The following is a 222,402-nucleotide window of genomic DNA, read 5'->3' as shown; positions in this document are numbered from 1 at the left end:
TCAAAGCATTGGATTCTATTTGGATAACAGGTAAGATTACAGATGTATCGGAATTCAAACCAGTAAAACTTAGAATAATTGGCCCAGATGGAGCACTTGTTTTTGCTCCACTTTTAGCAATTGGAGATAACGGAGAATTTAAAAAATTGTTAAACCATCCAATTCCAAGTTTTAAGGCTGGGACATATTTGATTACAGCAAGTCATGAAGATTCAGAAGTAACAGCATCCACTCAATTTACAGTCGTAGCCCAAGCAATACTAAGAAATGAAATTCCAAATACAACTCAAGAAGAAACAGTAGAGAGAAAAGTACCAATGGCATCAAATGGAATCACATTGATTGCTGATGCAGTAAACGGCTCAGATGTAATTACAATTACTGGAAATACGAGTTTGAGAGGCTCAGATATCACACTAATTGTCAATTCTCCTATAGGAAATCTAATGACGATAGCTCAAGTAACACCAGGAATTAATGGAAATTTTGAAGTACAGATTAAGACAGGGGGTCCAATGTGGAAAGAAGACGGCATGTATATAATTACTGCAAATCAAGGGCCAGCATCAGAGATTAAAAAATCAATTCAAGTTGAAATTAAAGACGGAGTAGTAGTACCTGAATTTGGAGTCATAGCATCACTTGTTTTAGTAATATCAATTATTTCCATTATCATAGTATCATCAAAATCAAAGTTGGCTATACCAACTAGATTTTAATTTAAGATGCAAACACATAGAGTATGTTTAGTTTAGACGATATAAAATCTGAAAAATATATTTCACTTGAAACTTATAGAAAAAATAATCAACCAGTAAAAACTCCAGTTTGGTTTGTAATTAAAGATAACTTAGTCTATGTTGTAACTAGAGAACAAACAGGTAAAGTAAAACGGCTTAGAAATAATTTACAAGTAAAATTTGCATTGTGTTCAATGAGAGGTAAAATTACAGGAGAATTGGTTTCAGGCACTGCAAAAATATTATCTGAACTGGAAACCAAAGAAGTAGTAAAGATGAGAGATAAAAAATATGGATTCATGGCAAAGGTTGCAAAATTTGCTAGTAAAAGTAAAGGAGAATTTTTTGCTTTTACAATATCACAATCATAAATTCCAATCCATTACAAACATCACCTAGATTAAAAACAAATCAAACAATTTTTTTGTAATTTTAGTTCTTGTTTTAATTTGTAAGCAGTCAATTATGCAAATCTAAAAATTATCATCAATCCTAGATTCTTACAAAGGTTATTTTATTTTCTTATTTAATTCTGTAATGAATTTCTTTATTTTTGGTTTTGGAACAACTGCACCACATGCTTTGTCATGTCCACCACCAGAGCCACCAAGACTAGTTGCCAAAAGATTAACAATTTTGCCCAAGTGAACTTTACAATCCTTCGAGCCTCTTACAGATACTGCATAAATTCCATGATCTACACGTTCCTTGTATGCTACACCCACATTTTTACCAGATAGTCCCATTACAAAATTAACTGCCCCACTTGCACCAGAATCTAAAATTTCCATATGTCCAAGATTACTCATTGTTTTTAGTCCCACCTTTACTTTGGCAATCATTTGAGATAGTTTTTCCACTTGAATTTGTGCAAATTCAAAGGTGTTTGGAATATCATGTGGAAATTTAGAGTCTGCTAATTCTTCAACTAAATATTGTAAATAGTCAAGTTCTCTTTGACGTCCCACAATATTGTAAGTCATAACAGTGGCACTAATCAATGCAAATTGTCTGTCATAGATTTGAAGTAATTTTGAACCAAGTGGTCTAGATTCCATATAATCTGTAATTGCAGCACATGCTGCAACAAAAGATGCATGATCATTGAGTTTAGATTTGAAGGCAGTGTAAGTTAGAACTGCAGTACATTCGTTGATGTCATGAATTACTTTTACTTTGATTTTGTTTAATGCTTTTACAACATTAGGATCAATATCGTGATGATCAATGTATGTAACTGAAACTTTATTTTTTCTCAATCGTGTCAATATGTCAATAAATTCATCTTGTGTTTTTTTGCTTAATCCTAAATCACAAATAAATAATGACTTTAATTTTTCATCTAAAACAACTTGGTTTAATGCCTCCATTTGACCGGGATAATCAACTAATATTGCATCTCCGCCAAATGCTTGACGAATTAATGCTGCAGAACTAATACCATCACAATCTTCCTTATGGGAGATGCAAATTACTTTAGTTCGCTTAGATGTACTTGTTTTTTTAGCTGTTGTTTTTTTGGTTACTTTTTTAGCTACTGTTTTTTTGGTTACTTTTTTAGCTGTTGTTTTTTTGGGTACTTTTTTAGCTGCTGTTTTTTTGGTTTTAGAGGATACCAATATAGATTCGAAAATCACAAACCCTCATTTAAATGAAGAATGTAAAATTAAGATTTTCTAAAAGGCTTTTTGATACTTTGGTTTACCAACGAACTTGAATCAAGATATACATCGTATAGCGATAGTCCCTCCATCTGGGTTTGATTATCAATTTCTTGAATTTTTTTAAGTTCTTCAGGGGATGCATTTAGTATCAAGTCATCTAATTTTTTCAAATGTTCTCGCTCTTTAGGAGTCATTAAGTTTTGATTAAAAATAATCATTTATGACCAAAAGTTGCCATATTAGACTAATTACTAAACTTCATAGACATGATTTTAGAGAAAATATAATAAAAGATTCCCAGTAGGCACATTATGGAGACAAAAAATATCGGTCTACGAGGAATCGAAGTTGCAGATACCAGAATTTCCAATATAGACGGTGAGAAAGGAAAACTCATTTATCGAGGATTTGACATTTTAGATCTTACAAAAAATTCAACGTTTGAAGAAACAGCCTATCTTTTACTTTATGACAGATTACCAACACAAAATCAACTAGATGAATTTAATGCAAAATTAATCGATGCAAGATACATTCCAAAACAAATGCAAAAAAACATGGGTAATTGGAGAAAAGATGCAGATCCAATGGACATGCTTCAGGCATTTGTGTCTGCACTTGCAGGTTACTATGATGAAGAATTTTCAAATAAAGATGCCAGTTATGATAAAGCAGTTAACCTCATTGCCAAAGTCCCAACAATTGTTGCTAGTTGGCACAGAATAAGAAATGGATTAGAGCCAGTAGAACCTGATTCATCTCTTAGTCACGCTGCAAATTTTCTATATATGATGTTTGGAGAAAAGCCAGACCCTGAAGTTGAAAAAATATTTGACGTGTGTTTAATTCTTCATGCTGATCATACATTCAATGCATCTACATTTACTGCCAGACAAGTTGCATCAACAAGAGCACATATGTATTCAGCATCAAGTGCTGCAATTGGAGCATTAAGTGGAGAGCTACATGGAGGAGCAAATACAGAAGTAATGAAAATGCTCTTAGAAATTGGAGAATTAGATAATGTAGAAGGATGGATTAAGGAAAAAATGAAGGTAGGAGATAGAATTATGGGAATGGGACATGCAGTGTATAAAACCTATGATCCAAGAGCACAAGTGCTAAAAGAACTCTCTAGAAAATTAGCAGAAAAAACTAAAGACCCATGGTTTGACATTACAGAAAAAGTAGAAACTACAACTATATCTGAAATGAAATCCCAAAAAGGCAGAGATATCTATCCAAATGTAGACCTATACAGTGCATCATTATACTATATGCTAAAAATTCCAATGGATCTTAACACCCCAATCTTTGCCATCTCAAGAGTTGTAGGATGGGCCGCACATATCATTGAAGAAAAATTTGCAGAGGCTGCACCTAAACCAGCATTGTATAGACCAAAGGCAACATATGTTGGAAAATATTGCGGACCGCAAGGTTGTGAATATCAAACATTAGACTTGAGAAAATAGATTTAATTTCTTGTGCTTAACCAGTCTTTAGCTTTTGAATTAACATCATGTTTGTACAACACTTCAAAAACCATATCATAGAATGTAATACCTTTTTTCTGAGCCTGATCATCAAGCCACTTGATTCCATCTGCTAATTCAGGATCATATTCTGAGAATTCAACCAATTCATCTACCATTTTTGAGAAGAAGGCGTGAGATTCAAGCATATGTACACCTTTCAATCTATGATCATAAGTGGGGGATTCAAAATATATTAACAAAAGACCCCTTTTTGGTTGACAATTGGACCATGTTTTTTATTCAGATGGAAATTTAAAGAAAATTTCCTGGACAATTCAAACAAACGATTCAATTATTGAACAAAGCAGAGAACATGCAGAAATATACAAAAATAAAATTTCAGAACTACAATCAAAATATGTAGCATTACATATTGGATTATTTTGGGGGATTGGAGTATTCAAAATAAAAAATAAAGATATTATCAAAATAAAATTAGATGAAAAAACAATGTTTGATCAGATAGTAAAAGACTTGAAAATAGAAGATGAATTTATTGCAAATCGTATTAAATTCATCAAACAGTTAATCAGACAAAAAAAGCTAAAAATCAAATTTGAACTAATTCAACAAAAAGATAACTTGGCAAATAAAATACTAAAAGCAAAAGAGCTTAAGACCAAAAACTAATAGTTACTTGGTGAGAGCTCAATCGCAGTTTGTGATTATACTTGGCACTAGTTTGATAAAAGAAAGATTTGTTCACTAACATTGACAACACCTCATCTTCAATTAGAGCGATCTTATGGAATTTACAATTGTTTAGCAACTATATTGAAAATATTTCAAAAAGCAGTTGTAGAAAAAACTTTAAAAAAACAAATTTCTGGAAATAGTCTTATTTTGAAAAAATAACACATCAGTGGAAATTGTAAAAACTGACGTGAAAAAGACGATTAGATTTATTTAGTATATGCTAAACCATGGATCAATTATGGCAGGTATAGACAAAGCAGCAATAGTTTTCTCAATTGCAATTGCACTAGTAGGTGTAGGAATTGCAGTTGCAGGAGACGCCGCTTATAATGCTCCAACATACACTGCTCCAGCAGTTACAAAAGAAGTATCAGAACCAAAAACTCAAACTGAGTCATTTGGTGCAGATATTGCTCAGAAAGTAAAAACTGGAGACAGTATGATGGAAAAAACAGTGAAACTGGAAGATAAAGTAACAATGGAAGAAAAACCAATGGCTAAAGAAGAAAAACCAATAGCTAAAGCACCAACAGGACCTAAAACACATTCTGTTGATATTCCATCAGGTACTTCAGTTCCAGGATGTGAAACAAGTAATGCATGTTACACACCAGCAGATATCAAAATCAAAGCTGGCGACACAGTAAAATGGATTAATGTTGACACAGCAGCTCACACTGTAACTGGTGGCAGTCCAGCTAATGGCCCATCTGGCGTATTTGATAGCAGTTTAGTAATGGCAAATGCAGAATATGCATTTACATTCGATAAAGCAGGCAGCTACAAGTACTTCTGTATGGTACATCCATGGATGGTCGGCAGCGTTTCAGTTAGCTAACCAAAAACTTTTTTCCTTTTTTCTTATTTTATTTGATTTTTCCTTATTGTTCTATTATATGCCACACCAAATCTATGAGTTTCATCTCTAGCATATTGTAAAATTTTTAGAGATGATTTGTATTTTGGAATAACAATAGGATTTTTATTTTTAGGAACATAGATTTCTTCATTTTCTTTTGCCAAAGAGATACAAGGTAAATCTAACCCAAGGGATTGTAATGACTTTAATGCAGAACTAAGCTGACCTTTGCCACCATCAATTACTATCAAATCTGGAAGTTCAGAATTCTCTTCTAACAATCTATAATATCGTCTCTTGATAATTTCACCAATCATTGCGAAATCATCTCGTCCAGTCACTGTTTTTATTTTGAATTTTCTATATCCAGATTTATTTGGAATACCGCCAACAAATCTGGCCATAGACCCTACAGCAAAATCTTCTCCATGATTTGAGATATCAAAACATTCAATGACATTAGGAATAACAGGAAGACTAAGAAGTTCTTTTAATTCCACCAATCCAGGATCTCCGCCTTTAGAGAGAATTAATTTAATATTTTTTAAGATTAGATGAATAATGTCTTTTTTCTTACCCTTTGAAGGGCATAAAATTTGAACAGTATGTCCCGATTGCTCAGAGAGTAATAATTCTAACAATTTTTTGTTGTCAGGCAACTCACTAACTAAAATAAATTTTGGAATTTTATGTGTAGAATAATACTGATATAAAAAATTGGAGAAGGAATTATCTCCAACTAAATCAAAAAAGAACTTGTCACTATCTCTAATCACACCATTAATCATTCTAAAAGTCATAACAGTTGCAGATTGTTCTTGAATACCAATTCCAAAATATTCTTCATCAGAATTTTCAACATATTCCATTTTTTGTTTAGTTTGAAGACTACCAAGCCTAATCAGTGTATCACGAATATCTTTTGCACGTTCAAATTGTTGTGATTCAGCAGCTTGTTGCATCTCTTCTTCTAATTTTTTAGTAAAGATCTTAGTCTTGTTTTTTCCTTTCAGCACATCCTGTAATGCATTAACATGTTTTGGATATCGTTCTTGAGCATCTTTAAATTCACATGGTCCCTCACAATTTCCCAGATGGTATTCTAAACAAACTTTTTTTGGAAGTGTTTTACAAATTCTAATTTGAAATGCCTTTCTCAAAGTACCAATAGTTAGTAATTTTGAACTGCCTTGTGTAAAGGGACCAAAAGTTTTTCCCTTACCTAGAAATTTTCCATCTCTAGTCCTCCTTGAAACTAGCAACCTAGGAAATTTTTCGTCAGATATTCTAAGGTACGTGTATCGCTGTTGATCTTTTAATTCAATGTTAAATCTAGGCCGATATTTTTTGATCATATTTGATTCTAAAAGAAATGCTTCATTTTCATTATCAGTTAAAACAAATTCAATAGATGAAATATGTTCAACAAGTTTTTGTGTTTTATAATTTTGATTTTTGTTAAAATAAGATCTCACCCTATTTTTCAAATTTTTAGCTTTTCCAATATAGATAATCTGTCCATCAGAATCTTTCATCAAATAAATTCCAGGGTCAATAGGAATGTCGATTTTAGAAATATCAAAGGTCATTTTTTTAACAATTTTTTCAAATACTTTCCAGTATAACTTCCAGGTGCTTTTGCAATATCTTTTGGAGTGCCAACTGCAACTACTTTTCCACCTTCATCCCCACCCTCAGGTCCAAGATCAATTAACCAATCAGAATTTTTGATTACATCCATGTTGTGCTCAATTACAACCACAGTGTTTCCCAAGTTTACTAGACGATTAAGAACATCTAGTAATTTTTGAACATCTGCAAAATGAAGACCGGTTGTAGGCTCATCTAAAATGTATAATGTTTTGCCAGTACCTCGTTTAGATAATTCAGATGCAAGTTTTACTCTTTGAGCTTCACCTCCAGATAATGTAGTGGATGATTGTCCAAGTTTGATATAGCCTAAACCTACATCATATACAGTTTGTAATTTTCGTTGAATTGCAGGTATGTTCTCAAAGAAATTTAATGCCTCATATACAGTCATATCTAAAATATCAGAAATATTTTTACCCTTATACAATACAGATAAAGTTTCAGTGTTGTATCTTTTTCCTTTACATTCATCACATTTCACATAAACATCAGATAAAAACTGCATTTCAATTTGCTTAACACCATCACCATCGCATGCAAAACATCTTCCATCAGCTACATTAAATGAAAATTGACCTGGTGCATATCCACGTTCTTTTGATAATGCAGTATTTGCATAAAGTTCTCTAATTGGTGTAAAAGCTCCTATGTATGTTGCAGGGTTTGAACGTGGCGTTCTACCAATTGGAGATTGATCAATTGCAATTACTTTATCAATATTTTCAATACCCGTAATATCCTTGTGCATTCCTGCTCGAATATTAGATTTGGAAAAATGGTTTTGTAATGTTTTTAATAAAATATCATTAATTAAAGTGGATTTTCCAGAACCAGAAACACCAGTTACAGAAACAAACAATCCTAAAGGAATTTCAATATCAATTTCTTTCAAATTATTTTCAGAAGCTTTACTAATTAATAATGAACCTGAACGGTTACGAATTTTATCATCTAAATTGATCAATGAATTATCTTTCAAATATTTGCCAGTTACAGATTTGTTATCTTTAAGAATTTGATTAACAGTTCCTTCAAAAACAACATGACCACCATTTACACCAGCCCCGGGACCTAAATCTATCATCCAGTCTGAATTTCGTATAACTTCTTCGTCATGCTCTACTACTATGACAGTATTTCCTAGATTTCGTAGCTTATTTAGCGTTTTAATGAGTCGTGTGTTATCTCGTTGATGTAATCCAATAGTGGGCTCATCTAGAACATATAAAACTCCAGTTAAATTAGAACCAATTTGAGTTGCCAATCTAATTCTCTGTGATTCTCCGCCAGACAGAGTAGAACTTAGTCTATTTAGTGTAAGATAATTTAATCCGACATTCATTAAAAATTCCAGACGTTCCTTAATTTCTTTTAGGACATCTCTTGCAATGTATTGTTCATTTGTTGTTAATTTTAATGATGAAAAGAAATCATAGCAATGATCAATTGACATATCACATACATCCATTATTCCTTTTTCATTAATTTTAACTGCAAGTGATTCTGGTTTTAGTTTTTTGCCATTACATGTGTTGCATGGAGTATCTCTCATGAATTGTTTTAACCATTCCCTTTTTGATTCTGAATCAGTTTCCATAAATGAACGCTGTAAATTATTTAAAACACCTTCAAAGACATTAGTAGATTGCCAAGATGAATCTCCAGACTTTGAACGATATGTAAAATCAATTAAATCATCAGTACCATGTAAAATAATTTGAAGATGTTTTGGTTTGATCTTATCAAAAGGAGTCATTAAATCAAACCCAAATTTTTTCCCTACGGCTCTTAATGCTTGGCGTCTAAATGCAGAAAATCTACCACTCCATGGAACAATTGCTCCATCCAGAATAGATTTTGATTTATCTGGTACCACCAAATCTGCATCAAACTCCATCTTTACTCCTAAACCATTACAAGTTTTACACATTCCAAAAGGAGAATTAAATGAGAAAGAACGAGGCTCTAAGTCACCTACTGTCAATCCACAATAAGGACATGCATTATTTTGAGAAAAAATTTTCTCAGATTTATCTGTGGCAATCATAACATCTCCTTTGGATGCTTTGATTGCAGTTTGTATAGCCTCAAAAAGTCTAGAACGCTCTGATTTTTCAGTTGTGATTCTATCAACTACAATCTCAATATTGTGCCATTTTTGCCTATCAAGGGGAGGGAGGTCATCATCTAGGCTCAAAATTTCCCCATTTAGTCGTATTCTAGAATAACCATCCTTTTTGATTTGTTCAAATAATTTCTCATACGTACCCTTTTTTCTTTGAACCATAGGAACCAAAACAAGTATTTTTTTTCCCGAGAAATCTTTGAGTACTGAATCACAAATTCTTTCTATAGATTGTGTTGAGACTTTACGTCCACAATTAGTACAATATGGAATTCCAATTCTTGCAAACAATAATCTCATGTAATCATAAATTTCAGTAGTAGTTCCAACAGTAGAGCGTGGATTTTTACTTGTAGTTTTTTGTTGTATAGAAATTGCAGGAGATAACCCCTCAATAGAATCAACATCAGGTTTATCCATCATCTCTAAAAATTGACGAGCATATGAAGAAAGTGATTCCACATATCTTCTCTGGCCCTCAGCATAGATGGTATCAAATGCCAATGTAGACTTTCCAGAACCAGATAGTCCACTAATTACAACTAATTTATTTTTTGGAATATCAACATCTAGATTTTTTAGATTATGATGTCGGGCTCCCCGAATTTTTAATTTATTTTCTACCATTTTTAAATTCAATCTCCTTTTCTAGTCTTTTTATTCTATCTCTACATTCAATTGCGCGTTCAAAATCTAATTCTTCAGAATATTTTTTCATTTGTACATCCAAATCAATAATTTCAATAGAAAGATCATGTGTTGACTTGAGTTTAGAATCATCTAATGCAACTTCTTGATCTGGAACAGACTTGATAATTGTTTTAGGTGTAATATTATGATCTGTGTTATATTGTATTTGCTTTTCTCTACGACGTGTAGTTTCATCCATTGCATGTTTCATAGATTTGGTAGTGTTATCAGCATACATTATGACAGTTCCATTTACATTTCTTGCAGCTCTACCACATGTCTGAATTAAACTTGTGAAATTCCTCAAAAATCCTTCCTTGTCAGCATCCAAAATTGCAACTAGAGAAACTTCCGGAATATCCAGACCTTCACGTAAAAGATTAATCCCCACAAGTACATCAAACTCCCCTAATCGTAATTGTCTAATTATCTCAGTTCTCTGCAATCCCTCAATCTCTGAATGCATGTATCTCACTCTAACCTGTTTTTTTGAGAGGTATTCAGCCAAATCCTCAGCCATGCGTTTAGTCAAAGTAGTGACTAAAACCCTCTCAGAGTTAGCAATCCTTTTGTTAATTTCCCGAATTAAGTCATCCATCTGGTTTTTGCTAGGCCTAATCTCAACTTGAGGGTCAAGTAATCCAGTAGGCCTTACTAGTTGCTCAATAATATTAGATGATACTTTTTTCTCATAATCAGAAGGAGTTGCTGAAACAAAAATTGTATTTTGTATGTATTCTTCAAATTCTTCAAATTTTAGTGGACGATTATCAAATGCACTAGGCAATCTAAACCCATATGTTATTAATTCATTTTTTCTAGAACGATCACCCTTGTACATTCCATGAAGTTGAGGTAATGTAACATGAGATTCATCAATAACCAAAAGATAATCATCACCAAAAAAATCCATTAAACAAAATGCTTTCTCTCCAGCATTTCGTCCATCAAAATGTCTAGAGTAATTTTCAATTCCAGAACAATACCCCAACTCTTCAATCATTTCTAAATCATATTTTGTTCTCATCTCAAGTCTTTGTTTTTCTAATTCATTTAATTCAGGTAATCTTTGTTTCAATTCACCTCTAATTGATTTAACAGCTTTTTTACGAACATCTTTTGCAATAAGATAATGTTTTGCAGGGTAAATTTTCATTTGATCAACTTTCTTTTTTTCTTTCAAGGAAACGTGATCCAATAAAGTAATTTTTTCTATTTCATCTCCAAACATAGAGATTCTAACTAAGTCTTCAGAATATGCAGGAGTCACATCTATTGTGTCACCTTTAACTCTAAAATTACCAGGAGCTACTTCAGTATCATTTCTCTCATATCTTGCATCTAGAAATCTTCGAATTATTTCATTTCTTTTAATTTCATCACCAATGTTTAATGTAATAGCCAAATCACCCCAATCCTTAGGATTACCAAGAGAATAGATACAAGATACTGTAGATACAATGATTGTAGGTTCTCCAGATAGCAACATTGCAGTCGCCTCTAATCTCATCTTTTCAATTTTTTCATTAATTTGAGTGTCTTTTTCTATGTAGGTATCAGTTTGTGGAAGATAACTTTCTGGTTGATAATAGTCGTAATAGGATACAAAATAACCAACATTATTTTTTGGAAAAAATTGTTTTAGTTCAGAGTACAGTTGAGCGGCAAGAGTTTTGTTATGAGAAATGACTAGAGTATTCTTCCCAGTTCTTGCAATTACATTTGCCACAGAAAAGGTTTTTCCACTTCCTGTAACTCCAAGTAATGTTTGAACAGATCCTTTTTTTACTCCTTTGACTAATGCATCAATTGCTTGAGGTTGATCTCCTGTAGGGGAGTAATCAGAGGCCAATTCAAACTTAGATATCTGTTCCAACAGATACAATCCTCAAAAACTGAACTTATAGCTAACGTTTGCCAAATAAGAACAACAAGTCAAGAATTTACCAAATTTGGAAATTTCAGATAAGCATTATATCTTAAAAATTTAATAAAAAACCGTGTTGGTAATAGAAAAGGATTTTAAAAAAGAGCTTAAAGAAACACAACAAGAGATAATGTTAAACTTGACATTAAAAACAAACATGCTCCTTGAAAAATTAAAGGCAGAAAATAAAAAAAATCGAGTTCAAATGTAGATTGAAATAATTTCAATAAATCAGATTAAAACTAAAAACAGTTACCATATAGGCTCATCAGTCATCTTCAAACCAGTATCTGTAATCTCAAATCCCATAATCTTCAAAGTTTCATGTGCAGAAGGGGAATTTTTCTTTAGAATCTTTTCTGCCAAATCTAATCTATCATCAGGTCGCATATGCTGACCAATCTTATATTTACCATGTAAGGACTGTGGCGATACTTTGATAACACTAACAGCATCTAAAACTCTCATATCAGATTCAATTGGATCGTAAAATCCTTCAGGTTGATATTTTTCCATTAAACCATTTAGTGCAAGAGTTTTTTCTTCTCTATCAGATACAAAAGAAGCAATTCCCTTTATTACAACACTGATGTATAATGTATCAGCTAGAGATGCATTATGTGGATCTTCAAAATAAGATGGTAAAAATTCTAGTTCCCTATCAGCTTCAAATCCAACTTTGTTATTTCTTGTAATATTATCAAGTTTTTCACCCTTTACATGAGAATGCATGTAAACTGCATCATTAAGGAATACAAAATTCATAGGAATAATTTGCGGGAATCCATTCACATCAATACTTGCCACACGTCCAACATGTTCTTCATTCAAGAAATCTTTTACTTTTTCATATGATTTTATTTGGAGAATTCCAGTTAACTGCATAATTTAATTCAGTAAAATAATATTATAAATCCAGAGCATAGAAATTCCTAAAATACAAGGTAAATAAAAAACATCATGGACGATCCTTATCTTAATGAATTAAGAGATGATTTTCGAGAATATTCCAATCAATTAAAAAAATTAAAAACAAAATTATTAAAATCAAATTCCCCTGAAATTCAAGCAAAAATCATCAAGCAGATTGACTCCATAGCAAATAAGATGGAAAACAATCAAAAACAATCAGTCAAAGTAACAAAATCCAGAATTAAAGAAAGGAAATCAAAATCAAAGAGATAGAGTTAATCCTCTTCATCTAATTCTTTGGCCATAGCCTTAATTTCCATGATTCTACATTCTAATTCATTACATTCTGTTTTGAATTCTGTGCCCATAAAGCATCATTACAAAAATAATCAAAAACAAACAACTTTCTAAAACTTGACTTTTTTCATCCAAATTCTTCATTAATGTAAATTCCTAAATTTAGGATTAATTCAACGAATAAAATGAGCGAAGTAGATGAAGAACGAGAAGAAGCTATCAAAATTACATTGAATCTCCTAGAAGAATGGGGTTCTGCATCAAAATTCATTTGGTTCAGAGAATTGCATAGAATTACTGATATCGATAAGGGATTACTTCGAAATATCCTCAATGAATTAAAAAAATCAAAAGAAGTCAAAGAGATGCATGGTACAAACAATAGAATATTCTTCTGTTTAAAAAAATACTACATCAAATGTAGAGATGTAGAGTTTAGATTCAAAGGTAAACAAATAATGTTAAAGGATGGAAGTAAAACAAAAATTATTCAAGGTTCAACCAATGCAACTGAGAGAACTAGAAAAAGAATTGAAAAGCAAAAAAATAGACGTAATTCTAAATCAATGACAAAGAGAAAAAGACCACATAAATCATAAGGAATCTTCAGATTGTCGTCTTGTGAAATTTGATTCTGCACGTTTTAGTTTAGCAGATTCTGCCACATCTTCACTCATATCATATAGATTGTGTAATTCCATATCAGGAGTCAATTCATCTTCCTTTTCATCATCTAAATCATATTCAAGATTTGCCAAGATTTCCACATTTTCTTCCAATATATCAAGACATTTTTTTACAGAATCAGGAAGTTCTTCATCCATGCTAAATTCTAAGAAGAAGTATGCTAAATGATTTGCTGTATGATATAATATTGAATTTTTTATTGTTTGGCTTTAGCACGTAATACAGGCATCACATGGCTTGCAAACTTGTCAATAGAACCAAAGTAATTCTTACCCCAGAATCTAATAACAAAGTGATTTACACCAGCATCCATGAATCTCTCAAATACTGGAATCATATCTTCTGGAGTTCCAACTGCAGTAGATGAACGAGCAACAGCATCTGGAATTTTAGTTGCAGCTTCTCTCATCTTTACAATCCAACTTTGATCAGACATTGAATATTCTGTAAAGTATTTTACGAAGTCAAATCCTTCAATCTCTTTCAAGCCGTGAACTCTCAAAATTTCAGGCTTGAATAAACTAACTTTAACAGCTTCTTTCATTTTGGCCCATGATACTTCTGCATCATCAGAAAAGTAAACATCAATATCTAAAGCCATTTGGAAATTATCTTTCTCTTCCTGTGTTCTGTTGTTTGTATCCATTGAAACCTCGATTTGTTTTCGATGATCTTCAAACAATTCAGGAGTGTAACCGATTGGTAGCCAACCATCACCGAGTTTTCCAGTTAATGCAAGTGTTCGTTTACCACCTGATGCCATGTAAGTTGGTGGACGTGGTTTTCTAATTGGAGGAGCTTGTAAACATGCCCCTTCAAGTTGATAATATTTTCCTGCATAATCTACAGTATTGTCAGGAGTTGATTTGTATAATTGATGAATAACTTCAATTTGTTCTTCCCATTTTGAAACTGGTTTCTCAAATGGAATACAAAATTCTTTTAGATTTTGTGCCTCACCTGCACCAATTCCCAAAATTGCCCTACCTTTAGAAACTCTATCAAGAGTGATTGCAGCTAGCGCAATGTTAGAAGGATGTCTTCTAATTGCATCAGTTACACAAGTTCCCAATTCAACATTACTTGTTACAGCTGCAATTGCAGATAGCATTACCCAAGGATCAAGAACAGTGGCGTTTTTCCATTGTGGAACATTTGTGTGGTCCATATAGAAAATAGAATCATAACCAGTTTTATCAGCAAGTATACATGCTGTCAATATTTGGTCTTCAGTATAACCAGCTCTTGCTACATTCAGTCCATTTTGAATACCAAATTTGAGTTGTTTTGAAGCCAAGTACATTTACACCAGATTATTAGAATAAAAAGTTTCATCAAGCTGCCAATTTCGTACTTTATCAAGAAAATATAAAAAAAGTAAAAAATATTGAATTTTTTACAAATTACCTGCGTTGATATCTTCAAGACACTTTACAACATCGTCTTTGGATATTGGAATTGGGTTTGGATCCAAGTGTCCTTTATCTGTCATGACGATGTCTGCAGCTTCTGAAATATCAGCTTTGAGTTCTAGTTTATCAAAGCCTAATTTTGCCATAGCCTCTTTGAATCGATCATAGAAGATTGATTTGTTATGCTTGTGTGCAACGGTGGTACATGAGGATAATGAAAATCCATGAGGTACACCTTCATTTGAGAACACATAGGACAATGCATGTCCTAGAGTTGTAGAACAATTTCCAAATCCCATTCCAGACAACATTGATCCATAAGGATAGTTTTCTGGTTTGTCATTCATAATTGCATCATACAGAATATCAAATGCTTGTTTGCATAGAGTTCTTGTCAAGTCATTACCGAGTTTGCTATCATAGCCTTCGGTTGCTTGAGCACATGCATCACAGACAGAATTTTTCAAGACCTGTTCTGGAGTGCCATCCATAAAGTATGAATCGACTACAGCCATGTCAGCTAAAAATTTGTCTTCGCGTAACAATTTCTTTTTACCATCAAATTTCAGAACACAATAAGTGGTCATTTCAGCTCCAGTTCCAAATGTTGTTGGAATTAAGATTTTTTCTTTTTTCATCTCAGGTGCAGCATATTTTACTACATCCATTGAACTTCCTCCACCAAGTCCAATTAGACATGATGGGTCTTTGTCTTTGAATTGTGAAATAACAGTATTGACATCTTCAATTGATGGTTCAGGTTTTACTTGGTCATACAACATGTAATCCTGGATACCCATTTTTGCTAACCATTTGTCAGATAGTGCTGGCGGAACGGTTGTGACAACTAGGGCATTTTTTGGATACTCTGTTTCACCAAGTGCATTTTCTCCAAAGTTGATAACTTTTGGAATGCGTACTGTTTGCATAAATCAAAGGCATCATTGATTATTATTATATCTTGCATTATCTATGGACATCATGATAATTCAAAATTTTGACGACTTGGCAACTACAGACAAGAAAAAAGATTGTTTAGAAATTTTAGAGTCAGGACTTCAAGCAGCAAATCCAGAAAATATAATTAAAAAATTTGTTACTCCTAATGAAATCAAAATTGATGGTAAATCATTCAATTTAGAGAAATATTCAAGCATCTATTCAGTGGCTTTTGGCAAAGCAGGAGATACGATGACAAGAGCACTAAATGCAGTCATTCCAATAAAAAGTGGAATTATAGTTATTCCAAAAGGCTCAAAATCAGTGATCAAAGGTAAAAAATTCCAGATTTTTAATTCCAGACATCCAAAGCCAGATTCCACAAGTGTAAAGGCAGCAAAAGAAGTCATGAAATTTGTTCAAAACAAGCGAAGTGATGAATTGATAATTTTTCTAGTTTCAGGGGGAGGCTCGTCATTGTTAGCAATGCCTGATGATATCACTTTGGATGATAAAGTGCATGTCACAGATACTTTGTTAAAATCTGGAGCAACCATACAAGAATTCAATTGTATTAGAAAACATCTATCAAAAATCAAAGGAGGTAAGCTTGTAGAGAATATGAAATGCCAAGGAGTAGGACTCGTAATGTCAGATGTTGAAGGAGATGATCTGTCATCAATTGCATCAGGTACAACATACATGGATGATACAACATATGCAGATGCATTAGCAATTATTAAAAAATACAAAATAGGATGGAAAATGCCTAATGAAGTTTTGACACTTTTAAAAAATAGAATGAATGAGAAAGAACTAGAGACACCAAAAAAATCCAAAATTGAAAATTATGTGATAGCAAATAACGATGATTGTCTAAATGAAATGAAAGTTAAAGCTGAAAAAATGGGCTACACAGTTAGTGTAATGCATATTTTTGGAGACATTAAAGAAGTAGTAACTGAAATTCTTAAAAAAATTTCAGAGAATGATAAAACATGTATTATTTTTGGAGGAGAACCAACAGTAAAAGTTCTAGGAAAAGGAATGGGTGGAAGAAATCAAGAATTAGTTTTAAGATTATTAAAAAATACACAGAAATCAAAAAAAATGGTCATTTCATCTGCAGGAACTGATGGTGTGGATGGCAATTCAGTTTTTGCAGGGGCAATTACAGAAAATGTAAGAGTGGATTTGGACATAATGAAAGAATTTCTTAAAAATAGTGATTCAGGAAGATTTTTTCAAAAGCAAAAAGGAAACATCAAAACAAATCCAACTCACACAAATCTAATGGATATAGGCGTAATTTTGAGATAAATCATTCAAAAAGTTAGGCGTAAAAATATTAATTTTTTTGAATTTTATTAAACAAATGATTACTCAAAAAGAAGAGTCCTTCAAATATCATAATTGCCTAATTAGAATATGATAAAAAACAATCATGGGTTTTGTAACGATATCTCCTGCAAATGTGACTGCCATGAGGGATCAAGTTTTAGAAGAGGTAATAGGAGGAGACAATATTGCTAGAAAAACAATTCAATCCAGAAATGCTGTATAATAGAGTGGTCCATTTCTATATAGATAAAAAAGGATTTTCAAAAGACAAAGCAAATGAAATTGCCCAATCTGTAGTACAGAAGGAAGCTATACGAAGGATTTGTAAAAATGAAGAGTGTAAACACTTTTCTCATGATCATATTAGAAATGCAGAAACATGTCTTGTAGATAATTGTGGATGTAACGAATTTACTAAGTAAAATCATCTAATGAATTTTCAAGTAATGGCTGTGCACTAATTCCTCTTTTCCTCAAGTCTTCTGCAAACTCATCTACAAATCCATGTATTGTGTAAACTTGTTCAGCCCCAGACTGTACTACCATTTCAATCAACTCAGTGTAATCACAGTGATCACTCATTGGAAACGAATAATCAGTTCGCCTCCCAAAAGAGTATTTCATGGATTGTGCCCATCCACTAAATCCAATTGTCACTGCACCGTATTTTGATTTCATATCTTGAACAAATTTATTTTTACTAGACATCATTGGTGCAACCATAACCCAAGGTTTTTTTTCAAGCAAACCATTTTTTTCAGCATCTGTATGTCCAATTCCATCATTTAGAGATACGCCAAATTTTCGATGTAATGCATTCATGTCTTTTACAGAATCATGTAGGTATAACGGACCCCAGTGACCAAAAAACTGTGTGATAGTTTGGGCTTTACCTAATTGATAACCCATCAAAATTACAGGTACACCTTTCCCATAAAGTTCAGAAATTAATTCATTGACTTGTTTTAGAATATCTTCAAGTTTTGGAAAAATAAATTCAGGTAAACCAAATGTACATTCAGTGATTAGAGTTTTACATTTTGGAATTTTGGCACCCTTGAGAAATCCACGGTCTCTTGTACAAACATCTCCAGTATAGAAAATATCATCAAAAAGTAATCCTTTTGCACCCAAAATATGCCCACTATCAATTAGAGAGAAATCATCAAGGAATTCAACGTGATTTTCCATCTTAAATCCTCGAAGGTTAGCTATTTCACTAGTCTCAATAGACGATAGAATAGTTCCACCGTTTTTTGAGGGAAGATGATCAGAGTGTGCGTGAGATACAAAATTTATTCCATTAACATCACTGTTTTTTGGATCCAACAAAACTCGTTTATCATCAACCTCACACAGGATTCCATTTTTTGTCATCCTGACTTTACTAGGCAATGAAAATCAAATCAGTTGGATTTGATATAAATTGCAGGTTTGATCTACTATTGACTAGTTGCTAAATCTAGGAATTCTAATCTCAGGTCGTGGGAGTAACATGGAATCCATCCTAAAGGCAATTAAGAAAAAAAAGATTCCAATCAACCCTGCAATTGTAATTTCTAACAAACATGATGCTAAAGGCCTAAAGATTGCAGAAAAATTAGGAGTTAAAATCGAAGTAATTGAAAGTAAAGGATTCAAAGGAACCAGAGCAGAGTACGATAAAGAAGTTATTTCTATCCTCACAAAATATGGAGTCACTCCAAAAAATGGCCTTGTATGTCTTGCCGGATTTATGAGAATTATAAGTCCAGAATTTGTAAAAAAATACAAAAACAGAATCATCAACATCCATCCAGCTTTACTTCCAGCATTCCCAGGATTAGATTCACAAAAACAGGCATTAGAATACGGAGCTAAAGTATCAGGGTGTTCAGTTCATTTTGTAGATTCAGGAATGGATACGGGTCCTGTGATTATTCAAGCAGTAGTCAAAATTAATAAAAAAGATACAGAAGAATCATTATCAAAAAAGATTCTAAAAGAAGAACATAGAATTTATCCTGAAGCAGTCAATCTATTTGCTAGAAAGAAAATCAAAGTTTCAGGCAGAAGGACAATAATTAGTTAAGAATCAGGACCTCCAAAAAAATACAAAACTTTGAGTTCCTTTGTATTTCCATGAAAGCAATGCGCTACATTTTTGGCTACAAAAAATAATTTATCTTTAGAAATTGTGTAATCCTTATCTTTAATTTTTAAAAATCCATTACCTGAAAGGATATAGTATACTTCATCACTATCATGAGGTGTTTGAGTGTCCTCCTCTCCGGGTTTGAGTACTAGAACTCCTGCGGCTAAACTATCCTTATTGATAAAAGTATGAAAATAAGAATCATTGTTTTTTATTTTTTCTAGATATGCATCTAAATCATATTCTAGTTTCAATTTTATTCAGCAGCTACTTCGTATGTTTTTCTCTGAGGATCAGCACTCATAAATGAATGTCCAGTAGGATGAACTTTTTCATGTTCAGGACTTTGGTGCATTTTGATAAAAGTTTCTTTGCTTTCATGTTCAACAAGAATTCTATAACTTCCATCAGATGATTTTAAGAATTTTCTAGAGATAAATCCTGGAAAATTACATAACACTTTGTTTGATTCAGCAAACCAATTTTTAAAATCGTCTTCAACCCCTTCTTTGAGTTGAATATCTGCAATCATTACAAACATGCTATGACTGGTAAAATAACCATTTAATTTCTTTTCTAAGATTTTCATCTTAGAATTCCAAGGATTAAATATCTACAAATCAAAAAGCAGTTCATGGTAGGCATTAGAATTGATGGTAAGATTATCGCCCAATCAGTCAAGGAAAGGGTCAAAAAAGCAGCTGATGTGTTGAAAGATCAAGGGATTTCGCCTTGTTTAGCCACAGTATTAATCGGAGACAATCCAGCTTCTGCCACATATGTTAGAAACAAGCACATAGCATGTGAAGAAGTAGGAATCACCACAAAAGATCACAAACTTGATGCCAACATAACTCAATCAGAATTAACCAAAATTATTGATGAATTAAATGCAGACAAATCAGTTCACGGTATTTTAGTTCAACTTCCACTACCAAAACAACTAGATGAATTTGCAACTACATCAAGAATATCACCATTAAAAGATGTAGATGGCTTAACTCCACATAATGCAGGTTTACTTGCCATGAGTAAAGCAGCATTAGTTGCATGTACACCATCAGGAATAATGGAGATGTTTGATTATCACAGAATAGACCTAGAAGGAAAAAATGTCGTGTTAATTAATAGAAGTAACCTAGTAGGGAAACCGCTATATCATTTATTATTAGAAAAAAATGCCACGGTATTGACATGTCACTCTAAAACTAAAAATTTATCAGAACTATGTCAAAATGCTGATATTATCATCACTGCAGTAGGAGACAGAAACAAATTCACACTAACCCCAGATATGATCAAAGAAGGAGCAATTGTAATTGACGTTGCAATTTCAAGATTTCAAGAAAAATTAGTAGGGGATTCAGATTATGAAAAAATAATTCAAAAAGCATCATTTGCAACACCGGTTCCAGGAGGAGTTGGTCCCATGACAGTTGCAATGCTATTGAAAAATACAATTACAGCAGCATCATTGAGTAGTCAAATTGGATAAAAACCCAGAAAAAGAATCATTGCGAAATAGGCTTTTGGAAACAAGAGATAACACATCTTTTGATTTATTAAAAATTGCAAGTGGAATTATTCAGAAAAAATTAAGAAAAATTTATGCTTTCAAAAATGCTCAGAAAATTGGAGTATACTATCCAATAGGAAGTGAGATTTTTACTCAAGATATCATCCAAGAGTTAATCAGTGAAGGAAAAGAGATTTTCCTACCCAAAGTCACGGGTGAAACCATGGAATTTAGAAAAATTGTTGATTTTTCAAGCCTAGAACACGGCAGTTTTGACATTATGGAACCAAAAGATGATTGTCCAGTGAATAACAATCTCGATGTCATTTTAGTGCCAACTGTAGGAATTGATCATAGCGGAGTCAGACTAGGTTATGGTTATGGATTCTATGATAAATTTTTGGCAGAAAACAAAACTACAACAATTTCTCTTACCTTGGAAAAGCAGATTATCAAAAAGATTCCAAAATCAGATCATGACATATTGATGGATTGGATTGTCACAGAAGATCAAATGATACAAACTCAAAGATAAGAAAGACCTTTTTGACCAATATCTTTTCGATGAAATTTCTGAGACCAAATAATTTTGTCAGTTGCAGCATATACGTTTGTGATTGCAGATTGTAATGAATCACCTAATGCAGTTACCCCCAATACACGTCCACCATTTGAAAGAATCTTTTCTCCAGATTTTTTGGTTCCAGCATGGAAAACAATTGCATCCTCCGGAACAGAATCAAAACCAGTAATCTCATCATCTTTTGAATATGCCTCGGGATACCCCCTTGATGCCAAAACAACACACACAGCAAATTGTGATTTCCAAGTGGCTGGAGGTAAAGAAGATAATGTACCATCAACACTTGCTACAAAATAATCATACAAATCAAAATCCATTCTCATAGTAATTGGCTGGCATTCAGGATCACCCATTCGAACGTTGTATTCTAAAACATACGGTTTACCATCTTGAATCATAATTCCAGCATACAAAAATCCCTTGAAAAGAATCCCTTCTTTTTTCATCGCATGGATAGTTTTTTCAATAACTTCTTCTTGAATTATTTTTGCTAAATTATCATCAATTATCGGAGTGGGAGAATATGCACCCATTCCTCCAGTATTTGGGCCTTCATCGTTATCAAAAATTCTCTTATGATCTTGGCTAGAAGCCATAGGAATAGCAACATCCCCATCAGAAAGAGCAATGTATGAGGCTTCAATTCCATCAATTCTCTCCTCAATGATAATTCTATTTCCAGCATCACCAAATGTCTTGTTTACCAAAATTGTTTGAATTGCAGAAATTGCCTCATCATTACTATTACAAACAATTACTCCCTTTCCTGCGGCTAATCCATCGGCCTTCACAACTACATTGTAATCAAGTGATTTCACATATTCTTGAGCTTTTTGAGCATCATCAAATATTTCAAAACGAGCAGTCGGGATTTCATTTCTTTTCATGAAGTCTTTTGCCCAAATCTTACTTGATTCAAGTTGAGCCGCTTGGCGTGACGGTCCAAAAACTCTGAGACCTAATTTATTAAATTTATCAACAATTCCAGCAGCTAAAGGGTCTTCAGGTCCAACTACAGTAAAACAATTATTTTTTTGAGCAAAATCTGCTAATCCGTCTAAATCATCCACACTTATTGGAACATTATTTTCAGTTCCGCCATTTCCAGGAGCAGTAAAAACAGTTTCAACTTTATTACTTTGAGATAACTTCCATGATAATGCATGTTCTCTTCCACCAGAACCAATCACTAAGACATTTACCAACAAAAATTATCTTTTTCTCAATTATATAATCCAAGTCTCAACAAATCAATTTAGCTTTATAATGCCACAAACATTCTAAAATTTAGATGGAACTTTCTACAAAATTCGATGCCAAAGCAATAGAATCTGAAGTTAGAAAATACATCAAATCAATTGACTTAGAAAAATTGATTTTTGCATCAGATAAACCTGAAAAAATTCGATTTATTGAGGGCCCACCTACTATGAATGGAATCCCACATGCAGGACATCTCAGAGGTAGAGTAATCAAAGATTTGTGGTATCGATTCAACACATTACAAGGAAAAAAAATTGAATTTAACGGTGGATGGGATACACAAGGACTCCCAGTAGAATTACAAGTTGAGAAAGAATTAGGAGTTACAGGTGGAAAAAGCGAAGCCATCAAAGAATTTGGAATTGAAAGAATTGTTTCTGAATGTAAAAAAGTTGTAGAAAAATTCAACAAAACATGGGTTGAGGTAGATACACAACTTGGAATGTCATTTAATCATGAAAAAGCATACTGGACATTTAGAGATGAATTTATTGAAAGAGAATGGCAAGTTCTCAAAAAAGCATATGAAAATAAAATTTTAGAAGAAGACTTTACTGTAATTGCATACTGCCCAAGTTGTCAAACATCACTCAGTCATGCAGAAGTCAACCAAGGATATGAAGAAGTCAAAGATCCATCCCTATACTACAAAGTCAAGCTAGTGGATGAAGATGCGTTTTTGATAGTATGGACTACAATGCCATTTACTCTTGTTACTGATGCCATGGTAGGATTACAACCTAAAGAAGACTATGCCTATGTCAAAGTAGAAAATGAAACTTGGGTAATTGGAAAAACAAGATTAGAAGAGTTCATGGCAGAAGTAAAAATTGAAGAATACAAAATTGAGAAAACTGTAAAAGGTTCAGAATTTGAAGGGAAAAAATACATTCATCCATTATTAGATTTAATTCCAGAATTAAATGAAATTTCAAAATTAGATAATTATCATGTGGCAGTAGCTGAGACATTTGTAGATGCCAGCACAGGAAGCGGTCTTGTACATTTATCACCTGCAAACGGTGAAGAAGATATTAAAATTGCAAATAAACGTAAAGTCAAAATTTTTAGCCCCATTAATGATGAAGTGAAATTCACAGAAAAAGCAGGGAAATATCAAGGGATGTTTGTCAGAGATGCAGACAGACCCATAGTTGAGGATCTAAAAGAGTGCAATGCTCTTGTAAAAATTGGTAAAATCAAACACAAGTATCCGCTATGTTGGAGATCACACCATCCAATTGTTTGGCTTGCAAGAAGAGGGTGGTTTTACAAATTAGATAGATTAGATAACAAAGCAATTGATGCCGCAGAAAGTGTAGAATACTTTTTTGAGCAACCAAAAAACAGATTTCTTGGAATTATTAAAGAAAGACATCCTTGGTGTATTTCTCGAGAAAGGATTTGGGGTTGTCCTCTACCAGTTTGGAATTGTGAAGATTGTGGTGAGAAAAACTGGTTCTTTACTAGAAAAGATATTGTAGATGCTGCAGACAAATTGCCAGATGGGCCTGACTTTGAATTACACAGACCATGGATTGACAACATTACAGTGAAATGTAAAAAATGTAATGGAGTCAATACAAAAAGAGAAGAATATGTTTTAGATACTTGGCATAACAGTGGCTCTGCACCTTATTCCTCGCTAACAGATGAAGAATATGCAAATGAAATTCCGGCTCCATTTTTTACAGAAGGAATTGATCAAACTAGAGGTTGGGCATACACATTGCTAATTGAAAATGTAATTTTAAACAATGCAGCAACTCCACCATACAAAGCATTCTTGTTTCAAGGACATGTGTTAGATGAGAACGGAGGGAAAATGAGTAAAAGTAAAGGTAATGTCCTAGAGGGAGCAGAATTACTTGAAAAATATCCAGTGGATCTGATTAGATTCTATTTTATGTGGAAAGCAAGTCCAATTGAGCCCCTAAGTTTTAGCACAGAGGAATTAATGTCAAGACCATATCAGGTAATTAACACACTATTCAATTTACACCTGTATTTCCAGCAAAACAGTCAATATGATAATTTTGACAATTCAAACTCAATTAAATGGGCAAAGCAAAATGACTTGCTTACATCTCCAGATATCTGGGTACTATCAAAACTTCAAAAACTAATTCAGATTCTTACTGAGAAAAATGAATCATGTAAATTTCACGAAGGAGCAAAGGCAATTGATGACTTTATCATTAACAACCTCAGTCAAATCTACATTCCAATTACTAGAGGAGAACTATGGGATGAAGAAGATGAAAAGAAAAACAGAAGATTGGCAATTTATGCAGTCCTAAGTGAAGTTCTAAAAACATTAGATATTCTGATTCATCCATTTTGTCCATTTACAAGTGAACATCTCTATCAATCAATATTTCCAGGAAAACAAAGTATTCTACTTGACAAATGGCCAACATACCAAGAAGATCTAGTTAATGAAAAAATTGAAGAGTCATTTGACATCATGAAAGATATCGTATCAATTTCTTCAGCTGCTAGAATGAAAGGAAAACTGAAAAGAAGATGGCCATTAAATGAGGCACAGATTTGTGTAAAGAAAGGTCAGAAAAATAAACTAGAATCATTATCGGAATTATTACAATCTCAACTAAATGTTGAGAAATTTACAATTACTGAAACAGAAAAAGAATCAGGGTTAGAACAAATTCTGGAATTAAAACAATTAGGATTACCGGTCAAAGGAGTAATTGAATTAGAAAGAAAACGAATTGGCCCAAAAGCAAAACAGCACATGGGAAAACTTGTTTCTACATTTAATGAAATCAATCCAGATGAAATAATTTCATCACTAGAGAAAAATTCAAAATATGATTTTGACATTGATGGAGAAACTATCTCACTAGATAACGAAGATTTCATAATAGATTTTGATGCAAGTGAAAATTATGCAGCTGCAAAAAGAGATAACTATACTGTAATTATTTCCACATTAAGAAACAAAGAGATGATGGCAAAAGGATTAGTGAAAGATATTGCAAGGAGACTTCAAACACTTAGAAAAGAGAGAGGATACACACCAACTGATGTTTTAGAAGTTGCATCAATTTTAGAATTAGATGAAGAGTCCCTTGAAATGATGAAAGAGAAAGCTGAAGAACTAGCATTTTTGGTCAGAGTAAAACAAGTTAACTTTACAGAATCTTGCAAGGAATACAAAGAAGACGATATTGATGGTCAAAAAATCAAAATTTCTGTAGAATAGAATTTGAAAATGAATGCAATATTTTTATTACATTTAGAAATCTCATAAGCAAATGTCAGAATCAACCCCAAATGTTGTTGGAATTAACGTTCTAAAACAAAATGGCCTAGATGTTGATGAATTGTTAAAGGAATTAATCAAAAATGCTGCAGTAGAATTTACTGCATACTATTACTTTACCAATCTCAGAGCACATTGTACAGGCATAGAAGGGGAAGGATTGAAAGGAATTATCGAAGATGCAAGATTAGAAGATCTTAGTCACTTTGAATCATGTCTTGAGAGAATCTACCAACTAGGTGGAACTCTTCCAAATGACGCAACAGAATTTATCAAAATTTCTGGCTGTGAATTCTTACAACTTCCAGCAAATCCAACAGATCATAAAGCGATTCTAGAAAAATGTCTCAAAGCAGAACAAGGAGCAATTGTCAACTGGAACAAAGTTTGCCAGATGACATTTGGAAAAGATCCTGTCACATACGATATTGCAAAAGATATCTTGGCTGAAGAGATAGAACATGAGTCTTGGTTCCTAGAACTAATCTATGGTAGACCATCAGGACACATGCGAAGAAAGTATGCAGGTGAGAGACCACATACAAGAAAACATTCTAGAGCATTAGATATGGCCTAAGTGCCAAATCATTTTCTTTATTTTAAATTCAAAATTAAAGTGACTTTATACACGACAAATAGTGAAGAGGTGTTGTTTTATCACGGTTAAATAGAAAAATCCCTTATTCATAATATGGTTAAACAGATTAGCCTTGATGCATGGCAAATTCAGCAGCTATCAGATCTGTTAGAAAAAGGCTCAAGCATTGTTGCAAAAACAAACAGACCAATTGTTCTGTACAGACAAACTCTCGAAGAAGAAGAAGAATCTTATGAAGAAATTGTATGCACACTTACCAAAGGATATGTAATTGAACAAATGGTCACATCAGGAGGAATTCTAGTTCCAAGTTTTCATCAACAATTTGTATTTACCATAGAAGAGTACCCTCAAGAATTATTACGAAAAAGTAAAGATCGCTTTTTAGAAATGATTGATTTTCTAGATGAACAACTGAAATAGTATCATAGTTAATAAAGACCGTAAATTTCATAATTTCTGCATGCAATTACTTGAATTTCAAGCCAAGGAATTATTTCGAGAATATGGAATTAACTTACTTGAGAGCATCTCATCAACTAACATAGAAGAGGGACGTAAACATGCAAAAGAATTAGGATATCCATTTGTAATTAAAATTCAGGTGCCTGTTGGAGGCAGAGGAAAAGCAGGTGGAATTCAAAAATGCCAAAACGATGATGAATTTGAGCTAAAATATCCACAAGTTATGGACTTGACGATTAAAGGAGAGAAAGCAAGAGCAATTCTACTTGAAAAGATGGCAGATATTAAAAAAGAATTATACCTTTCAATATTTTTGAATCGTTCAAAAAGATGCTACACCATTATCGCATCAGCTGAAGGCGGTGTAGAAATTGAATCAGTCAAAAATCAAATTATCAAAGAGGTAGGATTAGGAGACGTCTCAGATGAATTAGCAAGACAAGTTGCAAAAGAAATGGGACTAGAAGGAATCACAGCAGAGCAATTTGTTGACACTTTAAAAAAATTATCAAAATTAACAATTGAAAAAGAAGCAGAACTTGTTGAGATAAACCCATTGGCAATAATGCAAGATGATTCAATCATGGCACTAGATGGGAAATTTGTAACAGATGACAATAGTAATTTTAGACATCCAGAATTACAAAAATACCAAGAAAAAACAGCAATAGAAGAACAAGCTGAAAAGAGCGGATTTTCCCTAGTTGAACTTGATGGAGACATTGCAGTAGTTGGCAATGGTGCAGGACTTGTAATGTCAACATTAGACATGTTATCAGATAACGGTGGAAAGCCCGCATGTTTCCTCGATGTCGGTGGCGGTGCAACAACAGAATCAGTGTATGAAGCATTAACATTAATCAGTCAATTGCCAAGAGTAAAGGGAATTCTTGTAAACCTCTATGGAGGAATTGTAAAAACTACAGTTGTGGCTGAAGCATTTCTTAAAGCATATGAAAATAATCTAATTGATTTACCAGTATTTTCAAGACTAAAGGGAACAGAATCAGAAAAAGCAAAAGAAATGCTACAAGGTTCTAGAACCAACATATTTGATTCAGTAGAAGAAGCAATTAACGCAGCAGTAATGGGGATAAAGAAATGATAGATATTTTTGAATTATTAAAAGGAAAACCAGGAGATTCAGATTATGAAAATAAAGAAGTCATAGTTCAAGGAATTACTGGATCATATGGTTCACTACATGCAGGAAAAATGCTAGAGTATGGAACTAACATAACAGCAGGAGTTACACCAGGTAAAGGAGGACAAACATGGAATGAGAGTATACCAATCTACAACACCATGCAGGAAGCAGTAGATGCAACTGATGCAAAAATTTCAATAATCTTTGTTCCAGCAAAATTCTTCCTTGCAGCAGCTAAAGATGCATTAAATGCTGGAATCAAATTACTAGTTGCAATTCCAGAACACGTTCCAATTAGAGATACTATGGAGGCATTAGATTTAGCAAACAAAAAAGGTGCAACAATCATCGGACCAAACACTCCGGGAATAATGATTCCAGAATTAATCAAGATTGGAATCATGCCACCAATGCCATTTAAGGCAGGAAAAATTGCAGTATTATCAAAAAGTGGAACATTACTTTATGAAATTTCAGATGCCCTCACAAATTCAGGATTCGGTCAATCGATTACTATTGGAATTGGGGGGGACCCAGTTAATGGAACAAGATTAATTGATGCATTTGAAATGGTAAAAGACATTCCAGATATGGAAGGATTGGTAATAGTTGGAGAAATTGGGGGGGACTCTGAAGAAATGTTAGCTCAAAGAATTATCGATTGTGGATTTAACAAACCAACAGTGGCATACATTGCAGGAAGGGCAGCACCTAAAGAAAAGAGAATGGGGCATGCCGGAGCAATTGTAATGGGAAATTATGGATCAGCTGAATCCAAAGTATCAATGTTTAACAAAGCAAACATTCCTGTTGCAAAAAGACCTGCAGAAGTACCAGTGTTACTAGCAGGAAAGATGGAAAAATCCGATTAGAATAAAAGAGAGAGATAAAGGAGAAAATTAATGCCTATTACAGATCCAGAAAAGAAACGAATTGCACAACAAGCACGTCTTGTAATGAGAATTTGCTTCAAATGTGGAGCTAGAAACGATATAGGCGCTACACGATGTAGAAAATGTAGAAATCCATACTTGAGATTAAAGAATAGAAATCTCGGGGTTAAGAAATAGAATCAAGAAATCATTAATCTTTGTCTATAGTCTACAATTACAGATTTTAATTCACCATTGTATTGCTTTACAAATGATTTTGCAGCCTCAGGATTCTCCAATTCCTCAAATGTCAACTGTAGATCCTCAGGGAGTTGATCATTCATTTGATACAAAACTCTAGCAGCCTCTACATATTGTCCTAAATTATCAGCATATTCAAAGGCCAACTTCATCCTATCAATTAAGGCATCAAACTCTTGCAGAGACATGAAAATTATTTTCAAAAATAGTAAAAAAGATCAAGGTAATTGTAACATAATCACATAGCAAAGACAAAAAAACTCCTAATTGAGCAATTTAGTTGGACCGGTCGTCTAGTTTGGTTTGGATGACGCACTCACACTGCGTAAGGAAAACACTTTCCCGCAAAGGTCGTGGGTTCAAATCCCATTCGGTCCACCATTTCACCTATTCCAAAATACAAGAATTAGATTTAGAATCAAAGACAGTGCCAGGGCCACATTTTGAATCAAACCCAGAGGAATCAGATGTTTTTACAATACCAACTCTACATGCATTTGTTTCAGGATCAAGAACAGTGCCAGGGCCACATTTTGAATCAAATTCACCATAGAAAATATCTTCATCCTCAACTACAGGGCTAGAAATTGTATTAGGTGATGAATCAAATGCACTATCAAAATATCCTTGAGAATAACCAGCACCCAGTATTATCAATATCAAAACAGGAATTCCCACAATAATTGGAATTTTTAGCGGAACAGATTTTGAGAAACTGCCAAAAGATTTTGATTCAGGAATTGGTTGAGGGTTTGCACCTACTTCAAAAATAGAAGATCCACAAATCATACAAAAGTTAGCACTCAACGGACCTTGTTTTCCACATTTCCAACAATGAATTGTTTCTTTATTTTCAGGTTCATTTTCAAAAACAATCTCATCAGTTTGTACATCAGAAGTATGTTTAACAAGATATTTTTCTCGTAAATTTTTGAGATAATTTTCATCAGTAATCCAGATTTTTTTATTTTGAATGAAAGTCTGTTTAATATGCTCTAATCTATAAGGGTCACCAACATCCAACTTCAATAAAGCATTGACGTCATCTACAATATCTCTGGAATCCATATGCTATGGTTTACAAACACATGTCATTAAATACTAACTGAAAAATTGTCCAAAATGACAAAATTCTATTCTAGTATAATCCAGTAGTAATCATTAAAATCTAAAAGACAAACTGAGTCTGTGGACATATACCAAAGGAAAATTCAAGTTGAATCAGCCAAAGAAGTACTATTAGAGACAATTCTAAAAAATAAAGAAAATCTAGATGCAAACATGATAGCCAAAGCCATCAAAGATTTTGTGAAAAATCATGAAAAATACAATATGGAGAAAAAAGAATGCCTAGACTTGATTTCAGAAACAAGAAATTAACAAAATAAAGAATTATTCAAACAAGGATTACTAGTACAGAGTTTCGCCTTTTTCCCAAGACAAATCAAAGAGAGAAATCATCATATCTACTAGTGTTTCAGAATCAGACCACCAAGCAAAAGTCTGTCTTGTTGGATGTGTTGCATTTCGCATGAATATCAAGACTTCTTTTTTGTCATTAATTATGAAACATTTGTTTTCAGAATTAGATGGAAGTGCTTTAATTTTTGAGGATTCCATCTCAGACAAAAAATCAGGAGTTTTATTTACAGGTGAAGCAACTATCTTAAGATCAGTTGGAACATTTTCAATCCAATCAAATACATCAGCATGATACATTCGAAGTAAATCTGAAACGCTACCATAAATTCTGAAATCTTCAAGACTATTACTTACCATTTCTTTTATTTTGTTAATTATAGGACCAGTACCATGCAACAATTGCATTTTTTCAGATTTTGATTCATCTGTCTCTACAGCAAAGAAAGGTATTTCCTTCCACATTTGAGAAAGAGATTCTTCTTTATCAGCTAAAACATCGATTCTCTCTTGTTCTTGCTTTACTAATGTAGAAACAGCTTCTTTCATATCCATTGCAGTGTACTTTGTTGGATGAGATAATTCTGCAACAACTAATCCCAAATTTTGTAATGAGTTAACTAAATGAACGTTTCAGTTCTAGGTAATTGTAACGCTTTGGCAATTTCAGATGCAGTTTTGGAACCATATTTGCCAAGATAGATGAAAACTTTTGCTTGGCTTTTTGTAAGACCAAAATTAATTAATTCATTTCTTATTTTTTCAAGAGTCAGTTTATGCTTATACATGGCAGTATCGGATTCATCATCAAATAGATTGATCTGTGATTCAGTAGTCATTTGTAAGCAATTATTGTTACACTTTCATCAATATAACAATACTGTCACATGTTTTTCAGACAGATGATGTCCTTTCCAGCCTAAGGGAAATCACCAAAATAGGCAAAATGTAACATGCATTTATGACAAAAAGAGAGGTAAAATCAGCCATATAATGTGAGCCTAGAGTAGAAGATATTCAAAAATCAGATTTCCCCAATACTCTGATTAAAATTAGATTAAAATGAAGAGAGAAGCATGAAGGCAAGATTTAATGGAAAATGTGTAGAGTGTGGAGACACTATCAAAACAGGTAAAGAGATTTTAAAAAATTCTAAAGATCAGTGGGTTCACAAAGCATGTTGTGATATCGAGGAAGAGTTACCATAATTAAATTGCGAATGAATTAGTAACAAATTTTTTAAATGAGTTTGAAAAACCATGAATGAAATGAATGTAAAAACCAGCATCTTGTTAATTGCATCAATTATGACAGTGTTTGGAGTAATGACAATCCCAGGAGATATTTCGGCTGAGACCAATCAAATTACAGTAACTCCAATAAATGAAAAAGTGAGTTTAGAAAAAACAACAACAACAATGAATGTACCACAGGATAATCAACTCCCATGGGGAACGGTTAGAGGAGATGCATCAGATGTTGCTGAAAGATATCCAGTAATTATTCAATTTTACAAAGGAGAAGATCCAGTTCACTTTGCACAAGTAGATGCTAAAGGGGATGGCTCTTATGAATACAAATTCAGAGTTAGAAACTTAGATTCCAATTCAGGAGAATTTGTAAATATCTTTGAAGGGGATTATATTGTAAAAATTTACAAAGTAATCCCAAATTCTAATGATTTAATATAATCAATAAGGTGTTCCAGATTCTCTCTGCTTAGATAGCGCAGACATGTACCATTCAAATTCTTTTAAGAATCTAGAAAATCTTCTTTCGTAATTTTTGTCTAATAATTTTCCATCGGCATCAAATACCTCATGAACTTTAGAAATTGGAAGTTGTGATGAAATTGCAAGAGTTCCCATCTCGGCCAATATTTGACGGAGGTGGTTTCCAGCCATAATGCCTCCAAATACACCCACAGAATATGAAATAATTGCAGAAGGTTTGAAAAAATATTCTTCAAGAAAATAATCTAATGTGTTTTTCAATGCTGATGAAACACTATGATTATACTCAGGTGTAATTGGAACATACCCATCTGCTTCTTTAAGGATTTTTTGCAGTTTTTGTAATTTTTCAGGAGGAGAGTCCATCTCTTTGTACATCTTGTCAAGGATTGGTAAATCCAACTCTAGAGGATCTACAAGTGATACATGATGGCCAGTCTCTTCTAGTTTTGATACAACCCATTTGGCTACTTTAATTCCATGTCTTTCAGATCTAACAGAACCTACAATGACTACAATTTTTGCCATGAAAAATCCACAATAAAACAAGATAAAAGATTTTTACTAAATTCAAATCTGCAGAATATTTCATAGAATTCATATACTGAATATCTAAATGAAGAGCTAGAAAATGAGTAAGAATTTTTGGCACGACATAGAATCAGGTAGTGATATTCCTGAAATTATCAATGCCATAGTAGAGATTCCTAAAGGATCTATGAACAAGTACGAATATGATAAAAAACATAACATGATAAAATTAGACAGAGTATTATTTTCACCATTTCACTACCCAGGAGATTATGGATTAATCCCTCAGACATTATCTGATGATGGAGATCCACTTGATGCACTTGTACTAGTTACAAACCCAACATATCCAGGCATATTGATTGAAGCAAGACCAATTGGATTACTTCAAATGAAAGATGATGGAAAACTAGATGACAAAATTATTTGTGTTGCAACAAATGACCCACGTTATCTACACACTGCAGATATTACAGATATTGAAGACCATTATCGCTCAGAGATTGCACATTTTTTCCAAGTTTACAAAGACTTGGAAGGGAAAAAAGTAGAGATTTTAGGATGGAAATCATCTAAAGAAGCTAAAATTGTAATCATAGAATCAATAAAGAGATACAAAGATACTTTGAAAAAATACTAGTATGACAAAAGAATGCGAACATTTCACTCAAGAAAGAAATGTATCTCAAAATACAAAAAATTGTCAAGAGTGTGAAAAAGAGCATCTACCAATAGTTGCACTTAGAATGTGTTTAACGTGTGGACATGTTGGTTGCTGTGATTCATCAATGGGCAAACATGCAACTAAACACTTTGAAGAAACAGGACATCCTGTAATGCAAGCAGTTCCAGACAATATTTGGAAATGGTGCTACATTCATGAAGAATATTATCATCCAGAATAATCTGAGGAATTAGATTAGAAATTATTTTTTACGATTTTAATCGTAAACCATTAATTCTTTTTCTTCAAGTAATGCATGGATTTGGTTAACAGAGCGATGTACATCTTTTTCAAGTTTTGCTCCAACACAGACTAGTTTACCTGATGCAAAAATTAGAATTACAGTTTTTGGATCAAGCATTCTGTGAATTAATCCAGGGAATTGTTCTGGCTCATACATACTTCTAGGAAGAGTTCTTGCAGCTTGCTCCAAGTTTACTTTACCACCAAGATTAATTGAAGATACAATATTTTGAATTGAAACTATAGGATCATTTTTAATTTTGATTTTGCCTTTTCGTAAGATTTTCACAACTTCAAAAACAGCAGTTTCTGCCAATTCTTGAGATTTAGCACCTGTACATACCATCTTTCCTGAGCCAAAGAGCAATGTAGCAGTCTTTGGGCTTTTTAGTCTGAATACTGCACCTGGGAATTGTTCAGGATGGTATTCAACTGCTGGGAATTTTTTAGTGATATCAACAAGGTCTAATTTTTGTTCAATTGTTGCAGAGGCTACAACATTCACAATTGCAATAATAGGTTTAGTTTGAGTCATTATTTTATTTTCCTCCCATCGTATCCATATTTTGGTCTAATCTTAAGCCTTTGTATCTATTTCTAATTGTTACTTCAGTGACATTTGCAGCTTCTGCAATATCTCGTTGAGTTTTATCCTCACCGTTTTTTACACAAGACAAGTAAAGTGCTGCAGCTGCTAATCCCATAGGATCTTTTCCTGCAGATTCTTCATGTGCTTGTGCATCTTTGAGTACTTTAACTGCAAATCGTTTTGTCTTTTCTGTAATTCCAATAGAGCTTGCAATTCTTGCAACACATTGTACTGGATCAACTACAGGCATTTTTAGTTCCAACTCTTGATGTAAAATTCTATAACATCTCGAAATATCTTTTTTCTTAATGTTACCTGCATCTGAAACGTCTTTTAGTGTTCTTGGAGTTTCAGTATCTCTACATGCAGCATATAGAGATGCAGCAATTAATGCAGAGATAGAACGACCTTTTACAAGTCCTTTCTCTAATGCTTTTCTGTAAATGTATGATGCCTTTTCAATAACGGCATCAGATAATGAAAGTTTGTCTTTTAATGTAGATAATTCACTTAATGCTTGTCTAAGATTTTTGTCAGATGATGCATTTACTTTACTTCGACTATCCCAAGTTCGTAGTCTTTCAATTGTACTCTTCATTGTTGAAGTAAGTGGTTTTCCAGAAGAATCTTTATTCATAGGACTGATAATAGTTGCAAGACCTCTATCATGCATTGCCAAAGATGTAGGAGCGCCAGTTCTTGTTGGATCTGCTCCGCCTTCTTTTGAAAAAGATCTCCATTCAGGTCCAGAATCTTGCAATGTCTCAGTTATTACATAACCACATTTTCCACAAAATCTTTCTCCTGTAACATTATCAGTTAACATGGAATTTTTCCCACATCGACCACAGGTCGAATCTGCATTGACAATTTCTAAAACCATAAAGATTACTCCTTTTGTGCTATTCATTTCCTATATAAACGACTTATTTACTGAGTTTTTGAGAGACAGATCGAGCCTAGTTTTTAGGAACAAATCTTTAAAAAAATTGAATTTTATCAAAATTTCTCAAGAAATTCTAAAAATATGAGGACCCAAAGTCTGATTCATATATTCATTTTTTAATAGTCACAAAACAGCAAACTCAGATGTCATCATACCAGTTAGGCAAATGGGATCTAACAGAACTAGTGAAAAATCCAAAAAGTCCTGCATTTCAAAAACAAATTAAAGAATTAGAAAAACAGGCAGAAAAATTTGAAAAGATCAAATCAAAATTAGATCCTAAAATGTCATCTAAACAATTTATGAATATCATTCATCAAGTCGAAGAGATTTCAGAAAACATGAGTAGGATTGGAGGTTATGCATCACTATCATATTCTTCTGACACACAATCAGATGAAGCAACATCATTAATGACCAAAATGTCAAAACTAGGGTCTGAAATATCAAACAAGATTTTATTTTTTGACTTATGGTGGAAAACACAAGTTGATGAAAAAAATGCCAAAAGACTCATGAAAGATACAGGAGAAATTAAAGAATATCTTTCACATAAAAGATTATTTGCAAAATATGCACTAAGTGAACCTGAAGAACGCATCATAAACACATTAGATGTAACAGGAATATCAGCACTTGTAAAACTGTATGACAAAATTACAAATTCTTTTGAATATAAAATGAAAGTTGGAAACAAAGTAAAAACAATGACAAGAGAAGAACTTACAAACTATGTTCGAAGTACAAATCCAAAAATTAGAGAAACAGCTTACAAAACAATTCTTTCAAAATATTCACAAAATAAAGGAGTGGTAGGAGAAATTTACCAAAATATTGTTCAAAATTGGAAAGATGAGGGAATTGAGATTAGAGGATACAAATCTCCAATATCAATGAGGAATATCGGAAATGATGTAGATGATAAAACTATAGACTCGTTACTTTCAGTTTGTAAAAAAAATTCACCAGTGTTTCAGAAATTCTTTGTTCAAAAAGCAAAGATGCTAAAAATGAAAAAACTACGTAGGTATGATTTGTATGCCCCAGCAGCTGCCAACATCAAAGAAAAAAACTATTCTTATGATAAATCTGTAAAATTAGTTTTTGAGTCACTGGGTAAATTTAGCAGTACATTAGAAGAACATGCACGTAAAGTATTCAATGAAAACCATATTGATTCAGGTATAAGACCTGGAAAAAGAGATGGGGCATTTTGTAGCACTCTAACTCCCAAAATCACACCATTCGTATTGGTAAATTTCACAGGCAAATCAAGAGATGTGTTTACTTTGGCTCATGAATTAGGTCATGCAGTACATAGTCAAGCTGCACAAGATAGATCTATTCTTGTTCAAGATGCACCTCTTCCTCTAGCTGAGACGGCATCAACTTTTTCAGAATTGCTCCTATACGATAACCTATCAAACAAAATTTCAGATGATGAGAAAAAGGCAATGTTATCAGAGAAAATTGATGATTTGTATGCAACAATACTAAGGCAATCATTTTTCACAATCTTTGAAGTTGACGCACATAAACAAATTGGAGAAGGTACCACAATAGATGAAATTTCAAAAACATATTTGAAAAATCTCAAAGTTCAATTTGGGAATTCAGTTAGTTTGTCAGATGACTTTGCAATAGAATGGAGTTGTATTCCTCATTTTTACCATACTCCATTTTACTGCTATGCATATTCATTTGGGAATTTGCTTGCATTATCATTATTCCAGAGATACAAAAAAGAAGGTAAAGACTTTGTTCCAGCATACATCAATATTCTTGCAGCTGGAGGTTCTAAAAAACCAGAAAAACTTCTTTCAGAACATGGATTTGATATCACTAGTCCAAAATTCTGGCAAGAAGGATTTGATTATGTAAAAAAGCAAGTAAGAACACTCTCATCTTTGAATTAAATTTTAGAATAAATGGGGCCGACAGTCCAACGCATGGACTGCCGGCTTGTTCCCCGAACGGTTTGAATTCGATGTCAATTCAAACACAAAGACAATCAGATTTAAACCTTTGAAATTATTTTAGGTCCAATTTTTTAGGTTTTATCTTTCTAATAGAGCCCGCAAGAATTCCTATGGTGATTCCTAACTGATACAGAAAATATAATAAAACTTCAAAAGTGCTAGGAGTAAGATCAGTGAAACGACTTACAGCAGTCAATATCAACAAAAGTGCACTGAAAAAGAAAACAAACCCTTTGGATATACCAGATAGATTTGTAAATTTCAATACAACAAAACTCATCACAGTTACAGAAATTGCCAGTACAGTCAAAAATCCAGTATTCATCCCAAAAATCAAAAAAAGAGTAGATGCAAACTCTGCAGGAGAATTTGCAGATAAATTTGACAGACTTACTTTATCAGGGGAGGCAAATCTTGGAACACTCAGAATTGCATTTATTAAAAATAAAACAAACATAGTGACGGATACAGTTTTAACATGATTTTGCAGACGAGGGAATCTCACCAATATTGCCCTACCAAGAATTATTCCCTGAAACAGTCCAATTCCAAACGCACTCAAAACTGCAATTAATTGAATTACGGGATTAAGAAAAAGATCCACAAGGACTGAAATTAATGCCATACTATCCAAATAATTGGATTGATGGGAATATTAGTTACTAGATTACCCATGTTAAAAAAACGGAAAAATCAGATGACAGATAAAAAAATGGCCTAAAGATGAGTAAATTTAATAATTTCACATATAGAAACACAACCGATGCAGAAAAAGATAATTTTCTTGGCAATTATTGCAATGACAGGGATTTCAACAAATTATGCATATTCTCAAGAAATGAATCTCGCAACATTTCAAGAAACGGCACAAATAATCATAGATGAAAGAATATCACAAAATGTGACAGCGTCAATCACATTACAGAGTACCAGCATTCAAGAAATTAAAATTCCATCAGAGTTGGAGCAAAGAATTAGAGAAAATGGAAACATTTCAGCAGTTGTAATAACAAATCAAGATAAATGTGTTTTAGGTGTTGCGGGTGAGTCATGTATTTTAATTAACGTTAAAAGAAATCCAGAAGATACAAACTTTTTGAAAATTCAAAATTCTACATTAAAAATATCAAATCAATTCATTGATGAAATAAATGAAATTTTTGATACAAAAGCAAAACTACATTCTACATTTATTCAACCTAGTGATGAAACAAATACAGCACTAGAGACATCAGGAGTGATTTCAGGTAAAGGAACTATTTCAGCAGTATACACCATGCCTATGGAAGACACATATTCAATGTATGAGAAAATATCAGCAGTTCTAATTCCAAAGATAATTAGAGATTCTGGAGGATTTTATGATTCAGCAAAGAATCTCTCAACAGAAGAAAATGCAAAGATGACATTTTCCATAATACCATTAGACAGCAAATCATTACTTCAATTAAGAATATCAACATCATATTCAGGGTTAGCACCAAGTATAGATAAAATCAGTCCATTAGAATTTTTAAAAACAGATGAACTAAAAAGATCAAAATATTTCTCCACAGGATTTTATCCTCTAAATTCAATCATCCAAGTGGTGGTGTTATCTTCTGAAAATACCAAAGTTTCAGATGTTAGAGGAGATATAATTCCAACTCAAATCATAGATAATGAGAAAATTCCAACAGACATTACAAAAAAAGGATGGATTTTTGATCCTGAAGAAGGAGAAAGGATTCAAGGGAAATTCATTTTTGGTAAAGAGACATCCGTATACAGTGATGAATTGAAATTTTCATTAGGAGGAGAAAATCTCAAAGCACAAAAACAAGAATTTGATGAATCAATTTTAGTTGTAATTATAATTACAATAGTTGCAATAGCAGCCGCATTGTTTTATCTTAAAGGATATAAAAAATAGTTATAGTAAAAGAACTGCTGCTGCAAAAACAGTCGTCCACTTTCCATCTTTGTCACCTTTTGTAGTTTGAGTAATGTTATGAGTTTTGTAAATTTCACCAGAAATTAACCATTGTTGTCTCTTTTCATTCCATGCTTTATCAGCATCAAAAGGAATTCCTAAAGAAGAAGCAAGCATTTGTGCTGCAATATCTTCAGCATAATCACCTGCTTGAATTTCATTTTGTCCAAAAGATTCGTATTCAGAAAGATATCCATATCTATCCTTATCCTTTGGCTGAGCAAGACCCACAGATGCTGCACATACTCTTTGTGGTTCATTTGTTTGATTTTTAGAATATATTGTAAATAGAATTTGGCCAGGTGAAATTTTCTTCAGCCCTTCTTTTCTTGAAATTAATTTTGCCTTAGGAGGGAAAATACTTGAAATTAATACAAGGTTAGTTCCAGCAATACCTGCATCTCTTAGGGCATATTCAAAACTAGTTAGTCTATCTTCATGAACTCCTTTACCTTTTGTAAGAAACAAATTTTTTGCAACTAGATCTAGCATTTCTGAATTCATGATAGAGAGTTATTATTTATACTTTAATTGAACTAAAATCTTTGAAATAATTCTAAAAATTGTTGAAAAGGTCTAATCAGTTTTTCTTTTCTTCTTTCGTTTATCAGGATCTTTTCGAGTCTGAGTCAGATAGATAAATGTGAAAAATGCACCCAATCCAATATTTATCACACCCATGAAAGTGATCATCATCTTAAATGAAGGAGGAGTAAAACCAGATAATCCTATAATTATACCAAGTATACCAGTTGTGAAAAACATAATCATCAAAAATTTAACTCTAGTAGGTTCGATGTACCTCATAACATGTGTCAAAATATGGCATTATTATAAACTGACGGTGAATTTGATGGTTTTAGAATAAAATCATTTTCAAATTAACCACAGGTAACACTTTAAACCTTCAAAAAATTCATCCTACTTCGTGCCAATGTAGCTCAGCCTGGTAGAGCAATTGATTTGTAATCAATAGGTCATGGGTTCAGATCCCGTCATTGGCTTTTCATTTCTATATCACATCAAATCAAAGATTTGGCAATACGATTAAGTATACTAGATTTGGATTTAATTAAAATGAGTTTAGATGATTCAGAAATAAATCAAAATAATAATGAAAAAATTTCTGTGAAAAAATCTACGTTTAATGGATTACTATTAGGAATAATAATCCTAGTAGGAGTTTCAGCATTCTTTGCAGGGTCATACACATCAAATCTAAATTCAAACCAGATTTCAACAGAAGATCTTGATGAAGCCATGGCAAAACTAGAGCTAAAACTATTACAAAACCAATTACCTACTAAACAAGTAGCAGAACCAGTAAAGATTTCAATAGACAATGATCCAATTATAGGAAATCCTGATGCTCCAATTACTATTGTAGAGTTTTCAGACTTTCAGTGTCCATTTTGTGCAAGATTCCACATTCAAACATTACCATTACTAATGGAAGAATATATCGAACAAGGTAAGGTAAAATTAGTTTTTAGAGATTTCCCAATTCAAAGCATACATCCAAATGCATTACCTGCATCAGTTGCAGCTGAATGTGCAAATGATCAAAACAAGTTTAGAAAAATGCACGATACATTATTTGAAAATCAAAATAACTGGAATAATCTAGAAACTATTGATGCATTATCATTATTCAGTCAATATGCATCAGACATACAATTAGATCAAGAATTATTTGATTTGTGTCTTAATAGTGGAAAACATATTCCAGAAATTCAAAACGATCTTAATGATGGAAGAGATTATGGAGTTTCAGGAACGCCTGGATTCTTTGTAGGAAATGATCAAATTGGATTTGTTGAATTAAAAGGAGCACAACCATTTGAGAGTTTCAAAAAAGTAATTGATGCTCAACTAAATTCATAAAAAAATAACAAGCGTTTATTAGACCACAATCGGCATCAAGCATCAGAATAATGACGAGTGGGCAATGAGCTTTTTCGTCATTGCCAAAGAGAAAAAAATAAAATGACAAAATTTAAAGATCTAGGATTAAGCGACGATGTGCTGAAAGGAATTACTGATCAAGGTTTCGAAGATGCATTTCCAATTCAAGAAGCAGTAATCCCAGTTTTACTTTCAGGAAGAGATGTTGTAGGACAAGCACATACAGGTTCAGGAAAAACTGCAGCATTTGCATTATCAATGTTAGAAAAAATTCAACCTAAACAAGGAATTCAAGGTTTGATCATGGCACCAACAAGAGAATTAGCCATGCAAATCAGTGAAGAAATCAAAAAATTTGGAAAACATACAGGGATTAGAATTGCAACTGTCTATGGAGGTCAAGGGATGGGAATTCAATTAGATGCACTTCATAGAGGTGTTGAAATTGTTGTTGCCACTCCAGGTAGACTAATTGATCATCTCAAAAGAGGATCAATTGAACTACGAGATATTTCTCACATTGTTCTTGATGAAGCAGACACAATGTTAGATATGGGATTTGTTGATGATATTTCATTCATTTTAGATTTAGCTCCTGAAGATAGAGTCATGTCATTGTTTTCAGCAACAATGCCAACTGAGATTTTAAGATTATCAGAGGAATATCTGAACAATCCAAAACAATTCTTACTGGATGCAGATGATCTTAGCGGAGAAGGAATAGACCAATCATATTTAGTAATTAAAGACCGTGACAAATTCAAATATCTAATCGATTTCATTAAACCAGTTAAAGGACAAATCATCGTATTCTGTTCAACAAAATATAGAACCAGAGATGTTGCAAAATTCCTTCATCAAGAAAAATACAATGCAGTAGCTATTGAAGGAGATATGTCACAGCATAGAAGAGAGCAATCTATGGGTAAATTTAGAAGTGGTAAAGCCGACATTCTTGTTGCAACAGATGTAGCTTCAAGAGGAATTGACGTTCCCAGAGTAGAATTAGTAGTAAATTATGATGTACCAAATCAAGAGATGGCATATTTTCACAGAATTGGAAGAACCGCAAGAGCTGGTGCAAAAGGAAGAGCAATCACATTTGTATCATATTCATCAGTAGGAGATTGGAATCTAGTGAAACGTCAAATCAAAGTTCCAATTACAGATTTAAATCAAGAAATGGGAATTCAAATTTCAATTCCAGACCCACTAAAAAGACAAACTCCATCAAGAAGGTATGGAGGACAATCAAGATCTAATTATTCTAGAGGCGGACGTTCTGGTGGATATGGGGGTTCTAGAGGAGGAGGAAATCCAAGAGATGATCGAAGCAGTAGAAGAAGAAGTGGCGATAAGGATGGAAACAAAAATAGCTACGGCGGACGTAGTAGATGGTAATACTGTAAAACTTAAAGACCAGAACTACATAATTATTTTAAGATAAACCAATGCACAAAGGATTCATTTTATTAAATTGTGACTTAGGAGCAGAAGAATACATCGTAGATGAATTAAAACAAATGCAAGACATTAGCAATGCATATCTTACTTTTGGTGCATATGATGTGATTGCTGAAATTCAAACGGGTAATCAGGATGAATTTGAAAAGGTAATTGCGACTATTAGAAAACTCTCCAGAGTAGTTAGTACAATGACACTAAACGTCATTGTTCCCGAATAATTGATCTAAGCTAGATTGTCAGTTATTCTTTTGTAAAAACTATCAATCCCAAACATCCCCTAAAACGGTTCAAGCCTTTTTGGGTTCAGATCTAGAATAATAATTCCCTTTGACGGCCTAAATTTTCATCTAACAATAAGCAACTAATACTAAATTTAGATTTACAATAAGACGATTCCGAAAATCTGTACAAGTATTGCTGCAATTGCAAATATCGTAATTTTTACTCCTAATCCCATAACATTTACTTCCTAATTGTCTGAATCTTGTTCGTTAATGATGTTTAATGTCATGCTGGATTCAATATTAGGTAATTTTCGTATGGCTTTGGTTGTAATGTTTTCTAATGCCTTGTTGTCTGTTGTCTCTATTTTACAAATAACATCATAGAATCCAAAAACTACATCTGCTTCTTTTACCTCTGGTATGTGACTAAGATTTTTCAATGTAGAATATTCTTCACCTCTATTACAGTGAATTACCACATATGCCTGAGCAAGATTTTGTCCCAACATCATTCCAATTAATTTTTCAGATGTTTTAAAAAATTCTTCAGATTCAGAACGAGTTAGGGTCATAGTAGAACGAATTTTTGGCATTTTACGAATAACTTCAGTAATGATTTCCCTAATTTTTTCTTCGTTTTCTAATTCTATTTGTGCCACAATATCATACATTCCAAGTGTACCGTGAACTTCTCTTATTCCCTCAATTTTTTCAAGAGTTGCAATAATCTCTTTTTCTGAACCTAAATCACAATTCATTAGGACATGTGCTTTTGCCATTTTCAGTGATTTTGTTTTTCACGTTTTGGCTTTGAATGTGCTTTAATCATATGTCTTTCTGTTCTTTGAGGATCTGCAAATTTCAGTCCACAAATTTTACATTTATTTGTAAAAACAGTACCTTTTTTGAAGATATTTTTTATTCCGATTTTCCCAAATGAAAAATTAGATTCCATGTACCTAAAGTCAATTATTCATTATAAGGCGTTGCTTAACATTGTTAATTGTGACAGATTTCCCTAATAGTTAAAGTAGCAAATATGGGTAATTCAATCATTGGCTGTTTCAAAAAAATATCGTGAACGGATTTACATAATAAAAGATATTATTTTGACTCTATCTGAGTACGGTCAACTCAATCAAACTGCATTGTTTAGTTTTTGTGGATTAAACATTACAAAACATAAACAAATTTTGGATAATCTTGAATTAAATGAAATGATACAGAGAGTAGAAATTGTGGATGGAAAAAGAACTATCACAATCTTCAAGGTAACTCATAAGGGAATGAATTTTTGTAATGAAATTATAGAGCCTTTTGAAAAACTATTCCCAAGAAGTGGTAGATCTAATGTGGAAAGTCTTGAATAATTACTCTTCATCTAGATTATATTTTGAGGAAATATCCTTATCCAAATCCTCTCGCTTCTTCAAATAATTACAATATCTCTTGTTCCAAGAACTAAGAGACCTGAACTGTTGTATGCCTGCAACCAACCAAATCCCTGAAGTAACTAGCACTACAGTTAGTAAAAATGTCAAAAGTAGTGCGAATTCCCCTTCACTCTCTACTAGTCTAAGAAAATTAGGGTGTGTGAATAGATAGGCTGAAATTCCTATTGCTAAAGGGGCTAAAATGAGAGCTGAAAAGGAAACTCCCAACATTAATCCTTTGAGATGTTGAATTTTGTCAATAAAAAGATCCATAGAACTTAGAATGTTATTTCTATTATCAGACAAATTCGCTTGTCTCCAAATAATCAAAATTCATTTTTTTCATACTATCTAGGCAAATTGAAGTTAAAGTACTATTAAAATTTCTCTTGAATATCACTGTATGATTTGTTCTACTATAGTATTTAGCAAATACTTAACATTGTTAATTTAGTTTTATTACAAATTCCATATTACTTAGTTTATGAAAAAACAAGAAGATTCTGAAGAAGAAAATCTTGCTGATAAAAAAAATAATGATTGGTGGAGATTAGAAAAGTTTCAGATTGGAAGGAGTAGATTTCCATAGAAATGACTTTTTGTTGCAAGGGCATATGTGATACCTTAGAAATTGATATCGTTTCTACTGCTTTACGTTATGAATTAGGACATAAGAGATGTACAATGTGCTCAGTTTTTGTTCAAACCTCAAGTCTTGGATGTCCTTGCTGTGGTGCACGTCTTAGAACTAAATCAAGAAATAGACGATCTAGAAAAAAAGCCTTCCATTAACATTGTTAAGCATATTCTAAATATCTTAAAATCAAATCAATTTCAATGCAGAGGCAACTCACTCCAGAGAGGAAATTTAGGATTATGAATTATGATAGGTTCATTTGCACCTAAGACACAGTAATTTCCTACTGCTTCTGCATTATTTTTTGTATTGTGAGAGTTAACATTGTTAACTGAAGTATATTACTTGCAAATTTAGAAAAAATTGTAATTGGTAAAACTAAAGTGCAATGACTATGGGTTTGACTGTGATTTTGTAGTAGAAGGAGAAGTAGAGAAGGTACTTGAGAACTTTGGGAAACACACTGATGAAGAACATGGGATAGATTATTCCAAAGAATCCCTAATGCAATTTATTCTGAGAAAATCATAAACCAACATGGAATGAGCACTGTATGATTGATTTCCTAGGTTATAATTTCATCTTGTTCTTTCTTGATAATGTATTTCTTCAAGGGGATGATGGAGGAATTTTTTCATTTATGAGTCAAAATAGGCAGGCATTAGGAAGTGATGACCCTATTGTAAAGGGAGCAATTCTAACATTATTTGGTGTAACTGGATTTGGAATTATTCTAAATATTTTTAATTCTATGGTTAGAAAGAAAATAGTTGATCAAGATAAGCTGCAACGAATTATGAAAGAGACAAAGGGATGGCAAAAAGAAAGAATGTCTGCAATGAGAGCAAAAGACCAAGCAAAGATTGCCGAGTTAGGTAAAAAATCATCTTACATGAACAAAATGTCCATGGAGATGATGCAGATGAATATGAGACCTATGATGATTACATTTGTACCTTTAATTTTGATATTTTATCTTGTATTGCCACAATTATTCTCTTACACTGTGGCATTTTCTCCAATTTCTCTAAATGTAATTCTGGAGATCTCTTTCAACTCACTTGTACTGCAGAACAAGCATTAGATGTAGAACATATTTGCTTTGGTAAAGAAAATGCCCTATACCTTTGGGCTTGGTATTTCTTATCTTCCATATCTTTTAGTGGAATAATAATGAAATTAACAAAGACTTCAATGAATTTGTCTTAGCGAGAACATTGTTGAATGAGCAAGCAGAAATATTTCCAAAGATGAACTGTTCTCGCCACAATTATTTTGAAACTCAAGTATTTAGATAATAATTAACAATGTTAAGTGAATACTAAATATCAAAATGATTGTATAGTTTGTAATGTAGAAGTCAATGTAGCCAACGAAACATATTCCTAGAATTGATATGCCTCTTGCTATTTCCTAGGATTCATCCTATTCCATACAAACTGTCATTTTTGGCTTCTACATTATACTATATTTTAAAAATATTATTTTTGAATGAATTTTCTATCATTCATAATAAATCTCAGTCTTCTAATTCATTTGAACATTCAGTAGAACATACATCGTCACACCAATGCTCAAAATTTTTACCACAAACAATACACTTTCTCATGTTATCGAACCCTCATTTCCACACATTATCCATCATTCCTAAATGACCATTTTGTTTCACCATAATTTTTTACAAATTCTTTAGGGGATTCTTTATTGTGACTATTTCTAATATGTGACATGTATGTCTCAAGTGACACAAAAACTTGTGAACACAAGGGACAAATTTTAGTGAATCCCATGAGTATTTTTAGAAAATATTCCTTTTAGTGATTCCTTAACATTGTTAATCATTGCATGCTCATGAAAATATCTTTTCAAGTAAAAATTAGGACAATATTATCTGACTAATCTTTGTTTTTATAATTTGAAATTTGTGCCTATCTGCGTCTATTTTCATCCCCAATTTGGTAGCTGAATCTCCGTGATGTGGAATCTAAATCATTTACTTTTTCTCTTTCCACGAAGCTGTATCCTGCAACAGGGACATTGTACACCATCATATTCTAGATATGTCTCACAGCAAGTACATCTCTTGATTCCTTGGTTGTATCTTTGACTTTCAGATCTGTATCTTTCACAAATTCCTCTACAGGCCATTTCTCGTGATATCAAGTTTCTGACATTTTGAACATGATTGTTTTTGTCTAGTCATTGCGTAAATGCTGAAAATTCCTCCACATAGTACACAAATTTTCATAGATGTTAGACTAGTCATTTTTCATCAGTCTATTTTTTGTAAATGCAATTTTTGGTTCAAGCTTTGTAATGCTAACTTCAATATCTTTGATTTTGCTCTGATAATATCTGGTAACATGACCATTTTCAGCAAAATCTAAATTTTCATGAATTAATGAGCATTCTTTTAATGACTCTATTCTTTTGTAGACTGAACTTAGAGGAATTTTTTGTTCCTTTGAAATTTCTTGAATAGATTTAGGGGATTTCATAGTTGCAAATAAAATATGCCTTGATTCTAAATTTGTAAGTTCATTTAAAATTTTATTTGATATGTTATATTTTTCTGCAAGCAATGCTTTTGTTTTTTTTACCAACAAAAAATGATGAAACATCATTCATTTAAGAAATCTAGTTATTCTTAGAAATTAGAATAACTCCAAAGAATGTACCTACAGTTTAAAAGAAATTTTTCTTTCGTTGGTACAATGACTAAATCAAGAACTTCTCTTATGCTAATCACATTATCTGTGACACTTGTAGCATCTTTGTCCTTTGGTTTACTTCAGGAAAGTCAAGCCGCTATTGGACAAGGAGTAGCATTACCTGCAATCGGATCTGACAAAGTTTGTGGAGATAGATTGTGTTCTGAACCTATATCTAGTTCTTCTTCCCCAAAAGAGGCTTCAGTTCAAACTACATCTCAAACTAGTGAATGTAAAAGCAATGAAGGTAAAACACGCACCTATTACATTGCAGCAGACGAAGTAGAATGGGATTATGCTCCTTTGGGACTAAACCAAATGAAGGGCCAAGAGTTTAATGAAGATGAAAATGTATTTGTTGAAAATTCTTCAGATAGAATTGGAAGTACCTACATCAAGGCATTATATCGTGAGTATACTGATGACACATTTTCAAAACTTAAACCAAGAACCTCCGAATGGGAACATCTAGGAACACTTGGACCAATGATTCATGCTGAAGTATGTGATACAATCAAAGTTGTATTCAAAAATAATTCTGTTGAACTAGATTATTCTATTCATCCACATGGAGTCTTTTATGATAAAGATTCAGAAGGTGCTGAATACAATGATGGAACTTCTGTAAGTAAAAAATCTGATGGAATAGTTGTTCCAGGTCAAACTCATACCTATGAGTGGGATGTACCAGAACGTGCAGGTCCAGGACCAAATGATCCTAGTTCAATAATTTGGATGTATCATTCACATGTTAACTCGCCAATGGATACCAATTCAGGACTTGTCGGTCCAATGGTAGTAACAGCTAAAGGAATGGCTGATTCAAATGGTAGACCGATGGATGTAGACCGAGAAATGGTAAGTCTCTTTACAGTTTCTGATGAAAATTCTAGTAACTATCTTTGTGATAATCTAGAAACATTCACTGATGAAACTTGTGATAATGAGGAATTAGTTGGAGATGATGATTTTGCTGAAAGTAATCTCATGCATGGTATTAACGGATATGTCTATGGCAATTTGCCAGGACAAACTTTGAACAAAGGCGAACATGTACGTTGGTATCTAATTGGTATGGGGACTGAAGTAGATTTGCACACACCACACTGGCATGGAAACACTGTCTTGTGGAATGGAATGAGAGTTGATGTAATGGAGTTAATGCCCGCCAGTCTAAAGACTGTTGACTTTATTCCAGACAATGTAGGAACATGGATGTTCCACTGTCACGTCAATGATCATATCTCTGCAGGAATGATGTCACTTTTCAAAGTGATCTAATCCTTTTTTATTTTATTTTTACGCCTAACCGCGTCCATTTCTATCCCCAATTTGGTTAGGTGAATCCCCATGGATTCAATATCAAAATCTGTTTGTAAAGTCAAGATTTGAATGCGTTTCTTAGTAGTATTGGTGTAATGAAAATTGTTGCTAAAATCACAAATATTATTGTAGAATAAATTTCATCTGAAAGAATTTGAAAAGTCAATCCAATTCCTGCAACGATAAAAGCTACTTCTCCTCTAGCAACCATTCCACATCCAATTAGAAAACCACTTTTTTTGTTTTTTAACAAAATAGATGCAGGAATTCCACACCCCAGAACTTTGGAAAACACTGCTACACTCAAAATCACTGCAAACAAAACCCAGTTGATTGAAGAGATTTGTGAAATGTCTACATGTGCACCAATTACTGTAAAAAACAATGGAGCCACAATTACTCTTAGCCTTCCTTCAAATTCACGTACTTGCGTCGCTAGTTTGGATCCTGCAAGCCCCATACCTGCAGCAAATGCTCCTACAATTGGATTCAATCCTACACTTGCAGCGATTGCAGCCCATCCAAATGCAGAACCCAAGGCAACACCTTGTCTAGTGCCTCTAGAGTCTAACGTAGTAGGATGTGTTTTTGACATTCCATATACAATTTTTGGTAAAAGATAAACTGCTCCAAGTAACAATAAAAACCAAAATACAATCTGAGTGATTGTTGTTATTGCCACTGATTCTATTGTTGGAATTGTTTGCAATGTAACTAAAGAAACAACTGCTGAAAGAATTGCTAGGCCTAAAACATCATCTAAAACTGCTGCATTAATCAAAATATTGCCTTCTTTAGTTTTTTCTTTATCTAATTCTTCTAAAATTATGGCAGAGATTGCAATGCTTGTTGCACTAAGTGTTGCCCCAATAATTACTGCAACAGTCCAATCAAATCCCATCCATAGTACAACAAAGTATCCAGTAACAAGAGGTATGATAACTCCAAATGTTCCAATTATTGCTGCTTTAGGACCTGCCTTGATTAAATCATGAAATGTAAAGTGCAATCCTGCTGAAAATAAAATTATAATTCCTGAAATTTGCCAAAGTGCCATCATTACTTCATTTAATTCTACAATTGGTCTATCGAAAATTGGAATTAATCCTCCTAATGCAGTTGGACCTAAAACAATTCCAGCAAATACAAATCCAATAATTTCTGGAATTTTAAAGTGACTGCACAGTTTTCCTAAAAGTAATGCAGGAATAACTAAAAACAAAATACCTATGATTGTAGGAATTACATCAAATTCTGATACCATTTGTTGGATTTTTGATTTATTCTAATAAAACCCTAGTATCTAATTTGCAACAATGAAACTATTGACGCCTATCTGCGTCCATTTCTATCCTCAAAATAGTAGTTGAATCCCCGTGGATTTGAACCAAAAATACCGCCAAAACAAATTTAGGGTTTTTGAGAGTTTGTATAAAATTCAAAATCAAAACCTATTGGCGCATAATTGTTATATGAGTAAATTTAGGATTGTTTCAAATTGCAAAAAATTAATTATGAAGGAAAAGTTTGGGTACTAAATTACAATAACCCAGAGCCATTATTAGATCACGCCATTCACATGCTTGAAAGACATGGGGTGAAACGTGAAGATATGGAGATTACAGAGACCCCAATAGTTACAGTAGGCTCAATCGTAGTAGAAATTTGGCCATATGAGTTAGTTATCGGAAGAGTCAGAACTACACGAAATGACTCTTTTATCAGCGGTACTGAATTTACAATCGAATTAAAGTTAGACGAAGAAGGAAATTACATAGATTATCTTTGAAAAAAAATAAAATTCAGAATATCATTATTACTGCCATAGGGATTATCATTATTGCTGGAATTATTACATATAATTATTCAGCAGAACAAACTAAACAGAAAGGATTTCAATTTGGAAATGAGCTTGCTCAAATTCAACAAGAAGTTACAGAATTGCAGACAAAATTTTATTCTGAAAAAACACAGTGGGATGAAGGAGATATTACAAAAGAAGAACTGCTAGAATACTATGATGAGCATGTAGAAAAATTTAAAAATATTATTTCTAAATATGATAACTTGTCCACCCCCGAGTTGTTTGAAAGTTCAGTAGAATTGTTCAAGATATCATCGGAAACTCAATTAAAAAGCGATATTGAATACATCAAATGGATTAAAACTGGAGACGAATCATCCAAAGTAAGATCAGATACTCAAATTCAAGAAGCATATGAGTATGAAAATCTAGGACTAGTTGAATTTCAATTAGCTAAAGCAGGAATAATAGAATTTGATGAATCAGACAAGTTTTCACCTCCAGACAAAGTACTAAAACAAAAAGTAATTCAAATCTCAGAGAATATGAAAAACAAATGTGACTTGGAATTCAAAAACGAAATGGATGAATTTGATTCAAATGAGATTGAAGTAGAGTGGTTCAATTGTGTTAATGAGGCCGAAAAGTGGAAAAAAGATCATTTACCTTAGATTTACACATGTTACAGCAAATCATATTTTTGTAAATTATCCATGGTATCAGAAAGTTCTTCAAGTATGGCCTTGTTTTCAAGAGGTGTAGGTTTTGAGAATTTCTTCTGAAACGCTATAGTAAGCATGTCTTGGTCTGTATGAGAGATTCTTACAGAATGCCAATCATAATTCATTTTAGACAAAAATAATTTCCATTTTTGTAAATGCTCATTGACACGATTTACTTGAGATTCCACATTAATTATCGTAGTATCTAAATCAGTGTCAAATAATCGAAATTTGACAAGAGGTACCATAATTATACCTCCTAAAATTTTATCATGATTTTCTAACATGGAAGCAATGATTTCTTCAGAATTTGCTTTTGGAAATATATCTCCATAATCAGGATCAAAATATCCCGCAATGAGTTTTTTAGAATCATATATTCTAAAATAACCTTCATTGGATTCTAATTTCCACAACATCTTGCAAAGAGTTGATGAATAAATAAACGATTAATCAAAGACAATTAAATAAACTAGGAAATAAAGAAAATAGCGATGGCAATTTCTAAAGAAAATAAAGATTTCATAGATAGTTTAATTGATTATTACATTAGTGAATCAGAGTCGTATAAACAGATAGCAGAGAATTTTATTCCCGAGATAGAATCAATTCCAGACACAGCATTTGGAATCATTACAGGATGTGTGTATTCTGGGTTTTTACAAGCATATCAGAATCAACAAGAAACTCCCAGCTTAGAGGACATGAAGGAATTCAATCAAATCATAAAAGATAGAGCAGCACAAATCAAAAAATCCATCATTGACCCGCCAAAGGTAGAATCAGCATCTAATGAAGTAAAAATCATGCCTGAAGATACAGATTCTGAAGAGTAATCATAATGAAAAAGAATGCCCATTTGGGCATTCTTTATGACTCCTGTTGGACTGGTTGTACTATCGCAGATGTATGAATACCATTATTATGCGATATTGAACATTAGTAAATTTCTATTAAAACACTTACGTAGAAATCATCAGTGAGTAGATGTTTTTAAAAAATCAGCATAGTTTAATTCCAACTATGATAAATGAATTCTATGAACATTGATGGAAGTAAGATAATTTTTTTCTTAGGAGTTGCTGCTGCAGTAGTGACTGCAGGTGTAGTATTGTATTTTGCAATTCGGTAAAGATAAATCATCAAAGAAATAAAGTATTCTAATGTCAGCTACAAATGAATTCAAAATTACACAAATAATAGATAATGGTCAAATGATCCAATTAACTTTAATTGAAAACATTACAACAGAACCTATTTCACAACAACAAATGATCATGGAAAATGTTGCAAAAAATTTAGATTCAGAAACTAAAGAACAAGTCATGCCATTATTAGAAGCAATTCTACAAGCACAACCAAAAGTAAACATCAAATCATATCAACAAACTCAGATGACAATAGCAATGCCAAGATCAAGATATGACAGTATGGGAAGACCTCAAGTTGGAAATATTATTGCAACAGATTTGAAGAAAATCTAAAGATTTGAATTTATTTCTTCAAGAGTATGTAGAGGTAAAGAACAAGTGAAATTCTTACAAACATAGACACTAGTTTTATCTCCAAATGATTTACCTGCAAAAAACGGATATTTTGTAAGAGATTCCAGTTGGGCAAAATTTTGAATGGTAATCAAAATAGAATTTGGCAAATAATCTAAATAAAGTGACTTTCGTATTTCAGAATTTTCAGTATTAATCAAAGTTATTTCCACAGGTTTTTGAATATACATTGAAATTGTATTTAGTAAATATCCAAATCCAAAGGGATTTTCAGCCGCAATTTGTGCCTGAGATTCCATAATTTTGGTAGTGATTTCAAGAAATGTTTGTTCTTGAGATAGATGGTATAGTCTGAGCATGACAAAGGCAGATACAGAATTTCCAGAAGGTAAAGATAAATCATAATTACTCTTTGGACGGATAATCAGTTTTTCATGATTATCAGAAGTCATAAAGAAACTATTATTTTCTGAATCCCAGAAATGATTCACTAAATGATGTCCTAATTTTATGGATAATTTAAGATATTTTGCATCAGGTTCAATTTCAAAGACATCTAGTAATGCATTTACAAAATAAGAATAATCCTCCAAATAACCATCAATTTTTGCAACTCCATTTTTGTAAGTTCGTAATAATTTTTCATCTATCAAAAGTTTTTGCTCTATAAAAGAAATACAGTTCTTTGCGGCATCAAGGTATCTTTGATCACCTGTTACTCGATAACCTTTTGCAAATGCTGTAATCATTAGTGAATTCCATGAAACCAATGCCTTGTCATCCAATCCAGGAGGAACTCTAGCAGAACGGACTTTGAGTAATTTTTCTGAGCAAGATTTTAAAATTTCACTAACCTCAGACTCTGATTTTCCAAAATTGAAAGCAACTGTAGATATGTTAAGATTATTGCACAAAATATTATTTCCTTCCCAATTTCCTCCATCAGTTACATCATAGTATAAACAAAATAGATCTGCATCACTTCCTAGGATTTCTTTAATTTCACTTTTTTTCCACACATAGAATTTTCCCTCTATACCTTCAGAGTCTGCATCATATGCAGAATAAAATCCACCTTCAGGGGAAGTCATTTCACGTAAAACAAAATCAAGTGTTTTTTTCAAAACATCAAGATAAAAAGGATCTTTAGTGATTTGATATGCTTCAGCATAGTTTACAGGAATCAGTGCATTATCATAAAGCATTTTTTCAAAATGAGGAACCAACCATTTTGCATCAGTAGAATATCTTGAAAACCCACCTCCTATTTGATCAAAGATGCCACCATTAGCCATTTTTTTGAGGGTTTTGAGCGCAAATTCATTGAATTTTCCCAATCCAGTTAGTTTTGCATATCTAAACAAAAAGGATACATTGGCAGCATTGGGAAATTTTGGTGCCGAACCAAATCCACCATAAGTTGCATCACCTAACTGAAACAAGTTCATAGCAGCCTCATCAAGAATGGCTCTTTCTAATTTTGAAGTAGTTTGTATTGTTTCAGTTTTTTGTAATGCACCAATAAATTTCTCGGCAGATTTTTCTATATCTTTTGGTTTTTCTAACCATGCTTGTGAAAGTTGTCTACAAATACTTCCAAATCCAGGACGGCCGTAAGAATCCAAAACAGGAAAATAAGTTCCAACATAGAACGGTTTTTGATCAGGTGTAAGAAAAATACTTAACGGCCAACCACCCTGGCCAGTAGCTATTTGACAAACTTTTTGATAAATATCATCAATGTCAGGTCTTTCTTCTCTGTCAACTTTTATGTTAATGAAATGTTCATTCATAAATTCAGCCACATCTTCATTTTCAAAAGATTCATGGGCCATAACATGACACCAATGACAAGCACTATATCCAATGCTTAAGAAAATAGGTTTGTTTTCATCTTTTGCTTTTTTTAATGAGTCATCATTCCAGCCATACCAATTAACAGGATTATGTGCATGTTGAAGTAAGTAGGGACTACTTTCATGAATGAGATTATTTTCTACCACAATTCATCAGAACTGTTTGAATATTTGTACCTAGTTGACATTGTTAATTCCAGATTCCTTTTCCTTCAGTTAATTCATAAATTCTAACGTTAATTCTTCCTAGCAATTTGACTTTAGATTTGTGTGCTTTTTTATCGTGACTGTAATCTTTTTTTTCGACTAGTTCTTGTAATCTTTTTAATTGCTCAAGAGTTAGTTTTTTGAATTCATGTTTAGAACTTGTAATGAGTTGTAATAATTTGACCCTCTCACGATCTTCATCAGTAATTTCAGCCATGTATAGAATTTTTTAATTTTGCAAATAAATCTTAGCGTAAAAGCAAGATTGGCCTATTGCTTAGGATAGACCAACCTCTGACCATTGGATTTATCAGATTGATGATAATTTCAACACCCGCTGGATATTCAATTCAGAAGAATAATCCCATAATAATCTAAGAATAATTTTCATATTCTGAAATACAGAGATTAAGAATATTCTCTTTTTCGACGATATGCACCGCATTTAGTACATGCTTTTTTCTTTTGACCTTGAATTGTTAATTCCAAAGGAGTACCACAATCTAGACAAGATTCACTGATACTTTCAGACATGAATTCTCAGATACTATGAGCACTTAAGCTTATAGATTATGAATTAAATTTTTAAAATAGAATACATGTATTTTAAGAATAAAAATTACGAATGTTAAAATTTCGTAAGGGATTATTGGTTTTATGGAAAAAATGCGCGCAATGGTACTTTCAGAATGTGCTAAAATTGAAACAAGTCCCTTGAAACTTACTCAAATTGATAAACATGAAATTAAAAGATCAAATGAAATTTTATTGAAAATAGAAGCTTGTGGGGTTTGTCATTCACAACTTCATGGAATTGAAGGAGACTGGAAAGATATTGGAATTCCACCAACACTACCAACAGTTCCAGGTCACGAAGTGGTTGGAAAAGTAGTTCAGATTGGAAATAAAGTTACTAAATTTAAAATCGGTGACAGAGCAGGAATAACTCCTCTGTTAGAAGCATGTAAAGAATGTCAGTATTGTAAAGAAGGAAAAGAATACCTGTGTGAATCATCAATAATTACAGGAGAGTCTTTCAAAGGAGGATATACAGAATACATTACAGTTGTAGAAGACTTTGCAACCAAAGTGCCAGAGAATATGAAGGCAGAGTATGCTGCACCGTTATTTTGTGCAGGTATTACAGCATACAAAGCAGTAAAGGCCGCAGAACCAAAACAAAATAAGAAAATTGGAATTTTTGGAATCGGAGGAGTAGGACACATGGCAATTCAGTTTGCCAAAGTAGAAAATTGCAAAGTCATTGCATTTTCAAGATCACAGAAACATCTTGATGTTGCTAAAAGATTAGGTGCATCAGATGTAATGGTTTTTTCTGAAAATCAAAAAGAGTTTCTAGACACATTAAAAGAAAAACACGGTACGCTAGATGCGGCCATAGTATTTGCCCCAGCAGATATAGTCACAGATACTGCAATAAAATCAGTAAAAAAGGGAGGATTAATTGTAATTGCAACTGTTGGTGAGAATCCAGCATTTATGCCATTTGAGGAGAAAACAATTCGTGGAACTTTGATTGGCTCTACAAAAGACATGGAGCAAGTAATCAAGATATGCGATGAAGAAAATCTAGAAGTTATTTCTCAGATTTTTCCATTAGAGCAAGCAAATGAAGTACTCAAAAAATTAAAAGATTCTGAAATTGAAGCAAGGGCCGTTTTAATTCCTTAATTCTCGGCTTAAATATTAGAAGAGAATGTTTTTGATATGAATTGTAAAAAATGTCATCACACAAATGAGGCACATAGTAAAAATGAAAATAGCAGTTCTCTTATGAAAGCAGGAAAATGCCAAATTCCAACATGCACATGTCAACAATATTTAGATCCCATTGAAGAAATCGATGAGGATCTTTTGTAACGATTCATATATCAAAATAATTTCATAAAATCATGGACAAACACAAACCATCAGATGAGATGATTAAAGATTTAGATAATTTATTATCAAAATTAAACGCCATGGAAATTGTTGCATCAGAGGATTTCCAAAAAAATTCTATCAAAGTTCAAAGGGCATTGGTTGAAGGACAAATGCATTCAATAAATGAATTTCAACATTTGAAAAAAGCTATTGATTTGTTAACTTTGCAGTTATTTGATGTTCAAAATAAAATTAACAGTTCATCTTAGTATCACTTAACCCACAACCTGTACATCTGAAAAGGGTAGATTTTTCAAGAAGCTTTTCAGGCTTCATTTCAGCCCCACAACAAAGACACACAATTTTTTCAGATTTTGTATTGACATCTTCAGATTTTCGTACTATGTAATCAGGTTTTGATTCTGGGATATCTGCAGAGTTGCAAAGAGGTTTGTAATGGGCAATTATCTTTTGAATTGTAATTTTTCTACGTTCAGAATCAAATTCAAAGAGAGGTAAGATTGCCAAGTATAGCGATTTTTCAGAGCCTGAATGTTCAACCCAGCATTTGTATTGAGAATGTTGAAGAAAAAATGACTTGTCATCTGTCTTTTCACAATCACCAACATATACAATATTGAATTTGTCTTTATCCCTAGAGAGGATCAGGTAAACTAATTTTTCCATTGGAGGCCCCCATTCTTCAAGAGGAATAGGTCCAAGAAATTCGTATTGTAAGATTTGAATGCTCAATGAAGATATTTTTGAGTACTTTCTTTTCAGCTTTTCCCAAAAAAATCCCTAATGCCAATAATTTGATCGCAAAATCTCAACTTGAAAAGATTAAATTCAAGAGTTATGGATTCACCGTAAATGAAAGACCCTCACAATTATGCTAAAGTGGGATACTCTATGATTTTAGTATCTGCTAGTTTAGCAGCAATAGGATTAATTGCACTCTTTACTGCTGATGATGTACTATTTTCAGATAATATGGCAAGAGACAATACAGCTCATTTTAACGAATGTAAATTAAATGACTTTGTAGCAGATGATTGTGTAAAATATAGAGAGAGAATCAACAATGAAGCATCAAGAATTTATGTGGATCCATCAAAGTGGAAATAACCTAATATCCATTTGTAAAATCTTCTAGCATATTTTGATTTTTGGTAAGACGATTCATTGCAAAAAAGGCACCACCTACAATTCCGGCTTGGTAAAAAGTATACAAGAAAACTCCAGATGATGTAGGATCAGATTTTGTAAAACTCAATACAAGCATTGTAAAGAACACAAATGTTCCAACAAAGGTAACTATTCTATTTACAATTCCAGTATTCATTCCAACGATTCTTTTTGTAGCAGCTGCCATCAAACCAATACTTGTGATTATTAGAAAAGTAGCTCCACCATTTGCAGTGATGAAATTATTTATCCAAGGCAACAATCCATCATCTAATATTTCCATATCAGGCATTATACTACCACCATTAATTGCAAAATTCACAGAGCTAAACATCCCACCAATTACAAAAAAGAACAAGAACAGTTTTACAATTGATCTTTTGATAGGACTACGAATCTCTGAGGGTTTTACCGCCCTTTCAGTGATTCTTATCCCATAAAGAAACCCTACAGCCATAGCAGGGAAAAACATGATGTTGATAAGAATAGGAGATTCTTTGTTAATTGTCTCAATTTGCGGATGAAAAATCAAAAACAACAGAATAGCAAGAGACGCTGAGGATACAAATAGGATTAGTCCGATATGACTACGCACACTTGACTCTTGTTGGTAATTATCCCAATTAGACACATTACATGCTCAAAAGAAAATAATTAAAAACCAAATCGGAAAATCATTTGCTCAAATAATCAATTCTCTTTACCCTTTTTTACTAGAATCAAGAAATAAAGTCATGAAAGGCGGAAAAACTATCATAATAATTGGAATCATCATCGGAATGTTCGGTTTTATTTTTCATCTTCAAGGTCAATCAATAGTCGGGCCAGAATCATCATTCATGTATGCAAACCCAGAATGGATAAGTTATGGCTTGCAGATATTGATTGTCGGACTAGTTATTTTAGGTATCGGGTGTGTAATTCTCAAAAAAAATTAAGTTGTCACACGAAGAGTAATCGTACTTCGAATGTTTGGTAATTTTCTGATTTTAGATGTAATTATTTCATTAATTTGGGAAGCAGAATCAGTTACAAATTCAGCCACAACGTCGTAACTTCCATAAGTTATTAGACAACTTTTCACTTCGGGGATTTTTTTTAATTGTGAATACAAGGATTGTTCTTCTCCGATCTCACAACTAATTAGCATGTATGCTCTTTCCATCTAAATCATATTTTCTTAAAAAAACAACAACTTAAAGACATCTAAGAAATTATTCTTTCAAAACAGATCTCAAAACCCAGCAATCATAGGATCTTGCGGTTTCATTATTTCTCTTAACAAAATTGTTGCGAAAGATCCTCTAGATAATGAAAATTCTACTACATCATCATGTGCAGAATAATCAGAACACTGTATTGCAGTTTGTCTAAACCCACCCTCACTACTTGCTTCTTGCATCTCTTTAATGAAGAAGTCTTTGGGGGAAACTTCTTCTTGTTGAAGAACCTTTGAAATTTGAAAATCAAATCGTGTTTTTTTATAATATGAATAGCCAACAAATGGCAATGCTAAATTTTGATCCATTCCTTTAACATATTTTCCAATAATACCATGATTGTCAAAACAAACATCACCTGTTTGTGCTTCAAAAAGATCCTCACCGTCTAAAAATGCAGCACTCAAAGATTGATTGAAAATAAAAGACTGGTAAGCCTGAATGTAAAATCGTCTTAATGAAACAGGGATTGCCCTAATGGCACGAATTGGTTCTCCGTGTTCAATCATTTCTTTTAGAACAATTCTTTCAATATCCATTTGAATTGGAACTTTATCAAAATATTGCTCATAATTTTCCTTATCAGATAGTTTTTGACGGATTTCAGTATTTTCTTTAGAATCATAAGAAGAGGTAAAGGACAAGATCAAATCAACAGTTTTCTCAAAATCTTGCTGTAAAATGGCCTTACCAATATGATGTGTGACAGGTCTTTTTGAGCCAAACCTCTGATAGCCATAGAAATTAAGAATTTTATCATATTCTGTAAAAGATTCTAATTTATTTTGGCAATCAGAAATTTTTAATTTAAAATGATTTCCAATCATATCCTTTTTGGATAGTGGTTTTTTTACAAATCCCAAGTGCTCTAGAGAATATTTGTCACTTGAGAAATTTTCTATCGGCTTTCCTTTATTTCCAGAGCATACAAATTGTTCTGTAACTGCTGATGCATCTTTTAATCCAAGTGATTTTAATCGAATTCCTTTTTGTCTAAAAATCCCAGATAATGCATGATTGGTGTCAATTTTTTTCTTTTTTAATTTATACACAGCATATCCATGTTCATCATTAATTGATTTTTTAGATTTTTCAGAAATTAATTCACTAACTTGAAAATCTTCAGGTTCAACTCTAATTTTACCCCCTATGCCAGGAAATTTAGTACTGTAAACTAAAATCCCAATTTGAGAATCTAAATCAGGTATCACTCTATTGTCACTGTTACATATTTGCTAATTGCAACATCAGATAATTGTGCACCAAGTAGAACTTTGTATGTACCAGGGATTGCATTATCAGCAGTATTAATAATAAGAGAGATTGGACGAGGAGCATCTGAATCAAGTTGGAATGTTTTAGTGGAATCAACTAATTCAATATTCAAAAAATCATGTGTTGAAGATAAAATTAATGAAACTCCAAGTAGATCTTTTTGAGACAAAGAGGATACAACAAAATTAACAGGTTTTGAATTTCCAGGAGTGGTTGTGATAGAAGTTGATGTTAATTGTATTTCCAAAGGTAACGGAATAGAAGTGTCAACTACGCCAATATTGTTTTCTGCCCATTCAGTAAACCAAATTTTTTCACCATCAATAGCAAAATCAAAGATTTGAGCAACACCACAATCAGCCAACATCATACCTGTTCCAGGGTCACAATCAGCCCAGTTTGGATTCTTTGAAGGGACATGATATTCAACAAGAGATTGAGATTTTGGATCCATTACAGAGATATTATTTGCAGTTTGTTCATTGAAAACAATTCTACCTTGATCATCAGATTCAATCCAATAAGGTCTAGATATAGGCGTCTTTACAACTCCTGTCTGATTACCATAGGTGCTCAACATAGGATCAGATGTCACATATTGTACAAAATTTTCAGTTATAGGATCGAAATTAAAGAATGATGAAGATGTAGTATCAGCCATCCAAATAGTACCATCATCTGCTGCAGCAATACCGTTAGGAGTTAGAAGACTTACAGGTAATCGATAAATTTCAATAAAATCAATTAATGGAAGGAATTTTTCACTAGAAGTTGCAACAGCGTTTAGATAACTATTTTGATCAAACTTTACTAAAACTCCCCCCTGTTGATACAACCAATTAGTGTACCAGACATTATCATTTGCATCAACTGCAAAGTCTGCAGTTACAGAGTCATCAGTTGGAGACGGGATACTAAGATAATTTACTTCCTCACCAGATTGATTAGGATCTAAAAATGTGAGTTTGTTTCCAGTAAAATCATTTACTATTATTTGAGAGCCATCAACTAGTAATTTTTGAGGTAAAGAATCACCTTCAGAAGGATATGATAATCTATCATAGGTCTCATCAATAGTTGAGAATTTCCATATTGAATCATAAGATTCATCAGTATACCATATAGAACCATCAGGTGCATAATCCATTCCCCACATCATTGAACGTCCACCTTGAGGCCACAATGGATTTTCATATTCAATAAATGTTTTTGAATTAGGATCAAACTTTGAAATTTTACCAGTATTAGTTTGAGCAAACCACACGTTTCCATCATAATCAGTTACAATTGCAAGTGGGTTTGTACACAATGTTGGAATTGAAAATTCTTGAACATAATTTGTAGACTGGGCTGTACTTGAACCACAAAATTGTGCACGTTTCTCATCTGGGAAATTATCAGCAGGAGTTCCAGTAACTGAGACTTCAGGAGAATCAGTGCCAGGATCAATTCCAGGTAATGTTAGCAACACAGTAGATGAAAGTAAAATAAATCCGAAAAATATGGTAACTAGAACACCTTTTTTCTTCATGTTAGAAAAAATATTGAGCCTTGTTATATCTTATTCCAAGTAATAATTATAATAATTTAAGATCCCCTGTAATTTTATCAATCAAGTTTTCTGGTGCAGGGCCAATTGAGATACATGTTGTAGTGCCAGGGGCCAACTGTGTATGACCAGCATCAGATACCTCAGACCAAGGCAGATTCAAATCAATTGCATGACGTTTAATTTCTTGTAAATCTTTAATTCCAGATACTTTGACTACGACCTTCTCTTGTCCACCCCACCATTTTTGATACCATTCAGGATGAGATTTTCGAACATGTTCTGCACCAAGCACACATGCATGGCCTACCTGGGCTGCAATTTTGCCTTTACCCATATCTAGATCAGTTCTAACTACAATTACCTGTTTGATATCTCCCATGATATAATCAAAAGTAGGCTTAATGAAAAACTTTTGAATTAAATAATTGACAAAAAAACAAAATCCATGATCTATGACGTAGTAATCGCAGGAGGGAGCGTTGCAGGTTTACTTTGTGCAAGAGAAATTGCCAGGAATGGTTACAGCGTTCTAGTTATGGAAGAAGATTACGAGATTGGAACGCCAGAACATTGTGGAGGACTAGTCAGTTTATCAGGATTGGAAGAATTAGGAGTCATTCCATTTAGAAAAACATTTGATCATATGATAGAATCAGCAGAAATTACAGCACCAAATGGAACTAGTTTCACAATAAATTCTGTAAAACAAAAAGTTATTGAAATCAGTAGAAGGGAGTTGGACAAACAGATTGCGTTTCAAGCTCAAAAAAATGGTGCAATCATCAAAGTCCGAACTAGTTTCCAAGAGATTACAGATACTGGAATTAGAACAAAGGATGAAAAAATTGATTGTAAAGTTTTTGTGGATGCAAGAGGAGTTTCATCATTAATTCATAAAGATAGAACTGGAATATTGTCATCAGCTCAATATGAAATCTATGCAGACTGGATAAAGAAAGGCAAAGTGGAAGTAAATTTTGATCAAGAAAAATACCCAGGATTTTTTGCATGGATAATTCCATCAGGTGAAGGTAAAGGTAAAGTCGGAGTTGCAGGTAAAGGGATTAGTGTATCTGAAACATTAGAAAAAATTCTCAAAGAGAAAGGAAAATATTCAACAATTAGAAAAATTTATGCGCCAATCTGGATTAAAGGTCCCATCAAAAATTTTATCGAAGGTAAAATAGTAATAGTTGGAGATGCTGCAGGGCAAGCAAAACCAACAACTGCAGGAGGCATATTCACAAGTGGGATGGGAGGAGTATACGCAGGACAAGCAATATCAGAATTTTTGAAAACAAACAACAAAGCAGACTTGGAACAATATCAAAAAAAATGGACAGAAAGATTTGGTAAAGAGTTTGAAAAACAACTTTTGGCAAGAAAAATTTTAGAGCGAGTGGACAACAACACAATCAACAAATTATTTGAATCAATTACACCAGAAATTATCAAAGACATTTCAGAAAAAGATGATTTTGATTTTCACACAAGTTCAATTATAAAATTATTAGGATTAAAGGGATCCATCAAAACTGCTCAAACTCTGATTGGCGGAGAAATCAAAAAATTACTTAGTTAGAATACGCATAATTTTCAAGGAAGGTATAAATGATGTTTACAGAAAATCGTGGTATGTCATCATCTACCATATCATTACCAACATGTAGTTGCTGCCATAGACCAATTATGCCTAATGATAAATGTGTAAAATTCAATTGTCCTAATTGTGGTGCCGATTTAATTTGGAGATGTCAAAGTTGCAGAGAAGCAGCAAGAAACTATACTTGTTCATCATGTAACTTTCAGGGACCTTAGAAAAATGGTTCAATTACTATTTGTAACAAAAATTCTTCCAAAGGGCATGGAAGTAGATCTAGATAAATTGGCTGAGACCATTAAAACAACATTACCAGAAGGAATGTCAATGAAAAGACATGCAAAAGAGCCATTAGCATTTGGTTTAGAGTGTATCAAAGCAGAATTTGTTTTAGAAGATAAAGAAGGTCAAAGTGACGCTCTAGAGAACGCAATTAGATCAACTGACGGGGTAAGTGAGTTTGAAGTTCTCAATATGAGTAGAATGTCAGTTGACATGAAATAGGTGATTTTTTGGCACGCAAAGAAGAACCTTTGCAAATGAGGATTGGAGAAGCAAAACAACGAGACGTAGGAAAGAAGCGTGCTCGAATTGGTCCTGAAGCCATGGATTTTCTCAAAGTAACACCAGGAGATATTGTCGAAGTAATGGGTTCAAGATCCAGTTGTGCCGTTGTCTGGCCAGTTGATGAAGACGAAAAACTACCAGACATTATTCGAGTGGATGGACAAACAAGGAAAAATGTCGGAGCATCATTAAATGACTTTGTAAAAATTAGAAAAGTGACATCAAAGTTTGCAAAAACAGTTTCATTAACACCATTAAATGATACAGTTACAGTTGACAAAGAATTCACAGACTTTGTAAAAAATAGATTGAAAGGATTGCCAATTACTCACGGAGATGAAATCTCAGTTATGATTTTAGGAAACTCTATAGATTTTAAAATTTCAAAAACATCTCCAAAAGGCGTAGTAAAGATAGACCGTACGACAAACCTCAGCATATCAACTGAGACATCAGTGGATAGAAAAGTCAGAGTAACATATGAAGAGGTAGGAGGCTTAAGACGTGAAGTTAAAGCAATGAGGGAAATTGTTGAACTTCCATTAAAGCATCCAGAATTATTTGTACGATTAGGAATTGAGCCACATAGTGGAATTTTACTTTATGGTCCACCAGGTTGTGGAAAAACTCTTCTTGCAAAAGTTATGGCAAGTGAATCAGAAGCTAACATGTTTCCAATTAATGGTCCAGAAATAATGAACAAGTATTACGGAGAGACAGAAGCAAAACTAAGAGATATTTTCAAAGAAGCAAAAGACAATTCACCAAGTATAATCTTCATAGATGAGATTGATGCCATTGCACCAAAAAGAGAGGAAGCATATGGAGATGTAGAAAAAAGAGTTGTTGCTCAGCTATTGGCATTAATGGACGGTCTTAATGATAGAGGAAACGTAATTGTTTTGGGTGCTACAAATAGACCAGATAGTGTAGATCCTGCCCTTAGAAGACCAGGTAGATTTGATAGAGAATTTGAGATTTCAGTCCCCAATGAAGATGGGAGACTGGAGATTCTTGAAATTCATACTAGAGCAATGCCAATTAGCGATGATGTCGATCTCAAAGATTTGTCATCAGAATTACACGGGTATACTGGTGCAGATATCAAATCACTGTGCAGAGAAGCTGCACTAAAATCAATCAGAAGATATCTTCCAGAGATAGATCTTGAAACAGAAAAAATTCCATCTGAAGTGTTACAATCAATGCAGATTAAACTAATTGACTTTTACGACGCAATGCATGAAGTAGTACCTACTGCCATGAGGGAGTTCTATGTTGAAAGACCAAAAGTATGGTGGCAAGACGTGGGAGGATTAGATGAGATAAAAAAATCACTTACAGATAATCTCATAATGGCCATGAAAGAGCCTAGTAAATTTACAAAGATGGGAATAAAGCCACCAAAAGGTGCTTTAATTTATGGCCCACCAGGTTGTGGAAAAACACTGCTTGCCAGAGCTTTAGCTACTGAAACTGGAGCAAACATGATCTTGGTCAGAGGTCCTGAAATTCTCTCCAAATGGCTAGGAGAATCTGAAAAAGCAGTAAGAGAGATTTTTAGAAAAGCCAAATCATCATCACCATGTGTGGTAATATTTGATGAGTTGGATTCCATTGCACGTTTCAAGTCAGGCGAAGGCGGAACGGGTGAAACAATTCTAAGTCAACTACTAACAGAAATTGAAGAAGGCATCTCATCAAGAGTGGTAGTAATTGGAATTACAAATCGTCCAGATGTTTTAGATAATTCTTTACTCAGAACAGGAAGATTAGATTTGGTGCTTTATGTATCTCCACCAGATGAAAAAGGAAGATTGGAAATTATCAAAATTTTAACACGAAAAATGCCACTAGAAAGTGATGTGAAATTACAAGAGATTGCAGTAGCTACTCAAAATTATTCAGGTGCAGATTTGGCAGCACTATGCAGAGAAGCAGCAGTTGAAGCAATGAGAAATAACTCACCAAAGATTTCAAGTCATGACTTTGCAAATAGTTTGAAGCGAGTCAGACCATCCATCACAAAAGAAGTAGACCAATGGTACAACACTGTAAAGGAAAGTATATCTAACGTGGTACCAAAGTCAGGGGATAAATCATTCTACGGATAAAAAATGGCAATACCAATAAGAAATATAGTATTTGATAAGATCAAGGAAGCAAATCGTTTAACAGATGTTGAGCTTTTTAAAAGTCTTGTAAAAGATGGGCATGCAATTGCAGATGACAGATTCAATAAAATTCTATTAGATTTAGAGATACTTGGTCTAATTACAGTCTCATGGATTACCAAAGAGGAGCGTAGAATTGAAGTTGTTGTAGTTGAGAAAACAGTTGACAAGCACGAAGCACAGGTAAAAGAAACAATGGAAAGCGATTACGAAGCCAGTTTCCCAGGCGTAGATAAATAAATTTTAGAATAACGGGAAATGAAATGCTGCATCTAATGCAACAGCGACAAAAATTATTGTAAGATATGGAGCAGTTACTTTGTATGCCTTCCATGCAAATTCAGATGTAGGATTCTTTGTTAATTTGTAATGATATACAAGCATCAATGCTCCAGAAACTATTGCAATAGCAGTATAAACAATTCCCAATCCATCTGGAATAAATGAAAGTATCAAAGAATATGGAATTAAAATTAATGTGTTACCTAAAATAAATTTTGAAGTTTTTTGCATTCCGATTACAACAGGGAGCATTGGAACTTCTGCTTTTGCATATTCATCTTTGATTTTCATTGCAAGACACCAAAAGTGAGAAGGAGTCCAAACAAAAACCAAAAAGCCAACCAAGAAACCTAACAAATCCATACTACCAGTAGCTGCTGCCCATCCAGCCCAAGCTGCGGCACTACCTGCAATACCACCAATAACAATATTGGATGTGTGTCTTCGTTTTAGCCAAACTGTGTATATTACAACATATGAGAAAATTCCCACTGCGATAAAGAATGCAGAAACTGCATTCAATGCAAAGTAACCATAGATTACAGAGATACAACTTACAGCCAACCCATATATCAAAACATTAGATGCTGCCATCTTTCCAGAAGGAATTGGTCTAGTACTAGTTCTAATCATCTTAGGATCAATGTCTCTGTCATAATAGTGGTTTAGTGCACTAGAGCCAGCAGATGCCAAACCACCTGCAATAATAATATGCAAATATGACCAATAATCCAGATCAGGAACACCTGGAACTAACTTACTTGCAGCATACATGGATGTGACCGCAGTAATTACTAAAAGAACAACAATTCGTGGTTTGGATATCTCCAGTATTTCATTAAATCCCAATTCACTCTATCCTATTCCAAAGCCATTTAATTTCTTCGTCTAGATCCCACATAATTTCGCAAGGAATAAGTATCTCAGTCCTATCAGCTATCTTAAATGAGTAATTGGGACCTCATGATGCCAGGAATGGGACTAACAGCTATAGGATTAGCTGGTCTTACATTATCGTATGCAGGCATTGCACACACATTCATCGATGGAATGCACGCACTTACTGGCCTTACCATGTTTGTTGGATTAATTTTCCTAGCAGCAGGTATCTTAGATGGAGGGGTTTCAACAAGTAATAGAGCCAAAGCCACGACTTTGGTGATTTTATCCATAGCACTAGGATTCGGAATGTATGCTATGACTTTGAATACATCAAACTATACAGTTACCATAGCAGGAATTTTAATGGCAATTGCATTTCCTGCAATAACTATAGCATATCTATCTATGAAACATCCTACAATTGTAAAACCAATTGGAGCAATTGTGTCAATGGCAGCAGCTACTGGAATTATCATGTGGGTATCATTTGGAATTTTCGCAGCTCCTGACACATACATGATTCCTCAACAAGCAACAGTTGAAGAACCAACAGAAGATCTTACACCATCAGGACCAATATTTGCAATTGAAATTCTTGAAAATTCAGCTCAAGAAGGAAATCCAGATTATTCACCAGATGTAGCAGTAGTTACACAAGGATACGTTATTGAATGGACAAATGCAGATTCGGCAGCACATACTGTAACAAGTGCAGTAGACTATGGAGAAACATTTGATTCTAGTTTAATGAGTGCAGGTGAAATATTTTCATTAGATACAAGTAATTTAGAGATAGGTGAATACGAATACTTGTGCATTGTACATCCTTGGATGGTCGCATCCATAGTTATTGAAGCTGCAAAAGAACCAACCAAAATAACAATTCCTCAAGGGGCAGCAATTCCTGAAGATGGACAAATATACTATGATCCAGAAATTTTAAAAATCTCAGCTGGAACTACTGTAATTTGGGACAATGTAGATAACACAATGCATACTGCAACATCAGTTACACCAGACAACGGAGCAGATGGAGTATTTGACTCAGACATTTTATCTGCAGGAGATACGTTCGAGTTTACATTTAACAATGCAGGAAGTTATGATTACTATTGTATTTTACACCCATGGATGATTGGAACTGTTAACGTAGAATAGATTTGCAGAAAATCAAATTATCACAACAAGATAAAAAAATCCTAGAAGAATTTTCAGAAAATCAGAAACCAAACGAATCATGTGCGTTATTATTTGGTAAAGATGGTAAGGTGTTAGATCTTTTTTTAACAGAAAATATTGAAAAATCTTCTGTAAACTTTACAATTTCAAATAATCAATTAATTGAAGGGTACAGTATTGCTGAGGAGAAAAAAATGGAGGTAATAGGCATATTTCACTCACATCCACAGTCAGATGCCTACCCCTCAAACACAGATAAAAAATTCATGCAAAGCAATCCAGTAGTATGGGTAATTTACTCAGGAATTAACAAAAACTTTAGAGCGTTTCTACTTGAGGCAGACATCATAGAAATTCTTATTGAAGAATAATTCAAGAGTGAAGACTGAATGTAGCACGCTCACTATGAACATTATTTAGAATTTTTTTATCAGGAGAAATAATTTTTCCAATAATGTTAACAGGTGATGCAGGAGTAATTTCCCCAGGATTTCCAATAGGTGTAGGCCCATAAAACAAGCAGATGGCCTTGCCTGTTGGCCAGTATGCAACATCATGTAGTTCAACTGGAGACTTTGCATTTTCTTCAGGTTGCGATATCGGAGATTTTGATGTGTAAATTTCATCACCCCAAACATTAAGATCTACAGTAAAAGGTAACTTAGATACAAAGTCATTAACAGTTTTTGGGGAATTAGTATCATCTAATTCTAAAAGTATGTTTGAAGAGTTTGGAATTTCTATTACAACTGAATATTTCATAAATATTGATGATCTTTGAATTAAATATCCCTTTTTTTAATTACATTCATGGAAATTCACGTATACGACACTTATGTCAAAGCAGCAGATGGTCACACCATGCACTTTGATGTAATTACTGGTGAAAAAGACCACGATAAAGCCATCACATATGGTAAAGAGTGGTTAAAATCCGTCGGTGAGGGAGAATCAGAAATGACTACAAATGAATGTCAATTCTGCCATTCACAAGGAGCACCAGAACCTGTTGAACAGGCAATTAAGGAAAAAGGCTACTTCATTCAAAAGATGGAAGGCTGTCCTTAATCATTTTTCCTTTTTATTCAAAGACATATTTTTTAGACTAGTCAACATAGAATATCCATGTCTGAAAACAAATATTCAAAATGGACAGTAGAAGGAGATAAAAAAACAAAGTGGATTTGTGGGTGTTTCCAAACCGCTGATAACTATTTCAAATTCTGTGAGACACATAATGTTACTTTAAAAAAAGCAATTCAAGCTCAAATTGATGAATTAGACATGACGCTAATTGTTGAAGATTAGATAATTTGACAATAAATTGTACGTAGCTGAGTAGTCAATTCAGTCCTTCTTTACAGATATGCAAACTCACACCACTACGTTACTAATATTACGCTGATTTTGCTTAAAGAGTTTCTTTATCTATTCACCATCGTTATAACCTCGTTTAACTTCCTGTTACTCATGGTTCATAAAATAAAATATTTTGACGCTAGTGAATTAAAGGCAGGGGTTTTTCTTCAAGATGTTGTAAATGATTTTCTAGCAGAAAAAAAGGATAAAATCATAGCAGTCCATCCAGTTATGGAAAAAACTTTGTTAGTTCATTATCAAGAATAATCAATACACAACACATTTTCTTGCACAAGTTGAATTGATCAAACCTGATTTGAATAAGGAATTTAATTTTATTTAGATTGCAATAATTGCAACAAATGCAGATACGAATACTATTGCAATTGTGTTTAGTAGTTTAATGACAGTGTTAAGTGCTGGACCTGCAGTGTCTTTGTAAGGATCACCAATAATATCTCCAACTACTGCAACTTTGTGAACTTCAGAACCTTTCTCTCCTCTCATTTCAACTAGTTTCTTTGCATTATCCCATGCACCACCAGTATTTGCCAAGTGATATGCTAGTAAAATTCCAGTAACAACTGCACCCATTAGTAATCCAGCTACTGCAGTTGGGCCTAACAAGATACCTAAAATTATTGGAGAAAGAATTGCAACGATTGCTGGTTTCCACAGTTCTTTAATTGATGCAACAGTGGCAATATCTACACATTTAGCATAATCAGGTTTTGATGTTCCTGCAAGAATTCCAGAATCTGCTTTGAATTGACGTCTAACTTCATCAACCATTTTTCCTGCAGCACGTGATACACCATTAATCAGTTGACCTGTAATGATAAATGGAATTAATCCACCAATAAGCAATCCAACTATAATTGCAGGGTTTGTTAAACTATAATCTAATTCTAGTACTCCTTCAAAGACATGGGCTGCTTCAAATTGAAATGCTTGAATCATAGCTAATGCAGCTAATGCAGCACTGGCAATTGCAAAGCCTTTGGTGACGGCTTTAGTTGTATTTCCAACAGCATCAATTTCATCAGTAACTTTACGATTCTCTTCACCCATTCCAGTCATCTCAACAATTCCACCTGCATTATCTGCGATTGGACCAAATGCATCAATACTAAGAACAATTCCTGCTAGACTTAGCATAGCCATGGCAGTCATTGCAGTTCCAAATATTCCATAAAGTACTGGGTCTGAACCTTCAGGTGCTGCACCTGATGCGATACTGTAAGAGAGAATAATTGCTACAACTAATGCAATCATAAATGGTCCTGTAGATTGCATTCCTTTGATAATTCCCATTAATGTTAATGATGCATATCCCCATTTTGCAGATTCTGCAATTTCAATAACTGGTTTTTGTTTGTAACTTGTATAGTAATCTGTAATTTTCTGAATCACTGGAACCAAAATTACTCCAATGACAGTTGAACCAAATAATGCATATGATGCTGGAGAATCTCCAATGAATTGTGTGATAAAGACATAGTTGAGTCCAATTGCAATTGCAGCTGAAACATAAAATGAACGATTAAGTGGTTTCATTACATCTGTGACATTCTTAGAACCAACTATTACCACACCAATAATTGATGCAATCATTCCAGATGAACCAATCAAGATAGGATAAAGGAAAAAGTTTGGTGCACCAATTAATGCTGCAATGAGTAATGCTGCAAGAATTGTAACAATATAAGATTCATAAACATCAGAGCCCATTCCGGCTGCATCGCCAACATTATCTCCTACGTTATCTGCAATAGTTGCAGGATTTCGAGGATCATCTTCAGGAATATTTGCTTCAACTTTTCCTACCAAGTCAGCACCCATATCTGCGGCTTTTGTAAAAATACCACCACCAATTCTAATGAATAATGCAATAAGGCTTGCTCCAATTCCAACTCCTGCAATAGTAATTGGGTCAGGGAAAATAAGATAAAGTCCAGTAATTGCTAAAAGTGCCATTGCAGGAACTGCTAAACCGACTGTTGCACCACCTCTAAAGGCCATAGCAAATGTTTGTCCAAGTCCACTTCCACTAAGATTTGCAGCTCTAACTGCTGCTTTTACTGTAATTTTTAATGAAATAATTCCTGCAACTGCAGAAAGTGCTGCACCAACAGCAAATGCAATTCCGTTTGACGGAGTTAAGAAAATACCAATAATCAAAGATAGTGCAATAGCAACTGGAATAATTATTTTCATTTCTCTCTTTAGAAATGCAGAAGCGCCTTCTTTGACGGCGTTGGAAATATCCATCATCTCTTTTGTTCCTGCTGGTTGTTTGACAATCCATGCCACCAAACCACCTGCAACTAAAAATGATGCAATACCTGCAATAAAGGGCAGAATTTCAGCTATTTCCATCGTATACTCGCTTGCCAAATCCTAGTAAATATAAATCAAATAGCAGAGATCTTACTTCTTTTTCGATATGGAGGAAATACTTTTCCTCTAAGTCCTTGTCGTACTAATTTGTTGAATCTTTTCCCATGGGCAAGATATGGAAATCTCATGTGAATCAATTCATGAACTATGGTATTTTCTAAATTCTTCTCGTCAGGAATTTTTCTTACATTGATGAATACAAGATTATGTTGAAGATACGAAACTCCATAGTACTTGTAGGCAGATGTTCTTCTACCTTCAGTCATTTCTTTTGGAGCATCCAATACTTCTTTGGTAGTTAAGAGAATTTTAGGTTCAGGAATTGAGAAACGATTAGAATAGATTCCAACTTTTTCTAAAATTTGTAACGAAAGTTCAGGATCTAATTTCACAACAATACATGATAGAATCAGTGTTTATCTTCAAATGTCAATTGTTGTATGAAATTTGGTGTATTTTGATTTGGCTAATTATGAATTAATAGGGTCAGAGGTAATAGTGGGGTAATCATCAATATCATACAGCCACCGTCTCATCACACCCCGATTATTCCATTAAATCAAGTAGTGTTTGTACTCTATTTCTTATTTCTGGAGTTAATTGCACTATTACTAGTCCTTCATTTGGCTGACCATACAAAACAACCGCATTTTCAGGTGCATGTATACATACGGGTAGAACAAGCAAGTCTTCCTCTCCATTGACTAAAAGTCTCACAGGTGTTTGCAGAGTGAAGGCCTTTTTGATCATGGAAATACTTTCAGAAGTAATTTCAGCTGCAGGATTATCAACAGTTAATTCGATAGCATTTTCTATTTTAGGAGGTTCTCTTTTTTCTCTTTTTTCCAATCCATCAATAATTTGCAACGATGGAATCAAATCAAAATTAATCATTTTTTCAGTAGTTCTATCCCCTATAGTAATAACATACGAATCTTCAGAAAGATATTTTTGGATATGTAGTTTATCGGCTTGACTTTCAGGTAAGAGTACCCCTAGAGGAATTTTCATTTGTTCTCTTAATGAAGTAGGTAATTTCACAGGAATCTAACTAGTACTTGGCTCAGGTACAGATTCTTCACTAGCGCTTTCAGATGCCATCTCTTCTTGTAATTTTGCTGCAATAATGCTGCATTGTGCTGCAATATTTTTTGCACTTTTTCTAAAAGCCACTGAACTTGGAGAATCAGGATTTGTAATCATAATTGGTTTTCCTAAATCAGAGCCAGCCATAATTCCAGAGTTTAATGGAATTTCACCTAAAAATGGAATGTTAAATTTTTCACTAATTTTCTTTGCACCACCTTCACCAAAGATGTAATGTTTATCATCACAGTTTGGACAAATAAAATGAGACATGTTTTCAACAACTCCAATAATTGGAACATTTAGTTTTTCAAACATTGAAACTGCTTTGACTGCTACATCACTTGCAACATCTTGAGGAGTTGTAACCACAAGGATGCCAGTAATAGGAATTGTTTGTGCAAGAGTTAATGGGATATCACCAGTACCAGGAGGAAGATCTACAATTAGATAATCCAATTCAGACCAGTTAGTGTCAACTAAAAATTGTTTTAAAATTCCAGAAATAATTGGACCACGATAAATTGCGGCTTGGTTTGATTGATCAGCAAAGAAACCAAAGGATACAACTTTTAATCCATTAGAGTCTGCAGGTTGAAGTTTGTTATCTTCAACTTCCATAAATCCATCTTTCATTCCAAGCATCAAAGGAATACTAGGACCATAGATGTCAGCATCCAATAAACCAACTTTTGCTCCAGACTGAGATAATGCTAATGCTAAATTCAAAGAGACTGTAGATTTTCCTACTCCACCCTTTCCACTTGCAACACCAATAATATTTTTGACAGTTGCCATTCCTGTATCATCATCAAGGGAACGACCCTCCATAACTTTGGCAGTTACTTTCAAATCAAAATTTTTCAAATCAGAAAGGTCTGCAATTGCCTTTCGGACATCATCTTCAATTTCAACATTAAAAGGACAAGCAGGAGTTGTTAATTCTAAAGTAAATTTTAGATTACCATCATTAAGTTCTAAATCCTTAATCATACCCATTGATACGATATCTTTTTTCAAATCAGGATCAATTACAGTACTGAGTTTTTCAAGAACTTGATCGATTCCAACCATTGCGTCAAAAAGTCATTCTACATTATTTAAACATAAGTTAGAGACCAAAAGAAATTGCCATTTATTTGAAAAATATCAAAAATCTTTGAGAATTTAAGCCTGAAATCACCTAAACATTCATAAATTGAAATTCGAGAAAAACTGTACATTTGTTTTCTATATCTACCCTAGTTGATGTTGTTAGGATTCCTCCAAGCTTATTTGGAACTACACTCAAAAAGGCCGCAGTAAACATTCTCAAAGAAAAATACGAGAGTATGATTAATGCAGATTTAGGATATATCATTATGATTTTAGATGCCAAAGTAGATGAGATGGGAAAAATGATTGCCGGAGATGGCGGAACATTCCATAAAGTTGAATTTGAAGCATTAACATTTTATCCAAAATTACAAGAAATTGTTCAAGGTGAAATTGTAGACATTACAGACTTTGGAGCATTTGTAAGAATTGGTCCAACTGATGCATTACTTCACTTGTCACAAGTGATGGATGATTATCTAAAGAGTGATGTAAAATCTGGAATGATTCTAGCAAACCAAAGTGGTAGAACACTCAAAGTTGGTTCTACTCTTCGTGCAAGAATTACTGCAGTGTCATTAGGAAAAGCTGCAGCAATGGGCAAGATTGGAATTACATGTAGACAACCATTCCTTGGTGCAGATGATTGGATTGTAGAAGAAATTAAAAAAGCCAGCGGTGGCAAAGAAGAGCCAGCAAAAGAAGAAAAAGTAGAGGCAAGTTAGAATGGCACGAGAAATGGCATGCCGCAAATGTAAACATGTAACAACTCTAAAGGTATGTCCAAATTGTAAATCATCAGACTTGACACCAGATTGGAATGGAGTTGTACTAGTAGTTGATCCAACAAATTCAGAAATTTCTAAAACATTAGGAATTACTACAAAAGGTAAATACGCAATCAAAGTAACATAAAATCTTTAAAATCAGATTAACATTTCATCAGTATATTGACATTTAATCCAAAAAAGCAATTATTACAATTTCTTGCTGAAGATATTGGTAAGGGAGATATCACAAGTAACCTACTACCAAAGAAAAAAATTTCTGTTAGAATAATCTCTAGAGAAAATGCCATTATTGCAGGAACATCATATGCAAAAGAAATTTTCAAATTAAAAGGATGTAACTCAAAAATTTTGAAAAAAGATGGTTCTAAAATAAAGCCAAATCAAACTATAATGATCATTACTGGAAATGCAGGAAACATACTAACTTGTGAGAGAACAGCGTTAAACCTCTTAACAAGAATGAGTGGAATTGCAACTCAAACAAATGCATTAGTAAAAAAAATCCCAAAGAAAACAAAATTGTATGCAACAAGAAAAACAGCCCCAGGCCTAAGATATTTTGATAAAGAAGCAGTGGAAATAGGAGGAGGTAAAAAACACAGACTTTCACTTGATGAAATGGTTATGATTAAAGATAATCACATTGCAATAGGGGATTCATTACTATCTTTGATTAAAAAAACAAAGAAAAAATACAAAAAATTTGAAGTGGAGGTTGAAAATACAGCTGATGCAGTGTTAGCGGCAAAAGAAGGAGCAACCATAATCATGCTAGATAACTTTACTCCAGCCCAAATTAAAAAAACGATTCAAACTTTAAAAAATCAAAAATTAAAAAACAAGGTATTACTTGAAGCATCAGGCGGTATAACCTCCAAAAATATTTCAAAATATGGTCAAACTGAGGTAGATATTATCTCAGTAGGAAGTATCACAAATTCGGTCAAAGGAATTGACATGAGTTTGGAGATTTAATTTAATTCATCTAACAAATTAGATACAGATTTATTTTTAGGATCAATTTCCTGGATTTTTTTACAGCATTGTATAGCTCGTTTATCTTCTCCTAACTTTTGATGAGAATATGCCTTTAACAGTAAAACATCAACATCATAAGTTCCAATTTCAAGAGCTTTTTCAAAATAAGAGATTGCAGTTTTGTGTTTATTTTGTAAATAGTAAATCCCACCTACAGTAAACAAAACATCATGATTATTTGGCACCTTATGTAAATAATCTATGCCTGATTTTAAAGCCTCAGCATATTTTTTTTCTTTTACTAGTTTTTTAAGTTCTTTTAATTTTTGAACATTTTTTTTCTTTTGAGGATCTTTAGGTTCACGGGAAAATAATCCAGCCATAATAGAGAGATTTAGCTAATTGCAAGCATTCTATCAATTGCTAAACGGGCCTTATCTGCAATTTCTTTAGGAACAGTGACAACATTTTTTTCATTTATCAATGTGTCATACACTTTTTCAAGAGTGATCATTTTCATATATTGACATTCTGCTTTTTCAGATGCAGGAATGAATGTCTTATCAGGATTTTGTTGTTTCATTTTATATAAAATTCCAGTTTCTGTAGCAACTACAAAATTCTTTGATTTGGATTTGTTTGCATGTTTGAGCATTCCTTCAGTAGACAGAATTGAAACTTTTTTGTCATCATAACTTCCATCTGCAACATCATACATCATTGGAGTTGTACAACCGCATTCAGGATGAATAAGGAATTCGGCATCCTGCATAGACTCTAATTTTTTAGTGACATCTTCAGGAGTGATACCTGCATGGACATGGCATTCACCAGCCCATATGTGCATATTTTTTCTGCCAGTCATTTTGGCTACATAAGATCCTAGGAACATATCAGGCAAAAATAAAATATCTTTATCTTCTGGAATCGATTTTACAACATTTACAGCATTAGCTGAAGTGCAACAATAATCTAATTCTGCTTTAATTTCAGCAGTAGTGTTAACATATCCAACTGCGATTGCATCAGGATGTTGATTTTTCCAATTTCTTAATTCATCTACAGTGATAGAATCAGATAATGAGCAACCAGCTTCTAAATCAGGAATTAGAACCTTTTTGTCAGGACTGATAATAGCTGCAGTTTCTGCCATAAAGTGCACACCACAAAACAAAATTGTTTTTTGATCAACAGTTGCAGCTTGTCTAGATAATCCCAATGAATCGCCAGTAAAATCAGCAATATCCTGGACATCAGGAATTTGATAATTATGTGCTAGAATTACCACATCTTTTTCTTTTTTGAGTCTCATAATCTCTTCTTTGAGTTCAGAGGATTGTTGTACGAGCATAAACCAATAAAAATTGAATTTGAGGGGATTTAAAGAATGGGAAATAGTCCAGAATTATATGAAAACTTGGCAAATGTGGCAATTATTGCCATATTACGTACCAATCTGAATGTCATCTGAACAATACTTTCTCAAAGTTTCAATTGCAGATAGAATTGCCAGTCTACTAGTTTTAGGATTATTTGTATCAGGATAGTTTTCTATAGTAAAAGTCATTTTCCCAAATTTTCCTTCGGCCTCAATATGATGAGTGTTTTTGTCAGTATTAGGATCTGCAATAATTTTCACTTTAGTTTTTTCACTGCCAATTCCAGACAAAGACAATAGCGCTGCAACATTGATGTTTGCAGGGAATAATGATACTGCTTCTTTTGCCACCCCTTGAAAGATTACAGTTGGAGAATTAATTTCATCTAAGCGGATATCCGAGGTTTCAAAAAACTTTGCCCCCTTTAATGAACGAGGATGTTTTGTTGTTGTTATGGATAGAGATTCAAGTTCATCTTTAATTGATTTAATTCCATCCAATCCTGCAATTGCTCCTGAAGGAAGATAAATTGTTTTTTTGAAATCCTTGCAAGCATCAGATAAAATATCATAAATTGATTCATCTAGTAATGCGCCAACACTCATTATCATTAGATCTTTCTTGTTTTGTAAGACACTCAAAGATGCATCTCTAACAGCGTCTTGTGATGCAGCTTCTACAACAATGTCCACAGGGTTTGAAGAGAGTAAATGTGAATTCTCAACAATTTCAGGTTTGTTTATTAATTTTTCAACTAATAATTTAGATTTCTCTTTTGAGTCATCATAAACATGTGTGAGAGTTGCAGGAATTTTTCCAGAATCAATTGCTAGTGCAATTTGAGTACCCATAGCACCACATCCCAATAGACCAACTCGTTTCAATGATTAATCATAGAAATTATCTCTTAATTAGTCTAAATGGATTGATGTGTATGGATTTCCTGCAAGCGAGATTGGAAGATTCTAAACGCCTCATATGATTTTTATCCCTTTAGAAATACTGTTATTCGTGGGTTAGATAGGAATCGAAGACCTGTCTAATCCACAATTAAAAATTCGATAGAGAAATGAGCACAAATATACATAGAATTCATACTAAATCTATTTAAAATAAAATCAAGGTTTTGAGATATAGATGATTTTTCAAAATAAAGTATTATTTGGAATAATATTTTTTTTAACTTTATCATTTATACTTCCAGTAAATGCGGAAATAGAATCACCAAGACAACAGATTCAGCAAGGCATACATGTTACAGATGTCAAATGCAGAGAAGGCCTAGAGTTAGTAATTAGAACAAATGATGCTCCTGCTTGCGTAAAAACAGAAACTGCAATAAAAATGGAAAAAATAGGCATAGTGGTTCCCACAATAAAATTCACAGATTTGAATCAAGTAAAAAAAATAATCCAAGCAACTGACAAAGAAATTGAGACAATTCCCGCATCATCAATGTCTATTGTTAATTTTTACATTACAGATCATGATTTGAATATTGCACATAGTGGAGTAGAAGTTATTCCAACTGATGGATTGTTTGAATTTACAATTAACGGAGTTTCAATTGAAGGACCTGAAAACATGATTGAAACAGGGCCTAACACGGGACAATTTTACATTAGATTGGAATTACCTGAAACAGTCAATGGACAACCATTAAGTCAAGATGACATTGTTTTGATAAGATATTTGGATGCGACGGATTATTCCGGAGAAAAAAGAGTGCTTGTAAAATCATTCCCATTAACTTCAACATTTGCCAAAGTTGAAACTTTGGGTGGAGGTTCTAGAATTGGACATGAATTTACATTAAGAATTTACGAGCCAGATGCAAATACAGATTCTAGAAATGAAGACAAGATTTCATTAAGTTCGTTTGAATTCAGAGGGGAAGGAGGAATTCGAACTACATTAGCAAATCCAAGTTTTGATGCAAATTCATCTTCTCTTATAGAAACAGGGCCTGATTCAAACATTTTTGAAGTGAAAATTAAAATTCCACGTCAATTAGATGGGAAAACAATCCACATTGGAGATGAATATGAAATTAGATACATTGACAAATCCACACCATCAAATACAAATGAAAAAATCATCCTCAAGGGCAGGATAGGATAAGAGGTTTGATGGATCAACTTTGTCAAGTTTCAGTATAACCTAAAGATTTTATTCAAACCTACAAAGTATTGTTGTGCTTAACACAGTATACAAAGACGCAATTATCAACAGAGACAAAATGCTCTCTATACTAAAGGGGCCTAAATTTGAACAGATTTTACAAAAAGCACGTGATAATTGGATAGAATTCACACCCACAAAAGAAGAGGTAGTAACTGCAGGGATTGATTCTAGTTTCAACAATACAAAATTTCAAGGAATCGAATTATGGGCAACTACTGCTGTTTCTGTAAAATCAGATGGTGAAATTTTAGTTGATTTGCATAAATCAGGATTAGGATCTGCAGATGATATTTCAAGTATTGCAAGTAAAATGGAAATCGAGGCATGTGAGAGAACAGTAGATAGAGTAGATATGGTATTGATGGATGGTTCTCTACATTCACAATTGATGACCAGACAAGCAAATTTGGGCGCATCAATTGTAAGAATAATGAAAAAGAAAGACAATGTTATTTTCATAGCAAAGACGTCAAATACAAAGAAACAATTTGAAAATTTAGGTTCTCTCGCAGGAGATATTTTCTATTACAATCATGTAACAAATAGTCCAGGATTTAGTAAAATTTTTGTAGAAAAAAAATATGGTGCAGATAAAATAATTTCTTCAACATTTGTAAGATTAAGCGATTCTACTCCAATAATTAAATTAGAATTTTTAGGAGATCAACATGATGAAAATGAAGTTAAATCAATTATGAATAAATTATACAAAACTAGTGTCGGAGGATATCCATACGCTCTAAAGCTTGCACATAATAACTGTAAAATATCTGATAAAGAACTTGCAAAGATGGTTAGTTTGTTAGGATTAAGTAATGAGATAGGTTCACGGGAGGTACTGGGTTGAGTCTAGGTTTTGTAATTGGTGAATCAAAGCCTACAATTGTCACAGCAATTACTTCAAGAGCATTATCAGTAGGAGAATACATCAAAATTAGTACTGATGAAGGAGAAATCTTAGGATTAGTAGAAAGATCTTCAGTGTCAAGTGCGGCATTTACAGATGTAAGGAATTTTGATGAAGCTTCAGAAAGTACTGAAATTGCTGAATTAAATAAAAGAGATAAAACATTTACGGCACATATTGGGATTTTAGGATTTTTAAAAAATTTAAGAAAAGGTCAATCAATTATACCTGCAATTCCCCCAATTCCAGGCACAGAAATTACTTTGCCAAGTGAACAAGACTTGAAAGAAATTTTCAGTCCAGAAAAAGAAGGATGGGTAAGCATCGGAAATCTTTTACGAAATAAATCAATTGATGCTAAAGTGAATTTAGATAAAATTGTGTCAAGACATTTAGGAATTCTTGCAATGACAGGTATGGGTAAAAGTAATTTAGTATCATTAATTACAAAACAAATTTCAAAATTAAAAGGAACTGTAATAATTTTTGATTATCACAATGACTATACAAGTCTAAACATCCCACGAATTAATGTAATTGATGCAAAAATTAATCCCAGATTATTAGATGCTGATCAGTTATCAGAAGTATTAGAAATTAGAGACGGGGCAAATGTTCAACAACGTGTTTTAAGAATGGCATTTACAAAGCATGTAAAAGAATCAAAAGAATTTTGGAGTAAATTAGAAAATGAAGTGGAGTTTATTGTAAATTCCGAAGACAAAAAATTGAAAGAAATTAGGACATCAGCATATAGAGTTCAAGATATTATAGAAGACGCTCAAAGAAGATTTGAAGATATTTTAGATCCAGATATGGGAGACCCAATTAGTTTCATTAAAGAAGGTAGAACAAATATTCTAAATATTTCAGAACTATCTGAAAAACAAGCAAATGTAGCAGTTGCATTTTATCTACAACAGCTACTCAAAGATAGAAAAGATGCAAGTATGGCAAGACACAGAAAAACTAAAAGAGAAAGAAATTTCAGATTTAATTCACCAATTTTTGTAATCATTGAAGAAGCACATGTCTTCATTCCAAAAGACCATGACACTAGTGCAAAATATTGGGCGGCTAAAATTGCCAGAGAAGGTAGAAAGTTTGGGCTTGGGTTAGGAGTAGTTTCTCAGCGACCCAGAAGTGTGGATCTTAACGTTCTCAGTCAGATGGGATCATTTGCAATAATGAAGATAATTCAAGAAGATGACCAGCGACAAATAGCCTCAGCAACAGAGTCAACTAGTCGTGAATTAATCGCTCAATTAACATCACTAAACGTAGGAGATGCAGTTCTTGTTGGACAATGGACAAATCTCCCATCATTGGTTCACGTTGAAGAAGTAAAAGAAAAGGTAATGGGGGCAGATCAAAGTGCAGTCAACGCATGGGCAAAAGCAGAAAAAATGAATGAGGTTGCAGTGGAATCAACTCAAGGGTTGGTACAAAAAGATTTGCTATTAGACTAATGTTATTTTCACACATTTCAGATACACATTTGGGGTTAGTCCAGTATGGTTCAGAAGAACGTGCACAAGATGTCTATGATGTATTTAATCAATCTATAGATACATCAATTAAAGATCATGTGGATTTTGTAATTTTTGCAGGAGATATTTTTCATGTTCCAAATCCAAATGGGACTGCAATTATACAAATGGCAAATGGATTAAAAAGATTAAAGCAAAATAACATTGATTCATTTTTTATTTTAGGAGAACATGACATTAGTAGAATTAGAACTACACCAATACCATATGTTTACCACAATTTAGAATTTTCAAAATATATCGGTCAAGGAGTCCCCATAGAATACAAAGGAGTTCTATTAGCAGGATTTGATAAAATAAGAAAAGCAGAAATTTCACAATATGAAGAAAAATTTTCTGCAATAGACAACAAAGTCAAAGATCATTCAGGCCATAAAATTTTAATTCTACATCAAGGTATAACAGAATTCAACAAGTTTGCAGGAGAGTTACAATCAACAGATTTGCCAAAAAACTTCACATATTATGCAATGGGCCATCTTCACGATAAAGATGTCAAACAATTTAGCCATCTAAGTGGACCAGTGGCATACCCAGGGTCAATAGAATTAACAACTAGTGAAGGAATTAAAGAAACCAAGAAAGGATTCTTCGAAGTAGACATCTCAGGAGAAGATGCAATTCCAAATTGGATTGAATTAGATGCAAGACCTCAAATTTCATTTAAAACAGAATATCAAGATTTGGAAAAAACGATAGGAGAAATCTCTGAAAAAATAGTAACTGAAGGAAAAAAGCCAATTGTTGAAGTGAAAATTCAAGGCGAAAACATAGAAACAGACCATATTCAGGCACAAATAGCCAGACTAAACTCATTGGTTTTGAGATGTTTTTGGAGAATCAGCACCAAACAGATTTCAGACTCGTCGATATTTCTAGACAGACCAAATGTCATTGATGACGAAATGTACAGATTATCAGTAGATGCACTAGGTTCTGAACAGTCAGCAAAATTTGCAATAAAAGAACTACTTCCAATTTTAGCAACGGGTGAAATTAAAGAAGCATCACAATTAGTTTTTGAAAATTTTGAAAAATTCAAAAAGGAGACCAAGTCTTGATTACATCAATAGAGTTAGGGGATTTCCTAGCTCACTCAAATACAAAACTAGAATTTGAAAATGGGGTCACAGTATTTGTTGGAGATAATGGTGCAGGAAAATCAAGTATCATAGATGCAATCACATTTGCATTGTTTGGTCAACATACTAGAAAATCAAACAAAGGATTGATTAAACGAGGATCAACCCAAGGATTTGCAAAAATTAGCTTTTCCATTAATGATAAACAATTCGAAGCTGTAAGAAAAATTGATAGTAAGGGAGCTCTGGCTGCAACATTTGCCGAAGTTGTAAATGGTGAACGAATAGAGATTGCAGCAGGGGAAAGAAAGCAATTTGGAGAATCAATGACTCAAGAAGTTGAAAAAGTGATTGGTTTAGATTTTGAAAAATTAAAAATTGCTTCAATTGTACAACAAGGGGAATTAAATGCAATAATTAATGCCAAACCAAAAGAGTTTAAAGAATTATTAAATGCAATCATAGGAATTGACAAGCTTGATGTAGCATCAGAAGCAATGAAAACAGTAAACAAAGAATTCCGAGAGAAAATTCGAGACTCCGTAGGATATGATGATACCCATATTGAAATTCTATTTCGAGAATTAGAAAGATATCAAAAAGAAATTGAAGAATCAAAACCAGAGAAAAAGAATTTAGAAATAAAACAAGAACAATTGAAAAAAGAAGTAGATAATCTAAGAACAAAAGTAGAGACCGAAGCACCAAAAATAGATAAAATCAATCAACTAGAACTAAGAAAAAAAGAACTATCAGCCTATGCAAAAGAAGCAATTCAAGAAATCCAGCGCGAAATTAATGAAAATGAGCGTAAAATTCATGATTGTGAGGGTTGTTTTGAGCATGCAGTGTTAAAATCAGACCTGGAATCTAAAATTCTAAAAGTTGAGGAAGCCATCGATGGAACACTCAAACAAATTCAAGAAAGGACAAACCAGACAATATCATTAAAAGAAAAATTATCACTGGCATTAAAACTTCAATTAAAAGATAACAAATGTCCAGTATGCGATTCAAATGTAGAAAAATTAAATCCATTGTTTCAAGAAAATCATCTTCGTCAAGAAATTACAGATATTGAAAACCAAATTATTTCAAAAGAAAAAGAAAGAGTCATGTATAATCAAAAAAAGAAAGAGTTTTCAACAAAATTACAAATTGCAAGAGACGCTGAAGCAACACTCAGGGCTCATTCAATCAACAATAAAGAAGAATTAATGAAAATACAAGAAGATGTAAAAATCAAAAAACAAAGAATTCCCCTAACAACTAATGGAAGTTTACTTGAAATATCAACCATAGATTCTCATGCCAAAATGATTTTTGAAAATATTTCAAAATTAGAAGAAGAAACCACAGGATTTGATCAACAAGAATTCAATTCTCTAAAAATTGCAATTAATGAAAAGCAAATGAGTTTATCTCAAATAGATCAACAGATTGGTGGAATTTCAGAGAAAATTTCAAAAGGAGAAGAGCAAATCAGCATAATTGAAAAAGCAATTACAGAATTAAAAGTCGTAAAAGAGTATGTTTCAAACCTTAATGAAATTCAAACAAATATTTTTAGCAGAGATGGGCCGGTTGCAACAAGTTTAAGATCATGGGCATTAAACACAATTTCTGCCAAAGCATCAGAATACCTCACATTACTAAATACTAAAATTCAACGAATTATGTTATCAGAAAAAACAAGAGACATTTCAATAGCATGTTATTCAAAAACTGAAGTTTTAGAATTAGAATCTCTAAGTGGTGGAGAAAAAGTAAGTGTTGCACTAGCATTAAGATTAGGCATGTCAAGTCTGCTTGGAGCATCAAATCTCAATTTGATGATTTTGGATGAACCAACAACACACCTTGATGCTGAACGTAAAAAATCTCTAGTTGGAGTACTATCACAATTATCAGATATTTCCAATTCAGAAACTAGAATGCAATTTCTAATTATTACTCACGATGCAGAAATTTTTGAGGATTCAACAGTAGAACAGATTTACAGATTTGAATCAAGTGAACAAGGAAGTAAAGTCACATCACTCTAGTTTACGTTTACTATTCCAGTCATCCATGGATGAACCATACAGTAATAATCATAAGTTCCAGCATCATCAAAAGTAAATTCGTAAACAGCACCTGCCATAAACAAGCTACTATCAAACACTCCATCATGAGTTCCAGGCAATCCACTTGTTACTGTGTGTGCTGCTGAATCATCATTAATCCAAGAAACAGTTGCACCTATCGCAACATTAGTCTCAAAAGGCAAATAGCATTCATTGGTATCGTCACATCCTGGAACTGCAGATCCTGCAGGAACTGAAACAATGGCAGTCATGGGTAATGGTTCAACTTTTGGTTCAACTTTTGGTTGTACCACTACACATTCACCCTCATAATCAAATGTAATTCCAGAAGATTCCAAAGTACACATGTTTCCATAAGTTTTGCCATCAACTCCACATACAGGTCTATAGTCTTTTGTACATGGTTTCATGTTTGATTTAGAATCAGCAATACATTCACCTGAATAATCTAATTTTACATCAGCAGCATTCAACATACACATATTTCCATAAGTTACACCATCAACACCACACATCGGATCCCATTGCATGGTACATGCAACTGGTTTTTCTTCATCAACTATTCTTGGTTCAATTATTCCAGTAGGATCCATTGCTATGAATCCAATAGTTATTGCAGCAAGAACGCCTACAATACCAATAACTCCATAAGAAAAATTCATCTCATCCACCTGTCAACTTTGCAAACTTTTCGTTCTTACTTAACTTTTCCATAAATTCAATATTAGATAATGCTACAACTGCAGATTCAACGACTGCATGTTCAGGATCGTTTAGAGCCTTTTGAAGAGCCTCTTTTGCTTCTTTAGAACCGACAACACCCAAAGCTATTGCAGCTTCATGTCGTACGAACATACTAGGATCATTAAGAGTTGCATCAGTCAATGGCGGAATAGCACTAGAGTAAGACATTTGACCTAAAGCAAAAGCTGCCTCATGCCGAACTAGTTCATTTTCATCATTTTTTAAAACTTTAGCAATATGTGGAACTTTATCTTCTCCACCAAAATCAACTAAAATACATGCAACCCTTGTTCTAACAACAAAATCAGGATGTTCTAAAAGAGAAATAAAATATTCAGTATCTTTTTGTTCATATTTTGATTCCATCTCTGCAAAAAGTGCCATTCTATCTTCAGTAATTACCTGCATTTTATTTTGGAATTTTTTGTGTCCTATATTAGGTTACTAGTTCAGATATCTATTTAATGGAAAAAGTCAGATAATCGATAATGGGCATAAAAATTGGCGAAAAAGCACCAAATTTTGGAGTTTCTGAATGGGTACAAGGAGCTCCAACGAATTTTGACCAAGAAAAAGATCACATAGTATTGTTAGAAGTCTTTCAAGTGAATTGCCCAGGATGTTTCATGAATGCAATTCCTGAAGCAATTGAGATTTATAATAAATACAAAGATGAAGGTGTTCGAGTTTTAGGTTTAGCTACTGCTTTTGAAGATTTTGATAAAAATACACTAGATAATTTGAAAATGCTTGCCGAAACAGGCGAAGTAATCGGTGAAACAAAAGATGCACTTGCATCATATGGTCAATTAAAAGATGGAAACAAGCTTTCATTTAAAATTCCATTTCCACTGGCAATGGATAATCTCACAAAAACCTCAGGAGAAATCAGTCAGGAAAAAATTATGGAGTTTATCTATCCTCAAATTCCAGATTTTGACTCACAACCAGATGAGTACAAAAATCAAATCATTGAAAGAGTTAAAAGTTACATGAAATCCAAAGAATATTCAGCAGAGACATTTGAAAAGTTCTCCCTACAAGGCACGCCATCTATGATAATAGTAGACAGGAAAGGGATTCTCAGAGATGTGTCATTTGGACAATCAGGTCATGTTGATGCAATAATTCAGAAACTGATAAATGAGAATTAAATCATTTAATCAAAACTAGTGTAATAGATAACACTACAACAATTACAAATCCACATACAAGGGCAATTTTTGCATTATCCATACCAAGTATCAAAAATATTGAAATTCTAGTATCTTTTATTTTCTTCTTTTATTTACGAGAAGAATTACACCGACTATTCCACCAATGATCAAAAGTGCCATAATTATTGCGGTGTAAATTAATCCTTCATCATTATCCTCTAAAGGCATTAGATCAGATGGAAGTATATCAGAAGTTATTTCAGTAAACCCAGAAAGATATTCAGTTCCAACAATATCTAATGTATTATCTCCAATTCCTGTAAAATTCAAAGTAATAAAAGAAATTTTTTCATTTGTTTTTACCTGAGGAACATATTCTTGTCCATTAAGATAGAATGTCAGATTACCTCCCAAAAGTTTCTGAGGAAGAATTACTTCACTCAAATTATTTTCTAATCCACTTGATATGTAAAGAGTTAATTTTTTCTGATCTTTATCAAATTCAAAATCTAGTATTTGAAAATTAGAAGTAGTTTTTACTTCAAACGTATGACCGCCAGTTTGAATATCTAATCGATATATTAAACCAGTAGCATCAGATAACGCTTGACCATAAACAGGAGTTATTACAAAAAGTAATGCAATAGTTAACGCAAATAATGTTTTCAAGTTATGCAGTTCTAGGAATTCTCTTAGTTATTTCTTTATCCTGAGCAATTCGAGGATGATCAGGATCTGCTAAAATTACTTCAAACCAATAATGTTTTCCATCTTTATAGACAAAATAAGATCCTAAAAATTTCATGTTTGGGTATCTTTGAATAACTCTTCTATTTGCAACAGTTTTCATATCATCATCTGCCTTGATTCTTGTAACACCAAGATGTTTTGGTCTTCTACCACCAGTAGGTCTTTGTTTTCTCATACCACCAGTACCAACTCTCATTCTAACAACAATGATACCTTGTTTTGCTTTGTAACCTAATCGTCTTGCCCTCTGTAATCTACTTGGCTTGTCAATACGAGTGACTGCATTTTGTTTACGCCATCCAATTACACGTTCACGTATTTCAGGGGAATTTTCTTTCCATAGTCTGATCCACGTCTGGTCTTGATAACTAGGCATATCGAGAATAGAAAAATTCCCTTTAATAACTGATTTCCAAAGACTTTATGTTATTTTTCAAAATATCAAGAACTTCATTATTACTTTTCAACCAAGTTTTAAGATATGAATAAAATAGATTCTCCAAATCATCAACTAGACCTTCTAATCTAGGATCTCGACGAATATCTGCTAATTGCCCATCTAGATTCTCTAAAATTACTTGGATTCCTTGATTAGAAATTTGTAATTGCTTGATTCAATATAATCACTATACCACAATTTTACCCATGTATTCGATAAAGCATTCTTTAGAACAACAATCACTTGCTCTATTTTCAAATTCGTTTTTACAGTTTTCACATATATTTTTCATGAATTTTTTTCTAGTTTTTGTTATTTAAAGAGGAAAAAATATTTTGGCTAGTGCCAACTCATAAAGTATGTATTTTATAACCATTGACAATCTATCATAATTAGAGCAATTAATTTGAGTACCAAAGAAAATTTTTCAGGTTATGGAATGTATGATATTTCAGATAAACTAGATTTACTATTACCTAAAACAGAGATACATATTACTCGAAAGTTAGATGGAAGGCTATCATACTATAGAAAAAACTCTACAAACCAAGAAATTAGAAAATCAATCCAACAATCAAATAAAGATACCAAAATTGAATTGTGTCCAGTCTTACCACTAAATCTTCCAGCGAAAAAAACAAATGATTTAATTTTTCTCAGACTAGAAGAATCTCTTTTTGTAGAAAAGAATTCAATAGTAAATATATTAGTTCAGTTTCCAATTGAAATAGGTATTTTTGTAATTAATTCAAGTGACAATTCTAAAGAACTCTTTGATTGTTTTACCTGTGAGCCAATGCATTCTAGATTTGCATTGTATGGAACTCCAGAACAAGGTAATCTTTGCATGTACTCCAAAGTCAAACTTTTAGAAGACAATGAATCAGATCCATATATTTTTGCTAAAATGAAAGTCACATTATCTAATGAACTAAGCCATGGAGCATTTGTAGGAAAACTTGTATTTCCAATTACTGTTTATACCATCTACTATCTCGATAATTCACACGAAGTGCACATTGATGATGTTAAATGTGTGATAAAACAAGATGTCGGCAAAGATATCATCGAAATTAATCAAGAAGACTATTCAGCTAAAGAAGAAAATTTGAATATTGTATCCTATGCTGAAAAGAAAGAAAAATCATCATTTATGATGGATAGGGGATTCAATTAGACATGTTTGAAATTCTAGACATGCAATTGATGGATGGATTATCAGTATGGGGTCTACTCATCATAGGAATTCTTGTTTCTGCAGGAGTTATCGTTGCACGAATTGCTCGTATGATTTTTAATAGAAAATTTGCACCAAACATGCCAATACACACTGTAAAGACACTTAACAAACTAATCTATTATGGAATAATTATTATTTTTCTGTTAGCAGCTACTGCAAGTCAAGGATTTGATATTGGTGGACTAGTTGTAGGAGCAGGATTTATGGGAATTGTGATTGGATTTGCAGCACAATCCGTAGTATCAAACATGATTTCAGGGGCATTCTTGTTAATTGAAAAACCTGTAAAACAAGGAGATACAGTTGAAGTAGTCGATGTAAATGTAACAGGAAAGCTTATAGATATTAACACATTTTCATCCAAAGTTCAGCAGTTTGATGGGACAGTGGTACGTATACCTAATGAAAAAATGTTCACGTCAAATCTTCGAACATTTATTCTTTCTGAAGTAAGACGAAGTGAAGTTACAGTTGGAATTGGATATGGTGAAAATATTGATAATGCAATTAGTGTAATTAAAAATGCAATTGAAAATAATGTCGTATATTCATTGATGGAGCCAGCACCACAATTTTCAATTTCAGAGTTGGCAGATAATAGTGTCAACATATTGGTTCGTGTATGGTACCCTCGTGATGATTTACTTGAAGTAATGCCTAATTTACTAAAAGTTATCAAAAATGCTTTGGATGAGGCAGAAATTGAAATTCCATTCCCACAAAGAGTTGTTTGGAATGGAAAAGAGAGCGAATAATGTCAAAAAATATAATCATTATTTCATTGGTTGTAATAATTTCCATTCTAATTGGAGTTGTGTTAATTACAAATTCTGAATGGTTTTCTCAAGAGTGGTTAATAGGACTCGGCATAGTAATCTGTAGTGCTATTGCCGGAGGACTATTTGGATATTATAAAATTAAAAATAGATAATATTAGATTACAATATATTTTCTAAAAGACTCTGAACATTTCTTATTGTTTTTAATTTAAAATTACGAATGAGTTTAATAGTAAATTGTTTAATGTATGCCATGTCAATACAAAGACCAATCAGAAAACCAAAAATTCCTAAAATAAAAAAACCATTAATTTCTAAACGTAAACGTATTGTAAGAAAAGCACCTACACTTTCAGTGGGAAGAATTAAGACAAAAACGGTTCATAAAAAACACACTACACATAAAAAACCAACCAAGATACCTGTGGGAACATGTTATCTTGAAGAAAACTGTAAAGGAGTTACATCCAGAAAAGTTACAAAAACACAATGTAAACGTCAAGGTGGAAAAAGTTGGAAGAAAACAGGTGGAAAATGTGAAAAACTATAATTTCTATTCTTAGATCATTGTCAGATATATGCCTGAAAAGAGATTATACCAAGCAATACACTCAATGCAATAAAAATAGATATTGTAATTATCATGTATCGCTTGCCTTGTTCTTTCTCATGATATTTTGTAGGAGTTATTTTTTTAACAAAAAATACCACAATCATGCCCAAAATAAGACCAATTACATTTTGAATTGTAAGTAAAAGAGAATTGGTAAAAATATCTAATTCCCATAAAGATAGACCGATTCCAGCAACTGCCGAAGGTGGAACTAATGCGGCTGCAATTGCAACACCTACAAGAAGACCTGGAACATGTGAAGACATTGCAATACCACCAGCAATACCTAACGATATTGCCAAAGCTAAGAAAACAATAGACACGTCTGTTCGTAAAAGGATCTCATCTGTAATTGGCAATTCAGCAAACTGAGATACCACAAGTGTTAATATTGCAGCAGTGGAAAAAGATGCAATCAAAAGTAAAGTACCATTAATCGCAGATTTTGCAATCTTACGTGGTTCTGCAACTGCAACATTAAACGAAAAAGCAGTCATAGGTCCTATCAAAGGTGCCAGCAGCATCCCTCCAATTACAAGTGCAGCGTTGTTTGTAAATAGACCAATTACTGCTGCAACAGATGCAATAATTACCATTGCAAACAAATCTTTGTTAAATTCAACAGAAGGTTCTGTTATTGCATGAAATTCTTCAGTTAATTGTCCCGTATCTTTTTCTTTTTCTTGTTTTTCTAAATTTTCAAGATAATCGGAAAATGATGCATCTAATGTTTGACTAGTAATCATGATTTCTTTTTGTTCGGTATCAATAATTTTGGATAATTTTTTTAAAATTGTGCGTGCTGTATTATCAGGCGCAATTATCGTGTATTCAAATATTTTGAGATCATCTGCTTGCACCATTTTATTATAGAATGGTACCTTGAATTTCTTAAACACTGATTCTATGTTTGAATTCTGTTGTTCATGGGAAGTTAGAATAATTTTCTTCAATGAAAAATAAGCAGTATACGGCCATAATCAAATGTATTGTTTGAAGTTATAGACTTGTTGAGATGTTTAAATTAAAATAAAATCACTCATCAAATATTCAACATGGCACATTTAACGCTAACATAGATGTGATTTACAGTACTATCATGATAGATTTTTTCAGGACTAACTTTTGAAGATTTACCCATAACAATTAGATCAATTTCATGTGATTTTACATAAGATATGATACATTTTGAGGCCACAGTGCAACTAGAAATTCTCGAACTACATCGAATGCCGGATTTTTTCGCTATCTGTTCTAATTCATCAAACTTTTTTTCCATTATTTTATTTTGATTTTTCATTTCTTTTTTATCAGATTTTGTATCAAAAAATCCAAACGTAGCATTTTTTTCCATACAAGCTAGTATAGTGATTTTAGAAGAGAATTTTTTGCGAGTTGAATCGCACCGTTAAATGCTTTATCTCCAGATTTTGTTCCATCATAGGGTACAAGAATATGTTGAAATGATAATGCCATGTGTTAAAAACAAGTACACTGCATATTAAACTTCAGAATACACCATATCATTTTAGTCGTTTGTAAATTTCATTAAATTCTGTTGAAATAGTATATGAAATGTTTAGTATGTGCATTAGTTGATTCATAGATGTCAAACCATTGCTTACTTGTCTGAGTAGGGTAAGAGCTTTTTGTGGGGATGTTTCAGTTAGCGGCATTTGGCCACTCCATGTTTTAAATGACTCTTCTACATCTAAACAAAAATTCAAAACAAATCCTTTCCAATTTGCTGTTTTACTTAATTCCTTTTCTCCAAGAAATACTTTTGATAATTCTTTAAATTCATTTTCTCTACCCTCGTATAATAATTCAAGAGTTCTCTTAATTTTTTCTTCAGTATATTCAGAAGTATTTAGCATATACAATCCTGTAATATCCATAACTATATGACAGTCAAAAGTGCTAATAACACTTGGTAATCACGAATGATCACATACACTTACCAATTTGTCATGAGTAAAACAAATACAATTAAGATTCAATTTTACATAAGCATAAATTCTATCATCAAGGTAAGAAATACAGTATGAATATAGATCCCCATATAGAAAATGCAACAAGGGCAATTCACAATGCAAAAATCGTTAGAAATACATCAAAAAAACTTCTCGCAAAAAAATTCAATTCCCATCCTGAACATATTGCAAAACTAAGTGAAATTATGCAAAGCGTAGTTTCAAGTACAAATAAAGCAATGAAAGGAGCTAAACTAGCTGAATCTAGAGCAAAATCTAGATTAGCTGCAGTAAAAAAAGAAACATCAAAAACAATTACCCATACTAAAAATGCAAAATATGCTGCAATTGTCTCAAGAAAATCAGCTAATGCAGCATTGGCCACATCAAAGAAAATGACAACTCCACAACTAGAAAAAAAATATCAAAAAACATACAATATACAAATAGAATCATCAATTCGTGCAGCAATGGTTGCAGAAAATGAAATTGCAAAAGCAACAATGGCATCAAAAACAGCTAGAATTGCTGCAAGAATGGCATTAAAAGAACTACAAATTTGATTTCAGTTAGTTAAAATTAATTTAAATTTTTAGATCAAATCATTTTGGTTTAGGTTTTCCCATACTCTTCATCATTTTATCTACTAAATCTTCAATCTGTTCATTTGACATGGTCAGTTTTGCTTTTAATTCGGCGTTTTCTTTAATTTTGAATAGAACTACAAAAAATGAAACAACCGAAGTAATACTTCCAATTATAGTAACCAATAAAATCAAATCAAGAGAGTCATTTACTCTATTATTCATAATCATATCTTTTCCATTTAGAGCATCTAAATTATTAGGATCTACTTCTAATGCTTCATTAAAATATTCCATTGCGTCATCAAATCGTCCCAATTCTACAAGAACAGATGCCTCTCCAATTAATGCCCGAGTATTATCAGGATCAAGGGAGAGAATGGTTTCATATAGTTTCTGAGATTTAATATTTTTTTTCTCTAAAAAATTTAGTTCGGCAAGACCAAGTAACGTGGTAATATTTTCAGGATCAACTTCTTGTGCAGCTAAAAAAGCAATTCTTGATTTTTCAAATTGATTTAGGTCTAAAAATACTTGGCCTTTTCCGTTAAGAGCATCTATGTTGTTTAGATCTATTTCAAGAATCTTTTCAAACAAACTTAATGATAGTTTGTATTGGTTGACTGATAATAGAGCATTTGCATTTCCTATCAAGGCAGATAAGTTATTTGGATCTATTGCCAATACAAGATTAAAGAACAGAATAGAATCATCATATTGCTCTACTTTTAGCAACACATTTCCACTTCCAAGTAGAGCACCTATATTTTTACGATCTTTTTTTAAAACTTGTTCATATTGTTTTATTGCATCATTATATCGGTCTAAATTATAATACGAATTACCAAGACCATTCATGGAATCAAAGCTTTTTGGGTCAATAGTGAATGCTCTTTCAAAGGTTTGTAACGCAGTAACATATTTTCCTTGAGTTAAGAGAACACTGCCTTTTTTATTTAATGCCGTGATATTATCTGGATCAACTTCTAAAATTTTATCTAATTCTATAATTGAATCGTCATATTTTTTTTCTTGGTAAAGACGAGTAAAATTATCTAGATATTGAGTTTCTTCCAGATTAGTTAGACCATACGCTACAGGAAAAACAGATAAAATTGTTCCTAAAATTATTAAAATTAGAACTGATTTCATTTTTTATCTCCATTTTAAGAACAACCATTAGTCCATTGTTTTCATTCTTTTTCTTTTTCTCACATCTTTTTCACGATATGTAGACTCTAGTGAATAATCATACTGAGGGTATATCTTTTCAAATTGTTCCTCAATAGAATGTTCATCATTAGAATTTGAATACGACATGATGTTTATTCCTCATCATTCCTGTGCCAAACTGAATCTTTCTGTTTACATGGTTCAGAACAATAATCTTCTTGAATTTTCAATAGGCATCCACAATAATCGCAATGCATTGATTTGTCATATGCCTTGTTTTCGGTTATTATTTCTCTATATTTTATCAACGTAGTAATTTAAGGGAAATTATTTAAAATCTAATCCATAGTTGAGTTCATTCTGAATTAAATCAACTTCCATTTTCATTAATTATTACAATCATGTAATACTCTATCATGGAACAACTGAAACTGGTAAATCAAGAGAAATTCCTAAACAGCATCATGCATGTTTCTGGAAATATACGATACGTAATGATTTACGATTTAAAAGGTAACAGCATATTTAGACGTAAAATGGATGGAGTGGTAGATCTACTAACTGAAGTAGAGAATAAAATGGCTTTAAAACACACTATTGAATCCTGGAACTTTAGAAATTCCATTTCTGAAAAAATTGGAAATACCCATTACACTCTTCAAGTTTATGATAATTTGATAAGAATAATATTTCCAATTAATAGTGAAATGCTTCTTGTAGTTTCCTTAGATAATGCAGGGAACCCAAGTGACATCGTAAAGCGTATTCAAACAATATTGTCAGGTAATCCTATCAAATGAATGGTTTGATAGGATCTCTACAAAAAAATAATGTAATACTTTTTGGCAGTGTTAATTGTTTAATAGTTGAAAGGACATATTTCAAGTATGACTGAACCAAAAAAAGTTAAAGCCCCACAGAAAAATAAGAACAATAAAACAGTTCCTGAAAATCTAATGAAAAAAGAATATCTTGAATCATTAGAAAAATTAAAAAAAGAAATTAAAGAAAAATAAATTCAATCATCAAGAATTACAAGTGCTGTATATAGAATTTTTTCTTGAAATACAGTAGTTGTTACTTTAATATCGACAATTTTTCTCTGCTCAATTATCTCATTTACAAGAGCATCTAATTTTGACAAGTCTTCTGTTTGAACTGTTTCAACATGCATAAATTGCATAATACATTCTATACTAAAAATATAACTTTGTGGATTATGATTTATCTAAAAACTCCACATTATTTGAATTATCAGTATTTTTTAGTGAATTCAAATGAAGGCAGACCGGTACTGAATGTAGTGTACAGCTGTCTTATCACGAATTCACTACATCATAACAGTGATTCAAATTATTAAGATAGATTCTAGTTGATTTGATTCAGAATTAAATCAAAATAATATATCTTTAATATTAAATTCACCATTATCTAATCTGTGCGACATAGACATAGCATGTCATAGTGATGCCTTCGTATCCAGACAGCATAGTCCTAATGACGCACTAAATATTTTATAATCTAAATCATTGTTGTAATCATAAAAAAAGTCAAAAACATCCCACTTTCTAACTGTAAATCCAAGAGTATTCCTAAGCAACGCTAATCAGTAAAAATTTCCTTGAGTGGGGTTTCACAAGCCACACACCCAAAGAATTTGCTTCCGCAGAAAACTCGATAAATAAAGTTGGCTAAAGTTATTAAAAAAGATTCCTCAGGATTGCTTTGAGATTTTTATTGAGTAGTGTAAATTTTAAGAAAAGATGATATCCAAAACATCAACATTATCAATATTTTTCATTATTGGGATTCTCCCCCTTTTGCCCCTAGTTTATGCAGAGCCATCAATTTCAATAATTATGGAACAAACCACATACAGTTATTGTGAAAAATTATTCTATACAATCGAGGTTTCTGAAGTAACTGGAGATCCTGCAATAATTCACATTAGTGATGAATCAGGAAAAGGCAGTAGTGCCATACCAATAGCAATAACAGAATTACAAAATCCTATTCCCTCATTAATTCCATTTGAAGCAGAAATATTTCCATTAGGAAAATATTTCATCGATGTAGAATATTCAGGAGCAGTAACTTCTGCAGAATTTGAATTGATAGAATCAGATTCCATTTGTATTCCAGAGTTAATTAAACCAATAATGGCAAACTGGCTTTCTGGGAATATCTCGGATGGCTTTCTATTAGATGCATTTCAAAAATATGTGGATACTAAATTAGTAAACATTCCATTTGAAATAAATGAAGATAATGTGTATGATGTTGTAGTTCCAAAATGGGTAAAAAATATTGGTTACTGGTGGTTAGAAGGAGCAATATCAGACGATAATTTTTCTAATGCAATGAATAACTTGCTCGAAAGAAACATTATCGGATTTCCAGAAAAAATAGAAAATAAAATATGAATAAACATTCAATCATTTCAATTATTGCAATAATCGTAATAGTTTTGCCATTTGCACATTGGGGGTTGAGTGTAATTGGCATGCAGCAATTAGAATACAGATGGGACAACCCAGGGCAGTTCAGTTTTTTTACAATGTCCAATCATGGTGAAATTGAATTTTGCAATACAATGCCATTTTGGATAAGTTTTGAAAAATTAGAAATCACTCCATATTTTGAGACAAGTAATTTAGGTTCATTTTCAGTAGAACCATCCACAATTAATCCAATGTCATCAGCAGTACAAGAAGGAATTTTTTCTTCAGAGGAATTATCAGCATCTCAGCACATTTTCATAACATTAGATTTTGAATTTGATGGAGGGGACATTAGACTAGACCCAAATCAATTCATTGTAGTTGTTCAGGCAGATATACCAATTTTAGGAATAATTCCATATTCATCTGCAACTCAGATACCAGGATTTAATTTTGATAGAATGATGAATGCCGAAAATTTGTCTTGTGATTAAATATTATCTCTGGCTTCTAGCAATTATTCCAAAAACAACTGCAACAATTCCAGCACCTAGAAATGCTATAACAAATCCCATTATTGCCTCTTTGCCCATTCCTTTTCCACTAGAACCTGATGATTGTGATGTTGGATCTAATACACATGCCCCATCTTTGAGAACTGTTCCAGGACCACATCGTTCATCTAATACACATGCTCCATCTTTGAGAACTGTTCCAGGACCACATTGGGTTTTGGGTGTTTCATCTACAGGGGTTTCTTCAACTGGTGTTTCTTCAACTGGTGTTTCCTCTACAGGGGTTTCTTCAACTGGTGTTTCCTCTACAGGGGTTTCTTCAACTGGTGTTTCCTCTACAGTTTGTCCAAATACAGAACCAATAATTTCAATGGTTTGAGTTCCAGATGGAACCTCAATATTCAAAGTTCTTTGAGATAAAGTAGATGTTTCTGAAAAATTAGCTTCATCATCATCTGCTAAAATAAAAAAGTCTTCATCTACTCCTTCATATGTTGAATCAAAGAAAGTACGATCTAGAACAATGTCTAATACTCCATTTGATTCAGTTACATCAACAGTTAAAATTAATGAAATAAATTCAGTGTCAGCCACAATTCCAGAAACCGTCATTCCAGTTACAGTATATTCCACATCATAAGAAGTTCCATCTACCTCAACAGACATTGTTTCTGCATAAACTAGTGCAGTTGAAATCATAGTAAACAAGATTAATCCAAGAGATATTTTCAAGAGAAAATTAACACTAGGTAACTGTGTGTGTTTTTCCGAATAGAGTTCCTTTACAGCTAAATTATTCATTTGTATATTTTGAGTTCCAAATTGACGTTAAAAATGAAGAGACGATAATAAATCACGTAAAAGTCAACTTTTTTACTTATTTTTAAAGTTCAGGCAGAAATAATACTAGATTACGCCACGAAGGATTTGAATAATCTTTTCAGCAATTACATTTGCTGCCAATGATTGTGCCTCTTTAGTTTGAGCCCCTATGTGCGGTGTTAGAATTACATTATCTAGTTCTGCAAGTTTTGTTCCAATTGCAGGTTCTTTTTCAAACACATCTAATGCTGCACCACCCAACGTACCATTTTTGAGAGCATTGTAAAGAGCATCCTCATCAACAACTCCACCTCTCGAGGTGTTGATAATTTTTGCAGTCTTTTTCATTGTTGACATTTTTTTGGCATCTAAAAGATGGTAAGTAGAATCTAAAAGTGGAACATGAATAGAAACATAATCAGAACTTTGTAACAGAGTGTTCAAATCAGCTTTCATCAAACCAACTTCTTTTGCAAATTCCTCATCAATTGGCATTACATCATAGCCAATGATATTCATGTTTAATGCACGTGCAAGTCTTCCCAATCTTTTACCAATGTTTCCTAATCCAATAATTCCTAAATATTTTCCTCGAAGTTCAGTTCCTTTGAGTTCTTTTTTGAGCCATTGCTGATTTCTAATTGCTCTATCACCTCTGCCAGTTTGTCTTGCAAGAGACAACATTAAACCTAAAACTAATTCTGCAACTGCATTCATTGCGCCTTCAACTGCATTGATTACACGGATATTTTTTGTTTTAGCTGCTTCTTGATCAACATTGTCTAATCCAACTCCAACGCGTGCAATAATCTTACAATTATCTGCTTTCTCTATCATTTCTTTTGTGATTGTAGTTCGACTTCGAACAATTACAATATTAAAAGTAGAAATTTTTTCTATAATTTGTTCAGGAGTAATTTCTGGCTCATATGAAACTTTTAGTCCATTATCAATTAAAATTTTATTCAGGATAGGATCGACTTCATCACAAATCAATACAGAGTCTTCAAATCCCATAAGAGTAGAAAATGAACAACGGAATATAATTCATTAAGAAAATAAAAAGAAAAAAAGATGTTAAATTATCAAGAAGTAAGGATTTCTGCTACTACAGGAATTACTTCCCATAATGCGACATAATCGCCACTTGCTTGCATTTCAGAAGCTACTTCATCAGTGTATAAACCGTGAATGTTTAGTGCAGGATGAGCAATACTGTTCTTTCCCATTGGAGGGACAGCATCACTTGGATTGCCTAAAGCATATGCATAAGATGCTACTGGTGCTGGGATAACTCCTTTCTCAACTAGAACTGGGTTCAAGCCGAATGGGTCACCTGCTACAAAGACTGTAGCTGCGCCAGTGTAAATTGCTGCATAATCATGGTTTACTGCTGCATATGCACCTGGTTCATCAAAGACCAAGTCAACAATCATGTTTTGTGAACCTCCGAGTAACCATGTTTCAGTTGCTGCGGATTGTACTCTGTTACCTTGTGTAACTCTGTCCAAGATTTCTCCAACAATGTGGAAGAAAACTGGTTCGTTACCTTGGTTTTCAATAAAGAGTCTCACGTGTTGATCATTTTCAACAAACAAGAGTTGTGATTGGTATTGCTTGTGTTCAAGTCCATTCCATGGTTGTGCGACAAAGATGTTCTTGTTTACATCGCCATTGACGAGTAAGTTATGAGCCATGTTTGGTACATAACCAAATTGCATTCCATTAACAACTGTTGCAGTGTTTTGGTGCTTGAACATTTTTCCAGCATCATAATTACCTTCAGGTGTTAGGTACAATTGATTGTATTGGAGTTGGAACTCTAATGCGTCTGCATCGTAGAATTGTCTATCTAATGAAACTTTACCTGCACTAACTGAGGTTTTCTCTACCATTAATTTCTTGTATCCATTGATTGGATCAACGATTGCAATTCCGTACATGCCGGAAAGAACGTGTTGGTCCATGCCAATTAGTTTGACACCAGAACAGTGGTATTTGAAAACACCAGCAGCTTCTGCAATGTAGCAGTACATGCTTGTTTCACCAGGATTGACAGACTCGAATGCGCTAGCAGATATTTGAGATGCGTGCATGTCGTTACCGTGTCCAGTAACTTCATCGGCTGGAATTGTTAATGTCATTTTTACAACATCACCTTGTGTAACTCTTAGTGTTGGTCCTGGGACTTGTCCACTAAAGGTCATGGCGTTGTAAGTTTTTCCTCCCATAATTGGAAGTTCGACACTTTCACCAGTCAAATCAAACTCAACGACAGTGCGTCCAGTTTGTGCAAGTGCACCACAATCAGTTTCTGCGAATGCTTGAGGCATTACAAGTTGTAAACCGCCCATATTACGAATTTGATCCATGACATCGACATCCATTTGGGTCATGTCAAGGGACTGTCCGCTAATTTGGGTTTGTGTGTATGTGCTTCCGAATAAGGTTGCTCCCATTACAGCTACTGCTGCAATAGTAAAGAGCATACTAATACGCTTATTCATAAAGCAACGACCTTACAATTCCTATATAATAATTCCCATTATTGGTACGTGATTTTTTGGAAATATCTGAAAAAGAATGAATAATGGTGGGAAATTAGTATAGTCATCATGAAATTTAGATTAGATGAAGATTCACTTGGAAAAGTCAAAATTCCAGAAGACGCATATTATGGAGCATTTACAGGAAGAGCAGTCAAGCAATATCACGTAACAGGTAACAAAAGCCATGAAAATTTGATCAAGTCATTTGTAATGATAAAACGCTCAGCAGCAGTTGCAAATATGAAAACAAAGGCAATTGATACAAAACGTGGAAAAGCTATTGTTACAGCATGTGACAAAATCCTAGATGGGAAATATGTTGATCAATTTGTAGTAGATATGATAAATTCTGGAGCAGGTACTGCTTTTAACATGAATTCAAATGAAGTTATTTCAAATGTGGCATTAGAGGTTTTACATAAGAAAAAAGGACAGTATGAATTCCTTCATCCAAATGACCACGTCAACATGTCTCAATCAAGTAACGATACATACCCTACTGCAATGCATGTTGCAATTTTGATGAATCTTAAAGAAACTATTCCTGCAATTGATATTTTAATAAAATCATTATCTAAAAAAGCAAAACAATTTTCATCATTTAAGAAAATTGGAAGGACTCATCTGATGGATGCATTACCAGTTACACTAGGTAGTGAATTTGCAGCATATGTTACATCAATTACTAAAGCTAAAAAAGAAATTATTGATGCACAAAAAGAATTACAAAATGTTGCACTTGGCGGTACTGCTGTAGGTTCTGGAGCTAATACACCAAAAGGATATAGAAAAATTGCAATAGCAGAACTTGGTAAAATTTCAAAATTATCATTAAAACCAGAAAAAGATATGCAGCATAGTTTGCAAAGTAAATTTGCAGTAGCAAATCTATCAAGCGCTTTACGAAACTTGGCAATAGAAATTGGTAAAGTTTCAAACGACATTAGATTAATGGCATCAGGTCCAATTGCAGGATTGGCAGAACTAGGAATTCCTGCAGTTCATGCAGGTTCATCAATCATGCCTGGAAAAGTAAATCCATCATTGGCAGAATGCATGAACATGGTTTGCTTCAACATTATTGGGAATGACACAGCAGTGTCATGTGCAGCTCAAGGAGGACAGTTTGAGCTAAACGTTATGCTTCCGGGAATGCTAAAGTGTATGTTGGAATCAACTGACATGCTGAAAAACTTCCTACCAATATTTTCTGCAAATCTAATTGATGGATTAACAGCTAACAAAGACAAATTACGTGAAGATATTGAAAATAGTCCTGTAATTGTCACATTGTTAACTCCAAAAATTGGATACCTAAAGTCTGCAGAACTTTTCAAAGAATCATTGAAAACTGGAAAAACCATCAGGGAACTTGTAGTTTCAAAGAAACTAATGAGCAACAAAGAAATTGATTCTCTATTTGGATAGATTATGGCAAAGATCTTTGTAGAAGCTTATGGATGCTCTGCAAGTTTTGCAGATTCAGAAATGATTTCAGGATTAATTTTGAATGGAGGGCATACTTTAGCTGATAATTCCTCAGATTCGGATCTAAATATTGTGGTCACTTGTTCTGTAAAAGACTCAACTGCAAATAAAATGATGTATAGAATTAATTCATTAAAATCAAAACCACTCATCGTAGCAGGGTGTCTTCCAAAAGCTGAAAAAGAAAACGTGGAGAAATATTCAGAAAACGCCAGTCTACTAGGGCCAAATTCATTAGGAAAAACCCTTCAAGTAATTAATTCAACTCTAGAGGGAAGAAAACAAATTGCATTGGAGGATACTGACTTATCCAAAGTTGGACTTCCCAAAGTAAGACTAAACCCGACAGTGGGAATTGTAGAGATTGCAAGTGGATGTATGAGCGAATGTACGTTTTGTCAAACCAAATTATCTAAAGGAGATCTTTCAAGTTACAGATTAGGAGACATTGTAAGACAAGTTCAAACAGAAATCAAAGAAGGATGTAAAGAAGTATGGTTGACATCTACAGATAATGGATGTTATGGATTTGATATTGGTACAGATTTACCATCATTAGTAAATGCAGTTTCTGAAATTCCAGATGATTTCATGATACGAGTTGGTATGATGAACCCAATGTACATGCCAAGAATTAAAGAAAATTTAATTGAATCTTTTGATAACGATAAAGTTTTCAAATTTTTACATATTCCAGTACAGAGTGGAAGTGACAAAGTACTAAATGATATGAAGCGAGGCCATACATCTGGAACATTTAGAGAGATTGTAAATAAAGTGAGAGAAAGATTTGGAGACTTTACTATTTCCACAGATATCATTGTAGGTTTCCCAACTGAAACAGAAAAAGAATTCCAAAAAACAATAGCATTACTAGATGAAATAAAACCAGATGTAGTTAATCTATCAAAGTATAGTGCAAGACCAGGAACAGATGCTGCTGAATTGGATCAAATTGATGCAGCTGAAGTTAAACGAAGAACCAAGATAATTTTTGAACAGATCAGTAAATTGTCAATGGAGAGCAATCAAAAATGGATCGGTTGGAAAGGCAAAGTCCTATTTGATGAAATGACAGAAGAGGGGATAAAGGGTAGAAACTTTGCTTACAAGCCTATAGCAGTTGAAGATAAGGTGGAACTAGGCCAATCACATACAGTTGAAATCACAAATGCCACTGTGAAGAGATTAATTGGAAAGATCGCAAGCTAATTTTTTTCGATCTAAAATTTGATTAAAAAAACGTAAGAAGGTTTTTTATCTAAATCAGAAAATAAGATCAGAAATGAGCTTCCAAGTTAAAGAACCCGTATTAGTCATAGGCCTTGGCGGCGTAGGCTCAAAATTAGCAATAGAAGCAAAAAATGCTCTAAATTCAGATTGTCTAGTAATTAGTAACGATAAAAATGATTTATCATCAGAAATTCCATCAGTTCATGTTTCTACTGAATCAGTAGTTAATCCATCAGTCCAATTAATCAGAGGCTCAACTTACAAAGTTGCTGATGAAATAAAATCAAAAATTTCAGGTTATTCCACAGTTGTCTTAATGAGTAATTTGGCAGGCAAAGCAGGCTCAGCCATGGCACCCGTAGTATCGGAAATGTGTAAAGAAGCAGATGCAGGATTAGTTTCCTTTGCAATTATGCCCTTCAAATATGAAAAAGATAGAATTTTCAATTCAGGTGTGTCACTAAAAAGAGTAAGAGAAAATTCAAAATGCACAATTGTACTTGATAATGATTCATTACTGGAAAGCAACCCAGATTTGAGTCCAAAAGCATGTTATGAAATTGCAAATTCTGCAATGATGCATGTTGTAGGTTCACTAGGTTCTTCAGAAATATCCAATGAAACAAGTATTCTATCCACTAGTAAAGATGGTCAACATATTGAAGACTCACTAAGAGATTCACTCAAAATGCTTTATGGAAATGCTCCTCCAAATTCAGTTAAACGTTCAATGTTGTATGTAGTTGGAGGAAGTGATATTCCAGTAGGAGTTATCAATTCAATTACAAACCTTACAGCAGGAATTGTTAATGAAAGCAATTCACAAATTGACATGACATCATCTGCAGAAGAATCCAAAGTTGTAATGTTATCATCAATTCAAGGAATGACAAAATTTGATAACTATGATCCTCTAGGAATGATTCCACAAGAAGATACACTTGATTGGTCAACACCAGACTGTAGTATTGATTGTGAATTAGATTTGTATCAATTAGAATAAACTTATTTTTTAAAATTATAATTTTTTGAAAAGAATTAATCTTTCTTTGGTGCTTCTTTAGCTGGTTCTTCTTTCTTTGGTGCTTCTTTAGCTGGTTCTTCTTTCTTTGGTGCTTCTTTAGCTGGTTCTTCTTTCTTTGGTGCTTCTTTAGCTGGTTCTTCTTTCTTTGGTGCTTCTTTAGCTGGTTCTTCTACTTTATCTGAAACTTTTTTGGTTTCTTTTTCAGGAGATACTTTAGATTCTGCATCTTCATCATATCTAGAAACAAGAATAAATCCTTCATCAGTTTTAGTCATTCTTACCCTAACTTTTCGTGGAGGGTTCCTAACACCTTTTGCCCAAATTTCACGAGCTAATTCTTCATCTATTTTGATTGTCTCAACTTTCATGTGATGTCGAGCAAATTCTCTAATCATGTTAATTGCTCTAACAGCTCTATGTTGAGATTGTGAAATTTTTACTTTACCAAGTGGAATTGTATAAACTCGTTCTAATTCTTGAGACATCTATCCGACCTCCACATCAGTTGATCTCCAAGCTCTACGTTTTGGATTGGTTCTAACATTTCTCTTTGTTTTAAGAATAATCCATGCAGGTACTGCTGATGTCTGTCTAGTCTTTTTGAGTAAACGGATTTTCCTTGGAGAGGACTTACGTGCAGCCATAGATTTTCAGGCACGAAGAGCTCTTTTTAAATGAATCTCAGGATTTTAGGCAATTTCGAATCTGTTTTAAAATTCTAGCAGAAGCTCCCCACACAATTTGATTTTGATATTCAAATGTATACATTTCTTGAATAACATTATGAGATGGATCTGGATCCTTTGCCTCAGTTTTTAAAAATGACTCTAGTGGAATATGGAAAATTTTTTCAACTTCTGCGTTGGCTGAAAGTGTAGGGATTTCATTTACTACTGAAATAAATGGTAAAATCAAAAATCCAGAATTTAATGTTACAACAGGTTCCAATTGGCCCATTACTTGTTCTGGAGAAATTGCAAGTCCAATCTCTTCATTTGTTTCACGTAATGCAGTTTCTAAAAGATCTGAATCAGTTGATTCCAATTTTCCACCAGGGAATGAAATTTCACCAGCATGAAATGTCATATGTTTTGGTTTTTCAGTCATTACAACAATTGGTTCTTTCCCATAGATCACTACTAGTACTGATGCTAAACGATATTTTCTATCAGATTCAATTTTAGGATTAATTTTAGTAGAAAGGTTGGATTTTAATTCATCTAAAAGCATCGTGGTTCTTTCCTACTATTCCATATGGGTTTTGGTATTCAAAGGTTTTAACCAAGGATAGAAGAATTGAAAATATGACAGTTAGGTATGAAGCTAATCCTCCCAAAATTCTACCTGATGTAGATACAAATGAATCAATTGAAAAATTTGTAGATAAAATAAAAATTATTTCAAAAAAGTGTGATGCAATTCATCTAACAGAAAATGTATTAGGATTTCAAAGAATTTCCCCAATTGAAGTTGGTAAAATAATTAAACGAGAAATTCCAGATTTACCTATCACAGTTAGTCTAAGAGTTAGAGATAAGAGTGAAGATGAAATTTTAGAATTTGTAAAAAATTGTATTGTAATAGGATTTTCAGGGATTTTGATTCTAATGGGCGATCCATCTCAAACAGGTAAAAAAGATTCAGGTCAATTTCCAAGTACTACGGTAAAGAGATTGAAACAGCAAGGAATAGATTCTAAAATTGAGTTGTATCTTTCAATACCCAACAAGCCTAATTTTTCCAAAATTGGAAAAAAAATAGATGCAAATCCCAAAGGATTCATGACTCAAGTTATTCAAAACATAGAACAAGTTCAAAACCTATCAGACAATCTAAAGGGATTTTCAATAATTCCAATTCTTTTGTATCCATCACCTAAAAATGAAAAATCGGCAAAGTTTTTGAATTTAGATTTAGAATCATACAGTAAAGATTTTGAAGAGTTGTTACACAAAACACAAGAAATAACTGGAGACGTGTTACTTACATCACCTAGTGACTTTAATGGATTGAATGAATTTTTAGAAAAACTATCCGATTAAAGAACAAAATATTTTGCATCTGGATGGTGAATAACGATTGCTGTAGTAGATTGTTCAGGAATGATTTGTCCAGATTCCGTTAAAGTCATTCCAGATTTTTCAGGTTGTAATAATTTCCATACAAGATGATGTTGTGCAACATCAGGACAACTTGGAAATCCCCAACTATATCTTAAACCACCTTTTTCCAAATTTAGTTCTGTTTTGATTCGCTGATTAACCCATTCGGCTAAAGCCTCAGCAATTTCAACTGCTAGCCCATGCAGATAATAAGCATCAGTATACTTGTCTTCCTTATTCCACTGTTCAATGATATCAGCCACTTTATTCCCCACAGTTACAGATTGAAATGCAACAATATCATCATCGCCAAAATAGTCAGTAAGACATAGGTGATCTGATTTTGTGGAGCGCGGGAATTCCAATTCTACATCATCGCCATTAGGATTTTCAACGAGTAATTTCCTATCTTTATTGTGACATTTGAAATATCCATAAACAATTTCAGGCTCAATGAGTTTGTCTCTAATAATTCTCATCTTCCATTCAGTGAGTAATTGTTCGTGTTCATCTTGAGATTCAGAACCTGCCTTTCCTCTCAATCCCCAAGATAATTTGAATAATGATTTCTTATCAATCATAGTCCAGACTTCGGCCATATTGATTTGATCTAATTTTAATCGAATTGGCTCTCCAACTATTTTTGGAGTAGGAGCTTGAACTGGCTTAATTTCACTTTTCGGAAGAGTGTCAGGATCTATTTTTGCAGTAGATTTGTCTTTCCAATTTTCTAACTTTTCTTTCCAATCAGATAGAAGTTTTGGTTTTTCATCAGAAACTAAAGTATCCATTGTTTTGAGGCCTTCAAACATAGTATTACAGTAAAATACACCAGGTTCGTAAATCCCATCTTCTTTTGCAATTCGATTTATGTAATTGCTGTTAATTGCAGCACCACCGCAAAGGATTGGGACAGTCATATTGTTTTTTCTTGCATGTTCTACAAAGAACTTCATCTGTTTTGAAGTAGATACCAATAATGCAGATAATCCAATTGCGTCAGGTTTTGTTTCATCGATTTTTTCAATGAATTTTTGTAATGGAACTTGTTTTCCCAAATCATGTACCGTGTATCCATTATTTTGAAAAATTGTCTTTACAAGATTTTTGCCGATATCATGAACGTCCCCATAAACAGTACCTAAAACAAGTACACCCTTGCTTGTTCCCTCCTCTTTTACCAGATATTTTTCCAGTTCGCCAACTGAGGCTTTCATACATTCTGCAGACTTGAGAACAAAAGGCAAGATTAATTCTCCTGAACCAAATTTATCGCCAACCTCTTTCATTGCAGGAAGTAAATCTTCATTGAGAGTTCTAATGGCACCTTCATGTGTAACTTCTTTTGGAGCATCAAGAGAAAGAACCCCATCAGTATCTTTGATAATATCATTTTTCCCAAGTTTCTCAGCGATTGCAGATACAACATCATTTTGAATTCCATCTTTGATTCTATTTACAATTCTAAAATTTGCACGTTTTCCTGCAGGCCAGGAAGGATCAACATCAACTTTCTTTGAAGCAGTACCAACTTGAGATCCTAGATTCTCAAAATATGCAATCGAATCAGATAATGCATCAGGATGCGTGTTAAAAATTAGATCATCTACAAGTTTTCTCTCCTTCTCATCAATTTCACCATAAGGAATAATCTCTTTTGCATTAACTATTGCAGAATCAAGACCAGCCTTAACTGCATGATATAAGAATGCTGAATTGAGGATTTTTCTAGCATATGGTGCAAGACCAAAGCTGATGTTACTAAGCCCCAAAGTTGTGAAACAATTTGGGAATTTTTCTTTAACTAGTTTAATTCCTTCCAGAGTATTTTTTCCTGCATCAAGAAATTCATCTTCTCCTGTTGCCAAAGTAAATGTAAGAACATCAAAAATGAACTGTTCAATTTTTAATCCATATTTTTTTCCTGTTTCATAAAGTAATTCTGCAGTATCAACTTTTTGTTGAGGAGTTTTAGCCATTCCTTCAGGTCCAATACACAATGCAATCGCAGGTAAACCATACTTTGCCATGATAGGAGCAAGTTTTTCAAATCTACTTCCATCGCCTTCAAGATTTATTGAATTAATTATAGGCCTTCCAGGTATCTGTGTCACAGACGCTTCAATGACTTCAGGATCTGTAGAATCAATTACCAGTGGTGCATCAATTTCTAAGCTTAACCGTTTTACTAAATTTAACATGAATTCTTTTTCATCTGCACGTTCCGTAGTTGCAACACAAACATCAAGACAATGTGCACCGTCCTCAACTTGCATTCTCCCCAAATCAACCAAGCCCTCATAATCATCTTCGAGAACCATTTTCTTTGCTTTACGAGAACCTTGAGTATTGATTCGCTCACCAATAATCAAAGGAGCAGGAACTTGTTTTAGATCAACTGCTTTCAATGCCGAACTTACTCTTGGAACTGTCAATATTGTAAAATCACACCTGTTTTCGTAAATACTTAACCCTCGATAGAACTGGCTTTTTCGTCAATTACTTTCCTTAGGGCCTTGATGTGTTCGGGATTTGTTCCACAACACCCACCAATAATTCGAACTTTTTTGTATTGAGTAAGAAAATCCCCTAAGGCTTGACCCATTTTTTCAGGAGTCATTTTGTAAACTGCTTGTCCACCATCGTTTTCAGGCATACCTGCATTTGGAACAACCAATATGCTATGTTCATCTTGTTCATCTAACCACTGAACACTAGGATTCATCTCAATAGGACCAGTAGAACAATTTAATCCAAAAATATCAATTCCCATATCAGAAACAGTCGTGTATGCAGCTTGAACATTTGTGCCAAGTAACATTTTACCGTATTGATCCAATGTAGTATTTGCAATAATTGGGACTTTTTTACCAGTTTTTTTTATCGCATTATGACATGCCTCAATGACAAGTTTGATTTCTAAAAGATCTTGGCTTGTTTCAATTAGTAATGCGTCAACACCACCAAGAATTAATCCTTCAGCTTGTAATTCAAATGCTTCACGTATTTCATCTAGCGATATTTGTCCAAGATCAGGATCATTGGAACTTGGAAGATAGCCAGTTGGACCCATCGACCCAATTACATATCGCGGTTTATCAGAATATTCTGCACAAACTTCAAATGCAAGTAAGGCAATTTTTTTATTAAATTCAATTGTTTGATCTCCAAAACCATATTCAGCAAGCTTGATTTTATTTGAACCAAATGAATTTGTTTCAATGCAATCAGACCCAGCATCTAAATAATTTCTGTGAATTTCTTTAATCCATTCAGGATGTGTAATTACTAATCCATCGTTAAAACCATCTTGATTATTAGGAAAATCTTCTGGTTGTGGATCATGTCTTTGGATTTCAGTTCCCATTGCACCATCAAATAATAATACACGATTTTTCATTGCATCAAGGAACGGCTCTTTTTCTGTCAACCTAATTTCAAAATAGTCTAACGCAGTTTAACTCTTTTCTAAAAATATCAAAAGTTGCAAGATTGATACGTATGTTGAAATTAGGTGAAAGTGGATTTTTTGCATATTTATGCAAAAGACATCAGTCAATAATCTAGTTCGTAGTGCCACATTTTTTCAACATGCTGGAATTTCCATAATCTTTGTTTTCATGCCCATTATTGCAAGAGGGGTTACAGATTCTATTTTTGAAATTGGGCTATTGGTGGCATCATTTAGTTTTGCTCAAATTTTATCTGAAATCTACTTTGGAAGATACTCAGATAAGAAAGGAACCAGGCTCAAATTCATCAGAATTGGTTTCATAGGATGTGCTGTAGCCTTTGGATTGCATTATTTTGCAGACGACCTCACTTCATTTTTTCTAGTAAGGATTCTTGCAGGGATTGCAAGTGGAATAATGATTCCCGCAATGATTGCTTATACCTATGAGGCAAATATTGATAAAAAAAGAGCAGCAACAGTGATTTCATTTCACGCGTTAGGGTGGTTAGCAGGAATTGCCGCTGCAGGATTTGCAAATGATCTTAAATTAATTTTCTTGATTAGTGCAGGATCATTTGTAATTGGATTATTCTTTACAATTAGACTACCAAATCCTGAGCAAATAAAAGAATTAACTCCAGGCACTACAAAAAAAGTAATTTCAAAAAACAGATTTCTCTTTCTATCATTATTACTAAGACATATTGGAGCAGCAGCAGTATGGACTATTCTTCCAATAATGTTAATGGAAAAATGGGGCGCAGAACTTTATCAAATATCAATCGTATATGTTGCAAACACATTGACTGCATTTATTTTAATGAATGTGATGGCAAGTAAAATTCACCTATCTAATGTAACTAAATTTAAAATTAGTATTGGATTTACAACGTTTGTATTTGTAGGATTGTTGTTTGTTACAGATTGGTGGATGGCAATGCCGTTTATGGCACTGGTTGGAGGAACTTGGGCATTTTTGTTTATTGGTGGAAATTTCCATTTGATGGAAAACAATCCACGTTCAACATCAACTGGAATATTTAGCTCAACTCTATCTATTGCTACAGTAGTTGGTCCGGTAATTGCAGGCAGTATTGCATTTGTATTTGACTATAATGCAGTAATGTATTTTGCAATTGCAATTATCATTTGTGCATTTATGGTATCATTGAAAATTAAAAACCAAAAATAATTTTATGAAATTTTGAACAATTGTTTTGCATTTTTATACATAAAATTATCCCTAAATTCTTTTTTGATGTTTAGTTTAGCTACAAAATTAAGATATGAATCCATAGAGATTATAGGCCAATCAGTGCCATAAAGTAAGTATCTAGGTTCACCTGCGTAATTGATCAATTCTGCAACTTTATCTTTCATCATCTTTTCAAAAAAGTGATCAAAAGATCCTACAACAAGACCAGATACATCTGCAAATACATTTTTATTTTTATAAATCACTTCTTGTGCGTCTTGAATCCAGGGATTTCCTAAATGACACATTACAATTTTTAGTTCAGGATTATCTACTGCAACATCATCCAGATTAAGAGGTCTAGCATATCGCAATTTCCCTTTCTCCGAATATGTATCCCCAGTGTGAAACATTACAGGAATTCCAAATTCAATGCATGTATCGTAGACCTTTTGATATCGTTTATCATAAGGGTAATAGTGTTCATAACCTGAATAAATTTTCATGGCTTTAATTTTACCCTCTTTAATCCATTCTCGATAGATTCTGAGATCATCATCAGTGTGATTATCTATAGTAAATCCTGCTGCAATTCCTAGATTATCATACTTTTTAATTCCTTCAATAATTTGTTTAGTTGATGGTCTTTCTGAATTTACTTTGTAAGAAGACAAGATTATGGCATAATCCACATTATTACTTGACATCTCATTTTGAAGCATGTCTAATCGATCTTCAAGTAATGGAATATGTTGAGTAAGCTCATATTGATTCACATGAACATGGCAATCAATAATCATAATTTTTCTACAAAATCAGGATTTTTCCATTCAATAAAAGTTGCATTGTTCAGCGACCTTGGATCTTTCAAATAATCAGGGAGTATTTTGATAAACTTGAAGCCATTTCGTATTTGAAACGACAATACAGGTTCTTTAACTTCATGTTTTTTTACTTTAGCAACATATTCTAAAGGAGTGAATTCTTTTGCATGTTCACAATAATTAAACAATCTTGCCCCTGCAATTATTCTACATAAATTTAGTTCCTTTGCCAATGTTTTTCTTGCATCATAGAGTTTTGTTGCAATCCCCAATCGCCTATGGTCTGGATGAGATGATACATCAGCACCATATAATGAATCACCATCAGGGTTATGATTTTTAAAAAAGCTATCACCACATACACTCATCCAAGTATGATCTTCATATTCAGATTTTAATTTCACAATCAAACTACTACAAGATCCAACAATCTTTCCATTATACTCTGCAACAAACTGACCTTTAGGGAAAACTTTCAGATGGGATTTCAAATGATCAGGTTTCCAGTATACACCTTCAGCAGCCATGTATGGAAATGCAATTTTTTGTAATTCAACAATTTTTAAAATATCATCTGGAGTCATTGAACGTATAATGACAGGACTATGTCTTGTTTGAGTAGAAGTAAGGGAAGCCATATTTTATCAAATAGATTTAGAAGAGATTAATTAAATATATCATAATCAGCATAACTCGTGATATTTGCATAATATGAAAAATGATTTAATATCTAATCATTAGTTGTTTTAATTCTGGATGAAGTCAACTCAATTATTGTTTAAATAATGATATTCAATGTCCCAAACATGAAATGTCTTTGTAATACAAATTCAGCATGCATGTTTCATTATATCATAAAAAATCCAGATTCCATAATACAAAAAAAGTAGTTATTTGGACTGATATTGATATGATTTAACATAGTCAATCATAGAATTATCTCAAACCCCAACGAGACATTACTTTATTTTCAACTCTCTTGAAAATAACACCATCAACTGCAAGACCAATTCCCATTATTACCACCATAATTCCAATTACTTGAGATACATCATTCAAAGAACGACCAGCATTAAGCAAGAATCCTAAACCTAGGAATGAAAATAGAATTTCTGCACCAATAACGCCCCTCCAAGCAAATGCCCAGCCTTGTTTAAAGCCTGAAATCATGTATGGAAAGGCAGCAGGAATTAGTACCGCAGTAATCAATTGGCTTCCCTTTGCACCCATATTTCGAGCAGCCTCAATAAAATGTGGATTAATGTTTTTGACTCCAGTATAGGTGTTAATGGTAACTGCAAAAATTGCACCAATTGCAGTGACAAAAATTATCCCACCATCAGTTAATCCAAACCAGAGTATAGCCAAAGGAACCCATGCAATTGATGGGATTGATTGTAATCCCAAAACTAGAGATCCAACAGTTTGATTGATTACCTCGACTCTTGCCATAAATATTCCAAGTACAATTCCTCCACCAATAGATATTGCCAATCCAATAGCTAATCTCCACATACTAGTTGCTATTCCATATAACAAACTACCATCAGATACACCATAAGCTAAATCTTCTGCCACCTCATATGGAGAAGGAAATATGTTGTCAGGCCATATTCCAACCATGGAAATAATTTGCCATACTGCAATAATTCCAATGTAAAATGCAATTCTGTGAGGTGTGAAATTCTTTACCATTATTATCACTCTGGTCTTTTCTTTACCTCAGGTCTAAGTTCTGCTAAAATATCTTGTTGAAATTTAAGTAAAGATTCATCATCAGTAATTCTAGGTCTTGGGAAATTATTATCAACTTCTTTTTTAATTACAGATGGACGATTACTAAAAATTGCAACTTTAGTTCCAAGAACTGCAGCTTCAGAAACACTATGAGTGACAAATAAAATTGTCTTTTTTGTCTTCTCCCAAATCAACTGCATTTCAACTAATAATAAATCACGAGTCTGTGCATCAAGTGCAGCAAAGGGTTCATCCATTAGTAATACATCAGGATCCATTACAAGAGCTCGTGCTATAGCTACACGCTGCTTCATTCCAGTAGAAAGTTGGTAAACATAAGAATCTGCAAATTTTGTTAATTGCATCATATCCAAATATCTATGAGATATTTTGGCTCGTTCCTCTTTTGGAATACCAGCCATCTTTAATCCAAATTCCACATTATCTTGAACCTTCAACCACGGGAATAATGCCCCCTCTTGAAACACCATAATTCTTTCAGGTCCAGTTTCAGTAACATTACGACCATCAAACAAAATTTGCCCCTCATCAGGTTTTTCCAAGCCTGCAACTATGCGTAAGAAGGTAGATTTACCACATCCTGAAGGACCCACTAGGCACACAAAGTCTCCAGCCTCAACTTTGAGATTAATGCCTCCAAGAGCTTTGAGTTTGTGAGAATCATGACTAAAATATTTTACAATATTTTTTGCTTCAAGTTTTGTCATGTGTTATTTCCCCCTTCAATGGGATTTGTATCAAAGTAGTAAAAAATACCAGACAAATCATATCCATTTCGTCCAAGATATCCTAGGGCATTTGCCTTTTCTGCAAATGAGTAAACAGAATCAGGTATTGGATCTGCAGTGATTACAAGATTAGATAGTGCAATATCTACAACATCATCAGACAATGATTGGCCTAAATGGGAATTTAAAAAATTGTTAAACACATCTCTAGTTTCAATAGGATTCTGATTAATCCAAGTTACCGTTTTATGATGTGAATCTAAAAAATTTGCAACTATGACAGGATTTTTTTCTACAAAATCAATATTGGCAATTAAAAGAACAGATGCAAATTCTTGATTTGGCCACAATTCCTCTTCGAAGAATAATCTTTTTCCATCTAGTTCAGTTTCTAAAATAGTAGCCCATGGTTCTGCCACCCATGCACCATCAAGATCACCCTTAACAAATAGTGTATAGATGTCAGGGTTTGGAATATTGTAAACTATTACAGAGCCACCTTTATCAGCAGTTTTTAATCCATGTTCAGATAGATAATGTCTCAAGGATACATCCTGAGTATTGCCAATTTGTGGAGCAGCAATTTTCTTTCCAGCAAAATCAGATGCAGAATTTATTTCAGATTCAGGATGAACAATGAAACTTGCTCCACCACTTGCAGCCCCAGCAAGAATCTTTACGTTATGATTTTCAGAAATTAAAAATCCATTAATTGCAGGACCAGGACCAACATATGCCAAGTCAATAGAATTAGCAAATAGAGATTCTATAGCCTGAGGACCACTGTCAAAAACACGAGTTTCAATTTTTACTTGGTCTCCCAGATCTGTTTCAAAAAATCCTTTCTCCATCCCTACTATTGGAATTGCGTGTCCAATGTTAGGAAAGTAAGCAATACGAATTTTATTTTCATTAGATTCAGAATTAGAACTAAGAGATATTCCCAATATAGATAACAAAATAATGCCTGCAATACTGGCAAAAATTACCGATCGAGTTTTCATAAAACAGCGTTATATTTGGCGGTTAAATAATCATCGAATTTTAGCTCAAGCTAGTCAGAAACTTTTTGAAAAAAAATAATTTGAGCACATCACAAAAGATAAATTCCAAAATACGACGGAAAAGATGTTTTATGACTCAAAAAGGAATTCTTGCATTTTCAGGTGGACTGGATACATCAGTCGTTGTAAAGTATCTACAAGACGAACATGATATGGATGTAATTACCGTCACAGTAGATGTTGGACAAGGAGACGATTGGAAAAAAATTGAAGCTAAAGCAAAAAAATTAGGTGTTAAAAAACACTACAATATTGATGCAAGAAAAGAATTTGTCACAGATTACATTTTTCCTTCAATTAAAGCAAATGCACTTTATCAAAAAAAATATTGTCTTGCAACAGCACTTGCCAGACCGTTAATTGCAGAAAAAGTTTTAGAAATTGCAAAGAAAGAGAAAGTCACGTCACTTGCTCATGGTTGTTCTGGAAAAGGAAATGATCAAGTACGATTTGATATCACATTAAGATCAGGTTCTGATCTTCCAATCATTGCTCCAATTAGAGATAAAAATTTAGATAGAGATACAGAATTAAAATTTGCAAAAAAACATGGGATTGAAATTGATACTGTAGCAAAAAAATTTAGTATTGATCAAAATTTGTGGGGACGTGCAATAGAAGGAGGAGTGTTAGAAGATCCATACAACGAACCACCAGATGATGCTTTCATTTGGGTTAAAACAAAAAACTTGCCTGACAAACCAACATACTTGGAAATAAAATTCAACAAAGGAATACCAGTTGAGGTTGATGGTAAAAAAATGGAACCGATAAAACTAATTGAATATATTAACAAAAAAGCAGGAGATGCAGGTGTTGGCATAGTTGATCATATTGAAGATAGAGTGGTTGGAATAAAATCGCGTGAAGTGTATGAAACTCCAGCAGCGACTTGTCTGATTGAAGCTCATGCAGATTTGGAAAAAATGGTTCACACCAAACATGAGAATAAATTCAAATCAATGATTGACGATGAATGGGCATATTTGGTATATTCAGGACTTTGGCAAGATCCACTAAAAACAGATCTAGATGGATTTATTGATGCATCACAAAAGCCAGTATCTGGAACTGTGAAACTGAAATTATACAAAGGAAGTCTCAGGGTAGTTGGAAGAAAGTCAAGCAATTCATTATACAGTCACGATATTGCAACTTATGGAGTAGAATCTACATTTGATCAAAGATTAGCCAAAGGATTTGTCGAATTATGGGGAATGCAGTCAACAGAAGCTAATAAATTACAAAAGAAAAGGTCTACAAAAACATGAACTGCCCAGAATGTGATGCAACATTAAACATCCCAGACGATGCCTCAGTAGGAGAAATTGTCTCCTGTCCTGATTGTGGCGCTGACTTTGAAATCGCAAAAAAAGACGGAGCAAATGTCGAGCTTAAACAAGCAGAAACCGTAGGCGAAGACTGGGGAGAGTAATGTCAAAAGTTAGTATCGTTTTTGACCGCTTAAGGGCGGAAGAAAAGATGCTACAAAAAGAAGCATCGGAACTAGGACATGATGCATTGATGTTAGATGCAAAAATCACTCAAATCAATACAGACAGTAAAAAAGAAGATTTTGATTTTGGAGATGTTGTTTTAGAAAGATGTGTAAGTTATTTTAGAGGACTGCATTTTACTGCAAGTCTAGAATTTATGGACATTCCTGTATTAAACAAGTTTGAAGTTGCAAATGTTTGTGGAAATAAAATGTTCATGACATTACTTTTGAAAAAAAATAATATACCAACACCTAAAACATACTTTTCATTTTCAAGTGAAAGTGCAGCAGAGAATTTAGATAAAGTAGGATTTCCTCTAGTGATTAAACCAGTAATTGGAAGTTGGGGAAGAGGCGTAATGCCACTAAAAGATAGAGATACCATGGAAGCAGTTTTTGAGATCAGAGATATTACAGATAGTCCCCATGACAGAATTTACTATTTACAAGAATTAATCCAAAGACCACCAAGAGATATCAGAGTAATTACAGTAGGAGATGAGCCTATTGCAGCCATGTATAGAAAATCTTCAGGCGGATTCAAAACCAATATCGCTCTAGGGGCAGATCCAGAGATTTGTGAGATCACAAAAGAGATGGAGGATATGGCAGTAAAAGCGTCAAAAGCTATGGGTGGTGGGATTTTAGGAATAGATATGATGGAAGATGACCAGAGAGGTTTAGTTGTACATGAAGTTAACAATACAGTAGAATTCAAAGGATTGTCAAAAGTTGCTACTAGAAACATACCAAAAGAAATGATAGAATTTGCTTTAAACTACGTAAGAAAATAATTATACTCCTTTAGGAGGTGTCTTATCATGAAAGTAGGAGTTGTAGGTGCATCAGGATATGTAGGTGGAGAGACACTTCGTCTTTTGGTAAACCATCCAGATGTAGAGATCGCAATGGTCACATCAAGACAACATGTAGGGGAGTATCTACACAGAATCCAACCAAGTTTGAAAGGATTTACCGATCTTACTTTCTCAGAATTAGATTATGATAAATTAACAGACAAGTGTGATGTTGTATTCACTGCGGTACCTCATGGAACTGCAACTGAAATTGTAAAAGCACTCTACGATAGAGGAGTCAAAGTAATTGATTTGAGTGCAGATTACAGATTACACAATCAAGACGCATATGACAAATGGTATGGTTGGGAACATCCACATCCAGACTATTTAGAAAAATCAGTTTTCGGAGTACCCGAATTGCATAGAGATAAAATTAAAAATGCACAACTAGTTTCTTGTCCAGGATGTATGGCAGTTACATCAATGCTTGCACTTGCACCATTAATCAAAAATAATCTTATTGATGAAGAACACATCATTGTTGATTCAAAAATAGGTTCATCAGGAGCAGGTTCTGGTTCTGGAACTGCTCATGCAATGAGAGCAGGAGTAATCAGACCATACAAACCAGCAAAACATAGACACACAGGTGAAATTGAACAAGAGCTTAGTGAAATTGCAGGACATAAAATTCGTGTATCAATGAGTCCGCATGCAGTAGATGTAGTTAGAGGTATTTTGTGTACAAATCACACATTCTTGAAAAAAGATATTGATGAAAAAGAATTATGGAAAATATATCGTCAAGCATATGGTGAAGAAAGATTCATCAGATTGATCAGAGACAAGAAAGGATTGTACAAATTCCCAGATCCAAAATTCTTGGTAGGTTCAAACTTTTGTGATATTGGATTTGATTTAGATGAAGATAACAATAGATTGATTGCACTTTCTGCATCAGATAACTTGATGAAAGGTGCAGCTGGTTCTGCCATTCAAAACATGAACGTAATGTGTGGTTTTGATGAAATGGACGGACTAAGATATACACCATTAACTCCGGTTTAGAAATGATCACAATCAAGATTGGTGGAAGTGTAGTAGACGATTTACATCCATCAACAATTTTAGATATTAAAAAAATAGCAGAAACTGAAGGAATTATTATTGTTCACGGAGGAGGGAAAGAAGTTACCAAAGTTTGTAAACAGCTTGGTAAAGAGCCAAAATTTGTAACATCGCCAAGTGGCATTAAGAGTAGATATACAGACAAAGAAACTGCAGAAATTTTCACCATGGTTATGTCAGGTAGAATCAATAAAACAATTGTTCAGATGCTTCAGAAAAATGGCATTAATGCAATTGGTCTTTCAGGGGTAGATGCAAGGGTCATAGAGGCAGATAGGAAAAAGAAACTACTCATTATGAATGAAAAAGGCAGAAAACAAGCAATTGACGGTGGATATACAGGGAAAATCAGAGAAGTAAATTCAAAATTCATTTTATCACTTTTAGAGCAAGGCCTTACACCAGTTATTTCCCCCATAGCAATAAGCGAGGAATCAGAATTTTTGAATATTGATGGAGACAGGGCTGCAGCATATGTTGCAGGCAAAGTGGGTTGTGATAAAGTATTATTCATCACAAATGTTGATGGATTATTAATGGATGACAAACTTGTTCCAAAATTGACATTGGCAGAAGCAAAAGCAATTAGACCAAAAATTGGTCCAGGAATGGAGAAAAAGATTTTGGCATCAACTGAAGCATTAGACATGGGAGTAAAAGAGGCATTGATTGGAAATGGGCAAAGAGAAAATCCAATTTCATCAGCAATCGCACATGATAATTGTACGGTGATTGAACATGAGTGAAGACCAATTTATGGGAAATCTATATCAGAGATTTCCAGTAACAATTGAAAAAGGTGTAGGAGCACATGTATGGGATGTAGATGGAAAAGAATACATCGATTGTATGGGCGGATACGGAGTAGCACTAGTAGGTCATAAAAATCAAAGAGTGAATGATGCAATCAGAGAGCAAATTGATAAAATAATTACAGTCCATAGTTCTCTATACAATAAAACTAGAGAAGAATTTTTGAAAACCCTTATCGGCTTAGCACCAAAAGGCTTGACACAAGTTCATCTAAACAACAGTGGTGCTGAAGCTATCGAAGCTGCAATGAAATTTGCAAGAAAGTTTACAGGGAAAAAAGGAATGGTTGCAATGAAAGGATCATACCATGGAAAATCATTTGGTGCATTATCATTAACATTTAATCCAAAATATAGAAAACCATTTGCACCATTAGTAGAGAAAGTTTCTTTTGCAACATATGGAGACATAGAATCACTACGTTCAGAAATTGATGAAGATACTGCATTTGTAATTTTAGAACCTATTCAAGGTGAAAGTGGAATTATTGTTGCACCTGAAGGATTTTTGCAAGAAGTTAGAAAACTTTGTGATGAAAAAGGAATTGTGTTAATTTTTGACGAAATACAAGCTGGATTAGGTAGAACCGGACGATTATGGGCTTGTGATCATTGGAATACTGCACCAGATATTCTATGTCTTGCAAAAGGAATCGCAGGAGGAGTCCCAATGGGTGCAACTCTTGTAAGACCAGATATTTTAGCTTCAATTAGTAAAGGCGAGCATTCATCAACGTTTGGGGGCAATCCAATATCTTGCGCAGCAGGAACTGCAGCTCTTAAAGCAATTACAGAAGACGGTTTAATTGAGAATTCAGAGAAGATGGGAAAACTATTCAGAGAAGGTTTAGAAAAATTAAAAGAAAAACATTCTATGATTAGAGAGGTTAGAGGTAAAGGACTCATGATAGGAATTGAGATGAAATTTGAGGTTAAAGATATCTTAATGGGATTAATCAAAAAAGGAGTTTTAATGCTCTATTCTGGAAGAAACATACTCAGAATACTTCCTCCATTAGTAATATCAGAAGATGACGTAACAAAAGTTTTACATGCTCTTGATTCAGTACTAACAGAAGAGGAAGAAAAAAGAAATGTACAAGGATAAAGTAGACGAAAAAATTATAGGGTATTTGAAAGAAGATTCCAGAGAATCATTTGTAGACATTGGGAAAAAACTAAAACTTTCAGAATCAGCAGTCAGAAGACGTGTAAAGAATCTAGTAGACAGTGGAACAATTAAGAAATTTACTTTGGAACTTGGGGAAGAGAATTCAACTAGTGCAATTGTTTTAGTTTCAGTAGATTCTGCAACAGACACATCCAAAGTATCACTAAAACTTGCAAAGCTTGAAGGCGTAAAAACAGTTTATGAAATTACAGGTCAATATGACATTACAACAATAATGAGTGCAACAAACATTGCAGAAATTAATACCACCATAGATGCACTAAGAAAAATTTCAGGGGTGGTAGATACTAACACAGTTATCATTTTAAGAAAAATTATCTAATAACGACTTTCGTTTCAAAATTTAATTTCAAAACTAATTTAGGATCATTTTTGCTTTTTATCAACGAAGTTAGTACGAATATGTTTATATCATCAATTTATGCCAACGATATCAGTAATGAAAGATCCGAATCACTATGCAAACATATACAACGCATATGAAAAAAATCCAAAGAAAATTAGAATTTTGGATAGCACCCTAAGAGAAGGTGAACAACATCCAGGTGTTTCATTTACAAATAAACAAAGAATTCAGATTGCATGGATGCTAGATTATTTTGGTGTTGATCAAATTGAAATTTCCCCAGTAGTATCAAATGATCATAAAGAAGCTACTAAAACAATCATCAAACAAGGATTAAAAGCAGATATTGTTTCTCACGGACGTGCACTCAAATCCGACATAGATATTTCATTAGATTGTGATGCAAAATGGTGTGCAGCATATTTAGGAATTTCAGATATTCATCTAAAAGATAAATTAAGAATTACAAGAGAAGAAGCACTTGAAAGAGCAGTAGGAACTGTAGAATATGCAAAATCTCATGGACTTAAAATTAGATTTACAGTTGAGGATGGAAGTAGAGCAGAGCCAGAATTCTTACTAAAAGTATGCAAAGCAATTGAAGAAGTAGGAGTGGATAGAATTAGTTTGCCAGATACTGTAGGGATTTTACGTCCAATTGGAATGTATAATTTTGTTAAAAAGGTGAGAGAAGTAGTAGATGTTCCATTAGATGCACATGTTCATAATGATATTGGTTTTGCAGTTGCAAATGCATTTTCAGCATGTGATGCAGGAGTTGATCAAATTCACACTACAATTGATGGGATTGGAGAAAGAACAGGTATTCCTCCCCTTGCAGAAGTTGCAGTAGCATTAACGTATCTCTACAAATCACCAAATGATTTCAGGTTAGACATGTTACTTGATTTATCCAGATTGATTGAAGAATACACATCAATCAAACCATATGATTCCAAGCCAATAGTAGGTTCATCAGCTTACAAACACAAAGCAGGTACCCACCTTGCAGCAATTCTTCGAAATCCTGCAGCCTACGAGCCAATTCCTCCTAGAGCAGTAGGAAATAGACGAAGAATAGTGTTTGGAGAACTAGCTGGAAAAACAGGTGCTGCTTATTTGATGTCTCTTTTAGGATTGGAAAAAGATGATGAAGGTGCAAAGGCTGTTGCTGCAGGACTAAAGGGTCTAAGAATGGGTGATCTCATAGAGATCCCTTTAGAAGACAGACTTGAAAAAAAGATAATTAATGATAAATAAAGAGGAGTAATGAAGAGAAAATATGTCAAAATGTGAAGAATGTGATGCAGATATTTCCATCCCAAGTGATGCACTTGAAGGAGAAATCGTAACATGTCCGGAATGTGGCGCAAGTTTTGAATTATCTAAAGGTTCAAGCGGTTTCGATCTAAAGCCGGCCCAAACGGTTGGCGAGGATTGGGGGCAGTGAATCCTGACGTTACCATTCTTTACGATACCATCCGTTGGGAAGAAAAAGCTCTACTAGAAGCAGGTAAAAAAAAGAACATCAACATCCAGATGGTTGATTGTAAAAAATTAGCAATAAATTTAGAAAAAAAACCAGAAGATTATGGTGTAGTTATTCAGAGATGTGTAAGCTATTACAGAAATTTACATTCAACAGCAGCTCTTGAAGGGTTAGGTGTCAAAGTGATTAATTGTCTAAACACTGGAGTGTATGCAGGAAATAAATTATTTACACATATGTTATTAAAAAAATTTGGAGTTCCAACACCTGATGCAACTGTAGCTTTTTCAAAAGATGCAGCACTTGAAGCATTAGATTCACAAGGATACCCAAGAGTAATCAAACCAACAGTTGGTAGTTGGGGAAGATTAATCTCAAAATTAAATGATAGAGATGCAGCTGAAGGAATTATTGAAAGCAGAGAGAACATGTATCCAATTTATCAAGTTCATTATTTAGAAGAATTTGTACAAAGACCACCAAGGGACATTAGAGCAATAATGGTAGGAGATAAAATAGTTGCAGCAATCTACAGATCATCCAAGCATTGGAAAACAAACATGGCATTAGGTGGAGTAGCAGAGCCATGTAAAGTAACACAAGAAATGGAAGAGATGTGCATTAAAGCAAAACATGCAGTTGAAGGAGATATCGTAGGTGTAGATTTGATGGAAAGCAATGAGAAAGGACTAGTTGTACATGAAGTAAACAATACAACAGAATACAAAAACACAGTTAGAGTGTGTGATGTAGATATTCCCTCCTTAATGCTAGACTATGCACTGAAGATAGAAAAGTAAGAATTGGACACTCATTTTACAGTAACACCAAGGTTTGCAGTTAAGATGCTAGAGAAAGCACTAAGATTGTACACTCCATCGCTAAGTGAAAAACCAATGGCTGAATTTTTAGCAGATAAGTGTGATGATTTAGGATTTGAAGATATCCAGATAGATGAAGTAGGCAATGTAATTGCAAAGAAAGGTTCTGGTTCTCCAAAAATTATGTTATGTGGACATATGGATGTAGTACCAGGAAAGGTCAAAGTTCGAAAAGAAGGAGATTCACTTTATGGTAGAGGAGCATCTGATGCAAAAGCACCATTGATGGCAATGTTATTTGCGGCAGCTTCAATTCAAAATAATAACGGAACAATAATTTTTGTCGGAGCAGTTGATGAAGAAGGAAATGCAACAGGAATTAAAAATCTAGTCAAGAAAAAAATGGGTATTGATTATGCTGTTTTTGGGGAGCCAAGTGGAATTAAAAAAGTAACAATTGCATACAAGGGAAGATTGGCAATAAATCTCAAAATTAGCGTAGAAGATAGTTCTCATGCAAGCGCACCTTGGCTATCAAAGAATGCAATTTTAGAATCCATGATATTTGCAAGAGAGTTAAAAGAAAAACTAGAAGCAAACCAAGAAGGTAAAACAAAAGGAATGTTACTTACTGCTACGATGACTGAAGTAAAGGGGGGAACAAGTCACAATGTAACTCCAAAAGATTGTGAAACAACTTTTGATATCAGAATTCCAGTAGATATGAATTGTAAAACAATTGAACAGAAAATTTCAACACTTGTAAAAGAAATATCTCAAGAAAGAGAAGTAGAAGCATTTTATTCAATTTTAGATGAAACTGAACCATTTGAAGCACCACATAATTCACCGCTAGTTAGAGCATTCACTCTAGGCATAATGGAAACTGAACATTCACGACCTACTTTGATTAGAAAAACAGGTACAGGAGACATGAATGTACTTGGAAATCAATGGGGAATTCCAGTTGTAACTTATGGACCTGGAGATCCCCATGAAGCCCACACAATTGACGAGAAAGTTTCAGTTGATGAATATCTTAGAGGAATAGAAATTCTCAAGAAAACACTACAGCATTTAAAAAGACTTCACGACAAAAAAAATCAATAATGCTGTGGTTTATCGGTTTAGGGATTTCTGGATTCAAATCGATCCCTAGTGAGGCATTAGATGTATTATCAAAAGCAGATATTGTATATTTAGAACAATTCACCAGCCCAATAGGAAAATCAGATTTAACAAAAATCAAAAATGCAACAAAGGGAGAATTCAAACTTGCAAAAAGATGGTTAGTTGAAGATGGTAGTGAAATTTTAAAAAATGCAAAGAAAAAGAAAGTGGTCTTATTAGCATATGGAGATCCCTACATCGCTACAACTCACATAGAACTACGAACAAGAGCAATGGAAGATAAAATTAAAACTCATTCAATTCATGCAGCATCATCACTAACTTCAATGATAGGGGAGTGCGGTTTGCATTTTTACAAAGTGGGAAGAATTGCAACAATAATGAGTGAAATGAAATCACTGACAACACCATATTATGTAATATACAAAAACATCATTGAAGGTAATCACACAGTTCTTCTCTTAGAATACAATCAAGACAAGGATTTTTTCCTAGATCCTAATGATGCATTAAATGGATTATTAGAAACTGAAAAAGGTCAAATAAGAAATGTCATCAGTTCATCAACATATGTAATTGTAGCATCCAGGATAGGATTCAAAGATCAAAAAATTATTTCAGGTAAAATATCAAGTTTAAAGAAGATTGACTTTGGCAAGCCCCCACATACTGTAATTATTCCAGGTAGATTACATTTTACTGAATCAGATGCTTTGAAATTATTTGGACAATGCATTGACGAACCATTTGACAATACAGAAAAAACAAAAAAGATATCCATCCAAATGATGAAAAAATATGTTCCAATGGTTAGAGAGGCATTAGAGGAAGTAGGGCCGCTATACAAAGATCAAAAAGAATTTCAAATAATTTTAGAAAATGCTGAATTGTATGTCAAGGATGCAGAAAAATTTCTAGAAGATGGTCAAGATGAAGTAGCAATATTGAGTATAGGGTATGCAGATGGTCTTGTGGATGCATTAAGATTGGCAAAAGGCCTTGATCCAAAGATGTAATTTTCAGCAATGAATTAAAGAGTGGGTCAAAAATAGAAAAAACATTGGAACAAACTCAAAAAACCATACTATCTATCATGTATGTCTGTGAAATTGAGGGAAAAGAAGCATTTGAAATACTCAAGAAAAAAACCATGCTTTCTGAAGATTTGATTAATTTAGAAATTAATAATTTAATTAAAAATAAATTCGTCAATGAAGATAGAAAATCAATTACTGAAAAAGGAAGAAATTCACTCTGTGTTGTTTTAGCAGGAGGGGTTTTTGATATTATTCATCCAGGACATATTCACACATTAAATGCAGCAAAAGAACTAGGCGATGTTTTAGTTGTCGTAGTTGCAACTGACAATACAGCAGTTAAAATGAAGAAAAGAAGACCACTCCATGCACAAGAACAAAGACAAGAATTAGTAAATTCATTATCAATCGTAGATCTTTGTTTGATTGGACAAGAAAATGACATATTCAAAACTGTAAATCATGTAAAACCGCAAATTATTGCATTAGGATATGATCAAGTCCATCAAGAGAAATTCATAACTGAAGGATGTAAAAAAATAGAACTTGATGCAAAAGTCGCAAGATTACAATCCCCAATTCCTGAGAGTTCTAGTTCAAAAATTCAAAAAGAGTATGGCGAATCTATTCACGGAATTTAGGAACTTATTGGGATTTTAATAGAAACTTTCGAACCATCTTTTAATTTTGCAGTTTTTCGTATACAGGATTTTGAAATTAATTCTATTATAGAATCATCATGATGTGTACGCTCAAGAATGATCAATTCACAATTTGTAGAATTGTTTAATTTTGCAGTAAAGCATTTCACCCAACCATAAGTTCGCTTTCCATCTGAAAAGCTCTTAATTTTTACACCATTCAAAGTTTCAAATTGCTTTATTGCTTCTTGATGAATTTTTTGATCCAATCTAACATTAAGAGTTCCAGGATATGGAACATACCCAATTTTAGACTGGAATTGTTTTGTGTATCCCTTTAATCCCATATAGTATGCACCTTCACCCATTCCAGAAACTAAAGTTCCCTTTAGTTCAACATGAGATGGAGAAGAATCAAGACTTTTTTGCAATATTGCTGAAAGTTTTACCATTTCAGAATATCCTTTTGAAGTAATTTTTACAGAGATATTTCGTCCACTAATTATCCTCTCAATGAATTGATTTTGTTCTAATTCTAGAAGATGTTTTGAGGCTGCCTGTTGTGATTTTTTGATATTTTTTCCTAGAGATGAAGTTGTGATTGAAACATAGTTGTATTTGGCACCTTTTGAAAGTAAATATGAAAGAGTTAGGATGTGCTGAATTTTTAGATCAGTCATCTATTCTAAGATATGCCCAAGTCACCGAATGTTTTGAGTGTCATTCCATCAGAGTTTGATAATTTTGCAACTCTGTGTCCAATTACACATTCAACACCAGCATTTTTGGCACCTTCTAAAAGTCTCTGAGTGATAATTCCATCCAATAGAAGATATTTGATTCCAGATTGTGAAGATAGTTTGCTTACAACTTCACTGATTGGAACTTTGAAAATTTCATTTTGATCTGCATCTAATGCTACTGCTTCAAGTGTTTCATTGAGATTTGGAAATACTTTGGCAGCCATTTCTGCAACAGGTTTATCATCTTCATTTTTTATCTCTGGTGCAGGTTTTCCTTCTCTAATCTCAGTAGCAATTGGACTTAAAATCTCATCAATTCTTGCTGGAGTTAATTCTTCAACTTCAACACCAGTGTCTGCTTGAAGTTCATAATCTAAAGTAACAACAGATTTGAGTTCTTTAAGAATAAATCCGCCAGATCTATCACCATCTAAAAATGCAACAACAGTATCTTTCTTGCCACATAGTTCTTTGATTGATTCATCTATTTTTGCACCTTCAATTGCAAGTACATTATCATAACCTGCTCTTAGAAGATTGATTACATCAGCTCTTCCTTCAACTAGAATTACCCAATTAGAATCGAAAACACCTGAACTACATGTTAATTTTGATGGTCCATATGTCGATAGTTTTCCAGTATCACCTTGGTGAACATCATTTAACATAGTTTCACCTTCACTAACAGTCTTAGTTGCCCATTTTTGCTTGATCTCTTTTGCACGTCTTACAATATCATCTTTCTTTGCAGCTCGCACATCATCAATAGCTTCTAATCTAAATTTACAATCAAACGGACCCACTTTGTCAATGCTTTCAATTCCAGCAGCAATTAATGCACAAGTATCAATGTCAGTACTCATTGGAATTAATGCATCACCATTAGTGGTGTTAGAGGTAGGTTTTGCATTAACTTCAATGCGGCCTACTTTGGAAACTCGTTGCAGTTCATTCAAATTCATCTCTGGGCCTAACAGTCCTTCTGTTTGGCCAAAGATGGCTCCGATTATATCTGCTCTTTCAACGAGTCCATCGACTTCATAGGAAAGTTTAACGTGATATTTGACAATTCCTGATTGAGGCATAAACTATTCATCTCCTTTATTATCATATTTTGAGTCTCTACCTGCGATATATGAGGGTATCGCAAAAAATAGTCTAAAAAATATAAAATTTTTCAAAAATTTATCCATACAGCAAACGCTATAGAATAATCTAAAAATGAAAAATAATGTAGTTGTTTATTCAGTGCTAAATGAAGAACCACATGAACAGGATTTTGTAACATTTGGATTGTTAATTTTGAATCCTGAGCCCATTAGGCTTTCAATATAGTCTACGTTTGCACCCTGCAAATGATCAACGCTGTAGCTGTCAATTAGGAGTTTTACTCCATTTTCTTCCATGACGATGTCATCTTCTTCTGGTGCTTTTTCAAAGCCCATTCCATAAGATAGACCAGAACAACCTCCACCTTGAACATATACTCTAAGATATTCAGGGGATTCTGCTTCTTCTTTCATGAATTCATGAATTTTTTCAGCTGCTTTTGCGGTAACTGTGACCATCTTTTGTGTTTGCTCAGTTGCCATAATAAAGACAAAAGGTGATTCAAATTATAATAATCTTTTCCCCCCAGGCATACTAGTAATTTACAAAATCAGAGAATAACTAGTATTTTCAGAGATCTGCAATATACTTGACTAAATTGTTCTTTCATCAGTCTAATTTATCACATCTAATTTAGAACCAGTTTTTCATGCAAGGATTAGTTTGATCTATGAAAATAATGGCCTGCACTGCAAGACAATGTATACTCAGATGATAAATTATCTACAAAATATTTCAAAGTATGAAGTTCAGATCTATGAAAATACCTATTCTAACTATAGTATTTTCAATTCTTTTAGTTTCATTTACAGTCAATGACGCAGCTGCAGAATCAGTTCCAGAATGGGTTAAAAATAATGCATTATGGTATGGTCAAGGAGATATTTCAGAATTAGAATTTCTTAATGCTATTAAATTTTTGATTGATACTGGAGTCATCATACTAGATACTATGGGGGTTTCAGAAATGACGGAAACCATGATAGTAATTCCTAATGGAAATTCTAATGTCTCCGGTAGTGGATTTTACTTACCACTAAATCTTGAAATTAAAACAAACACCAAAGTCATCTGGGTAAATGAAGACTCTGTTCCACACAATATTCAAAGTCAAGATGAATTTGGAAAAGTAAGTGACATGTTTAACAGCCCACCATTGAATACCGGAGAAAGATTCGAATATACATTTGATGAAGCAGGGGCATACAATTACTATTGTTCATTTCATCCATGGAGAGTAGGAATAGTTACAGTGAAATAGAATTGGAAAAAATCTAGCTTTTTTGAATTAATAAAATAAGAAAGAAATTAGAAATAGCTATTTCTTTGACTTGTTAACAAATGCAGTCATTCGCTCTTCCCTGTCAGGATGAGTGAAGCAATTTCTCCAAGCAAGAAGTTCTAGAGCAAGACCAGTATCAAGATCTGCATTTCTTCCTTTATTGATTGCAACTTTAGACATCTGAACACCCATTGTAGAGTTTCCAGCTATTTGTTGGGCCATTTTCAAAGCTTCTTCTTGTAATGATGCAAGAGGAACTACTTGATTTACAAGACCAATTTCTTTAGCCTCTTCTGCTTTGACCATTTTACCTGTGTAAACAAGTTCTTTTGCCTTTGCTATTCCCACGATTCTCATTAATCTTTGAGTACCACCCCATCCAGGAGGTACACCTATTGTTACTTCTGGTTGACCTAGTCTAGCAGTATCTGCTGCTATTCTAATATCACAAGACATTGCAAGTTCGCAACCTCCACCTAAAGCAAAACCATTAACTGCTGCAATAGTTGGTTGTTTAACTAATTCAACAGTTGCAGTGACAAGCTGACCTGTCTTTGCATATTCAACTGATTCATCTGCAGAGATTTTAGACATGTATTCAATATCTGCACCAGCAGAAAATGCCTTTTCTCCTTCACCAGTCAAAATGATAACTTTGACATTATCGTTTTGGTTTAGTTCTTCAAAAGTTTTGATTAGTTCTTTTGCAACATCAGTATTCATAGCATTGAGTTTGTCAGGTCTGTTGATCTTGACAGTACAAATGCCATCAGAAGTAGATGTGGTAACTAGTGACATAATAATTTGCGAAGTGATATAGGAATTAAATGTTCTCTATTTTCCGAGGACTTTGCCCCATTGAGCCAATGCAGATGCTGCTGCAACCCAAGTTCTAAGGTCTTGATAAACTGGAACATTATGTTTCTCAATCAATTTTATCATCTTTTCAGTATATGGACCACCATTACCTCCAGCAAGAATTGGTTTCTTCTTTTTCTTTGAGAGTTCTGCTAGATAACCAACAATTGTTTCTTCAAGTGGATCATCTTGGAAGACAAACCATGGCATTGCAATGTCAATATTTTGTTCATCTAAGAATTGTTGAATAACAAATCTATAGTCATCGGCAGTTGCACCACCACCAACATCTGCTGGATTTCCATTATGAATAGGAACAGTAGGTGGGAAATGATCCTTAATATTTTTCATAATTTTTGGAGATAATTTTCCTATTGTAAGCCCCAGTCGTTCCAATTGATCAATTCCACCAATCATCGGACCAGCACCATTACTTGTCATAGCAACACGATTGCCCTTTGCAGGAGGTTGCCATGCTAGTGCCTTTAAGACTCCAACTAGTTCTTGATAACTATCAACTGAAATAATTCCTGCTTGCTTGAATGCACCCATAATCATTGCATTTGAGCCTCCAAGTGAACCTGTATGAGATGCAGCTTGTTTTGCACCTGCAGCAGTTCTACCACTCTTCCAAATAACGATAGGTTTCTTTTTCTCTTTCATCACACGTTTTGCAGTATTGATGAATTTTCTGCCATCACCAAATCCTTCAACGTATAGTCCAATTACTTTAGTTTGAGGATCATTTGCAGCATACCATATCATATCTGCTTCATCAACATCAGAACGATTACCAAAGCTAATCATCTTGGATAATCCAAACAAATCAGCACTTTCTAACATACTAATTCCCATGGTTCCACTTTGTGAGAAAAATGCAACAGGACCTAATTTTGAACGTACCATTCTTTCTTGTCCTTGGAATGCACAATCAAGTCTATTTGCAGCATTGAACATTCCAATACAGTTAGGACCGATTACACGAATTTTGTGTTTTAGAGATAATTCTTTCACTTCAGCTTCCATAGCGGCTCTATCGCCACCAAGTTCTTTTCCACCACCTGAAACAATTACAACATTATGGATTCCTTTCTTAGCGCAAGTCTTCATGATTGGTCCACATAAGGAAAGATCAATACAAACAACAACTAGATCAACCTTTTCAGTTATTGCATCTAATGATGGATAACATTTGATTCCAAGAATTGATTTTTGTTTAGGGTTAATTGGATATACTTTACCTTTGTAATCTTGTTTTCCAAGTGCATCTAATACAGAATTACCAATTTTTCCAGGTGTTGCAGATGCACCAACTAGAGCAACAGACTTTGGAGTAAAGAATGACTCCATTGAGGTAATGACTGGTTTTTCTTTTGAAATTGAATTCTTTCTTAGTTTATTATTTAAAATAATTTTAGCATCAACTACAAAGTGTGATTTTGGATAAACGACTACTGGATTGAAATCTATACTGTTAATGTAATCTGCATTTTCTACGCCTAATTTTCCAATTTGAACCAACATTTTTGCCACCATGTTAAGATCAATTGGTGCACTGCCTCTGAAACCTTTGAGGAGTTTAGAGCCTTTGAGTTCATTTATCATAGATTTTGCATCTGATGTAGTAATGGGTAGCATTCTAAATGCAACATCTTTGAAGACTTCGGTCATTACACCACCTAATCCAGCCATAATCATTGGACCAAATTGTGGATCATTCTGAATACCTACAATTAACTCAACACCTTTTGGAACCATTTTTTCCAAAAGAATTCCTTTAACTTCAACTCCTTTCTTTTTAGAAAGACGACCATACATGTCATTGAATGTCTTTTTTACATCATTGACATTATCAATTCCAACTTTAACTCCACCAACATCAGTTTTGTGTAAAATTTGTGGAGATACAACTTTCATTACAAGAGGAAATCCAATTTTTTTTGCTTGTTTTACAGCATCGTCTGCAGAAGTGGCAAGTGCATAAGGCGGTACTTTAACTCCATAAGTTTTGAGAATAGATTTTGATGTTTCTTCAGTGATGACTTTGTGATCTGTTTGAATAATTTCTTCAAAAATTTTCTTCACAGCAGTTACCATTCGATCGATGGAATTAGAATTAACTATATTAAACTTTGGTCAAAGGTCAAATGATAATTTGAAATTATTGTAAAAATTATTCATATTTGATTTTACAATTGAAATATTTTCAATAATATCTGAGCGAATTTTTTTTGGATCGATGTAGGGTATTTTTTGTAATTGTGTTTCAGTATTATCAAGCCACAAATTCACCATCTCCTCATTTACCTCCAAATGAAATTGCAACCCAACTGCACTCTTGTATTGAAATGCCTGATTAGAATAATGCTCTGATGAGGCTAATTGGACTGAACCTTTAGGTAAATCAAATGTATCCCCATGCCAATGAAAAACAGTAAATGGGTTTTTGAAACCAGAAAATAATGAAGATTCGTTACTAATTTTCAAATCATGGTAAAACCCAATTTCTTTTTTTGGTCCACTATACACTTTAGCACCAAATGTCTTTGCAATTAATTGTGAACCCAAACAAATTCCAAGTACGGGAATGTTTTTTTCTACAGAAGTTTTGATTAAAAGTTGCTCAGCCTTTAGATAATCTAAATCATCATTTGCACTTTCAGGTGCACCTAAAATTACAACTAGAGAGAAATTTTTGTCAGGTATCTTTTCATGTTTTGCATTTATTGATGTGATTTCAAATCCATCTTTTTGTAAAAGTTCACCCAGATATCCTGAACCTTCTATTCTTGTATTTTGTACAAGGAGTACATCTGACATTTTCTTAAACTTCTAGTCCTGTAACTACCCACTCAAGACTTCTGAGTACTCCTTGATAGTATTTCATGGCATCCATGGATTCAGTTTTCACTAGTCTTTCTTCAATTACTTTTCTATATTCTGCAATTTCCAATTCAGTTTTCATATTACTCAATAAATTATTTGCAAGTAAAAATATGCTCTGTTTTAATATGTCATAATCAATCAAAGAGTATGCTAGTATCAGAACAAGAAATTTTAGAATTGAAAGAATTTATTTTTCAATTAAACACCATAGAAAATGGTGTTGTAATAGTTGAAGGAAAACGAGATTCTAATGCACTAAGGAAAATTGGCTATACTGGAAAAGTGTTAGAATTTCATAGATTTACAGGCATGATAAATTTTACAGATTCTGTAGCAAAATTTGAAAGATTAATCATTCTCTTTGATAGAGATAAAAAAGGTAGAACATTAACTGGAAAGACAATTCAGTTATTGCAAAGAAGGACAAAAGTAGATCTCACTTTCAAAAGAAAATTACGCATGATTACAAAAGGAAAAATAATGTTTATTGAACAACTAGTAAGTTACGAATCTTATTTAGCCTAAGATTATGGCCAAATACCTTTTTGGTTAAATGCCTCTAGTACTCTTTCAACAGCTAAAACCATAGTTGCTTTTCTCATATCTATTTTGTGCTTTTTACTAAGTGCATATGCGTCTTTGAATCCCTTTGTAATGTTTGCCTCCATTTTGTTAGCAACTTCATCAAAAGTCCAATAGTACCCCATATTGTTTTGAACCCACTCCAAATATGAAATACAGACACCACCAGAGTTTGCCAAAATATCAGGAATTACTAGAATTTTCTTTTGATAGATAATTGGATCTGCTTCAGGCAATGTTGGACCATTTGCAGCTTCTGCAATTATTTTACATTTGAGATTTTTTGCAATCTTTGCATTGATTTGATTCTCTAGTGCACCTGGAACTAGAACATCACATTTTGTTGTAAGTAATTCTTCAGTTGAAACTTTTTTACTGCCAGGGAATCCAACGACTGAACCTTTCTTTGCTTTGTGAGCTAAAATTGCACTAACTTTTGCACCTTTAGGAATTAAGATTGAACCTTTAGAATCACTGACACCAATAATTTTTGCACCCATTTTTTCAAGATACTCTCCTGCAAATGTTGATGCATTACCAAATCCTTGTAAAACAACTTTGGCACCTTTCAAATTCAGTTTCAATGTCTTTGCAGCTTCTCTAACTGTATATGCTGCTCCCAATCCGGTTGCAACATTTCTTGCAAGTGAACCACCCATTGAAATTGGTTTTCCAGTAATTACGCCAGGAGTAGAAATATTTCCATTTAATTTGTTAAAGGTATCCATGATTTGGGTCATTTCTTTTCCTGTAGTGTATACATCAGGTGCAGGAATATCTTTTCCAGGACCAATGATTTCATTAATTTTAAATGCGAATCCTCTAGTGAGTCGTTCTAATTCGCCTTCACTAATTTTTTCAGTTTTTGGATTAACATAAACTCCACCTTTACCTCCTCCAAGTGGCACATCAACAATTGCACATTTCCATGTCATCCAAGAAGAAAGTGCCATGACTTCGCGTTCCATGTATTCAACGCCACCTTCAGGATTAAAGTAACGAATTCCACCTTTGTATGGGCCTCGGTCATTATTGTGTTGACTTCTAAAACCTGTAAAAATTCTAATTTTACCATTATCCATTTTTACGGGAATTTTAACCCGCAAAACTTTGTTTGGCATTGCCAAATATTCTCTAATACCTTTATCTTTAATTCCTAAAATATCACAAGCATCATTAACTTGTCCAGTTGCATTTGCAAACGGATCATTTTTGACCAAGATGATTTGGAAAACGGTGCATATTATATTAAGTTTAGTTCAAAATATTAGATCGCAAATTCAAAAATTTATCAGAGATAGACTTTGATGTGATTCATCTTTCTATCTAATTTGTCAATTGCCTCATCGAGTGCACCAATGTTAATTTCTAGAAAATTTGACAGATGGAAGATAGCGCCATATTTTTCTCCAATCTTTGAAACCATATTGTTTTTTTCCAAGACTTTGATATGGTGTTGAACTGCTTTGTAGTCAAGGTCTAGTTCCTTTGCCAATTGGTGTGTATTGTATGGTTTCTCTAGAAGATGAATAATTATCCGTAGTCGCGTAAAACCACCTCTGGTGCTTGTGAATAAGTAAAGTAAAAGTTTCCTTGTTTGTTTATCGGTTTTTCTTGTGGTTGAAACTTGTTTTGATCTAATAATTTCTTTGAATTCTAGGAGTTGGTTGACCATAATTCTTGAATTCAATTAGTCAATTTTACTTAAAACCCTATTTCCAGATCTACTCCATATTCAGGCAAGACAATTACCCTTAAATTGACTCAGAATGAACTCGTGATGATATGATGGCATCACGTGGTTACGATATGACACCTACAATGTATTCACCAGACGGTAGAATATACCAAGTCGAATACGCCATTGAGACAGTAAAAAGAGGAACTTTGGCTATTGGTGTTAGCAGCAAACAAGGTGTAATTATGGCAGTTGAAGAGAAACCTCGAACTTTACAAACTAGCAATGTTACTCAAAAAATATTTCAAGTTGATTATCACATAGGAGTTGCAGCAGCAGGATACATTCCAGATGCAAGAGTCCAAGTTGATGGAGCACGATTTTTCTCACAGGGAAATAGAATGACATATGATGAATCTGTTGAAGTTGCAACAGTTGCAAAACATTTAGCAGATCAAGCTCATCAATTCACACAATATGGAGGAGTACGTCCAAATGGTGTTTCTATGATTATTGCAGGAATTGATCAAAAAGGTGAATCAATCTATGTAACAGATCCTAGCGGAACATATGTCCAATTTTCAGCAGTTGCAATTGGAGCAGGGTCTGATGACGTAAATGCATTTTTGGAAAAACATTACAAAGAGGATTTGAGTTTAGAAGATGCAGCATCATTAGCTATTGCAGCAATTAATCTAAAAGCAGAAGCAAAAGACGGAGTAAATAACATAAAGATGGCAAAAATTACAACTGAATCTAAAATGTTTGAGAAGGTTTCAGACTCTGATCTACAAAATTATTCTCAAAACGCATCAAAGTTTGCTCCAGAGTAAACTCTTTGATTTGAAACCTATTCAAACTAGTATACTGAGACGATAGATTATGGGTTTAGGAAGTTATTGGGGAGAAGTGATGGAAGTACTTCGAGAAATTATTCCAATTTATGACAAAGTCAATTCAATCATTTCATTAGGGAAAGATAAAGAACATCGTACTCGAGGAATCACAAACAGAGTATTTCCAGGAAATAAAATTCTAGATGCAGGTTCAGGTTTTGGAAACATGTCAAAAACAGCAATGAAACTAACTGATGGGAAAATTTCAATCACACTGTATGATCCACTTGTACCAATGTTAAAAAATACAGGTACATTTTTTGAAGAACCTCCAGACATGGCAAATGGAGTTTTTGAGCACATTCCATTCAAAGATGAAGAATTTGATGCAGTGTTATGTGGCTATTCACTAAGGGATGCAATTAATTTGAAAATTGCAATTTCTGAAATTCACAGAGTGTTGAAAAAAAATGGCAGATTTGTAATTGTTGATTTGGGAAAACCAGATGAAGTATTTTTCAGAGCAGGTGTTTCATTTTATCTAAGATGCATTCTACCAATTCTTGCATTTGCCGCAGGGGGAAGACTGGGATTAAAGTTTGGAACACTATATGGCACATACAAAAGATGGCCACAAAACAAAAAACTAGAAGGATTAATTCTAGAAAAATTTTCAAGAGTAGAATTTGAGAAAGATCTTATGGGCGGGGCAATAATGGTTGCCGCATACAAATGAATAGAGTTCTGATACTAGTCAACATTACGGGATTAATCATCGGGATTTCGTATGGATTACACGGTCCAATTCTTCCAGTATTTGCAAAAAATGTCATTGGTGCAACATATTCAGAACTTGGTCTGATTGGATTAACAAATTTTATTCCTTACATGTTCATTCCACTTTTTGTAGGAATTCTACTTGACAGAATAAACAATGGATACTTGTTATCTTTAGGTGCAGCAATTAATTCTGCATCGGTTTATCTTCTATCCATTGCACAATCAGTTCCAGAAATTATGGGATTTAGAATTATGACAGGGGTAGCTCATGCGTTTTTCTGGCCACCTTGTGAAGCAATCATTTCAAATGAAAGTTCTGAAAAAAACAGGGTAAAAAATATCTCATGGTTTACAATGTTTTTTGTAATGGGGTTCATGGTAGGCCCATTACTTGGCACAGCATTACTTGAAGGTGTGGATGTCACATACAGGGTGCTATTCCAAATTGCAGCATTTATTCTCGCTGCTGCGATAATTACGTCACTTTTAGCCTCAAGAAAAAAGGTAAAAAAACATCACGGAAAATTCTCATTTTCATCAATTAAAGAAATGAAGAGATTTCCTGAAGTTATAGTATTATTAATTTTCTGCACTTCATCCTTTGGGATAATCCTAACAATTTATCCAGCATTTCTCAATGATAATGGAATGTCTGCATCAGACATTTTACTATTGTATTTTGTTTTTGGAATTTCACGTGTCGTATCTCTTGCATTGGCAGGAAAGTTTGCAAGAAGAACCAGTCAAACTTTGATTGCAGGAACAATTGCAGTATCAGTGGGGTTAGCCATATCAGTTGTTGCAGATTCAATATTCACTTTTGGAATAGCCCTAGTTCTAATGGGATTTGGATTTAGCATATTCTTCCCGTTAACATTGGAAATTATTTTGAGTAAAACTAGAAAACAGATTTCAGGGAAAATTATTGGAGCATATGAAACAGTTTTTGGTATGGGTTGGGCCATAGGTCCAACTATTGGAGGTCCCATTACACAATCATTTGGAGATGAGACACCGTATGTTGTGTTTTGTATCATAGGAATAGGAGTCACATTATTTGCAATAAATGCTAGAAAGAAACTAGAACCACAAAGAATCTCAAACTAGATATCCATTGTTCCACGTTTTTTAGTACAGAGATCTAGCGCATCATCAATATTTGTGACAAAGACTTTGCCATCACCTTTAGTTCCAGTACATGCAACATTTGTAATTGCATTTAGCACATCATCTAGTTTAGGATCTTCTACAACACAAATTATCATATCTCTACTGAAATATTGTCCAACTAGTGGAGGATCCTGTGCACCTTGACCTTGTACTTGATGAGTAGTTACACCGCCAACTCCAACTTTTTTGATTGCAGAAATCACTGCATCTTTTACTGCGGGTTGAACTATTGCTTCTATTTTTTTCATAAAAATTATCAGTTCTAAATTTCTTTAAATCAATACGTGAATTCTCATTAGTGATATTCAATGATGAAATTGGTAATTTAGGCATAAATTTTGAACATTACGTTTAATTTCAATTTAAAAAAGATCAAAGCATGTTTGAGTATTCACTAAATATAGGTGGAAGTGAATGGATGATAATTATTTTTGTAGCATTAGTTTTGATTTTAGGAACAGGGAAATTGCCAGGGGCTGCTAGAAAAATGGGAAAAGCAGTTAACGAATACAATAAAGCCAAAAATGAAATTCAGGAGCAAATGAAAGATATCACAGATGAGGTTCCCAAAATTTCAGGACCTGTTGAAACAGAGCGAGAAAAGTTAGAGATGATTGCAAAATCAGCTGGCGTAAAAACAGAGGGTAAGACAGATGATGAGATAAGAGAAAGTATTGCATCAAAAATTGGTCAAAAAAGAACAGATAAACCTGAAAAAAAGGAATAATTTATTTTGATTTTTTAATTCTATAGGTATTAGTATCTAGGCGTTTTTTTGCAAATTTGTAATAATCTGGAACTATTTCAAAACCAAGAAATTTTCTTTTAAGAGATTTGCTAACTACTGCAACTTGACCAGAACCAAGAAATGGATCAAATATCAAGTCATTTTTTTCACTTGAATATTCTAATAACTTTTCAATAATTTCAGAAGGCAGTTTGGTGGGGGTTTTTTCATCGCCTGTCCAATATTCTCTTTTGATGTCCCAAACATCTTCCTTGTCTCTATAATGAAGACTTCGACCATCTTTTGTTTTTTCATCTTTTTTGAACCTAGAAAATGGGAAAAATTTTCGTGTCTTATCATCTTTGCAGACATAAAGACAATGATAATGAGAAGTAACAAATTTCCTTTTAGTAACTACTCCAAACTGATATTTCCAAATTACATGATTTATTGTTGTAAATCCAACATCATCTATTGCACATAAGATGTCTTTGAGGTTATTCCAACCTGAAAAAATATACATACTGCCAGAATCCTTCAAAATTCTAAAAACTTCACTCATCCATGCAAATGTAAAATCATAATAATCCTCAGGTTTGATTTCATTGTATCCAGATAATACCCTAGAAGAAGTTCTGTTATAATTTGCCTTTTTAGCCTTAAAATTTATTGCAAATGGTGGATCAGTAATAACAAGATCAATTTTATTTTTAGGGATTAATTTCATCCCTTCAATACAGTTTTGATTGTAAATTTTGTTAATTTCTATTTTTTTCATTTTTAAATTCAAGACTCTCTTCTAGCTTAATAATGTCGTGGGCCATAACACCTATCAAACAATAAATCATCAACGATTACTTATCAAGTAGATCTTGAAATTCTCCTGTCCTAAATGTAAATCAAAAATTGGAATTCAAAAAACATTCAACAAAAAAATGCATGTTTCTTGTGAAAAATGTGGATTAGAAGATCTGCTAGAATTTTCAAAAAATGCTGATGAAGTCTTTCTAGAATTTCTTTCAAGATTTGACAAAGGACTAGTAACTGAGGGAGGGTTATCTGGAGGCCTCAAAGATGAAGGAATTGTGAGAGGAGAAGATGAGATTAAAGAAATGATAGGGAAAAACAATCCAGATAAAATTACTGAAGAAATCCTATTTTCAAAAAAAGACTATATTTCAGAATACAAGGTTTTGAGTAATCCTGAGCCTAAAATGGGCTGTAAAGTAGAAGAATTAGGACTAGATGAATCAATAACTGAGCATCTCAAGGAGCTAAAAATTAATCAATTTTACAAATTTCAAGAAGAGGCCATCAAAGAAATTACATTTGGAGAAAATGTGATCATTGAAGCACCTACAGCATCTGGAAAAACAGAAGCATTTTTGATTCCAGTGATTCAAAGAATTAAAAAAGAATCTGTAGAGGAGAATGTTTTTGCAATTTTTGTATATCCTACAAAAGCATTAGCACGAGATCAATATCCAAAAATTCAAAAATTTGCAGAGAGAATAGGAGTGGACGTCAAAGTTTTTGATGGAGATACAAAACAGGAAGAGCGAAGAGAAATAATTGATCATCCTCCTCAAATTTTAATTACAAATTTTGATGTACTGCATTATCATATGTGGCATCAAACAAAATTTTCCTCATTGTTATCATCTACTAGGATTCTCATTACTGATGAGGCCCATGTTTATTCAGGAATTTTCGGAACAAATGTTCACTATATCATAAAAAGACTAAAGAGAATTTGTACCAATAAATTACAATTTGTAGCAGCATCAGCAACTCTTGATGATGCAAAAGAATTTTGTCAAAAATTATTTGGTGAAAAAATGCAAAAAATTCAAGGTTCAGGTAAAAAAGGAAAAACCGATTTTGTGATGCTTTTCCCTTCACTTCGAACACAGAGAGCACTAATGGTTGAGTTAACAAAGAAACTAACTCAAAAAAATCATAAGACAATGGTTTTTAATAATTCACATCTAAACTCAGAACTTTTAGCAATCCAAGCAAAAAAACAAAAAGTGAACATCAAAGTTCACAGAGCTGGATTAATGGCAAATTATAGAACATCAGTTGAAAGACAATTCAAAGAAGACCAACTACAAGCAATTTCATGCACTCCCACGCTCGAATTAGGCATAGATGTGGGAAATGTGGATTGTGTGATATCATCAACTATTCCAGTAAATAGATTAATTCAGAGAATAGGAAGAGCTGCTAGAAAAGGTCAAAGAGGATATGCATTTTTGGCATTAGGAAATGATCCAATCTCACAGTATTACAAAAATCATCCTGATGATTATTTTGAAGATATTGAAAAAACATACATCGATCCCAAAAATCCCTTTGTTGAAGAATTTCAGATTTTAGCAATGGCATGTGATAGACCCATTTCAAAACACGAATTAAAGGAACATCAAGGAGTGATAGAACAGCACATAATTAATGAAAATTTAAAAGAATTTAACAATAGAATTATTCCAAATTTTGATAAAATCAATTCTATGTTAAGTGAATATAGTATCAGAGGAATTGGTAATTCAATTGATATTTTCCTAGATGGAAAAAAAGTAGGAGACAGAGTTTTACCAATTGCACTAGAAGAACTACACAAAGATGCAATTTATTTTCTAGCAGGTATTAGATACAAGGTAAAGGAATTTGATTATCCAGAAAAAAACTATGCAAAACTAGAAAGAATTCCAAGAGATTATCCATACTATACAAAATCATTAACAGAAGAATGGCCCACAATTGAAACAGTTTATGAAAGAAGAAAAGTAAATGGAATGGAAGTAGCATTTTGTAAATTGCATATTGAAAAAAAGGTGTATGGATATGTCAATATCGAATTAGGACAAGAAATAACTCAGGGGGAAAAAGTACAACTAGACACACCATTAGAGTATGATTTTGTAACTAAAGGAATTGTATTTCATGCACCAAGGCCACTCAAAGTAATTGAAGAATCTGAAGATCAGGAATATACAGAAGCTAGTGGATATCATGCAACAGAACATGTAGTAATTGAGGGTAGCAATATGATTACTGGAGGAGTATCTCAAGATTTAGGAGGTATATCATTAGGGACTTCAGGCTTGATTTTCATCTATGATGGGGCCATTGGAGGCAGCGGAGCAAGTAAAGCCCTCTATGACAGATTTGAAAAGGCACTTGAAAGAAGTATGTTTATCGTAAAAGAATGCCCTTGCAAAAATGAATCAGGATGTCCAAGATGTACTTTCTCATATAGATGTGGAAATAACAATGAATATCTCCACAAATATTCTGCACTAGAGATTCTTAAAAGAATCAACGATGGTGAAGAAACGGAGTTGATAGATCCTACTGAAGGTGACAAACCCCTAGTATGATTAATCAAAATGGGATAAATATAACAAGAATTTAGAATCAATATGGAAAAAGTAGCTCTCGTTACAGGTAGTTCATCAGGAATTGGATTAGAAACAACATTATCTTTAGCAAGAGATGGATATTACACATTTGCAAGTATGAGGAATCTTGAAAAAGCAGTAGAATTAGAACATGCTGCAAAAAAAGAAAATCTTCCAATAAAAGTAATTGAACTAGATGTAGATAGCGAACAATCAATTGTTTCTGCAATCAAAAAAGTTGTTGCAGAAGGAGGAAGATTGGATGTATTAGTTAACAATGCAGGATATGGTCAGTTTGGATGTACCGAAGATCTAACAATAGATGATTTTAGAAAACAATTTGAGACAAATTTTTTCAGCATTGTAAGAATTATTCAAGAGGTTGCCCCAATAATGAGAAAACAAAACTCAGGAAACATTATCAACATTAGTTCAGTTGTAGGAAGAATGGGATTACCAGGTTCCCCAGCTTATATCAGTTCAAAATTTGCATTGGAAGGATTAGGAGAATGTTTGAGATATGAGTTAGGTCAATTTGGAATTAAAACTACAATGATTGAACCCGGAGTTATCAAAACTAACTTTTTTAATTCAATGAAAGTTCCAGAATCAAAAATTGATCCAAAATACAAAACCTTAACTGATAACATTTTAGCTGGTCTCAAAATGATGGTAGAAATGGGAACTGCCCCTTCACAAGTTGCAGATGTAGTAATGAAGGCAATACACGATGATGAAATGTTACCACGATATGTGGTAGGTACAGACGCAGCCATGTTTATGGAGGCAAAAAAGATGAAAACAGACCTAGAATTTGAGAAATACATGAGTAAAGAGCTCTTTCCTTAACTAACATCGTACTTCTACGCTAAATTGATATACAGATAGTATAGAAATTCATCAAAGTCCGCAATTTTAAGGTGAAATGAAATGAAATGGAAAACACTACAACACAATGGAATCTTGTTTCCTCCTGCATATGAGGCTCAAGGAATTAAGATAAAGATCAAAGGGGAGACTGTAAATCTCAATTTAACCCAAGAAGAAATGGTGTATCAGTGGGCCAAAAAGAAAGACACTCCATATGCACAAGATAAAGTATTTCAGAAAAACTTTACTGCAGATTTTGCAAAAACATTAGATTCAAAATTTAAAAAAATATCATATGAAGATATTGATTTTTCAAACGCTTACAAAATAGTTGACAAAGAAAAAGACCTCAAAGAAATGATGAGTAAGGAGGATAAAAAATCTCTTGCTTTAAAACGAAAAGAATTACGAGAGAAATTAAAAGAAAAATACGGAGTCGCCATCATGGATGGAGAAAAAGTTGAAGTTGGAAATTACATGGCAGAACCACCAGGTATTTTCATTGGACGTGGAGAACATCCACTCCGAGGAAAATGGAAACCACCAGTTACTGCAAAAGATGTTACACTAAATCTTGGAAAAGAAGCCAAAGTACCTGAAGGAAAATGGGGGAAGATTATTCATGATAAAGATTCCATGTGGTTAGCTAGTTGGATGGATTTTCTAACACAAAAAAGAAAATATGTTTGGTTAGCAGATACTGCGGGATTAAAACAAGGTCGAGACAAAGAAAAATATGAAAAAGCAGTAAAACTTGCAAATGAAATTGAGAAGATAAAAGACAGAATTGTTAAAGACATGAAAAGTAAGGATCCAAAAATCAGCAGAATTGCTACTGCGTGTTATTTGATTTATAGAACTGCAATGAGGGTAGGAGACGAAAAAGATCCTGATGAGGCAGACACAGTAGGCGCTACAACCCTAAGAAAAGAACATATCAAAATTACTGCAAATTCTATAGAGTTTGATTTTCTAGGTAAAGACAGTGTAAGATGGCAAGAAACAGTAGTAGCAGAAGGTCACGATAAACAATTTCATGAAAATCTAAAAAAACTGGTAGAAAAGAAAAAACCAAAAGATGAGATTTTTGATGACATTACATCAAGACATGTCAATGTGTATTATTCCAGTATAGTGAAAGGTCTAACAGCCAAAGTATTCAGAACATATCTTGCTACAAATGTAGTCAAGAACTATCTCGTAGAACATGATAACATGAAAGGAAAATCAGCTACTGAGAAACTATACCATGCAAAATTGGCAAATCTCGAAGCTGCCATGATGTGTAACCACAAGAGAACAATTCCAAAAACATTTGAGCAATCTCTACAAAAGAAACGAGACACTTTGAAAAAGGCAGAAAAAGATCAAGCATGGAAGAAAACCCAAGAAACACTCAAAAAAGTAGAATCAAGTGCTCCCAAAACTGATACTCAAAAGAAAAGTAAAACTAAAAGAATTAAGACATTAAATGAACAAATCAAAAAGCAAAAATCAAAGCACAAAGAAAGATTAGAAAAATTAGGATTACAGATTGATTTGTCTGAAAAAACCAAAGATTACAACATTGGAACATCTTTAAGAAATTACATTGATCCTAGAGTCTTCAAAGCATGGACAGATGAAGTTGGGGCCGAATGGGAAAAACTCTACACTTCTGCTTTACAAAAGAAATTCCTATGGGTCAAAAATGAAAATGTCCTCTGGAAGGATATAAAGTAAAATTAGAATCATTTAATTTCCCAAATTTTTGACCTAATATTATGCCGGGGTAGCTCAGCCTGGTTAGAGTGCCAGTTCAATTGGTAAACTCTAACGGTTCTCCAACTAAGGCAATACTCATAATCTGGAGGTCGCGAGTTCGAAACTCGCCCCCGGCACACATTATTCTATAACATCAAGTACAAGATCCCACATTACAGGTTCAAAACTATGCCAAACTATGCTATTTTTGAAAAATATGTAGTTTGAAACCCAATCAGAGACATAACTATGCAGAACTAGGCAGTTTTTGAAAAGTTTCAAACTAATCATACAATACACAACATCAAAAATAGTCTAAAAACTCCGACAAGGTTTTTACTGCAATCTTCAATCTTTAATCTAATGACTAATAATCAAAAACTAATACTAACTTCAATGATCCTAATTGGATTCATTATGACTACAACATCGTTTGTATTTGCCGAACAAGTTTCAGTTAGCCTACCACAAGGATCTTCCACTACTGGATGTGAAGAAACAAACGAATGTTTTATTCCATATGTGATTACAGTTAATCCTCGTGATGAGGTTGTATGGAGCAATGATGACTCTGCAGCACACACTGTAACAAGTGGAATGCCAGGATCTCCTGATGGAATCTTCGATAGCAGTATATTCATGGCAGGTACTACATTCTCACATACGTTTGACACACTTGGAAAATACGATTACTTTTGTACGGTTCATCCTTGGATGTTAGGACAAGTGTTTGTAACTGTTGGTGGAGGTACTGAAAAAGAATTGGGCACTATTACAATAGGCTCAACTGTTGAATCAAATGCCAAAATCGATAACCTTGTTGCAAATATTGAATCTAGTGATGGATTAGCAAATGAGGTAATGACTATAGATGTTACAATTACAGATTTGAATGATAATCCTGCAGAGCACATTACCTACAACATACAAGCAATACATGGAACAATAGTATTGTTAAATGAAGAAGGACATGTACATGCAGGCCCTATGACTAACACCCATACAACAAAATCTTTGACAATTGATGCATCTGATGCTTCACCTGTCACAATTACTGTTAATGCGATTGGGTTTGGACATGATGGACAATATCAAGAAGTATTTGGTGAAATTGCAAAAAAACAGGTGGTGCCTGAATTTGGAACTGTTGCAATGATGATACTCGTAGTATCTATAATCAGCATCATAGGAATAACTACAAAATCACGAATCATTCCAAGACTTTAAACAATAATTTTTTTCTTTTTCTTTTGTAATCCCCTATTGTGAAATTAAATAATTTTAATACAAAAGAAATAAAAAAATGGAGAAAAAGCCTCCATTATATTTTTGGATTAAATGGGGAAATCAAAGAGTCAGCTATACTTTTGTTGATATTAACAAAAGCAGTTGAATTTTCATTCCATGTCTTGATGTTTTGTTGTGTTGCATCAATTGATGCAATTGACATCTTAGTTTGAACATCCAATGATTTGTTAATCTTTTCTGCTGAATCATATATCATATTGATTGATGCTTCTGGAAGATTGGATTTTATTCCAGCCTTTGTTGCAAATTCTCTATGTATATCAACAATTGATGATGATACATTATTCAATGCTTTAGTATATTCTTGAAACAGATTAGTAGCTGCTTGATGGAATTGTGGGATTGATTTTTCTATTGTTGAATAGAAATTATCCATACCATCTTTCCATATAGAATAGACATCTTTGTGATTACTTGTGTTTTCTATTTTACTCATATATCGCACCTCCTCCTAGTTGATTAAGTATAATTACTTGAGTTCCTCAAGCAGTTCTTCATCTTTTTTGAAGATCCATGTTAAACCAATCAAATCCATAGCAAGAACACTAGTTGAGAAAGGTTTTTTGGACTCATTTCCAACCATTCCAGATTGTGGACTTTGATTTTGTGCTTCTATTGTGATTTGATTCATGAAGATATTAGATGCAAAGTAGTTATTTAGGCAGATGAAAATTGTTCAAAATTAAGAACAACACAACCGGTTGATTATATTCTGAATAATGTCAACTAGGATTTGCCTTAATAATTTGAATCACCATTATGGCATAGTGAATTCGTGATAAGACAATTGCACACTCCCTTCAGTGGAAGTCTGCCTTTATTGGAATTCACTTGCAGAATGTTGGAAATTTAACCTAATAAGATATGAATTGTTTTTGGGATAAAAATTAATATAAAAAAATAAAAGAAAAAAATATTTTCAACTAGCCTAATTGTGCTTTGGCTTTTTTTATTTCTCTCATTTCTTCAGCCAAATGTTTTTTGAGTAAACTCTCATGATCTTTTTTGTGAGCACTGTATGCCTTGTTGATTGTCTGTTTTGTTTTTGCCTTTTTTAACGCATTAGTGAATTTTTTGTGTATTGTATTCACTTGTGCAGTATAACTTGCCATACTACAATTTGAATGTCATAGTAGATTAATGTTGACAGTCATATGTCTTGCTAAAAAAAATCTGTATAATTGAATCCATAAAGGTCTAAACCATTGTTGAGAAACAAGTATGTTGTTTTTATTTAGAATGTGAGAGAATAAAATATGGCAGTAGATCAATCATCCAATAAAAAATCAAGTAATAATTCCACATTCATTATAGGCGGAGTAATTGCTCTAGGAGCAGGCTTGCTTTTTGCATATTTGATGTTCTATACTGCACCTGAAACAAACATAGAGATTGTCAAGGTGATAGCAATTACAGAATCAGGATGTATTGCTGAAACTATGGATGGTTATTCAGTCAACATAGGCGAATGTAATGCCAAACCAGGTCAGTATATCAATGCTCTAGTGGATCAAAAAGTCAAAGACAGAGCGGCTGCAATGAATCCAACAAATTAATTTTTTTAGAATTAGTCCTATGTAGATATCTAAGAATAGTATTCCTTGAATCCCTTATCAGTTGGATATAGTTCAGTTTTTGGACCAAACATACCTTGTTTTTGAACTACTTTTAGCAATCCATTTTTTTCCAAATCTTCTAAAATAGTATCAAGATCTTGACTATCTAATCCAGTATTTTTTTGGATACTTTCAAAAGATTTTGAACCTCTGTTTAGTGCTCCTAAAACAAGATCATTTTTTGATTGAGGTTTTGAGGAATCCATCGTATGCTCTAAAGGCTCTGATTGACGGTCTTGAGCAGGTTTAACAAAACTAGGTTCAAATGGTTTTGGTTGTTGTGGCTTAAAGAAACTCTTTCCTATGCCTTTTTTTGCTAAAAGCCTTGGAATTATTCTAGCTAGTGGAATTGCCAAGAAAATAATAATGTAAATCCAAGAAAAGTTTGGCTCGGCCATTAATTCATGCATACATAGATGGCATAAATTTGTTGAGAGTAGAAAAAGCACCGGAAATAGGGAGTAGATTGGTATATAGTAGATAGATGAGGTCTAAACATAGTGTCAAAATATCAATCTCCTAAAGTGAATGTCAACATGAATGGAGCAAAAGTAGTTTTAGTTGCAATTTTCCTTCTCATTATAATTGGTGTAGTAGCATCATCTTCGGTAAAAATAGTTGAATCAGGTCATAGAGGAGTACTATTACACTGGAGTGCAGTTGATCTTACAAAACCACCGCTTGAAGAAGGAATTCACTTTGTTATTCCTTTCCAAGATGAAGTAGTAAATATCGAAGTTCGAACTCTAAAGTATGCAAGTGAAGCTAGAAGTGCATCAAGAGATTTGCAAACAGTAGAAACAACTGTTACCGTCAATTATTATCCAGATAAAGAAAAAGTACACCATTTATACAAAAATTTAGGACTTGATTATGAGAATAGAGTAATTCAGCCAGCTATAGAAGAAACTGTCAAACAAGTAACTGCAAATTATAATGCTGAAGAATTAATTACAAAAAGACCTCTAGTCAAACAAGATATCGAGTTTTCCATTAGAGAGAGACTAAATCAATTTAATGTTGTAACAGAAGTAATCTCAATTACAGACTTTGAATTCTCCGCATTATTTGCATCTGCAATTGAATCTAAAGTAGAAGCAGAACAAAATGCACTTAGAGCAGAAAACGACTTGAAAAGAATTGAAGTTGAAGCAAGACAAGCAGAGGCAAATGCAGTAGGTTTGGCAAATGCAAACATTGCAGAAGCCAAAGGTGAAGCAGAAGCAATTGGTATTATCAATAGAGCATTAGCTGAGAATCCAAATTATCTTGATTGGCTAAAAACACAAGCTTGGGATGGTAAATTACCTCTAGTAGTAGGTGAAGGTGGCACTCCATTCATTTCAATCCCAGTAAAACCTTAGATATTTAAAAAACTTAGTCGTTATCTTTGTTTTTGTTATAATCTCTTATTGCATCATACATTGCAAGAAATTGTTCAGGTTCATTTTGTCTATAATTTTTTTCAAGGTTTTGAATTTCCTGATGTGATATTTTTTCCCCTTTATTTTCATAATACTCCTTGATAATTTCAGAGGGGGTTTTTTTGATATTGTATTTTCTAAGGGATTGATTAACAGATCTTTTACAATACAAATCATAAATTAAAAATCGATAAGCTAGATAGCTTGATAATCCAATTATTGCAACGATAAGAATTGGAATAATAATAATTGCAGCCATGTACAATTAGACATGATTTCAGTATTTCATTGTTGTTCTTTACTATGGAATTTTATCTATTCAAGAATTACGCATGGTTACTTGATTTCCAACTGTATGATGAATTCCAACAACCAGTTCTGAATGAGTAGTGATTATCATCAATGTTTCACAAGAAAGACACAAGATAGATAACACATAGTCTGCATTTGTCTCAGACGGGCCAATGGTAGCTAAAACTGCGTCAACCTTAAGATCTAAGCCATTACAATTCACGCAGCTTGAAGGTCTATTTGAAACACGTTTTATTTTATTGATAAAATAATTTACCATGATAAAAAAAATAGTACTTTTTGATTCTTAAATTAATTGCTATTTGATTTGAGGCTCTATTTTTTCAAATTACCGGAATTGTCACAAATCTCAATTGAGTAAAAGAGTTTTATTGTAAATAATTCACAAAAAAATATGGGGCTATTTTCACGCAAAAAAGAAATCATTGTGGGCAATATTTGCCCAAAATGTGACATGAAATTTTCAGATTCAGAGAGAACATTACGACATATGGAAAAAGCCCATCAATCTAAAAAGAAATTTGAATGTAATTCATGTGGATAAAAATCAATTTCATTTGGATGTTTTATTAAATATTAAAAATAAGTGAAAATGTCAATGGCTACAAAGGACAAATTAAACAAAATTTCAGGAATCATTGCACTTGGCATGTTTGCAGTGATAATATCAGGATATTTTACTGGAAATGAATCATTATTTGGATTCCCAAATGCCATATTACTTTATGCTCTAATACCCTTAGCACTAATCTGGTTTGGTACTAGAAAAAATGGATGTGGAAGTTGCAATCAAACATATACAATTTCAGAAGAAGAGCATGAGAAAAAATAAATAATAATTTTTTGGTTTTTAAGAAGAAAAGTCAATCAGATAATGATTTGAATTGATGCTTGTATGTTCTAGTGTAATTAGACAAATTACTAAATAGATTCAAAATAATACATAATTAATCTAAATCACAATGAGGGTTTGAAATGACTGATCCAAATGAACTTTATCAAAAAGAGATGGATGAATTGCTTAATGAAATCAATGCAAAAACTAAATCATGGTTCAAAAAACTAAAGGAACAATCAAAGAATACAAGAGTAGACATGTGATTAATAAATAATTAAAAACTATTTTTTGGTAATAATTAAATCAACATTATAATTCAAAGTTGCACGTGAATTAAGTTTCAAATTCCATGATATGTAAGAAGGAGTTTTAGTGTGAGAGGTGATTTCAAAGTCCAAATTCTGTAAATTCATGCGTAATAATTTTTCATCAAGAGGTTTTTTCACAGAATTTATCCCCCTGTCAAAATCATAGGGATCACTAATAACAAAATAGCCTTTAGAGATTTGTTTTGAAATATGTTTTAAAAATTCCATAGGTTCTACAAGCTCTAAAACATTCAGAGCAAGAACAAGATCAAATTGCAACTTTCCAAATATTGGAGATAAGAAATCAGCTACAACATAATCAAGATTTTGTTTATAAGATTTTTTTGCAATTCTTAAAGCAGTAAATGATCTATCAATACCAAATACCATCTTGTTTGATTTTGCTAAAAAAGAAGTCATAGTACCAATAGAGCACCCGTACTCTAAAACAAGATTAGATTTTTGTAAAGAATTGAGATTATTTTTTATTTCAGAGTAAAATTTGGAAGATTTACTATTTTCATATATCAGAGACCATCGCTCTTCAAGAGCAGTTCTGTCTTCATGAGTTGTAGTAGTTAATAATGAAGATTTACAAAATTTCTTGAGTTTTGAATTTTCAATTAATTGATAGAGTTTGCCACCTAGTTTTTTGTGTGATGAAAGATAAAGAGAGAAATCATTCCATAGGATTGGGATTTTTTCAATTATAGGATACAATACATTGCATTTTGGACATTCTAAAAAGCCTTCAATGATTTCTTTATCTTGTTTGAATGAATCTAATTCTAATTTTGAACCACAATTTACACATTTTAAAAATTCAAGACTGGATTCTAACATGTCAGATGACAAATGACTGGATTTTGAATTAATAATTTCTTTGATAGTAAAAATCAAGGTAATCTTAAATTGAGTATTTTGGAATTTTATGCAAATTGGGAGAATTTCAAGAGTTTGCAGATGCCCTATTTGGACAATTATCAGTTGAAATTAATGAAGAAAAAGAGATTGTAGAACTAGCATCTAGGGCCAGGGATGATATTGCAAACAAGGTTCAATTCAGAGAATTGGACGATATTGCGAGTGAAATATTACCTGATTTTAAAAATAAAGTGGAAGAATTTGTAGGGATTAAAACTCCAGAAAATATTTCATTAAAATTTCCAGAATTAGAAGAGTTGAAGAGAATTAAAGGAAACAAAGTATTTGCAGATAAAGAATCAAAAGAATTTGTCAAAGAGTTATTCAATGCAGTTGCAAAAGAAAACCTAACAAAGATTGCAGAATTGATGCAACAAGACACTGCAAAATATCTAGTATATTCTACATATGCTATTCAATACATTTCTAAAATTACAACAACATATGGAGATTATTTGGATTCAGAAATTTATTTAAATAAATTCATTTTATCAAGATACCCACAAATAATTCTGCATAAACAAGGTGAGCCTTATGAATCAAGATTTCAAAGTGTTAACTCTGGATATATAGGAGCAGTAAAAATGACAGTTCTTGAAGAATTAGTTCATTCAACACAAGGAAATCTTCATCAAGTAAACAAAAGGGCAGCAATGGAAGTAAACAAAATAAATGAAGAATTGGCTCAAATCATATTATCATTAGATAATGAAACAATCAACAAATTATCAGAGTATTGTCAATTACAAGCAGTCCCAGATGACTTTCCATTTGCAAAAAAAGCCAATTTGTTTTTCTTTTTGAATCCAGATCACTTCTTAATTGAACAGATAGGTCCTGATGTTATGACATTTACACACGTAGAAATAGATCCTAAAATTGGAGAATCAATTCCAGAATTATTGGACATTTACAAGAGATGGCTAGTTCCAATCCAACAACATCATGCTGCATTTACAGCAATGGAAGGAATGGCAGCATTTGTCATTGAAGATATCCTAAAAGATGATAAAGATTTTCAAAATTATCTATCAACGTTTATGGGAACAGATTTTTCTACATATCAGATAAGAAAAAGCATGGGAAAGGATTTCACAAAAATATTATATGAAAAATTAGGCAAAGATACCTTCAAAAAAATGATAGAAGTACCTCCAAATACCAGAGAACTCAAGGATCCCCAACTATATCTTAAAAAACTGAGTTTGTAATAATTGGAAGAAAAATTTGATCCGTTAGTAGCAGAATGGCTTGCATTTGTAAAAAATCCAAGTTTTAACTTGGTTGAAAAATGTCTCAAGTTTGCACAAATTTTAGAATATCCAGATCTAAATGTGGATGATTATATCCAAAAAATCAATCAGATTGGAAAATCACTAAAAGAATCAATCAGTGATGTAAAAAATCCAACATATTTAATTTCAATGTTAAATGAACATCTTTTTGAAAATTTAGGATTTAGTGGAGACGACGATGACTATTATAATCCAAAAAATAATTTTCTAAACGAAGTAATTGATACAAAGGCAGGGCTTCCGATCACTATATCAATTCTATATGCCGAAATTGCAAAATTCATCGGATTGGAATTAAAGATTGTGGGATTTCCCAGCCATATTTTGGTAAAATACAATGAAGAGATGATTTTAGATCCATTTTATGACGGTCGTTTACTAGATGTTGATGACTTGCAAGATATTCTTGATGCAAATTATGGAGGACAGTTAGAATTCAAACCAGAATTTCTAGATGAGGTTAGACCAGAACAAATACTGGTAAGGCTAACAAGGAATTTAAAAAATTCTTATGTTCAATCATTTGTTTATGAAAAAGCTTTGCGATGTGTAAACATGGTACTAGCTATTGAACCAGAATCAGCTGAAGATATTAGAGATAAAGGAATCTTAGAAGAGAGATTAAAAAATTCTGAAATCGCTTTAAAATATTTGAATAAATATTTAGAAATAAACCCAAATGCAGAAGATGTAGACTTTATTTTAGAATTAATTAGAAGTATAAAGACGAAAACTAATCAATAATTGAATCTACATCAGTTCCTTTCTTGATCATTGAGATTTCATGACGAGCAATTTTATTTCTTAGTGCTTGTTTGAGGATATCAACTTCGCTTCTAAGTAATGCAATTTCGTCTTCAAGTTTTGCAACTCTCTCATAGATGGTTTCAGCTTCTGAACTCATGATTATCTATTTTAAAAAAATTGTCTTAAAAAGTTATGGGTAAATGTTTTGATGGACAGGTTAGTTTTTTGAACTATAATTCAAATTCCTGACGACATTTTTCACATTTTGCTCTCTCTTCACCAGGAGAACCAAGGATGAAAATTTTACCAATTGTTTTACAAAGAGGACACATACCAGTAGTAGCATTTTTTGGACCAGTACGAATGATTTTTTGTGATTTTCTTCGTCCCATAGTAAAACTTCCTGAATCGGTCTATTAAGTTTTAATGGCGCGGGGAGAGGGATTCGAACCCACGAGTTCTTGCGAACATGAAATTAGCAATCTCACGCCCTACCAGGCTAGGCGACCCCCGCATAAGATGCCTAGAATTTATCTGTAAATAAGTCAAACTTTTTTGGGATTTATTTTGAAGATATTAATGATATTTGAGGGAATTTTAAAAGAAATCATTCAATCGTTTGAAAGTCATATGCAAAGATATCGTCAATTTCACCAAAGGTTTCATCAAAACAATCAGCGTTCATCATCTCTATTATTTACAAATTAAACTATGTTCCCCTGTTTTTTGAAATTTTTTCTAGATTGTTATTATTTGAGATGTAACGAAGGATTGAGTATGTATTTCAAAGTCTCTTGGGCTCTTGTTTCTTCCAAAATCATATTTTGTTGTAATTCTAGATTATTTGCCCTATCAATTCTTTCTGAGTATATGAGACTTGAAGAGTCCTTAAAATCTGCAAACGATGTCAAACAAGTTGGACATTGTACTAGTAATTGTTCTATGGATTTATTGGCTTGAGTTTCTTTGTATTTTGGGAACTCTGAATGTTCTCTAGTCATAATTGAAGATGTGTCTTGAATTTTTTCTTGCATTACATAATCCATGTTCCATAAACCATAGTTAAATGACCATGAATTACCAAACTCATCAACTGCAGTAGTTTTACTGGTTTCAGTTAGATGGTAAATGTGTCCTTTGTTGATTCCATCATATTCTTTTGGAGGATTTAGAGATTCTCCAATTACTTCAATTCCGTGGTTGTAATAATTTTGCCATGCATTACGTTTGATATCCCAAACATTGGTTCCAAGTATATCGAAATCAAGTGGAGCTCTAAAAGTATGTGTGACTTTAACTATGAGACATTTTGTTTGTGATTCCTCTGAACAATAACCTTCAGAAGTTGTAACTTTGATTTTATCTAGTACATTTTCAGGATCATCTAGAGTAACTGTTTCAATACCGTCAAAAGTTCTATCCCAATTGATTACAGCTTTGCTCATTCCAACTGATTCACCTTTGGCAAGACCAAATGCTAATTCTAAATGAGATATTTTGTCTAGTCCTGAATCTTCATAAATTTTGAATTCGGCCACGTTTTGTTTTCCAGTTTGCACAGTTACAAGAGGATATGGTGTAAAGTATCGTTCTACGTCAATTGATTTACCATTGTATGTAAAGCCATTATCCACCACTCTTTTACCATTACGATCAATACCTAATGTTGGCTCTACACAGTCACCCGAACATCCACCGCCATTATTAGTGACAGTAGCTGCGACAAACAATCCAAAGTCTCCTGTTAAACTAACAGTACTACCTGGAACAATCATTACCGTGTTATCTGAACCATTATTGAATGGACCAATGGTGTTACCAGTGTTAACCACAACATTTGATGTGGAAAGTGCTACAGCGGTACCTATACTTGAAAATGTTAATCTAAGTGCTGAATTACTCGTCCATTCTGCAGTAAATGTGGCTCCTGAAATTGGATTAGGACTAAATGTAAAATTTCCTGTAACTGCCCCACTAGAAATCTCACATGGGAATGTTGAACCTCCACAGGTTGTAGTAGTAGCATTACTAGCAGCACTCAAATTTATTGTAAGCGTGTCGTCATTACTATAAACAACATCCAAATCATCTGGATCATCTGCTACATATGATGAGATTGTCGGTGCTGCTGCAAATGCTTCTTGTGTTAAATATGGAGTAAATCCAATTGTAAACAAAATAACTATAATACCGATTAACAAAACTGGTGATTTTGATTTAATCATATAATAATTCAAACTTGGTAACAATTAACTCTATCTAATATTATAATATTACAATATAATGATCCTAATGTAATAATCCAAGTAAACAGAACCAATACTATATCAGTAAAAATCACTCACTATTCTTGAAGGTAGTTGGAAGGTATCTCTTTTTTCCCAATTTCCCTAAGTATGGACAAAGAGAGGAAAAGGAGTCAAACATCGCAAAAATACCAAGAAAGTATGGCAGCATGTCTATGGGGATATGCAGGTTGTAAATAAATAAAGATACAAAAAAGGACTAAAAAATTGATTCTAGTCACAATTTAACGAATAAAATCACAGATTTCAGTAAATAAACTCATTCATCACCAAACTGGCTGTAATTATTCACAATCTCCTCAATAGGGAGTCGTTTTCCTCCTACAATTTTTAGATCAACTTGTACTTTTTTCTTATCAATTGTAAGAATATTGTAAGTATTTTCAAAGAATCCACGAACTCTTTCAGATGTAGCAGTTCCAGCATTAACTACAGTGAGGGTTCCAAAATTCCATGCCCATGGCCTATGCTTGTGTCCACATAATACTACATCAACTTTAGAATCCAGAACAGTTCGTAGCACATCACCTGCATCAACTACTGTAAGTTGATCAGAGCCAGTATCAGGAATTGCAATTAAATGGTGATGCATTGCAACAATCTTGACTTGGTCTTTGTATTTTTTCATAGTTCGCTCCAACCATAAATTTTGTCTATATCCTACCTCACCCTCATTTCTATCAGGTCTTGCAGTTCCAACTGTAACTAGTACAACATCATTACTTAGTTCATTTACAGCTTCAAAAGGGAAGAATTTTTTGAATAAAAGATATCCAGTATTACGATAATCATGGTTTCCACTTATTGTAATAATTTTCCTAGTGTTAAATTTTTTTAAAAGAGATTTGCATTCTTCATATTCTTTCATCAATCCTTCATTTGTTAAATCACCAGTGATTATGATTACATCAGGATTTAGTTCATTTACTTCTTTTACTAAAATATCAAACTTTTCTTGAATAAATTGAGAGCCCACATGTAGATCAGAGATTTGAACTATCTGCATTTAAAAATTATTTATCAAAATAGGTATTAAATCATCTCTATAGAAAGTATGTAGAAAACATTTCAATTCAAGGTAGAATTAAATAATAACATCCTCAAATTCTTGCAGTTTTGAGTAAAAAAGCAGCTGTAATGAAAGGGGATGGAATTGGACCTGAAGTTGTAGATTCAATGTTAAAGGTCTTAAAGGAATGTAACTTGCAATCAGAGTTAATTCTGTGTGAAGTAGGCTCAGAACAATGGGGAAAAAACGGTAGAAAAGATAAATCATACATTCCTGATGCTACAATGAAAATTTTAGAAGAATCAGACTGTTGTTTCAAGGGTCCAACAACTACAATTCCTGTTCCAGGTGCACCTAGAAGTGTTGCAGTGACATTAAGACAAAAATTTGATCTTTATGCAAATATCAGACCAACTAAAACTTATGACAGGTTAACTCCAAATAGAAAACTTGATTGTGTGTGTTTCAGAGAAGCAACTGAAGGGCTCTATACAGGTGTAGAGGTAAAAATTACAGATGATGCAGCAATTGCCATTAGAAAAATAACAAGACAAGGAAGCAGAAGATTACTCAATTCTGCAGTAGATTGGGCAAATAAATTCAATATGAAAAAAATGGTAGCAATAACAAAAAGAAATATCCTAAAAGAAACAGACGGAATATTTTGGAATGAAGCACAAAAATCAGTTGAAGGAACTGGAATTGAATTATCTGAAATTTACATAGACAACATGGCACAACAGATGGTAATTGCAACTGAGCAATTTAATGGATCAGTACTAGTTAGTACCAATTTATTCATGGATATTATTTCAGAACTTGCATCAGCACTTGTTGGTTCTATTGGATTAATCTATTCTGCAAATATTGGAGACAAGTATGCAATGTTTGAAGCAGCACATGGAAGTGCTCCGCAATTTGCAGGACAAAACAAAGTAAATCCAACTGCAACTGTTCTTTCAGGAGCTTGGATGGCAGATTATCTAGGTGAAAGAGAAATTAGAGATGCAATATTTGATGCAACTGACAAAGTAATCAATGAAGGAAAGGCAGTAACATGGGATATTGGTGGTAATGCAACAACTACACAAATGACTGATGCAATTATCACATATGCAAAAGAAAATTTAAGGAGATAGTCACCTAATAGTTTCTACTAGAATTAATTCTTCAAAAAATAGTTTCTTTTTTGCCATAATTCGTGTCTTCAAGCCTAATTTTTGAGCATAATCAATCAATTTTTGATAATTGGAAAGCGATGATGTTACAAATACAAATTTTCCATTTTCAGCCATATTACTAATTACAGAATCAAATATTTTTTTTGGGATTTCAAATCCCTCAGCACCGCCATCTGTTGCAATATCAATGATGGTGTCAGTTGCAAGATATGGTAAATTACATACAATAAAATCAAATTTAATATTTAATGCATCTGAACCATTGCAACAAATGAGGTTCTGTGTTTTGTAAGAAGTTTGATGTCGTAGCACTTCACAATTAATATCAGTTCCAACAACTAATGAAAAATTTTTACAAAGTAATTTTGTAAGATATCCTGAACCACTACCAACATCCAGAGCAAAGTTTCCTTTTTCATTTTCAATATTATTTGCAATGAAAAAAGTATCCTCAGATGGAGGATACTCGTCATTTTTCAAGAATTTGGTTTGCAAGGCTAATTATTTCCTCTCCAGATAAGTCATCTACTCGTTTATCTATGTCACTTTCTTTATTGAATTGTTTTAAAATATTTTTGACTGTCTTTCTTCGATATGAAAATATCTTGTTAATTGTCTGAATAAGTTCTTTAGATAAATTATTTTTTTGAATTATTTTTAAAACCACGGAATCAATTTTTGGTGATGGAGAGAAATTATTTTTCCCTACTTTAAGCACTGCAGTTATTTCAAATGCAGATGTGGCAATAATGCTTATTGCTTTTCTATTTTTAGATGATTTTGCAAGGAGTTTATCAGCAAATTCTTTTTGAACCATTATTACTCCATGTGAAAATGGAGTCTGAGCCAGCCATTCAATTGCATCCTTACTCCTAGAATATGGCAAATTAGAAACAAAAATAGTAAAAAGATCTTTTTTCTTCAAACCATCACCAGATTTTAAGACCAGGTTATTCAAATGTGGAAATTTTGATTTGGCATTTTTAATTAATTCCTCATCCATATCAACTGAAATTACTTTGTCAGCTTTTTCACATAAAAGAGAAGTTAGGATTCCCTGACCAGTTCCAATTTCAAATACAATATCGTTTTTAGTAATTTTAGCCTCAGAAACTATGGATTTTGCTATAGAATTTGATGTTAGAAAGTGTTGGCCAAGTCGTTTTCGTTTTATCATCTTTTTACAAAGAGATTCATTCTACTTTCTCCTGTAATTTCATCCAGGATTCGCTCAGAAATATGCTTAATTGGTTCTTTGAATCCAACACGGTCTTGTAAATCCTGATAGCTTTCAAACTTTTGTTTTTCCCTTTCTTCCAACATTGTTTTCATGTATGTTTTTCCAATTCCTGGAATTAGTTCTAACGCATGAATTCTCGGTGTCAATGGTTGTGCATTGTTTAGATATGAAACAAATTTTTGTTCATTTGCAGTAACTATGGTTTCAACCACTAAATCTAATTCACTTTGAGCAGATGATGAAATTTTACTATACTCCATCTTTCCTAAGACAGATAGAACTTTGGTTCGTCCTTCTTTTCCGATATAGATTTTCTCACCTATCTCAAATGTAGAGTTGGGAATTCCAAGAACTTCTAAAAGAGTTAATCTATCTTCGCCAATAGCCGTGATAATAATTCCATCTCTACCCCTTACTGTGGAGGATTTTCCTCTAGAATTGAAATCCAATACATATGCATACTCCTCATACTTTCTAGCTGGGGGTTGTGCCCGATTCAAAATAGAATACTCCTAAAAACTTACGAATGCTCCTTGATTATTTTGAGCATTTTTTCTAGGGTTTCAGCAAGAATTAATTTTTTCCAACCAAATGTGAAGGAACGTAATTCAGCTAAACTTGTAGGTCTAATGTTAACTATTTCAACAGCCTCATCTTCAGTTAATTCACATTCTTTGACGAGTTGCTTTTTCATTTCTTTTGCTTCTTTTGGTTCTGTTGATACAAATTTTGAAACATAATCATATGTCCAACGTTGAATTTGATCCATCTCTTCAACATCAACTTTACCTAAAATTTCTTTAACTTCTGCAAGAGAAATAGCTTGTTTCTTTTTTACTTCTTCCATATCATACACCGAATGGTTTTATGTGATCTAATCTAGTGATTAAGACTTTCGTTTTATCACCTAATTTGACATCTAATGTAATTGCACGTCTACCAACATTTGTAACAACACCTACTTTTCCGTGGTATCGTCTGTGTGGCAATCCTTTGTGCTGTCTTGGATCAATAATGACAAGTGCTTGTTGGCCTTCTTTGTATTCACGTAACAAAAATGACACTCCTCTAGGGGATTTTTTTGTCATAATAGATCTAGATTTATGCTTAAATCCATGTGAACGACCAGAGGATTTCTTAGTTGCCATGAGTGTAAAACCTTCGAAAGCCCTATTTTAAGACTTAGAAAAGTAGGTGTGTTTAATCAGCAAGATCAGTTCGAAGTTGGCCACATGCAGCTGAAATCTCCGTACCTTTTTCAATTCTAATGGTACAATTTACTCCTGCTTTGGACAAAATTCGTTCAAATTCTTTGACATTTTTTTCTGATGGACGCTTGAAATCACCAGCAGTAGGATTAATCGGGATCAAATTTACATGAGATCCATTTCCATCTAAGAGCCTAGCTAATTCTGTTGCAATTTCAGGTGAATCATTTATTCCCTCCATAAGTGCATATTCAAACGTCACACGACGTCCAGTTTTTTTAAAGTAATTTCTTCCAATTTCAATAATTTCCTCTACAGAATTAGGAGTTGCTGTAGGAACTAATTTTTTTCTTAATTCATTATTTGGGGCATGTAAAGAAATTGCCAAACCTATCTGCAGATTTTCTTCAGCTAGTTTTTCAATTCCTGATTTAATTCCAATTGTAGAAATTGTAATATGTCTCTGACCCAAACCAAATCCTCTATCATGTGTTAAAATTTTTACAGCTCGAATCATTTCATCATAATTTGCCATAGGTTCTCCCATACCCATAAAAACTAAATTTGTCACATGCTCTCCTCTTTGTTGTAATATTTCTGCAAAATGAATTACTTGTGATACAATATGTTCAGCTTTTAGATTTGTTTCAAATCCCATTTGTCCTGTTGCACAAAATACACATCCCATTGCACAACCAATTTGAGTAGAAACACAAATGGTAGAACGTGGATGGCCACCAATTTTAGATGGATCATATTGCATCAAAACAGTTTCTACAGAATTATTATTTGTTAGATTTAACAATAATTTTGTAGTATCTCCATCATCACTTACAATACGATGAGTTTCTTTTGCAGAACCAATTGTGTATCCTGCTGCAGTCAAGTCCTCTCGTAATTTTTTTGGGAGTTGTGGAATATCATTAAGATCCTTTGGAAATTTGTAATACAGTGGAAGTAAAATTTGATCTGCCCGATATCTAGGATATCCCATATCTATTACGAGCTGCTCCATCTCTTCTGGAAGTAATCGATAAAGATCTGTCATGATGTATTAACAGATTCATGTGGGATATTTCATAATTTAATGATTCCATTAGGATAGAATCAAAAATAATGAAAAAAGGGAAAAGAGTGATTACTCTTCTACCGGGTCGAAATCATCAGATTCGATTTCTGCTGTAGTGGCATCTACCTCAGGTGTTTCTACTGTAGCCTCTACCTCAGGTGTTTCTACTGTAGCCTCTACCTCAGGTGTTTCTACTGTAGCCTCTACCTCAGGTGTTTCTACTGTAGCCTCTACCTCAGACTTTTTTGTCTTTTTAGTTGCTTTCTTGGCAGTTACCTTTTTGGTAGTCTTTTTCTCAGCTTCTTCAGGATCTACTACACCTGCTTCAGCCAAAGCAAAGATTACTTCTTCTTCAGGATGATGAGGACTATCCACCATTCTGGCGATTCGTTTCTTGCCTGATTTCTTAAAGTAGATTCTGTAGGTACTAGTATGTGCAACTACATTTCCACCAATTGGTCTAGTTGGATCTCCAAAGAAGACATCAGGTGATGCCATAACTTGGTTGGTTGCAATTGCAGCACAGTTGTATGTTTCTGCAATTCTAGACAACAAATGAACAAAGTGATTTAGTTTTTGTTGTCTTACAGATAATGTTCCTCGTCCAAGATATTCAGCACGAAATAGACCAACTGCAGAATCTGCAACAATTAGTTTAACATTGTTTTCTTCAATTACAGGTCCAGCTTCTTCTAAAATTAATATTTGGTGTGAGCTGTTATATGCACGAGCTACGATGATATTGTCTAAAACTTTTTCAGGATCCATATCATGTGCTTTAGCAATAGATACAATTCTTTCAGGTCTGAAAGTATTTTCAGTGTCAATGTATAAGACAGATCCTTCAAGACCACCTTCTTCTTTGCTTTTTTGAACCATCACAGACATGGTATGTGCAAATTGTGTTTTACCACAACCAAACTCACCATAAACTTCTGTTAAAGCTTGAGTCTCAACACCGCCATCAAATAGAGTGTCAAGACAATTAGTACCAGTTGTAATTTTACCAATACTTTGTCGGTGTTTGTAAATCTCAGTTGCACTTGTAAAATGATTGGCAATTAATCCACCATCAACTAAATGTTGTCTGGCTTTATTGACAATTTTTTCAGCAGTCTCCTTTTCCATCCCAGTAATGGATGCAATTTCAACAGGACCTCTAACAACAAGGTCCATGACGTTGTGGACACCTGCATCGGATAATTTTCTTGTAGTTACAGGACCTACGCCCTCTAAACTATCTAATCTTAAATCTTCTACCATACCGTATAGTACGGTACCAGTACTTTATAAGGTTATTGTTTGAGAAAATGATCGTAAAATTATAAAATATTCTGAAATGGACTAACGTCTCTTTCTTCTTTGTCCAGGTTTGTTTTGACCAGGATATCTTCCTAAAACAAATCGTTTGTTGTAGTTACTCTTGTTACCAACACTAGAACTAGTACCTACAATCTTTCTACCTTCGACTTTAGGGGTCTGTCCTCGTACTTTACCTGCTTTGGTAAGTGAACCGTGTGTTGCCATGATAGGAATGCAGGATTAGTGAATTTATGTATTTGGATGACTACCAGTACTTGGCCTTTACAGTCTCTATGACTTTTTCGTGTTCCTTACTCTTTCTTCGTGCATATTTCTCCATGGCTCCAAGTGGAATACCTCCAAGAGATCTTGCAAGTGCGTTGAAAGCATATCTTTGTGGACCTTTTGAACCAGTCTTAGTCATGAATTTTTGAATACCATATTTGAAATTGTGTTGCCATGTCTTGTAAAGAACTCCCAATTGTGCAGGAGTCATCTCATTTCCAATATGGAAGAAATCAGATTGTTCTAGTAATCCAATTGGAACAAACGTAAGTGCAGTTGCAGTGAACATTGAATCAGGTTGTTCATGTTCTAATTCACTGATTAATTGAATGGTTTCCCATGAATCTTCAGGAGTTTCATCATTGTCAAGACCCATAATCAAAGTGAATGCTGGAATCCAATAATTCTCATTCATTGTCTTTACACCTTCTTTTACAACCCAATGCCATTCAGATGGATCATATGGAGCAAGTTTTCTATCAGCGTATTTACCAATTAATCTAAGACTTCCAGTTTCAAGTCCTGCTTGGACACCAATCATGTTATCAGGACTGGCTTTCATTATTTTTGAGAGGTTTGGAAGGAGCTTTTCATCAGCTATTGCACCGGCCAATGTACCATGAGTTGGATTTGTATGCTCAACTCCAGTAGACATGATTGCAGTGAATAATTCTTCCAATGCTTCTCTATTTGGTTCCATTCCTTTTGCAGTTCGAGGATCCATTCCATAAACGAAAATATCATCACTGTGAATCCATGCAGATTTGGAACCACCTTTCTTTATGTTAACTTCAATTTCTTGTTTGACTTTTTCTGGCGAATAGTATCTTAATGATCTTAATGTAACGTCACAGAATTTACATCCTCTACCACAACCACGCATTACCTCAACCATACCATGCATGCTAGGCTCTACAATGTTAGGAATGTCTTCTAATTCTGGTCTATCCCAGAAGTTTACAAATCTTCCGTGAATTTTTTTTCCTTCTCTTTCAAATTCTTTAATGTTAACTTTAAAGTCACTTCTTTTTCTGAATGGATCCATATTTTCAAAATCACCATTAATCAAATAGTTAAAGAAGCGACCTGCATGTCCATCAATTTCAGGTGCAATACCTCCCAGTTCACCTTCTAATATTGCATAGATTCCAAATTCTTCAATTTTTGCTGGATCATAATTGTATTGCCATGTTCCAGATGCACCAGAAATTACTTTTGCTTTACTTCCAGTTCTTGCTTTTGCAGCTTTAATTCTATGATGTAACTCTGCATTGTAAAATTCATCGTAAGAAGTTTGTTTTCGTCCATAAGTAAATGTCATAGTAACTGGGCCCATTCCAAGTGGATCCATTTCATAAGTTCCAATAACTTCAGTTTCAGGACCAATAAATTTTTCAATATGATTTGGATGAGCAACTACAACATCTTGTCTGCTAAAACCATCACGTAACAAACCAGCTTCTAATTTTCTTAATCCATATGGAGCATATTTTGCCACACCATCAATATCAGGTGACCAATTACAAATGAAATCAAAGAGAACTTTTGGAGTTACTTGATTTCCAAGAATCTTATACCAAAAACTATTCTTATCCCTGTTAGGATCTACTGCTGGAGCACATCCGAAGAATGTTGCAAGAGACAATCCCCTATAAGGAGACATCAAAGTTCTATCAGCAGTTAAGACTATTTTTGGAGTACCCATACCCTTCACGAAAATAATTTTATGATTGATTTTAAACCTTACGTGCCAAACTTAGTAATTTTCTAAAATTCCAGCCTTATTCCTATGAAAATGACCAAATTCCTTATTTTTGGACAAATGTTCTCCATCAAATACAGTTCCATCTCGGCAAGCAAGATCCTCACCTACACAGCAGCTACCGCAAATTCCAACACCGCATTTCATCATTCTCTCAAGACTAGCTTGAACAAAGATTTGTTTGGAATGTGCAGCTTGTACAGTTTTGTACATCATAATTTCAGGGCCACAAACATACACTGCATCAAAATGAGTTTCACTAACTAATTTTTCAACTAAATCAGTTACAAATCCTTTCTCACCATAACTACCATCATCAGTAGAAACAATAACTTGGTGAGGATTGTTTTTCAATAATTCATTTGATAAATCCTCAAAGAAAACTTCATCTTTTGATTTTGCACCCATTAGAACAGTAACATCATCAGTAGGTTTTACAAAACTAAGTAATCTCATCATTGGAACAAGTCCAGTTCCACCTCCAACTAACAAAAGTTTTCCTTCTTTTACATTAAAAGAATTCCCATAAGGACCACGAATTCCAATTTGTCCTCCAACTGGAACATTGAACAAACCAGTAGATGAAGGACCATGTTTTCGTACAGTGAATGCAGCTTTTCCAGATTCTTTTGAAATCATTACACTCATTGGTAATTCATTAACACCCGGAATCCAAACCATTGCAAATTGTCCTGGAAGAACAGTTGGCATCACATCATCAGAAAAAACTAATGTTCTCACTGTCGGAGTTTCATCTATTACTTTTTCAATTGTAACAATTGTAGGATGGTTAAGATTTCTTTGCAAGACCCACCATCTCCTTTATTGTAGAATAATTTTTTCTCTTCATATAATCTAAAATTCCTTTGTTAATATCATCAAAAACTCCAACCCAATTATCACCTATTGCACTTCCAAGTTGAACACCAGAAGCTCCAGCCAAGAAAAATTCAATTGCATCTTCCCAAGTAGAAATTCCTCCACATCCAATTATTGGTATATCATATTTTGAAGAAATCTCATAAACACATCTTAATGCAATTGGTTTAATTGGAGTTCCAGATAACCCTCCAAATTTGTTGCTAAGTATAGGACGTTGAGTTTCAACATCAATTGCCATTGCTCTAACGGTGTTAATTGCAGTAATTGCATCAATTCCACAATCTATTGCAGTACTAACTGTATTGAGATAATTACTAGTCCCCAAGCCAACTTTGGCAATTACAGGAACATCTGTTGCTTTTTTAACAGTAGAAACAATTGCTTTGACCAATCCAGGATCATCACCAACCTCCAAACCGACTTTGGCAACGTGAGGGCAGGATAAATTTAATTCATATGCTTTGACTTTACAATTTTTGAATTCTTTAATCATCATTTCAAAGTCTTCAGGTACAGACCCTACCAAACTCACAATTATTGGAACATCTTGATTTGGCTCAATCATTTTAGCAAAATTTGAAGCACCAGGATTTGAAAGTCCAACTGCATTTATCCATCCACCACCTTTTACACTAAAGATTGTGGGGTTTGGATATCCTTCCCATGGTGCGGTGCTTAGAGATTTAGTTACAACAGCACCTGCCCCTGATGCATAAAGTCGATTAAACACATCTAATGATATGCCTAAAATTCCAGATGCCAGCATTACAGGTTTATCTAATTGGATTTGACCTATGGAAGTTGCAATACTAGGTTCCACTTTGATTAATGAGCATAGTTTCGAATATAACAGTTGATTCTGGTACCTTTTTTAAAGGTCATTTAGAATCAACTAGTCATGTATTCTGTAGTTTTGACAGAGTTAGGAATCTCAGTTTTCAATGACGGGAAACTAGACAAAGCATTTTCATTCTCAAATCCTGTTAAAGAGTATCTATTAGTTAAAAATAAAGAATCAAAATTAAATGAACTTGTAAATTATCTAGCATCAACTCAAAGAGGGTTTTCTGTAAGTGATGAATCATTACTTGCAATTTTAAAAAAATATTCAATTGATTGTCATTTAATGGATGAATCTGAATTAGATGAAATTCAAACAAACAAGCCACAGATTATTGTAGATTCTGGTTTTGCATCAAATCTACAAGATACACTTGGAAAATTAAGAGAGTTTGCATTAGGATTATCATCATCAAAAGTTACCGAAGTTTCAGAAAGTCCAGATCTACACATCATTCAAGCAATTAATTCTCTAGATGAAATTGATAAAATTGCAAATGGATTAAGTTCAAGACTTAGAGAATGGTATGGATTACATTTTCCAGAACTAGATAATATTATTGATAGTATTAACGGATATGCACAAATTGTATTAGCAGGCAAAAGAGAATCTTTAACTAAACAAATTTTTGAAGAAGCTGGTTTTCCAGAATCAAAAGTAGAAATGTTGTCATTAATTTCATCAAAGAGTAGAGGTGGAGATATTTCAGATATTAATTTATCAATAGTTCAATCAATTGCAAAACAAGTTTTAGATTTTCACGAGTTACGTAAAAAACTCGAAGAACATGTTGAAGCAGAAATGCAAGAGATTGCACCAAATACTTCAGCAATTCTTGGTACTGCAGTTGGTGCAAGGATTTTAGGAAGAGCTGGAAGTCTCAAAAAAATGGCATCATTACCAGCTAGTACAATACAAGTTCTAGGAGCTGAGAAAGCATTATTCAGATCATTGAAGACAGGTTCACAACCACCTAAACACGGCTTACTATTCCAACATGCAATGGTTCATGCAGCCCCAAGATGGCAAAGAGGAAAAATTGCTCGTGCAGTAGCTGCCAAGGCAGTAATCGCTGCAAGAGTGGATGTTTACGGTGAGGGATTAAATCAAACTTTACTTGAAAAACTCAACATCAGAGTTGATGAAATTGGCAAAAAATATGAAAATCCAACTGAAAAAGACATGAGACCACCCCCATCATTTAGAAGAGAGGGTGGATTTGGAGACAAACCAAGAAGAAGAGAAGGTGGAGATAGAAGAAGAGAAGGTGGAGATAGAAGAAGAGAAGGTGGAGATAGAAGAAGAGAAGGTGGAGATAGAAGAAGAGAAGGTGGAGATAGAAGAAGAGAAGGTGGAGATAGAAGAGAAGGTGGCTTTAGAGATAATCCAAGAAGAGATAGTGGAAGGAATGATGAAAGAACAGATTCAAATAAAAAGAGAAAAAAGTTTGGAAGACGATAATCAGTCATTTTTTTGGATAAAATCAGAAGGGCAACAAAAATTAGCTACAGAAAACATGGTTCCTGGAAATCAGGTTTACAAAGAAAAATTAATCATTAAAAAAAATATTGAATATAGATTATGGGATCCATTTAGAAGTAAATTAGCTGCAGCAATTATGAATGAACTTGAATATTTTCCTTTTGAAAATAAAAGTACAGTTCTATATTTAGGAGCATCAACTGGAACTACAGTAAGTCACATATCAGATATTGTAGGATCTAACGGAATTGTTTTTGCAGTAGAACATGCAAGTAGAGTAGCAAGAGATTTCTTAGATAGAGTTGCAACATTTAGAAAAAACATTGTTGCAATTTTACAAGATGCTAGAAAACCAAAAGAATATTTTTCAGTATTTGGAAAAGTTGATGTTGTGTATGTAGATATTGCACAGCCAGATCAAACACAAATTGCAATTGATAATTGTGAAATGTATCTAAAAAAAGGAGGTTATTTCTTTCTAGTTATCAAAACTAGAAGTATAGATGTAACAAAAGCTCCAAAAAGAATTGTTGAGGAGGAAATAGAAAAACTAAAACTAAGATTTGATGTATTACAGACTATAGATCTTCATCCATATGATAAAGATCACGCAATGGTAATTTCAAAATTTAATCATTAGTTATTTTCAATAATTTTCTGCACAGGTTTCCAACTTTTACGCACAAATTTAGGCATTTCATGATTTTTTTTATAATATTTCTTTACAAATTTTACAGTTACAGGATCTGAAGGGTACCCACTACCTAAATTATGATCTTTTCTTAATTTCATAATTACCCTATCCCTACTAACTTTAGCAAGAATGGATGCAGTAGACACTACAACAAATCTACTGTCTGCTCTATGATACGATTTAATTTTATGGTTATCAGATAGTTTAGAAATTTCTTTCCCAAATCTAGTAGGATTGACATCACATGAATCAACATACGATACATCAGGATTTAATTTTGAAACAACTTTTGCCATATATTTTGCCTCTAAACCATTTAGGCAGTGTTTTTTTACACTAGCATCAATTGATCTAGGAGAAATTTTTGCAATATAGTAATCATCTACAATTCCAATAATTTTTTTGTAGAGATCTTCTCGTAATTTAGGAGTAAGTTTTTTTGAATCTTTTACTCCCAATTTGCTTAATTTTTTAATATTTTTTTTATCTATTGATATGCCAGCTATCACCAAGGGTCCCAACATTGGACCACGTCCTGCATCATCAATACCACAAATTTGCACGAATTGTTTCTTAAAACGCAAGTATTAAACCGTTATACGTTTAGAAAAAATGAAAATCAATTGGAATTTCCAGATGAAACTCTTCAAGAAATAATTGAAGGGAAAACTAAACTCCTAGTCCCAAAAAAATCACTTACAGATAAAGTACCGCCAATGAAACCAGCATTTTTTAATCCTAAAGCAAAACTAAATAGAGATTTTTCAATAATCGCATATTCGGCTTTTCTTAACAAATTTGAAGGTCCAAAAATTTTCTTAGAAGGTCTTTCAGGATTAGGAGCTAGAGGATTACGAGTTGCAAAGGAATTAGATGTTGAAAAAATTGTAATTAATGATCTTAATCCTTCTGCACTCAAAATGGCAAAATATTCTGCAAATCTAAATGAGGTAAAAAATATAGAATTTTCTGAAAAAGAAGTATGTAGGTTTTTTAGTAATTATTCAAAAAAAGGAGAAAGAGGCTCAATTGTAGATATTGATCCTTTTGGATCTCCTGCGGCATTTTTTGACTGTGGAATTAGAGCAACGATGCATGGAGGCATACTATCAACTGCAGCAACAGACCTTCAAGTGCTAAATGGCCTCTTTCAATCGGCATGTAAAAGAAAGTATGGAGGAATCCCAGTTAGAACGGAATACGGAAATGAAATTGCAATTAGATTGATTTTAGGATCTCTCAGAGCAGTTGCAGCAAGACTAGGTGTAACTATTATTCCCATGTTCGTAGAAAGTGAAATGCACTACTATAGAACATATGTCAAAGTTCTCAATAGACCAGATCAACAAGAGAATTTAGGATATATTGTACATTGCAAAAATTGTGGAAATAGAAAAATTGTATTAGAACAAGAGCAAGAATGTGAATTGTGTAATTCAAAAATTAGTTTGGCAGGACCATTATGGATTGATAAAATTTTCAACAAAGAATTTGTTCAAGATATGATAGTAGAAAATTCTAAATTAGAAACAGACAAAAATTGTGAAAAAATTCTTTGTAAATGCTTATCTGAATCAGAAATGCCAGGAGCATACTATACAATAGATGAAGTTGCATCAATAATGAAATCCTCACCACCAAAATTAGAAAAAGCAATTTCAAGTTTAATAGAAAATAACTTTTTAGCTAGTGTCACTGTGTTTAATCCAACAGGATTTAAAACTAATGCAAATATTAAAGAAATAATTAAAATTTTTGAAACTATCCAATAAAACCTAAACATACAAGGTACAATTCACTACTTTGCTTCCTACTTGCATCAGGTTTTGTAAGATTTATTCTTACAAATTTTTTCTTAATATAATCTCTAAATTCCATTGAGAACTCCCCATCAAAAATTTTGAATACGGCATTTCCTTTGTGAGCTAAAACTTTGTCCATTATTTTTGCGCAATCATAATTTAATGATATTTGCTTTGCATGATCAACAGTCCAATTTCCACTTACTTGAGGAGAAAGATCACAAATTACAGCATTTACTTTACGCCCAAAATAAGATAATACATCATCTACAACATGTTCATCTTCAATATTTTCTCTAACAATATGAGCCCCAGGAATTTCTTCAACATAAGACAAATCTATTCCCATTACTTTTCCTTGATTTCCAACTAATTTTATGGCCATTTGAGTCCAACCTCCAGGTGCACAACCAAGATCTAAAACATTGAAGCCAGGTCCTATAAGACGATATGACTTGTTTAATTCTTGGAGTTTGAATGCAGCTCTACTACGAAAACCTTGTTCATGAGCTAATCTACGATAGTAATCTTTTCGTGCATCTGCTAGTTTCATTTAGCCTTCATAGGTTTTTTCAATTCAGCAATAACCCAATCCTCAATAAATTGACAATTTGTAGGACTAATTTCCCCTTCAAGTGAACATTTCTGCTCAACAGGACAAACTAAACAGGGTGCATTTTCAATAGATTGAGTACTGATTGGAGTTTTCTTTAAAATTAATTTGTATGTCCAACGATTATTTTCAAGAAGTTTTTCTCTGGTAATTGTACCCATTCTTTCAAGTTTTAATGCTAATCTAGAACCAACTTGATTAGTAAGTTTAAGTTTCTTCCATAATTCACTTTGGAACATTCCATCAGACTCTTTCTCAGCTAAAATATCACAAACTTTGTTTGTCAATCTCTCCATGTCAACTTTTTCAATTTGGAAATTTTCAATTTCTGCATCTGAGAGTTGCTCTTCTAATTCTTCTTCTAGAGTTAATTCAGCGATTCTTTTTTCTTCTTCTAATTCTTTTTTAGTTAATTTCTTTACTTTAACAGGTTTTTCTACTACTTTCTTTACAGGTTTTGTATCAGCTTTCTTTGCTGTTTTCTTTGCAGGTTTTGTATCAGCTTTCTTTGCTGTTTTCTTTGCAGGTTTTGTATCAGCTTTCTTTGCTGTTTTCTTTGCAGGTTTTGTATCAGCTTTCTTTGCTGTTTTCTTTACAGGTTTTGTATCAGCTTTCTTTGCTGTTTTCTTTACAGGTTTTGTATCTAGAATTTTCTTTTTCTTTTTTAATTCATCAAGATCTGCCTTAATTTTTTCTGCTTCTTCAATTAGAGTATCTTTTTTCTTTGCCATTAAATCACCTTATTTATTAAATCCAATATCTTACGTATCAACACGATTTCATTCCTATTTAATAGTAAATGTTCCTTTTGTAGAGATATTCTTTAGCTGTTTTGAGACCATTTCTGTGACTATATCATAAGAACCAGGTATGTCAATCACTTTAGAAAATTCATCCCCAACAGGAATAGTGTTACTTCCAGATTCAAAGCATTGTTCAAAGAATCCTCCTTGTAAAATTACATCAGTAGTTCCAGATGAATAAATCGTAATATAGAGATCTCCACAACTAAATGAAGAATCAGTGACTTTTACTTGAATTTCAACAGGTTCTGTAGTAGAATATTGTTTAGATAATCCAATAATTTCAATGGGAGAACTATGAGCACCTACACCTTCAGAATAAGACATTGGCCACATGTTTAACTCTCTACCAGGTTTCTGAAGAACGTCTGACAAAACTACTGAGCCAAGTATTACTGAGAGAATCACAGGTAAAACAAATACAATGAAAACTCGCTTGCTAGCCATTTTGTTTTAAAATCTATAATTCCCTTATATCTATTTAGCAAGATTTGAAAGGTTCAGATCATTTTGACGAATGAGTTAAATCGTAGCCAACTAAATATCGCTAGATGCGACTTAGAAAATTCAGAGCCAGAGCATATCGTTGCATACATGATTCTGGAGAAATAACAGTTGGTGATTTAGCAGCATTTGTTGGAAGAAATGAAAGTGGAAAAACTACAATTCTTCAAGCATTGACATTGTTGAATAGAGATGAGCAGGTTTCAGAATTAGATCTTTGTGATGAAATGAATGAGGAATTAAAAGATGAGATGCGATTAGCCGAAGGGGAATTTGATTTAAACCAACATGAAATAAGCATCATTAAAGAAAAATTTCCAGGATTACCTGAAATTAAAAAAATCAAATTATTTAGAACAAACCAAAATCCAAGAGTCCAGTATGAATTTGCAGATATTGAGCTTAGTGATGATAATAAAGGACTCAATTCATGGGAGAATTTCTCAAGACAAATATTTGGATTTTTAGATACCATTCCAAATCATCTAAGAATACAAATCAATACAAAATTCTTTGAAGAGCAAGTTCCCAAAAATCAAGAAACTTTTGATAGCGGGATGGCAGAATTTAGTAATCAATTTCATGTAATTGCCATACAAGAACCCAAAGTAATTGAAGAGTGGGAAAAAATCTATGAAAGTCCTGAAAACCAATTTTCTAATCTTCTTAGTGGTGAAAGTGAAAAAACAGCGTTGCAGAATTTTATTGCAGCAGAATTACATCCAAGATTTGTGTACTTTTCAGATTACAAAAAAATCTATGGCAATATCAACCTCAATGAATATCTAAGAGAGGAAAGAGGTGAGCGTGCAGATTCCATTGAATTTGTCGAGGAATTTGACAAGGCTGAAACTGTAAGAAATCTTTTCTATCTAGCAGAGCTAGACATTAAAGAATTAGATGAGGTAAAAGAGAGTCCTTCAAAATGTATCAAACTTCTCAATGCAGCAAGTAACAGATTAACTAAAAAATTAAATCCAGCATGGAAAGGAGATCCCATTCATGTTGATTTGAGATACAATCCTGGAAATATAATGAGCGTAGTAATTTCAGATGTACATAAAGATGGAACTATTACCAATACAGGTTTACTGAATAGAAGAGCAGAAGGTTTCAAATGGACATTCTCATTTATTGTAAATTTTGCAGCTGAAACACAAAGAGCAGAATTAAAAGAAGCAATATTGCTATTAGATGAACCTGCAAGAAACCTTCACCCAACACAGCAGATGGGAATTTCAGATTTGTTAAAAAATTTAGCAGGTTCAAACCAAGTTTTGTATGCAACACATTCACCATTTATGATATTTGATTATACACCTGGTAACTTACTTGTAGTTGAGTTAGATAAGAGGAAACATCTTAGTAGAATATTTTATGACTATTGGAATGCAGATGATAAAACATTAACGCCGATTTTGTATGGATTATGTAGAGGACAAGTCGAAGCTATAGTAGATAGAGAAATAGGAACAAATTCTAGACCAATAATCATCGTAGAGACAATATCTGATTCCATGTATCTTAATGCATTTGACAAATTTCTGCAAGATCCAAATATCTCAATGAATCCTCTTAATGTAATTGCAGCATATAATAAAAATTCAGTTTTACCATTAGCAATATTTTACAGAAATCACGGGTATAGGACATTTGTTTTACTGGATAATTCCGAAGAATCTAAACAGATCTCAGCCCAATTGGTTTCAAATGAATTTTCAACAATACAGACCATATTTTTTGAAAGAGAAGGGAAAAAATTAGAATCAATAGAAGATTATATTGCACTTGAAGATTATTTGTATCCAGTAAATCAAACGTATGAAATCAAGCTTAGGCAAGAAGGTTTTTCAAATCTTACACCTCAAGATGTCACATCTAAAGAAGGTAAGGGAATTATAGAAAAATTAAAGAAAATATGGCAAGAACATAGTGATGATGATTGGGAAGAATTTGACAATGAAGAAATAACTAGATACATTTGTGAAAAGATTGCCCTTGAGGAGACAGATTTCTTATCAGATAAAACCAAAGATCAGTTTAGATCATTGTATAGACTAATTGCTGAACGAATCAGACAATATCAAAATGTAGCTACAAAATCAGACTTTGATAGATTTCAGAAGACCAAGGCTTAAGATTTAAGAAGTTTGCTCATGAAAAACACTAAACTAAGAAATAGAAAACTGAGGAAAATACTTTAAGGTTTAAGTGAGAGAAATGGATTTAAAATTTATGAATAGATCCTCTACGGGAGGAATTATCCTTTCATTTGTATTATTATTTTCCATAACAGTGATTTCACTTCCATCAGAGGCATATGCTGAAGAGGTATTAATTACAAGTGTTGCATTAGAAGAAACCTCAATTTTAGAATTAAAGAATGACTCAAAAGAAGAAGTCAATACTTTAAGAATTTGGCTTGGAAGTGATTTTAATTTTAAATCATTTAAAACTGAAAAAGGATGGACAGGGGAGAAAAATTCACAAGGAGTGATAATTTTTACATCAACCGAATCCATCAAACCAGGAGAATCTGTAAAGTTCGGGGTAAAAACCGATAAACCAAATCCTGGCATCAACTGGAAAGTTCTCGATAAAAAAGATATTCAAATTGGAACTGGAATGTCTGTTGCAAAAGAATTACCAGCAGTAGTTAAAAATCCTAAACCAATTCAAAATACAGAAAATTCAAGTGAAAGTATGGGAACAGAATCCACATTCAGAGTAATTCCAGAGAAACCAAATGCAGGTTCATCAATTAGAGTTACAGGAGATAATTTTGGAGCATTACAAGAATTTGATTTCTACATAGATTCGAAAAAAATTGGTTCATTTGATACAGATGAAAATGGCCATTTTATGACTACGATGAAAATTCCATCAGATCAAAAAACAGACAGAGTAGATTTCAAAATTAAAGACAAAGCAGGAGAAGAGAAGAAACTTAGTCTTAGAATAGGTGAAGTTGAGAATAGAATTCCCACATCACAAGATATTCCACTTACAATTCAAGGGATTCCAAATGTTGTGAATAGAGGAGACTTGCTAGAAATATTTGGAACCGGTACTCCAGGTAAAGGAATTACAATAACAATTCATGCTCCAAACGGAGATGTAATCAGAACAAGAACATCAGAAGTTGATAGTAAGGGAAATTGGAAATTAGATCCACTCCTTGTTCCATTAGATAGGCCATTTGGAGAATATACAGGAGTGATTACAGATGGGAAATCAAACAAAACAATTAATTGGGCAGTGGAATCTGATAAAAAAATTATCATCACTCCAACCAATTTAAAATTTGAACCAGGGGAGATAATGAAATTCAATGGGACAGCAATAGCTAACAAACCAATTGAAATTGTATTAGAAGATCCATTAGGAAAAGAAGTCTTTTCAGATATAATTTCAATTGGTGAATCAGGTATAGTAGAATTTGAATATCAAACAACACAAACAACCCAAGAAGGAACATATGCGTTAATTGCCACTCAAGATAAAGAAAAAGAATTCACATATGTGGGTCTAGGTCAATTACCAACGATTCCAGTAAACTTGGAATTTGATAAACTCAATTACAAAACAAGTGAAACTGCATTTATTACAATTTCAGGAAAAGCTTCTGAAATAATCAGTTTGCTGATAATAGATCCTTCAGATAAAACAAAGGGAGAAGTTCTCTCTATTCAGCTTCAACCTGATGGTCGTGGGTCACATACAATTGATCTAAAAGGATTTGCATCCGGAGTATATACAGCAGTAGTTAGTAAAGGAACTTCACAGAATTCAGAAGTATTCACTGTCGGACTAGTGGTAGGTTCAGGAGATATTGAAATCAATACCACAAAAACAGATTACAAGGCAGGAGATCCAATATTAGTTTTAGGTGATACGGGTTCTAATGTTCTACTTACATTAACTTTGACAGATCCTAATGGTAAAGTGATTAAGGTTAAAGAGACATTTTCAAATAAAAACGGAAAAATTTCTGAGAGTTCATTTAGAGTACCTTCAGATGCAATTCCAGGGATTTGGACCATGAATGCAAAAAGTGGTTCTAACTTTGATAATACTGAAATTGAAGTCATCGGAACTTCAATAGAAGGTTTAGTTGTAGTAGTAGAAGAAGGAAATCCAATTCCAGGAGTTGGAAAATCTAAGATAATTAAGGTCCACGGAGCGCAACAAACAGTAAAAATTGAAATTTTTGATAAAAATGGTGAAAAGATAGAAAATCTTTCATTTCCGGCATCCAGTCAAGGGGAAATTAATCAACCATGGATTATTCCTAAAGATACAGAACCAGGAACATATACTATCAAAGTTTCAGATGCGTTCAATACTGCAGAATCAACTTTTGAAATAGAATAATTTCAAACAATTTTATTTCACCTAGTTAAGCGAAACATTATGAATCTTAAAGAAAAAATTGCAGACTATCCAAATTTTCCCAAGAAGGGGATTTTATTTAGAGACTTTAGTCCAGTGTTGAAAGATCCATCCGCATTATCACATATTGCAGATGAATTTTCAAAGCATTTCCATCCAAAAGATATCGATGTATTTGCGGGAATTGAATCAAGAGGATTCATTCTAGCCTCAATTTTAGCCTCTAGATACAACAAGGGTATGGTTATGATTAGAAAGGCAGGAAAACTACCTGGAAAAACTACAAAATTAGCATATACAATTGAATATGGAAAAGACACAATAGAAATTCAAAAAGACATCATAAAAAAAGGCGAAAAAATCCTCATTTGTGATGATTTGCTTGCAACAGGTGGAACAGCAAAAGCATCTGCAAAATTAATTGAAAAAGTAGGAGGAGAGATTGTAGGATTTGCATTCATTATTGAACTAGTTGATCTTAATGGAATCAAAGGACTTAGCAAATACAATTGTAAATCATTGGTGAAATATTGATGGAAAAAGATGTAGAGATTGGAATTTTTGGAGGAACTGGAATTTATGATTCAGGTTTACTTGAAAATGCACAAGAAATTGACATAGATACACCATATGGAAAACCTTCAGATACAATTACAGTTGGAATGTTTAAAGGAAGAAAAATTGCATTTTTACCAAGACACGGTAAAAAACACACCATTCCACCTCACAAAATTAACTTTAAAGCAAATATTTGGGCATTCAAAGAATTAGGAGTTACAAGAATTATTGCACCATCTGCAGTTGGAAGTCTAAAAGAAGAATTAGCACCAGGTCACTTTGTATTACCAACTCAATTTATAGACTTTACAAAATCTAGAGACGGTTCATTTTCAGAAGAGGGCAGAGTAATTCACATCTCAGTAGCTGATCCTTTTTGTCCAGAACTACAATCATCAATTATTCAAGTGACAGATAATCAAGGTTTGGAAATTCATAAAGATTGCACATATGTCTGCATAGAAGGACCACGATTCTCAACTAAAGCTGAATCAAAATTCTACAGAACCACAGGTGCAGATATCATTGGAATGACCCTTGTTCCAGAATGTCAACTAGCAAGAGAGGCACAGATGTGCTATGCCTCAATTTCAACCGTTACAGATTATGATGTTTGGGCAGACAAACCTGTTACAGCTAAAGAAGTCATTGAGACATTAACTAAAAATGTAGAAAAAACAAAGAAGATACTAACAGAGTTAATTGATAAAATTCCTAAAACACGAAGTTGTTCTTGTGAAAAGGCATTGGCAGAAGCAGAATTTTAATCATCAACAAAGGACTCTTTTGTAAGTCCTTCTGGAAGAGTCAAATCACCTTGAAGTAGATTTCTCTGAAGCAAATCAATTACTTCATCAACATTATATCCTAACTTTTCTAATTCTTTTTCAGTAATTTGAGAAAGTTTTGCACCAATATTTTGTCCACCTATCCTACCAAATGCAATAGCTGTAAAACGAAATTCATTTTCATCTATTGTAAATTTACCAGTAATCTTTGCAGCCATTTGACTCCCATGAATGTTATTTATGTGAACTTTAAGATCCATTTCAAAAATTAAATTTCTACAGCTTTGTTAACATTGTCATCAATTAGAAAACTCCAATGTTTTTCATCTTCAACTTTGAAATTATTTATTTTAAGAGGAATCACTTTTTCATCAAGGCATTCGTGTTTAATTTCTCCATTTTCTTTTAATTTTACTAATTTCCATTTGTATTTTCCCTGTTGTAATTTACATATAGTTACTCCCCATTTTGCATCAGCATCAATTTTTGGCATTCCTACAGTTTCAGCAATTTCTTCAATTCCAAGTTGTTTTTCTTCACAGAATTTTTTCTTACAAACTCCACATCTCCAAACATCAACAGAACCAATAGTTCTTTCATCAATGTTGATATTTACCACGCCAAAATAGACTGGTTGATGCTTACAGGTTTCAGTATCAATGCTCAATGTTGTTCACCAAGTTTTGGTATTATTTAGTTCTTGCATCATCATATGGTTTTTCTAAAATTACGCCAATATTATCAACAATTTTATTTCGTTTAAATTCAATATTTTCTCTCTCACACATCTTCCTGTACATGTTTACTGCTGTAAATCGGGGATGCATGGCCTCAAATTCTGTATGGGTGATATCAATAAAGGCACCAAGGGTCATTAGATCGTTTGATGCTTTTTTGGCTTCATCAATAGAAATTTTTAATTTTTCAGCAATGGTTTGTGATGACATTTTACCAGAACAAGTCACTAGTAAAAAAACTTGAGCCTGAATATGTTCTAAATGTATTTCAGATACTAAATCATGCTCAATTTCTGAAAAAGACATTATTTCTAAAAGAAATTGTTAAGACATAAAACATGATCTATGAAATTATTTTTTGGCTAGAATCTTTTTAGAAATTTTCAAAGAGAACCCCATTGCAATAAAATGAACAATTGCTCCCAATATTGCAGCATATAGCAAATTATCTAAAATTTTCCAAGTTATGATAAAAGATAGGATTGATGGAACTGTAACTATGACTGCAATTATAGTTCCTCTTAATGCAATTTCAAGAATTGAAAGTTTAGATTCTTTGTTAGCAGACAACAGAGAAAATTTCAAAAATGGTAATAAAAACCAAAGATTAGTCAGATAATATTGTCCTAATTTTTTACTTGAATGTTAGGAGAATGGAGTAATCATTACCAGTCCTGATTCATTTGGGGAAAATCTAATCATGGCAATTTCTTTTCCCAAAATATTATCTTCCCCATCCAACTTGTTTGGAATTTGACCATTTATGGTTACCAACATTTGTGATGTGACAAACTCATTTGGAATATACATTATCACATATTGAGGTCTGTCAATAGAGAATGAAATCATTCCAGTTTGTGGAATAAACCCAAAGTCAGAAATTATTGCAGGACTGAGAATATCAATTATTTTAGATGTGCCTTCAATAAATTGCGGTTGATATTTTTCTCGCACATCTTGAGTTAATGGATTTACTTCATAATTATCTGAATCTTGAATTTCTAATTTCAATCCATCTAAACAAAACTTTTGAGCATCAACATCATCAATCAATTCACATAATTTTACTCCCTCATCAAAATCATGATTAGTAAAAAATGCCAACGTTGTCCCAATAGACATATTACATTCTTGAAAATCAATATCATCTAGTTCTGATTGGATACAAAGATTAGACATAACATCTTTTGAAAGTCCCTCTCTTGTTAGTACATTATCCGTATGTTGCATCATTACACCTTTCATACATAGCCTGTTTTGATAAAATGACATGTCATGGCATTTTTCCAATGAAGAATCTAAATCTTCACCAAAATAATGTACCAATCCATGTCCCAATCCGTGAACACAGTCTTGATAGTTTGAAGATCCTATCAATTCATTACAAATTACTTTATAATCCGAAGGAAGTGATTTGTTTTCTTCTTGCACATCATGAAAATATGCAGCTAATACACCATGGAAATATCCCCCTCTACACATAGTCCCATCCATACCAATTAGATTTTCAATAACATTTGGTCTTTCTTTAAATGCCACATGTCCTACTTCATGGGATACAAAATGACAGTCATCTATTACTCCTAGTTTAGATAATGCAATGGATAACTCCAAAGCATCAGAATTATTTTCTTCATTTTCAGTTAGGGCACCAAAGAATTGAGAGTAACATAATAGACGAGATGAACTATCATCCATCCCTGCACAATCTTGTATATTTTGAAGGTATTTTGTTGTTAGTCTCTCAGATGGCAAAATAGGATCAACATCATCAATATCCAGTATGCCATCATTGTCATCATCAGTATCTTTGATAGATCCTATTCCATCAAAATCAAAATCAGCCCAATCTTCAAAATCAGTATCAAAAAAATCAATAATATCCAATATGCCATCATTGTCATCATCTGGATCACATGAATCCCCAATAGCGTCATTGTCAAAATCTAACTGGTCATTATTGCTAATTTTTTCACAATTATCTACATTATTTACAACACCATCATTGTCCTCATCAATACTGAACAATTCTACATCAAATACCACTAAAACCATCAAACTCACTACGATGAAAATTATCACCAATACGCCAATCCCAAACTTATTGAATTTAATTAACAACCCTTTCTTGACAAATTTTGATATACTTTCTTTATGATACAAGATTGAATTTAAGACAGGAAAAGATGAAACATCCAAGAATCAAACAACGCATGGACTTCCTGTCCAATCTCACTAAGACATACTGATTAAAAGATAGTATGATACAAGTCTAGATCTAAGAGAAGAAAGTTTATCAAAAAACTGTAATAATTTGTAGAATAGGTTAAATCTGTGATTTCAGTATAGTATCATATCATGGATGAGATTTTAATGTCCCCAAGGGAAAAAATCCTAGAGTTTATCATTGCCAATCCTAGCTCTCATCTAAGAAAGATTAAAAAAAATCTAGCATATTCTATGGGAACCATTCAATATCATCTAAGCAGTCTTGAAAATGAAGGAAAAATCAAATCAGTTAAAACAAAATTTTACAGAAATTATTATTACATTAATGAATCTGATGATAAAGTACTCTCTGTGTTGAACTTGGATTCTCCAAGAAGTATCGTCATGTATTTAATTCAGCATGAACCTGCAACTCACCAAGAAATAGCAAAGGGGATCGGATTATCATCATCAACTGTTAGCTGGCACATGAAAAGACTGCTAGAATTACAAGTTGTAAAAACTGAATTTTCTGGAAAGTATACAATATACTGTCTTAGAGACAGAGATAATGTATTGGTTAATCTTAGTAAATGCAAATCAACTGTATGGAACTCTATGGTAAATAACATGGCAGATGTATTTTCAGCATTTGAAAAATAAACACAGGTACAATATAGAATGCTTAGCTCTCAGTTATTATTTCTATCAAAGATTTCATTACAACTTGATTACTTTAATCCATTTGATGACCCACTAGATGTCGTCACACAAGACGACCTAATTGCAGGTTTAGTCACTATTGCCATAGCAGGGTTATCCATACTTTTGACATTGATGGCAACATCGGCATATAGAAAGACAAAAGTTCCACAACTCAAATTTGTCGCCATTGCATTTTCATTATTCACTTTATATTTAGGAATAGAAGCACTGCAAGAATTATTGCCGTTTGATGATGATTCTTTTGATTTGTTTTTGTCAGTAATTATGCTGTGTATTCTGGTTAGTTTCTTTTTTGGGATAATGAGAAAAAAGAAAAATCATCTAGAAGAAAAGTGATCGTTACTTTATTTTGATTTTCGGACTAGATCTTATTGCAATATTACAACACGGACATCTAAAACCATCAATTCTCAAATATACACAGCAACAAGAACACCACTTGAAGCCATTCTCATAACTAAGCTTGTTGGAATACTCTCCAAGTTTGAAATTACTACATTTGTTATTACAAATAAATGCCAATTTTATCATACAAGAAAATATTCAATTAGTTTTGAATTTCCATATTAAGATCAAGAGATAGATGTATTGGAGTTTGATCATCCTTTGTTAATTTCAGTAATTGATTTTCAAAAACAACCACTAGTGTTTTCTCATCTAAAATTGAACCATTTATTGTTCTAACCGCTTTATTTTATCTCTCAAAGATTCTTTAACATTTTGTTCTGCTTTCATTATTGGTTTTTTGGGTGCTGTTGTAACTGGTTCTGATGAAATAATTTTCTCTCTTACCTCTGATAATGCAGGTTTGTTCAGAGCAGATTGAGGAGATACTAGTACAGTATTTTCTTGTATTACATCATCAATAGTTTGAGATTTTTTTGTATTCTCACCATATTTTTGAAATAAATCATCAGCATATTCTACCTGAAATACACTAAAAACATCATCAGCAAGTCCAAATAACCACACACTAGATACGACAGCAATCACAATAGCCAAGATTCCAAAACGATCTGTTCTTGATGAACTCAATAAATAAAATAAAAATTTTTACATTTATTATTTTGTGATACGAGATTGAATTTGACTAGTTCGTAATTGTAATTATTGTAAATTAAGATTACTACTATCTTCTGATGAATTACTAAATAATAAAATCCTAAATCAAAATCAAGAATGAAAAATAAAACAAACTATGCAATCTACAGCATGATACTTGGAATCATTTTGTTATCAACTGTCTCAACAAATGAATCCATTCAGGTATTTGCACAAACAACATCAGATGACGGATTTACTGTAAGAAGTAATGAGCAAATTTTTAAAGATCCCATGGCAATGTCATTGCTTGAAAAAATAGAAATGATGAAACTTAAATTTGCTCAAGCAAAAGAAACCAAAACAAAACAACAAGAGCATAAAAAGTTCATTGATCAACAAAGAACTCTTGCAAAACAGGCACTAGAAAACGAATTAGATAGAATTAATGAAAAATACAAAGATCACACCCCAAAAGCATCTTTTACAAGTTTTGTCTCATCAAAACCTATAGAAACTCAGAATGTGTATTGGGATATGTTCAACTATCAACAACAAAAAGTCTCTAATGCTAGACTAGCAATGAAGACAGTTCTTGATAATGGAGGCTCACTTCAAGAGGCAAGAGAAGCATATCATAATGCAGGTGCCATCAAAAGAGTAGAACTAATTGACATTACAAAAGACCTCAACATCAAGTATGGATTAGCAGACAATACAGTTCAATCTACCTTTGACCAGTATGGAAAACTACCAAGGTATGATTAATTTTCTTTTTTTATAATACAATCTTCGATCCGACTCTACAAAATTATTATGAATTGATCATTTTTTTGAATATGTTAGATTAACTTTGTTTTTTTAGAACTAATTCATGTTCAAAATTACATCCATAGTATTACTATCATGTGTATTTAGTCTGCTTTATGCTAGTCCAGCATTTGCTACAGAAAATTTTACATTTTCAGTTAACAGTTTATCTGAATTTGAGGCAGGTCAGTTTCCATTTGTAAATGGGAAGGCAATATCTTTGGATAATAGTCCTGTTTCAGATGTTCGGATTCAAGTTCACTTTCCTTCTGGAACCATTAACACAACAACCAATTCTACTGGTCAGTTTTCAGCATTATCTCCAGTACCTGTAGACCTTGGAGAATACACCATTACAGTTTATGCTAAAAAAGATGACAGGCATACTAGTTTCCAAATAGCATACCAAGGTGTAGAAAGCAAACCAAAAATAGAATCACAAATAGAAAAACCATCCAAAACTAATGAAAAAATAGAACTAGATCCTTTTTCAAAAATGATTAAACAGTTAGAAGCAGAAAAAACAGTGGATGTGAAAAGGAAAACGATCCTACAAGAGCAAAATCAAATTAGTGAACAAAGACGACTTGCTCAAATAGACTTGGAAAAAGACTTGAAAGAATCTGAGAAAAGGAACGAAGCATACAATCCAAGAAATGCATTTTATAAATTCATACAGAAAATAGATAGTTCTGTAAGAGGAATATTTTGGCAACAGTTCTTGTTTACAGAAAGTATCACAAAACAGGCACATGAAGCCAAAGAAAACGCATTAGATGAGGGCAAATCATCTTTTGAGGCTATGAAAACATTCCAAGAAAAAGCAGCAGTAACCCAAAAAGAGGTAATGAATCTTAACAAGAATTTGAATGTGCAATATGGAAATGCTACATCAAATATTCAAAACCAATTCGATGAAAATGGAAAACTTCCTCGAGAGGATTAATCTAAATTCCAAATACTTTAGAAAATAGTATCGCAATACCAAAGATACTTTATATTTGGTAGACATTAATTTTTACTGTTTGGCTAGTTATAAGGGAGCATATTCAAATGATCAATCATTAAATTTTGCAATTCCCATCATTGTGATTTTATTTTTAGGAATTATCTATATCATGACACAAAGAGCAGATTCAGGATTTGTCAGCTTTATTCTAATTGGTGCAGCAGCAGTTACAATGTTTTATTGGGTCAGAGTTTTAAAGAAAATGGCTAAAGATCAAAAACCAGCATACACACAAGCTAGAGAACAGGAAACAAAGAACTGGGTTTATGATTTGATTAAAGGTGAAGAAGAATTTGTGTTTGTTGCAGAAGTTCCAGGGCCTGAAGATAAAATTGCCGTCAGATTAGTAGATGGGATTCTATACATTCGTGGAACAGCAGGGTTTTCAAAAGAAGTTCCAATAGAAGGAGTAAATGAAATGCAAATATTTGATTTCAAATATAGAAATGGTGTATTAACACTACGAATTAAATAATTAAAGACTTTTTGCTAATTCTAATTTTTGCGGTAAATATTTGTCAGTAATGTTTGTTAAACCATATTTTGAGAAAGCCTCTAATTCAGCTTTTCTTTTTAATTTTAAAAATACATCAAGCTCTTTTTTCCAAATTCCATCTTGATATCTAGGATCCTTTTGTAAATCATAGCACCTCTTGATATCAGATTCAGTCATTGGAATTGTTGGTAACTTGTATTTTTCAATATCAGTAGCCCACACTCCAACCCATTTTGCATCTGGAACAGTTAATTCCCTAAGATGAGCAGCATTTGCTGAACCAGATTTTATAACCATTGCAATATGTTCTCCATACACATCCCCATCAGTTAGAACAATTACAGGTAATTTCATTTCTTCATGTAATCTTTTCAACAGAGTTCGAGTTGAACGAGGCGCTTGTCCACCCGTATTGATAATAATAGATTTGAATTTTTTATCAATTTGTTCCTCAACAAATCTAGTAAAGAGGCCACCTTTTTCAATTGCAATAACAATTTCTGCACTAGTATCAACTAATTCAGCAGTAGTTAAACTAGGACCAATTGAATAACCATCAGGATGGTTTGATAAATTCATGGTTTTACCTTCATATCCAGGAATAGTATATTCAATTGTCAAATCTCCAAAAATAGAGCTTCTCTCTTCAGGAAATATGTGGAAATCTTCTCTAGGCTTGGAGGTTACTGCCTCTAAATCCACAATAATATTATCAGATTCAGATTGGTCTTCAAATTCAATTGCGAAAGCTTGTGATGAATAGTAGACATCTCTTAATGTAGATGACTTTTTTTCATGAGTTAATCTATTTGCAAAAAATGCCAACCACATTAATTGTGTGAAAGATCTCAACTGTGCAGAGTTTCTTGAACTTCTAACTGCAGCATTTGTCCCAAGAATGTATTGTCTAAGTTTTTTATCATAAACAATGTTACTTACGGATCTACTTGGAATAGAGAATTTTGGAAATTGCCCGTTATCTAAGTCATCATATATTTTTGCACCATGGCTTTTAAGCATCTCAAGAATATTCTTTTGTTTTTCATCAGCTTTTTTACTTCGCTCTTTAATCTTAGTTTGTTCTTTTTTACTTGTTGCCAATTTCATTTTCCTCCTCTACTGATTGTTTAGATTCAACTGCATTTTCTTCCAATAGTTTCTTGTAATTAGGTTCTTTCTTTTTTCCAGCAAGCTCTGTACAAAATTCTGCAATTTGTGGTAAATATTTTGCATAAAGATTTGCTCTCTTTTTCGCCATATCAGCTTGACCACGTTTAGACATGTATGCTGCTAATTTTCTTGACAGTAATTGTAATCCCAATCTTAATTCTCGTTCAATTTCAGGTCTATCTGCAACATTTTCCTTTCCTGCAGTTTTGTATGGGATTCTAGTTGAACAAATATGAGATACAATGATGAATGGAGGTTCTCCTTTAACTTTGTACCTTCCCCAATCAGTATCATTAACAACTTTTAGTACAACATCACTTCCTTCATCATAAAGTAATGGAATTCTATTGGCATATCGATAAACATGAGGTCCGCCTGATTTTATATCACCACCATAAGCAATACCCATCTCAATAATGAACGGAAATCCTGAGTATGCAGATGCTGAACGTTGGACTACAGCAGTAAAATCAGGATTGAAGAATTTTTTAATTCCTTTCTCTAAAGGATCTTCTCCCAAGGGTGCTAAACAACTAGAATCTGGCGCCATGAAATCTTCAAATTTTTGAAGTGAGTCACTCAAATTGACTAATTCTTGATTTGATAAAGTTCCCATTCTTTTTTCAGGTTTAAAACCCGCAAATTCTGCAAATTTTACTGCAGTAGTAGGTCCAATTCTTTGAAATCTTTTTGTAAGAAATGTTGTGAGTGGTTCTCCTTGTACAGTATTGGTTAATTGTTTGTAATACTGACTTTCAGGATCCATATCCACGGATTTTGATTGTGAATCACCAAAATCCCAATAAAATAATTTTTTGTTTGGCATATCAATATCTTCAATTTTAATTTTGTTTAATTTTTCAAAATCCATTTTTAAAAATGACATCAAAGCTATTACAACTCTCACTTGACGTGGAAGTGTTTTCCATTTTTTCTTTGCTTTATCCATAATTGCAGTGAAACTAAGATTTTTCACCGACAATCCTAAATCTTTTCTAACTTTTTCAATCATTGCATCATCAATGGTAGGAATTTCAAATTGCGATTCCACAATCATCCTTCTAATTCGTTCTACATCAATACCATGTGGATGTGGACGAATAATAGTAGGGGGTGGAGGAATTTCTTTTACAAATCTTGGATGACTAAATTTTTGATCCTTTGGATCATCAAAAGTAATTGAAGCGTATGGAGTGATCAAAGATGTTTCATAAACATAATCTCTAATTTTATTTCCTGCTTTTGAATAGTCACCCTCTAAACAAATACTTACACTAAGACCATGTTTTGAAACTTCTTTGGTTGTGTGTTTTACAATTACAGGTTTATTTTTTTGAATATCAAGTAATAATTCAAATGTATCTTGAGTAACACCATCCACCGAACTTTTTACAGTTACCGGTTTGTTAGTAGTAATTTGTCCATAAAGAATTGCCATAGTTGCACCTAAACCAAACATTCCCCTTGCTTGTTTGAGCCCAAATTTAGAACCATAAAGTACAGTTCCAAAAGCTAACGGAATATGTTCGGCATCGATTCCAGGTCCATTATCCTTTACAGTCAGTATGTAGGGTTTAGGATCTGGCTTATCAGGATCTACAGCCTTGATAGTTAAATGTACATCTGGAAGAATTCCTTTTTGATCACATGCATCTAAGGCATTCTCAACAAATTCTCTTACTGCAGTATAAAGAGATCTTGTAGGATTACTGAATCCAGCTAAGTCACGATTACTGTAAAAAAATTCACTGGGAGAAATTTGGTTAAATTTTTCTTTAATAGAAGACATCTTGATCTTCCCATAATTTCATTCGTTCCTGTTTTGCCGTTCTGTTTGCTGCTTCCAATTTTGTATAAACTGCACCATGCATACTTCCACTTGAGATAGAAGATATAGCATCAACTGCTAAACGTAATTTACTTGAATCACCAATAATTGAAACAGTTCTTCCATAAACTGAGATATGAGTACCACTAAGATTTTCCATGTTTCGTCTTGCTCTACCACCTTCTCCAATAATCCTCCCTTTTATCCTTTCAACATTAGCATTGGATTTTCCTGCAAATTCTCTAAGATCTATTACATGTAATGCATTTTCACCTTCAAGTAAAGTCATTGCATTTTCAGGAGAAAACCCTCTTCCAATTGCTGTAACTATCTCCATAGCTTTGAATGGTTGAATTTTATCAACATCACCTTGAGTTCTGATAAAAACTTCTCCAGTATCACCATCAATTTCTAAAGAAACATAACAAGTTTCTTCTATTTTGGATTTCACGTTTCCAGATTTACCAATTAAAACTGCAATTCTATCATTTGGAATACGAATTAGTTTTTCAAAGCTCATTTTACAATATCCTCAAATATTTTATCTGAATCTCCAACAGGAATTCCTCTTTTATTGAAGAATCTTCCGATGTTATTAATATCACGTTTAAGAAATTCATGAGCGTTTGGATGTCTAAGATCAACACCAGAACCTAGATCAAAAACAACTAAACCTTTTTCAGTTTTAAAAATATTATATTCTGAAAAATCACCATGAACTAATTTTGCTTTTTTGTATATATCAGTTAAAATAGATATTGCTTGGGCATAGTCATTCTCATCAACTTCTGAAGTTAGTAATTGCTTTGCAGGTGCTCCACCAACGCCGATAAATTCCATAGCAAGGACATTATTTGTAACATAATATGGTCTAGGAACCGGGATTCCCGCCTGATAACATTGAGTTAGATTTCGATGCTCTTTTCTTGCCCATAGATAAACAAGGTTTTTTGTCCCTTTTTTGAGATGAGAAAATCGAGGATCTCCAATGATATAGGGCTCACGTTTTTTAAAATTTGCAGTACTTACCAAATAAATTTTTAATGCAACACTAGCACCATCATCATCAACTCCCCAAAAAAGAACAGATTCCTTTCCTGCACTTACTGAACCATTAACATAAGCAATAACATGATCAGTGATCATTTTGTAAAGAGTCATGACAGTTGGTTTATCCAAAACTTCATTGACCACTTTTCCTTTTTTGAATCCATCTTCTAGAGGAGATCGTTTTCGTTTTGATCTTAGTTTATTATCTAATTTAGATTCTAATTTTTTGCTAATAGTATCAGTCATTGAAGAGATATACTCCTACTAGATAAAAGGGATTGCTGTTAAAAACTAAAAAAGTTTGTAAAGTGAAAATCAAATCAAACAAATTTAGATATTAAATATAATTAAAAATGGAACATCTGAAACTATCTTTACAGCATTTTCAGAACCAATACCTAGTTTTAGAGCTAATGAAATAGTTTCTTTTCCAGCCATATTAATAATTGAAGAGTTTTTCAATAAAGATTCAGCTTCATCTTTTTCAATAAATCTCTCTCCGTAGTAATTTTCACTAATATGCATAGTTAAATCACCTTCAATAATTTTTTTTCCCAATAACTCAGCATCACAAATATTGAGCATTGATTGTTTTTGATAATTCGTAGTTCTTACCGAATATTGCATTACGCATATTTACCTTTCAAAGTAGATTTTGCTCCACATGCTTCACAGATTAAAAATGAAATTCTATTTTCTTTTAGAATCTTTGTATCAGGGCTTTTACATGTTGGACATTCAAGATAGTCTTTTACATAAATTTGAAATAATCTTGTGAAATCATCAGGTGCTCGTCTACCAACAAACATTGCCTTATCACCAAGTCTTTCTGCTGGAACTGCAAATTCTTTTGAAAGATATTGTAAAACTTTGTCAGGATCTCTTCGTAAAATCTTTGGAAATTCTGAAAAATTTCTTAAAAAGGTTTTTTGACCCTCCCACATTACATCAACAACAGGAAGTTCAAATCTAGTTTGAGATTCCTTATCAGTGTCACCTAATTTATCCTGAATACGTTTGAGTAGGGTTTCGTAATCTGATTTAGTCACTAAAAAATGGTGCATGGTTGACCCTATATGGGTTTTGAAAAAGAGAAATCGTGTGGACCTTGTGTGAGGTTATTCCATCTTTCCTATTCGGAAGACGTTCGTACCACATGTTGGACATGTACCTTTTACTGCAGGACGTCCGTTCTTTAGTGTAGTTTCTTTAGGATCTTTGATATCCCTTTTTGCTCTACATTTTACACAATATGCTTGAACCATTATGAAATTTATCAAACTTTGTGGTATTTAGGCAGAGGCTGTGAAAATTATTTCACTATAGACTAGATGTGCGTAAATTTTTTTAGGCATAAGAATATCTATTTTGTGACTATTTACAAAAAAAATAACCATATTTAAAAAAAACCTTAACAGTATTCTCAAAAAGTATGTTTTTTCCAATATTTGTTTGATAAATATGGATTTCATGAATTATTACCAATTATAAACTCCTTATTAGTAAAATTACAAAATGGCATCAAAAAAAGGAGTAGCAATAACAGCAATAATTTTAGCAGCAATTACAGGTGCAAGTTTTTTGTTATGGATTGTTCCTCAAGATGTTGAAACAACTTTTGTCGTATCAGATTATAAAAATTATCTAGACGGAGTTAAAAATATCCATGAAGTTTTAGAAGAATCAATTGAGATTGAATATGAGAATTTAAGAACTGGAAAAATCTCACCACAAGACTATATTTCAGTAACTGAAGTTACATCATCTCAAGTAACTACGCAAATAAGTGAATTTGTAACATCTAAACCATCAGAAGAATGGCAAGCAAGTTACATCAATTACATGGAGGCTTTAAAATTATTTAATTCCTATATTGTAGAAACCAAGGTTTTAGCCAAAATGATTGAAAATGAAAATAGTGAAGATGAAATGAGTGAGATTTTGGAAAAAATAAACATGTTAAAGTCTGAATCTATAGAATTTATAAAAATGTCTGATCAATCAAGACCAGGCTAGTCTCAAAACCGAATTTTACTATTCATAGAAGTTGGAAATCGTTAAAAGGTAATTCTGTAAGAGAAATAGAATGTCTCAACGATCAGGCAAAGTGGAAAAGGACGTAAATGCATCAACTGCCAATAAATTACTAGTAATTTGTATTGATAGAGATAATGATGTAGGAGAGAAAGCAGGGATTGTCACACCTGTTATTGGAAGAGATGCATGTATTGAAGCAGCACAGAGATTAGCATTAGAAGATCCTGAGGATGCAGATTCAAATTCAATTTTTGCAGCAATTAAAACATATGAAGATTTAATCAGTAAAGGATACCAAGTTGAGGTAGTAACTGTTGCAGGAGTTAAAGATAGAGGAGTTCAAGCTGATGAAAAAATTTTAGTTGAAACAAGAAAAGTTTTAGAAAAATTTTCTGCAAACGGTGCAGTTATTGTGTCTGATGGAGAAGATGATGAAAGTGTCATACCAGTAATTCAAAATGTATTACCAGTAGTATCAGTACAGCGGGTAGTAATGAAAGTAAGTAGAAGTGTGGAATATTCCTATGCAGTTTTTGGAAAATATCTTAAAATGCTTGCATATGATTCAAAATATTCAAAATTCTTTTTAGGGGTTCCTGGAATTCTTTTATTAATTGGTGGAGTTGCAACAGTGTTTGGTTATACCGCAGAAATATTTGCAGTGCTAGTAAGTATTTTGGGTGCTGCATTTTTAATTAGAGCATTTGATATTGATAGAGTGGTATCAAATTGGTCAAAGCCAACTCCGATGGGTTTTATCAGAATGTTTACAATGGTTGCAGGAGTATTACTAATTCTTTCATCAGTGCCAGCTGGAATTAGTGCAGTTGATACAGAATTAGTTGAAGCAAATGTACAGCTAATTTCAATAATTACAGACAAAATAATTGTAGGACAATTTGTATCAGGGGTATTACCGATTTTATGGATTGGTTTGGGTTCAATATTTGTAGGTACATTGCTAAGTAATTGGATTGGAGGAATTCCAAGACAAATTAGTGATACTTTGAGAATTATTGTATTAGGTGCACTTTATCCAACTGTATTGCAATTTACCAACATTATGATTTATGATGAACCTTCTCTTACTCTGATTCCACCACTACTAGGAGGATTAGCAGCAACGCTAGTCTCAGCCACAATTCTCTTTAAAAAATATAGAAAGCATAAAGATCAAGAGATGATTTCAGATTAAATTCATTCAAAAGCGAATCAATAATTCAAATATTTGAAAAACACTGATATCTTCTATCAAGTGTGAATTATCAAATGGTGAGTAGATATTAGTAAAATTAAAGATTTAGTTTTTCAGCTTTCAGGACTCTATAAGATATACGGTAAAAGATTAGAAAGTGAAATTAAAAATGGAGATATTCCAAATCATGTTGCATTAATTTTGGATGGTAATAGAAGATGGGCTAAAAGACATCTTTCAATGCCAAAAAAAGGTCATTGGAAAGGAGCAGATGCTGTAGAAAATCTTCTTGATTGGTGTGAAGAGTTTGATATCAAAATTATAACATTGTATGCACTTTCTGCAGAAAATCTTGATAGGGATGATGATGAATTGAAATATCTCTACGAATTAATTCAAATGAGATTAGAAAAATTATTGAATGATCCAAGAATTCATAGAAGTAAAATGAGAGTTAAAGGGATTGGAAGAATAGAACTGTTACCTGAATCAATTAAAAAAGTTTTACAGCAATTAGATGATGCTACAAAAGATTATGATAATCATTTTCTAAATATTGCACTTGCATATGGAGGACAGAATGAATTAGTAGATGCAGTAAAAAAAATTGGAAGTAAAATAAAAGATGGTTCTCTTAGTGTAGAAGATATTGACAAAAAAGAAATTGAATCAAATCTTTACACATCACACTTACCACAATCATCACCAGATATGGTATTAAGAACTTCAGGGGAGAAGAGACTAAGTGGATTTTTGATGTGGCAAAGTGCTTATAGTGAATTAGTATTTATGGATATTTTTTGGCCAGAATTTAGAAAGATAGATTTAATGAGAGCAATTAGAACATATCAAGAAAGGAAGAGACGATTAGGAAAATGATTGAAGAGACATCTGCAGGAATTGTATTATTTAGAAAAGAAGGGACTAAAAATTTATTTTTACTATTACATTATCCTTCAGGACATTGGGACTTTGTTAAAGGTAAAATGGAAAAAGGTGAAACAATTCATGAAACAGCCATAAGAGAAACAAAAGAAGAGACTGGAATTACAGATGTGAAATTTTTAGATAATTTTGAAGAATGGATTGAATATAATTTTCAATATCAAGGTGAATTAGTTCATAAAAAAGTGGTATTTTTCTTGGCTGAAACAAATACTAAAGATGTAGAAATATCTCATGAGCATACAGACTATACCTGGATGGATTATAACACTGCAATGGAAAAAACTACTTTTGATAATGCAAAAACGGTTTTAACAAAAGCACAAATGCTACTGTCCAAAACTCTGTAATTGTAATTCTTTTGCAACCTGTACTGGATTTTTAGAATTTAGAATTGTTCTTCCCACAATAAGATAATTAGTTCCAGATGAAATTACTTCATTTGCACTACCTCCTTGAGTACCAACACCCGGAGAGAAAATGCTCAAATTTTTTCCTGCTTGTTTAGAACAATATTGAATAATTTTTGGAAATGTAGCTCCTACCACAATTCCATCAACCTTTGCAGTTAAAGCCCAATTCAAAAATAATTGGTACAATTGTTGCTTCTTACCCATTTTAATTTCCATATCATATGATAATTTAGCCTCAGGTGCGCTCATATGACATAATGTGATAACCCCTTTACCATTTTTGTGGGCAGATTTTACTAAATTTTTTAGGCTATCAAGACCCATAATCGGATTTGCAATAACTGCATCAAATCCCAAATTCCACAGATGTTCAGTAGTTACTCTATTGGTATTTCCAATGTCATTGAGTTTGATATCAGCAATAGTTTGTAATCCATATCTATGTGCAGTTTTGTTAATTTTTTGAATTTCTTTTCCACTTAGTGGTAAAAGTAAATGGAAATTTAGTTTAATACCACATAGGAATGGATGTAATTGCTTTATGTTTTGAATTGTTTTTGATTCTAAATTTTTAACAGATAGATCATAATCATTGGCAAGAATGACTTTGCCATTAGTTTTGGATATATGTGAAAGTCTAGTTTTGAAGGTGGCCATAATCTACTAGTGGATGAGTGTCTTTTAATTTTATTATTTTGATATAAGAATATCCATGTTCAGATGGATTATCTACAAATGTTGGTTCTGTTCCGTTAACCGTAGAAAATTTCAAAAAGGGTTTCTGTGGATCTGAATCTAACACCACATGACAAAAATAAGATGTTCCTTCATCATTGAAATTCATGAAAACTCCAACTAGCCACTTATCATTATGAGGAAACAAGAATAACGGAAATGGAATCTCTTCAATTCCCCAAGTAAGTTTTGCAAGACTGGACATATCTTCCAATTGGATTGGTTGATATCTATCCAAAGTACCATTACCAGGTTGTAATGTTTTAGGTAATGATTTGATCCTAACTATTGGAGAATAAAGTTTGCTTGCATCTGAAGTAGTATCAACAATTTCTGATTCTTCTTTACCACCTTTTAGTCCATAGCAAAGATAGTGACCGTTATTTTGAAGCGGAGTGTAGTATACAATTGGTTTTTCTTTTAAAACATCCATTTGTACGGATAAAATTTTCTTTCCATTATAATCATGTAAAAATGAAACACGAGGAGCACGCTCTAATGCACAAACGAGCCTAGTAAATTCTAAAGTTGAATGGACTTGGATGTAACGTGGTAATTTATCAGTAGTTTGTAATGTATCAGTTGTCTGTAACTTGTCCACAGGGATTAGCTGTTGGTTATCAAATTAAACTTATCCAAAACAAAGGAGCCTAGTTTCTTCTATCAATAATATCATTGACATCAGGACCAGTTCCAATAATTGTAACAGGCGTGTTTAATTCTTTTTCAATATTTGTAATGAATGCTTTTGCATCTACAGACAAATTATCAAAAGAAGTTTCACCTGCACAATCAGTAAAGAGTACATCTAATTTTGTTATAGCAATTTGTGTTGCACTATTAAGCATGATTGCACGCCTAGCTAAATCAAAATCAAAATCTGCAGCGCGCCTTTGACGACCAGTAACAGTGCCAAATTCAGACCAGCCTTTTTTTTCTGCATCTTCAAGTGAAAGTTCATTGTCAAGCGGTCCAGTGCCAACACGCGTAACATATGATTTGAAAACAACTAATACTTCATCTACTTTGGTTGGTCCAAGACCAATATCAGCACAAATTCCAGAAGCAGTCACATCTTTTGATGTTACAAATGGGTATGTTCCGTGCCAGAGAGAAAGGAATGTTCCTTGAGTACCCTCTACTAAGACATTCTCATTTGCATCAAGTGCAGAATTTACCTCTAAGGGTACATCGACAATTAGTGAAGATAACGAATCAAAATCTTTTGCAAGTTTTAAAACTCTCATAGCACGGTCAGCATTTGCCGGCCCAGTACCAGAACCTGTACTTCCAATTTTTTCTTTTAATTCCCCTTTTGAATCTCTACTCAAATGAGTTTCTTCAATAACTCCACAGTGTTTATCAATAAAAGAACGTCCGGCCACATCAAAATCTTTAATTTCTTTGTTAAGAACATCAGGATTAATTACAACACCAGGTCCAATCATTACTTTGGCATTTTTATTGAGAAATCCACTTGGAAGCATTCTAACTTTATACACTTTATCCCCATCTCTAATTGTATGACCAGCATTTGGACCAGCACCACCACGTACAATTATTTTTGGGTTATCTTTAATTGCCAAATATGAGATGATCTTTCCTTTTCCCTCATCTCCAAAAAATCCGCCAACAACTACAGTTGATGTCATATTGTTAAACGTCTATTTGGTTTATTTAAGCTAAAGTATTTTCCATGATTTTATATTCAACACTGAGGAGTTTAGATCGATGGTCGGAGAAAATTTTGCAGGAAATATTATTATCAACTTGGCAAATTTACCGGATTTTCTAAGAAATCCAATTTTGAAAAAAAGAATGATAGAATTTTTTTCATTGTCTAATGAAGAAAAAATGGAAGTTATTAACAATGCATTAGAAGCTGGTCCTACAATTCCTTTTCCTAATTTTGCAAAACTTTTCAAAACATGGCTCAAAATTTTAACAACATTATCTGAAGAACAGAGGGAGGGATTATTTTCAGCATATATTACAGAAATTGCTCATTCTCCACAAAAACTAATCACTTTCAACGTAGATGGGATTTTGGAGATATTTTTATCATTAGAAGAAAATGAAAGAGAAATTCTTGCAAAAACAATTAAAAAAATAATCAATAACTTAGATGAAGATTCAAAAAGACGAATGATGATAATTGTTCCTGAAAATGCTAAAAAATACTTAAAATTTTAGGCGCCTGGTCGTTCTTCAGGTTTTCGGTTATCTTCATTGGTATAATCAACCACTTCTCCTTCTGGAGATAAAACACCTACAAAGATCTTCTCATGCTTTTTCAATAATTTTCTATGATCCAGCATAGACATGTCAAGTTTCATCTCATTCATAACCATGATTTGATATTCTTTCCATTCAGCCCAGCATTTGTTACATGTAGGATATTTTGCTGCAACAACTCCAAGCTCTTCACTATCTGGAATAGAATTCTTACATTTGGTACAAGTTCTACTCATAAGAATTAGGAATAATGAACTCCTTTTATCTTTTATTGAATGTAAAACAATAATAATTATCAAAGAGATATGTGTGCATGAAGATAAAATGCCCAAAATGCAAAGAAAATGCAGAGTTGGCAATGGATTACTCAGTTGTAAAATGTAGTTCTTGTGATTTGGATATGAGTTATGGGGAATACGTAAAATTTGTGGCTCATAATGAACCAAAATATTCAGATATTTTAGGAGATTATGCAGCTAGTACAGAAGGCCAATCTTCAGGTTCCTTGGATGAATGGGATTAACAAAATAGTGTAATGATTCATCAGATTAAAATAATTAGTTAAACATAATTCTATTCATCATTGGAGTTTTTATTAGAAAATATTCTTAACTTAGTTGGATTTTTAGTAGGGCTCGCCATTGGCATAATGTCATATATTGGATTTAGAAATACAGGAAGTCCAACATTATTTAGATTAACAATTGCATTTTCTTCAATTAGTTTAGGATTTTTTGTCATATGGACAGGATACCTGGTGGAAGACTTTGTAACAAAGTCAGGGAGTGTAGAAAAATGGATTCAAACTTTAGGAATTGCAATTCAAACAGTAGGATATTTTTTTATTGCATTTTCACATAGCATAAAATCATTCTTTCCAAAATCTAGTTATTTTAGATCAGTAGGAATATTTCCATTATTCCTGGTGTCATCTGTTCAGTTAGAGCATATTTTCAGATCGATATCATTTATTCTCTTAGCATATGGGGCAATTGAAACGATGTTATCATATTTTGATAATAAGAACAAGGGAGCAATTTCAGTTTCTGTAGGATTGGGGCTTTTAGCATTAGGAGAATTTGTAGGATGGTATTCATTTGTATTCCCTGAATCAATCCTGTACTCAACGTCAATAATTATCAAAATTGGAGGGCTGATAGCATTATTCATTCCAGTGAGCAAAGTGCCATTAACTAGGATAAAATTTGATAAAGATTTAGAGTGATTATTCACTAGGCTCAAAATTTACAAGTATTTTGAATTTGTCAAATTCTTTTATCTTTTTAGTATATTGGAAAATATCAGTGCCCTCTCATAGAAATTAGAACAATTGTAAAGTGTACAAATGGCGGAATACAGAACACATATGAAAATTATTGGAGATATTTTAGCAACAACAAGAGATGACTTACAAGATGAAGACGGAGCATCAGTTACATATCTAATTAGAAAAGCCAACATTTCACATTCTAGAATTTCAACCATATTGAAAACCCTAGTGTCTCAAGGACTTTTAGAAAAAGTTGACAATCAAGGTTCAAACAAATATAAAATTAGTGAACCAGGTAGAGAATTTTTACAAGCATATTACAAATTTACAAACTTTGCAGATAATTTTGGATTAAGCATCTAATCTGTTACTTCTTCAGATTCCGCTAAATTATCATCAAAATCATCTTCAAAATCATTATCTTCATAATCAGTAGTTGACATACTTTTCAAAGAATGGGTTAAACTGTTAAAAACTTATTCAAATGAAAATGATAATTAAAGAAAAAAATGGTGATTGTGTATTGAAAGTGAGTTGTAACAAAGAAGGAATAGAGAAAGCTTCAGAAATAATCAGTAAAGGAGGAATTGTGATTTTTCCAACAGACACAGTTTATGGGATAGGTTGCAATCCATACAACAAAGAATCAATAGAAAAAATCTATAAAATTAAATCCAGAGACATCAACAAATCAGTTCCAGTTTTAACATATTCAATAGAAACTGCTGAAAAAATAGTTGAATTTGATCAATTAACTAAAAAAATTGTTGAAAAGTTTTGGCCTGGCCCACTAACAGTGATTTTAAAAGTTACAGATAAAAAAATCAAAGAATCATTGAACTTAAAAAACAAAATTGCAATTAGAGTTCCTGATCATAAATGTACATTAGAATTATTAAAAAAATGTAATTTTCTTGTAGGAACGAGTGCAAATATTTCTGGAGATTTACCATATACAAATCCAGAAGAATGTTTGAAAAATTTAGAAAACTATGATATTTTTGTTGATGGGGGAATAATTACAAGTAAAGGGGAATCAACAATTATAGAAATTGAAAATGAGCAGATCAAAATAATCCGGGAAGGTTCTTTAACTAAAGATGAAATTTTACAATCATGAATCTAATAATTACTTGTCCTAGGCACCTTGAACCAGAAACGGAGGAAGAATTAATCGATATTTTAGGAGAATTGGGAGATTCTGATGTCAAGATTACAATTACTAACATGTCAGGAATATTGACTGCTGAAACAAAACTTGATCCTATAGAAGTTGTAAGAAAAATTAAAGAAATGCTTCTTGATGAACCATGGAGTGTAAGATATTGTAAAAGAATCATTCCAATACAGAAAGTTATTGAATCAAAAATTGAAGAAATTGAAAAAAGTGTTGCAGAGTTATCAAATCAAATTTTAGATGAGGAAACATATAGAATATCAATTGAAAAAAGAAATTCAGAGTTATCAAGTAAAGAAATTATTACAAAAATTGCTAACAATATAAAAAATAAAGTATCTCTAGAATTTCCAGATAGAGTTCTATTAATTGAAATTTTAGGCAATAAAACAGGGGTTTCCATCCTAAAAAAATCAGATATACTAAGTACAGAGAAAACTAAGCGAAGTATGTCAGAGTAATACAGCAGCTTTTTCAACTAAAATATCTGCCAAAGAGTTTTTTGAAATAATTGAATCAGTATATTTTGCCGTAATTTTAAATTGTTTTTTTAGAAAAGATTCATTATTTTTTGAAAACATTGGAATGGATATTGATTTTAATTCAAGATATAATAAATCCAGAGTTTTTTTATTTCCAATTGCAATAATTATAAAATTTGTGTTAGATTTTATTCCGACATTTTTAATTGCATCAGAAATTTGTGTCGTTAAAGCAAATCTCATTAGAATATCGGTTTCAAGTTTATTTGAAAGCAAAATATTATTTTTTTCAGATTCAATAGACAAAGAAATTATTTTTTTTAAATGATAGTTATTTAGAATATAATTACTAGATACAGCCTGAATCATGATCTTAGGGTATTTTTTTCTCAGATTATCTATAAATTTTACATCAATTAATTTTTGACCTTTAATTTCAATAGCCTGGATTATTTTTTTAGAAAATTCAAAATTTACTTTTTTTGATGTGCCTCCATGAATTACAGGAATAATACTTACAAGATCATTTTCTTTTATTATTGTAGATTTACCATCCATTGCAGAAGAATCAGCACCATTAATTGCAATCAATACATTATCTGTGTCAAGTTTAGGGGTATCTGCAGGTTTTAGTTTTAATAGTAAATTGATCAATTCCTGAATGCTCAGATTAGACTGCTCAATTTTCAACTGTTCTATCGGAAAAGATTTTTTTGCACCTCCTACAAATTTTACAGTAAACATATCTATCTAATTTAAAATTGAGAAATAATATTTAATGAATTATTCTGTTTTTTCTTCAGCAGTCTCAGAAGGGATTTCTTCAGTGGTTGTTTCAACAACTGTCTCTGTTGCTTCAACAGTTTCTACTCCTTCTGCTACAACATCTTCAGTCATTTCTATTTCAGATTTTTCTTCTACTTGTTGTTCAGCTTTTGATGCTGCAATTCTAGCCTGTTTGGCTTTTTCTTCACGAACTTCTTTTTTAATAAATTTAGTAATATAGCCTGCAATTTCATTTTTCAAACCTTTTGAACGTACAATAGAAACTTGATCTAAGGCTTTTTTGTTATCTGCGAAATCTTCTCCAAATTTAGTTTTATGATCTACTAGAACCTCATATGAAAGTCGCTTTATTCTATCCACTAACCAATTACATGAAGGGGGTATTTTATACCTATATTCCAAGAAATGAGTTTGAATTTGATTCTAACAAGGTTGCCATCTCATCAAAAGATTTACCTAAAATATTTGAAGCACAAAAAATTACACTGGGTATAAAGCTGATTTGTCCGGATTTCATATCAAAACATCTAGAAAATCTGACAGGTCCATCGGTTTCAACAAGAATTTGAGATTCATTAGTTTTTGACAATAAAGTTTGCTTATCATTTGCATAAATCATTACGGGTCCAAAAGATACAAAAAATCCCATATCCATGGCTTTTTGAAGTTGTTTTTTACTTCCATCAAACCAATGCAATAATGCATGTTTTGTATTATATGAAGTCATAATTTCAAAAACATCATCAAGACTTTTTCTTGAATGAATTGATACAGGTTTGTTAAATTTTTCAGCAAATGATAATAATGTTTCAAATACATGATGTTGTTTTACAGCATCTTCATTTTTAGTAACATATGATGGATCTAATCCAATTTCACCTATTCCAGAAATATGATCATGATTATCTTCAATTAATTTGGAAATATTTCCTAGTTCTTCATTAGCACATTCAGGATGGATTCCGATGAATGGTAAAATTAAATTACTTTTTTTAGCAAGTTCTAATGTCTGTATTGAATTATTGTAATCCATTGATACACAACATGCTTTAATTTTTAAAAATTCCATTTGTTTTAAGATAAATTCCATATCAGAAACATATTCTGGATCAGACAAATGTATATGAGAATCAAAATACCAAGTCATTTCTTTACAAATTATTCAAATAGTCTGTATAAATCGATTCCTTAGTGATATTTTTTCACTCATTATCTTTTTTCGGAAAAAATTAAAACTAAATTCATGAAATCAACAGAATTAGGGTTATCTGCAATGTATAGAATTCTAAAGAAAGCAGGTGCAGAGAGAGTTAGCGATGAGTCTGCAGAGGAGTTAAGAAGGACAATTGAAGGAATTGCAGATGGTATTGCTAAAAGTGCAGTAGATATGGCTTCCCATGCTAGTAGAAAAACGGTAAAAGGGGAAGATGTGAAGTTAGCTTCTAAACCATTTAACAAATTCTAATCTAAAGAGTTTAATTGTTCATTTTGTGTTTTTTAAAACGGTACTCTGGCAGAACGGTTATGCGTGAGCCTGCAAAGCTTATACAAGGGGGTTCGACTCCCTCGGGTACCTTTATCCTACTATGACCTGTCCCTGCATCCAAGGATGAAGAGTGCAAAAATAATCATAAGTACCTTCTTCATTAAAATCAAAAGTAAATGATTCGTATGGATCTAAATGTCCACTATCAAATAGATCAGAAGGATCATCATAAAATCCAGAAGTGACACTGTGAAATGCAGAATCTTCATTTAACCAAGTAACCTGATTTCCAGAATCAATGGCAATTACAGATGGAATGTAACATCTATCAGGCACCTCACATCCAGGACGAGAAGATTTTGTTGACATTATAACGTCTCCAGTAACAACTATTTCAGACTCTTCAGAGGTTTTATCTATAGAAGAATCAAAAGTAACTAAACCAATTATGATAATTACAAAAACCATAACAACACCAATTAAAATTATTTTTTTTAGCAAATCACATCATTTCCTTTTCAGAGTTATTACATAATTACCCAATTCTCTAAATATATAACATATTAGAAGACATAATTGGCTCAAAACGGAAATGGATTGTTAGAATACATACCTGGCTCTCATACATTGTTAGTTCAAAAAAACTCTAGTCCACCTCTTGAAGGATTTGCAGAGAACATACAAGAAAGTATTCATGAATATGCTGAAAATTCAAAAAGTGAAGTAGAGAAAGGCAATAATTTTCTTCAATGGATCCTAACAAGAGTTTTTGAGGCTACTGAAGACGATGCTGCAGATGCCATAGTAGATGGAGCAAATGATCTTGGAATTGATGCCTACCTTCCAGTAGATTTTTCAGATAACACAATCAGATTATTCCAATCAAAATATGGGACCTCACATTCTCTAGAAGCTATAGCTAAATTCAAAGAAGATGCAAAAAGATTACTTGCAAAAGATGTGGTGAAAATGAGACCTGAACTTGCCCAACTTGTTACTAAAATTAAAGAAAAAAATCTAAAGATAAAATGTTGTTATGTTACAGATCAAGATGTAGATTATTCAGATGACTTGGTAGAAATCATTGATCAAAAAGTAATAATTCAAAAATTATGGGATAGAATAAAAAAACCAGCAGCTGGAAAAAAGTCATCAATAAAATTAGAAAGAATGTTAAGACACGAAAACACAATTCTAGGGATTTTAAAGCTACGAGAACTGACAGAATTTGTAAGTAAGAATAGAGATTATGTCTTTGAATCCAACATTAGACAATGGATGCAATTTAAAACTACAGTTAACAAAGGGTTAAGAGAAACATTACAAAGTAATCCAGGTAAATTTTTCTTTTACAACAATGGAATAACGATTGTAGTTAGTGATTTTTCAGAATTAGGGGAGAATTTGATTGAACTACATGCACCTCAAATTGTTAATGGAGCACAAACATCAAATTCTATTCTTGATCATTCTAAGAGAACAAAAAATATGGATGGTTCGATGACTGTTACAATAATTAAAGCAGACGATGAACAAGAACAAAATAACATTACAAAGTATAGAAATTCCCAAAATTCAGTTAGAGGAAAAGATCTAGTTTCATTAATGGATTTTCATAAATCAGTTAAATCGCAGTTGAAAAGTTGCGGTTATTTTTATGAAATTCAAGCAGGTTCTTTTGATACAAAAACAAAATCAAAACAATGTGAATATGTTGGAGACACAATATACAATAATTATCTTCCAGATAATCATAAGAAAGTTATTGTTGCAAAAGATGCAATTCAATCTCTAGTTGCAGGAATTGAACAAAGACCTACAGAAGCATATAGTTCACCAGCGCAATTTCTTCCAAGAGGAAGTAAGTATGATGATATATTCAATGATAATCTTAAAGATGATTATCGAATTTTACTATATCCGTATCTTGTAAAAGAATTTGCAAAAAAATCATTAAAATATGGAAAACAAGGCGGGCATAAAACAAAAAGATATGCAACTTTATTTTTTGTTGCAGTCTATTTTAGAATTCTTCATAAAAAAATTCTAGAATCAAAGGGGGATTTTAAAGGAGATGTTAGAAAATTAGAACCTATTTTTCGTAGTTTCAAACTAAATTCTAGAATTTTAAAGATTACAGATGTAGTAGTAACTAAATTTCTTGAAGATACAGTAGTTGATGATGAGATTGAATTAGCAAATACCAAGCATAATTTCTTTTCACAACATGTATGGAATGATGCAATGCTTCGTGTAATTGATAAAAAAATCAGACAAGAGGAAGATGAAATCTTAGCATTGAAAAAACTCACAACTAGTTTATTCTAATTTCAAAGGTAGTAGTCCAACCAAGTAAAAATCTTGCAGGAGGTTTACATTGGTCAGACTGCCTACCTAAATTGAATATAAAGCAGTAATATTTAACATAATTTTTCCAAGTAGGATTTAATCGAGAATGTTTTTTATATCGAGTTAAAAAAGCAATGTCACTTTGGGTAAAAAAGAAAAATGTGTGATTTGTAGTGAACCCATAGAATTACACTTTAAAGCAATGGAAGAATGGAAAATTGACGGTACATTATGTGGTAAATGTTATTCAAAACAACTCAATGAATATTATCCAGGGGAACACGTTAGAGTAAACAAGCATTTAGATTAATTTTATTCTAGTTTTGAAAGTTTATTCGCATTAATACAATTCCAAACAAGAGGATCATTTTTTAGATCTTTTTCTTCTAAAAATTTGATGTCAGTGATCGTTTTTTTCTTTTTTAGTAAATTAACTTGAAAACTTGAAAATTTCTTACAATCACATGAATTAAACAAGCAAACATCACCGTCACCCTCATCATGATCCTGAGCTTCATGACTACAATTGCATACTGCATCTTTTTTTACATCATCTAAAGATTTGTCTGCATATACTCCTAATCGTAGATATGCTTCACCTGCATGACCTTTTTTGAATCGTTCATAATTTTCTGATTTTGGTAATTCTTTAAAGAAAGATAGATTCGTATCAGGTTTCTGGGAGTCTGATCCCATGATAAACCAATAATTGTTATCAATCTCTAAAAATCGGATTTTAATTGAGGGATCAACCCAAGAATGAATTGTATCATGCCAAAGAGATGCAGCTTCTTTTCTATCAGTAAATAATGGAACTACATTCATTCTCAAATCATAATATCTATACGCAACACCTACAAAGTCATCAAACCAAGGAATAGGGGATTGGGAAGACATTGCACGGAAATTATTCCAGAGCTTATTTATCTGATCTGAATTAATGGTAATACCCTTATATCATAGTTTTAAAATTAGTTACGTATGGCTTCCTATAGAACCAGTATGCAAATTGTTGCAGATTTACTAGATGCTACTCAACAGTCTGGTCAAGAAGGCATCAAAACAACATCATTACTTACAAAGGCAAATCTATCACATTCAAGATTATCAAAATTCTTGGAAAATTTGACAGGAGCCGGTCTAATCAACAAGATAGAATTTGATGGTAAGAATACTTTTGTAATTACTTCCAAAGGTAGACAATACTTGGACTCTTACATGAATTTCTCAAGTATTGCAGGTTCATTCGGATTAGAACTTTAAAATCTATTTTCTAGATCTTCTTTTTGTGTTAGCTGCTTGTCGTTCTTTTCTTTCTTTGTATGTGCTATACACAAAAATAATTATGATTCCTGCAATGGCAGCATAAAATAATGGGATAAGAGGGGGATCACGAAATTCTCCAGATGATGGTTCAACAAAAGCAATGGGTATAGTCACAACCATGAAAATTAAAATAACTAATAGATACTTATCCACAAAATAATTGATTTACAAAACCATATATCTTTTTGATTTAGGAAAATCAATAGAGAAATGGCAAAATTACTTGAAATGATAGGATTGGTCCTTGTTGCAATTATGACATTAGGTTTTGTAGGTGTATTCATACCATATGGGATACAAAATGGAACATCTGAATTATTTTGGGGTTGTGCAGGCGCTACACTAATGATAATCATCTATAGAAAGATGAAAAACAAGAAAGAAGAACAAAAAGAAAGTTAACATATTTTAAAAATTATTAGTAATTGATCAATTGTAAATCAACCGACAGATCTATAAAGGACAATTCTAAGTTAATTGTGAGGGGAATTATTTGGTAGATCAAACAAAACAATGGTGGGAAGGTTTAGGAAAAGAACTAGAAACAGATATTGAAACCTTCGATGAATCATCTTAACAATTATCTAGATATTTTTAAAAAATTATCAAAGCCTTGAACGGGGTACGAACCCGCGACCTAACGCTTACGAGGCGTTCGCTCTACCAGGCTGAGCTACCAAGGCACGTTTGGGTAAATCCATCAGAGTTAATAAAAAGCCTTTCCGAAATGGACTAAATGAAAAAAACAATTTCAGGAATTAGAGGAATATTTGGAGAAGATCTTAACCTAAAAGATGTATTAGAATTTTGTAATAATTTTTCATCATTAATAAAATCAAAAAAATGTGTTATTGGAAAAGATACCAGACCTTCAGGTTCAATGGTCAAAGACTCTGCAACTGCAGCATTGATGAAAAATGGGATCGATGTTTTTAATTTAGAAACAGTTCCAACCCCAGTAGTTTTCAGAGAAGCAAGGAATTACGGAGCAGGGTTAGTAATTTCTTCATCTCACAATCCATTAGAATGGAATGGGATGAAATTCATCATTGATGGTAGAGGAATAAATGAGAACGAACTTCCACAAATCATCCAACATCAGGATATTGTGAAAACAAAAATCGGCATTGAAACTGAAATTAATACATCATACATTGAAGATGCAAAAAAAATCATAGGGGAAGTGGAAAACAAGCCAAAAATTGTAGTAGATATAGGAGGAGGGGCGGCTAAAGATTTTGCTCCATTACTACTAAGAGAAATTGGATGCGATGTTCAAGTAATTAATGAAAATATTTCTGGATGTTCAAGAGGGCCTGATCCAACATCAGATAATTTATCAGAATTGATTACTACGACTAATAAGAAAGACATTGGGTTTGCATTTGATCTAGATGGAGATCGATTAGTTGTTGTTAAAGACGGAAAAAAACAAACGCCAGATATTACACTGGGTTTAGGTGTAGCAAAATCATTGGAGTTAGGATACAAAAAATTTGTTCTAAGTATTGACACTAGTGTATCAGTTGAAAAATTTATCAAAGAAAAAGGAGGAAACGTGCAAAGATCCAAAGTTGGAGAAGCAAATGTAATAGATCTCATGCTAGAAAATAATGCACAGGCTGGAGGTGAAGGTAGTAGTGGGGGTTTTATTTTACCAGAATTCAATTATTGCAGAGAAGGAATTCTTACAAGCGGTCTAATTGCATCTATGTTAGATGGTTCAAAATTTAATGAGATATTAAATTACATGGGAAATTATAAACAGATTAGAGATAAAACTAAAATGGATTCAGAATTTCATGATAGAGTTATCGAAGAAGTAAAATCAAAATTTTCAAAAGACTATTCAGAAATAATTACATTAGATGGAATCAAGGGAATTATTGATGAAGATAGTTGGGTACTAATTAGAAAATCAAATACAGAAGACATCATTAGAGTTTCAGCAGAATCAAATAATGAAGAGAAATGCAAAGAGATAGTCAAAGATACGATAAAAATGGTAAATCAAAGTTATGAAAAAATTAGATGAAACATCCATAATTGAAATTTTTCAGAAGGGATTAGGTAAAAATAAATTTGAATCAGAAGATGTAGAAGTTTTTAATTTAGGTAAAAATAAGATCGTGGCAAAAACTGACACGCTAGTACAAAGTACAGACATCCCATCTAAAATGAAATTATCAGACGCTGCAAGGAAAAGTATAGTAGCATGTGTAAGTGATTTTGCCTCGAAGGGGGTCAAACCATCATATGGAATGATTTCAATAAATCTTCCAAAGACTATTTCACGCTCAAAAATTAACCAAATTGTTTCAGGTTTTAGAAATGCATCCAAAGAATTCAATATTTCAATTTTAGGAGGAGATACAAACGGAGGCAAGGAAATTGTATTCAACGTATGTCTTTTTGGAATTGTAGACAAAATAGTTACAAGAAAGAATTCAAAGAAAAGAGATTTGATATTTGTAACTGGTCCATTTGGATATACAGCAGCTGGATTAGATATGATTCTAGGTAAAAAAAGAGGAAAACCAGATTTTGTAAAAAAAGCAATTAATTCAGTCATTAAACCAAAACCTAGACTCAATTTTGGGATAAAAAACAAGAAATATTTTTCATCATCAATGGATTCCAGTGATGGATTATCTACAACATTAAATGAAATGTCAAAACAAAGCAAAAATAAATTTATCATAACCAATATTCCAGCATCAAAAGATTTGGAGAATTTTGTAAAATCTCATAGATTGAGTTTAAATAATTTAGTATTCAACGGTGGAGAAGAATATGAATTTGTTTTCACCACATCTCCAAACCATAAAAAAACTATTGTAAAGAATGCAAAATTATTGAAAATTCCAATTATAGAGATAGGTTTTGTCACTTCAGGAAAAGGAGTGTATGTTAAAAATGATAATGAATTGGTTCAGTTAAAAGATAAAGGTTGGAAGCATTTCAAATAATTATTCTCCATATGAGAAATCTCGTTCAACATTATTTACAATACTAAAAATGGATTCTGCAGGTAAAATGTTAACACATTCAGTAATCCATATTTCATCCAGATACATCAAACGTTTAAAATCATCATTAGGGAGTTCATCTGGGGTAGAATCGGGATACGTTGCGTGAATTCTATATCCTTCATTAGCAATCAGTTGACAGCTTTGTTCTTGAGGGGATAAACCAGAATCTCCGATCGGGGTCAAAAAATGAATTGCTACTGAAGCCATTAATGCAGTTGCAACGGCTATACCAATTGCCAAGAACAGAATTGATGCCATTTAATGCATCCAGATGATTACAGTATATGAATAGTCATTGGATATCCAATAGTGCCTAAATTATGATAGGTTCGAAAAATCAATGTATTTTAAACCCTTTAAGGTCTGATTAGACATTGTCAGAAGCTGAGATTCAAGAAGCACCAGTAGAAAAGACTGAAGCCGTAGTTGAAGAGACTAACACTGCAGAAGATGTGAAAACTGAATCTGTACAAGAATCAAAAGCTCAACCAGAGACAAAAAAAGAAGGTCCTGAAAAATGGGGAATTGCCCATATTTACAGCAGTTATAATAATACAATTATTCACATGACCGACCTTACAGGTGCAGAAACAGTATCCATCAGTTCTGGTGGGATTCATGTAACTGCAGATAGATACGAATCATCACCATTCGCTGCAATGAAAGCAGCAAATGCAGTTGTTGAATCTGCAAGAACAAAAGGATTCACAGGATTTCATATCAGAGTTCGTGCTGTAGGTGGAGTTGGTTCCAGAGTTCCTGGTCCAGGTGCACAAGCAGCAATTAGAGCATTAGCAAGAGGCGGATTTAAAATTGGAAGAATTGACGATGTAACACCAATTCCTCATGACACCACCAGAAAGAAAGGTGGAAAAAGAGGAAGAAGAGTCTAGTCAGATATTTTTATTTTAATATCACAACCTTTAGAAACAAAATAATCTGTCATAAATTTTGCAAATTTTCCTGCTTGATCATTTGCCTGATATTTATTAATCATATCAGAAAACTTTTCCTCTATTCCGTTCTGTAAATTAGGTTTAATCGCTAATTTAAAAAATGTCCATCCAAATTTTGGTGAAGGATCACTTAGAACATATCCATTATAACCAGATACAAGACTTTCCATATGAGATAATGCTTTTTTGATTGTCAGTAGATCATCTGCATAATTTTTTGTTCCAATTTCTAAAACAATATTCATTACTCATCACCGTCATCTGAGGGTTGATTACTAAGTTTATCAGTTAGAGAAACAAATTTTCCATCTTGTTCTACATTAATTTTTGTAGCCATTCTAACATTGATACCAACTGATCTAAACAATGTCAATAACTTTCCCCCGTCAATACTTTCATTAATTTCTCCAGTTTTAATTAATTCAGATAATTTTTCAATAATCATTTTTGTTTCATTTGGGAATTGGGATTCTGCATTTTGTAAAACTTCTAGTCCTCTGAATCCAAGTATTTTGATAAGAGAGTCTCTTGGATTTTCAGCAACTTTTTCTTTTTCAGCATCCGGAGTTGATTCCACTTTTTGTTTTGTGGAAATATTTTTCTGCATTTCAGCTAATCGTTTAGCCTTTAATCGTTCTAGTTCAGAATCTTCTTCGCTCAACCTTTAATCACACCAATAGGCACCAATTTTGCAACTTTTGTGGCAATTCCCAAATTATGAGAGACATTAACTACAGAATCAACATCTTTGTAGGCTTGAGGAGTTTCTTCAACAACTCCATCTCTAGTTAAGGCTTTGATGAATATGCCTTTGTCATTTAGTGATTTTTTAACATCATCTTCAGTAAAATTTCTTCTAGCTTTTGAACGAGACATCGTTCTTCCTGCACCATGAGCAGTAGATCCAAAACTCAAATTCATTGAATTTGGTTGCCCAAGTAAAATCCAGCTAGAAGTACCCATAGAGCCTGGAACTAAAACGGGTTGTCCCAAATCACGATATTTGAACGGAATTTCATTTCGATTTGCAGGAAACGCTCTTGTTGCGCCTTTTCTATGAACCACTAAATTACGTTCTGCTCCATCAACTTTATGTTTTTCAACTTTGGCAATATTATGAGCAACATCATAAACTAGTTTCATATCAAGATCAGATTCTGATTGATTAAATACACGTTGAAAAGAATTTCTCGTCCAATGAGTAAGCATTTGTCTATTACTCCAAGCAAAATTTAATGCAGAGAACATTGCTTTTCTATAAGATTCACCTTCTTCAGAACTATTTGGAACACATGCAAGTTCTCTATCAGGTAAATTGATATTGTATTTTTCCATAGCTTGTTCTGCTACTCTCAGATAATCACTACACACCTGATGACCGAATCCTCTAGAACCACAATGAATTAAAACTGTAATTGTTCCTTCTTCTATTCCCATTCTCTTTGCTGCTTCTTCATCATGAATTTCTGCAACTTTTTGTACTTCAAGAAAATGATTTCCAGAACCTAAACTGCCAAGTTGAGGTGCACCTCTTTTTCTTGCTTTATCAGAAACTTTGTTTGGATCAGCATTTTGAATTTTTCCATTTTCTTCACAAACATCTGAATCATCAGATGAGCCATAACCATGATCAATTGCCCAGTCCACTCCTCTTACCAAAACTTCATCAAGTTCGGAAGGAGTTAGTTTTACTGCACCTTTAGATCCGACACCAGAAGGGATGGAGCTAAAAAGATCCGTTACCAATTCTTTTAGTTTTGAACGAACTAAATCTTCAGATAAATTAGAACGAAGTAAACGTACTCCACAATTAATGTCATAACCTACACCTCCAGGACTAATCATTCCTTCTTCTGCATCCATAGCTGCTACCCCACCTACTGGAAAACCATAACCTTCATGCCCATCAGGTAAAACCACACTATGGCTAACTATACCAGGAATACAGGCTACATTTTTTGCCTGCATAATTGTCCTATCAGAGAGCATTTTTTGCATTAATGGCTCATCAGCATAGATTCTCACAGGAACTTTCATACCAAGATTTGAATCAGCATCAATTTGATATTGATTCTCTCCAATTTTTCTTGGCGTACTAGAAGACATGAGTATTGGTAAAAATTCCCTTCAATCCAATTTAAATCATCAGAAGATTTGTAAAATAATTTCAAAACAATCCAAATAATAAGAAAAACTATTCATGAAATTGATGATCTGGTTTATCTATGATTAAATCATTTCATTATTGTGGTAAGAAAACAATTAACAGAAAAAGAAATTAAAAAACAAAAAGAAGAGCAAACATTGAGAGCAAAAGCTTCTAGAGCAGCTAGAAGAAGCGGCAAAAGCATGAAAACTGAAGGCAAAGTATCTAAAGCAAGTTCAAAGACAAAAGAGGCTAGATCATCAAAAAAGGTCGCAGCAGTTAAGAAACAAACTAGACGTTAGATGTAAAAAGCAATCTGAGTTTTAAAACATAATTTTTAATTAAAGTTTAACACAAACTAGTTTTAGCGCATCATAGTTCGCTTGTACATTTTTCTACTCATAAAGACAATGAATATCCCTATTCCAACTTCAATTAAGGTAATCAAAAGTGCTGCACCAAGAATATCCATCATAGCAGTCATCATTACGTTGGCAGAACTGCTTGTCAATTCTTGGATTTCACTTCCAGTGTACTCGAATCCAAATGAATTCATTCCAATAATTGTGTCAATATACGACATTGTTGTTGTATCTATGGGTCCAAGATCTATAGGCATTGGAATTCCAGCACCACCAATTCCACCCAAACTGTTCATGACACCAGTCATTAGCAGGTATGAAACAGCAGAAGCAAAAATTATTGCAAAGATTATCAAGAAAATTCCAAAGATTAAGGGTAAAATGTATACTATTTTTGCTTTAGTTTGGTAAGATTTTTCTTTTTTAAATTTTAATATTTTTGTCTTATCATTTTTTGTCTTATCATTTTTTGTCTTATCATTTTTTGGTTTGTCTTTAACATCAACTGTTTCTTCAACATCTGTTATTTCTTCAACATCAATAGTTTCTTCTACATCCGTTGTTTCTTTGACATCTATTGTTTCTTCTATAGTAGGCTCAGGAATTACATGTCTACTTTTTTTCCAATTGCATTGAGGACAATAATTAAGATCAGATGAAAGAGTTGCTTTGCATCTTTGACATTGTTCAGTTCTCTTCATTGTTTTCCTCTCAAAATTATCTTACATCAATGACAGTATGTAATAATCTTTAATGACCAAAAATTAAGGCTAAATCTTAAAAAGTACTCTTGAAAATGAAATGTATTTTATTTTTGCAAATACCAAATTATTTTACAAGTACATGGTACGACAAACTAATTCTTTAATTTAAAGCCGATCGAGGTTATCTTACATGATTTTCAGTTTTGATATTCTACCAGACTATAAAATATAGAATCAGTCATAGGTGATTAGCAAGATGACAGATGCTAAAACAATCAATATTGGAGAGGTAATGACCAAATCAGTGATCTCTGTAGATGCAACATTAACAGTAAATGAAACTGCAAAAATGATGGAGGATGCTAAAGTTGGAGCAGTTATTGTAATGGAAGATAACTTACCAATAGGAATTGTTACAGATAGAGACTTTGCAATCAAAATTGCAGCTCATGCTTATCAAATTACAGGACCTGTAAAACAAATAATGTCAACTCCACTATTTTCAATTAATCCAGATGAAACTGTAAGAACTGCAGCAGATTTAATGCATGACAGAGGAATAAGAAAATTACCAGTTATCGATGATGGAAAAGTGATTGGAATTATCACATCAACTGATATTGTTAATTTGTTATCTGTTTGTGTAGAAGAAGATATGAGAGACATGTATTTTCATTCAGTAGCAAAAATCTATACTAATTACAGCCCATATAATTAACAAAATTATGGTAGTGCCAATAATTGTATTATTAGGAATTCCAATTCTACTTGGAATTGTATACATGCCTCCATATGATCTACCAGTAGAGGAAGAACCAAATGAAATTCCTGAGGAACCTGATGTAAGTATTTTGTACTATATCTTAATGGGAATTTGGACGTTGTATTTGATTAAAATTCTTCTTCAAGTTAAAAAAGGAACTTTCAAGGTAACACAGAGGTTTTAACATGAACACAGCACCATACTGGAGAAAAAATATTTGTTCTGATTGCAAGCGAGTTAACTGTCAAAAAGGTTGTCTTTGTGATTGTCACCAATTAAGAGATAGAGTAGATTAAGTTCAAAATTCATAAGTAGATTTATTTTCGATGTATACTGATTAGAAATATTGGCAATTCTACCTATCGATAATGGTCGTTATGGCACCAAAGAAATGATGGATATTTTCAGTGAGCAGAAAAAAGTAGACTATCAATTAGAAATAGAAGGAGCAGCTGCCATTTCTCAAAGTGAGATTGGAATTATCTCAAAAAGTGTAGGTAAAGAAATTCTCAGAGCTGCAATGTCTGGAAAAATTACTGCAAAAAGAATCAAACAATTAGAAGCAAAAAGTGATCACGATACTGCAGCACTAGTAGAATCACTAAGTGAGAAATGTAGTAAAAATGCAAGACCATGGATACATTATGGATTAACAAGTAATGATTTAGTTGATACAAGTAACTCAATGCAAATGAGAGATGCATTACAAATTATAGAGCCAAAAGTTGCAAAGATGGCATCAATTCTTGCAAAAAGAGCTGTAAAACATGGAAAGATCCCAGCGGTTGGTAGAACACATGGTCAGCATGCAAGTATAATTTCATTTGGATTAAAGTTTGCAAACTGGGCTGCAGAAATGGCAAAACATGTAGAACGAATTGAAGAAATTAAGAAAAGAATTTTGATTTGTAAAACATTAGGTGTTGTCGGTACTGGCTCTCTTATGGGTGCAAAATCACTTGAAGTACAAAAAAGAGCTGCAAAACGATTAAAATTATTTCCAGCAGAAGTTACAACACAAGTTGTTCCTAGAGAAAGATATGCAGAATATGTGTTTGAATTGGCATTAATTGGTGCAACATTAGAAAAAATTGCAATAGAGATTAGAAATTTACAAAGAACAGAAATTGGAGAAGTTGCAGAACAGTTCAAAAAAGGACAGATGGGAAGTAGTGCAGTTCCAGTTAAAAGAAATCCAATTAAAAGTGAACGAGTGTCATCATTATCAAAATTAGTGAGAAGTCAAGTTGCAGTTGCATTTGAGAATATTCCATTATGGCATGAACGAGATCTTTCAAATTCAGCAAATGAGAGATTCATTCTTCCAACTGTTTCAATTCTAGTTGATGAGATGCTTGAAACTATGACTAGAATTATTTCAAACTTGATGGTAAATGAGAAAAGAATTGTAGATAACCTATACATCACAAAGGGTCAAATCTTTGCAGAATTTGTTTTGGAAGCTCTAATCAAAAAAGGCATTCCAAGATTTGAGGCATACAGAGATGTTCAAAGAGTTGCGTTTGAGGCAAATGACAAAGGAATGTTCTACAAAGATGCAATAAAAAATGATAAAGCATTCAATTCAAAATTAACTGAAAAGGAAATAGATTCTATCTTCTTACCAGAAAAACACCTTGGTGCATCTCCTGCAATCATAAAAAATGTAGAAAGATCAGTTCAAAATACAGTTAAAAAATTTATCTAGTTTTTAACAAAGCCTTGTGAATTTTAGTACCATACTGTAATGCTTTTTTTCGTTTTGTGTAGGAAAGTTCTGGAACATTAACTTCACTTGCTAATTTACGAATAATGTGTTTACGATATAGATCTTCAGAGTCATGAATTTTTTCAGATATAGGAACAGTTTTTGCATATTTGATGAATTTTTCTGAGAGTAATGGCTGGAGTATTGTCACTCCAAATTCAGATGCAATATTATTTACAGCCTTCATCATTTTTAGTTCATTATCTAATTTAGCCAGTATTACTTCATTGATTTGTGATTCTCCACCAGAATATGCTTCTCTATATGCATTGTAGCCGCAAAATAATTCATCTATGCCATTTGCAGTAATTACAGTATCAAGATCTAAAGAGTTTGCTAGTTTTGAAACATAATGAAAAGCAATGCAATTTTCATTCCAAGATAGATTGTCTGTTTTTATTGCTTGATTAATTTTTGAAGAAATAGATGAAAATTTGTCTGGATCAATTTCTAAAACATGATGAGGATATTTTAGAAATTCATTGACATGTTTTGCAAACAAAATATCATGGGATTCTGAAAATCCAATCGTAAGTAATGTAATATCAAAATCCATATCGGAGCAAATTTTTGATATTAATGTACTGTCAACACCACCAGAAAAAGCAATTCCAATTTTCTTTACTGTGACAGTTTCAGAAATGGAATTCTTGATATTCTCAAGTAACTCTTTGTTCATATCATCCATTTTGACTTACTCCACATATTCCATAAAGGGTAATGAATCAATCTTTTAATTCAACATTAAATGTAATACAGTATGATACGATTATCACAAATAGACATCGAGGAGCAATTAAAGAGCCTCTCCGGCTGGAGTATTGTTAATGAAAAACTGCACAAGGAATTTCAATTTGAGAGCTTCAATCAAGCATTTGGTTTTATGACCAGAGCAGCTATGGAAATTGAGAAAATGAATCACCACCCAGAGTGGTTTAATGTGTATAATAGAATCACCATAGAACTAACAACTCATGATGCAGGAGGCATAACAAAAAATGATGTCAATCTGGCTAAAATTCTAAATTCTTTGGAATAGCTGCAAATGAAGAATTTTAGGCACAATCATTACAGAATTTATATTATATCCAAAGTCAGTTGACTTCACATGGCTTCAAGTCCTACAATATTAGATTCAGATTTTCGATATATCGACAAAAAAGGAAACTTGCTCAAAACTCGAACTGAGTTAACAGTAGCACAGATGCTTGCATTTCTTGAGCAAGATTATGAATACAATCACAAAGTTACACTAAAGAATGGAACAGAGGTTGTAATTGATTTCAAAACTGAAAAGGGATTGATTGAAGTAATTGATACAGATGAGGATATCAAAAAATACAAACAAGTCAAAGAAGATTTTCCTGAAAATAAAGTAATGGCAATAGGACATGCAAAATATGTAGCACAAATTAAAGAATTACAAGATATTGTATTTTATGATAAAACTCCACAGACAGGTTCTATATTCTTAGAAGATGCATCATTCTCATTTGATTATGCACATATTCTTCCCCTAGTTGAAAAATGTTCTATCCTACACGGACATACATCTTCTGTAATGGTTGAACTTGTTGGACAAATGAAAGACAATCTTCTTTTAGATTTTGGAGAAGCTAAAAGAATCATCAAAGAAGTAGTTAATGTATTTGATCATAAATTTTTCATAAATAGAAAATATCTAAAGAAAGAAGATGATTCACATTATCAAATTCAATTTGAAGGACCTAAAGGTATGTTTGACTTGCAAGTTCCAAAAAATACAACATATCTGTTAGAAGGTGAGGCCACAGTTGAAAACCTTTCAAGTGAAATTATCAAATTGCTAGTACCAAAAATGCCATCAAATGTAGAGGCAGTAGGTGTTTACATCTATGAAGGGTACAACAAAGGATCTCATATTATTTCAAACATAGAAAGATAATTAGAAAATGGAACCTAAAATATCAGAGAAAGCATGGAACCCAGAATTAGAAAAAGGAATTCTAAAACAATGGGATGAAGAAAAAATTTATGATTTCACACCACAAGATGACAATTTTACAATAGATACGCCTCCTCCATATCCATCAGGTAGGCCTTGGCATATTGGTGCTGCAGCACATTATTCACAGATTGATATGATTGCAAGAACTGCAAGAATGGCAGGTAAAAACGTCTATTTCCCTATAGGAATTGACAGGAATGGACTTCCAGTAGAACTCTACACAGAGAAAAAACACAAAATTAGAATGAGAGAAACAGAAAGAGGGGAATTTCTGAATCTATGCAGAGAAGCACTAGATGATTTAGAAGCAGAAATGATTCTCATTATGAAAAGTTTGGGCCTTAGTGGAGATTTTGCAAATTACTATAGAACAGATTCAGAAGAATATAGAACACTTACTCAATCAACATTCATTGATTTATGGAAAAAAGGACAAGTGTATCTTGCAAACAGACCAAACAATTACGATTGGGTATCAGGTACAACAATAGCAGATGCAGAAATAATTTATGAAGATTTATCTACAAAACTAGTTTACATGAAATTTAAAATTAAAGATACAGATAAAGAAATAATCATTGCAAGTACAAGACCAGAATTACTATGTGCATGTAGAACCATCATTGTAAATCCTGAAGATGAAAGATATACACAATACATTGGAAAGAAAATAATTGTTCCAATTACTAATGCAGAGGTAGAATTAAGAGTACATCATTCTGCTCAACAAGAATTTGGTTCAGGCGCCGTAATGGTGTGTAGTTACGGTGATCAAAACGATGTTGCATTATTTAGAGAATTAGAATTAGAAGAGATTGTTGCAATAGGATTAGATGGGAGAATGACTGAAGTTGCAGGTGAATATACAGGATTAAAACCAAAACAAGCAAGAACAAAAATCATAGAAGATTTGGAAACCAAAGGATTTCTAGAAAAAACTGAAGATATTGTTCACAGAACACCAGTATCAGAGAGAAGTAAAACGCCAATTGAGATTATTCCAATGGAGGAATATTATCTAAAACAAAAAGAAGCAGTTCCAAAAATCAAGAGTTTAGGAGAAGAAATAGAATTTCATCCACCAATGCATAAGCAAATTCTGATGAATTGGCTGGAATCCATCAATATTGACTGGCCAATTTCAAGACGAAGATACTATGGTACTGAAATCCCAATATGGTACTGTAAAAAATGCTCAGAACCTCATGTTCCTGAGCCTGGAAAATACTATAAACCCTGGAATGAAAAATGCCCAATCAGTAATTGTACGAAGTGTGATTCCACAGAATTTGTTGGGGAAGAACGAACATTTGACACATGGATGGATTCTAGTGTATCTCCACTTTTCATTAGTAAATTTAACAGAGATGAGGAATTTTTCAAAAAAGTATACCCTGCATCAATTAGACCTCAAGCAAAAGATATTGTTAGAACGTGGTTGTACTATACACTTCTTAGATGTGAGCAGCTAACAGGGAAAAAACCATGGTCTGAAGCTTGGATCATGGGTTATGGACTAGATGAAAAAGGAATGAAGATGAGTAAAAGTAAAGGAAATGCAATAGATCCTCTACCTGTAATTGAAAAGTTAGGTGCAGATACTTTTAGATTTTGGAGTGCAAGTGAAATTAATCATGGATATGATTTTAGATGTAATGAGCAAAAAATTGAATCAACAAAAAAATTTCTTAGTAAATTATGGAATGTGTCAAGATTTTTGTCTAGTTTCCCAGTAATTAAATCAGGAAAGCCTTCTGCATCAGATAAATGGATTTTATCAGAGCTAGACAAGTTAGTTAAAGAATGTAAAAGGGGATATAAAGAATACAACTTTTTCATTCCAGCAATTGCAATTAGAGAATTTACTTGGAATGTATTTGCTGCTCACTATATTGAAATGGTAAAAGCAAGAGCTTATGGAATTGAATTTTCAGATGAAGAAAGAGATGGTGCAATATTTACACTGCATAAAACATTATCAACAATTTTAAAATTATTAGCACCAATTACTCCATTTATTACAGAACATCTTTGGAAAGAACTGTATTCAAAAGATAGCATTCACAAACAAAAACATGTTGAACCTGAAAATGTTGAAGAGCAAAGTAATGTTACAAAAGAAATTTCAGAATTCAACTCCAAAGTATGGAATGAGAAAAAATCTCAAAACCTATCATTAAAAGATTCAATTAAAATTGAAATTCCAGAATCTTTAGAACCATTCAAGAAAGATTTGAAATCCATGCATAATTTGTTGGATTGAGCCTGTCTTAATGTAAAATCAAATGGTCCTCGAGGTGACTTGCCAAATTAGTCCAAGTCCCTTACAATTTTAGGCATGAGTCCACGGGGATTCACCTACCATTTTGGGGATGAAAATGGACGCAGATAGGCATGAAAAAGTCTAATCTTCATTTTCTAATCATCTCAAAATAATTTTAACATCAAGATGAAAATTAGCGTAAAAGGAAAAAATATCTATGCTATTGTTTTGCCGATGCAGATGCTTCTGGTGGAGAATTGACTGGATCAACAGTAATCACAACTGTATCAACACTGGAACGTTCATTGTCATCAAAGACTTTGAGTTCAAAAGTTAGGATTTTAATTTCATTGTTATTTACAATTGGACTAGTAAATGACGGATTCACACTAGAAGCAGAAGATAGTTTTACTGATTCACCAGATAGTTGTGTCCACTTGAATGAAAGTTGCTGATCTTCAGGATCATGACTATTACTTCCATCTAATGAAACTTTTACATTTTCGTTAACTATCTTATCAGAACCAGCATCAGATACAATATCAGCACTGTAGACATTTTTAACTAACACATTTACGTTATCAGAAGCAGAATAAGTTCCATCAGTTACAGTGCAAGTAAAGGTCAGTGTAGAATCACGTACGACATTTGGAATTTTTACCATGGTTTGAGGTTCAACATTTTGCTCTATTACTGCCTTTGAAGTAGTACTCCAGGTATATCCTAGTCTAGTGCCATCAGGATCAGTTCCAGTACATGTTAAACTAGCAACAGTATTTTCATCTACGATAATATCAGCACCTGCATTAACTTTTGGAGAACTATTTTTAGGAGATACAAAGATTACAACTGAATCTGAGTGAGTTAGTCCTTGCGGATCAGTAACGGTTAGTTCAAAGGCCAATCGTTTAGAAGATGTTGGGGCAACTTCAGGTGCAGTAAATGATAATTTCAAATTAGATTTGTCA

General features: G+C 33.0%; 281 protein-coding genes, 5 tRNA genes and 1 pseudogene (2 of these 287 only partly in view). 146 read left to right on the top strand and 141 right to left on the bottom strand.

Annotated features, from left to right (window positions below; genetic code table 11):
- Together ACW9W4_RS05335 and ACW9W4_RS05330 are read left to right on the top strand one after the other, a co-directional pair.
- Positions 1-719, top strand: partial view of a PEFG-CTERM sorting domain-containing protein gene (locus ACW9W4_RS05335; RefSeq protein WP_457761431.1) — the 3' portion only. The gene continues 100 nt to the left of window position 1, outside the view; 719 of the gene's 819 nt are visible here — the last part of the coding sequence; its start codon lies off the left edge, out of view; it ends in the stop codon at positions 717-719.
- Positions 720-742: 23 nt separating this feature from the next.
- Positions 743-1,111, top strand: a complete 369-nt coding sequence (locus tag ACW9W4_RS05330) for a PPOX class F420-dependent oxidoreductase (protein ID WP_457761430.1) — start codon at positions 743-745, stop codon at positions 1,109-1,111.
- Between the two features lie 138 nt (positions 1,112-1,249).
- Here ACW9W4_RS05330 and ACW9W4_RS05325 read toward each other — a convergent pair whose 3' ends face one another.
- Together ACW9W4_RS05325 and ACW9W4_RS05320 are read right to left on the bottom strand one after the other, a co-directional pair.
- Positions 1,250-2,359, bottom strand: a complete 1,110-nt coding sequence (locus tag ACW9W4_RS05325; RefSeq protein ID WP_457761429.1) for a DHHA1 domain-containing protein — start codon at positions 2,357-2,359, stop codon at positions 1,250-1,252.
- A gap of 47 nt (positions 2,360-2,406) precedes the next feature.
- Complete coding sequence (locus tag ACW9W4_RS05320) at positions 2,407-2,598, bottom strand: hypothetical protein (protein ID WP_457761428.1); 192 nt, start codon at positions 2,596-2,598, stop codon at positions 2,407-2,409.
- 117 nt (positions 2,599-2,715) lie between these two features.
- On the opposite strand from ACW9W4_RS05320, the gene ACW9W4_RS05315 reads away from it, so the two are divergent.
- Complete coding sequence (locus ACW9W4_RS05315) at positions 2,716-3,879, top strand: citrate synthase (RefSeq protein ID WP_457761427.1); 1,164 nt, start codon at positions 2,716-2,718, stop codon at positions 3,877-3,879.
- A gap of 2 nt (positions 3,880-3,881) precedes the next feature.
- Here the strand turns inward: ACW9W4_RS05315 and ACW9W4_RS05310 are convergent, their stop codons facing one another.
- Positions 3,882-4,088 carry a hypothetical protein gene (locus ACW9W4_RS05310; protein ID WP_026090100.1) on the bottom strand — a complete coding sequence of 69 codons (207 nt, stop codon included), beginning with the start codon at positions 4,086-4,088 and terminating at the stop codon, positions 3,882-3,884.
- Positions 4,089-4,164: 76 nt separating this feature from the next.
- Here ACW9W4_RS05310 and ACW9W4_RS05305 point away from each other — a divergent pair, with 76 nt between their 5' ends.
- Positions 4,165-4,572, top strand: coding sequence for a hypothetical protein (locus ACW9W4_RS05305; RefSeq protein ID WP_457761426.1), 408 nt, complete (start codon positions 4,165-4,167; stop codon positions 4,570-4,572).
- A 304-nt stretch (positions 4,573-4,876) separates the two neighbouring features.
- Positions 4,877-5,476, top strand: a complete 600-nt coding sequence (locus ACW9W4_RS05300; protein WP_457761425.1) for a cupredoxin domain-containing protein — start codon at positions 4,877-4,879, stop codon at positions 5,474-5,476.
- Positions 5,477-5,499: 23 nt separating this feature from the next.
- On the opposite strand, the gene uvrC is transcribed toward ACW9W4_RS05300, so the two are convergent.
- From uvrC to uvrB, 3 genes are read right to left on the bottom strand one after another with little or no spacing between them, the layout of a single operon-like run.
- Entirely contained in the window at positions 5,500-7,086 is a 1,587-nt protein-coding gene (gene uvrC / locus ACW9W4_RS05295; RefSeq protein WP_457761424.1) for an excinuclease ABC subunit UvrC, read from the bottom strand.
- The gene (uvrA, locus tag ACW9W4_RS05290) at positions 7,083-9,902 is read right to left on the bottom strand and encodes an excinuclease ABC subunit UvrA (protein WP_457761423.1); all 2,820 of its coding nucleotides are present in this window, start codon (positions 9,900-9,902) and stop codon (positions 7,083-7,085) included. Before uvrA ends, uvrC begins: the two co-directional genes overlap by 4 nt.
- Positions 9,889-11,841 (bottom strand): excinuclease ABC subunit UvrB, encoded by a 1,953-nt coding sequence (gene uvrB / locus ACW9W4_RS05285; RefSeq protein WP_457761422.1) that lies wholly within the window; start codon positions 11,839-11,841, stop codon positions 9,889-9,891. The genes uvrA and uvrB overlap by 14 nt, the downstream gene beginning before the upstream one ends.
- A gap of 124 nt (positions 11,842-11,965) precedes the next feature.
- On the opposite strand from uvrB, the gene ACW9W4_RS05280 reads away from it, so the two are divergent.
- The gene (locus tag ACW9W4_RS05280) at positions 11,966-12,103 is read left to right on the top strand and encodes a hypothetical protein (RefSeq protein ID WP_457761421.1); all 138 of its coding nucleotides are present in this window, start codon (positions 11,966-11,968) and stop codon (positions 12,101-12,103) included.
- Positions 12,104-12,144: 41 nt separating this feature from the next.
- Here the strand turns inward: ACW9W4_RS05280 and ACW9W4_RS05275 are convergent, their stop codons facing one another.
- Positions 12,145-12,777, bottom strand: coding sequence for a pyridoxamine 5'-phosphate oxidase family protein (locus ACW9W4_RS05275; RefSeq protein WP_457761420.1), 633 nt, complete (start codon positions 12,775-12,777; stop codon positions 12,145-12,147).
- Positions 12,778-12,852: 75 nt separating this feature from the next.
- Between ACW9W4_RS05275 and ACW9W4_RS05270 the strand changes: the two genes are divergently transcribed.
- Positions 12,853-13,077, top strand: coding sequence for a hypothetical protein (locus ACW9W4_RS05270; protein WP_457761419.1), 225 nt, complete (start codon positions 12,853-12,855; stop codon positions 13,075-13,077).
- A gap of 209 nt (positions 13,078-13,286) precedes the next feature.
- Positions 13,287-13,700: a hypothetical protein gene (locus ACW9W4_RS05265; protein WP_457761418.1), complete on the top strand. Its 414-nt coding sequence runs from the start codon at positions 13,287-13,289 to the stop codon at positions 13,698-13,700.
- On the opposite strand, the gene ACW9W4_RS05260 is transcribed toward ACW9W4_RS05265, so the two are convergent.
- From ACW9W4_RS05260 to ACW9W4_RS05250, 3 genes are all read right to left on the bottom strand, one after another.
- Entirely contained in the window at positions 13,695-13,925 is a 231-nt protein-coding gene (locus ACW9W4_RS05260) for a hypothetical protein (RefSeq protein ID WP_457761417.1), read from the bottom strand. The two genes, ACW9W4_RS05265 and ACW9W4_RS05260, sit on opposite strands and share 6 nt — an antisense overlap.
- A gap of 59 nt (positions 13,926-13,984) precedes the next feature.
- Positions 13,985-15,091 carry an LLM class flavin-dependent oxidoreductase gene (locus ACW9W4_RS05255; protein WP_457761416.1) on the bottom strand — a complete coding sequence of 369 codons (1,107 nt, stop codon included), beginning with the start codon at positions 15,089-15,091 and terminating at the stop codon, positions 13,985-13,987.
- A 93-nt stretch (positions 15,092-15,184) separates the two neighbouring features.
- Positions 15,185-16,129 carry an iron-containing alcohol dehydrogenase gene (locus ACW9W4_RS05250; protein ID WP_457761415.1) on the bottom strand — a complete coding sequence of 315 codons (945 nt, stop codon included), beginning with the start codon at positions 16,127-16,129 and terminating at the stop codon, positions 15,185-15,187.
- A 52-nt stretch (positions 16,130-16,181) separates the two neighbouring features.
- On the opposite strand from ACW9W4_RS05250, the gene ACW9W4_RS05245 reads away from it, so the two are divergent.
- Positions 16,182-17,459, top strand: coding sequence for a glycerate kinase type-2 family protein (locus tag ACW9W4_RS05245; protein ID WP_457761414.1), 1,278 nt, complete (start codon positions 16,182-16,184; stop codon positions 17,457-17,459).
- Positions 17,460-17,894: 435 nt separating this feature from the next.
- On the opposite strand, the gene ACW9W4_RS05240 is transcribed toward ACW9W4_RS05245, so the two are convergent.
- Positions 17,895-18,857, bottom strand: coding sequence for an exonuclease (locus ACW9W4_RS05240; RefSeq protein WP_457761413.1), 963 nt, complete (start codon positions 18,855-18,857; stop codon positions 17,895-17,897).
- A gap of 76 nt (positions 18,858-18,933) precedes the next feature.
- Here ACW9W4_RS05240 and purN point away from each other — a divergent pair, with 76 nt between their 5' ends.
- On the top strand, positions 18,934-19,551 hold the full coding sequence (gene purN, locus ACW9W4_RS05235; RefSeq protein WP_457761412.1) for a phosphoribosylglycinamide formyltransferase: 618 nt from the start codon (positions 18,934-18,936) through the stop codon (positions 19,549-19,551).
- Here purN and ACW9W4_RS05230 read toward each other — a convergent pair.
- Together ACW9W4_RS05230 and ACW9W4_RS05225 are read right to left on the bottom strand one after the other, a co-directional pair.
- The gene (locus ACW9W4_RS05230) at positions 19,548-19,868 is read right to left on the bottom strand and encodes a cupin domain-containing protein (RefSeq protein WP_457761411.1); all 321 of its coding nucleotides are present in this window, start codon (positions 19,866-19,868) and stop codon (positions 19,548-19,550) included. The two genes, purN and ACW9W4_RS05230, sit on opposite strands and share 4 nt — an antisense overlap.
- Before the next feature lie 2 nt (positions 19,869-19,870).
- The gene (locus tag ACW9W4_RS05225; protein ID WP_457761460.1) at positions 19,871-20,155 is read right to left on the bottom strand and encodes an antibiotic biosynthesis monooxygenase family protein; all 285 of its coding nucleotides are present in this window, start codon (positions 20,153-20,155) and stop codon (positions 19,871-19,873) included.
- 93 nt (positions 20,156-20,248) lie between these two features.
- Between ACW9W4_RS05225 and ACW9W4_RS05220 the strand changes: the two genes are divergently transcribed.
- Both ACW9W4_RS05220 and ACW9W4_RS05215 read left to right on the top strand, forming a co-directional pair.
- Entirely contained in the window at positions 20,249-21,109 is an 861-nt protein-coding gene (locus tag ACW9W4_RS05220) for a bifunctional 5,10-methylenetetrahydrofolate dehydrogenase/5,10-methenyltetrahydrofolate cyclohydrolase (protein WP_457761410.1), read from the top strand.
- A complete protein-coding gene (locus ACW9W4_RS05215) occupies positions 21,102-21,665 on the top strand; it encodes a 5-formyltetrahydrofolate cyclo-ligase (RefSeq protein ID WP_457761409.1) in 564 nt (187 codons plus the stop codon). The genes ACW9W4_RS05220 and ACW9W4_RS05215 overlap by 8 nt, the downstream gene beginning before the upstream one ends.
- Here the strand turns inward: ACW9W4_RS05215 and purD are convergent.
- Complete coding sequence (purD, locus tag ACW9W4_RS05210) at positions 21,656-22,918, bottom strand: phosphoribosylamine--glycine ligase (protein ID WP_457761408.1); 1,263 nt, start codon at positions 22,916-22,918, stop codon at positions 21,656-21,658. The two genes, ACW9W4_RS05215 and purD, sit on opposite strands and share 10 nt — an antisense overlap.
- A gap of 86 nt (positions 22,919-23,004) precedes the next feature.
- On the opposite strand from purD, the gene ileS reads away from it, so the two are divergent.
- The 6 genes from ileS to ACW9W4_RS05180 all read left to right on the top strand — a co-directional run bounded on the left by ileS (position 23,005) and on the right by ACW9W4_RS05180 (position 29,542).
- Complete coding sequence (gene ileS / locus ACW9W4_RS05205; RefSeq protein ID WP_457761407.1) at positions 23,005-26,202, top strand: isoleucine--tRNA ligase; 3,198 nt, start codon at positions 23,005-23,007, stop codon at positions 26,200-26,202.
- Between the two features lie 52 nt (positions 26,203-26,254).
- Positions 26,255-26,839 (top strand): DNA protection during starvation protein, encoded by a 585-nt coding sequence (gene dps, locus ACW9W4_RS05200; RefSeq protein ID WP_179362209.1) that lies wholly within the window; start codon positions 26,255-26,257, stop codon positions 26,837-26,839.
- 114 nt (positions 26,840-26,953) lie between these two features.
- Entirely contained in the window at positions 26,954-27,283 is a 330-nt protein-coding gene (locus tag ACW9W4_RS05195; protein ID WP_179362210.1) for a hypothetical protein, read from the top strand.
- 40 nt (positions 27,284-27,323) lie between these two features.
- The gene (locus ACW9W4_RS05190) at positions 27,324-28,430 is read left to right on the top strand and encodes a succinate--CoA ligase subunit beta (protein ID WP_457761406.1); all 1,107 of its coding nucleotides are present in this window, start codon (positions 27,324-27,326) and stop codon (positions 28,428-28,430) included.
- Positions 28,427-29,344 (top strand): succinate--CoA ligase subunit alpha, encoded by a 918-nt coding sequence (locus tag ACW9W4_RS05185; protein ID WP_457761405.1) that lies wholly within the window; start codon positions 28,427-28,429, stop codon positions 29,342-29,344. The genes ACW9W4_RS05190 and ACW9W4_RS05185 overlap by 4 nt, the downstream gene beginning before the upstream one ends.
- 30 nt (positions 29,345-29,374) lie before the next feature.
- The gene (locus ACW9W4_RS05180) at positions 29,375-29,542 is read left to right on the top strand and encodes a 50S ribosomal protein L40e (RefSeq protein ID WP_179362213.1); all 168 of its coding nucleotides are present in this window, start codon (positions 29,375-29,377) and stop codon (positions 29,540-29,542) included.
- A 2-nt stretch (positions 29,543-29,544) separates the two neighbouring features.
- On the opposite strand, the gene ACW9W4_RS05175 is transcribed toward ACW9W4_RS05180, so the two are convergent.
- Complete coding sequence (locus ACW9W4_RS05175; RefSeq protein WP_457761404.1) at positions 29,545-29,793, bottom strand: hypothetical protein; 249 nt, start codon at positions 29,791-29,793, stop codon at positions 29,545-29,547.
- Positions 29,794-29,887: 94 nt separating this feature from the next.
- Here ACW9W4_RS05175 and ACW9W4_RS05170 point away from each other — a divergent pair.
- A tRNA-Val gene (locus ACW9W4_RS05170) sits at positions 29,888-29,986 on the top strand.
- A gap of 6 nt (positions 29,987-29,992) precedes the next feature.
- On the opposite strand, the gene ACW9W4_RS05165 is transcribed toward ACW9W4_RS05170, so the two are convergent.
- The gene (locus tag ACW9W4_RS05165) at positions 29,993-30,673 is read right to left on the bottom strand and encodes a zinc-ribbon domain-containing protein (RefSeq protein WP_457761403.1); all 681 of its coding nucleotides are present in this window, start codon (positions 30,671-30,673) and stop codon (positions 29,993-29,995) included.
- Positions 30,674-30,793: 120 nt separating this feature from the next.
- Between ACW9W4_RS05165 and ACW9W4_RS05160 the strand changes: the two genes are divergently transcribed.
- Complete coding sequence (locus ACW9W4_RS05160) at positions 30,794-30,985, top strand: hypothetical protein (protein WP_457761402.1); 192 nt, start codon at positions 30,794-30,796, stop codon at positions 30,983-30,985.
- 30 nt (positions 30,986-31,015) lie between these two features.
- Here ACW9W4_RS05160 and ACW9W4_RS05155 read toward each other — a convergent pair whose 3' ends face one another.
- Complete coding sequence (locus tag ACW9W4_RS05155; protein WP_457761401.1) at positions 31,016-31,627, bottom strand: TrmB family transcriptional regulator; 612 nt, start codon at positions 31,625-31,627, stop codon at positions 31,016-31,018.
- Positions 31,628-31,644: 17 nt separating this feature from the next.
- Positions 31,645-31,863, bottom strand: coding sequence for a helix-turn-helix domain-containing protein (locus ACW9W4_RS05150; RefSeq protein ID WP_457761400.1), 219 nt, complete (start codon positions 31,861-31,863; stop codon positions 31,645-31,647).
- Between the two features lie 237 nt (positions 31,864-32,100).
- Between ACW9W4_RS05150 and ACW9W4_RS05145 the strand changes: the two genes are divergently transcribed.
- Complete coding sequence (locus ACW9W4_RS05145; protein WP_457761399.1) at positions 32,101-32,232, top strand: hypothetical protein; 132 nt, start codon at positions 32,101-32,103, stop codon at positions 32,230-32,232.
- A gap of 51 nt (positions 32,233-32,283) precedes the next feature.
- Positions 32,284-32,715 (top strand): hypothetical protein, encoded by a 432-nt coding sequence (locus ACW9W4_RS05140; protein ID WP_457761398.1) that lies wholly within the window; start codon positions 32,284-32,286, stop codon positions 32,713-32,715.
- Here the strand turns inward: ACW9W4_RS05140 and ACW9W4_RS05135 are convergent, their stop codons facing one another.
- Positions 32,716-33,285 (bottom strand): NADPH-dependent FMN reductase, encoded by a 570-nt coding sequence (locus ACW9W4_RS05135; RefSeq protein ID WP_457761397.1) that lies wholly within the window; start codon positions 33,283-33,285, stop codon positions 32,716-32,718.
- Positions 33,286-33,388: 103 nt separating this feature from the next.
- Here ACW9W4_RS05135 and ACW9W4_RS05130 point away from each other — a divergent pair, with 103 nt between their 5' ends.
- On the top strand, positions 33,389-33,928 hold the full coding sequence (locus ACW9W4_RS05130; protein ID WP_457761396.1) for an inorganic diphosphatase: 540 nt from the start codon (positions 33,389-33,391) through the stop codon (positions 33,926-33,928).
- A 1-nt stretch (position 33,929) separates the two neighbouring features.
- Positions 33,930-34,193: a UBP-type zinc finger domain-containing protein gene (locus ACW9W4_RS05125; RefSeq protein ID WP_457761395.1), complete on the top strand. Its 264-nt coding sequence runs from the start codon at positions 33,930-33,932 to the stop codon at positions 34,191-34,193.
- A 36-nt stretch (positions 34,194-34,229) separates the two neighbouring features.
- On the opposite strand, the gene ACW9W4_RS05120 is transcribed toward ACW9W4_RS05125, so the two are convergent.
- Both ACW9W4_RS05120 and ACW9W4_RS05115 read right to left on the bottom strand, forming a co-directional pair.
- A complete protein-coding gene (locus tag ACW9W4_RS05120; RefSeq protein ID WP_179362228.1) occupies positions 34,230-34,790 on the bottom strand; it encodes a TATA-box-binding protein in 561 nt (186 codons plus the stop codon).
- A gap of 4 nt (positions 34,791-34,794) precedes the next feature.
- Entirely contained in the window at positions 34,795-35,727 is a 933-nt protein-coding gene (locus ACW9W4_RS05115; protein WP_179362229.1) for a transcription initiation factor IIB, read from the bottom strand.
- Between the two features lie 206 nt (positions 35,728-35,933).
- On the opposite strand from ACW9W4_RS05115, the gene ACW9W4_RS05110 reads away from it, so the two are divergent.
- The 3 genes from ACW9W4_RS05110 (at position 35,934) to ACW9W4_RS05100 (ending at position 39,681) form a co-directional block, all read left to right on the top strand.
- The gene (locus ACW9W4_RS05110) at positions 35,934-37,706 is read left to right on the top strand and encodes a M3 family oligoendopeptidase (RefSeq protein ID WP_457761394.1); all 1,773 of its coding nucleotides are present in this window, start codon (positions 35,934-35,936) and stop codon (positions 37,704-37,706) included.
- Positions 37,707-37,942: 236 nt separating this feature from the next.
- Positions 37,943-38,251, top strand: coding sequence for a hypothetical protein (locus ACW9W4_RS05105; protein ID WP_457761393.1), 309 nt, complete (start codon positions 37,943-37,945; stop codon positions 38,249-38,251).
- A gap of 281 nt (positions 38,252-38,532) precedes the next feature.
- On the top strand, positions 38,533-39,681 hold the full coding sequence (locus tag ACW9W4_RS05100) for a hypothetical protein (RefSeq protein ID WP_457761392.1): 1,149 nt from the start codon (positions 38,533-38,535) through the stop codon (positions 39,679-39,681).
- Here the strand turns inward: ACW9W4_RS05100 and ACW9W4_RS05095 are convergent, their stop codons facing one another.
- The gene (locus ACW9W4_RS05095; RefSeq protein WP_457761391.1) at positions 39,682-40,233 is read right to left on the bottom strand and encodes a pyruvoyl-dependent arginine decarboxylase; all 552 of its coding nucleotides are present in this window, start codon (positions 40,231-40,233) and stop codon (positions 39,682-39,684) included. It lies immediately after the preceding gene.
- Between the two features lie 84 nt (positions 40,234-40,317).
- On the bottom strand, positions 40,318-40,548 hold the full coding sequence (locus tag ACW9W4_RS05090; RefSeq protein ID WP_179362234.1) for a hypothetical protein: 231 nt from the start codon (positions 40,546-40,548) through the stop codon (positions 40,318-40,320).
- 123 nt (positions 40,549-40,671) lie between these two features.
- On the opposite strand from ACW9W4_RS05090, the gene ACW9W4_RS05085 reads away from it, so the two are divergent.
- From ACW9W4_RS05085 to ACW9W4_RS05070, 4 genes are all read left to right on the top strand, one after another.
- Positions 40,672-40,745, top strand: a tRNA-Thr gene (locus ACW9W4_RS05085).
- Positions 40,746-40,818: 73 nt separating this feature from the next.
- A complete protein-coding gene (locus ACW9W4_RS05080; RefSeq protein WP_457761390.1) occupies positions 40,819-41,625 on the top strand; it encodes a DsbA family protein in 807 nt (268 codons plus the stop codon).
- A 102-nt stretch (positions 41,626-41,727) separates the two neighbouring features.
- Positions 41,728-43,047 carry a DEAD/DEAH box helicase gene (locus tag ACW9W4_RS05075; protein WP_457761389.1) on the top strand — a complete coding sequence of 440 codons (1,320 nt, stop codon included), beginning with the start codon at positions 41,728-41,730 and terminating at the stop codon, positions 43,045-43,047.
- Between the two features lie 50 nt (positions 43,048-43,097).
- Positions 43,098-43,331, top strand: a complete 234-nt coding sequence (locus tag ACW9W4_RS05070; protein WP_457761388.1) for an Lrp/AsnC ligand binding domain-containing protein — start codon at positions 43,098-43,100, stop codon at positions 43,329-43,331.
- 251 nt (positions 43,332-43,582) lie between these two features.
- Here the strand turns inward: ACW9W4_RS05070 and ACW9W4_RS05065 are convergent, their stop codons facing one another.
- Positions 43,583-44,116 carry an Lrp/AsnC ligand binding domain-containing protein gene (locus ACW9W4_RS05065; protein WP_457761387.1) on the bottom strand — a complete coding sequence of 178 codons (534 nt, stop codon included), beginning with the start codon at positions 44,114-44,116 and terminating at the stop codon, positions 43,583-43,585.
- A gap of 2 nt (positions 44,117-44,118) precedes the next feature.
- Positions 44,119-44,292 carry a hypothetical protein gene (locus tag ACW9W4_RS05060; protein WP_457761386.1) on the bottom strand — a complete coding sequence of 58 codons (174 nt, stop codon included), beginning with the start codon at positions 44,290-44,292 and terminating at the stop codon, positions 44,119-44,121.
- Between the two features lie 100 nt (positions 44,293-44,392).
- On the opposite strand from ACW9W4_RS05060, the gene ACW9W4_RS05055 reads away from it, so the two are divergent.
- Positions 44,393-44,707: a winged helix-turn-helix domain-containing protein gene (locus ACW9W4_RS05055; protein WP_457761385.1), complete on the top strand. Its 315-nt coding sequence runs from the start codon at positions 44,393-44,395 to the stop codon at positions 44,705-44,707.
- Here the strand turns inward: ACW9W4_RS05055 and ACW9W4_RS05050 are convergent, their stop codons facing one another.
- Positions 44,708-45,043 carry a hypothetical protein gene (locus tag ACW9W4_RS05050; RefSeq protein WP_457761459.1) on the bottom strand — a complete coding sequence of 112 codons (336 nt, stop codon included), beginning with the start codon at positions 45,041-45,043 and terminating at the stop codon, positions 44,708-44,710.
- 318 nt (positions 45,044-45,361) lie between these two features.
- Between ACW9W4_RS05050 and ACW9W4_RS05045 the strand changes: the two genes are divergently transcribed.
- The 3 genes and pseudogenes from ACW9W4_RS05045 (at position 45,362) to ACW9W4_RS05035 (ending at position 46,616) form a co-directional block, all read left to right on the top strand.
- The gene (locus ACW9W4_RS05045) at positions 45,362-45,562 is read left to right on the top strand and encodes a hypothetical protein (RefSeq protein WP_457761384.1); all 201 of its coding nucleotides are present in this window, start codon (positions 45,362-45,364) and stop codon (positions 45,560-45,562) included.
- Positions 45,563-45,776: 214 nt separating this feature from the next.
- Complete coding sequence (locus ACW9W4_RS05040; protein ID WP_457761383.1) at positions 45,777-45,938, top strand: DUF1059 domain-containing protein; 162 nt, start codon at positions 45,777-45,779, stop codon at positions 45,936-45,938.
- 22 nt (positions 45,939-45,960) lie between these two features.
- Positions 45,961-46,616 (top strand): annotated as a pseudogene (locus ACW9W4_RS05035) (EMC3/TMCO1 family protein).
- Between the two features lie 425 nt (positions 46,617-47,041).
- Here the strand turns inward: ACW9W4_RS05035 and ACW9W4_RS05030 are convergent.
- Complete coding sequence (locus ACW9W4_RS05030; protein WP_457761382.1) at positions 47,042-47,197, bottom strand: hypothetical protein; 156 nt, start codon at positions 47,195-47,197, stop codon at positions 47,042-47,044.
- Between the two features lie 468 nt (positions 47,198-47,665).
- On the bottom strand, positions 47,666-48,010 hold the full coding sequence (locus ACW9W4_RS05025) for a hypothetical protein (RefSeq protein ID WP_457761381.1): 345 nt from the start codon (positions 48,008-48,010) through the stop codon (positions 47,666-47,668).
- Between the two features lie 111 nt (positions 48,011-48,121).
- On the opposite strand from ACW9W4_RS05025, the gene ACW9W4_RS05020 reads away from it, so the two are divergent.
- Positions 48,122-49,399, top strand: a complete 1,278-nt coding sequence (locus ACW9W4_RS05020; protein WP_457761380.1) for a multicopper oxidase domain-containing protein — start codon at positions 48,122-48,124, stop codon at positions 49,397-49,399.
- A gap of 100 nt (positions 49,400-49,499) precedes the next feature.
- Here the strand turns inward: ACW9W4_RS05020 and ACW9W4_RS05015 are convergent, their stop codons facing one another.
- Positions 49,500-50,705 carry a cation:proton antiporter gene (locus ACW9W4_RS05015; protein WP_457761379.1) on the bottom strand — a complete coding sequence of 402 codons (1,206 nt, stop codon included), beginning with the start codon at positions 50,703-50,705 and terminating at the stop codon, positions 49,500-49,502.
- Between the two features lie 234 nt (positions 50,706-50,939).
- On the opposite strand from ACW9W4_RS05015, the gene ACW9W4_RS05010 reads away from it, so the two are divergent.
- Both ACW9W4_RS05010 and ACW9W4_RS05005 read left to right on the top strand, forming a co-directional pair.
- Positions 50,940-51,230 carry a hypothetical protein gene (locus ACW9W4_RS05010; protein WP_457761378.1) on the top strand — a complete coding sequence of 97 codons (291 nt, stop codon included), beginning with the start codon at positions 50,940-50,942 and terminating at the stop codon, positions 51,228-51,230.
- Positions 51,227-51,916, top strand: coding sequence for a hypothetical protein (locus ACW9W4_RS05005; protein ID WP_457761377.1), 690 nt, complete (start codon positions 51,227-51,229; stop codon positions 51,914-51,916). Before ACW9W4_RS05010 ends, ACW9W4_RS05005 begins: the two co-directional genes overlap by 4 nt.
- Before the next feature lie 11 nt (positions 51,917-51,927).
- Here the strand turns inward: ACW9W4_RS05005 and ACW9W4_RS05000 are convergent, their stop codons facing one another.
- Positions 51,928-52,386, bottom strand: coding sequence for a hypothetical protein (locus ACW9W4_RS05000; RefSeq protein WP_457761376.1), 459 nt, complete (start codon positions 52,384-52,386; stop codon positions 51,928-51,930).
- 75 nt (positions 52,387-52,461) lie between these two features.
- Here ACW9W4_RS05000 and ACW9W4_RS04995 point away from each other — a divergent pair, with 75 nt between their 5' ends.
- Together ACW9W4_RS04995 and ACW9W4_RS04990 are read left to right on the top strand one after the other, a co-directional pair.
- Positions 52,462-52,803 (top strand): hypothetical protein, encoded by a 342-nt coding sequence (locus ACW9W4_RS04995; protein ID WP_457761375.1) that lies wholly within the window; start codon positions 52,462-52,464, stop codon positions 52,801-52,803.
- A gap of 327 nt (positions 52,804-53,130) precedes the next feature.
- A complete protein-coding gene (locus ACW9W4_RS04990) occupies positions 53,131-53,451 on the top strand; it encodes a hypothetical protein (protein WP_457761374.1) in 321 nt (106 codons plus the stop codon).
- Here the strand turns inward: ACW9W4_RS04990 and ACW9W4_RS04985 are convergent.
- The 3 genes from ACW9W4_RS04985 to ACW9W4_RS04975 form a co-directional block, all read right to left on the bottom strand.
- Positions 53,448-55,475 (bottom strand): thioredoxin domain-containing protein, encoded by a 2,028-nt coding sequence (locus ACW9W4_RS04985; RefSeq protein ID WP_457761373.1) that lies wholly within the window; start codon positions 55,473-55,475, stop codon positions 53,448-53,450. The two genes, ACW9W4_RS04990 and ACW9W4_RS04985, sit on opposite strands and share 4 nt — an antisense overlap.
- Before the next feature lie 43 nt (positions 55,476-55,518).
- Complete coding sequence (locus ACW9W4_RS04980) at positions 55,519-55,752, bottom strand: hypothetical protein (protein WP_457761372.1); 234 nt, start codon at positions 55,750-55,752, stop codon at positions 55,519-55,521.
- 191 nt (positions 55,753-55,943) lie between these two features.
- Entirely contained in the window at positions 55,944-56,069 is a 126-nt protein-coding gene (locus tag ACW9W4_RS04975) for a hypothetical protein (protein WP_457761371.1), read from the bottom strand.
- A gap of 123 nt (positions 56,070-56,192) precedes the next feature.
- On the opposite strand from ACW9W4_RS04975, the gene ACW9W4_RS04970 reads away from it, so the two are divergent.
- From ACW9W4_RS04970 to ACW9W4_RS04960, 3 genes are read left to right on the top strand one after another with little or no spacing between them, the layout of a single operon-like run.
- The gene (locus tag ACW9W4_RS04970) at positions 56,193-57,227 is read left to right on the top strand and encodes an alcohol dehydrogenase catalytic domain-containing protein (protein WP_457761370.1); all 1,035 of its coding nucleotides are present in this window, start codon (positions 56,193-56,195) and stop codon (positions 57,225-57,227) included.
- A 36-nt stretch (positions 57,228-57,263) separates the two neighbouring features.
- Positions 57,264-57,416 carry a hypothetical protein gene (locus tag ACW9W4_RS04965; RefSeq protein WP_457761369.1) on the top strand — a complete coding sequence of 51 codons (153 nt, stop codon included), beginning with the start codon at positions 57,264-57,266 and terminating at the stop codon, positions 57,414-57,416.
- A gap of 32 nt (positions 57,417-57,448) precedes the next feature.
- Positions 57,449-57,688: a hypothetical protein gene (locus ACW9W4_RS04960; RefSeq protein WP_457761368.1), complete on the top strand. Its 240-nt coding sequence runs from the start codon at positions 57,449-57,451 to the stop codon at positions 57,686-57,688.
- On the opposite strand, the gene ACW9W4_RS04955 is transcribed toward ACW9W4_RS04960, so the two are convergent.
- Positions 57,672-58,172, bottom strand: coding sequence for a hypothetical protein (locus ACW9W4_RS04955; protein WP_457761367.1), 501 nt, complete (start codon positions 58,170-58,172; stop codon positions 57,672-57,674). The two genes, ACW9W4_RS04960 and ACW9W4_RS04955, sit on opposite strands and share 17 nt — an antisense overlap.
- A gap of 120 nt (positions 58,173-58,292) precedes the next feature.
- On the opposite strand from ACW9W4_RS04955, the gene ACW9W4_RS04950 reads away from it, so the two are divergent.
- Positions 58,293-58,547, top strand: coding sequence for a hypothetical protein (locus tag ACW9W4_RS04950; protein ID WP_457761366.1), 255 nt, complete (start codon positions 58,293-58,295; stop codon positions 58,545-58,547).
- 1 nt (position 58,548) lies between these two features.
- Here ACW9W4_RS04950 and ACW9W4_RS04945 read toward each other — a convergent pair whose 3' ends face one another.
- The gene (locus tag ACW9W4_RS04945) at positions 58,549-59,238 is read right to left on the bottom strand and encodes a hypothetical protein (protein ID WP_457761365.1); all 690 of its coding nucleotides are present in this window, start codon (positions 59,236-59,238) and stop codon (positions 58,549-58,551) included.
- Between the two features lie 103 nt (positions 59,239-59,341).
- Here ACW9W4_RS04945 and ACW9W4_RS04940 point away from each other — a divergent pair, with 103 nt between their 5' ends.
- Positions 59,342-59,545, top strand: coding sequence for a hypothetical protein (locus ACW9W4_RS04940; RefSeq protein ID WP_457761364.1), 204 nt, complete (start codon positions 59,342-59,344; stop codon positions 59,543-59,545).
- On the opposite strand, the gene ACW9W4_RS04935 is transcribed toward ACW9W4_RS04940, so the two are convergent.
- The 4 genes from ACW9W4_RS04935 to pth2 all read right to left on the bottom strand — a co-directional run bounded on the left by ACW9W4_RS04935 (position 59,542) and on the right by pth2 (position 63,033).
- Positions 59,542-59,772: an Lrp/AsnC ligand binding domain-containing protein gene (locus ACW9W4_RS04935; RefSeq protein ID WP_179362251.1), complete on the bottom strand. Its 231-nt coding sequence runs from the start codon at positions 59,770-59,772 to the stop codon at positions 59,542-59,544. The two genes, ACW9W4_RS04940 and ACW9W4_RS04935, sit on opposite strands and share 4 nt — an antisense overlap.
- Positions 59,773-59,841: 69 nt before the next feature.
- The gene (truD, locus tag ACW9W4_RS04930) at positions 59,842-61,038 is read right to left on the bottom strand and encodes a tRNA pseudouridine(13) synthase TruD (protein WP_457761363.1); all 1,197 of its coding nucleotides are present in this window, start codon (positions 61,036-61,038) and stop codon (positions 59,842-59,844) included.
- Positions 61,035-62,633, bottom strand: coding sequence for a Vgb family protein (locus ACW9W4_RS04925; RefSeq protein ID WP_457761362.1), 1,599 nt, complete (start codon positions 62,631-62,633; stop codon positions 61,035-61,037). The genes truD and ACW9W4_RS04925 overlap by 4 nt, the downstream gene beginning before the upstream one ends.
- 46 nt (positions 62,634-62,679) lie before the next feature.
- Positions 62,680-63,033: a peptidyl-tRNA hydrolase Pth2 gene (pth2, locus tag ACW9W4_RS04920; RefSeq protein ID WP_457761361.1), complete on the bottom strand. Its 354-nt coding sequence runs from the start codon at positions 63,031-63,033 to the stop codon at positions 62,680-62,682.
- A 66-nt stretch (positions 63,034-63,099) separates the two neighbouring features.
- Here pth2 and ACW9W4_RS04915 point away from each other — a divergent pair, with 66 nt between their 5' ends.
- Genes ACW9W4_RS04915 through ACW9W4_RS04895 form a run of 5 tightly spaced genes read left to right on the top strand, consistent with a single transcriptional unit; the run spans position 63,100 to position 67,235 of the window.
- A complete protein-coding gene (locus ACW9W4_RS04915; protein ID WP_457761360.1) occupies positions 63,100-64,236 on the top strand; it encodes an NAD(P)/FAD-dependent oxidoreductase in 1,137 nt (378 codons plus the stop codon).
- 53 nt (positions 64,237-64,289) lie between these two features.
- Positions 64,290-64,472, top strand: coding sequence for a zinc finger domain-containing protein (locus ACW9W4_RS04910; RefSeq protein ID WP_457761359.1), 183 nt, complete (start codon positions 64,290-64,292; stop codon positions 64,470-64,472).
- Positions 64,473-64,476: 4 nt separating this feature from the next.
- Positions 64,477-64,758: an elongation factor 1-beta gene (locus tag ACW9W4_RS04905; protein ID WP_457761358.1), complete on the top strand. Its 282-nt coding sequence runs from the start codon at positions 64,477-64,479 to the stop codon at positions 64,756-64,758.
- An 8-nt stretch (positions 64,759-64,766) separates the two neighbouring features.
- On the top strand, positions 64,767-66,935 hold the full coding sequence (locus tag ACW9W4_RS04900) for a CDC48 family AAA ATPase (RefSeq protein WP_457761357.1): 2,169 nt from the start codon (positions 64,767-64,769) through the stop codon (positions 66,933-66,935).
- 3 nt (positions 66,936-66,938) lie between these two features.
- The gene (locus tag ACW9W4_RS04895) at positions 66,939-67,235 is read left to right on the top strand and encodes a hypothetical protein (RefSeq protein ID WP_457761356.1); all 297 of its coding nucleotides are present in this window, start codon (positions 66,939-66,941) and stop codon (positions 67,233-67,235) included.
- Between the two features lie 3 nt (positions 67,236-67,238).
- Here the strand turns inward: ACW9W4_RS04895 and ACW9W4_RS04890 are convergent, their stop codons facing one another.
- Positions 67,239-68,126, bottom strand: a complete 888-nt coding sequence (locus ACW9W4_RS04890) for a heme o synthase (protein WP_457761355.1) — start codon at positions 68,124-68,126, stop codon at positions 67,239-67,241.
- Between the two features lie 96 nt (positions 68,127-68,222).
- On the opposite strand from ACW9W4_RS04890, the gene ACW9W4_RS04885 reads away from it, so the two are divergent.
- Both ACW9W4_RS04885 and ACW9W4_RS04880 read left to right on the top strand, forming a co-directional pair.
- Positions 68,223-69,317 carry a cupredoxin domain-containing protein gene (locus tag ACW9W4_RS04885; RefSeq protein ID WP_457761354.1) on the top strand — a complete coding sequence of 365 codons (1,095 nt, stop codon included), beginning with the start codon at positions 68,223-68,225 and terminating at the stop codon, positions 69,315-69,317.
- 2 nt (positions 69,318-69,319) lie between these two features.
- On the top strand, positions 69,320-69,709 hold the full coding sequence (locus ACW9W4_RS04880; protein ID WP_457761353.1) for a Mov34/MPN/PAD-1 family protein: 390 nt from the start codon (positions 69,320-69,322) through the stop codon (positions 69,707-69,709).
- Between the two features lies 1 nt (position 69,710).
- On the opposite strand, the gene ACW9W4_RS04875 is transcribed toward ACW9W4_RS04880, so the two are convergent.
- Positions 69,711-70,100, bottom strand: coding sequence for a cyclophilin-like fold protein (locus tag ACW9W4_RS04875; RefSeq protein WP_457761352.1), 390 nt, complete (start codon positions 70,098-70,100; stop codon positions 69,711-69,713).
- Between the two features lie 48 nt (positions 70,101-70,148).
- On the opposite strand from ACW9W4_RS04875, the gene ACW9W4_RS04870 reads away from it, so the two are divergent.
- The 3 genes from ACW9W4_RS04870 (at position 70,149) to ACW9W4_RS04860 (ending at position 70,964) form a co-directional block, all read left to right on the top strand.
- Positions 70,149-70,406 carry a DUF2024 family protein gene (locus ACW9W4_RS04870; RefSeq protein WP_457761351.1) on the top strand — a complete coding sequence of 86 codons (258 nt, stop codon included), beginning with the start codon at positions 70,149-70,151 and terminating at the stop codon, positions 70,404-70,406.
- A gap of 57 nt (positions 70,407-70,463) precedes the next feature.
- The gene (locus ACW9W4_RS04865; protein WP_457761350.1) at positions 70,464-70,646 is read left to right on the top strand and encodes a hypothetical protein; all 183 of its coding nucleotides are present in this window, start codon (positions 70,464-70,466) and stop codon (positions 70,644-70,646) included.
- A gap of 162 nt (positions 70,647-70,808) precedes the next feature.
- The gene (locus tag ACW9W4_RS04860) at positions 70,809-70,964 is read left to right on the top strand and encodes a hypothetical protein (protein WP_457761349.1); all 156 of its coding nucleotides are present in this window, start codon (positions 70,809-70,811) and stop codon (positions 70,962-70,964) included.
- A 72-nt stretch (positions 70,965-71,036) separates the two neighbouring features.
- On the opposite strand, the gene ACW9W4_RS04855 is transcribed toward ACW9W4_RS04860, so the two are convergent.
- The 4 genes from ACW9W4_RS04855 to ACW9W4_RS04840 all read right to left on the bottom strand — a co-directional run bounded on the left by ACW9W4_RS04855 (position 71,037) and on the right by ACW9W4_RS04840 (position 75,257).
- Entirely contained in the window at positions 71,037-73,076 is a 2,040-nt protein-coding gene (locus ACW9W4_RS04855; protein WP_457761348.1) for a sodium-translocating pyrophosphatase, read from the bottom strand.
- Positions 73,077-73,111: 35 nt separating this feature from the next.
- Positions 73,112-73,489 (bottom strand): hypothetical protein, encoded by a 378-nt coding sequence (locus ACW9W4_RS04850; RefSeq protein WP_457761347.1) that lies wholly within the window; start codon positions 73,487-73,489, stop codon positions 73,112-73,114.
- A gap of 154 nt (positions 73,490-73,643) precedes the next feature.
- Positions 73,644-74,108 carry a GTP-dependent dephospho-CoA kinase family protein gene (locus tag ACW9W4_RS04845; protein WP_457761346.1) on the bottom strand — a complete coding sequence of 155 codons (465 nt, stop codon included), beginning with the start codon at positions 74,106-74,108 and terminating at the stop codon, positions 73,644-73,646.
- 36 nt (positions 74,109-74,144) lie between these two features.
- Complete coding sequence (locus tag ACW9W4_RS04840) at positions 74,145-75,257, bottom strand: Mrp/NBP35 family ATP-binding protein (protein ID WP_457761345.1); 1,113 nt, start codon at positions 75,255-75,257, stop codon at positions 74,145-74,147.
- A 149-nt stretch (positions 75,258-75,406) separates the two neighbouring features.
- Here ACW9W4_RS04840 and ACW9W4_RS04835 point away from each other — a divergent pair, with 149 nt between their 5' ends.
- The 3 genes from ACW9W4_RS04835 to nadC are packed head-to-tail and all read left to right on the top strand — an operon-like array spanning position 75,407 to position 77,044.
- Positions 75,407-76,003 carry a DNA-directed RNA polymerase gene (locus ACW9W4_RS04835; protein ID WP_179362278.1) on the top strand — a complete coding sequence of 199 codons (597 nt, stop codon included), beginning with the start codon at positions 75,407-75,409 and terminating at the stop codon, positions 76,001-76,003.
- 1 nt (position 76,004) lies between these two features.
- Positions 76,005-76,193, top strand: coding sequence for a transcription elongation factor subunit Spt4 (spt4, locus tag ACW9W4_RS04830; RefSeq protein WP_014965554.1), 189 nt, complete (start codon positions 76,005-76,007; stop codon positions 76,191-76,193).
- Between the two features lie 32 nt (positions 76,194-76,225).
- Positions 76,226-77,044, top strand: a complete 819-nt coding sequence (nadC, locus tag ACW9W4_RS04825) for a carboxylating nicotinate-nucleotide diphosphorylase (RefSeq protein ID WP_457761458.1) — start codon at positions 76,226-76,228, stop codon at positions 77,042-77,044.
- On the opposite strand, the gene ACW9W4_RS04820 is transcribed toward nadC, so the two are convergent.
- The 3 genes from ACW9W4_RS04820 to ACW9W4_RS04810 all read right to left on the bottom strand — a co-directional run bounded on the left by ACW9W4_RS04820 (position 77,041) and on the right by ACW9W4_RS04810 (position 79,310).
- Positions 77,041-77,430, bottom strand: coding sequence for a tetratricopeptide repeat protein (locus ACW9W4_RS04820; RefSeq protein ID WP_457761344.1), 390 nt, complete (start codon positions 77,428-77,430; stop codon positions 77,041-77,043). The genes nadC and ACW9W4_RS04820 overlap by 4 nt on opposite strands.
- 11 nt (positions 77,431-77,441) lie before the next feature.
- Positions 77,442-78,398 carry a quinolinate synthase NadA gene (gene nadA, locus ACW9W4_RS04815; RefSeq protein ID WP_457761343.1) on the bottom strand — a complete coding sequence of 319 codons (957 nt, stop codon included), beginning with the start codon at positions 78,396-78,398 and terminating at the stop codon, positions 77,442-77,444.
- A gap of 93 nt (positions 78,399-78,491) precedes the next feature.
- Positions 78,492-79,310, bottom strand: coding sequence for an aspartate dehydrogenase (locus tag ACW9W4_RS04810; protein WP_457761342.1), 819 nt, complete (start codon positions 79,308-79,310; stop codon positions 78,492-78,494).
- 253 nt (positions 79,311-79,563) lie between these two features.
- Here ACW9W4_RS04810 and ACW9W4_RS04805 point away from each other — a divergent pair, with 253 nt between their 5' ends.
- From ACW9W4_RS04805 to ACW9W4_RS04785, 5 genes are all read left to right on the top strand, one after another.
- Positions 79,564-80,547: a hypothetical protein gene (locus tag ACW9W4_RS04805; RefSeq protein WP_457761341.1), complete on the top strand. Its 984-nt coding sequence runs from the start codon at positions 79,564-79,566 to the stop codon at positions 80,545-80,547.
- Positions 80,548-80,620: 73 nt separating this feature from the next.
- Complete coding sequence (locus tag ACW9W4_RS04800; protein ID WP_457761340.1) at positions 80,621-81,457, top strand: DNA double-strand break repair nuclease NurA; 837 nt, start codon at positions 80,621-80,623, stop codon at positions 81,455-81,457.
- Complete coding sequence (locus tag ACW9W4_RS04795) at positions 81,454-82,986, top strand: helicase HerA domain-containing protein (RefSeq protein ID WP_457761339.1); 1,533 nt, start codon at positions 81,454-81,456, stop codon at positions 82,984-82,986. The genes ACW9W4_RS04800 and ACW9W4_RS04795 overlap by 4 nt, the downstream gene beginning before the upstream one ends.
- Positions 82,986-84,128: a metallophosphoesterase gene (locus ACW9W4_RS04790; RefSeq protein ID WP_457761338.1), complete on the top strand. Its 1,143-nt coding sequence runs from the start codon at positions 82,986-82,988 to the stop codon at positions 84,126-84,128. Before ACW9W4_RS04795 ends, ACW9W4_RS04790 begins: the two co-directional genes overlap by 1 nt.
- Positions 84,125-86,194, top strand: a complete 2,070-nt coding sequence (locus tag ACW9W4_RS04785; protein ID WP_457761337.1) for an AAA family ATPase — start codon at positions 84,125-84,127, stop codon at positions 86,192-86,194. Before ACW9W4_RS04790 ends, ACW9W4_RS04785 begins: the two co-directional genes overlap by 4 nt.
- On the opposite strand, the gene ACW9W4_RS04780 is transcribed toward ACW9W4_RS04785, so the two are convergent.
- Entirely contained in the window at positions 86,191-86,898 is a 708-nt protein-coding gene (locus ACW9W4_RS04780; protein WP_457761336.1) for a Kazal-type serine protease inhibitor domain-containing protein, read from the bottom strand. The genes ACW9W4_RS04785 and ACW9W4_RS04780 overlap by 4 nt on opposite strands.
- 1 nt (position 86,899) lies before the next feature.
- Positions 86,900-87,388: a HEAT repeat domain-containing protein gene (locus ACW9W4_RS04775; protein ID WP_457761335.1), complete on the bottom strand. Its 489-nt coding sequence runs from the start codon at positions 87,386-87,388 to the stop codon at positions 86,900-86,902.
- A gap of 80 nt (positions 87,389-87,468) precedes the next feature.
- On the opposite strand from ACW9W4_RS04775, the gene ACW9W4_RS04770 reads away from it, so the two are divergent.
- Positions 87,469-88,134, top strand: a complete 666-nt coding sequence (locus ACW9W4_RS04770) for a peroxiredoxin family protein (RefSeq protein WP_457761334.1) — start codon at positions 87,469-87,471, stop codon at positions 88,132-88,134.
- A gap of 117 nt (positions 88,135-88,251) precedes the next feature.
- On the opposite strand, the gene ACW9W4_RS04765 is transcribed toward ACW9W4_RS04770, so the two are convergent.
- On the bottom strand, positions 88,252-88,806 hold the full coding sequence (locus ACW9W4_RS04765; RefSeq protein WP_457761333.1) for a hypothetical protein: 555 nt from the start codon (positions 88,804-88,806) through the stop codon (positions 88,252-88,254).
- Position 88,807: 1 nt separating this feature from the next.
- Positions 88,808-89,263: a 50S ribosomal protein L15e gene (locus tag ACW9W4_RS04760; RefSeq protein ID WP_179362291.1), complete on the bottom strand. Its 456-nt coding sequence runs from the start codon at positions 89,261-89,263 to the stop codon at positions 88,808-88,810.
- A gap of 469 nt (positions 89,264-89,732) precedes the next feature.
- Here ACW9W4_RS04760 and ACW9W4_RS04755 point away from each other — a divergent pair, with 469 nt between their 5' ends.
- The 4 genes from ACW9W4_RS04755 (at position 89,733) to ACW9W4_RS04740 (ending at position 91,895) form a co-directional block, all read left to right on the top strand.
- Positions 89,733-90,503, top strand: coding sequence for a DUF432 domain-containing protein (locus ACW9W4_RS04755; protein ID WP_457761332.1), 771 nt, complete (start codon positions 89,733-89,735; stop codon positions 90,501-90,503).
- A gap of 2 nt (positions 90,504-90,505) precedes the next feature.
- Positions 90,506-91,321: a mechanosensitive ion channel family protein gene (locus tag ACW9W4_RS04750; RefSeq protein WP_457761331.1), complete on the top strand. Its 816-nt coding sequence runs from the start codon at positions 90,506-90,508 to the stop codon at positions 91,319-91,321.
- Complete coding sequence (locus ACW9W4_RS04745) at positions 91,321-91,497, top strand: hypothetical protein (RefSeq protein WP_457761330.1); 177 nt, start codon at positions 91,321-91,323, stop codon at positions 91,495-91,497. The genes ACW9W4_RS04750 and ACW9W4_RS04745 overlap by 1 nt, the downstream gene beginning before the upstream one ends.
- A gap of 101 nt (positions 91,498-91,598) precedes the next feature.
- The gene (locus tag ACW9W4_RS04740) at positions 91,599-91,895 is read left to right on the top strand and encodes a hypothetical protein (protein ID WP_457761329.1); all 297 of its coding nucleotides are present in this window, start codon (positions 91,599-91,601) and stop codon (positions 91,893-91,895) included.
- A gap of 20 nt (positions 91,896-91,915) precedes the next feature.
- On the opposite strand, the gene ACW9W4_RS04735 is transcribed toward ACW9W4_RS04740, so the two are convergent.
- The 3 genes from ACW9W4_RS04735 to ACW9W4_RS04725 all read right to left on the bottom strand — a co-directional run bounded on the left by ACW9W4_RS04735 (position 91,916) and on the right by ACW9W4_RS04725 (position 93,856).
- The gene (locus ACW9W4_RS04735) at positions 91,916-92,911 is read right to left on the bottom strand and encodes a TIGR00341 family protein (RefSeq protein WP_457761328.1); all 996 of its coding nucleotides are present in this window, start codon (positions 92,909-92,911) and stop codon (positions 91,916-91,918) included.
- A gap of 89 nt (positions 92,912-93,000) precedes the next feature.
- Complete coding sequence (locus ACW9W4_RS04730; RefSeq protein WP_457761327.1) at positions 93,001-93,312, bottom strand: universal stress protein; 312 nt, start codon at positions 93,310-93,312, stop codon at positions 93,001-93,003.
- A gap of 169 nt (positions 93,313-93,481) precedes the next feature.
- Positions 93,482-93,856: a hypothetical protein gene (locus ACW9W4_RS04725; protein ID WP_457761326.1), complete on the bottom strand. Its 375-nt coding sequence runs from the start codon at positions 93,854-93,856 to the stop codon at positions 93,482-93,484.
- A 146-nt stretch (positions 93,857-94,002) separates the two neighbouring features.
- Between ACW9W4_RS04725 and ACW9W4_RS04720 the strand changes: the two genes are divergently transcribed.
- Positions 94,003-94,494, top strand: a complete 492-nt coding sequence (locus tag ACW9W4_RS04720; protein WP_457761325.1) for a hypothetical protein — start codon at positions 94,003-94,005, stop codon at positions 94,492-94,494.
- Between the two features lie 39 nt (positions 94,495-94,533).
- Here the strand turns inward: ACW9W4_RS04720 and ACW9W4_RS04715 are convergent, their stop codons facing one another.
- The 3 genes from ACW9W4_RS04715 to ACW9W4_RS04705 are packed head-to-tail and all read right to left on the bottom strand — an operon-like array spanning position 94,534 to position 95,996.
- On the bottom strand, positions 94,534-95,667 hold the full coding sequence (locus ACW9W4_RS04715; protein ID WP_457761324.1) for a tetratricopeptide repeat protein: 1,134 nt from the start codon (positions 95,665-95,667) through the stop codon (positions 94,534-94,536).
- Positions 95,668-95,694: 27 nt separating this feature from the next.
- The gene (locus ACW9W4_RS04710; RefSeq protein ID WP_457761323.1) at positions 95,695-95,835 is read right to left on the bottom strand and encodes a hypothetical protein; all 141 of its coding nucleotides are present in this window, start codon (positions 95,833-95,835) and stop codon (positions 95,695-95,697) included.
- 5 nt (positions 95,836-95,840) lie between these two features.
- Complete coding sequence (locus tag ACW9W4_RS04705) at positions 95,841-95,996, bottom strand: hypothetical protein (protein WP_457761322.1); 156 nt, start codon at positions 95,994-95,996, stop codon at positions 95,841-95,843.
- A gap of 108 nt (positions 95,997-96,104) precedes the next feature.
- Between ACW9W4_RS04705 and ACW9W4_RS04700 the strand changes: the two genes are divergently transcribed.
- Positions 96,105-96,488 (top strand): hypothetical protein, encoded by a 384-nt coding sequence (locus ACW9W4_RS04700; protein WP_457761321.1) that lies wholly within the window; start codon positions 96,105-96,107, stop codon positions 96,486-96,488.
- A gap of 87 nt (positions 96,489-96,575) precedes the next feature.
- Positions 96,576-96,704, top strand: a complete 129-nt coding sequence (locus ACW9W4_RS04695; RefSeq protein ID WP_457761320.1) for a hypothetical protein — start codon at positions 96,576-96,578, stop codon at positions 96,702-96,704.
- Between the two features lie 2 nt (positions 96,705-96,706).
- On the opposite strand, the gene ACW9W4_RS04690 is transcribed toward ACW9W4_RS04695, so the two are convergent.
- Positions 96,707-96,862: a hypothetical protein gene (locus tag ACW9W4_RS04690; RefSeq protein WP_457761319.1), complete on the bottom strand. Its 156-nt coding sequence runs from the start codon at positions 96,860-96,862 to the stop codon at positions 96,707-96,709.
- Positions 96,863-97,451: 589 nt separating this feature from the next.
- Here ACW9W4_RS04690 and ACW9W4_RS04685 point away from each other — a divergent pair.
- Positions 97,452-98,111: a hypothetical protein gene (locus tag ACW9W4_RS04685; protein ID WP_457761318.1), complete on the top strand. Its 660-nt coding sequence runs from the start codon at positions 97,452-97,454 to the stop codon at positions 98,109-98,111.
- The gene (locus tag ACW9W4_RS04680) at positions 98,108-98,623 is read left to right on the top strand and encodes a thr operon leader peptide (protein WP_457761317.1); all 516 of its coding nucleotides are present in this window, start codon (positions 98,108-98,110) and stop codon (positions 98,621-98,623) included. Before ACW9W4_RS04685 ends, ACW9W4_RS04680 begins: the two co-directional genes overlap by 4 nt.
- Positions 98,624-98,626: 3 nt before the next feature.
- Here ACW9W4_RS04680 and ACW9W4_RS04675 read toward each other — a convergent pair whose 3' ends face one another.
- From ACW9W4_RS04675 to ACW9W4_RS04665, 3 genes are all read right to left on the bottom strand, one after another.
- Positions 98,627-99,445, bottom strand: coding sequence for a hypothetical protein (locus ACW9W4_RS04675; RefSeq protein ID WP_457761316.1), 819 nt, complete (start codon positions 99,443-99,445; stop codon positions 98,627-98,629).
- A gap of 105 nt (positions 99,446-99,550) precedes the next feature.
- Positions 99,551-100,483, bottom strand: a complete 933-nt coding sequence (locus tag ACW9W4_RS04670; protein WP_457761315.1) for a D-2-hydroxyacid dehydrogenase — start codon at positions 100,481-100,483, stop codon at positions 99,551-99,553.
- A gap of 68 nt (positions 100,484-100,551) precedes the next feature.
- Positions 100,552-101,955, bottom strand: coding sequence for a multicopper oxidase domain-containing protein (locus ACW9W4_RS04665; protein ID WP_457761457.1), 1,404 nt, complete (start codon positions 101,953-101,955; stop codon positions 100,552-100,554).
- Positions 101,956-102,081: 126 nt separating this feature from the next.
- On the opposite strand from ACW9W4_RS04665, the gene ACW9W4_RS04660 reads away from it, so the two are divergent.
- The 3 genes from ACW9W4_RS04660 (at position 102,082) to ACW9W4_RS04650 (ending at position 105,739) form a co-directional block, all read left to right on the top strand.
- Positions 102,082-103,443: an aspartate ammonia-lyase gene (locus ACW9W4_RS04660; protein WP_457761314.1), complete on the top strand. Its 1,362-nt coding sequence runs from the start codon at positions 102,082-102,084 to the stop codon at positions 103,441-103,443.
- A 3-nt stretch (positions 103,444-103,446) separates the two neighbouring features.
- On the top strand, positions 103,447-104,715 hold the full coding sequence (locus ACW9W4_RS04655; protein WP_457761313.1) for a tRNA (N(6)-L-threonylcarbamoyladenosine(37)-C(2))-methylthiotransferase: 1,269 nt from the start codon (positions 103,447-103,449) through the stop codon (positions 104,713-104,715).
- A 73-nt stretch (positions 104,716-104,788) separates the two neighbouring features.
- Positions 104,789-105,739 (top strand): cell division protein FtsZ, encoded by a 951-nt coding sequence (locus ACW9W4_RS04650; protein ID WP_457761312.1) that lies wholly within the window; start codon positions 104,789-104,791, stop codon positions 105,737-105,739.
- Between the two features lie 35 nt (positions 105,740-105,774).
- Here the strand turns inward: ACW9W4_RS04650 and ACW9W4_RS04645 are convergent, their stop codons facing one another.
- Genes ACW9W4_RS04645 through ACW9W4_RS04635 form a run of 3 tightly spaced genes read right to left on the bottom strand, consistent with a single transcriptional unit; the run spans position 105,775 to position 106,990 of the window.
- Positions 105,775-106,245, bottom strand: a complete 471-nt coding sequence (locus tag ACW9W4_RS04645; RefSeq protein ID WP_457761311.1) for a 50S ribosomal protein L31e — start codon at positions 106,243-106,245, stop codon at positions 105,775-105,777.
- Positions 106,246-106,404 (bottom strand): hypothetical protein, encoded by a 159-nt coding sequence (locus tag ACW9W4_RS04640; protein WP_008301622.1) that lies wholly within the window; start codon positions 106,402-106,404, stop codon positions 106,246-106,248.
- A 37-nt stretch (positions 106,405-106,441) separates the two neighbouring features.
- On the bottom strand, positions 106,442-106,990 hold the full coding sequence (locus ACW9W4_RS04635) for an NUDIX hydrolase (RefSeq protein ID WP_457761310.1): 549 nt from the start codon (positions 106,988-106,990) through the stop codon (positions 106,442-106,444).
- A gap of 74 nt (positions 106,991-107,064) precedes the next feature.
- Between ACW9W4_RS04635 and ACW9W4_RS04630 the strand changes: the two genes are divergently transcribed.
- Positions 107,065-107,802 (top strand): 5,10-methenyltetrahydrofolate synthetase, encoded by a 738-nt coding sequence (locus ACW9W4_RS04630; RefSeq protein WP_457761309.1) that lies wholly within the window; start codon positions 107,065-107,067, stop codon positions 107,800-107,802.
- On the opposite strand, the gene ACW9W4_RS04625 is transcribed toward ACW9W4_RS04630, so the two are convergent.
- Entirely contained in the window at positions 107,799-110,297 is a 2,499-nt protein-coding gene (locus ACW9W4_RS04625) for a dihydropteroate synthase (protein ID WP_457761308.1), read from the bottom strand. The genes ACW9W4_RS04630 and ACW9W4_RS04625 overlap by 4 nt on opposite strands.
- 32 nt (positions 110,298-110,329) lie before the next feature.
- Positions 110,330-111,292, bottom strand: a complete 963-nt coding sequence (locus ACW9W4_RS04620) for a homocysteine S-methyltransferase family protein (protein WP_457761307.1) — start codon at positions 111,290-111,292, stop codon at positions 110,330-110,332.
- Positions 111,293-111,401: 109 nt separating this feature from the next.
- Between ACW9W4_RS04620 and ACW9W4_RS04615 the strand changes: the two genes are divergently transcribed.
- Positions 111,402-112,508, top strand: a complete 1,107-nt coding sequence (locus ACW9W4_RS04615; protein WP_457761306.1) for an MFS transporter — start codon at positions 111,402-111,404, stop codon at positions 112,506-112,508.
- A 2-nt stretch (positions 112,509-112,510) separates the two neighbouring features.
- On the opposite strand, the gene ACW9W4_RS04610 is transcribed toward ACW9W4_RS04615, so the two are convergent.
- From ACW9W4_RS04610 to ACW9W4_RS04590, 5 genes are all read right to left on the bottom strand, one after another.
- Positions 112,511-113,311, bottom strand: a complete 801-nt coding sequence (locus tag ACW9W4_RS04610) for an amidohydrolase family protein (protein ID WP_457761305.1) — start codon at positions 113,309-113,311, stop codon at positions 112,511-112,513.
- Positions 113,308-113,919, bottom strand: coding sequence for a GNAT family N-acetyltransferase (locus ACW9W4_RS04605; protein ID WP_457761456.1), 612 nt, complete (start codon positions 113,917-113,919; stop codon positions 113,308-113,310). Before ACW9W4_RS04605 ends, ACW9W4_RS04610 begins: the two co-directional genes overlap by 4 nt.
- A 352-nt stretch (positions 113,920-114,271) precedes the next feature.
- Positions 114,272-115,030 carry an ABC transporter permease gene (locus tag ACW9W4_RS04600; RefSeq protein WP_457761304.1) on the bottom strand — a complete coding sequence of 253 codons (759 nt, stop codon included), beginning with the start codon at positions 115,028-115,030 and terminating at the stop codon, positions 114,272-114,274.
- 5 nt (positions 115,031-115,035) lie between these two features.
- Complete coding sequence (locus ACW9W4_RS04595) at positions 115,036-115,800, bottom strand: ABC transporter ATP-binding protein (RefSeq protein ID WP_457761303.1); 765 nt, start codon at positions 115,798-115,800, stop codon at positions 115,036-115,038.
- Positions 115,797-116,825 carry an ABC transporter substrate-binding protein gene (locus ACW9W4_RS04590; protein WP_457761302.1) on the bottom strand — a complete coding sequence of 343 codons (1,029 nt, stop codon included), beginning with the start codon at positions 116,823-116,825 and terminating at the stop codon, positions 115,797-115,799. Before ACW9W4_RS04590 ends, ACW9W4_RS04595 begins: the two co-directional genes overlap by 4 nt.
- A 131-nt stretch (positions 116,826-116,956) precedes the next feature.
- Between ACW9W4_RS04590 and ACW9W4_RS04585 the strand changes: the two genes are divergently transcribed.
- From ACW9W4_RS04585 to ACW9W4_RS04525, 13 genes are all read left to right on the top strand, one after another.
- Positions 116,957-118,156, top strand: coding sequence for an argininosuccinate synthase (locus ACW9W4_RS04585; protein WP_457761301.1), 1,200 nt, complete (start codon positions 116,957-116,959; stop codon positions 118,154-118,156).
- Positions 118,153-118,320, top strand: a complete 168-nt coding sequence (gene lysW/argW, locus ACW9W4_RS04580) for an alpha-aminoadipate/glutamate carrier protein LysW (protein WP_179362320.1) — start codon at positions 118,153-118,155, stop codon at positions 118,318-118,320. Before ACW9W4_RS04585 ends, lysW/argW (ACW9W4_RS04580) begins: the two co-directional genes overlap by 4 nt.
- Entirely contained in the window at positions 118,320-119,177 is an 858-nt protein-coding gene (lysX, locus tag ACW9W4_RS04575) for a lysine biosynthesis protein LysX (protein ID WP_457761300.1), read from the top strand. The genes lysW/argW (ACW9W4_RS04580) and lysX (ACW9W4_RS04575) overlap by 1 nt, the downstream gene beginning before the upstream one ends.
- 27 nt (positions 119,178-119,204) lie before the next feature.
- A complete protein-coding gene (argC, locus tag ACW9W4_RS04570; protein WP_457761299.1) occupies positions 119,205-120,251 on the top strand; it encodes an N-acetyl-gamma-glutamyl-phosphate reductase in 1,047 nt (348 codons plus the stop codon).
- Positions 120,252-120,253: 2 nt separating this feature from the next.
- On the top strand, positions 120,254-121,057 hold the full coding sequence (locus ACW9W4_RS04565; protein WP_457761298.1) for a [LysW]-aminoadipate/[LysW]-glutamate kinase: 804 nt from the start codon (positions 120,254-120,256) through the stop codon (positions 121,055-121,057).
- On the top strand, positions 121,050-122,231 hold the full coding sequence (locus ACW9W4_RS04560; protein ID WP_457761297.1) for an aspartate aminotransferase family protein: 1,182 nt from the start codon (positions 121,050-121,052) through the stop codon (positions 122,229-122,231). The genes ACW9W4_RS04565 and ACW9W4_RS04560 overlap by 8 nt, the downstream gene beginning before the upstream one ends.
- Positions 122,218-122,637 carry an HTH-type transcriptional regulator LysM gene (lysM, locus tag ACW9W4_RS04555; protein WP_179362325.1) on the top strand — a complete coding sequence of 140 codons (420 nt, stop codon included), beginning with the start codon at positions 122,218-122,220 and terminating at the stop codon, positions 122,635-122,637. Before ACW9W4_RS04560 ends, lysM begins: the two co-directional genes overlap by 14 nt.
- Before the next feature lie 117 nt (positions 122,638-122,754).
- Entirely contained in the window at positions 122,755-123,921 is a 1,167-nt protein-coding gene (locus ACW9W4_RS04550) for a LeuA family protein (RefSeq protein WP_457761296.1), read from the top strand.
- 22 nt (positions 123,922-123,943) lie between these two features.
- Positions 123,944-124,111: an alpha-aminoadipate/glutamate carrier protein LysW gene (lysW/argW, locus tag ACW9W4_RS04545; RefSeq protein WP_179362327.1), complete on the top strand. Its 168-nt coding sequence runs from the start codon at positions 123,944-123,946 to the stop codon at positions 124,109-124,111.
- Entirely contained in the window at positions 124,108-124,950 is an 843-nt protein-coding gene (gene lysX, locus ACW9W4_RS04540; RefSeq protein ID WP_457761295.1) for a lysine biosynthesis protein LysX, read from the top strand. The genes lysW/argW (ACW9W4_RS04545) and lysX (ACW9W4_RS04540) overlap by 4 nt, the downstream gene beginning before the upstream one ends.
- Positions 124,951-124,953: 3 nt before the next feature.
- On the top strand, positions 124,954-126,081 hold the full coding sequence (locus ACW9W4_RS04535; RefSeq protein WP_457761294.1) for a M20/M25/M40 family metallo-hydrolase: 1,128 nt from the start codon (positions 124,954-124,956) through the stop codon (positions 126,079-126,081).
- Positions 126,081-127,118 (top strand): diphthine synthase, encoded by a 1,038-nt coding sequence (dph5, locus tag ACW9W4_RS04530; protein WP_457761293.1) that lies wholly within the window; start codon positions 126,081-126,083, stop codon positions 127,116-127,118. Before ACW9W4_RS04535 ends, dph5 begins: the two co-directional genes overlap by 1 nt.
- A gap of 77 nt (positions 127,119-127,195) precedes the next feature.
- Positions 127,196-127,780 carry an adenylyltransferase/cytidyltransferase family protein gene (locus ACW9W4_RS04525; RefSeq protein ID WP_457761455.1) on the top strand — a complete coding sequence of 195 codons (585 nt, stop codon included), beginning with the start codon at positions 127,196-127,198 and terminating at the stop codon, positions 127,778-127,780.
- Here ACW9W4_RS04525 and ACW9W4_RS04520 read toward each other — a convergent pair.
- From ACW9W4_RS04520 to erpA, 3 genes are all read right to left on the bottom strand, one after another.
- Positions 127,777-128,460 (bottom strand): DUF120 domain-containing protein, encoded by a 684-nt coding sequence (locus tag ACW9W4_RS04520; protein ID WP_457761292.1) that lies wholly within the window; start codon positions 128,458-128,460, stop codon positions 127,777-127,779. The two genes, ACW9W4_RS04525 and ACW9W4_RS04520, sit on opposite strands and share 4 nt — an antisense overlap.
- A gap of 5 nt (positions 128,461-128,465) precedes the next feature.
- Positions 128,466-129,608 carry a DNA primase DnaG gene (gene dnaG, locus ACW9W4_RS04515; protein WP_457761291.1) on the bottom strand — a complete coding sequence of 381 codons (1,143 nt, stop codon included), beginning with the start codon at positions 129,606-129,608 and terminating at the stop codon, positions 128,466-128,468.
- Between the two features lie 156 nt (positions 129,609-129,764).
- Entirely contained in the window at positions 129,765-130,115 is a 351-nt protein-coding gene (erpA, locus tag ACW9W4_RS04510) for an iron-sulfur cluster insertion protein ErpA (protein ID WP_179362334.1), read from the bottom strand.
- Between the two features lie 260 nt (positions 130,116-130,375).
- Here erpA and ACW9W4_RS04505 point away from each other — a divergent pair, with 260 nt between their 5' ends.
- Positions 130,376-130,894: a cupredoxin domain-containing protein gene (locus tag ACW9W4_RS04505; RefSeq protein ID WP_457761290.1), complete on the top strand. Its 519-nt coding sequence runs from the start codon at positions 130,376-130,378 to the stop codon at positions 130,892-130,894.
- 57 nt (positions 130,895-130,951) lie between these two features.
- Here ACW9W4_RS04505 and ACW9W4_RS04500 read toward each other — a convergent pair whose 3' ends face one another.
- Genes ACW9W4_RS04500 through ACW9W4_RS04485 form a run of 4 tightly spaced genes read right to left on the bottom strand, consistent with a single transcriptional unit; the run spans position 130,952 to position 134,738 of the window.
- Positions 130,952-131,713 carry an enoyl-CoA hydratase/isomerase family protein gene (locus ACW9W4_RS04500; protein WP_179362335.1) on the bottom strand — a complete coding sequence of 254 codons (762 nt, stop codon included), beginning with the start codon at positions 131,711-131,713 and terminating at the stop codon, positions 130,952-130,954.
- Between the two features lie 36 nt (positions 131,714-131,749).
- Positions 131,750-133,870, bottom strand: a complete 2,121-nt coding sequence (locus tag ACW9W4_RS04495) for a 3-hydroxypropionate--CoA ligase (protein ID WP_457761289.1) — start codon at positions 133,868-133,870, stop codon at positions 131,750-131,752.
- A 39-nt stretch (positions 133,871-133,909) separates the two neighbouring features.
- Positions 133,910-134,593: a type 1 glutamine amidotransferase gene (locus ACW9W4_RS04490; protein WP_457761288.1), complete on the bottom strand. Its 684-nt coding sequence runs from the start codon at positions 134,591-134,593 to the stop codon at positions 133,910-133,912.
- Between the two features lie 4 nt (positions 134,594-134,597).
- Complete coding sequence (locus ACW9W4_RS04485; RefSeq protein WP_179362338.1) at positions 134,598-134,738, bottom strand: hypothetical protein; 141 nt, start codon at positions 134,736-134,738, stop codon at positions 134,598-134,600.
- Between the two features lie 68 nt (positions 134,739-134,806).
- Here ACW9W4_RS04485 and ACW9W4_RS04480 point away from each other — a divergent pair, with 68 nt between their 5' ends.
- Positions 134,807-135,184: a toprim domain-containing protein gene (locus tag ACW9W4_RS04480; protein ID WP_457761287.1), complete on the top strand. Its 378-nt coding sequence runs from the start codon at positions 134,807-134,809 to the stop codon at positions 135,182-135,184.
- 2 nt (positions 135,185-135,186) lie between these two features.
- Here ACW9W4_RS04480 and ACW9W4_RS04475 read toward each other — a convergent pair whose 3' ends face one another.
- Positions 135,187-136,461: a Glu/Leu/Phe/Val family dehydrogenase gene (locus ACW9W4_RS04475; protein WP_179362340.1), complete on the bottom strand. Its 1,275-nt coding sequence runs from the start codon at positions 136,459-136,461 to the stop codon at positions 135,187-135,189.
- A 71-nt stretch (positions 136,462-136,532) separates the two neighbouring features.
- On the bottom strand, positions 136,533-136,916 hold the full coding sequence (locus ACW9W4_RS04470) for an ArsR/SmtB family transcription factor (RefSeq protein ID WP_457761286.1): 384 nt from the start codon (positions 136,914-136,916) through the stop codon (positions 136,533-136,535).
- Positions 136,917-137,026: 110 nt separating this feature from the next.
- Here ACW9W4_RS04470 and ACW9W4_RS04465 point away from each other — a divergent pair, with 110 nt between their 5' ends.
- From ACW9W4_RS04465 to ACW9W4_RS04455, 3 genes are read left to right on the top strand one after another with little or no spacing between them, the layout of a single operon-like run.
- Positions 137,027-137,752: an archaeal proteasome endopeptidase complex subunit alpha gene (locus ACW9W4_RS04465; protein ID WP_457761285.1), complete on the top strand. Its 726-nt coding sequence runs from the start codon at positions 137,027-137,029 to the stop codon at positions 137,750-137,752.
- A gap of 49 nt (positions 137,753-137,801) precedes the next feature.
- Positions 137,802-138,491: a class I SAM-dependent methyltransferase gene (locus ACW9W4_RS04460; RefSeq protein WP_457761284.1), complete on the top strand. Its 690-nt coding sequence runs from the start codon at positions 137,802-137,804 to the stop codon at positions 138,489-138,491.
- Positions 138,488-139,642, top strand: a complete 1,155-nt coding sequence (locus ACW9W4_RS04455; RefSeq protein WP_457761283.1) for an MFS transporter — start codon at positions 138,488-138,490, stop codon at positions 139,640-139,642. Before ACW9W4_RS04460 ends, ACW9W4_RS04455 begins: the two co-directional genes overlap by 4 nt.
- Here the strand turns inward: ACW9W4_RS04455 and ACW9W4_RS04450 are convergent.
- Positions 139,639-139,953, bottom strand: a complete 315-nt coding sequence (locus tag ACW9W4_RS04450) for a P-II family nitrogen regulator (RefSeq protein WP_457761282.1) — start codon at positions 139,951-139,953, stop codon at positions 139,639-139,641. The genes ACW9W4_RS04455 and ACW9W4_RS04450 overlap by 4 nt on opposite strands.
- Before the next feature lie 131 nt (positions 139,954-140,084).
- On the opposite strand from ACW9W4_RS04450, the gene ACW9W4_RS04445 reads away from it, so the two are divergent.
- A complete protein-coding gene (locus ACW9W4_RS04445; RefSeq protein ID WP_457761281.1) occupies positions 140,085-140,432 on the top strand; it encodes a Sec-independent protein translocase subunit TatA/TatB in 348 nt (115 codons plus the stop codon).
- A gap of 1 nt (position 140,433) precedes the next feature.
- Here ACW9W4_RS04445 and ACW9W4_RS04440 read toward each other — a convergent pair whose 3' ends face one another.
- The gene (locus tag ACW9W4_RS04440; protein ID WP_457761280.1) at positions 140,434-141,210 is read right to left on the bottom strand and encodes a DNA-methyltransferase; all 777 of its coding nucleotides are present in this window, start codon (positions 141,208-141,210) and stop codon (positions 140,434-140,436) included.
- A 94-nt stretch (positions 141,211-141,304) separates the two neighbouring features.
- Here ACW9W4_RS04440 and ACW9W4_RS04435 point away from each other — a divergent pair, with 94 nt between their 5' ends.
- The 5 genes from ACW9W4_RS04435 to ACW9W4_RS04415 all read left to right on the top strand — a co-directional run bounded on the left by ACW9W4_RS04435 (position 141,305) and on the right by ACW9W4_RS04415 (position 147,676).
- Entirely contained in the window at positions 141,305-143,815 is a 2,511-nt protein-coding gene (locus ACW9W4_RS04435; RefSeq protein WP_457761279.1) for a DEAD/DEAH box helicase, read from the top strand.
- 42 nt (positions 143,816-143,857) lie between these two features.
- The gene (locus ACW9W4_RS04430; RefSeq protein WP_457761278.1) at positions 143,858-144,685 is read left to right on the top strand and encodes an SDR family oxidoreductase; all 828 of its coding nucleotides are present in this window, start codon (positions 143,858-143,860) and stop codon (positions 144,683-144,685) included.
- A gap of 81 nt (positions 144,686-144,766) precedes the next feature.
- Positions 144,767-146,428 carry a DNA topoisomerase I gene (locus tag ACW9W4_RS04425; protein ID WP_457761277.1) on the top strand — a complete coding sequence of 554 codons (1,662 nt, stop codon included), beginning with the start codon at positions 144,767-144,769 and terminating at the stop codon, positions 146,426-146,428.
- 43 nt (positions 146,429-146,471) lie between these two features.
- Positions 146,472-146,586, top strand: a tRNA-Met gene (locus tag ACW9W4_RS04420).
- 226 nt (positions 146,587-146,812) lie between these two features.
- Positions 146,813-147,676 carry a cupredoxin domain-containing protein gene (locus tag ACW9W4_RS04415; RefSeq protein ID WP_457761276.1) on the top strand — a complete coding sequence of 288 codons (864 nt, stop codon included), beginning with the start codon at positions 146,813-146,815 and terminating at the stop codon, positions 147,674-147,676.
- Positions 147,677-147,770: 94 nt separating this feature from the next.
- Here ACW9W4_RS04415 and ACW9W4_RS04410 read toward each other — a convergent pair whose 3' ends face one another.
- The 3 genes from ACW9W4_RS04410 to ACW9W4_RS04400 all read right to left on the bottom strand — a co-directional run bounded on the left by ACW9W4_RS04410 (position 147,771) and on the right by ACW9W4_RS04400 (position 148,869).
- Complete coding sequence (locus ACW9W4_RS04410) at positions 147,771-148,193, bottom strand: hypothetical protein (protein ID WP_457761275.1); 423 nt, start codon at positions 148,191-148,193, stop codon at positions 147,771-147,773.
- A gap of 33 nt (positions 148,194-148,226) precedes the next feature.
- Entirely contained in the window at positions 148,227-148,388 is a 162-nt protein-coding gene (locus tag ACW9W4_RS04405; protein ID WP_457761274.1) for a hypothetical protein, read from the bottom strand.
- Positions 148,389-148,680: 292 nt separating this feature from the next.
- Positions 148,681-148,869, bottom strand: a complete 189-nt coding sequence (locus tag ACW9W4_RS04400; protein WP_457761273.1) for a hypothetical protein — start codon at positions 148,867-148,869, stop codon at positions 148,681-148,683.
- A gap of 144 nt (positions 148,870-149,013) precedes the next feature.
- Here ACW9W4_RS04400 and ACW9W4_RS04395 point away from each other — a divergent pair, with 144 nt between their 5' ends.
- The gene (locus ACW9W4_RS04395) at positions 149,014-149,313 is read left to right on the top strand and encodes a hypothetical protein (RefSeq protein ID WP_457761272.1); all 300 of its coding nucleotides are present in this window, start codon (positions 149,014-149,016) and stop codon (positions 149,311-149,313) included.
- A gap of 29 nt (positions 149,314-149,342) precedes the next feature.
- On the opposite strand, the gene ACW9W4_RS04390 is transcribed toward ACW9W4_RS04395, so the two are convergent.
- Positions 149,343-149,771, bottom strand: coding sequence for a hypothetical protein (locus tag ACW9W4_RS04390; protein WP_457761271.1), 429 nt, complete (start codon positions 149,769-149,771; stop codon positions 149,343-149,345).
- 102 nt (positions 149,772-149,873) lie between these two features.
- Here ACW9W4_RS04390 and ACW9W4_RS04385 point away from each other — a divergent pair, with 102 nt between their 5' ends.
- Positions 149,874-150,737, top strand: coding sequence for a prohibitin family protein (locus tag ACW9W4_RS04385; RefSeq protein ID WP_457761270.1), 864 nt, complete (start codon positions 149,874-149,876; stop codon positions 150,735-150,737).
- Between the two features lie 13 nt (positions 150,738-150,750).
- Here the strand turns inward: ACW9W4_RS04385 and ACW9W4_RS04380 are convergent, their stop codons facing one another.
- Positions 150,751-151,056 (bottom strand): hypothetical protein, encoded by a 306-nt coding sequence (locus ACW9W4_RS04380; protein ID WP_457761269.1) that lies wholly within the window; start codon positions 151,054-151,056, stop codon positions 150,751-150,753.
- 60 nt (positions 151,057-151,116) lie between these two features.
- Positions 151,117-151,368 (bottom strand): hypothetical protein, encoded by a 252-nt coding sequence (locus ACW9W4_RS04375; protein ID WP_457761268.1) that lies wholly within the window; start codon positions 151,366-151,368, stop codon positions 151,117-151,119.
- Positions 151,369-151,707: 339 nt separating this feature from the next.
- On the opposite strand from ACW9W4_RS04375, the gene ACW9W4_RS04370 reads away from it, so the two are divergent.
- Positions 151,708-151,941, top strand: coding sequence for a hypothetical protein (locus ACW9W4_RS04370; protein ID WP_457761267.1), 234 nt, complete (start codon positions 151,708-151,710; stop codon positions 151,939-151,941).
- A 143-nt stretch (positions 151,942-152,084) separates the two neighbouring features.
- On the top strand, positions 152,085-152,210 hold the full coding sequence (locus tag ACW9W4_RS04365) for a hypothetical protein (RefSeq protein ID WP_457761266.1): 126 nt from the start codon (positions 152,085-152,087) through the stop codon (positions 152,208-152,210).
- Positions 152,211-152,228: 18 nt separating this feature from the next.
- On the opposite strand, the gene ACW9W4_RS04360 is transcribed toward ACW9W4_RS04365, so the two are convergent.
- Positions 152,229-153,110, bottom strand: coding sequence for a methyltransferase domain-containing protein (locus tag ACW9W4_RS04360; protein WP_457761265.1), 882 nt, complete (start codon positions 153,108-153,110; stop codon positions 152,229-152,231).
- 83 nt (positions 153,111-153,193) lie between these two features.
- Here ACW9W4_RS04360 and ACW9W4_RS04355 point away from each other — a divergent pair, with 83 nt between their 5' ends.
- Together ACW9W4_RS04355 and ACW9W4_RS04350 are read left to right on the top strand one after the other, a co-directional pair.
- Entirely contained in the window at positions 153,194-154,390 is a 1,197-nt protein-coding gene (locus ACW9W4_RS04355; RefSeq protein WP_457761264.1) for a hypothetical protein, read from the top strand.
- A 3-nt stretch (positions 154,391-154,393) separates the two neighbouring features.
- Positions 154,394-155,218 carry a SirB1 family protein gene (locus ACW9W4_RS04350; protein ID WP_457761263.1) on the top strand — a complete coding sequence of 275 codons (825 nt, stop codon included), beginning with the start codon at positions 154,394-154,396 and terminating at the stop codon, positions 155,216-155,218.
- Here ACW9W4_RS04350 and ACW9W4_RS04345 read toward each other — a convergent pair.
- The 5 genes from ACW9W4_RS04345 to ACW9W4_RS04325 all read right to left on the bottom strand — a co-directional run bounded on the left by ACW9W4_RS04345 (position 155,208) and on the right by ACW9W4_RS04325 (position 158,533).
- Positions 155,208-155,378: a hypothetical protein gene (locus ACW9W4_RS04345; RefSeq protein WP_179360484.1), complete on the bottom strand. Its 171-nt coding sequence runs from the start codon at positions 155,376-155,378 to the stop codon at positions 155,208-155,210. The genes ACW9W4_RS04350 and ACW9W4_RS04345 overlap by 11 nt on opposite strands.
- A gap of 73 nt (positions 155,379-155,451) precedes the next feature.
- Complete coding sequence (locus tag ACW9W4_RS04340; RefSeq protein WP_457758916.1) at positions 155,452-155,613, bottom strand: hypothetical protein; 162 nt, start codon at positions 155,611-155,613, stop codon at positions 155,452-155,454.
- A gap of 35 nt (positions 155,614-155,648) precedes the next feature.
- A tRNA-Ser gene (locus ACW9W4_RS04335) sits at positions 155,649-155,735 on the bottom strand.
- Positions 155,736-155,970: 235 nt separating this feature from the next.
- On the bottom strand, positions 155,971-157,446 hold the full coding sequence (locus ACW9W4_RS04330) for a hypothetical protein (RefSeq protein WP_457761262.1): 1,476 nt from the start codon (positions 157,444-157,446) through the stop codon (positions 155,971-155,973).
- Between the two features lie 340 nt (positions 157,447-157,786).
- Complete coding sequence (locus tag ACW9W4_RS04325; RefSeq protein ID WP_457761261.1) at positions 157,787-158,533, bottom strand: metallophosphoesterase family protein; 747 nt, start codon at positions 158,531-158,533, stop codon at positions 157,787-157,789.
- A gap of 110 nt (positions 158,534-158,643) precedes the next feature.
- Between ACW9W4_RS04325 and ACW9W4_RS04320 the strand changes: the two genes are divergently transcribed.
- On the top strand, positions 158,644-159,675 hold the full coding sequence (locus tag ACW9W4_RS04320; protein ID WP_457761260.1) for an isocitrate/isopropylmalate dehydrogenase family protein: 1,032 nt from the start codon (positions 158,644-158,646) through the stop codon (positions 159,673-159,675).
- On the opposite strand, the gene ACW9W4_RS04315 is transcribed toward ACW9W4_RS04320, so the two are convergent.
- The 11 genes from ACW9W4_RS04315 to ACW9W4_RS04265 all read right to left on the bottom strand — a co-directional run bounded on the left by ACW9W4_RS04315 (position 159,676) and on the right by ACW9W4_RS04265 (position 168,285).
- A complete protein-coding gene (locus ACW9W4_RS04315; protein ID WP_457761259.1) occupies positions 159,676-160,212 on the bottom strand; it encodes a HemK2/MTQ2 family protein methyltransferase in 537 nt (178 codons plus the stop codon).
- Positions 160,187-160,894 (bottom strand): 16S rRNA (adenine(1518)-N(6)/adenine(1519)-N(6))-dimethyltransferase RsmA, encoded by a 708-nt coding sequence (rsmA, locus tag ACW9W4_RS04310; RefSeq protein WP_457761258.1) that lies wholly within the window; start codon positions 160,892-160,894, stop codon positions 160,187-160,189. Before rsmA ends, ACW9W4_RS04315 begins: the two co-directional genes overlap by 26 nt.
- The gene (locus tag ACW9W4_RS04305) at positions 160,891-161,457 is read right to left on the bottom strand and encodes a DUF655 domain-containing protein (RefSeq protein WP_179362376.1); all 567 of its coding nucleotides are present in this window, start codon (positions 161,455-161,457) and stop codon (positions 160,891-160,893) included. The genes rsmA and ACW9W4_RS04305 overlap by 4 nt, the downstream gene beginning before the upstream one ends.
- 20 nt (positions 161,458-161,477) lie before the next feature.
- Positions 161,478-161,804: an RNA polymerase Rpb4 gene (locus ACW9W4_RS04300; RefSeq protein WP_179362377.1), complete on the bottom strand. Its 327-nt coding sequence runs from the start codon at positions 161,802-161,804 to the stop codon at positions 161,478-161,480.
- A 1-nt stretch (position 161,805) separates the two neighbouring features.
- On the bottom strand, positions 161,806-162,105 hold the full coding sequence (locus ACW9W4_RS04295; RefSeq protein ID WP_457761257.1) for a 50S ribosomal protein L21: 300 nt from the start codon (positions 162,103-162,105) through the stop codon (positions 161,806-161,808).
- 52 nt (positions 162,106-162,157) lie between these two features.
- Positions 162,158-163,213, bottom strand: coding sequence for a 23S rRNA (adenine(2503)-C(2))-methyltransferase RlmN (gene rlmN / locus ACW9W4_RS04290; protein ID WP_457761256.1), 1,056 nt, complete (start codon positions 163,211-163,213; stop codon positions 162,158-162,160).
- Between the two features lie 90 nt (positions 163,214-163,303).
- Positions 163,304-164,497 carry a DNA repair and recombination protein RadA gene (gene radA / locus ACW9W4_RS04285; RefSeq protein WP_457761255.1) on the bottom strand — a complete coding sequence of 398 codons (1,194 nt, stop codon included), beginning with the start codon at positions 164,495-164,497 and terminating at the stop codon, positions 163,304-163,306.
- A gap of 81 nt (positions 164,498-164,578) precedes the next feature.
- Entirely contained in the window at positions 164,579-164,761 is a 183-nt protein-coding gene (locus ACW9W4_RS04280; protein WP_179362381.1) for a 30S ribosomal protein S30e, read from the bottom strand.
- Positions 164,762-164,801: 40 nt separating this feature from the next.
- Complete coding sequence (locus ACW9W4_RS04275) at positions 164,802-166,526, bottom strand: B12-binding domain-containing radical SAM protein (RefSeq protein WP_457761254.1); 1,725 nt, start codon at positions 166,524-166,526, stop codon at positions 164,802-164,804.
- A 51-nt stretch (positions 166,527-166,577) separates the two neighbouring features.
- Entirely contained in the window at positions 166,578-167,390 is an 813-nt protein-coding gene (locus ACW9W4_RS04270; RefSeq protein WP_457761253.1) for a dihydroorotate dehydrogenase electron transfer subunit, read from the bottom strand.
- Positions 167,374-168,285, bottom strand: a complete 912-nt coding sequence (locus ACW9W4_RS04265; protein WP_457761252.1) for a dihydroorotate dehydrogenase — start codon at positions 168,283-168,285, stop codon at positions 167,374-167,376. The genes ACW9W4_RS04270 and ACW9W4_RS04265 overlap by 17 nt, the downstream gene beginning before the upstream one ends.
- A gap of 78 nt (positions 168,286-168,363) precedes the next feature.
- Here ACW9W4_RS04265 and ACW9W4_RS04260 point away from each other — a divergent pair, with 78 nt between their 5' ends.
- Together ACW9W4_RS04260 and ACW9W4_RS04255 are read left to right on the top strand one after the other, a co-directional pair.
- The gene (locus tag ACW9W4_RS04260; protein ID WP_457761251.1) at positions 168,364-169,767 is read left to right on the top strand and encodes an NOP5/NOP56 family protein; all 1,404 of its coding nucleotides are present in this window, start codon (positions 168,364-168,366) and stop codon (positions 169,765-169,767) included.
- The gene (locus tag ACW9W4_RS04255; RefSeq protein ID WP_457761250.1) at positions 169,754-170,428 is read left to right on the top strand and encodes a fibrillarin-like rRNA/tRNA 2'-O-methyltransferase; all 675 of its coding nucleotides are present in this window, start codon (positions 169,754-169,756) and stop codon (positions 170,426-170,428) included. Before ACW9W4_RS04260 ends, ACW9W4_RS04255 begins: the two co-directional genes overlap by 14 nt.
- Here the strand turns inward: ACW9W4_RS04255 and rnhB are convergent.
- The gene (rnhB, locus tag ACW9W4_RS04250) at positions 170,425-171,045 is read right to left on the bottom strand and encodes a ribonuclease HII (protein WP_457761249.1); all 621 of its coding nucleotides are present in this window, start codon (positions 171,043-171,045) and stop codon (positions 170,425-170,427) included. The two genes, ACW9W4_RS04255 and rnhB, sit on opposite strands and share 4 nt — an antisense overlap.
- Before the next feature lie 60 nt (positions 171,046-171,105).
- Here rnhB and ACW9W4_RS04245 point away from each other — a divergent pair, with 60 nt between their 5' ends.
- On the top strand, positions 171,106-172,254 hold the full coding sequence (locus tag ACW9W4_RS04245) for a tRNA (guanine-N1)-methyltransferase (RefSeq protein ID WP_457761248.1): 1,149 nt from the start codon (positions 171,106-171,108) through the stop codon (positions 172,252-172,254).
- Here ACW9W4_RS04245 and ACW9W4_RS04240 read toward each other — a convergent pair.
- The 3 genes from ACW9W4_RS04240 to ACW9W4_RS04230 are packed head-to-tail and all read right to left on the bottom strand — an operon-like array spanning position 172,244 to position 174,147.
- Entirely contained in the window at positions 172,244-172,837 is a 594-nt protein-coding gene (locus ACW9W4_RS04240) for an RlmE family RNA methyltransferase (protein ID WP_457761247.1), read from the bottom strand. The two genes, ACW9W4_RS04245 and ACW9W4_RS04240, sit on opposite strands and share 11 nt — an antisense overlap.
- Positions 172,834-173,628 carry a transcriptional regulator gene (locus ACW9W4_RS04235; RefSeq protein WP_457761246.1) on the bottom strand — a complete coding sequence of 265 codons (795 nt, stop codon included), beginning with the start codon at positions 173,626-173,628 and terminating at the stop codon, positions 172,834-172,836. The genes ACW9W4_RS04240 and ACW9W4_RS04235 overlap by 4 nt, the downstream gene beginning before the upstream one ends.
- A gap of 54 nt (positions 173,629-173,682) precedes the next feature.
- Positions 173,683-174,147 carry a hypothetical protein gene (locus ACW9W4_RS04230; RefSeq protein ID WP_457761245.1) on the bottom strand — a complete coding sequence of 155 codons (465 nt, stop codon included), beginning with the start codon at positions 174,145-174,147 and terminating at the stop codon, positions 173,683-173,685.
- 104 nt (positions 174,148-174,251) lie between these two features.
- Here ACW9W4_RS04230 and ACW9W4_RS04225 point away from each other — a divergent pair, with 104 nt between their 5' ends.
- From ACW9W4_RS04225 to ACW9W4_RS04210, 4 genes are all read left to right on the top strand, one after another.
- A complete protein-coding gene (locus ACW9W4_RS04225) occupies positions 174,252-176,342 on the top strand; it encodes an AAA family ATPase (RefSeq protein ID WP_457761244.1) in 2,091 nt (696 codons plus the stop codon).
- 97 nt (positions 176,343-176,439) lie between these two features.
- Positions 176,440-178,578: a biofilm-associated protein gene (locus tag ACW9W4_RS04220; protein WP_457761243.1), complete on the top strand. Its 2,139-nt coding sequence runs from the start codon at positions 176,440-176,442 to the stop codon at positions 178,576-178,578.
- A gap of 39 nt (positions 178,579-178,617) precedes the next feature.
- Positions 178,618-179,130 carry an adenine phosphoribosyltransferase gene (locus tag ACW9W4_RS04215; protein WP_457761242.1) on the top strand — a complete coding sequence of 171 codons (513 nt, stop codon included), beginning with the start codon at positions 178,618-178,620 and terminating at the stop codon, positions 179,128-179,130.
- Positions 179,130-179,921 carry an S-methyl-5'-thioadenosine phosphorylase gene (locus ACW9W4_RS04210; protein ID WP_457761241.1) on the top strand — a complete coding sequence of 264 codons (792 nt, stop codon included), beginning with the start codon at positions 179,130-179,132 and terminating at the stop codon, positions 179,919-179,921. Before ACW9W4_RS04215 ends, ACW9W4_RS04210 begins: the two co-directional genes overlap by 1 nt.
- Here ACW9W4_RS04210 and ACW9W4_RS04205 read toward each other — a convergent pair.
- From ACW9W4_RS04205 to ACW9W4_RS04185, 5 genes are all read right to left on the bottom strand, one after another.
- Positions 179,918-180,202: a hypothetical protein gene (locus ACW9W4_RS04205; RefSeq protein WP_179362394.1), complete on the bottom strand. Its 285-nt coding sequence runs from the start codon at positions 180,200-180,202 to the stop codon at positions 179,918-179,920. The two genes, ACW9W4_RS04210 and ACW9W4_RS04205, sit on opposite strands and share 4 nt — an antisense overlap.
- 8 nt (positions 180,203-180,210) lie before the next feature.
- Positions 180,211-180,609, bottom strand: coding sequence for a hypothetical protein (locus ACW9W4_RS04200; RefSeq protein ID WP_457761240.1), 399 nt, complete (start codon positions 180,607-180,609; stop codon positions 180,211-180,213).
- A 22-nt stretch (positions 180,610-180,631) separates the two neighbouring features.
- Complete coding sequence (locus ACW9W4_RS04195; protein WP_457761239.1) at positions 180,632-180,985, bottom strand: hypothetical protein; 354 nt, start codon at positions 180,983-180,985, stop codon at positions 180,632-180,634.
- Between the two features lie 45 nt (positions 180,986-181,030).
- Complete coding sequence (locus tag ACW9W4_RS04190; RefSeq protein ID WP_457761238.1) at positions 181,031-181,249, bottom strand: hypothetical protein; 219 nt, start codon at positions 181,247-181,249, stop codon at positions 181,031-181,033.
- Between the two features lie 75 nt (positions 181,250-181,324).
- On the bottom strand, positions 181,325-182,734 hold the full coding sequence (locus tag ACW9W4_RS04185) for a thrombospondin type 3 repeat-containing protein (RefSeq protein ID WP_457761237.1): 1,410 nt from the start codon (positions 182,732-182,734) through the stop codon (positions 181,325-181,327).
- A gap of 318 nt (positions 182,735-183,052) precedes the next feature.
- Between ACW9W4_RS04185 and ACW9W4_RS04180 the strand changes: the two genes are divergently transcribed.
- Both ACW9W4_RS04180 and ACW9W4_RS04175 read left to right on the top strand, forming a co-directional pair.
- Positions 183,053-183,550: a winged helix-turn-helix transcriptional regulator gene (locus ACW9W4_RS04180; RefSeq protein ID WP_457761236.1), complete on the top strand. Its 498-nt coding sequence runs from the start codon at positions 183,053-183,055 to the stop codon at positions 183,548-183,550.
- Positions 183,551-183,568: 18 nt separating this feature from the next.
- Positions 183,569-183,949 (top strand): hypothetical protein, encoded by a 381-nt coding sequence (locus ACW9W4_RS04175; protein ID WP_457761235.1) that lies wholly within the window; start codon positions 183,569-183,571, stop codon positions 183,947-183,949.
- A 336-nt stretch (positions 183,950-184,285) separates the two neighbouring features.
- On the opposite strand, the gene ACW9W4_RS04170 is transcribed toward ACW9W4_RS04175, so the two are convergent.
- A complete protein-coding gene (locus ACW9W4_RS04170) occupies positions 184,286-184,648 on the bottom strand; it encodes a hypothetical protein (protein ID WP_457761234.1) in 363 nt (120 codons plus the stop codon).
- A 144-nt stretch (positions 184,649-184,792) separates the two neighbouring features.
- Between ACW9W4_RS04170 and ACW9W4_RS04165 the strand changes: the two genes are divergently transcribed.
- From ACW9W4_RS04165 to ACW9W4_RS04155, 3 genes are all read left to right on the top strand, one after another.
- Complete coding sequence (locus ACW9W4_RS04165) at positions 184,793-185,422, top strand: hypothetical protein (protein WP_457761233.1); 630 nt, start codon at positions 184,793-184,795, stop codon at positions 185,420-185,422.
- 106 nt (positions 185,423-185,528) lie between these two features.
- On the top strand, positions 185,529-186,410 hold the full coding sequence (locus ACW9W4_RS04160) for a carboxypeptidase-like regulatory domain-containing protein (RefSeq protein WP_457761232.1): 882 nt from the start codon (positions 185,529-185,531) through the stop codon (positions 186,408-186,410).
- Between the two features lie 79 nt (positions 186,411-186,489).
- On the top strand, positions 186,490-186,948 hold the full coding sequence (locus ACW9W4_RS04155) for an Hsp20/alpha crystallin family protein (protein WP_457761231.1): 459 nt from the start codon (positions 186,490-186,492) through the stop codon (positions 186,946-186,948).
- On the opposite strand, the gene ACW9W4_RS04150 is transcribed toward ACW9W4_RS04155, so the two are convergent.
- The 7 genes from ACW9W4_RS04150 to ACW9W4_RS04120 form a co-directional block, all read right to left on the bottom strand.
- Positions 186,949-188,076 (bottom strand): DNA topoisomerase IV subunit A, encoded by a 1,128-nt coding sequence (locus tag ACW9W4_RS04150; RefSeq protein ID WP_457761230.1) that lies wholly within the window; start codon positions 188,074-188,076, stop codon positions 186,949-186,951.
- Positions 188,057-189,928 carry a DNA topoisomerase VI subunit B gene (locus ACW9W4_RS04145; protein WP_457761229.1) on the bottom strand — a complete coding sequence of 624 codons (1,872 nt, stop codon included), beginning with the start codon at positions 189,926-189,928 and terminating at the stop codon, positions 188,057-188,059. The genes ACW9W4_RS04150 and ACW9W4_RS04145 overlap by 20 nt, the downstream gene beginning before the upstream one ends.
- Positions 189,915-190,487 (bottom strand): KH domain-containing protein, encoded by a 573-nt coding sequence (locus ACW9W4_RS04140; RefSeq protein WP_457761228.1) that lies wholly within the window; start codon positions 190,485-190,487, stop codon positions 189,915-189,917. Before ACW9W4_RS04140 ends, ACW9W4_RS04145 begins: the two co-directional genes overlap by 14 nt.
- Positions 190,484-191,263 carry a serine protein kinase RIO gene (locus ACW9W4_RS04135; RefSeq protein WP_457761227.1) on the bottom strand — a complete coding sequence of 260 codons (780 nt, stop codon included), beginning with the start codon at positions 191,261-191,263 and terminating at the stop codon, positions 190,484-190,486. Before ACW9W4_RS04135 ends, ACW9W4_RS04140 begins: the two co-directional genes overlap by 4 nt.
- 84 nt (positions 191,264-191,347) lie before the next feature.
- A complete protein-coding gene (locus ACW9W4_RS04130; RefSeq protein ID WP_457761226.1) occupies positions 191,348-191,644 on the bottom strand; it encodes a DUF424 domain-containing protein in 297 nt (98 codons plus the stop codon).
- Positions 191,644-192,066, bottom strand: a complete 423-nt coding sequence (locus tag ACW9W4_RS04125; RefSeq protein ID WP_457761225.1) for a translation initiation factor IF-2 — start codon at positions 192,064-192,066, stop codon at positions 191,644-191,646. Before ACW9W4_RS04125 ends, ACW9W4_RS04130 begins: the two co-directional genes overlap by 1 nt.
- Positions 192,067-192,135: 69 nt before the next feature.
- Entirely contained in the window at positions 192,136-192,282 is a 147-nt protein-coding gene (locus ACW9W4_RS04120) for a DUF5679 domain-containing protein (RefSeq protein WP_014965714.1), read from the bottom strand.
- 250 nt (positions 192,283-192,532) lie between these two features.
- Between ACW9W4_RS04120 and ACW9W4_RS04115 the strand changes: the two genes are divergently transcribed.
- The 4 genes from ACW9W4_RS04115 (at position 192,533) to ACW9W4_RS04100 (ending at position 195,544) form a co-directional block, all read left to right on the top strand.
- Positions 192,533-193,033: a hypothetical protein gene (locus ACW9W4_RS04115; RefSeq protein ID WP_457761224.1), complete on the top strand. Its 501-nt coding sequence runs from the start codon at positions 192,533-192,535 to the stop codon at positions 193,031-193,033.
- 70 nt (positions 193,034-193,103) lie between these two features.
- On the top strand, positions 193,104-194,249 hold the full coding sequence (locus ACW9W4_RS04110) for a DUF373 family protein (protein WP_457761223.1): 1,146 nt from the start codon (positions 193,104-193,106) through the stop codon (positions 194,247-194,249).
- Between the two features lie 87 nt (positions 194,250-194,336).
- Entirely contained in the window at positions 194,337-195,128 is a 792-nt protein-coding gene (gene uppS / locus ACW9W4_RS04105; RefSeq protein WP_457761454.1) for a polyprenyl diphosphate synthase, read from the top strand.
- Positions 195,125-195,544 (top strand): bis(5'-nucleosyl)-tetraphosphatase, encoded by a 420-nt coding sequence (locus tag ACW9W4_RS04100; protein ID WP_457761222.1) that lies wholly within the window; start codon positions 195,125-195,127, stop codon positions 195,542-195,544. Before uppS ends, ACW9W4_RS04100 begins: the two co-directional genes overlap by 4 nt.
- Here ACW9W4_RS04100 and pyrF read toward each other — a convergent pair.
- From pyrF to ACW9W4_RS04085, 3 genes are read right to left on the bottom strand one after another with little or no spacing between them, the layout of a single operon-like run.
- The gene (gene pyrF, locus ACW9W4_RS04095) at positions 195,524-196,264 is read right to left on the bottom strand and encodes an orotidine-5'-phosphate decarboxylase (RefSeq protein WP_457761221.1); all 741 of its coding nucleotides are present in this window, start codon (positions 196,262-196,264) and stop codon (positions 195,524-195,526) included. The two genes, ACW9W4_RS04100 and pyrF, sit on opposite strands and share 21 nt — an antisense overlap.
- A complete protein-coding gene (locus ACW9W4_RS04090; RefSeq protein ID WP_457761220.1) occupies positions 196,245-196,943 on the bottom strand; it encodes a hypothetical protein in 699 nt (232 codons plus the stop codon). The genes pyrF and ACW9W4_RS04090 overlap by 20 nt, the downstream gene beginning before the upstream one ends.
- A 49-nt stretch (positions 196,944-196,992) precedes the next feature.
- Positions 196,993-197,994: an adenylosuccinate synthetase gene (locus ACW9W4_RS04085; RefSeq protein WP_457761219.1), complete on the bottom strand. Its 1,002-nt coding sequence runs from the start codon at positions 197,992-197,994 to the stop codon at positions 196,993-196,995.
- A 79-nt stretch (positions 197,995-198,073) separates the two neighbouring features.
- On the opposite strand from ACW9W4_RS04085, the gene ACW9W4_RS04080 reads away from it, so the two are divergent.
- Positions 198,074-198,535 carry a hypothetical protein gene (locus ACW9W4_RS04080; RefSeq protein WP_457761218.1) on the top strand — a complete coding sequence of 154 codons (462 nt, stop codon included), beginning with the start codon at positions 198,074-198,076 and terminating at the stop codon, positions 198,533-198,535.
- On the opposite strand, the gene ACW9W4_RS04075 is transcribed toward ACW9W4_RS04080, so the two are convergent.
- Positions 198,532-198,813 carry a Fe(2+)-trafficking protein gene (locus ACW9W4_RS04075; protein WP_179362411.1) on the bottom strand — a complete coding sequence of 94 codons (282 nt, stop codon included), beginning with the start codon at positions 198,811-198,813 and terminating at the stop codon, positions 198,532-198,534. The genes ACW9W4_RS04080 and ACW9W4_RS04075 overlap by 4 nt on opposite strands.
- Positions 198,814-198,890: 77 nt before the next feature.
- Here ACW9W4_RS04075 and ACW9W4_RS04070 point away from each other — a divergent pair, with 77 nt between their 5' ends.
- The 5 genes from ACW9W4_RS04070 to ACW9W4_RS04050 all read left to right on the top strand — a co-directional run bounded on the left by ACW9W4_RS04070 (position 198,891) and on the right by ACW9W4_RS04050 (position 201,485).
- Complete coding sequence (locus tag ACW9W4_RS04070; RefSeq protein WP_457761217.1) at positions 198,891-199,100, top strand: hypothetical protein; 210 nt, start codon at positions 198,891-198,893, stop codon at positions 199,098-199,100.
- Positions 199,101-199,160: 60 nt separating this feature from the next.
- Positions 199,161-199,802 carry a hypothetical protein gene (locus tag ACW9W4_RS04065; protein WP_457761216.1) on the top strand — a complete coding sequence of 214 codons (642 nt, stop codon included), beginning with the start codon at positions 199,161-199,163 and terminating at the stop codon, positions 199,800-199,802.
- Positions 199,803-199,943: 141 nt separating this feature from the next.
- Positions 199,944-200,210 (top strand): winged helix-turn-helix domain-containing protein, encoded by a 267-nt coding sequence (locus ACW9W4_RS04060; protein ID WP_457761215.1) that lies wholly within the window; start codon positions 199,944-199,946, stop codon positions 200,208-200,210.
- A 127-nt stretch (positions 200,211-200,337) separates the two neighbouring features.
- Positions 200,338-200,967, top strand: a complete 630-nt coding sequence (locus ACW9W4_RS04055; protein WP_457761214.1) for an L-threonylcarbamoyladenylate synthase — start codon at positions 200,338-200,340, stop codon at positions 200,965-200,967.
- Positions 200,964-201,485: a THUMP domain-containing protein gene (locus tag ACW9W4_RS04050; protein ID WP_457761213.1), complete on the top strand. Its 522-nt coding sequence runs from the start codon at positions 200,964-200,966 to the stop codon at positions 201,483-201,485. Before ACW9W4_RS04055 ends, ACW9W4_RS04050 begins: the two co-directional genes overlap by 4 nt.
- Here ACW9W4_RS04050 and cgi121 read toward each other — a convergent pair.
- Genes cgi121 through ACW9W4_RS04035 form a run of 3 tightly spaced genes read right to left on the bottom strand, consistent with a single transcriptional unit; the run spans position 201,477 to position 203,439 of the window.
- On the bottom strand, positions 201,477-202,250 hold the full coding sequence (gene cgi121 / locus ACW9W4_RS04045; RefSeq protein WP_457761212.1) for a KEOPS complex subunit Cgi121: 774 nt from the start codon (positions 202,248-202,250) through the stop codon (positions 201,477-201,479). The two genes, ACW9W4_RS04050 and cgi121, sit on opposite strands and share 9 nt — an antisense overlap.
- 39 nt (positions 202,251-202,289) lie before the next feature.
- A complete protein-coding gene (locus ACW9W4_RS04040) occupies positions 202,290-202,652 on the bottom strand; it encodes a hypothetical protein (protein WP_457761211.1) in 363 nt (120 codons plus the stop codon).
- 31 nt (positions 202,653-202,683) lie between these two features.
- A complete protein-coding gene (locus ACW9W4_RS04035; RefSeq protein WP_457761210.1) occupies positions 202,684-203,439 on the bottom strand; it encodes a TatD family hydrolase in 756 nt (251 codons plus the stop codon).
- Positions 203,440-203,535: 96 nt separating this feature from the next.
- Here ACW9W4_RS04035 and ACW9W4_RS04030 point away from each other — a divergent pair, with 96 nt between their 5' ends.
- On the top strand, positions 203,536-203,757 hold the full coding sequence (locus ACW9W4_RS04030) for a histone family protein (RefSeq protein WP_457761209.1): 222 nt from the start codon (positions 203,536-203,538) through the stop codon (positions 203,755-203,757).
- A gap of 111 nt (positions 203,758-203,868) precedes the next feature.
- Here the strand turns inward: ACW9W4_RS04030 and ACW9W4_RS04025 are convergent, their stop codons facing one another.
- On the bottom strand, positions 203,869-204,279 hold the full coding sequence (locus tag ACW9W4_RS04025) for a cupredoxin domain-containing protein (protein WP_457761208.1): 411 nt from the start codon (positions 204,277-204,279) through the stop codon (positions 203,869-203,871).
- A gap of 75 nt (positions 204,280-204,354) precedes the next feature.
- Here ACW9W4_RS04025 and ACW9W4_RS04020 point away from each other — a divergent pair, with 75 nt between their 5' ends.
- Positions 204,355-206,106 (top strand): AIPR family protein, encoded by a 1,752-nt coding sequence (locus ACW9W4_RS04020; protein WP_457761207.1) that lies wholly within the window; start codon positions 204,355-204,357, stop codon positions 206,104-206,106.
- Positions 206,107-206,269: 163 nt separating this feature from the next.
- Positions 206,270-206,437, top strand: a complete 168-nt coding sequence (locus ACW9W4_RS04015; protein WP_457761206.1) for a hypothetical protein — start codon at positions 206,270-206,272, stop codon at positions 206,435-206,437.
- 2 nt (positions 206,438-206,439) lie between these two features.
- On the opposite strand, the gene ACW9W4_RS04010 is transcribed toward ACW9W4_RS04015, so the two are convergent.
- Positions 206,440-207,024, bottom strand: a complete 585-nt coding sequence (locus ACW9W4_RS04010) for a hypothetical protein (protein ID WP_457761205.1) — start codon at positions 207,022-207,024, stop codon at positions 206,440-206,442.
- Positions 207,025-207,129: 105 nt separating this feature from the next.
- Here ACW9W4_RS04010 and ACW9W4_RS04005 point away from each other — a divergent pair, with 105 nt between their 5' ends.
- A complete protein-coding gene (locus ACW9W4_RS04005; RefSeq protein ID WP_179363640.1) occupies positions 207,130-207,390 on the top strand; it encodes a winged helix-turn-helix domain-containing protein in 261 nt (86 codons plus the stop codon).
- Positions 207,391-207,393: 3 nt separating this feature from the next.
- Here ACW9W4_RS04005 and ACW9W4_RS04000 read toward each other — a convergent pair whose 3' ends face one another.
- A complete protein-coding gene (locus ACW9W4_RS04000) occupies positions 207,394-207,606 on the bottom strand; it encodes a hypothetical protein (RefSeq protein WP_457761204.1) in 213 nt (70 codons plus the stop codon).
- 57 nt (positions 207,607-207,663) lie between these two features.
- On the opposite strand from ACW9W4_RS04000, the gene ACW9W4_RS03995 reads away from it, so the two are divergent.
- Complete coding sequence (locus tag ACW9W4_RS03995) at positions 207,664-207,855, top strand: hypothetical protein (protein ID WP_457761203.1); 192 nt, start codon at positions 207,664-207,666, stop codon at positions 207,853-207,855.
- Between the two features lie 207 nt (positions 207,856-208,062).
- Here the strand turns inward: ACW9W4_RS03995 and ACW9W4_RS03990 are convergent.
- Positions 208,063-208,136: transfer RNA gene (locus ACW9W4_RS03990), tRNA-Thr, on the bottom strand.
- Between the two features lie 53 nt (positions 208,137-208,189).
- On the opposite strand from ACW9W4_RS03990, the gene ACW9W4_RS03985 reads away from it, so the two are divergent.
- Together ACW9W4_RS03985 and thiL are read left to right on the top strand one after the other, a co-directional pair.
- Positions 208,190-209,488, top strand: a complete 1,299-nt coding sequence (locus ACW9W4_RS03985; RefSeq protein WP_457761202.1) for a phosphomannomutase — start codon at positions 208,190-208,192, stop codon at positions 209,486-209,488.
- Positions 209,472-210,422, top strand: a complete 951-nt coding sequence (thiL, locus tag ACW9W4_RS03980; RefSeq protein ID WP_457761201.1) for a thiamine-phosphate kinase — start codon at positions 209,472-209,474, stop codon at positions 210,420-210,422. The genes ACW9W4_RS03985 and thiL overlap by 17 nt, the downstream gene beginning before the upstream one ends.
- Here thiL and ACW9W4_RS03975 read toward each other — a convergent pair whose 3' ends face one another.
- Positions 210,423-210,743: a hypothetical protein gene (locus ACW9W4_RS03975; RefSeq protein WP_457761200.1), complete on the bottom strand. Its 321-nt coding sequence runs from the start codon at positions 210,741-210,743 to the stop codon at positions 210,423-210,425.
- 116 nt (positions 210,744-210,859) lie between these two features.
- On the opposite strand from ACW9W4_RS03975, the gene ACW9W4_RS03970 reads away from it, so the two are divergent.
- A complete protein-coding gene (locus ACW9W4_RS03970; protein WP_457761199.1) occupies positions 210,860-211,378 on the top strand; it encodes a 30S ribosomal protein S11 in 519 nt (172 codons plus the stop codon).
- On the opposite strand, the gene ACW9W4_RS03965 is transcribed toward ACW9W4_RS03970, so the two are convergent.
- From ACW9W4_RS03965 to ACW9W4_RS03955, 3 genes are read right to left on the bottom strand one after another with little or no spacing between them, the layout of a single operon-like run.
- The gene (locus ACW9W4_RS03965; protein WP_457761198.1) at positions 211,375-211,686 is read right to left on the bottom strand and encodes a hypothetical protein; all 312 of its coding nucleotides are present in this window, start codon (positions 211,684-211,686) and stop codon (positions 211,375-211,377) included. The genes ACW9W4_RS03970 and ACW9W4_RS03965 overlap by 4 nt on opposite strands.
- On the bottom strand, positions 211,686-212,102 hold the full coding sequence (locus ACW9W4_RS03960) for a DNA-binding protein (protein ID WP_457761197.1): 417 nt from the start codon (positions 212,100-212,102) through the stop codon (positions 211,686-211,688). The genes ACW9W4_RS03965 and ACW9W4_RS03960 overlap by 1 nt, the downstream gene beginning before the upstream one ends.
- On the bottom strand, positions 212,099-213,547 hold the full coding sequence (locus ACW9W4_RS03955; RefSeq protein ID WP_457761196.1) for an RtcB family protein: 1,449 nt from the start codon (positions 213,545-213,547) through the stop codon (positions 212,099-212,101). The genes ACW9W4_RS03960 and ACW9W4_RS03955 overlap by 4 nt, the downstream gene beginning before the upstream one ends.
- Positions 213,548-213,688: 141 nt before the next feature.
- On the opposite strand from ACW9W4_RS03955, the gene ACW9W4_RS03950 reads away from it, so the two are divergent.
- A complete protein-coding gene (locus ACW9W4_RS03950) occupies positions 213,689-213,889 on the top strand; it encodes a hypothetical protein (RefSeq protein WP_457761195.1) in 201 nt (66 codons plus the stop codon).
- A 62-nt stretch (positions 213,890-213,951) separates the two neighbouring features.
- On the opposite strand, the gene ACW9W4_RS03945 is transcribed toward ACW9W4_RS03950, so the two are convergent.
- Entirely contained in the window at positions 213,952-214,650 is a 699-nt protein-coding gene (locus ACW9W4_RS03945; RefSeq protein WP_457761194.1) for a hypothetical protein, read from the bottom strand.
- Positions 214,651-214,909: 259 nt separating this feature from the next.
- Here ACW9W4_RS03945 and ACW9W4_RS03940 point away from each other — a divergent pair, with 259 nt between their 5' ends.
- From ACW9W4_RS03940 to purB, 3 genes are all read left to right on the top strand, one after another.
- The gene (locus tag ACW9W4_RS03940; RefSeq protein ID WP_457761193.1) at positions 214,910-215,371 is read left to right on the top strand and encodes a CBS domain-containing protein; all 462 of its coding nucleotides are present in this window, start codon (positions 214,910-214,912) and stop codon (positions 215,369-215,371) included.
- A 7-nt stretch (positions 215,372-215,378) separates the two neighbouring features.
- Positions 215,379-215,600 (top strand): hypothetical protein, encoded by a 222-nt coding sequence (locus tag ACW9W4_RS03935; protein ID WP_457761192.1) that lies wholly within the window; start codon positions 215,379-215,381, stop codon positions 215,598-215,600.
- A 162-nt stretch (positions 215,601-215,762) separates the two neighbouring features.
- A complete protein-coding gene (gene purB / locus ACW9W4_RS03930; protein ID WP_457761191.1) occupies positions 215,763-217,124 on the top strand; it encodes an adenylosuccinate lyase in 1,362 nt (453 codons plus the stop codon).
- Here purB and ACW9W4_RS03925 read toward each other — a convergent pair.
- On the bottom strand, positions 217,117-217,872 hold the full coding sequence (locus tag ACW9W4_RS03925; RefSeq protein WP_457761190.1) for an asparagine synthase C-terminal domain-containing protein: 756 nt from the start codon (positions 217,870-217,872) through the stop codon (positions 217,117-217,119). The genes purB and ACW9W4_RS03925 overlap by 8 nt on opposite strands.
- Before the next feature lie 72 nt (positions 217,873-217,944).
- Here ACW9W4_RS03925 and ACW9W4_RS03920 point away from each other — a divergent pair, with 72 nt between their 5' ends.
- From ACW9W4_RS03920 to ACW9W4_RS03910, 3 genes are all read left to right on the top strand, one after another.
- Positions 217,945-218,223 (top strand): 4a-hydroxytetrahydrobiopterin dehydratase, encoded by a 279-nt coding sequence (locus ACW9W4_RS03920; RefSeq protein ID WP_457761189.1) that lies wholly within the window; start codon positions 217,945-217,947, stop codon positions 218,221-218,223.
- Between the two features lie 69 nt (positions 218,224-218,292).
- Positions 218,293-219,108 (top strand): 6-pyruvoyl trahydropterin synthase family protein, encoded by an 816-nt coding sequence (locus ACW9W4_RS03915; RefSeq protein WP_457761188.1) that lies wholly within the window; start codon positions 218,293-218,295, stop codon positions 219,106-219,108.
- Positions 219,109-219,115: 7 nt separating this feature from the next.
- A complete protein-coding gene (locus tag ACW9W4_RS03910) occupies positions 219,116-221,434 on the top strand; it encodes a valine--tRNA ligase (protein WP_457761187.1) in 2,319 nt (772 codons plus the stop codon).
- 220 nt (positions 221,435-221,654) lie between these two features.
- Here ACW9W4_RS03910 and ACW9W4_RS03905 read toward each other — a convergent pair whose 3' ends face one another.
- On the bottom strand, positions 221,655-222,402 hold the 3' end of the coding sequence (locus ACW9W4_RS03905) for a PKD domain-containing protein (protein ID WP_457761186.1). Its footprint extends 1,397 nt past the window's final position; the window shows 748 of its 2,145 coding nt (coding positions 1,398-2,145); its start codon lies off the right edge, out of view — the gene reads right to left on this strand; the stop codon is at positions 221,655-221,657.

The sequence above is a fragment of the Candidatus Nitrosopumilus sp. bin_7KS genome (assembly GCF_054095835.1).
Note: the sequence above shows the minus strand (reverse complement) of the source record. Positions and strands in the feature narration are given on the sequence as shown.

What these genes read in the sequence shown, in the direction of transcription:
- ACW9W4_RS05250 (WP_457761415.1), bottom strand. Translation starts at nt 16,129, where the DNA reads ATGCAAACAGTACGCATTCCAAAAGTTATCAACTTTGGAGAAAATGCA.
- ACW9W4_RS04005 (WP_179363640.1), top strand. Translation starts at nt 207,130, where the DNA reads ATGCAAATTGTTGCAGATTTACTAGATGCTACTCAACAGTCTGGTCAA.
- ACW9W4_RS05115 (WP_179362229.1), bottom strand. Translation starts at nt 35,727, where the DNA reads ATGGTTTTAGAAATTGTCAATGCAGATTCGACCTGTGGTCGATGTGGG.
- ACW9W4_RS04240 (WP_457761247.1), bottom strand. Translation starts at nt 172,837, where the DNA reads ATGAAACTAGCAGATGCACGAAAAGATTACTATCGTAGATTAGCTCAT.
- ACW9W4_RS04500 (WP_179362335.1), bottom strand. Translation starts at nt 131,713, where the DNA reads ATGTCACTAGTTACCACATCTACTTCTGATGGCATTTGTACTGTCAAG.
- lysW/argW (WP_179362327.1), top strand. Translation starts at nt 123,944, where the DNA reads ATGTCAAAATGTGAAGAATGTGATGCAGATATTTCCATCCCAAGTGAT.
- ACW9W4_RS04215 (WP_457761242.1), top strand. Translation starts at nt 178,618, where the DNA reads ATGAATCTTAAAGAAAAAATTGCAGACTATCCAAATTTTCCCAAGAAG.
- rlmN (WP_457761256.1), bottom strand. Translation starts at nt 163,213, where the DNA reads ATGACAGATCTTTATCGATTACTTCCAGAAGAGATGGAGCAGCTCGTA.
- ACW9W4_RS04470 (WP_457761286.1), bottom strand. Translation starts at nt 136,916, where the DNA reads ATGGTCAACCAACTCCTAGAATTCAAAGAAATTATTAGATCAAAACAA.
- ACW9W4_RS04455 (WP_457761283.1), top strand. Translation starts at nt 138,488, where the DNA reads ATGAATAGAGTTCTGATACTAGTCAACATTACGGGATTAATCATCGGG.
- dps (WP_179362209.1), top strand. Translation starts at nt 26,255, where the DNA reads ATGTCAGAATCAACCCCAAATGTTGTTGGAATTAACGTTCTAAAACAA.
- ACW9W4_RS04605 (WP_457761456.1), bottom strand. Translation starts at nt 113,919, where the DNA reads ATGACTCCAGATGATATTTTAAAAATTGTTGAATTACAAAAAATTGCA.
- ACW9W4_RS05130 (WP_457761396.1), top strand. Translation starts at nt 33,389, where the DNA reads ATGAGTAAGAATTTTTGGCACGACATAGAATCAGGTAGTGATATTCCT.
- ACW9W4_RS05145 (WP_457761399.1), top strand. Translation starts at nt 32,101, where the DNA reads ATGAAGGCAAGATTTAATGGAAAATGTGTAGAGTGTGGAGACACTATC.
- ACW9W4_RS04375 (WP_457761268.1), bottom strand. Translation starts at nt 151,368, where the DNA reads ATGGTAAATTATTTTATCAATAAAATAAAACGTGTTTCAAATAGACCT.
- ACW9W4_RS04610 (WP_457761305.1), bottom strand. Translation starts at nt 113,311, where the DNA reads ATGATTATTGATTGCCATGTTCATGTGAATCAATATGAGCTTACTCAA.
- ACW9W4_RS05060 (WP_457761386.1), bottom strand. Translation starts at nt 44,292, where the DNA reads ATGGAATCTAATTTTTCATTTGGGAAAATCGGAATAAAAAATATCTTC.
- ACW9W4_RS04520 (WP_457761292.1), bottom strand. Translation starts at nt 128,460, where the DNA reads ATGACTGATCTAAAAATTCAGCACATCCTAACTCTTTCATATTTACTT.
- ACW9W4_RS04730 (WP_457761327.1), bottom strand. Translation starts at nt 93,312, where the DNA reads ATGGAAAAAAATGCTACGTTTGGATTTTTTGATACAAAATCTGATAAA.
- radA (WP_457761255.1), bottom strand. Translation starts at nt 164,497, where the DNA reads ATGGTAGAAGATTTAAGATTAGATAGTTTAGAGGGCGTAGGTCCTGTA.
- dph5 (WP_457761293.1), top strand. Translation starts at nt 126,081, where the DNA reads ATGCTGTGGTTTATCGGTTTAGGGATTTCTGGATTCAAATCGATCCCT.
- ACW9W4_RS05180 (WP_179362213.1), top strand. Translation starts at nt 29,375, where the DNA reads ATGCCTATTACAGATCCAGAAAAGAAACGAATTGCACAACAAGCACGT.
- ACW9W4_RS04440 (WP_457761280.1), bottom strand. Translation starts at nt 141,210, where the DNA reads ATGAAAAAAATAGAAATTAACAAAATTTACAATCAAAACTGTATTGAA.
- ACW9W4_RS04995 (WP_457761375.1), top strand. Translation starts at nt 52,462, where the DNA reads ATGGCAATTTCTAAAGAAAATAAAGATTTCATAGATAGTTTAATTGAT.
- ACW9W4_RS04230 (WP_457761245.1), bottom strand. Translation starts at nt 174,147, where the DNA reads ATGGCTAGCAAGCGAGTTTTCATTGTATTTGTTTTACCTGTGATTCTC.
- ACW9W4_RS03910 (WP_457761187.1), top strand. Translation starts at nt 219,116, where the DNA reads ATGGAACCTAAAATATCAGAGAAAGCATGGAACCCAGAATTAGAAAAA.
- ACW9W4_RS04160 (WP_457761232.1), top strand. Translation starts at nt 185,529, where the DNA reads ATGTTCAAAATTACATCCATAGTATTACTATCATGTGTATTTAGTCTG.
- ACW9W4_RS04990 (WP_457761374.1), top strand. Translation starts at nt 53,131, where the DNA reads ATGTCAGCTACAAATGAATTCAAAATTACACAAATAATAGATAATGGT.
- ACW9W4_RS04650 (WP_457761312.1), top strand. Translation starts at nt 104,789, where the DNA reads ATGAGCTTCCAAGTTAAAGAACCCGTATTAGTCATAGGCCTTGGCGGC.
- ACW9W4_RS04975 (WP_457761371.1), bottom strand. Translation starts at nt 56,069, where the DNA reads ATGTCTGAAAGTATCAGTGAATCTTGTCTAGATTGTGGTACTCCTTTG.
- ACW9W4_RS04300 (WP_179362377.1), bottom strand. Translation starts at nt 161,804, where the DNA reads ATGGAAGAAGTAAAAAAGAAACAAGCTATTTCTCTTGCAGAAGTTAAA.
- ACW9W4_RS04960 (WP_457761368.1), top strand. Translation starts at nt 57,449, where the DNA reads ATGGACAAACACAAACCATCAGATGAGATGATTAAAGATTTAGATAAT.
- ACW9W4_RS05020 (WP_457761380.1), top strand. Translation starts at nt 48,122, where the DNA reads ATGACTAAATCAAGAACTTCTCTTATGCTAATCACATTATCTGTGACA.
- pth2 (WP_457761361.1), bottom strand. Translation starts at nt 63,033, where the DNA reads ATGGGAGATATCAAACAGGTAATTGTAGTTAGAACTGATCTAGATATG.
- ACW9W4_RS04485 (WP_179362338.1), bottom strand. Translation starts at nt 134,738, where the DNA reads ATGAAAACTGAATTGGAAATTGCAGAATATAGAAAAGTAATTGAAGAA.
- lysW/argW (WP_179362320.1), top strand. Translation starts at nt 118,153, where the DNA reads ATGAACTGCCCAGAATGTGATGCAACATTAAACATCCCAGACGATGCC.
- ACW9W4_RS04865 (WP_457761350.1), top strand. Translation starts at nt 70,464, where the DNA reads ATGTCTGAAAACAAATATTCAAAATGGACAGTAGAAGGAGATAAAAAA.
- ACW9W4_RS04585 (WP_457761301.1), top strand. Translation starts at nt 116,957, where the DNA reads ATGACTCAAAAAGGAATTCTTGCATTTTCAGGTGGACTGGATACATCA.
- ACW9W4_RS04055 (WP_457761214.1), top strand. Translation starts at nt 200,338, where the DNA reads ATGATAATTAAAGAAAAAAATGGTGATTGTGTATTGAAAGTGAGTTGT.
- ACW9W4_RS04495 (WP_457761289.1), bottom strand. Translation starts at nt 133,870, where the DNA reads ATGGTAACTGCTGTGAAGAAAATTTTTGAAGAAATTATTCAAACAGAT.
- ACW9W4_RS04330 (WP_457761262.1), bottom strand. Translation starts at nt 157,446, where the DNA reads ATGATTAAATCAAAATCACCAGTTTTGTTAATCGGTATTATAGTTATT.
- ACW9W4_RS04235 (WP_457761246.1), bottom strand. Translation starts at nt 173,628, where the DNA reads ATGGCAAAGAAAAAAGATACTCTAATTGAAGAAGCAGAAAAAATTAAG.
- ACW9W4_RS03955 (WP_457761196.1), bottom strand. Translation starts at nt 213,547, where the DNA reads ATGTCTTCTAGTACGCCAAGAAAAATTGGAGAGAATCAATATCAAATT.
- ACW9W4_RS03925 (WP_457761190.1), bottom strand. Translation starts at nt 217,872, where the DNA reads ATGGATGATATGAACAAAGAGTTACTTGAGAATATCAAGAATTCCATT.
- ACW9W4_RS05135 (WP_457761397.1), bottom strand. Translation starts at nt 33,285, where the DNA reads ATGGCAAAAATTGTAGTCATTGTAGGTTCTGTTAGATCTGAAAGACAT.
- argC (WP_457761299.1), top strand. Translation starts at nt 119,205, where the DNA reads ATGAAAGTAGGAGTTGTAGGTGCATCAGGATATGTAGGTGGAGAGACA.
- ACW9W4_RS04715 (WP_457761324.1), bottom strand. Translation starts at nt 95,667, where the DNA reads ATGAAATCAGTTCTAATTTTAATAATTTTAGGAACAATTTTATCTGTT.
- ACW9W4_RS04590 (WP_457761302.1), bottom strand. Translation starts at nt 116,825, where the DNA reads ATGAAAACTCGATCGGTAATTTTTGCCAGTATTGCAGGCATTATTTTG.
- ACW9W4_RS05315 (WP_457761427.1), top strand. Translation starts at nt 2,716, where the DNA reads ATGGAGACAAAAAATATCGGTCTACGAGGAATCGAAGTTGCAGATACC.
- ACW9W4_RS05320 (WP_457761428.1), bottom strand. Translation starts at nt 2,598, where the DNA reads ATGACTCCTAAAGAGCGAGAACATTTGAAAAAATTAGATGACTTGATA.
- ACW9W4_RS04855 (WP_457761348.1), bottom strand. Translation starts at nt 73,076, where the DNA reads ATGGAAATAGCTGAAATTCTGCCCTTTATTGCAGGTATTGCATCATTT.
- ACW9W4_RS04425 (WP_457761277.1), top strand. Translation starts at nt 144,767, where the DNA reads ATGAAATGGAAAACACTACAACACAATGGAATCTTGTTTCCTCCTGCA.
- ACW9W4_RS03975 (WP_457761200.1), bottom strand. Translation starts at nt 210,743, where the DNA reads ATGGCATCAATTCTGTTCTTGGCAATTGGTATAGCCGTTGCAACTGCA.
- thiL (WP_457761201.1), top strand. Translation starts at nt 209,472, where the DNA reads ATGAAAAAATTAGATGAAACATCCATAATTGAAATTTTTCAGAAGGGA.
- ACW9W4_RS04075 (WP_179362411.1), bottom strand. Translation starts at nt 198,813, where the DNA reads ATGAGTAGAACTTGTACCAAATGTAAGAATTCTATTCCAGATAGTGAA.
- ACW9W4_RS04140 (WP_457761228.1), bottom strand. Translation starts at nt 190,487, where the DNA reads ATGAGCTTTGAAAAACTAATTCGTATTCCAAATGATAGAATTGCAGTT.
- ACW9W4_RS04525 (WP_457761455.1), top strand. Translation starts at nt 127,196, where the DNA reads ATGTATGTCTGTGAAATTGAGGGAAAAGAAGCATTTGAAATACTCAAG.
- ACW9W4_RS04780 (WP_457761336.1), bottom strand. Translation starts at nt 86,898, where the DNA reads ATGAATTTTTCTTATGGAGTTATTGGTATTGTAGGCGTTCTTGCTGCA.
- ACW9W4_RS04750 (WP_457761331.1), top strand. Translation starts at nt 90,506, where the DNA reads ATGTTTGAAATTCTAGACATGCAATTGATGGATGGATTATCAGTATGG.
- ACW9W4_RS04410 (WP_457761275.1), bottom strand. Translation starts at nt 148,193, where the DNA reads ATGAGTAAAATAGAAAACACAAGTAATCACAAAGATGTCTATTCTATA.
- ACW9W4_RS05095 (WP_457761391.1), bottom strand. Translation starts at nt 40,233, where the DNA reads ATGCTAGATCTAGTTGCAAAAAATTTGTTTCTTACAAAAGGTAAAGGA.
- ACW9W4_RS04390 (WP_457761271.1), bottom strand. Translation starts at nt 149,771, where the DNA reads ATGGCCGAGCCAAACTTTTCTTGGATTTACATTATTATTTTCTTGGCA.
- nadA (WP_457761343.1), bottom strand. Translation starts at nt 78,398, where the DNA reads ATGCTCGTACAACAATCCTCTGAACTCAAAGAAGAGATTATGAGACTC.
- ACW9W4_RS04370 (WP_457761267.1), top strand. Translation starts at nt 151,708, where the DNA reads ATGGCTACAAAGGACAAATTAAACAAAATTTCAGGAATCATTGCACTT.
- ACW9W4_RS04180 (WP_457761236.1), top strand. Translation starts at nt 183,053, where the DNA reads ATGTCCCCAAGGGAAAAAATCCTAGAGTTTATCATTGCCAATCCTAGC.
- ACW9W4_RS04680 (WP_457761317.1), top strand. Translation starts at nt 98,108, where the DNA reads ATGAATAAACATTCAATCATTTCAATTATTGCAATAATCGTAATAGTT.
- ACW9W4_RS04965 (WP_457761369.1), top strand. Translation starts at nt 57,264, where the DNA reads ATGAATTGTAAAAAATGTCATCACACAAATGAGGCACATAGTAAAAAT.
- ACW9W4_RS05300 (WP_457761425.1), top strand. Translation starts at nt 4,877, where the DNA reads ATGGCAGGTATAGACAAAGCAGCAATAGTTTTCTCAATTGCAATTGCA.
- ACW9W4_RS04490 (WP_457761288.1), bottom strand. Translation starts at nt 134,593, where the DNA reads ATGTCAGATGTACTCCTTGTACAAAATACAAGAATAGAAGGTTCAGGA.
- ACW9W4_RS05330 (WP_457761430.1), top strand. Translation starts at nt 743, where the DNA reads ATGTTTAGTTTAGACGATATAAAATCTGAAAAATATATTTCACTTGAA.
- ACW9W4_RS05245 (WP_457761414.1), top strand. Translation starts at nt 16,182, where the DNA reads ATGATAATTCAAAATTTTGACGACTTGGCAACTACAGACAAGAAAAAA.
- ACW9W4_RS04790 (WP_457761338.1), top strand. Translation starts at nt 82,986, where the DNA reads ATGTTATTTTCACACATTTCAGATACACATTTGGGGTTAGTCCAGTAT.
- ACW9W4_RS04365 (WP_457761266.1), top strand. Translation starts at nt 152,085, where the DNA reads ATGACTGATCCAAATGAACTTTATCAAAAAGAGATGGATGAATTGCTT.
- ACW9W4_RS03920 (WP_457761189.1), top strand. Translation starts at nt 217,945, where the DNA reads ATGATACGATTATCACAAATAGACATCGAGGAGCAATTAAAGAGCCTC.
- ACW9W4_RS04070 (WP_457761217.1), top strand. Translation starts at nt 198,891, where the DNA reads ATGAAGATAAAATGCCCAAAATGCAAAGAAAATGCAGAGTTGGCAATG.
- ACW9W4_RS04035 (WP_457761210.1), bottom strand. Translation starts at nt 203,439, where the DNA reads ATGACTTGGTATTTTGATTCTCATATACATTTGTCTGATCCAGAATAT.
- ACW9W4_RS04875 (WP_457761352.1), bottom strand. Translation starts at nt 70,100, where the DNA reads ATGAAATATTCAGTTGTAATAGAAATTCCAAACTCTTCAAACATACTT.
- ACW9W4_RS04400 (WP_457761273.1), bottom strand. Translation starts at nt 148,869, where the DNA reads ATGGCAAGTTATACTGCACAAGTGAATACAATACACAAAAAATTCACT.
- ACW9W4_RS04130 (WP_457761226.1), bottom strand. Translation starts at nt 191,644, where the DNA reads ATGCAATATTCGGTAAGAACTACGAATTATCAAAAACAATCAATGCTC.
- ACW9W4_RS05045 (WP_457761384.1), top strand. Translation starts at nt 45,362, where the DNA reads ATGACTTTTTGTTGCAAGGGCATATGTGATACCTTAGAAATTGATATC.
- ACW9W4_RS04615 (WP_457761306.1), top strand. Translation starts at nt 111,402, where the DNA reads ATGCAAAAGACATCAGTCAATAATCTAGTTCGTAGTGCCACATTTTTT.
- ACW9W4_RS04185 (WP_457761237.1), bottom strand. Translation starts at nt 182,734, where the DNA reads ATGGTTTTAGTGGTATTTGATGTAGAATTGTTCAGTATTGATGAGGAC.
- ACW9W4_RS04220 (WP_457761243.1), top strand. Translation starts at nt 176,440, where the DNA reads ATGAATAGATCCTCTACGGGAGGAATTATCCTTTCATTTGTATTATTA.
- ACW9W4_RS04760 (WP_179362291.1), bottom strand. Translation starts at nt 89,263, where the DNA reads ATGCCTAGTTATCAAGACCAGACGTGGATCAGACTATGGAAAGAAAAT.
- ACW9W4_RS04050 (WP_457761213.1), top strand. Translation starts at nt 200,964, where the DNA reads ATGAATCTAATAATTACTTGTCCTAGGCACCTTGAACCAGAAACGGAG.
- ACW9W4_RS04060 (WP_457761215.1), top strand. Translation starts at nt 199,944, where the DNA reads ATGAAAATTATTGGAGATATTTTAGCAACAACAAGAGATGACTTACAA.
- ACW9W4_RS04700 (WP_457761321.1), top strand. Translation starts at nt 96,105, where the DNA reads ATGGAACAACTGAAACTGGTAAATCAAGAGAAATTCCTAAACAGCATC.
- ACW9W4_RS04080 (WP_457761218.1), top strand. Translation starts at nt 198,074, where the DNA reads ATGGTCGGAGAAAATTTTGCAGGAAATATTATTATCAACTTGGCAAAT.
- ACW9W4_RS05190 (WP_457761406.1), top strand. Translation starts at nt 27,324, where the DNA reads ATGCAATTACTTGAATTTCAAGCCAAGGAATTATTTCGAGAATATGGA.
- ACW9W4_RS04260 (WP_457761251.1), top strand. Translation starts at nt 168,364, where the DNA reads ATGTATTCTGTAGTTTTGACAGAGTTAGGAATCTCAGTTTTCAATGAC.
- ACW9W4_RS05255 (WP_457761416.1), bottom strand. Translation starts at nt 15,091, where the DNA reads ATGTACTTGGCTTCAAAACAACTCAAATTTGGTATTCAAAATGGACTG.
- pyrF (WP_457761221.1), bottom strand. Translation starts at nt 196,264, where the DNA reads ATGGCCACCTTCAAAACTAGACTTTCACATATATCCAAAACTAATGGC.
- rsmA (WP_457761258.1), bottom strand. Translation starts at nt 160,894, where the DNA reads ATGATAAAACGAAAACGACTTGGCCAACACTTTCTAACATCAAATTCT.
- ACW9W4_RS04225 (WP_457761244.1), top strand. Translation starts at nt 174,252, where the DNA reads ATGCGACTTAGAAAATTCAGAGCCAGAGCATATCGTTGCATACATGAT.
- ACW9W4_RS04085 (WP_457761219.1), bottom strand. Translation starts at nt 197,994, where the DNA reads ATGACATCAACTGTAGTTGTTGGCGGATTTTTTGGAGATGAGGGAAAA.
- ACW9W4_RS04100 (WP_457761222.1), top strand. Translation starts at nt 195,125, where the DNA reads ATGATTGAAGAGACATCTGCAGGAATTGTATTATTTAGAAAAGAAGGG.
- ACW9W4_RS04640 (WP_008301622.1), bottom strand. Translation starts at nt 106,404, where the DNA reads ATGGCTGCACGTAAGTCCTCTCCAAGGAAAATCCGTTTACTCAAAAAG.
- ACW9W4_RS04380 (WP_457761269.1), bottom strand. Translation starts at nt 151,056, where the DNA reads ATGGCTGCAATTATTATTATTCCAATTCTTATCGTTGCAATAATTGGA.
- ACW9W4_RS04745 (WP_457761330.1), top strand. Translation starts at nt 91,321, where the DNA reads ATGTCAAAAAATATAATCATTATTTCATTGGTTGTAATAATTTCCATT.
- ACW9W4_RS04725 (WP_457761326.1), bottom strand. Translation starts at nt 93,856, where the DNA reads ATGGATATTACAGGATTGTATATGCTAAATACTTCTGAATATACTGAA.
- ACW9W4_RS04560 (WP_457761297.1), top strand. Translation starts at nt 121,050, where the DNA reads ATGAGTGAAGACCAATTTATGGGAAATCTATATCAGAGATTTCCAGTA.
- ACW9W4_RS05165 (WP_457761403.1), bottom strand. Translation starts at nt 30,673, where the DNA reads ATGGATTCCAGAGATATTGTAGATGACGTCAATGCTTTATTGAAGTTG.
- ACW9W4_RS05110 (WP_457761394.1), top strand. Translation starts at nt 35,934, where the DNA reads ATGTCATCATACCAGTTAGGCAAATGGGATCTAACAGAACTAGTGAAA.
- ACW9W4_RS05310 (WP_026090100.1), bottom strand. Translation starts at nt 4,088, where the DNA reads ATGCTTGAATCTCACGCCTTCTTCTCAAAAATGGTAGATGAATTGGTT.
- ACW9W4_RS05070 (WP_457761388.1), top strand. Translation starts at nt 43,098, where the DNA reads ATGCACAAAGGATTCATTTTATTAAATTGTGACTTAGGAGCAGAAGAA.
- ACW9W4_RS03945 (WP_457761194.1), bottom strand. Translation starts at nt 214,650, where the DNA reads ATGAAGAGAACTGAACAATGTCAAAGATGCAAAGCAACTCTTTCATCT.
- ACW9W4_RS04950 (WP_457761366.1), top strand. Translation starts at nt 58,293, where the DNA reads ATGAAAGACCCTCACAATTATGCTAAAGTGGGATACTCTATGATTTTA.
- ACW9W4_RS04030 (WP_457761209.1), top strand. Translation starts at nt 203,536, where the DNA reads ATGAAATCAACAGAATTAGGGTTATCTGCAATGTATAGAATTCTAAAG.
- ACW9W4_RS04690 (WP_457761319.1), bottom strand. Translation starts at nt 96,862, where the DNA reads ATGCATGTTGAAACAGTTCAAACAGAAGACTTGTCAAAATTAGATGCT.
- ACW9W4_RS04720 (WP_457761325.1), top strand. Translation starts at nt 94,003, where the DNA reads ATGAATATAGATCCCCATATAGAAAATGCAACAAGGGCAATTCACAAT.
- ACW9W4_RS04115 (WP_457761224.1), top strand. Translation starts at nt 192,533, where the DNA reads ATGGCATCAAAAAAAGGAGTAGCAATAACAGCAATAATTTTAGCAGCA.
- ACW9W4_RS04770 (WP_457761334.1), top strand. Translation starts at nt 87,469, where the DNA reads ATGGGCATAAAAATTGGCGAAAAAGCACCAAATTTTGGAGTTTCTGAA.
- cgi121 (WP_457761212.1), bottom strand. Translation starts at nt 202,250, where the DNA reads ATGTTTACTGTAAAATTTGTAGGAGGTGCAAAAAAATCTTTTCCGATA.
- ACW9W4_RS05075 (WP_457761389.1), top strand. Translation starts at nt 41,728, where the DNA reads ATGACAAAATTTAAAGATCTAGGATTAAGCGACGATGTGCTGAAAGGA.
- ACW9W4_RS05220 (WP_457761410.1), top strand. Translation starts at nt 20,249, where the DNA reads ATGGTAGGCATTAGAATTGATGGTAAGATTATCGCCCAATCAGTCAAG.
- ACW9W4_RS04405 (WP_457761274.1), bottom strand. Translation starts at nt 148,388, where the DNA reads ATGAATCAAATCACAATAGAAGCACAAAATCAAAGTCCACAATCTGGA.
- ACW9W4_RS05015 (WP_457761379.1), bottom strand. Translation starts at nt 50,705, where the DNA reads ATGGTATCAGAATTTGATGTAATTCCTACAATCATAGGTATTTTGTTT.
- ACW9W4_RS04695 (WP_457761320.1), top strand. Translation starts at nt 96,576, where the DNA reads ATGACTGAACCAAAAAAAGTTAAAGCCCCACAGAAAAATAAGAACAAT.
- ACW9W4_RS04280 (WP_179362381.1), bottom strand. Translation starts at nt 164,761, where the DNA reads ATGGCAACACACGGTTCACTTACCAAAGCAGGTAAAGTACGAGGACAG.
- ACW9W4_RS04805 (WP_457761341.1), top strand. Translation starts at nt 79,564, where the DNA reads ATGATTTTTCAAAATAAAGTATTATTTGGAATAATATTTTTTTTAACT.
- ACW9W4_RS05225 (WP_457761460.1), bottom strand. Translation starts at nt 20,155, where the DNA reads ATGTTTGTAATGATTGCAGATATTCAACTCAAAGAAGGGGTTGAAGAC.
- ACW9W4_RS04840 (WP_457761345.1), bottom strand. Translation starts at nt 75,257, where the DNA reads ATGGTTGGAATCGATCAAGTTCTTGAAAAACTCAGTACTGTAATTGAT.
- ACW9W4_RS04675 (WP_457761316.1), bottom strand. Translation starts at nt 99,445, where the DNA reads ATGAATAATTTAGCTGTAAAGGAACTCTATTCGGAAAAACACACACAG.
- ACW9W4_RS04135 (WP_457761227.1), bottom strand. Translation starts at nt 191,263, where the DNA reads ATGACTGATACTATTAGCAAAAAATTAGAATCTAAATTAGATAATAAA.
- ACW9W4_RS04195 (WP_457761239.1), bottom strand. Translation starts at nt 180,985, where the DNA reads ATGTCTTTTTCAGAAATTGAGCATGATTTAGTATCTGAAATACATTTA.
- ACW9W4_RS04600 (WP_457761304.1), bottom strand. Translation starts at nt 115,030, where the DNA reads ATGGTAAAGAATTTCACACCTCACAGAATTGCATTTTACATTGGAATT.
- ACW9W4_RS04340 (WP_457758916.1), bottom strand. Translation starts at nt 155,613, where the DNA reads ATGGGACGAAGAAAATCACAAAAAATCATTCGTACTGGTCCAAAAAAT.
- ACW9W4_RS05120 (WP_179362228.1), bottom strand. Translation starts at nt 34,790, where the DNA reads ATGACTCAAACTAAACCTATTATTGCAATTGTGAATGTTGTAGCCTCT.
- ACW9W4_RS05185 (WP_457761405.1), top strand. Translation starts at nt 28,427, where the DNA reads ATGATAGATATTTTTGAATTATTAAAAGGAAAACCAGGAGATTCAGAT.
- ACW9W4_RS04205 (WP_179362394.1), bottom strand. Translation starts at nt 180,202, where the DNA reads ATGGATCTTAAAGTTCACATAAATAACATTCATGGGAGTCAAATGGCT.
- ACW9W4_RS05050 (WP_457761459.1), bottom strand. Translation starts at nt 45,043, where the DNA reads ATGGATCTTTTTATTGACAAAATTCAACATCTCAAAGGATTAATGTTG.
- ACW9W4_RS04660 (WP_457761314.1), top strand. Translation starts at nt 102,082, where the DNA reads ATGAAATTTAGATTAGATGAAGATTCACTTGGAAAAGTCAAAATTCCA.
- ACW9W4_RS04325 (WP_457761261.1), bottom strand. Translation starts at nt 158,533, where the DNA reads ATGCAGATAGTTCAAATCTCTGATCTACATGTGGGCTCTCAATTTATT.
- ACW9W4_RS04910 (WP_457761359.1), top strand. Translation starts at nt 64,290, where the DNA reads ATGTCATCATCTACCATATCATTACCAACATGTAGTTGCTGCCATAGA.
- ACW9W4_RS04820 (WP_457761344.1), bottom strand. Translation starts at nt 77,430, where the DNA reads ATGGCTGGATTATTTTCCCGTGAACCTAAAGATCCTCAAAAGAAAAAA.
- ACW9W4_RS04915 (WP_457761360.1), top strand. Translation starts at nt 63,100, where the DNA reads ATGATCTATGACGTAGTAATCGCAGGAGGGAGCGTTGCAGGTTTACTT.
- ACW9W4_RS04120 (WP_014965714.1), bottom strand. Translation starts at nt 192,282, where the DNA reads ATGGTTCAAGCATATTGTGTAAAATGTAGAGCAAAAAGGGATATCAAA.
- ACW9W4_RS04165 (WP_457761233.1), top strand. Translation starts at nt 184,793, where the DNA reads ATGAAAAATAAAACAAACTATGCAATCTACAGCATGATACTTGGAATC.
- ACW9W4_RS04010 (WP_457761205.1), bottom strand. Translation starts at nt 207,024, where the DNA reads ATGTCTTCCCAATCCCCTATTCCTTGGTTTGATGACTTTGTAGGTGTT.
- ACW9W4_RS04445 (WP_457761281.1), top strand. Translation starts at nt 140,085, where the DNA reads ATGTTTGAGTATTCACTAAATATAGGTGGAAGTGAATGGATGATAATT.
- ACW9W4_RS04980 (WP_457761372.1), bottom strand. Translation starts at nt 55,752, where the DNA reads ATGGCTGAAATTACTGATGAAGATCGTGAGAGGGTCAAATTATTACAA.
- ACW9W4_RS04940 (WP_457761364.1), top strand. Translation starts at nt 59,342, where the DNA reads ATGAAAGGCGGAAAAACTATCATAATAATTGGAATCATCATCGGAATG.
- ACW9W4_RS05125 (WP_457761395.1), top strand. Translation starts at nt 33,930, where the DNA reads ATGACAAAAGAATGCGAACATTTCACTCAAGAAAGAAATGTATCTCAA.
- ACW9W4_RS04860 (WP_457761349.1), top strand. Translation starts at nt 70,809, where the DNA reads ATGGTTCATAAAATAAAATATTTTGACGCTAGTGAATTAAAGGCAGGG.
- ACW9W4_RS04775 (WP_457761335.1), bottom strand. Translation starts at nt 87,388, where the DNA reads ATGCAGGTAATTACTGAAGATAGAATGGCACTTTTTGCAGAGATGGAA.
- ACW9W4_RS05100 (WP_457761392.1), top strand. Translation starts at nt 38,533, where the DNA reads ATGCAGAAAAAGATAATTTTCTTGGCAATTATTGCAATGACAGGGATT.
- ACW9W4_RS04645 (WP_457761311.1), bottom strand. Translation starts at nt 106,245, where the DNA reads ATGTCTCAAGAATTAGAACGAGTTTATACAATTCCACTTGGTAAAGTA.
- ACW9W4_RS04150 (WP_457761230.1), bottom strand. Translation starts at nt 188,076, where the DNA reads ATGAAATTGGCAACAAGTAAAAAAGAACAAACTAAGATTAAAGAGCGA.
- ACW9W4_RS04845 (WP_457761346.1), bottom strand. Translation starts at nt 74,108, where the DNA reads ATGAAAATTCCTCTAGGGGTACTCTTACCTGAAAGTCAAGCCGATAAA.
- ACW9W4_RS04550 (WP_457761296.1), top strand. Translation starts at nt 122,755, where the DNA reads ATGAAAGATCCGAATCACTATGCAAACATATACAACGCATATGAAAAA.
- ACW9W4_RS04415 (WP_457761276.1), top strand. Translation starts at nt 146,813, where the DNA reads ATGACTAATAATCAAAAACTAATACTAACTTCAATGATCCTAATTGGA.
- ACW9W4_RS05275 (WP_457761420.1), bottom strand. Translation starts at nt 12,777, where the DNA reads ATGCAGTTAACTGGAATTCTCCAAATAAAATCATATGAAAAAGTAAAA.
- ACW9W4_RS04685 (WP_457761318.1), top strand. Translation starts at nt 97,452, where the DNA reads ATGATATCCAAAACATCAACATTATCAATATTTTTCATTATTGGGATT.
- ACW9W4_RS05260 (WP_457761417.1), bottom strand. Translation starts at nt 13,925, where the DNA reads ATGGATGAAGAACTTCCTGATTCTGTAAAAAAATGTCTTGATATATTG.
- ACW9W4_RS04885 (WP_457761354.1), top strand. Translation starts at nt 68,223, where the DNA reads ATGAGTAATTGGGACCTCATGATGCCAGGAATGGGACTAACAGCTATA.
- ACW9W4_RS04275 (WP_457761254.1), bottom strand. Translation starts at nt 166,526, where the DNA reads ATGGGTACTCCAAAAATAGTCTTAACTGCTGATAGAACTTTGATGTCT.
- ACW9W4_RS04630 (WP_457761309.1), top strand. Translation starts at nt 107,065, where the DNA reads ATGACAGTTAGGTATGAAGCTAATCCTCCCAAAATTCTACCTGATGTA.
- ACW9W4_RS04460 (WP_457761284.1), top strand. Translation starts at nt 137,802, where the DNA reads ATGGGTTTAGGAAGTTATTGGGGAGAAGTGATGGAAGTACTTCGAGAA.
- ACW9W4_RS05030 (WP_457761382.1), bottom strand. Translation starts at nt 47,197, where the DNA reads ATGGGATTCACTAAAATTTGTCCCTTGTGTTCACAAGTTTTTGTGTCA.
- ACW9W4_RS04430 (WP_457761278.1), top strand. Translation starts at nt 143,858, where the DNA reads ATGGAAAAAGTAGCTCTCGTTACAGGTAGTTCATCAGGAATTGGATTA.
- ACW9W4_RS04110 (WP_457761223.1), top strand. Translation starts at nt 193,104, where the DNA reads ATGTCTCAACGATCAGGCAAAGTGGAAAAGGACGTAAATGCATCAACT.
- ACW9W4_RS04210 (WP_457761241.1), top strand. Translation starts at nt 179,130, where the DNA reads ATGGAAAAAGATGTAGAGATTGGAATTTTTGGAGGAACTGGAATTTAT.
- ACW9W4_RS05265 (WP_457761418.1), top strand. Translation starts at nt 13,287, where the DNA reads ATGAGCGAAGTAGATGAAGAACGAGAAGAAGCTATCAAAATTACATTG.
- ACW9W4_RS04175 (WP_457761235.1), top strand. Translation starts at nt 183,569, where the DNA reads ATGCTTAGCTCTCAGTTATTATTTCTATCAAAGATTTCATTACAACTT.
- ACW9W4_RS03940 (WP_457761193.1), top strand. Translation starts at nt 214,910, where the DNA reads ATGACAGATGCTAAAACAATCAATATTGGAGAGGTAATGACCAAATCA.
- ACW9W4_RS04635 (WP_457761310.1), bottom strand. Translation starts at nt 106,990, where the DNA reads ATGCTTTTAGATGAATTAAAATCCAACCTTTCTACTAAAATTAATCCT.
- ACW9W4_RS04565 (WP_457761298.1), top strand. Translation starts at nt 120,254, where the DNA reads ATGATCACAATCAAGATTGGTGGAAGTGTAGTAGACGATTTACATCCA.
- ACW9W4_RS03995 (WP_457761203.1), top strand. Translation starts at nt 207,664, where the DNA reads ATGGCAAAATTACTTGAAATGATAGGATTGGTCCTTGTTGCAATTATG.
- ACW9W4_RS03915 (WP_457761188.1), top strand. Translation starts at nt 218,293, where the DNA reads ATGGCTTCAAGTCCTACAATATTAGATTCAGATTTTCGATATATCGAC.
- ACW9W4_RS04870 (WP_457761351.1), top strand. Translation starts at nt 70,149, where the DNA reads ATGGAAATTCACGTATACGACACTTATGTCAAAGCAGCAGATGGTCAC.
- ACW9W4_RS05000 (WP_457761376.1), bottom strand. Translation starts at nt 52,386, where the DNA reads ATGTTGTGGAAATTAGAATCCAATGAAGGTTATTTTAGAATATATGAT.
- erpA (WP_179362334.1), bottom strand. Translation starts at nt 130,115, where the DNA reads ATGGCAACTGAGCAAACACAAAAGATGGTCACAGTTACCGCAAAAGCA.
- ACW9W4_RS04895 (WP_457761356.1), top strand. Translation starts at nt 66,939, where the DNA reads ATGGCAATACCAATAAGAAATATAGTATTTGATAAGATCAAGGAAGCA.
- ACW9W4_RS04740 (WP_457761329.1), top strand. Translation starts at nt 91,599, where the DNA reads ATGTCAATACAAAGACCAATCAGAAAACCAAAAATTCCTAAAATAAAA.
- ACW9W4_RS04450 (WP_457761282.1), bottom strand. Translation starts at nt 139,953, where the DNA reads ATGAAAAAAATAGAAGCAATAGTTCAACCCGCAGTAAAAGATGCAGTG.
- ACW9W4_RS05080 (WP_457761390.1), top strand. Translation starts at nt 40,819, where the DNA reads ATGAGTTTAGATGATTCAGAAATAAATCAAAATAATAATGAAAAAATT.
- uvrC (WP_457761424.1), bottom strand. Translation starts at nt 7,086, where the DNA reads ATGACCTTTGATATTTCTAAAATCGACATTCCTATTGACCCTGGAATT.
- ACW9W4_RS04935 (WP_179362251.1), bottom strand. Translation starts at nt 59,772, where the DNA reads ATGGAAAGAGCATACATGCTAATTAGTTGTGAGATCGGAGAAGAACAA.
- ACW9W4_RS04465 (WP_457761285.1), top strand. Translation starts at nt 137,027, where the DNA reads ATGATGGCATCACGTGGTTACGATATGACACCTACAATGTATTCACCA.
- ACW9W4_RS05140 (WP_457761398.1), top strand. Translation starts at nt 32,284, where the DNA reads ATGAATGAAATGAATGTAAAAACCAGCATCTTGTTAATTGCATCAATT.
- ACW9W4_RS04925 (WP_457761362.1), bottom strand. Translation starts at nt 62,633, where the DNA reads ATGAAGAAAAAAGGTGTTCTAGTTACCATATTTTTCGGATTTATTTTA.
- ileS (WP_457761407.1), top strand. Translation starts at nt 23,005, where the DNA reads ATGGAACTTTCTACAAAATTCGATGCCAAAGCAATAGAATCTGAAGTT.
- ACW9W4_RS04665 (WP_457761457.1), bottom strand. Translation starts at nt 101,955, where the DNA reads ATGCTCTTTACTATTGCAGCAGTAGCTGTAATGGGAGCAACCTTATTC.
- ACW9W4_RS05090 (WP_179362234.1), bottom strand. Translation starts at nt 40,548, where the DNA reads ATGAGGTACATCGAACCTACTAGAGTTAAATTTTTGATGATTATGTTT.
- ACW9W4_RS05270 (WP_457761419.1), top strand. Translation starts at nt 12,853, where the DNA reads ATGGACGATCCTTATCTTAATGAATTAAGAGATGATTTTCGAGAATAT.
- ACW9W4_RS05240 (WP_457761413.1), bottom strand. Translation starts at nt 18,857, where the DNA reads ATGACAAAAAATGGAATCCTGTGTGAGGTTGATGATAAACGAGTTTTG.
- ACW9W4_RS03965 (WP_457761198.1), bottom strand. Translation starts at nt 211,686, where the DNA reads ATGAATATTGTTTTAGAAATTGGAACAAAAAATTATGCAGATGATCTA.
- ACW9W4_RS04295 (WP_457761257.1), bottom strand. Translation starts at nt 162,105, where the DNA reads ATGGCAACTAAGAAATCCTCTGGTCGTTCACATGGATTTAAGCATAAA.
- ACW9W4_RS03985 (WP_457761202.1), top strand. Translation starts at nt 208,190, where the DNA reads ATGAAAAAAACAATTTCAGGAATTAGAGGAATATTTGGAGAAGATCTT.
- ACW9W4_RS04905 (WP_457761358.1), top strand. Translation starts at nt 64,477, where the DNA reads ATGGTTCAATTACTATTTGTAACAAAAATTCTTCCAAAGGGCATGGAA.
- ACW9W4_RS04505 (WP_457761290.1), top strand. Translation starts at nt 130,376, where the DNA reads ATGAAGTTCAGATCTATGAAAATACCTATTCTAACTATAGTATTTTCA.
- ACW9W4_RS04655 (WP_457761313.1), top strand. Translation starts at nt 103,447, where the DNA reads ATGGCAAAGATCTTTGTAGAAGCTTATGGATGCTCTGCAAGTTTTGCA.
- ACW9W4_RS04145 (WP_457761229.1), bottom strand. Translation starts at nt 189,928, where the DNA reads ATGTCTTCTATTAAAGAAAAATTTAACCAAATTTCTCCCAGTGAATTT.
- ACW9W4_RS04970 (WP_457761370.1), top strand. Translation starts at nt 56,193, where the DNA reads ATGGAAAAAATGCGCGCAATGGTACTTTCAGAATGTGCTAAAATTGAA.
- ACW9W4_RS04395 (WP_457761272.1), top strand. Translation starts at nt 149,014, where the DNA reads ATGGCAGTAGATCAATCATCCAATAAAAAATCAAGTAATAATTCCACA.
- ACW9W4_RS04480 (WP_457761287.1), top strand. Translation starts at nt 134,807, where the DNA reads ATGCTAGTATCAGAACAAGAAATTTTAGAATTGAAAGAATTTATTTTT.
- ACW9W4_RS04710 (WP_457761323.1), bottom strand. Translation starts at nt 95,835, where the DNA reads ATGTCGTATTCAAATTCTAATGATGAACATTCTATTGAGGAACAATTT.
- lysM (WP_179362325.1), top strand. Translation starts at nt 122,218, where the DNA reads ATGTACAAGGATAAAGTAGACGAAAAAATTATAGGGTATTTGAAAGAA.
- ACW9W4_RS04670 (WP_457761315.1), bottom strand. Translation starts at nt 100,483, where the DNA reads ATGGGATTTGAAGACTCTGTATTGATTTGTGATGAAGTCGATCCTATC.
- ACW9W4_RS05195 (WP_179362210.1), top strand. Translation starts at nt 26,954, where the DNA reads ATGGTTAAACAGATTAGCCTTGATGCATGGCAAATTCAGCAGCTATCA.
- ACW9W4_RS04595 (WP_457761303.1), bottom strand. Translation starts at nt 115,800, where the DNA reads ATGACAAAACTTGAAGCAAAAAATATTGTAAAATATTTTAGTCATGAT.
- lysX (WP_457761300.1), top strand. Translation starts at nt 118,320, where the DNA reads ATGTCAAAAGTTAGTATCGTTTTTGACCGCTTAAGGGCGGAAGAAAAG.
- ACW9W4_RS05175 (WP_457761404.1), bottom strand. Translation starts at nt 29,793, where the DNA reads ATGTCTCTGCAAGAGTTTGATGCCTTAATTGATAGGATGAAGTTGGCC.
- ACW9W4_RS04345 (WP_179360484.1), bottom strand. Translation starts at nt 155,378, where the DNA reads ATGAGTTCAGAAGCTGAAACCATCTATGAGAGAGTTGCAAAACTTGAA.
- dnaG (WP_457761291.1), bottom strand. Translation starts at nt 129,608, where the DNA reads ATGCCTCAATCAGGAATTGTCAAATATCACGTTAAACTTTCCTATGAA.
- uvrA (WP_457761423.1), bottom strand. Translation starts at nt 9,902, where the DNA reads ATGGTAGAAAATAAATTAAAAATTCGGGGAGCCCGACATCATAATCTA.
- ACW9W4_RS05150 (WP_457761400.1), bottom strand. Translation starts at nt 31,863, where the DNA reads ATGACTACTGAATCACAGATCAATCTATTTGATGATGAATCCGATACT.
- ACW9W4_RS03935 (WP_457761192.1), top strand. Translation starts at nt 215,379, where the DNA reads ATGGTAGTGCCAATAATTGTATTATTAGGAATTCCAATTCTACTTGGA.
- spt4 (WP_014965554.1), top strand. Translation starts at nt 76,005, where the DNA reads ATGGCACGAGAAATGGCATGCCGCAAATGTAAACATGTAACAACTCTA.
- ACW9W4_RS05065 (WP_457761387.1), bottom strand. Translation starts at nt 44,116, where the DNA reads ATGGCAAAAGCACATGTCCTAATGAATTGTGATTTAGGTTCAGAAAAA.